The organism is Bacillus sp. SG20033, assembly GCF_044570195.1.
Classification (GTDB): domain Bacteria; phylum Bacillota; class Bacilli; order Bacillales; family Bacillaceae; genus Bacillus; species Bacillus subtilis.
Genome location: NZ_CP172606.1, coordinates 681,438 through 912,123, shown reverse-complemented (window position 1 = coordinate 912,123; position 230,686 = coordinate 681,438). Strand labels below are relative to the sequence as shown.

The 230,686-nt window shown below is 45.3% G+C and carries 210 protein-coding genes, 6 pseudogenes and 2 riboswitches (2 of these 218 only partly in view); of the genes and pseudogenes, 60 read left to right on the top strand and 156 right to left on the bottom strand.

Annotation, left to right across the window (positions count from 1 at the left end; all coding sequences use genetic code 11):
• From ACFVP7_RS04625 to ACFVP7_RS04615, 3 genes are all read right to left on the bottom strand, one after another.
• Window positions 1–802: the 5' portion of a PhzF family phenazine biosynthesis isomerase gene (locus ACFVP7_RS04625; RefSeq protein WP_396583031.1), read on the bottom strand. It extends 80 nt beyond the left edge of the window; 802 of the gene's 882 nt are visible here — the first part of the coding sequence; it begins with the start codon at window positions 800–802; its stop codon lies beyond the left edge, outside the window.
• Window positions 803–916: 114 nt separating this feature from the next.
• Window positions 917–1,948 (bottom strand): iron chelate uptake ABC transporter family permease subunit, encoded by a 1,032-nt coding sequence (locus ACFVP7_RS04620; RefSeq protein WP_003243057.1) that lies wholly within the window; start codon window positions 1,946–1,948, stop codon window positions 917–919.
• The gene (locus ACFVP7_RS04615; protein ID WP_003233570.1) at window positions 1,945–2,946 is read right to left on the bottom strand and encodes an iron ABC transporter permease; all 1,002 of its coding nucleotides are present in this window, start codon (window positions 2,944–2,946) and stop codon (window positions 1,945–1,947) included. Before ACFVP7_RS04615 ends, ACFVP7_RS04620 begins: the two co-directional genes overlap by 4 nt.
• Before the next feature lie 130 nt (window positions 2,947–3,076).
• On the opposite strand from ACFVP7_RS04615, the gene ACFVP7_RS04610 reads away from it, so the two are divergent.
• Window positions 3,077–4,054 (top strand): ABC transporter substrate-binding protein, encoded by a 978-nt coding sequence (locus ACFVP7_RS04610; protein WP_396583030.1) that lies wholly within the window; start codon window positions 3,077–3,079, stop codon window positions 4,052–4,054.
• A gap of 18 nt (window positions 4,055–4,072) precedes the next feature.
• On the opposite strand, the gene mprF is transcribed toward ACFVP7_RS04610, so the two are convergent.
• Complete coding sequence (mprF, locus tag ACFVP7_RS04605) at window positions 4,073–6,643, bottom strand: bifunctional lysylphosphatidylglycerol flippase/synthetase MprF (protein WP_396583029.1); 2,571 nt, start codon at window positions 6,641–6,643, stop codon at window positions 4,073–4,075.
• 171 nt (window positions 6,644–6,814) lie between these two features.
• Here mprF and ACFVP7_RS04600 point away from each other — a divergent pair, with 171 nt between their 5' ends.
• Together ACFVP7_RS04600 and ACFVP7_RS04595 are read left to right on the top strand one after the other, a co-directional pair.
• Complete coding sequence (locus tag ACFVP7_RS04600) at window positions 6,815–7,297, top strand: MarR family transcriptional regulator (RefSeq protein WP_003233577.1); 483 nt, start codon at window positions 6,815–6,817, stop codon at window positions 7,295–7,297.
• A gap of 112 nt (window positions 7,298–7,409) precedes the next feature.
• Window positions 7,410–8,966 (top strand): MFS transporter, encoded by a 1,557-nt coding sequence (locus ACFVP7_RS04595; protein ID WP_396583028.1) that lies wholly within the window; start codon window positions 7,410–7,412, stop codon window positions 8,964–8,966.
• Here the strand turns inward: ACFVP7_RS04595 and bstA are convergent.
• From bstA to estB, 3 genes are all read right to left on the bottom strand, one after another.
• Window positions 8,963–9,499, bottom strand: coding sequence for a bacillithiol transferase BstA (gene bstA / locus ACFVP7_RS04590; protein WP_003233581.1), 537 nt, complete (start codon window positions 9,497–9,499; stop codon window positions 8,963–8,965). The two genes, ACFVP7_RS04595 and bstA, sit on opposite strands and share 4 nt — an antisense overlap.
• A gap of 111 nt (window positions 9,500–9,610) precedes the next feature.
• Entirely contained in the window at window positions 9,611–10,699 is a 1,089-nt protein-coding gene (locus ACFVP7_RS04585; protein ID WP_101169912.1) for an acyltransferase family protein, read from the bottom strand.
• Window positions 10,700–10,918: 219 nt separating this feature from the next.
• Window positions 10,919–11,551: an esterase EstB gene (gene estB / locus ACFVP7_RS04580; protein ID WP_003243184.1), complete on the bottom strand. Its 633-nt coding sequence runs from the start codon at window positions 11,549–11,551 to the stop codon at window positions 10,919–10,921.
• 271 nt (window positions 11,552–11,822) lie between these two features.
• Here estB and padR point away from each other — a divergent pair, with 271 nt between their 5' ends.
• The gene (gene padR, locus ACFVP7_RS04575; protein ID WP_024571654.1) at window positions 11,823–12,371 is read left to right on the top strand and encodes a transcriptional regulator PadR; all 549 of its coding nucleotides are present in this window, start codon (window positions 11,823–11,825) and stop codon (window positions 12,369–12,371) included.
• A 75-nt stretch (window positions 12,372–12,446) separates the two neighbouring features.
• Here padR and lnrN read toward each other — a convergent pair whose 3' ends face one another.
• The 13 genes from lnrN to glvA all read right to left on the bottom strand — a co-directional run bounded on the left by lnrN (window position 12,447) and on the right by glvA (window position 29,490).
• Window positions 12,447–13,604 (bottom strand): linearmycin resistance permease LnrN, encoded by a 1,158-nt coding sequence (gene lnrN, locus ACFVP7_RS04570; protein WP_338732855.1) that lies wholly within the window; start codon window positions 13,602–13,604, stop codon window positions 12,447–12,449.
• Window positions 13,605–13,618: 14 nt separating this feature from the next.
• Window positions 13,619–14,809 carry a linearmycin resistance permease LnrM gene (gene lnrM, locus ACFVP7_RS04565; protein WP_338732853.1) on the bottom strand — a complete coding sequence of 397 codons (1,191 nt, stop codon included), beginning with the start codon at window positions 14,807–14,809 and terminating at the stop codon, window positions 13,619–13,621.
• A 12-nt stretch (window positions 14,810–14,821) separates the two neighbouring features.
• Window positions 14,822–15,757, bottom strand: a complete 936-nt coding sequence (gene lnrL / locus ACFVP7_RS04560) for a linearmycin resistance ATP-binding protein LnrL (protein WP_042978127.1) — start codon at window positions 15,755–15,757, stop codon at window positions 14,822–14,824.
• 143 nt (window positions 15,758–15,900) lie between these two features.
• Window positions 15,901–16,563, bottom strand: a complete 663-nt coding sequence (gene lnrK, locus ACFVP7_RS04555; protein WP_015715522.1) for a two-component system response regulator LnrK — start codon at window positions 16,561–16,563, stop codon at window positions 15,901–15,903.
• Window positions 16,560–17,762: a two-component system sensor histidine kinase LnrJ gene (gene lnrJ / locus ACFVP7_RS04550; RefSeq protein ID WP_128737665.1), complete on the bottom strand. Its 1,203-nt coding sequence runs from the start codon at window positions 17,760–17,762 to the stop codon at window positions 16,560–16,562. The genes lnrK and lnrJ overlap by 4 nt, the downstream gene beginning before the upstream one ends.
• 117 nt (window positions 17,763–17,879) lie before the next feature.
• On the bottom strand, window positions 17,880–18,737 hold the full coding sequence (gene catE / locus ACFVP7_RS04545; protein WP_003233597.1) for a catechol 2,3-dioxygenase: 858 nt from the start codon (window positions 18,735–18,737) through the stop codon (window positions 17,880–17,882).
• 17 nt (window positions 18,738–18,754) lie between these two features.
• The gene (gene catD, locus ACFVP7_RS04540) at window positions 18,755–19,159 is read right to left on the bottom strand and encodes a DoxX family oxidoreductase CatD (RefSeq protein WP_396583027.1); all 405 of its coding nucleotides are present in this window, start codon (window positions 19,157–19,159) and stop codon (window positions 18,755–18,757) included.
• 153 nt (window positions 19,160–19,312) lie between these two features.
• The gene (locus ACFVP7_RS04535; RefSeq protein ID WP_396583026.1) at window positions 19,313–21,127 is read right to left on the bottom strand and encodes an ABC transporter ATP-binding protein; all 1,815 of its coding nucleotides are present in this window, start codon (window positions 21,125–21,127) and stop codon (window positions 19,313–19,315) included.
• Window positions 21,121–22,842, bottom strand: a complete 1,722-nt coding sequence (locus tag ACFVP7_RS04530) for an ABC transporter ATP-binding protein (protein ID WP_122895270.1) — start codon at window positions 22,840–22,842, stop codon at window positions 21,121–21,123. The genes ACFVP7_RS04535 and ACFVP7_RS04530 overlap by 7 nt, the downstream gene beginning before the upstream one ends.
• A gap of 414 nt (window positions 22,843–23,256) precedes the next feature.
• A complete protein-coding gene (locus ACFVP7_RS04525; RefSeq protein ID WP_134992035.1) occupies window positions 23,257–25,590 on the bottom strand; it encodes a peptidase G2 autoproteolytic cleavage domain-containing protein in 2,334 nt (777 codons plus the stop codon).
• Window positions 25,591–25,713: 123 nt separating this feature from the next.
• Entirely contained in the window at window positions 25,714–27,297 is a 1,584-nt protein-coding gene (gene malP / locus ACFVP7_RS04520; RefSeq protein WP_396583025.1) for a PTS maltose transporter subunit IIBC, read from the bottom strand.
• A gap of 14 nt (window positions 27,298–27,311) precedes the next feature.
• Window positions 27,312–28,076, bottom strand: coding sequence for a MurR/RpiR family transcriptional regulator GlvR (gene glvR, locus ACFVP7_RS04515; protein ID WP_029726859.1), 765 nt, complete (start codon window positions 28,074–28,076; stop codon window positions 27,312–27,314).
• A gap of 64 nt (window positions 28,077–28,140) precedes the next feature.
• Window positions 28,141–29,490, bottom strand: coding sequence for a maltose-6'-phosphate glucosidase (glvA, locus tag ACFVP7_RS04510; protein WP_014476180.1), 1,350 nt, complete (start codon window positions 29,488–29,490; stop codon window positions 28,141–28,143).
• A gap of 354 nt (window positions 29,491–29,844) precedes the next feature.
• Between glvA and ACFVP7_RS04505 the strand changes: the two genes are divergently transcribed.
• The 12 genes from ACFVP7_RS04505 (at window position 29,845) to ACFVP7_RS04450 (ending at window position 37,205) form a co-directional block, all read left to right on the top strand.
• The gene (locus ACFVP7_RS04505) at window positions 29,845–30,219 is read left to right on the top strand and encodes a DUF5082 family protein (RefSeq protein WP_050809178.1); all 375 of its coding nucleotides are present in this window, start codon (window positions 29,845–29,847) and stop codon (window positions 30,217–30,219) included.
• A 15-nt stretch (window positions 30,220–30,234) separates the two neighbouring features.
• Entirely contained in the window at window positions 30,235–30,513 is a 279-nt protein-coding gene (locus tag ACFVP7_RS04500) for a DUF5344 family protein (RefSeq protein WP_014476178.1), read from the top strand.
• Between the two features lie 23 nt (window positions 30,514–30,536).
• On the top strand, window positions 30,537–32,063 hold the full coding sequence (locus ACFVP7_RS04495) for a ribonuclease YeeF family protein (RefSeq protein ID WP_052476591.1): 1,527 nt from the start codon (window positions 30,537–30,539) through the stop codon (window positions 32,061–32,063).
• 11 nt (window positions 32,064–32,074) lie between these two features.
• Window positions 32,075–32,332 carry a hypothetical protein gene (locus ACFVP7_RS04490; RefSeq protein ID WP_032726631.1) on the top strand — a complete coding sequence of 86 codons (258 nt, stop codon included), beginning with the start codon at window positions 32,075–32,077 and terminating at the stop codon, window positions 32,330–32,332.
• Window positions 32,333–32,353: 21 nt separating this feature from the next.
• Complete coding sequence (locus ACFVP7_RS04485; RefSeq protein WP_014476176.1) at window positions 32,354–32,608, top strand: DUF4176 domain-containing protein; 255 nt, start codon at window positions 32,354–32,356, stop codon at window positions 32,606–32,608.
• A gap of 234 nt (window positions 32,609–32,842) precedes the next feature.
• Entirely contained in the window at window positions 32,843–33,058 is a 216-nt protein-coding gene (locus tag ACFVP7_RS04480) for a hypothetical protein (protein WP_032726633.1), read from the top strand.
• Between the two features lie 304 nt (window positions 33,059–33,362).
• Window positions 33,363–33,677 carry a WXG100 family type VII secretion target gene (locus tag ACFVP7_RS04475; protein ID WP_396583024.1) on the top strand — a complete coding sequence of 105 codons (315 nt, stop codon included), beginning with the start codon at window positions 33,363–33,365 and terminating at the stop codon, window positions 33,675–33,677.
• Window positions 33,678–33,682: 5 nt separating this feature from the next.
• Window positions 33,683–34,906 carry a hypothetical protein gene (locus ACFVP7_RS04470; protein ID WP_014476173.1) on the top strand — a complete coding sequence of 408 codons (1,224 nt, stop codon included), beginning with the start codon at window positions 33,683–33,685 and terminating at the stop codon, window positions 34,904–34,906.
• Window positions 34,907–34,917: 11 nt separating this feature from the next.
• The gene (locus tag ACFVP7_RS04465; RefSeq protein ID WP_041332824.1) at window positions 34,918–35,685 is read left to right on the top strand and encodes a hypothetical protein; all 768 of its coding nucleotides are present in this window, start codon (window positions 34,918–34,920) and stop codon (window positions 35,683–35,685) included.
• Window positions 35,686–35,716: 31 nt separating this feature from the next.
• Window positions 35,717–36,274, top strand: coding sequence for a YfjD family protein (locus ACFVP7_RS04460; protein ID WP_003244496.1), 558 nt, complete (start codon window positions 35,717–35,719; stop codon window positions 36,272–36,274).
• A gap of 9 nt (window positions 36,275–36,283) precedes the next feature.
• Window positions 36,284–36,826, top strand: coding sequence for a YfjD family protein (locus tag ACFVP7_RS04455; protein ID WP_338732822.1), 543 nt, complete (start codon window positions 36,284–36,286; stop codon window positions 36,824–36,826).
• Window positions 36,827–36,875: 49 nt separating this feature from the next.
• A complete protein-coding gene (locus ACFVP7_RS04450; protein WP_010886445.1) occupies window positions 36,876–37,205 on the top strand; it encodes a YnfA family protein in 330 nt (109 codons plus the stop codon).
• A 35-nt stretch (window positions 37,206–37,240) separates the two neighbouring features.
• Here ACFVP7_RS04450 and ACFVP7_RS04445 read toward each other — a convergent pair whose 3' ends face one another.
• From ACFVP7_RS04445 to ACFVP7_RS04390, 12 genes are all read right to left on the bottom strand, one after another.
• Complete coding sequence (locus ACFVP7_RS04445) at window positions 37,241–37,420, bottom strand: small acid-soluble spore protein H (RefSeq protein ID WP_003244276.1); 180 nt, start codon at window positions 37,418–37,420, stop codon at window positions 37,241–37,243.
• Window positions 37,421–37,473: 53 nt separating this feature from the next.
• On the bottom strand, window positions 37,474–39,291 hold the full coding sequence (gene acoR / locus ACFVP7_RS04440; protein ID WP_396583023.1) for an acetoin dehydrogenase operon transcriptional activator AcoR: 1,818 nt from the start codon (window positions 39,289–39,291) through the stop codon (window positions 37,474–37,476).
• Window positions 39,292–39,406: 115 nt separating this feature from the next.
• Window positions 39,407–40,783, bottom strand: coding sequence for an acetoin dehydrogenase complex dihydrolipoyl dehydrogenase (acoL, locus tag ACFVP7_RS04435; protein ID WP_029317474.1), 1,377 nt, complete (start codon window positions 40,781–40,783; stop codon window positions 39,407–39,409).
• 20 nt (window positions 40,784–40,803) lie between these two features.
• Complete coding sequence (acoC, locus tag ACFVP7_RS04430; RefSeq protein ID WP_396583022.1) at window positions 40,804–42,000, bottom strand: acetoin dehydrogenase complex dihydrolipoyllysine-residue acetyltransferase; 1,197 nt, start codon at window positions 41,998–42,000, stop codon at window positions 40,804–40,806.
• 13 nt (window positions 42,001–42,013) lie between these two features.
• Window positions 42,014–43,042, bottom strand: coding sequence for an acetoin:2,6-dichlorophenolindophenol oxidoreductase subunit beta (gene acoB / locus ACFVP7_RS04425; protein WP_014476166.1), 1,029 nt, complete (start codon window positions 43,040–43,042; stop codon window positions 42,014–42,016).
• 3 nt (window positions 43,043–43,045) lie between these two features.
• The gene (gene acoA / locus ACFVP7_RS04420) at window positions 43,046–44,047 is read right to left on the bottom strand and encodes an acetoin:2,6-dichlorophenolindophenol oxidoreductase subunit alpha (RefSeq protein ID WP_015383114.1); all 1,002 of its coding nucleotides are present in this window, start codon (window positions 44,045–44,047) and stop codon (window positions 43,046–43,048) included.
• A 230-nt stretch (window positions 44,048–44,277) separates the two neighbouring features.
• Window positions 44,278–44,967, bottom strand: coding sequence for a hypothetical protein (locus ACFVP7_RS04415; RefSeq protein ID WP_038829505.1), 690 nt, complete (start codon window positions 44,965–44,967; stop codon window positions 44,278–44,280).
• A gap of 29 nt (window positions 44,968–44,996) precedes the next feature.
• Window positions 44,997–45,449 carry a DUF6884 domain-containing protein gene (locus ACFVP7_RS04410; protein WP_072175495.1) on the bottom strand — a complete coding sequence of 151 codons (453 nt, stop codon included), beginning with the start codon at window positions 45,447–45,449 and terminating at the stop codon, window positions 44,997–44,999.
• A 195-nt stretch (window positions 45,450–45,644) separates the two neighbouring features.
• Complete coding sequence (locus ACFVP7_RS04405) at window positions 45,645–46,622, bottom strand: tRNA dihydrouridine synthase (protein ID WP_396583021.1); 978 nt, start codon at window positions 46,620–46,622, stop codon at window positions 45,645–45,647.
• A gap of 615 nt (window positions 46,623–47,237) precedes the next feature.
• The gene (locus tag ACFVP7_RS04400) at window positions 47,238–47,522 is read right to left on the bottom strand and encodes a YfzA family protein (RefSeq protein ID WP_072175493.1); all 285 of its coding nucleotides are present in this window, start codon (window positions 47,520–47,522) and stop codon (window positions 47,238–47,240) included.
• Window positions 47,523–48,141: 619 nt separating this feature from the next.
• Window positions 48,142–49,542, bottom strand: a complete 1,401-nt coding sequence (rlmD, locus tag ACFVP7_RS04395; protein ID WP_396583020.1) for a 23S rRNA (uracil(1939)-C(5))-methyltransferase RlmD — start codon at window positions 49,540–49,542, stop codon at window positions 48,142–48,144.
• 113 nt (window positions 49,543–49,655) lie between these two features.
• Window positions 49,656–50,519 (bottom strand): DNA-3-methyladenine glycosylase, encoded by an 864-nt coding sequence (locus ACFVP7_RS04390; RefSeq protein WP_003233646.1) that lies wholly within the window; start codon window positions 50,517–50,519, stop codon window positions 49,656–49,658.
• Between the two features lie 117 nt (window positions 50,520–50,636).
• Here ACFVP7_RS04390 and corA point away from each other — a divergent pair, with 117 nt between their 5' ends.
• The gene (gene corA, locus ACFVP7_RS04385) at window positions 50,637–51,596 is read left to right on the top strand and encodes a magnesium/cobalt transporter CorA (RefSeq protein ID WP_070548711.1); all 960 of its coding nucleotides are present in this window, start codon (window positions 50,637–50,639) and stop codon (window positions 51,594–51,596) included.
• A 98-nt stretch (window positions 51,597–51,694) separates the two neighbouring features.
• Window positions 51,695–52,555 (top strand): NAD(P)-dependent oxidoreductase, encoded by an 861-nt coding sequence (locus ACFVP7_RS04380; RefSeq protein ID WP_396583019.1) that lies wholly within the window; start codon window positions 51,695–51,697, stop codon window positions 52,553–52,555.
• Window positions 52,556–52,591: 36 nt separating this feature from the next.
• On the opposite strand, the gene pdaA is transcribed toward ACFVP7_RS04380, so the two are convergent.
• Entirely contained in the window at window positions 52,592–53,383 is a 792-nt protein-coding gene (gene pdaA / locus ACFVP7_RS04375) for a delta-lactam-biosynthetic de-N-acetylase (protein ID WP_396583018.1), read from the bottom strand.
• Window positions 53,384–53,483: 100 nt separating this feature from the next.
• Window positions 53,484–53,669, bottom strand: coding sequence for an SE1561 family protein (locus tag ACFVP7_RS04370; protein ID WP_003223132.1), 186 nt, complete (start codon window positions 53,667–53,669; stop codon window positions 53,484–53,486).
• 144 nt (window positions 53,670–53,813) lie between these two features.
• Here ACFVP7_RS04370 and yfkAB point away from each other — a divergent pair, with 144 nt between their 5' ends.
• Together yfkAB and mscC are read left to right on the top strand one after the other, a co-directional pair.
• Window positions 53,814–54,935, top strand: coding sequence for a radical SAM/CxCxxxxC motif protein YfkAB (gene yfkAB, locus ACFVP7_RS04365; protein WP_003233655.1), 1,122 nt, complete (start codon window positions 53,814–53,816; stop codon window positions 54,933–54,935).
• Window positions 54,936–55,778, top strand: coding sequence for a mechanosensitive ion channel protein MscC (gene mscC / locus ACFVP7_RS04360; RefSeq protein ID WP_080467358.1), 843 nt, complete (start codon window positions 54,936–54,938; stop codon window positions 55,776–55,778).
• Window positions 55,779–55,816: 38 nt separating this feature from the next.
• On the opposite strand, the gene ACFVP7_RS04355 is transcribed toward mscC, so the two are convergent.
• Complete coding sequence (locus ACFVP7_RS04355; RefSeq protein WP_003233657.1) at window positions 55,817–56,611, bottom strand: YfkD famly protein; 795 nt, start codon at window positions 56,609–56,611, stop codon at window positions 55,817–55,819.
• Between the two features lie 70 nt (window positions 56,612–56,681).
• The gene (gene cax / locus ACFVP7_RS04350) at window positions 56,682–57,737 is read right to left on the bottom strand and encodes a calcium/proton exchanger (RefSeq protein WP_003242902.1); all 1,056 of its coding nucleotides are present in this window, start codon (window positions 57,735–57,737) and stop codon (window positions 56,682–56,684) included.
• 167 nt (window positions 57,738–57,904) lie between these two features.
• Here cax and ACFVP7_RS04345 point away from each other — a divergent pair, with 167 nt between their 5' ends.
• The gene (locus ACFVP7_RS04345) at window positions 57,905–59,080 is read left to right on the top strand and encodes an MFS transporter (protein WP_396583017.1); all 1,176 of its coding nucleotides are present in this window, start codon (window positions 57,905–57,907) and stop codon (window positions 59,078–59,080) included.
• 198 nt (window positions 59,081–59,278) lie between these two features.
• Here ACFVP7_RS04345 and ACFVP7_RS04340 read toward each other — a convergent pair whose 3' ends face one another.
• The 3 genes from ACFVP7_RS04340 to yfkJ are packed head-to-tail and all read right to left on the bottom strand — an operon-like array spanning window position 59,279 to window position 60,938.
• Complete coding sequence (locus tag ACFVP7_RS04340) at window positions 59,279–60,106, bottom strand: YihY family inner membrane protein (protein ID WP_014479170.1); 828 nt, start codon at window positions 60,104–60,106, stop codon at window positions 59,279–59,281.
• Between the two features lie 23 nt (window positions 60,107–60,129).
• Entirely contained in the window at window positions 60,130–60,450 is a 321-nt protein-coding gene (locus tag ACFVP7_RS04335; RefSeq protein ID WP_003233665.1) for a hypothetical protein, read from the bottom strand.
• Window positions 60,451–60,467: 17 nt separating this feature from the next.
• Window positions 60,468–60,938 carry a protein-tyrosine-phosphatase gene (gene yfkJ / locus ACFVP7_RS04330; RefSeq protein ID WP_014479169.1) on the bottom strand — a complete coding sequence of 157 codons (471 nt, stop codon included), beginning with the start codon at window positions 60,936–60,938 and terminating at the stop codon, window positions 60,468–60,470.
• A 202-nt stretch (window positions 60,939–61,140) separates the two neighbouring features.
• Here yfkJ and ACFVP7_RS04325 point away from each other — a divergent pair, with 202 nt between their 5' ends.
• Both ACFVP7_RS04325 and ACFVP7_RS04320 read left to right on the top strand, forming a co-directional pair.
• The gene (locus tag ACFVP7_RS04325) at window positions 61,141–61,356 is read left to right on the top strand and encodes a DUF1128 domain-containing protein (RefSeq protein ID WP_010330293.1); all 216 of its coding nucleotides are present in this window, start codon (window positions 61,141–61,143) and stop codon (window positions 61,354–61,356) included.
• 92 nt (window positions 61,357–61,448) lie between these two features.
• Entirely contained in the window at window positions 61,449–62,651 is a 1,203-nt protein-coding gene (locus ACFVP7_RS04320; RefSeq protein WP_396583016.1) for an MFS transporter, read from the top strand.
• Window positions 62,652–62,688: 37 nt separating this feature from the next.
• On the opposite strand, the gene yfkM is transcribed toward ACFVP7_RS04320, so the two are convergent.
• Window positions 62,689–63,207, bottom strand: coding sequence for a general stress protein 18 (yfkM, locus tag ACFVP7_RS04315; protein ID WP_396583015.1), 519 nt, complete (start codon window positions 63,205–63,207; stop codon window positions 62,689–62,691).
• A gap of 241 nt (window positions 63,208–63,448) precedes the next feature.
• Between yfkM and ACFVP7_RS04310 the strand changes: the two genes are divergently transcribed.
• The gene (locus ACFVP7_RS04310) at window positions 63,449–67,837 is read left to right on the top strand and encodes a multifunctional 2',3'-cyclic-nucleotide 2'-phosphodiesterase/3'-nucleotidase/5'-nucleotidase (protein ID WP_338732788.1); all 4,389 of its coding nucleotides are present in this window, start codon (window positions 63,449–63,451) and stop codon (window positions 67,835–67,837) included.
• A 37-nt stretch (window positions 67,838–67,874) separates the two neighbouring features.
• On the opposite strand, the gene ACFVP7_RS04305 is transcribed toward ACFVP7_RS04310, so the two are convergent.
• From ACFVP7_RS04305 to treP, 4 genes are all read right to left on the bottom strand, one after another.
• Window positions 67,875–68,540: an NAD(P)H-dependent oxidoreductase gene (locus ACFVP7_RS04305; protein ID WP_338732786.1), complete on the bottom strand. Its 666-nt coding sequence runs from the start codon at window positions 68,538–68,540 to the stop codon at window positions 67,875–67,877.
• Window positions 68,541–68,679: 139 nt separating this feature from the next.
• Window positions 68,680–69,396, bottom strand: a complete 717-nt coding sequence (gene treR, locus ACFVP7_RS04300; RefSeq protein WP_003233679.1) for a trehalose operon repressor — start codon at window positions 69,394–69,396, stop codon at window positions 68,680–68,682.
• A 20-nt stretch (window positions 69,397–69,416) separates the two neighbouring features.
• A complete protein-coding gene (gene treC, locus ACFVP7_RS04295) occupies window positions 69,417–71,102 on the bottom strand; it encodes an alpha,alpha-phosphotrehalase (RefSeq protein ID WP_338732783.1) in 1,686 nt (561 codons plus the stop codon).
• Window positions 71,103–71,172: 70 nt separating this feature from the next.
• On the bottom strand, window positions 71,173–72,585 hold the full coding sequence (treP, locus tag ACFVP7_RS04290) for a PTS system trehalose-specific EIIBC component (RefSeq protein ID WP_124073292.1): 1,413 nt from the start codon (window positions 72,583–72,585) through the stop codon (window positions 71,173–71,175).
• 188 nt (window positions 72,586–72,773) lie between these two features.
• Here treP and ACFVP7_RS04285 point away from each other — a divergent pair, with 188 nt between their 5' ends.
• From ACFVP7_RS04285 to ACFVP7_RS04270, 4 genes are read left to right on the top strand one after another with little or no spacing between them, the layout of a single operon-like run.
• A complete protein-coding gene (locus tag ACFVP7_RS04285) occupies window positions 72,774–74,315 on the top strand; it encodes a spore germination protein (RefSeq protein ID WP_163117689.1) in 1,542 nt (513 codons plus the stop codon).
• Window positions 74,296–75,450, top strand: a complete 1,155-nt coding sequence (locus ACFVP7_RS04280) for a Ger(x)C family spore germination protein (RefSeq protein WP_338732778.1) — start codon at window positions 74,296–74,298, stop codon at window positions 75,448–75,450. Before ACFVP7_RS04285 ends, ACFVP7_RS04280 begins: the two co-directional genes overlap by 20 nt.
• A gap of 15 nt (window positions 75,451–75,465) precedes the next feature.
• Window positions 75,466–75,666 (top strand): hypothetical protein, encoded by a 201-nt coding sequence (locus tag ACFVP7_RS04275; RefSeq protein WP_003233686.1) that lies wholly within the window; start codon window positions 75,466–75,468, stop codon window positions 75,664–75,666.
• A gap of 23 nt (window positions 75,667–75,689) precedes the next feature.
• The gene (locus tag ACFVP7_RS04270; protein WP_080529063.1) at window positions 75,690–76,766 is read left to right on the top strand and encodes an endospore germination permease; all 1,077 of its coding nucleotides are present in this window, start codon (window positions 75,690–75,692) and stop codon (window positions 76,764–76,766) included.
• Here ACFVP7_RS04270 and ACFVP7_RS04265 read toward each other — a convergent pair.
• The 3 genes from ACFVP7_RS04265 to ACFVP7_RS04255 all read right to left on the bottom strand — a co-directional run bounded on the left by ACFVP7_RS04265 (window position 76,763) and on the right by ACFVP7_RS04255 (window position 78,851).
• Complete coding sequence (locus ACFVP7_RS04265) at window positions 76,763–78,178, bottom strand: sodium:alanine symporter family protein (RefSeq protein WP_015252561.1); 1,416 nt, start codon at window positions 78,176–78,178, stop codon at window positions 76,763–76,765. The two genes, ACFVP7_RS04270 and ACFVP7_RS04265, sit on opposite strands and share 4 nt — an antisense overlap.
• Before the next feature lie 124 nt (window positions 78,179–78,302).
• On the bottom strand, window positions 78,303–78,695 hold the full coding sequence (locus tag ACFVP7_RS04260; RefSeq protein ID WP_003233692.1) for a DUF1992 domain-containing protein: 393 nt from the start codon (window positions 78,693–78,695) through the stop codon (window positions 78,303–78,305).
• Between the two features lie 18 nt (window positions 78,696–78,713).
• On the bottom strand, window positions 78,714–78,851 hold the full coding sequence (locus tag ACFVP7_RS04255; protein ID WP_010886442.1) for a hypothetical protein: 138 nt from the start codon (window positions 78,849–78,851) through the stop codon (window positions 78,714–78,716).
• Between the two features lie 100 nt (window positions 78,852–78,951).
• Between ACFVP7_RS04255 and ltaS the strand changes: the two genes are divergently transcribed.
• Window positions 78,952–80,901: a lipoteichoic acid synthase gene (ltaS, locus tag ACFVP7_RS04250; protein WP_003233694.1), complete on the top strand. Its 1,950-nt coding sequence runs from the start codon at window positions 78,952–78,954 to the stop codon at window positions 80,899–80,901.
• A gap of 33 nt (window positions 80,902–80,934) precedes the next feature.
• Here the strand turns inward: ltaS and nagE are convergent, their stop codons facing one another.
• Window positions 80,935–82,293 carry an N-acetylglucosamine-specific PTS transporter subunit IIBC gene (gene nagE / locus ACFVP7_RS04245; RefSeq protein WP_003243372.1) on the bottom strand — a complete coding sequence of 453 codons (1,359 nt, stop codon included), beginning with the start codon at window positions 82,291–82,293 and terminating at the stop codon, window positions 80,935–80,937.
• A gap of 171 nt (window positions 82,294–82,464) precedes the next feature.
• Here nagE and map point away from each other — a divergent pair, with 171 nt between their 5' ends.
• The 4 genes from map to ACFVP7_RS04225 all read left to right on the top strand — a co-directional run bounded on the left by map (window position 82,465) and on the right by ACFVP7_RS04225 (window position 84,166).
• On the top strand, window positions 82,465–83,214 hold the full coding sequence (map, locus tag ACFVP7_RS04240; RefSeq protein WP_003233698.1) for a type I methionyl aminopeptidase: 750 nt from the start codon (window positions 82,465–82,467) through the stop codon (window positions 83,212–83,214).
• 81 nt (window positions 83,215–83,295) lie between these two features.
• Window positions 83,296–83,610: a DUF3243 domain-containing protein gene (locus ACFVP7_RS04235; protein WP_003233700.1), complete on the top strand. Its 315-nt coding sequence runs from the start codon at window positions 83,296–83,298 to the stop codon at window positions 83,608–83,610.
• Window positions 83,611–83,716: 106 nt separating this feature from the next.
• Window positions 83,717–83,872 (top strand): hypothetical protein, encoded by a 156-nt coding sequence (locus ACFVP7_RS04230; RefSeq protein ID WP_003244572.1) that lies wholly within the window; start codon window positions 83,717–83,719, stop codon window positions 83,870–83,872.
• Between the two features lie 156 nt (window positions 83,873–84,028).
• The gene (locus tag ACFVP7_RS04225) at window positions 84,029–84,166 is read left to right on the top strand and encodes a YflJ family protein (protein ID WP_003233704.1); all 138 of its coding nucleotides are present in this window, start codon (window positions 84,029–84,031) and stop codon (window positions 84,164–84,166) included.
• A 40-nt stretch (window positions 84,167–84,206) separates the two neighbouring features.
• Here ACFVP7_RS04225 and ACFVP7_RS04220 read toward each other — a convergent pair whose 3' ends face one another.
• Window positions 84,207–84,872: an MOSC domain-containing protein gene (locus ACFVP7_RS04220; protein WP_396583014.1), complete on the bottom strand. Its 666-nt coding sequence runs from the start codon at window positions 84,870–84,872 to the stop codon at window positions 84,207–84,209.
• A 66-nt stretch (window positions 84,873–84,938) separates the two neighbouring features.
• Between ACFVP7_RS04220 and ACFVP7_RS04215 the strand changes: the two genes are divergently transcribed.
• Window positions 84,939–85,214: an acylphosphatase gene (locus tag ACFVP7_RS04215; RefSeq protein ID WP_003233709.1), complete on the top strand. Its 276-nt coding sequence runs from the start codon at window positions 84,939–84,941 to the stop codon at window positions 85,212–85,214.
• Here the strand turns inward: ACFVP7_RS04215 and nosA are convergent.
• The 10 genes from nosA to ACFVP7_RS04165 all read right to left on the bottom strand — a co-directional run bounded on the left by nosA (window position 85,205) and on the right by ACFVP7_RS04165 (window position 95,482).
• Window positions 85,205–86,296: a nitric oxide synthase gene (nosA, locus tag ACFVP7_RS04210; RefSeq protein ID WP_041338238.1), complete on the bottom strand. Its 1,092-nt coding sequence runs from the start codon at window positions 86,294–86,296 to the stop codon at window positions 85,205–85,207. The two genes, ACFVP7_RS04215 and nosA, sit on opposite strands and share 10 nt — an antisense overlap.
• Before the next feature lie 118 nt (window positions 86,297–86,414).
• Window positions 86,415–87,209, bottom strand: coding sequence for an MBL fold metallo-hydrolase (locus ACFVP7_RS04205; protein ID WP_101169904.1), 795 nt, complete (start codon window positions 87,207–87,209; stop codon window positions 86,415–86,417).
• Window positions 87,210–87,263: 54 nt separating this feature from the next.
• Window positions 87,264–88,565 (bottom strand): citrate transporter CitM, encoded by a 1,302-nt coding sequence (gene citM, locus ACFVP7_RS04200; RefSeq protein WP_042978073.1) that lies wholly within the window; start codon window positions 88,563–88,565, stop codon window positions 87,264–87,266.
• A gap of 42 nt (window positions 88,566–88,607) precedes the next feature.
• Window positions 88,608–88,733 carry a hypothetical protein gene (locus ACFVP7_RS04195; RefSeq protein WP_003233716.1) on the bottom strand — a complete coding sequence of 42 codons (126 nt, stop codon included), beginning with the start codon at window positions 88,731–88,733 and terminating at the stop codon, window positions 88,608–88,610.
• Window positions 88,734–88,759: 26 nt separating this feature from the next.
• The gene (locus ACFVP7_RS04190) at window positions 88,760–89,719 is read right to left on the bottom strand and encodes a tripartite tricarboxylate transporter substrate binding protein (RefSeq protein ID WP_101501757.1); all 960 of its coding nucleotides are present in this window, start codon (window positions 89,717–89,719) and stop codon (window positions 88,760–88,762) included.
• Between the two features lie 2 nt (window positions 89,720–89,721).
• The gene (gene citT, locus ACFVP7_RS04185) at window positions 89,722–90,402 is read right to left on the bottom strand and encodes a two-component response regulator CitT (RefSeq protein ID WP_396583013.1); all 681 of its coding nucleotides are present in this window, start codon (window positions 90,400–90,402) and stop codon (window positions 89,722–89,724) included.
• Window positions 90,374–92,002 (bottom strand): two-component sensor histidine kinase CitS, encoded by a 1,629-nt coding sequence (yflR, locus tag ACFVP7_RS04180; protein WP_260665442.1) that lies wholly within the window; start codon window positions 92,000–92,002, stop codon window positions 90,374–90,376. The genes citT and yflR overlap by 29 nt, the downstream gene beginning before the upstream one ends.
• 116 nt (window positions 92,003–92,118) lie before the next feature.
• Window positions 92,119–93,555: an anion permease gene (locus tag ACFVP7_RS04175; RefSeq protein WP_003233725.1), complete on the bottom strand. Its 1,437-nt coding sequence runs from the start codon at window positions 93,553–93,555 to the stop codon at window positions 92,119–92,121.
• Between the two features lie 126 nt (window positions 93,556–93,681).
• Window positions 93,682–94,944, bottom strand: coding sequence for a pectate lyase (locus ACFVP7_RS04170; protein ID WP_003244025.1), 1,263 nt, complete (start codon window positions 94,942–94,944; stop codon window positions 93,682–93,684).
• A 190-nt stretch (window positions 94,945–95,134) separates the two neighbouring features.
• Complete coding sequence (locus ACFVP7_RS04165) at window positions 95,135–95,482, bottom strand: general stress protein (protein WP_003233729.1); 348 nt, start codon at window positions 95,480–95,482, stop codon at window positions 95,135–95,137.
• 242 nt (window positions 95,483–95,724) lie between these two features.
• Here ACFVP7_RS04165 and ACFVP7_RS04160 point away from each other — a divergent pair, with 242 nt between their 5' ends.
• The 6 genes and pseudogenes from ACFVP7_RS04160 (at window position 95,725) to ACFVP7_RS04135 (ending at window position 101,160) form a co-directional block, all read left to right on the top strand.
• Window positions 95,725–96,093, top strand: a complete 369-nt coding sequence (locus ACFVP7_RS04160; RefSeq protein ID WP_003233730.1) for a YfmB family protein — start codon at window positions 95,725–95,727, stop codon at window positions 96,091–96,093.
• 109 nt (window positions 96,094–96,202) lie between these two features.
• Complete coding sequence (gene yfmC / locus ACFVP7_RS04155) at window positions 96,203–97,150, top strand: Fe(3+)-citrate ABC transporter substrate-binding protein YfmC (RefSeq protein ID WP_049140630.1); 948 nt, start codon at window positions 96,203–96,205, stop codon at window positions 97,148–97,150.
• 72 nt (window positions 97,151–97,222) lie between these two features.
• Window positions 97,223–98,224 carry a Fe(3+) dicitrate ABC transporter permease FecD gene (fecD, locus tag ACFVP7_RS04150; protein WP_338732749.1) on the top strand — a complete coding sequence of 334 codons (1,002 nt, stop codon included), beginning with the start codon at window positions 97,223–97,225 and terminating at the stop codon, window positions 98,222–98,224.
• Window positions 98,221–99,223, top strand: a pseudogene (gene yfmE, locus ACFVP7_RS04145) (Fe(3+)-citrate ABC transporter permease YfmE). The gene fecD and the pseudogene yfmE overlap by 4 nt, the downstream one beginning before the upstream one ends.
• Window positions 99,224–99,235: 12 nt before the next feature.
• Window positions 99,236–100,036 (top strand): Fe(3+)-citrate ABC transporter ATP-binding protein YfmF, encoded by an 801-nt coding sequence (yfmF, locus tag ACFVP7_RS04140; protein WP_338732746.1) that lies wholly within the window; start codon window positions 99,236–99,238, stop codon window positions 100,034–100,036.
• Between the two features lie 104 nt (window positions 100,037–100,140).
• The gene (locus ACFVP7_RS04135) at window positions 100,141–101,160 is read left to right on the top strand and encodes an NADP-dependent oxidoreductase (protein WP_338732744.1); all 1,020 of its coding nucleotides are present in this window, start codon (window positions 100,141–100,143) and stop codon (window positions 101,158–101,160) included.
• A 52-nt stretch (window positions 101,161–101,212) separates the two neighbouring features.
• Here the strand turns inward: ACFVP7_RS04135 and ACFVP7_RS04130 are convergent, their stop codons facing one another.
• A complete protein-coding gene (locus tag ACFVP7_RS04130; protein ID WP_338732742.1) occupies window positions 101,213–101,659 on the bottom strand; it encodes an N-acetyltransferase family protein in 447 nt (148 codons plus the stop codon).
• Between the two features lie 65 nt (window positions 101,660–101,724).
• Entirely contained in the window at window positions 101,725–102,855 is a 1,131-nt protein-coding gene (locus ACFVP7_RS04125) for a DEAD/DEAH box helicase (RefSeq protein WP_338732740.1), read from the bottom strand.
• Window positions 102,856–103,027: 172 nt separating this feature from the next.
• Here ACFVP7_RS04125 and ACFVP7_RS04120 point away from each other — a divergent pair, with 172 nt between their 5' ends.
• A complete protein-coding gene (locus ACFVP7_RS04120; protein ID WP_014476110.1) occupies window positions 103,028–104,584 on the top strand; it encodes an ABC-F family ATP-binding cassette domain-containing protein in 1,557 nt (518 codons plus the stop codon).
• 118 nt (window positions 104,585–104,702) lie between these two features.
• Here the strand turns inward: ACFVP7_RS04120 and ACFVP7_RS04115 are convergent, their stop codons facing one another.
• Window positions 104,703–104,858, bottom strand: a complete 156-nt coding sequence (locus ACFVP7_RS04115; protein WP_338732738.1) for a hypothetical protein — start codon at window positions 104,856–104,858, stop codon at window positions 104,703–104,705.
• Between the two features lie 113 nt (window positions 104,859–104,971).
• Here ACFVP7_RS04115 and ACFVP7_RS04110 point away from each other — a divergent pair.
• A pseudogene (locus ACFVP7_RS04110) lies at window positions 104,972–105,119 on the top strand (GNAT family N-acetyltransferase); the annotation flags it as partial.
• Window positions 105,120–105,153: 34 nt separating this feature from the next.
• On the opposite strand, the gene ACFVP7_RS04105 reads toward ACFVP7_RS04110, so the two are convergent.
• From ACFVP7_RS04105 to yfmT, 6 genes are all read right to left on the bottom strand, one after another.
• Window positions 105,154–106,344 carry an MFS transporter gene (locus tag ACFVP7_RS04105; protein ID WP_085187077.1) on the bottom strand — a complete coding sequence of 397 codons (1,191 nt, stop codon included), beginning with the start codon at window positions 106,342–106,344 and terminating at the stop codon, window positions 105,154–105,156.
• A 65-nt stretch (window positions 106,345–106,409) separates the two neighbouring features.
• Window positions 106,410–106,832: a MerR family transcriptional regulator gene (locus ACFVP7_RS04100; RefSeq protein WP_043857940.1), complete on the bottom strand. Its 423-nt coding sequence runs from the start codon at window positions 106,830–106,832 to the stop codon at window positions 106,410–106,412.
• Between the two features lie 124 nt (window positions 106,833–106,956).
• A complete protein-coding gene (locus ACFVP7_RS04095) occupies window positions 106,957–107,403 on the bottom strand; it encodes a YfmQ family protein (RefSeq protein WP_003243426.1) in 447 nt (148 codons plus the stop codon).
• A 121-nt stretch (window positions 107,404–107,524) separates the two neighbouring features.
• Complete coding sequence (locus tag ACFVP7_RS04090; RefSeq protein WP_017695580.1) at window positions 107,525–109,414, bottom strand: ABC-F family ATP-binding cassette domain-containing protein; 1,890 nt, start codon at window positions 109,412–109,414, stop codon at window positions 107,525–107,527.
• A gap of 133 nt (window positions 109,415–109,547) precedes the next feature.
• On the bottom strand, window positions 109,548–109,952 hold the full coding sequence (locus tag ACFVP7_RS04085) for a methyl-accepting chemotaxis protein (RefSeq protein ID WP_369888597.1): 405 nt from the start codon (window positions 109,950–109,952) through the stop codon (window positions 109,548–109,550).
• Window positions 109,953–110,421: 469 nt separating this feature from the next.
• Window positions 110,422–111,879, bottom strand: a complete 1,458-nt coding sequence (gene yfmT, locus ACFVP7_RS04080) for a benzaldehyde dehydrogenase (RefSeq protein ID WP_003244104.1) — start codon at window positions 111,877–111,879, stop codon at window positions 110,422–110,424.
• A gap of 249 nt (window positions 111,880–112,128) precedes the next feature.
• On the opposite strand from yfmT, the gene ACFVP7_RS04075 reads away from it, so the two are divergent.
• From ACFVP7_RS04075 to ACFVP7_RS04065, 3 genes are all read left to right on the top strand, one after another.
• Window positions 112,129–113,514 (top strand): amino acid permease, encoded by a 1,386-nt coding sequence (locus ACFVP7_RS04075; RefSeq protein WP_396583012.1) that lies wholly within the window; start codon window positions 112,129–112,131, stop codon window positions 113,512–113,514.
• Window positions 113,515–113,606: 92 nt separating this feature from the next.
• Window positions 113,607–114,314 carry a YjjG family noncanonical pyrimidine nucleotidase gene (locus ACFVP7_RS04070; protein ID WP_069703941.1) on the top strand — a complete coding sequence of 236 codons (708 nt, stop codon included), beginning with the start codon at window positions 113,607–113,609 and terminating at the stop codon, window positions 114,312–114,314.
• Between the two features lie 94 nt (window positions 114,315–114,408).
• A complete protein-coding gene (locus ACFVP7_RS04065; RefSeq protein ID WP_338732723.1) occupies window positions 114,409–115,638 on the top strand; it encodes an MFS transporter in 1,230 nt (409 codons plus the stop codon).
• Between the two features lie 31 nt (window positions 115,639–115,669).
• Here ACFVP7_RS04065 and ACFVP7_RS04060 read toward each other — a convergent pair whose 3' ends face one another.
• The 7 genes from ACFVP7_RS04060 to cypD all read right to left on the bottom strand — a co-directional run bounded on the left by ACFVP7_RS04060 (window position 115,670) and on the right by cypD (window position 126,273).
• Window positions 115,670–116,605 carry a hypothetical protein gene (locus tag ACFVP7_RS04060; protein WP_396583011.1) on the bottom strand — a complete coding sequence of 312 codons (936 nt, stop codon included), beginning with the start codon at window positions 116,603–116,605 and terminating at the stop codon, window positions 115,670–115,672.
• The gene (locus tag ACFVP7_RS04055; protein ID WP_396583010.1) at window positions 116,606–117,784 is read right to left on the bottom strand and encodes a glycosyltransferase family 2 protein; all 1,179 of its coding nucleotides are present in this window, start codon (window positions 117,782–117,784) and stop codon (window positions 116,606–116,608) included.
• 28 nt (window positions 117,785–117,812) lie between these two features.
• Window positions 117,813–118,724 carry a putative nucleotide-diphospho-sugar transferase gene (locus tag ACFVP7_RS04050; RefSeq protein WP_396583009.1) on the bottom strand — a complete coding sequence of 304 codons (912 nt, stop codon included), beginning with the start codon at window positions 118,722–118,724 and terminating at the stop codon, window positions 117,813–117,815.
• Window positions 118,725–118,747: 23 nt separating this feature from the next.
• A complete protein-coding gene (locus tag ACFVP7_RS04045) occupies window positions 118,748–119,716 on the bottom strand; it encodes a GDP-mannose 4,6-dehydratase (RefSeq protein ID WP_003233783.1) in 969 nt (322 codons plus the stop codon).
• Window positions 119,717–119,722: 6 nt separating this feature from the next.
• A complete protein-coding gene (locus tag ACFVP7_RS04040) occupies window positions 119,723–120,487 on the bottom strand; it encodes a glucose-1-phosphate cytidylyltransferase (protein ID WP_396583008.1) in 765 nt (254 codons plus the stop codon).
• A gap of 235 nt (window positions 120,488–120,722) precedes the next feature.
• On the bottom strand, window positions 120,723–122,642 hold the full coding sequence (ltaS1, locus tag ACFVP7_RS04035; protein ID WP_396583254.1) for a lipoteichoic acid synthase LtaS1: 1,920 nt from the start codon (window positions 122,640–122,642) through the stop codon (window positions 120,723–120,725).
• 445 nt (window positions 122,643–123,087) lie between these two features.
• A complete protein-coding gene (gene cypD, locus ACFVP7_RS04030; RefSeq protein ID WP_396583007.1) occupies window positions 123,088–126,273 on the bottom strand; it encodes a bifunctional P-450/NADPH--P450 reductase in 3,186 nt (1,061 codons plus the stop codon).
• Window positions 126,274–126,422: 149 nt separating this feature from the next.
• Here cypD and ACFVP7_RS04025 point away from each other — a divergent pair, with 149 nt between their 5' ends.
• On the top strand, window positions 126,423–127,493 hold the full coding sequence (locus ACFVP7_RS04025) for a DUF3900 domain-containing protein (protein ID WP_326354370.1): 1,071 nt from the start codon (window positions 126,423–126,425) through the stop codon (window positions 127,491–127,493).
• Between the two features lie 162 nt (window positions 127,494–127,655).
• Here ACFVP7_RS04025 and ACFVP7_RS04020 read toward each other — a convergent pair whose 3' ends face one another.
• The gene (locus tag ACFVP7_RS04020) at window positions 127,656–128,006 is read right to left on the bottom strand and encodes a hypothetical protein (protein ID WP_038829579.1); all 351 of its coding nucleotides are present in this window, start codon (window positions 128,004–128,006) and stop codon (window positions 127,656–127,658) included.
• A gap of 91 nt (window positions 128,007–128,097) precedes the next feature.
• Complete coding sequence (locus ACFVP7_RS04015) at window positions 128,098–129,207, bottom strand: FAD-dependent oxidoreductase (RefSeq protein ID WP_283934142.1); 1,110 nt, start codon at window positions 129,205–129,207, stop codon at window positions 128,098–128,100.
• A gap of 162 nt (window positions 129,208–129,369) precedes the next feature.
• Here ACFVP7_RS04015 and yetL point away from each other — a divergent pair, with 162 nt between their 5' ends.
• On the top strand, window positions 129,370–129,873 hold the full coding sequence (yetL, locus tag ACFVP7_RS04010; protein WP_038829581.1) for a transcriptional regulator YetL: 504 nt from the start codon (window positions 129,370–129,372) through the stop codon (window positions 129,871–129,873).
• A gap of 23 nt (window positions 129,874–129,896) precedes the next feature.
• Here yetL and ACFVP7_RS04005 read toward each other — a convergent pair whose 3' ends face one another.
• From ACFVP7_RS04005 to ACFVP7_RS03990, 4 genes are all read right to left on the bottom strand, one after another.
• Entirely contained in the window at window positions 129,897–130,889 is a 993-nt protein-coding gene (locus ACFVP7_RS04005; RefSeq protein WP_338732707.1) for a DMT family transporter, read from the bottom strand.
• Entirely contained in the window at window positions 130,889–131,533 is a 645-nt protein-coding gene (locus ACFVP7_RS04000) for a Bax inhibitor-1/YccA family protein (RefSeq protein ID WP_015252597.1), read from the bottom strand. Before ACFVP7_RS04000 ends, ACFVP7_RS04005 begins: the two co-directional genes overlap by 1 nt.
• Before the next feature lie 109 nt (window positions 131,534–131,642).
• The gene (locus tag ACFVP7_RS03995) at window positions 131,643–131,810 is read right to left on the bottom strand and encodes a YezD family protein (protein ID WP_077671638.1); all 168 of its coding nucleotides are present in this window, start codon (window positions 131,808–131,810) and stop codon (window positions 131,643–131,645) included.
• 154 nt (window positions 131,811–131,964) lie between these two features.
• Window positions 131,965–132,837: an STAS domain-containing protein gene (locus tag ACFVP7_RS03990; protein ID WP_029317447.1), complete on the bottom strand. Its 873-nt coding sequence runs from the start codon at window positions 132,835–132,837 to the stop codon at window positions 131,965–131,967.
• 197 nt (window positions 132,838–133,034) lie between these two features.
• Between ACFVP7_RS03990 and ACFVP7_RS03985 the strand changes: the two genes are divergently transcribed.
• The 3 genes from ACFVP7_RS03985 (at window position 133,035) to hmoA (ending at window position 134,461) form a co-directional block, all read left to right on the top strand.
• Window positions 133,035–133,577 (top strand): hypothetical protein, encoded by a 543-nt coding sequence (locus ACFVP7_RS03985; RefSeq protein WP_031315514.1) that lies wholly within the window; start codon window positions 133,035–133,037, stop codon window positions 133,575–133,577.
• Window positions 133,578–133,668: 91 nt separating this feature from the next.
• A complete protein-coding gene (locus ACFVP7_RS03980) occupies window positions 133,669–134,031 on the top strand; it encodes a VOC family protein (RefSeq protein WP_003233803.1) in 363 nt (120 codons plus the stop codon).
• A 103-nt stretch (window positions 134,032–134,134) separates the two neighbouring features.
• A complete protein-coding gene (gene hmoA / locus ACFVP7_RS03975) occupies window positions 134,135–134,461 on the top strand; it encodes a heme-degrading oxygenase HmoA (protein WP_396583006.1) in 327 nt (108 codons plus the stop codon).
• Window positions 134,462–134,497: 36 nt separating this feature from the next.
• Here the strand turns inward: hmoA and ACFVP7_RS03970 are convergent, their stop codons facing one another.
• The 35 genes and pseudogenes from ACFVP7_RS03970 to ACFVP7_RS03800 form a co-directional block, all read right to left on the bottom strand.
• On the bottom strand, window positions 134,498–135,193 hold the full coding sequence (locus ACFVP7_RS03970; protein ID WP_032726686.1) for a DUF421 domain-containing protein: 696 nt from the start codon (window positions 135,191–135,193) through the stop codon (window positions 134,498–134,500).
• A gap of 74 nt (window positions 135,194–135,267) precedes the next feature.
• Window positions 135,268–136,608 carry an alpha-galacturonidase LplD gene (lplD, locus tag ACFVP7_RS03965; RefSeq protein ID WP_153530060.1) on the bottom strand — a complete coding sequence of 447 codons (1,341 nt, stop codon included), beginning with the start codon at window positions 136,606–136,608 and terminating at the stop codon, window positions 135,268–135,270.
• An 8-nt stretch (window positions 136,609–136,616) separates the two neighbouring features.
• Window positions 136,617–137,504 (bottom strand): carbohydrate ABC transporter permease, encoded by an 888-nt coding sequence (locus tag ACFVP7_RS03960; protein ID WP_003242715.1) that lies wholly within the window; start codon window positions 137,502–137,504, stop codon window positions 136,617–136,619.
• Window positions 137,505–137,517: 13 nt separating this feature from the next.
• The gene (locus ACFVP7_RS03955; protein ID WP_003233808.1) at window positions 137,518–138,474 is read right to left on the bottom strand and encodes a sugar ABC transporter permease; all 957 of its coding nucleotides are present in this window, start codon (window positions 138,472–138,474) and stop codon (window positions 137,518–137,520) included.
• A gap of 54 nt (window positions 138,475–138,528) precedes the next feature.
• Complete coding sequence (locus ACFVP7_RS03950; protein WP_015252604.1) at window positions 138,529–140,037, bottom strand: extracellular solute-binding protein; 1,509 nt, start codon at window positions 140,035–140,037, stop codon at window positions 138,529–138,531.
• Window positions 140,038–140,158: 121 nt separating this feature from the next.
• Entirely contained in the window at window positions 140,159–142,732 is a 2,574-nt protein-coding gene (locus ACFVP7_RS03945) for a hypothetical protein (protein WP_396583005.1), read from the bottom strand.
• A gap of 43 nt (window positions 142,733–142,775) precedes the next feature.
• Complete coding sequence (yesZ, locus tag ACFVP7_RS03940; protein ID WP_396583253.1) at window positions 142,776–144,767, bottom strand: beta-galactosidase YesZ; 1,992 nt, start codon at window positions 144,765–144,767, stop codon at window positions 142,776–142,778.
• Window positions 144,768–144,774: 7 nt separating this feature from the next.
• Entirely contained in the window at window positions 144,775–145,428 is a 654-nt protein-coding gene (locus ACFVP7_RS03935) for a rhamnogalacturonan acetylesterase (RefSeq protein WP_396583004.1), read from the bottom strand.
• Window positions 145,429–145,585: 157 nt separating this feature from the next.
• Window positions 145,586–147,424, bottom strand: coding sequence for a rhamnogalacturonan exolyase (gene rhgX, locus ACFVP7_RS03930; RefSeq protein WP_396583003.1), 1,839 nt, complete (start codon window positions 147,422–147,424; stop codon window positions 145,586–145,588).
• 45 nt (window positions 147,425–147,469) lie between these two features.
• Window positions 147,470–149,332 (bottom strand): rhamnogalacturonan lyase, encoded by a 1,863-nt coding sequence (gene rhgW / locus ACFVP7_RS03925; RefSeq protein ID WP_396583002.1) that lies wholly within the window; start codon window positions 149,330–149,332, stop codon window positions 147,470–147,472.
• A 120-nt stretch (window positions 149,333–149,452) separates the two neighbouring features.
• On the bottom strand, window positions 149,453–150,079 hold the full coding sequence (locus ACFVP7_RS03920) for a YesL family protein (RefSeq protein WP_396583001.1): 627 nt from the start codon (window positions 150,077–150,079) through the stop codon (window positions 149,453–149,455).
• Window positions 150,076–150,738, bottom strand: a complete 663-nt coding sequence (locus ACFVP7_RS03915; protein ID WP_019712813.1) for a YesU family protein — start codon at window positions 150,736–150,738, stop codon at window positions 150,076–150,078. Before ACFVP7_RS03915 ends, ACFVP7_RS03920 begins: the two co-directional genes overlap by 4 nt.
• On the bottom strand, window positions 150,731–151,429 hold the full coding sequence (gene rhgT / locus ACFVP7_RS03910) for a rhamnogalacturonan acetylesterase (RefSeq protein WP_080121151.1): 699 nt from the start codon (window positions 151,427–151,429) through the stop codon (window positions 150,731–150,733). Before rhgT ends, ACFVP7_RS03915 begins: the two co-directional genes overlap by 8 nt.
• A gap of 13 nt (window positions 151,430–151,442) precedes the next feature.
• Window positions 151,443–153,728, bottom strand: coding sequence for a transcriptional regulator YesS (gene yesS / locus ACFVP7_RS03905; protein WP_396583000.1), 2,286 nt, complete (start codon window positions 153,726–153,728; stop codon window positions 151,443–151,445).
• Between the two features lie 22 nt (window positions 153,729–153,750).
• Window positions 153,751–154,785, bottom strand: coding sequence for a rhamnogalacturonyl hydrolase YesR (gene yesR, locus ACFVP7_RS03900; RefSeq protein ID WP_049140820.1), 1,035 nt, complete (start codon window positions 154,783–154,785; stop codon window positions 153,751–153,753).
• A 15-nt stretch (window positions 154,786–154,800) separates the two neighbouring features.
• Complete coding sequence (locus ACFVP7_RS03895; RefSeq protein WP_049140819.1) at window positions 154,801–155,691, bottom strand: carbohydrate ABC transporter permease; 891 nt, start codon at window positions 155,689–155,691, stop codon at window positions 154,801–154,803.
• A 3-nt stretch (window positions 155,692–155,694) separates the two neighbouring features.
• A complete protein-coding gene (locus ACFVP7_RS03890) occupies window positions 155,695–156,624 on the bottom strand; it encodes a sugar ABC transporter permease (RefSeq protein ID WP_338732668.1) in 930 nt (309 codons plus the stop codon).
• Window positions 156,621–157,904 carry an ABC transporter substrate-binding protein gene (locus ACFVP7_RS03885; protein ID WP_123374332.1) on the bottom strand — a complete coding sequence of 428 codons (1,284 nt, stop codon included), beginning with the start codon at window positions 157,902–157,904 and terminating at the stop codon, window positions 156,621–156,623. Before ACFVP7_RS03885 ends, ACFVP7_RS03890 begins: the two co-directional genes overlap by 4 nt.
• A 102-nt stretch (window positions 157,905–158,006) precedes the next feature.
• Window positions 158,007–159,113 (bottom strand): two-component system response regulator YesN, encoded by a 1,107-nt coding sequence (yesN, locus tag ACFVP7_RS03880; RefSeq protein ID WP_396582999.1) that lies wholly within the window; start codon window positions 159,111–159,113, stop codon window positions 158,007–158,009.
• Window positions 159,113–160,846 (bottom strand): two-component system sensor histidine kinase YesM, encoded by a 1,734-nt coding sequence (yesM, locus tag ACFVP7_RS03875; protein WP_396582998.1) that lies wholly within the window; start codon window positions 160,844–160,846, stop codon window positions 159,113–159,115. The genes yesN and yesM overlap by 1 nt, the downstream gene beginning before the upstream one ends.
• Entirely contained in the window at window positions 160,843–161,472 is a 630-nt protein-coding gene (locus tag ACFVP7_RS03870; RefSeq protein WP_338732659.1) for a YesL family protein, read from the bottom strand. Before ACFVP7_RS03870 ends, yesM begins: the two co-directional genes overlap by 4 nt.
• 114 nt (window positions 161,473–161,586) lie before the next feature.
• Window positions 161,587–161,890 (bottom strand): annotated as a pseudogene (locus ACFVP7_RS03865) (YesK-like family protein).
• A 22-nt stretch (window positions 161,891–161,912) separates the two neighbouring features.
• The gene (locus tag ACFVP7_RS03860; RefSeq protein ID WP_251218291.1) at window positions 161,913–162,455 is read right to left on the bottom strand and encodes a GNAT family N-acetyltransferase; all 543 of its coding nucleotides are present in this window, start codon (window positions 162,453–162,455) and stop codon (window positions 161,913–161,915) included.
• A 124-nt stretch (window positions 162,456–162,579) separates the two neighbouring features.
• Window positions 162,580–163,149, bottom strand: a complete 570-nt coding sequence (gene cotJC / locus ACFVP7_RS03855) for a spore coat protein CotJC (RefSeq protein ID WP_003233850.1) — start codon at window positions 163,147–163,149, stop codon at window positions 162,580–162,582.
• Between the two features lie 14 nt (window positions 163,150–163,163).
• The gene (gene cotJB / locus ACFVP7_RS03850) at window positions 163,164–163,427 is read right to left on the bottom strand and encodes a spore coat protein CotJB (protein WP_003219491.1); all 264 of its coding nucleotides are present in this window, start codon (window positions 163,425–163,427) and stop codon (window positions 163,164–163,166) included.
• Complete coding sequence (gene cotJA / locus ACFVP7_RS03845) at window positions 163,411–163,659, bottom strand: spore coat-associated protein CotJA (RefSeq protein ID WP_003219489.1); 249 nt, start codon at window positions 163,657–163,659, stop codon at window positions 163,411–163,413. The genes cotJB and cotJA overlap by 17 nt, the downstream gene beginning before the upstream one ends.
• 126 nt (window positions 163,660–163,785) lie before the next feature.
• A pseudogene (locus tag ACFVP7_RS03840) lies at window positions 163,786–164,654 on the bottom strand (NmrA family NAD(P)-binding protein).
• Window positions 164,651–165,094: a nuclear transport factor 2 family protein gene (locus ACFVP7_RS03835; RefSeq protein ID WP_338732653.1), complete on the bottom strand. Its 444-nt coding sequence runs from the start codon at window positions 165,092–165,094 to the stop codon at window positions 164,651–164,653. Before ACFVP7_RS03835 ends, ACFVP7_RS03840 begins: the two are co-directional and overlap by 4 nt.
• Before the next feature lie 78 nt (window positions 165,095–165,172).
• Window positions 165,173–165,757: a TetR/AcrR family transcriptional regulator gene (locus ACFVP7_RS03830; protein WP_338732651.1), complete on the bottom strand. Its 585-nt coding sequence runs from the start codon at window positions 165,755–165,757 to the stop codon at window positions 165,173–165,175.
• Between the two features lie 113 nt (window positions 165,758–165,870).
• Window positions 165,871–166,263 (bottom strand): spore coat protein, encoded by a 393-nt coding sequence (locus ACFVP7_RS03825; protein WP_338732649.1) that lies wholly within the window; start codon window positions 166,261–166,263, stop codon window positions 165,871–165,873.
• A gap of 133 nt (window positions 166,264–166,396) precedes the next feature.
• Complete coding sequence (locus ACFVP7_RS03820) at window positions 166,397–167,116, bottom strand: YebC/PmpR family DNA-binding transcriptional regulator (RefSeq protein ID WP_003242611.1); 720 nt, start codon at window positions 167,114–167,116, stop codon at window positions 166,397–166,399.
• Window positions 167,117–167,275: 159 nt separating this feature from the next.
• On the bottom strand, window positions 167,276–167,452 hold the full coding sequence (locus ACFVP7_RS03815) for a phosphatase RapH inhibitor (RefSeq protein WP_338732646.1): 177 nt from the start codon (window positions 167,450–167,452) through the stop codon (window positions 167,276–167,278).
• Window positions 167,442–168,572, bottom strand: coding sequence for a response regulator aspartate phosphatase RapH (gene rapH, locus ACFVP7_RS03810; protein WP_338732644.1), 1,131 nt, complete (start codon window positions 168,570–168,572; stop codon window positions 167,442–167,444). The genes ACFVP7_RS03815 and rapH overlap by 11 nt, the downstream gene beginning before the upstream one ends.
• A 164-nt stretch (window positions 168,573–168,736) precedes the next feature.
• A complete protein-coding gene (locus ACFVP7_RS03805; protein WP_212130513.1) occupies window positions 168,737–169,594 on the bottom strand; it encodes a hypothetical protein in 858 nt (285 codons plus the stop codon).
• A 127-nt stretch (window positions 169,595–169,721) separates the two neighbouring features.
• Window positions 169,722–170,724 (bottom strand): annotated as a pseudogene (locus tag ACFVP7_RS03800) (hypothetical protein).
• A gap of 179 nt (window positions 170,725–170,903) precedes the next feature.
• Here ACFVP7_RS03800 and yeeF point away from each other — a divergent pair.
• Both yeeF and ACFVP7_RS03790 read left to right on the top strand, forming a co-directional pair.
• The gene (gene yeeF, locus ACFVP7_RS03795) at window positions 170,904–172,913 is read left to right on the top strand and encodes an LXG family T7SS effector deoxyribonuclease toxin YeeF (RefSeq protein ID WP_396582997.1); all 2,010 of its coding nucleotides are present in this window, start codon (window positions 170,904–170,906) and stop codon (window positions 172,911–172,913) included.
• A 4-nt stretch (window positions 172,914–172,917) separates the two neighbouring features.
• Entirely contained in the window at window positions 172,918–173,388 is a 471-nt protein-coding gene (locus ACFVP7_RS03790) for an antitoxin YezG family protein (protein ID WP_396582996.1), read from the top strand.
• Window positions 173,389–174,817: 1,429 nt separating this feature from the next.
• Here ACFVP7_RS03790 and ACFVP7_RS03785 read toward each other — a convergent pair.
• The 7 genes from ACFVP7_RS03785 to ACFVP7_RS03755 all read right to left on the bottom strand — a co-directional run bounded on the left by ACFVP7_RS03785 (window position 174,818) and on the right by ACFVP7_RS03755 (window position 184,802).
• A complete protein-coding gene (locus ACFVP7_RS03785; RefSeq protein ID WP_396582995.1) occupies window positions 174,818–175,837 on the bottom strand; it encodes a hypothetical protein in 1,020 nt (339 codons plus the stop codon).
• A 163-nt stretch (window positions 175,838–176,000) separates the two neighbouring features.
• Window positions 176,001–179,153, bottom strand: a complete 3,153-nt coding sequence (locus ACFVP7_RS03780; RefSeq protein WP_396582994.1) for a type I restriction endonuclease subunit R — start codon at window positions 179,151–179,153, stop codon at window positions 176,001–176,003.
• Between the two features lie 3 nt (window positions 179,154–179,156).
• Window positions 179,157–180,317 (bottom strand): restriction endonuclease subunit S, encoded by a 1,161-nt coding sequence (locus tag ACFVP7_RS03775; RefSeq protein ID WP_396582993.1) that lies wholly within the window; start codon window positions 180,315–180,317, stop codon window positions 179,157–179,159.
• Entirely contained in the window at window positions 180,301–181,872 is a 1,572-nt protein-coding gene (locus ACFVP7_RS03770; protein WP_396582992.1) for an N-6 DNA methylase, read from the bottom strand. The genes ACFVP7_RS03775 and ACFVP7_RS03770 overlap by 17 nt, the downstream gene beginning before the upstream one ends.
• 190 nt (window positions 181,873–182,062) lie before the next feature.
• Window positions 182,063–183,994, bottom strand: coding sequence for an N-6 DNA methylase (locus tag ACFVP7_RS03765; RefSeq protein WP_396582991.1), 1,932 nt, complete (start codon window positions 183,992–183,994; stop codon window positions 182,063–182,065).
• Window positions 183,995–184,064: 70 nt separating this feature from the next.
• Window positions 184,065–184,364: a DUF2325 domain-containing protein gene (locus ACFVP7_RS03760; RefSeq protein ID WP_396582990.1), complete on the bottom strand. Its 300-nt coding sequence runs from the start codon at window positions 184,362–184,364 to the stop codon at window positions 184,065–184,067.
• A gap of 255 nt (window positions 184,365–184,619) precedes the next feature.
• Window positions 184,620–184,802 carry a hypothetical protein gene (locus ACFVP7_RS03755; protein ID WP_396582989.1) on the bottom strand — a complete coding sequence of 61 codons (183 nt, stop codon included), beginning with the start codon at window positions 184,800–184,802 and terminating at the stop codon, window positions 184,620–184,622.
• Between the two features lie 189 nt (window positions 184,803–184,991).
• On the opposite strand from ACFVP7_RS03755, the gene ACFVP7_RS03750 reads away from it, so the two are divergent.
• Together ACFVP7_RS03750 and ACFVP7_RS03745 are read left to right on the top strand one after the other, a co-directional pair.
• Window positions 184,992–185,321, top strand: coding sequence for a recombinase family protein (locus ACFVP7_RS03750; RefSeq protein ID WP_396582988.1), 330 nt, complete (start codon window positions 184,992–184,994; stop codon window positions 185,319–185,321).
• 174 nt (window positions 185,322–185,495) lie between these two features.
• Complete coding sequence (locus ACFVP7_RS03745; RefSeq protein ID WP_396582987.1) at window positions 185,496–185,897, top strand: hypothetical protein; 402 nt, start codon at window positions 185,496–185,498, stop codon at window positions 185,895–185,897.
• A gap of 174 nt (window positions 185,898–186,071) precedes the next feature.
• Here ACFVP7_RS03745 and rlmD (ACFVP7_RS03740) read toward each other — a convergent pair whose 3' ends face one another.
• The 3 genes from rlmD (ACFVP7_RS03740) to srfP all read right to left on the bottom strand — a co-directional run bounded on the left by rlmD (ACFVP7_RS03740) (window position 186,072) and on the right by srfP (window position 191,744).
• Entirely contained in the window at window positions 186,072–187,466 is a 1,395-nt protein-coding gene (gene rlmD / locus ACFVP7_RS03740; protein WP_396582986.1) for a 23S rRNA (uracil(1939)-C(5))-methyltransferase RlmD, read from the bottom strand.
• A gap of 55 nt (window positions 187,467–187,521) precedes the next feature.
• A complete protein-coding gene (locus ACFVP7_RS03735; RefSeq protein WP_003233894.1) occupies window positions 187,522–188,433 on the bottom strand; it encodes a diacylglycerol kinase in 912 nt (303 codons plus the stop codon).
• A 152-nt stretch (window positions 188,434–188,585) separates the two neighbouring features.
• The gene (gene srfP / locus ACFVP7_RS03730; protein WP_396583252.1) at window positions 188,586–191,744 is read right to left on the bottom strand and encodes a surfactin resistance protein SrfP; all 3,159 of its coding nucleotides are present in this window, start codon (window positions 191,742–191,744) and stop codon (window positions 188,586–188,588) included.
• Window positions 191,745–191,875: 131 nt separating this feature from the next.
• Here srfP and ACFVP7_RS03725 point away from each other — a divergent pair.
• Window positions 191,876–192,746, top strand: a pseudogene (locus ACFVP7_RS03725) (TetR/AcrR family transcriptional regulator).
• A gap of 14 nt (window positions 192,747–192,760) precedes the next feature.
• Here the strand turns inward: ACFVP7_RS03725 and gatB are convergent.
• From gatB to gatC, 3 genes are read right to left on the bottom strand one after another with little or no spacing between them, the layout of a single operon-like run.
• On the bottom strand, window positions 192,761–194,191 hold the full coding sequence (gene gatB, locus ACFVP7_RS03720) for an Asp-tRNA(Asn)/Glu-tRNA(Gln) amidotransferase subunit GatB (RefSeq protein WP_003219444.1): 1,431 nt from the start codon (window positions 194,189–194,191) through the stop codon (window positions 192,761–192,763).
• Between the two features lie 13 nt (window positions 194,192–194,204).
• Window positions 194,205–195,662, bottom strand: coding sequence for an Asp-tRNA(Asn)/Glu-tRNA(Gln) amidotransferase subunit GatA (gene gatA / locus ACFVP7_RS03715; protein ID WP_396582985.1), 1,458 nt, complete (start codon window positions 195,660–195,662; stop codon window positions 194,205–194,207).
• 15 nt (window positions 195,663–195,677) lie between these two features.
• Entirely contained in the window at window positions 195,678–195,968 is a 291-nt protein-coding gene (gatC, locus tag ACFVP7_RS03710) for an Asp-tRNA(Asn)/Glu-tRNA(Gln) amidotransferase subunit GatC (protein WP_003219442.1), read from the bottom strand.
• Window positions 195,969–196,381: 413 nt separating this feature from the next.
• Between gatC and opuE the strand changes: the two genes are divergently transcribed.
• Together opuE and ACFVP7_RS03700 are read left to right on the top strand one after the other, a co-directional pair.
• The gene (opuE, locus tag ACFVP7_RS03705) at window positions 196,382–197,860 is read left to right on the top strand and encodes a proline transporter OpuE (RefSeq protein WP_396582984.1); all 1,479 of its coding nucleotides are present in this window, start codon (window positions 196,382–196,384) and stop codon (window positions 197,858–197,860) included.
• Between the two features lie 105 nt (window positions 197,861–197,965).
• Window positions 197,966–198,664 carry an MgtC/SapB family protein gene (locus ACFVP7_RS03700; RefSeq protein WP_010886431.1) on the top strand — a complete coding sequence of 233 codons (699 nt, stop codon included), beginning with the start codon at window positions 197,966–197,968 and terminating at the stop codon, window positions 198,662–198,664.
• Between the two features lie 37 nt (window positions 198,665–198,701).
• On the opposite strand, the gene ACFVP7_RS03695 is transcribed toward ACFVP7_RS03700, so the two are convergent.
• The 5 genes from ACFVP7_RS03695 to ACFVP7_RS03675 form a co-directional block, all read right to left on the bottom strand.
• A complete protein-coding gene (locus ACFVP7_RS03695) occupies window positions 198,702–199,712 on the bottom strand; it encodes a phosphotransferase enzyme family protein (protein WP_396582983.1) in 1,011 nt (336 codons plus the stop codon).
• Window positions 199,713–199,873: 161 nt separating this feature from the next.
• Window positions 199,874–201,064 carry a CamS family sex pheromone protein gene (locus ACFVP7_RS03690; protein WP_396582982.1) on the bottom strand — a complete coding sequence of 397 codons (1,191 nt, stop codon included), beginning with the start codon at window positions 201,062–201,064 and terminating at the stop codon, window positions 199,874–199,876.
• Window positions 201,065–201,079: 15 nt separating this feature from the next.
• On the bottom strand, window positions 201,080–203,086 hold the full coding sequence (gene ligA / locus ACFVP7_RS03685; protein ID WP_130573192.1) for an NAD-dependent DNA ligase LigA: 2,007 nt from the start codon (window positions 203,084–203,086) through the stop codon (window positions 201,080–201,082).
• Between the two features lie 23 nt (window positions 203,087–203,109).
• Window positions 203,110–205,329, bottom strand: a complete 2,220-nt coding sequence (gene pcrA, locus ACFVP7_RS03680) for a DNA helicase PcrA (protein ID WP_015383008.1) — start codon at window positions 205,327–205,329, stop codon at window positions 203,110–203,112.
• A gap of 61 nt (window positions 205,330–205,390) precedes the next feature.
• Window positions 205,391–206,077, bottom strand: a complete 687-nt coding sequence (locus ACFVP7_RS03675; RefSeq protein WP_003233922.1) for a heptaprenylglyceryl phosphate synthase — start codon at window positions 206,075–206,077, stop codon at window positions 205,391–205,393.
• Window positions 206,078–206,340: 263 nt separating this feature from the next.
• On the opposite strand from ACFVP7_RS03675, the gene ACFVP7_RS03670 reads away from it, so the two are divergent.
• Window positions 206,341–207,918, top strand: a complete 1,578-nt coding sequence (locus tag ACFVP7_RS03670; RefSeq protein ID WP_396582981.1) for an FMN-binding glutamate synthase family protein — start codon at window positions 206,341–206,343, stop codon at window positions 207,916–207,918.
• A gap of 35 nt (window positions 207,919–207,953) precedes the next feature.
• Here the strand turns inward: ACFVP7_RS03670 and ACFVP7_RS03665 are convergent, their stop codons facing one another.
• From ACFVP7_RS03665 to ACFVP7_RS03655, 3 genes are read right to left on the bottom strand one after another with little or no spacing between them, the layout of a single operon-like run.
• Window positions 207,954–208,268: a YerC/YecD family TrpR-related protein gene (locus ACFVP7_RS03665; RefSeq protein ID WP_014479070.1), complete on the bottom strand. Its 315-nt coding sequence runs from the start codon at window positions 208,266–208,268 to the stop codon at window positions 207,954–207,956.
• 2 nt (window positions 208,269–208,270) lie between these two features.
• Window positions 208,271–209,266 (bottom strand): DUF3048 domain-containing protein, encoded by a 996-nt coding sequence (locus ACFVP7_RS03660; RefSeq protein WP_015715446.1) that lies wholly within the window; start codon window positions 209,264–209,266, stop codon window positions 208,271–208,273.
• Between the two features lie 26 nt (window positions 209,267–209,292).
• A complete protein-coding gene (locus ACFVP7_RS03655; protein WP_396582980.1) occupies window positions 209,293–211,035 on the bottom strand; it encodes an adenine deaminase C-terminal domain-containing protein in 1,743 nt (580 codons plus the stop codon).
• 128 nt (window positions 211,036–211,163) lie between these two features.
• Here ACFVP7_RS03655 and ACFVP7_RS03650 point away from each other — a divergent pair, with 128 nt between their 5' ends.
• Window positions 211,164–211,391, top strand: a complete 228-nt coding sequence (locus tag ACFVP7_RS03650; protein ID WP_163117664.1) for a DUF2892 domain-containing protein — start codon at window positions 211,164–211,166, stop codon at window positions 211,389–211,391.
• 14 nt (window positions 211,392–211,405) lie between these two features.
• Here the strand turns inward: ACFVP7_RS03650 and ACFVP7_RS03645 are convergent, their stop codons facing one another.
• A complete protein-coding gene (locus ACFVP7_RS03645; protein ID WP_338732601.1) occupies window positions 211,406–212,680 on the bottom strand; it encodes an amino acid permease in 1,275 nt (424 codons plus the stop codon).
• Window positions 212,681–212,823: 143 nt separating this feature from the next.
• Here ACFVP7_RS03645 and ACFVP7_RS03640 point away from each other — a divergent pair, with 143 nt between their 5' ends.
• Window positions 212,824–213,243, top strand: a complete 420-nt coding sequence (locus tag ACFVP7_RS03640) for an Lrp/AsnC family transcriptional regulator (RefSeq protein WP_015252648.1) — start codon at window positions 212,824–212,826, stop codon at window positions 213,241–213,243.
• A gap of 39 nt (window positions 213,244–213,282) precedes the next feature.
• On the opposite strand, the gene purD is transcribed toward ACFVP7_RS03640, so the two are convergent.
• The 18 genes from purD to ACFVP7_RS03550 all read right to left on the bottom strand — a co-directional run.
• On the bottom strand, window positions 213,283–214,551 hold the full coding sequence (gene purD, locus ACFVP7_RS03635) for a phosphoribosylamine--glycine ligase (RefSeq protein ID WP_338732599.1): 1,269 nt from the start codon (window positions 214,549–214,551) through the stop codon (window positions 213,283–213,285).
• A 15-nt stretch (window positions 214,552–214,566) separates the two neighbouring features.
• On the bottom strand, window positions 214,567–216,105 hold the full coding sequence (gene purH, locus ACFVP7_RS03630) for a bifunctional phosphoribosylaminoimidazolecarboxamide formyltransferase/IMP cyclohydrolase (protein ID WP_338732598.1): 1,539 nt from the start codon (window positions 216,103–216,105) through the stop codon (window positions 214,567–214,569).
• Entirely contained in the window at window positions 216,102–216,689 is a 588-nt protein-coding gene (gene purN, locus ACFVP7_RS03625) for a phosphoribosylglycinamide formyltransferase (protein WP_003233943.1), read from the bottom strand. The genes purH and purN overlap by 4 nt, the downstream gene beginning before the upstream one ends.
• Window positions 216,686–217,726, bottom strand: a complete 1,041-nt coding sequence (purM, locus tag ACFVP7_RS03620; protein WP_338732595.1) for a phosphoribosylformylglycinamidine cyclo-ligase — start codon at window positions 217,724–217,726, stop codon at window positions 216,686–216,688. Before purM ends, purN begins: the two co-directional genes overlap by 4 nt.
• Window positions 217,727–217,827: 101 nt before the next feature.
• Complete coding sequence (gene purF / locus ACFVP7_RS03615; protein WP_326225801.1) at window positions 217,828–219,258, bottom strand: amidophosphoribosyltransferase; 1,431 nt, start codon at window positions 219,256–219,258, stop codon at window positions 217,828–217,830.
• Window positions 219,234–221,462 (bottom strand): phosphoribosylformylglycinamidine synthase subunit PurL, encoded by a 2,229-nt coding sequence (gene purL / locus ACFVP7_RS03610; protein ID WP_338732592.1) that lies wholly within the window; start codon window positions 221,460–221,462, stop codon window positions 219,234–219,236. Before purL ends, purF begins: the two co-directional genes overlap by 25 nt.
• Window positions 221,446–222,129, bottom strand: a complete 684-nt coding sequence (purQ, locus tag ACFVP7_RS03605; RefSeq protein WP_015715440.1) for a phosphoribosylformylglycinamidine synthase subunit PurQ — start codon at window positions 222,127–222,129, stop codon at window positions 221,446–221,448. Before purQ ends, purL begins: the two co-directional genes overlap by 17 nt.
• Complete coding sequence (gene purS, locus ACFVP7_RS03600) at window positions 222,126–222,380, bottom strand: phosphoribosylformylglycinamidine synthase subunit PurS (protein ID WP_003219409.1); 255 nt, start codon at window positions 222,378–222,380, stop codon at window positions 222,126–222,128. The genes purQ and purS overlap by 4 nt, the downstream gene beginning before the upstream one ends.
• Complete coding sequence (gene purC, locus ACFVP7_RS03595) at window positions 222,373–223,098, bottom strand: phosphoribosylaminoimidazolesuccinocarboxamide synthase (protein WP_338732590.1); 726 nt, start codon at window positions 223,096–223,098, stop codon at window positions 222,373–222,375. The genes purS and purC overlap by 8 nt, the downstream gene beginning before the upstream one ends.
• A 73-nt stretch (window positions 223,099–223,171) precedes the next feature.
• Complete coding sequence (gene purB / locus ACFVP7_RS03590; RefSeq protein WP_003233955.1) at window positions 223,172–224,467, bottom strand: adenylosuccinate lyase; 1,296 nt, start codon at window positions 224,465–224,467, stop codon at window positions 223,172–223,174.
• Complete coding sequence (gene purK, locus ACFVP7_RS03585) at window positions 224,464–225,606, bottom strand: 5-(carboxyamino)imidazole ribonucleotide synthase (RefSeq protein ID WP_338732588.1); 1,143 nt, start codon at window positions 225,604–225,606, stop codon at window positions 224,464–224,466. The genes purB and purK overlap by 4 nt, the downstream gene beginning before the upstream one ends.
• Window positions 225,599–226,087 (bottom strand): 5-(carboxyamino)imidazole ribonucleotide mutase, encoded by a 489-nt coding sequence (gene purE / locus ACFVP7_RS03580; protein ID WP_014476026.1) that lies wholly within the window; start codon window positions 226,085–226,087, stop codon window positions 225,599–225,601. Before purE ends, purK begins: the two co-directional genes overlap by 8 nt.
• A gap of 141 nt (window positions 226,088–226,228) precedes the next feature.
• Window positions 226,229–226,330: riboswitch (purine riboswitch) on the bottom strand.
• 79 nt (window positions 226,331–226,409) lie between these two features.
• Complete coding sequence (locus ACFVP7_RS03575) at window positions 226,410–226,607, bottom strand: NETI motif-containing protein (protein WP_003219403.1); 198 nt, start codon at window positions 226,605–226,607, stop codon at window positions 226,410–226,412.
• Complete coding sequence (locus tag ACFVP7_RS03570; protein WP_009966729.1) at window positions 226,607–227,161, bottom strand: DUF2179 domain-containing protein; 555 nt, start codon at window positions 227,159–227,161, stop codon at window positions 226,607–226,609. Before ACFVP7_RS03570 ends, ACFVP7_RS03575 begins: the two co-directional genes overlap by 1 nt.
• Before the next feature lie 213 nt (window positions 227,162–227,374).
• Window positions 227,375–227,542, bottom strand: a complete 168-nt coding sequence (locus ACFVP7_RS03565; protein ID WP_014479058.1) for a Fur-regulated basic protein FbpA — start codon at window positions 227,540–227,542, stop codon at window positions 227,375–227,377.
• Window positions 227,543–227,700: 158 nt separating this feature from the next.
• On the bottom strand, window positions 227,701–228,504 hold the full coding sequence (locus tag ACFVP7_RS03560; RefSeq protein WP_014479057.1) for a hypothetical protein: 804 nt from the start codon (window positions 228,502–228,504) through the stop codon (window positions 227,701–227,703).
• A gap of 210 nt (window positions 228,505–228,714) precedes the next feature.
• Window positions 228,715–230,037 (bottom strand): hypoxanthine/guanine permease PbuG, encoded by a 1,323-nt coding sequence (pbuG, locus tag ACFVP7_RS03555; protein ID WP_003233968.1) that lies wholly within the window; start codon window positions 230,035–230,037, stop codon window positions 228,715–228,717.
• Window positions 230,038–230,172: 135 nt separating this feature from the next.
• A riboswitch (purine riboswitch) is annotated at window positions 230,173–230,274 on the bottom strand.
• Window positions 230,275–230,421: 147 nt separating this feature from the next.
• Window positions 230,422–230,686 carry the end of a DUF4179 domain-containing protein gene (locus tag ACFVP7_RS03550; RefSeq protein WP_338732582.1) on the bottom strand. Its footprint extends 1,202 nt past the window's final position, so only the last 265 of its 1,467 coding nucleotides appear in the window; its start codon lies beyond the right edge, outside the window; the stop codon is at window positions 230,422–230,424.

Here is a 230,686-nt window from a genome sequence, read left to right as displayed (position 1 = left end):
TTTCGATCTCCACTTTTCCGTCTTTTCCAATTTCCTGCCCTTGTTCAATGATAAATTTATGCTGCTCGGCATTGCCATATTGTTTCATATAAGCCCCCATCACGCCGGATGCTGTGCCGGTCACGGGGTCTTCAATCGTTCCCGAATACGGGGATGAAAAGTGGCGCCCGTGCAGGTCGCTGTCGGGATGGACGGTTTCAAAGGTAAACGGATGGACTGAAGCTTTTGGCAGATCAATTAACACTTCCGGAAATTGTTTGTTATCTGGCACCATTTTTTTGGAAGCCTCCAATGATTTAAGCGGAACGATGGCTGTCCATATGCCAGTGCTGCCAAACACAATCGGAAGGTCTTCATGAAAATCCTCTTCGGTGATACCCAGTGCGTCCGCAAGTTTTTTCCGATCGCCTGTAAATGGTTTGAATTGCGGAGAGGCCTGTTCAAGCGTGATATGAATACGGCCATCTTTTTCAGAAATCTTCACAGGCAGGATACCCGCTTTCGTTTGGATGCTGTACGTTTTACCGCTCTCCAGCATTCCTTTCTCACATAATGCGTAAAGAGAAGCAACTGTCGCATGACCGCACAAATTCATTTCGTGTCCAGGTGTAAAGTAACGGAGTTCAAGATCGGCCGACTCGCTTTTTCGGATAAAGGAAGTTTCTGAATACCCGGCACGCTCAGCTATGATCTGCATCTCGTCTTCCGTATAATCGTCTCCCTGCAAAACGACGCCTGCAGGGTTTCCTTTGCCGGGACTGCTTGTAAATGCTTCATATTTTAATACCTCTGCTTCTTTCATTCATCTGCCGCCCTTTCTTTATCAATGTCTCTGTCAGTATAGCAAAAATAATTACGAATCTTCAGTCATTATCAAAAAAACCCATTTTCTTTTTTAAGAAAATGGGTTTAACGATCAAGAATTTCTTGTTTTATAGAGCAAATAAATAAAATAAGGTGCGCCGATAGCCGCTGTAAAGACGCCGGCCGGCACTTCCACCGGGGCAAATAAGGTTCTGCCGACGATATCAGCTGTTAAAACGAGCAGAGCTCCAATAAGTGCCGACGCTGGGAGCAGGGCGCCATAAGATGAGCCGACAAGCCGTCTTGCAATATGGGGCGCCATCAGCCCGACAAAACCGATTGTGCCGGCAACTGAAACTGCACAACCAGTAAGAGCCGTACTCAAAAGGAGCAAGAAAAAACGATTTCGCTGCACAGCGCTTCCTGCACCCGCCGCAATATCTTCACCCAGCACCTGTATATTCATATTTTTTAGCGCGACAAAACAAATGAATAAGAGAATGACAGATAAGATAATAGCTATTTTTACATGCTGCCAGTTTGACCCATAAACTGACCCAGTGATATATACATTGGCTTGTGATGCCCGGTAAATCGGACCTTTGATCATCAGCAGGGTAGTCATCGCCTGCGCCGACATTGAAAATCCGATTCCGATAAGCACCAGCCGAAATGTGGAGGCGCCATTTTTGTATGCCAGTAAATAGACGATGAGCCCGACAGCCGATGCGCCGATAAATGCTGCTGCTGGAAGCCATGACAGACTGATCGTAAGTGAACTGCTGCGGTCTGAGAAGAACATCATTAAAAGCACGACCGCTACCGCCGCTCCTCCTGTTATTCCGATAATATCCGGAGATGCGAGAGGGTTTCTGACGAGCCCCTGCAATATCGCGCCTGCCGCTGCCAAGCAGACACCGGCGCATAAAGCCGTCAAAATTCTTGGCATGCGGAACGACATGATCATCAGTTCATCCAGCTTGGAACCTGCACCAAAGAATGTTTTTGCTACATCCCAGGGAGGAATAAACCTTTGTCCGAGACCAGCGCTTATGATGAGTACAGCAGCTGTTAACCCCAGTAAAACCAAAAAGACGATCCATGCTTTCTTTTCAGCCGCAGTAACGCCAAAACGAAGTTTCATAGCTTCGCCCCCCTTCTTGCGATGTACACAAACACAGGCATTCCGATGATGGCGGTCATGACCCCGACAGGAACTTCCTGAGGCATAATGATATATCGCGCACCGATATCCGCGCAAACAAGCAAAATGGCACCCAAAACAGCGGAAAATGGCAGAACCCAGCGATAATCATTACCAACGACAAAGCGGGCAAAATGCGGAATAATGATGCCGATAAAAGAAATCGGCCCGGCAATGGCGACAGCGGACCCTGCAAGCATGACAACACAAAGCGCCATCACAAATTTTAACAGGCCTGTTTTTTGGCCGAGTCCTTTTGCCACATCTTCTCCCATAACGAGGAGATTAATTTTTTGGCCGAGAAAGAAGCAGATCACAAGCGCTGCCGCTGCATATGGAAACATCGTCATCAACAGATCCAGACTCCGGCCCTGCACAGAGCCAGTCAGCCAAAAAAGCACCTGGGCAAGCTCGAGTTCGTTGACAGACAGCAAGCCCTGTGTCAGAGAAGAAAACATGGCTGCCATGGCAGCTCCCGCCAGCGTCAGTTTGATTGGCGTCAGCCCTTCCCTCCCAAGCGAGCCTGCTGCATAGACGATCGCGGCGGTAAATGCTGCCCCCAGAAACGAGCTCCATACTAATGCCTGAGGTGACTGAATATGCAGAAAAAACGATCCGGCAACAATAAAAAAACCTGCACCGGCGTTAATCCCGAAAATCCCCGGTGACGCAAGCGGATTTTTTGTGAGCGCCTGCATGAGAGCGCCCGCGGCTGCAAGCGAGGCGCCGACAACTGTCGCAACCAAAGCGCGCGGAAGCCTGACATCCTTGATGATGACATGCTCATTTGTTCCGTTGAAGGAAGTAAACGCCTGATAGACCTGTCTCCATGACGTACCTGTATAGCCGTACACGACGCTTGCGCAGACAGCCGCCAGTAAAATGAAAATCAGACATACTAACACAATCCATTTTGAAGATGCCTTTTTGCAGATCATGATCTAATTCTCCTAGTTATTTACTATGTAATGTTTGTTTTTGAGAATAATCCTCAATTAGGGATTGACACTCTTAACACTGCTTATTATGATCTAAATGATAATGAATTTCAATATTGGGAGGAAAAAGATGAAAAAGCATATCAGCATGCTATTCGTATTTTTAATGGCCTTTATGGTACTTTCTGCCTGTAATAGTTCAGAAAGTTCAAGCAACAGCGAGGGGTCAAGCAGCAAAATAAGAACGGTCAAACATGCAATGGGGACATCAGACAACATTCCCGCCAATCCAAAACGGATTGTTGTTTTAACTAATGAAGGAATAGAGGCGCTCTTAGCGCTTGGCATTAAGCCGGTCGGAGCCGTAAAGTCATGGAAGGGCGACCCGTGGTATGACTATCTGAAAGATGACATGAAAGGTGTTAAAAACGTCGGTCTTGAAACGGAACCGAATGTGGAAGCCATCGCAGAATTAAAGCCTGATTTGATTATTGGAAACAAAGTGCGCCAGGAAAAAATTTATGATCAGTTAAATGCGATTGCGCCGACTGTTTTTGCTGAATCTTTGGCCGGGAACTGGAAGGATAACCTGACTCTATACGCCAACGCGGTGAATAAGGCGGATAAAGGCAAGGAAGTCATTGCCGATTTTGATAAACGCGTGGCCAATTTGAAAGAAAAGCTGGGCGACCAGACTAACAAAACCGTTTCTGTCGTACGCTTTTTATCCGGTGAGTCAAGAATCTATTATACTGATTCATTTCCTGGGATTATTTTAGACCAGCTTGGCTTCAAACGCCCTGAAAAACAAGTGGAGCTGTTTAAGAAACAAAAGGACCAATTTACGTTCTCAACCGACAGTAAAGAATCTATTCCTGATATGGATGCTGATGTGCTGTTTTATTTCACTTATAAAGCCGATAATGCAAAGGAAAATGAAAAATGGGCCAATCAGTGGACAAGCAGTTCACTATGGAAAAACCTAAAGGCCGTGAAATCAGGTAATGCGCATGAAGTCGATGACGTCGTATGGACAACCGCAGGCGGAATTAAAGCCGCAAACTACCTGCTTGATGATATTGAAACCTACTTCTTAAAAACGAAATAAAAAAAAGACTCCGTCTTATTAGACGGAGTCTTTTTTGCTTTTGCCAATCAGACGTGTAACGAGGAACATGGTGACAGAAAGAGATCTGTTTTTCCGATACGCTAAGTATTTCCCTCGCCACTCCGGTTTGTATTTTTCTTTAAAGGCTCTTAGGCCGCTGAAGCTGTACATGTATCTGACATTATTAAAAATGACAGCGGCAAACCTTTCGGACCAGAAGGATGTAAAGGCAGTGCCCACATTGGCCAAGGGTGCCATCCCCATATTAAATGACGTGCAGCCCTCTTCCTTTGCCCATAAAAACATACGGATAAACAATGCGTCCATAATGCCATTTGGAGCGTCGCCGCGATAGCGCATCAGATCAACCGATATCTCTCCTTCCTGGTACATCGGCATGACATTTGCGAATGCAACGATCTCTCCCTCTGCATTTTTCATATAGGCGATTGGCGCTTTCTGTAAATAGGAAGGATCAAAAAATCCGAGCGAGAATCCCTTCTCTTTTTTCGAGCCGAGCCATTCGTCTGAGATTTGCTTCAGCTCCTCCAAAAACGCATCAGAAAATGGGGGATGATCCACATGGAAAGTATACTCCTCCCGCTCAAAGCGGTTATTGATTGCCCGAAGGCCGGCTTTTTTCTTCCCAGTCAAGGTAAATGTATTTAAATCTACATATGCTTCCTCGCCCAATTTAAAGAAGTTGTAGCCAAAATCGTGATACAGCGCCATATCCTCTCTTTCAATTTGATAGAACAAAACACTGAATCCCTTCTGATGCGCTTCGTTCAGAAATTCTTCCAGCACGAGCGGGAATGATTCTCTTTGGCCAGACGGATCGCCGAGCACGACCAGCCTTCTGGCGATTTTCCCAAACAGAAGCAGTGCATTCCCATCACTGGAAAAATAAAACCGTTTATCTCTAAGAAAACCAAGATGGCTCAGCGCGTTGCCGCCTTTTTCATTGAGAAACGCAGTAAGACGCTCAGGGTCAGCTTTCTCTCCGATCGGTTTCGTTCTCTTATGATAGACCACTGTAAATATAAAGAAGAACAGCGGCACAATGATGATCGCCATGATGGTTGCATGTGTAATATGCGAGGTGCTGTGGACGAAATATTCATGACGCAGCACCTTCTTCATCCGGTCCCAAATAAAGCCCGCGATCAGATTGTAGTTAAAGAGCGCCACAGTAAACAGCGCCACAGCGAATATCAATTGTCCCAGTGTATAGGATGCCTGTTCGCGGACAAATTGTTTTTTCAATAGCACAAGCAATACGATAATCATCGGCAGTACGAATATCGCGCTGATGTTAAGCCCTTTTAAAAAGCTGAACACAAAGCCGCCGACAAGCGCTGTAATGGCCATCGTATAGGAACGCTTTGTCCGTTTATAAAGCTCGATCGGCAAAATCAGCAGAATGAGCGCTGAGCTTAAGGACAGGCCGTTGAACAGCAAAAGCGCCGGGCGAGGAATGTGCGGTATAACCGTCAGCCTGTCAATCGGCAAGGAAACTGAGGCCAGGACAATCAGACCTGCTACGAACACAATAAGGGAAAGCGAGCCTTGCAAAATTCTCACTAATACCGCACGCTGAACAACAAGCAGAACGTTTGTCGTCTCAATTGCCGGTGCGATGCGCGGGTTCGTTTCGAGCCGCTTCATTGTATTTTCCGTCAGGTCGCCTGCGGCAAAGAATAGGCCTAAGATAAATGGGATAAATGAATAGGCGAGTCTGTACAACACAATAGAAGTGACGATGGCCTCCTGATGATAGCCAAGCTGCTCCATCCCCAGCAAAAATAAAAGGTCAAACGAGCCGAAGCCGCCCGGCACGAGGCTGATCATTCCTCCGATCGCCGCAATGACGAACACCCCGAACACATACCTGATATCTGCATGAATGCCCATAGCGAACAAAGCAAAATAGATGACGGTCCCGGCCATGAGCCATTCAACAACTGAAGCTCCAATATATGCGAAAATCGGATTTTTCACTTTATCCGCATTTTCTTCGTCCCCAGCTTTGCGGTCTTTTATTTTGGACACCGCCAAAGACAGCGGCAATATCAGCGCAAAACCGATAACGACCGCCCACAGCCAAGGCTTTTCATGAATCACTTCATCCACTGGCAGCACTCTCGCAGCGACGAAAATGCTGAAAACAGATAATCCGAGCAGCATAGATGATGTGAGCCAGGCGATTCCTTTCACGAGTGCCTTATGGTCTTTCGTATGCTCCTTGTAGAACATCATTCTTAACCCGACGCCGGCTAAACCGCCGAAGCCCAGCACATTATTAAATGAATTGGCGATCCAGGAAACCCTGAATACTTTTCCGTTTGTGATCGATAGGCGCAGTGAGTATTTCAGGACGTAATCATACAGCGACATAGCCGCAACAGCCAGCAAGCCGATCAACACAAGCATGAATAAGTCCGTTCGTTCCAGTCCGTTGATGACCATGAGCGTACGTTTGAATGACAGATTTGTCAGTTCTTTTTTCGATTGATAAATAACAAATAGCAAAACAGCAATAGGAAAAACGATTTTTAATATTGATAAAGCATTCTTTTTAATCAGCAATGGTCTCTCCAATCATATTCTAGTTCGATCCTCTCCCCCAATAATCTCCAACTCATTATACACTACCGTTATTTTTCGGACAAAGTCCCGCATGCGGTTTCTGCTCACTTTCTTTCAGGAGTCAAAATCGAGTAATATGGTAAGAGGAGTGAATGATGAGGAAGTGATGAAATGGAATATAATTTACACGATACAACAGTATTAAACGAAAACATTCTTTCATCGGAGGAACGGGAAATATGGGTGCTCTATATGAAAGTCTTAACTTCCGCCGGGCTCGGTGATGTGTCCGAGTGGATGAAGCTGGATATGAGCATGCCGCAAATGAAGGTGCTGATGCTATTAAACAACCATGGAACATTGAAAGTGAGCGACATTGCTGAAAAAATGGGGGCTTCCCTGTCCAATACAACTGGGCTGCTTGACCGGCTTGAAAAATCAGGATTTGTCAAACGCTCACATTCTGAAGAGGACCGCCGCTCTGTAGTTGTTCAGTTGACAGAGAATGCGAAAAAGATTTTCCGGGGTTTGTATGAAAAAGGCCACCTGAAATTGAAGCGTTCATTAGAGCTGCTGTCCCCTGAAGAAAAGCAGGCTGTTTCCGAAGGGCTGTCTATCCTATCAAGAGCATTAGAGAAAGCGAAAAAAGAATAAATCTGTAAGTCTGTCATCCGCAAACTGCGGGAACAGGCTTTTTTTATTTGACATTTAATTCATTTAAAATGAATAATATACTTTAAGTGAATAAAAAAGGGGGTTGATGAATATGTCTGAAGCATTAACAGAGCAGAAAGGCCAAAAGTGGGCGATCAGCCTGTTTACGATTGGTGTATTTATGGCTGCGCTAGATAACGGAATTATTTCAGCTGCCTTAACAACGATAAACGAGTCGTTTTCCGTTTCTCCTTCCTGGGGATCATGGGGCATTACCCTTTATACGCTCGGTCTTAGTGTCAGTGTGCCAATCGTCGGAAAGCTTTCCGACCGCTACGGCAGAAAAAAACTCTTTCTCATTGAGGTTTGCCTGTTCGGACTTGGTTCTTTGCTTGTTGCTTTGAGCCAAAGCTTCCCGCTCTTTCTGATATCGCGGCTGATTCAGGCGCTTGGAGGCGGCGGGATTTTCATCATCGGCAGCTCTCACATTCTCGCGACCCTTCCAAAGGAAAAACAGGGGAAGGCGCTTGGGCTGCTTGGCGCAATGAACGGGATGGCCGCTGTGCTCGGGCCAAATATCGGAAGCTTTCTGCTTGATTGGACCGGGTCTTGGCATTGGCTATTTTTGATTAATTTGCCGATTGCCGTGCTATTGGTTGTTTTCGGCGCATATTTTATCGCGGAAACAAAAGCACCTGAAGCTAAGCGCCTCGACGCGGCCGGAATCTTCCTTCTATCCCTGTCGATTTTAGCCGTGATGTACGGCATGACGAACCTTGATGGGGCAAATCTCTTACACAGCTTGGGGAATCCGGAGGTTTATGGATGTATTATTTTTGGCATACTTTGTTTTGCAGCGCTTATCTCGTATGAAAAGAGAGTTGAAATGCGAGGAGGCGATCCCATTTTGGCGTATTCTCTGCTGCGAAACCATATGTTTCAGCGCACGCTTATCGTCGGTTTGTTATCCGGGGGGCTCTTGGCGGCAGTCATTTTTATCCCGTCATATGTCGAGCAGTATTTGGGTGTCCCTGCCGCAAAAGCAGGCTATTGGATGACACCGCTTGCGTTGGCTTCCGGAATCGGCGCTTGGCTTGGCGGAGCGCTTACCGACAAAAAAGGTCCTGTAAAAACCGTTATTCTTTCGGGAATCATCTCATGTGCGGGGTTTGCTTTATTTCCGCTCTGGGTGACGGAAAAATGGGAGTTTGTGATCGCAAGTGTGGCAGCTGGGATCGGTTTTGGCTTTCTGTTAGGCGCTCCGCTGAACGTCCTTGTATCAGAAGCGGCAAAAACAAATAAGGGCACAGCTCTTGGCACGCTTTCATTAGTAAGGCAAATTGGACTGACCTTGGCGCCTACTCTTTATGCAGGTTTTATTACAGCCGGGTTTGACCAAATAGGTGATGAGATCAACAGCCGCTTATCGGACAGCGGATATTCAGAAAAGGCGATGCAGATGATTCCGGAGATCGACAGTTCTGATGTTTCTTCTTTACAAGAACAAATCGAACGCATTCCCGTTCCTGAAGTCAAAACCGCGATAAGCGACGCCATTCATGCGAGTGTCTCCAGCGGCTATGATCATTTATATGCAGCGGCTGCTGTGATCTCACTTCTGGTGATTGCTGCTATCAGTATTCCGGTGTTCCGCCGGCAAAAGCGTTAAGACCACCCCATCCGTCTGGAAAGCTCCGTAATATGAGCGATATGGTGATGTGAGTGCCAGACATACAGGCCGAGCGCGTTCTCTAGGGTAATGATCTCCTTTGTATCAGGGTGATAAAATCCGCGCTTAAATTGCTGATCCGTCAGAGTGCGGAGCAGAGCCGTCCATCTTCCGTGAAGCTCCTGCAAAAGCGCGAGTGAGCCGCTCGGATCTGCCGTTTTCGAGTCTTTTAGCTCCGACCATGCTTTTTCATCATACGGACGGATAGCCGGTGTCTCTTCCGTCAAGCTCAATTTAAAACGAATATAGCTGTTCATATGACTGTCAGCCAGATGATGAATAACTTGCCGAACGGTCCATCCACCGTCCCGGTACGGTGTGTCAAGCTGGCTGTCCGTCATGCCCTCTACAGCTTGCTTCAATTTTGCCGGCACTTCTTCAAGTACTTGAATCCATTTATCTTTTTGCTCCTTCGATATGGATTCCCTCGGCTTGTATTCTCCTATTGGGTAGCTTAGATTGACTGATGTCATGAATGTTCTCCCTTCTATTCAATCTTCTCCTTTATTTTACAAGAAAAAGATTGTGTATACTGTATGATTTAATACACAACAAGCGGCAGGAGCCCCCCTGCCGCTTGTTTTTCACCCTGCGTGATCACGCACTTCGACTGTTACCTTCTTCTGTTTTGGCTGATAAATTTTCCCCACAAATAAATACCCGTATTTGAACTTATTCAGCGCCCATGAGGTCATAATCGGGCCGGCTGTGCACACGGCAAACAGCAGGAGAACAGCCGGTACGGCAGGAATGTCGGGTATATTCAAAAGCAACACGTAGCCTATAATCATAAAATAGGCATGAAGCAGATAAATCGAAAAGGAATAGTTGCTGATAAACATCATGATTTTCGGCACATGCTTCATTTTGGAAAACAAGTGAAAACACAGGAAAATCATGCTTGTTGAATACAGCATGATATCAGGCCGCTTCGAGCTGATCATGCCGATTTCACCCACATAAGAAACAGTGACAACCAGCGCCCCAGAAGCAATTGCGGCGCCGTACACCACCAAGCGGTATTGGTTCAGCAGCGCTAAAAAACGCTTGTATTCTTTTCCGCAATAGTAGGCTAGACAAAAGTAGAAAAGCCAGCCTGCGAACGGAACCCAGAAGAACGGAAATGCCCCTCCCTCTTCAGAAGCAGGAGCCGGGCTGGCTGCTGAGAAATAGCCTAAATAAGCGGCTGTCACCACAAATGAGATAGACAGCACCCATTTCGGCGATGCTTTTTTCAAATACTCATGAAACATCATATGCAGCATGTAAAATTGAAAGATGACGAGAATGAAGTATCCGATAAAGTTTCCTAAGAATACGTTCTCCAGATATTTTTGCACAAACGCGAGAAAGGTTACCTCTCCCCCCATCGCACTGGTCATCAGCAACGCATCGATGGCCGCGATAAATAAAAAAGGAACAAAAATCACTTTTCCCCGCTTCTTTAAAAAACCGTCAGGCACCCCATCAGGATAAGAACGGGCCAGTAAAAATTCAGAGATGAAAATAAAAGCGGGCGTGCTGAACATCAGGAGTGTGCGGAAAGAATCAACAGTGTGAGAAATATCTGCAAGAGCTTCTGCCTGAAGCATCAGGACCATTGAAATGATATGGAGCAAGACGACACTTAAGCACGAAATGCAGCGGATCATAAAAATTTCTTTAATTTGCATAACAGCGCTCCTTTTATTTCAAATTGATAGAAATCGATGGTTGTACCTTAACATGTCCGCTCTATTTGAAAAAGTGCCTGATGTCATAAATTGACGTATGCATGATAGACTAAGGTCATAAACCCTTCTGGCTTTTTGGTGTATCTTTCTCAGGCGAGATTGCTAGAAAAATGCAAAAAACCTGCCGTAACGGAGACTGCAGGTTTTTTTATGAAGATATTAATTTGTATTGAGGCCTCCGCCATTCAGCCCTTCTTTGATATAGCCGTTCACTTGGCTATTAGAGAGCAAGCCAATATGACCGATGCCATAAAGCTGGATGTTTCGCGCTCCTTGTAACCGAGACAAGCTATTGATTACAATTTGATCATTGAGACTGTAAATAGATGTATAGAGGATCTTTTGATTAGGATCTGTACCCGGCAGCGCCGTTGATGACACTAAACCATTAGCCCCTCCAAGCGTTACGACATTTTGAATCTTATTGCCCCCGCCTAAATATTTAATATAGTACAGCGTATTGGCGCCTCCCATACTATGAGCCACAATATCTACTTTTTTTGCCCCCGTTTCTTTTAAAACACGGTCAACATATGAAGCAAGCTGCGGGCCGTTATTTAGGTTGTTTCCTGTTTTATCATAAAAATCAATTGCGTACAGTTTGTTGCTTTGCCAGCCTTGAGAAATTAAGTAGTTTTTAATAGCGAAAAAGTTGTATGAAGCACCACTTATTCCATGAACAAGAACGACAGGATTATGTACTGATTCAGCTTTTGCGCCAGACGGCGGAGCGGCTAAAACAGATAGAATCAGCGATAAACAAATAATGAATGCCATAAGTACTTTTTTCACGTTTATTCCCCCTTAAAATGTTTATACCACCAATTTCCTATTATACATAAAAAATCAGTATGGTTAATATTTTTTCTGAAAATTAAATTTAAATCTCTTTTATATGACGGAGATAAATCGGATACCTTCTGACAAACCTTTTATCTTCATTTCCAAAGAGCCCGGTTGTGTTCCCTTCCTCCCTTTTCTATAATAAGGGGAATAGGCAGTTAGAATCACAGTTGAGCACCGGCTCATCTGTTTTGCGAAACAGCCAGACACGGAGGATAGCATGAGAGTATTAAAATACGCCATATTAGGGCTTTTGCGAAAAGGCGAATTGAGTGGATACGATATTACGAGTTATTTTAAAGAGGAGCTCGGCCAGTTTTGGAGCGCCAAGCACAGCCAGATTTACCCTGAGCTCAAAAAGCTGACGGATGAAGGATTTATCACGTTCCGGACAACGATTCAGGGCACAAAGCTGGAGAAAAAGATGTACACCCTGACAGACAGCGGAAAGCAGGAGCTGCATGACTGGCTGATCCGCCACCAGCCGATACCCGAGACGGTGAAGGATGAATTTATGCTGAAGGCTTATTTCATTTCTTGTCTATCGCGCCAGGAGGCTTCTGATTTGTTCAAAGACCAGCTGCAAAAACGCCAGACCAAGCTTTCTGACTTACAGGGAAGCTATGAAAAGCTTATGGCTTCAGCAGAGCCGATGTCATTTTCTTCACCGGACTTCGGCCACTATCTTGTGCTGACGAAAGCGCTGGAACGGGAGAAAAATTACGTTTCTTGGCTGGAATCGATATTAGCTATGATCGATAAGGATTAACCGGGAGCGGCCTTTACGTAATGCATGGGTTTGCCCACATAAAAAATCACCTGTCCCTCGGACAGATGATTTTTTTTAGGCTCGGAGCGCCTTAAGCCCCGCTGCGAAAGTGATTGCTGCAAAAGCAAGCAAGATGCCGCAGATTCCGAGAATATCTGTGACGCGGGCACCGTTAGCGATAATCTCCGTCAGCCCGCTCATCGCCCACTTTTGCGGAAGAAATTCAGCGATGGATTGCATCAATTTCGGTTCAATGTCGATCGGCCAATACATCCCGCTCACCATACATGTTGCGATGACGAACAAGTTGCCGAACGCAAGCTGCTGTTCTGGCGTTCTGACATTGGCCGCAATCATCAATCCAATGCCGACAACGGTCAATAGAAAAAGCGACACTAATACAATAACCGCAGCCGGATTCCCCCAGTTGATGCCAAACAGCCAATGGGTTGAAAGAAGCAATATGCCAAATTGAATCCAGCCAATGACAAAGAAGGAAAGCACATACCCAGCACCGATTTCAGCTCGGCTGACAGAGGCTGTAAGCAATCTGGACCAGACGCCGTTTTTTCTTGCTTCTAAAATGGTTCCAGCCGCTCCCATCATGGTCAGCATGACAAACAGGATGGAAAACCCTGCTGCTCTGGAGGCGGTGTCACTTGCTTCCGCACCCTCTTTTTTATCACTGAGCATCTGTCGTTTTACAGCCGGAACCGTATCTTCATGTTTTTTGGCGAAAACGGTTTTATACGCCGCCTTCCAGTTTTCTCCCGCAGTCTGAGATGCCGTTTTCGCCGCGGTCACCTGAATATTGAGCGTTGCCAATGTGCTTTCTGCATATTGTTTGACCATCGGCGCTTCCGACAGCTCGGGGCCGTGACGGAAAATCAGCTCAGGATTTTTGCCTTGTTCCAGCTGTGTCTGGAACAAGCGGGAAATGACGATGATCCCGGCAATTTTCTTTTGTTTCAGCTTTTCTGACGCTTTGTTTTCAGGCACGTTTTCGAATGTATACATATCATCGTGTGCCTTCAGCTGCCGAATATAATGCTGTGAGAGAATCGTATCGTCCTGATCAACGATTGCAAGCCGCACCTTATCATCATTGCCGCCGAGCATACTCCCAAATACAAAGGTAAGCAAAAGCGGGGCAGCAAACATGATCAAATAGTTCTGCGGCTTCTTAAAAATGAGAGAAAGCTCAATGCCGCAAATGGCTATGATTTTTTTCACCTTTTGTACCCTCCTTATCTTGTATGAAGCCGTCTGATACCAATTACAAGTGAACAAAGGCCGATCGCCGCAAAAAGAAGCACAGGCTTTTGAAGGTCAGCCCCCCCTCCCCCTTCCATTAAAGAAAGAAAGCCGTCAAGCGCCCAGCGATTTGGCACCGCTTTGGATACAGACTGCAAGACGTCCGGAAATTGGTACAGCGGCAGCATGGACCCGCCGAGAACCGCAAGCAATTGAATACCGAAGCCGCCTATCGCATCTGCAGATTTCATATCGCTGATGCACGACGCAAGCAGCATTGAAATGCCAGATACAGCGGCAGCGTAAGAAAGCCCGAGTACACTCACAAACAGCAGATTATCTCCCCAGTCCACACCAAATACATTGATTGTGACGATCAGAAATATGAAAAATTGTATGATGGCAAACAGATACGTCCCAAGCCATTTTCCGAAGAGAATGACGGATTTTTGCGCAGGCGTCATCAGCATTCTGGCAAGCGTCTCCGTATCCTTTTCCTGTAAAAACGATTTCGCCCCGACTGTGATATGAAACAGCATAAACATGCAAAGCATTGCCGCCGAATAGTATTGAAAACTGGTAACGGCCTTGCTGCCAACAGATTTTTCCGCAATAGTAAGCTTGTCACCTGTTTCTTTTTCTAGCGTCTTTGCCAGCTTTTCTGCAAACTGTGCAGGGTCAAGTTTTCCTTGCTGTACAGCTTCCGTTTTGCTGATGTAGTCCATTGAGGCTGACGCGGCTTCCTTTACCGCTTTATATTGGTCTATAAAAGAGCTTGCAGCTGTTTCGATGATGGAACTTTTCAATGTTTGATCAGGTGCGGCATAAACAACAGCTGAGGTTTTGCCAGCTTCCCAATGGTTCGGGATGACGATGCCTACATCGATTTTCTTTTCATCAATCAGCTTCTTCATCTTGTCTTCGCTGCCGGCTTTTGTGGCCTTTATCGACTTCATTTTTTTGAGAACATCTTTTGTAAACATGTTCGCTGCATCTGACTGGTCTGATTGAATGTAGCCGACTTTGATGTCATCAATCCGGCTGCCTCCGTCAACAACTGATCCGAGCGCCGCCCCTAAAATACAGGTTAGGATCAGCGGCATTAGGATAAGCATCATAAACCCTTTTCTGTCCGTGATTCTGATTTTGACATCTTTCCATGCGATCCATATGCTTTTTTTCATTGCCGTCCCTCCTCAATCCCGCAACGTGCGGCCGGTCAGATTCAGAAACAGGCGCTCTAGATTCGGTTCCTGCACCTGAAGGGACAGCAGGTTTATATGATGAGCAGCGGCTTCAGCAAGAAGACTTGTGACGACTTTCTCATGATGGGCCGGAGAAATGTCAATTTTGAGCTCTGACTCCTGGACTGTTACATCATTCACATGAGCCAGGGAACGGATCGCCAAAAGAAAGGCTTCATCGATCCCGCTGACCGTGAGCTGAATGATGGTATCGCCCCCAAGGCGGCTGCACAAATCAGTTTTTGTGCCAATCGCAATCATTTCCCCCTGATCAATTATCCCGATCCGGTCGCATAAAAACTCAACTTCTTCCATGTAATGACTCGTATAGATCACCGTCATGCCCGTTTCGTTGAGCTGTTTGACCGTTTCTAAAATGTGATTTCTCGATTGAGGGTCAATACCGACAGTCGGTTCATCCATAATCAGCAGCTCGGGCTTATGCATTAAAGCCGCACCGATGTTGATTCTTCGTTTCATCCCCCCGGAAAATGTTTCAATCTTATCTTTAGCCCGCTCAGTCAGACCGACATATTCAAGGACCTCTGCCGCTCTTTTTTTGGCCTCACCGTGCGTAAGTCCGTACATTTTCCCCCAAAACATAAGATTCTCATGAGCCGTCAGCGTCGGATATAATGCAATTTCCTGCGGAACAATGCCGATTTTTTGTTTCGCTTTGGCCGTTTCTTTTCCGATAACATAGCCGCCCACCGTGATGTTCCCGCTGTCATGCGGCACAAGGCCGGAAATCATCGAGATGGTTGTGGATTTCCCCGCACCGTTAGGCCCGAGCAGACCGAACGACTCCCCCTTTTGAAGGGAAAAAGAAATACCTTTCACGATTGTTTTTTTTCCATATGCCTTTTTGATGTTTTCTGCTTGCAGCACGTCGTCTCACTCCTTTTTTTGATCCATTGCCATTGTAGAAGAAAGAAAGGCGTGCGGCATGTAGCGGCAGATAGAACATAGGGCATGAAAAAAAGGCCTGTAAAAGGCCTTTTCAGAGAAGTGTATATGCAAAACGTCATATGTCAAAAGACAGATACACCATATCTGACCGAGTAAATGGCGGCTTGGGTTCTGTCCCTGACAGCCAGCTTGCTGATAATATTTGAAACGTGGTTTTTGACTGTGCCTTCTGTAATGTAAAGCTTTTCGGCAATTTCTTTGTTATTCAGCCCGTACCCCAGCTCAGCCAGAACTTCAATTTCGCGCTCGGTCAGGTCGAGCAGCTCGTTAGGTTTTTCTATCTCATTTATTCCTTTCAGCTGTTTTTCACGCTTCCATTCATTCAGCATTTGGGCAGTCAATTCCGGCGGAAGCACCATTCCGCCAGAATGAACTGTCATCACTGCTTTTACAATCGTATCTGCAGACATATCCTTCAGCAGATACCCGCTTGCTCCTTCTTCAAGCGCTTCAGCAATCAGCGCTGAATCCTTAAAGGTTGTCAACATCAAAACCTTTACGCCGGGCAGCGAGCTTGTGATTAATTTTGTTCCCTCCACCCCGTTGGAAACCGGCATGCGGATGTCCATTAACACGATATCCGGCTCCAGCTCTTTCGCCTTTTCGAAGGCTTCCTGTCCGTTTCGCGCCGTTGCGATCACATCGAGCTCTTCTCTGAGCTGGAGCAGGGATGCCAGCCCTTCTCTGACGATATCCTGATCGTCGGTAATGATGATCTTAATCATGATAAATTCTCCTTTTGCTGTGCGGGCCCGAAGCTCCATTTTTTATTAGCCAGTGAAAATTCGGCGATTACAGTAAACCCTTGATCCCGTTCGCTCTCAAAGCGGATCGTTCCGCCATGTTCCGCTGCCCGCTTTTTCATATTCAAGAGACCAAAACCAAGTGCTGCCTCGGGATTGCCTTTGCCGTCATCCTTAATGACAAGGCTGATGCTGTCCGTTGTGCAGGCAAGCTGTATCGAACAGGCTGTGGCGCCGCCGTGCCGTTTGGCATTGGTCAGTGCTTCCTGCACCGTTCTGATCAGGGTCGGATGGAGAGACAGCGGGATGATTGCAGGATCACCGCTGACCGCAAATTCTGTTGTGACTCCTGCATTTTTGCAAAAGTCCTCTGTCAGCTGTTTCAGCGATTCGATTAGCGAAGGATCGTTTTCAGTTTGCAGAGTGCGTACTGATAAGCGGACATCATCAAGCGCTTCACGGGCAAGTGTTTCACAGACACCTACTGTCTCATCCGCTTTTTGGCTGTCTCTTTTTTGCCATTCACGCAAAAGCTGCAGCTGGACGAGAAGGGCCGTCATTTTATGCCCCACTGTATCATGGATTTCCCGCGCCATTCTGTTCCGCTCGTAAATGGCAGTCAGCTCTTCAACCTGCTTCGCATATAAATGGAGCTCCTGATGTGCAGCAGACAGCGCCAGATGGGACTCCGTCAGTTCCTGAAACTGCTGTTTTGCCGTATCCTGCGCATCCAACAGCTTGCGGATTAATTTGCCCACGACACCGCAGAAGACAACGAATGTCATGCTAGTCAAATGATCAATGACAAATTCATTGCCGAACATCGCATATGTACGGATGAGGACGGTCAAAAATAAAATAGAGGAAAGACATAAGACAGACCATGCTGTTCTTTTAGGAAACCCCCGCAGAAAAAAAGCGACCGCAACCGGACAAAGCATAATAATGAACAAACCTGTGCCGGGAAAGATAAATCCGAACGAAAAGCCGATTGCAATATCAATCAGGCAGAACCAGATGGCATTTGTCTCTTTTGTCAGCAAAACATGATTGGCTGCATACATGGCAGCACCTGCTGCTATAAATACATATCCAAACCAGTTATCCTCTTTCACAATGGACAGATACATTAAACAGCTCACCATCAAGGTGAACATTCTCGTAAAAAAAAGAGCCTTCACGCTCATCACTCCCGATACCCAATTCCCTTCTTATCATACCTGCCTCAGGACATTTTTGACAGGAGTTTCTGGAAAACAAAAAATCCCCCTGCCGTTATTTCGGCAAGGGGATTGCAGTTAAATCACAAATGTAATATAGGCGCCGGAAACAGGGTCTTTCACACGAAAGCTGTTTTCCGTCTCTTCAATCGAATACCCGGCATGTTTGACTCGGTTTGCCACCAAATCCAGCTCCTCTTGGTGGGGCAGGACAACAGTATAATAATCTAGTCCGCTGGCATTTGTCGGTTTAGGCGGCGCATTTCTTCCCGCCCAAATGTTTAAGCCGATATGATGGTGGTACCCCCCGGCTGAAACGAAGAGGGCGGACATGCCCGCATAGTTTCCGACAATGTCAAAGCCCAGTACATCTGTATAAAACGCCTTTGCTTCTTTCAAATCACTGACATGCAGATGAATGTGTCCGATGATTGTATCGTTCGGAAGCGATGTTTTCCGCTCATCTCCTGCCTCTTCCAGAAGGCCCTCAATGTCAACAGCGGTTGTCGTCATGACATAGTTTCCTTCCCGATCACGCTGCCACGTGCTGCGGGGGCGGTCAGCGTACATTTCAATGCCGTTTCCGTCAGGATCAGACAGGTAGAGCGCTTCGCTGACAGCATGGTCTCCATGTCCGATAGCAATGCCGTGTTCAATCAAGCGGGCGAGCGCGATCCCAAGTTCCTTCCTGTCCGGAAGAAGAATCGCAAAGTGATAAAGGCCTGTCACAGACCGTTCAGGCAAGACGACAGCGCTCGGATTTTCTTCAAGAATAAGCAGTACGCGTTTCCCGTCAGCCGTTAATTCAGCTTGGCGATCCGTCTTTTTTAAGACTTGAAAACCGATGACGTTACAGTAGAACTGAAGCGAACGCTCCAGACTGCGAATTGTGAGTTTGGCATAGCCAATGTGCGTATCCTCATGAATGCTGGTCATGCTGCATGCCTCTTTTCTTATGCTGAAACGTTTCCGTTCTTTTTTCCTTTAAACACAAATGGGTCCAGCGCCAGGAATCGACTTCCAGTAAGCGCCAGGTGAATGGATGTCAAAAGCAGAAGGTAATCAAATTCTGCATTGCCCATGAATGGCGCTTTCAGCTTAACAGTGATGATGGCGCCGATCAGTGTAAGAGCGAACAGTACACCGACAATACGTGTAGCCAATCCGAAGAAGACAAGCACTCCGCCAATGAGTTCAATCGCTGCGATGACATACGCCATAAAGCTTGGAAGGCCTAAGCTGCCGAAAAATTGGATGGTGCCCTCCATTCCCTGAAACTTTGATAAACCGTGAACAAAAAAGATAATACCTGTAATAACTCTTAAAAGTAATGTACCAATTTCAAATGATTTATTCATTTTATCCTCCTTGATAAATGTTATCACTTACTTAATGTAAGCTAGTATATATACATAACTTGTTTACGTCAAGTAATTTTGTTACATTTTACGAAAATGAAATAAAAGTACTATAAAACTGTAACAAAAAAGACCTCTGTGCAGGACAAAGGTCTATTTCTCAAATTGGCTTTCATATAAGTCACTGTAAAATCCTTTTTGCCGAATCAGCTCGTCATGGCTGCCTTTTTCAATCATTTCACCGTCTTTTAGCACCACAATCTGGTCCGCTCTTCGAATAGTGTTCAGCCTGTGGGCAATGATGACGCTTGTTCTTCCTTCCATTAAACGGGCGAGCGCTTCTTGAATGTTGACTTCTGTAACGGTATCAATGTTGCTTGTCGCTTCATCCAAAATGAGAAGAACCGGATCGGCAAGCACCGCCCTCGCTATAGAAATCAACTGCTTCTGTCCTTGACTGATGCCCGAACCGTTTTGCGTCAGCACGGTGTCATACCCTTTTGGCAGCCTTTTAATAAAACTATGGGCATTCGCTGTTTTTGCAGCGGCTTCGACTTCCTGATCAGAAGCATCAAGCCTGCCGTAGCGAATGTTTTCTCTGATCGTTCCCTGAAATAAGAAAGAATCCTGAAGAACAAACCCCATGTTTTTTCTCAGGCTTGCTCTAGTAAGGGTTTTAATATCTGTACCGTCGATTAAAATTTTTCCTTCGTCAGGCTCGTAAAAACGGGCGAGAAGGTTAGTGACGGTTGTCTTCCCCGCCCCCGTCGGTCCGACAAACGCGATAGACTGCCCCGCAGGCACGGTGAACTGTAAATGCTTCAGTGTCTGCTGCCCTTTATCGTAACCGAAGGACACATCCCGGAATTCAATGCTGCCTGTTTGGATGGGCTGATGCACGGCGTTCTTTTCATCCTCGCGCTCTTCTTTTTCATCAAGCACGTCAAACACCCGTTCAGCGCCGGCGATTGCGGACAGCATCGTATTAAACTGGTTGGCCAGATCGTTTAAAGGACGTGTAAATTGTCTTGAATACTCGGCAAAGACGACGATGGAGCCGATCGAGATCCAGCCTTTCAGCGCAAACAAACCGCCGATTGCCGCTATCATTGTAAAGCTTAAGTTATTCAAAGAGTTCATGACCTTCGGGATAAACCCGGAAATCGTCTGCGCCCAAAAGCCCGACGTCTTGAGTGCAGCGTTTTTTTCGAGAAATTCAGCAGTAATCTGCTTCTCACGTGAGTATGCTTTGATGACCTTTGCGCCTGAAACAGATTCCTCAATATACCCATTCAGATCACCAAGATTTTTCTGCTGTTCTTTAAACAGCTTTCCCGTTCGGTTGGTGATCCATTTCAAGCTTGCTGCCATCACCGGAATAATGGTCAGTGTAATCAATGTAAGGAGCGGGCTCATGTACAGCATCACCGCAATCGTCCCGACAAAGGTGATCACGCTTGACAAAATTTGAATGACTGACGTGTTTAAAGTAGAACTGACATTTTCGATGTCATTCGTCACCCGGCTCATCAGCTCGCCGTGCCGCTGTTTATCAAAAAATGGAATCGGCAGCTCATGCAGATGGGTGAACAATTCGCTTCTCATTCTGAAAACCGTGCCCTGCGAGATCGTAATCATCCAATAGTTTTGAAACCAAAGCGACAGGGACTGAATGATATAGATAGCGAGCAGAGGAAGCAAAACAGGAATCAAGCCGCTGACTGTTTTCCCGACGATAAAATGGTCGATGGCCTTTCCGATCACAAAGGGGCCAAGGAGCCCGAATATGGCGCTGATGACAACCATCAGCATGACAAGTATGAGCAGTCCTTTTCGTTCAGCCAAGTAAGACCAGATTCGTCTCAGTGTACCCTTTGTATCCTTTGCTTTGGCCCGCTTTTTCGCGCCTTCTTTTTTGTCAATTGGCAGTTTGGGATATTGGAAAGGCTTGCGGATGTCTTTTAGCATGACTCGCTCCCCTCCCTTCCGAATTGTGACTCGTAAATGCGCTTGTATAACTGAGATTCAGAAAGCAGCTCACTGTGAGTGCCTTTTTCAATCAGTTCGCCGTCCTCAAGCAGCAAAATCTGATCAGCTTTCATCGCCGTGGTTATTTTTTGTGTAATGATCAAAGTTGTGCAATGGTATGTGCTGATTGCTTCAAGCAGCTTCGCCTCCGTTTGCAGATCAAGCGCGCTTGTGCTGTCATCTAATAGAAGGATAGCCGGTTTTCGAATCAGTGCCCGCGCAATGGAAATTCGCTGCTTTTGGCCGCCGGACAGGTTGACGCCTCTTTGCCCCAAAACTGTGTCATATCCATTTGGGAGCTTCAAAATCGTTTCATGAATTTGCGCATGTTTGGCCGCATCCATTATTTCATCTAATGAAGCATTTTCTTTGCCCCAAGCGATGTTTTCTTTGATTGTGCCGGAAAACAAGAGGACTTCCTGCGGTACATATCCAATTTGCCTGCGCAGCCCTTCAGCCGGAATATCTTGAACCGGCTTTTCATCTATGTAAATGCGGCCTGAATCCGGCTGATAAAGCCGCGGAATGAGCTGAAAAAGCGTGGACTTGCCCGAGCCCGTCGCACCGAGAATCGCGATCGTTTCTCTTGGCTTTGCGGAAAATGAGACATTCCTGAGCGCTTCTCTGTCCATTTCAGGATAGCGAAAGGATACATGCTGAAACTCAATCTGTCCTGACAAACGATCAGATATGATGCCTTCCTCCCGCTCGTCGCCTTCTGTTTCAAGCACCTCACCGATTCTATCCCCTGAAGCCTTCGCCCTGGTGAAAATCATAATCAAAAACGGAAACATCGAAAGCGCGCCTGTAATTCGTGTTGCGTAGTTAATTATCGCAACAACATCGCCAACCTGAGTGCTTCCGCTCGTAATACTGTAGGACCCCGCCCACAAAATCAAAAGGATGCAGAGATTCATCAAAAGCATCAGTACAGGCATCGTGAATTCCACAAGCTGAAAGGCCGAAACCGTTTTTTCCATCAGCCTTGTGTTGGCTTTGATAAATCGTTTGACTTCGTGGCTGCCGCGAAGCAGCGCTTTGATCAGCTTGATTGCGATTAAATTTTCCTGCATGATGGTGTTCACTTGATCCAGCCTTTTCTGCACTGAGCGGAACAGTGCCCCGCCTTTCCTTAATACCCATAGCAAAAACAAGATCAGGATCGGAATGGTCACAAGCAGAAAAAAGCCGAGTTTCACATTAACGGCAAGCGACAGCACAATGCCGCCTGCAATCATTAAGGGAGCCCGCAGCATAAACCGCAAACTCATAAAAATCATATTTTGAACCTGTGTGACGTCGTTTGTCAGCCTTGTAATATAAGAAGAGGACGAAAACTGTCCAAATGTGGAATAGGAGAAGGACTGGATTTTTTGAAAAAGCCCTTTTCTCGTATCATAGGAAAAGCTTTGGCTGACATGGGCGGCATAAAAGGAATTCAGCATCCCCGCCGCAAAGGATAACACGGTCAGCCCGATCATGACCGCGCCCCATATCCATACATGCCGCAGATCTTGCTTCAATATCCCATCGTCGATGATTTTTGCAATCAATAAAGGCTGCATCAGTTCAACTGCAAGCTCCGTCAACATAAGAATCAGTGCAATTCCCGCCAGCAATGAATACGGTTTTAAAAACGACAAAGCCTTTTGCATGTAAAAGCCTCCAAACCCCTTTTAGCAATATGTACTTTTTATTTTAATTGTTTATAGGGCTTGATGAAAGAATTTTACTGTCATGAAGTGTTATGAAAGCATAGAAAAGCACTGAATTTATCGATAACCAAAATCACTTTATCTTTTATTCGAGAGCTATTCACTGCTGACCTGCGTTCATTAAAAAACATCAAAGATTTTACTCTACTAAAGTTGAGGTGCTGGATAGACTTAGATAAATTAGGAAGATTGCTGGAACCGTAGGAATAATGAAAAATGTAAATTTTAAAACGAAGACCTTTTTGCGAGGAATATAATCTGATAAAAATGCGGTGAAAAATTTCTAAAATCTAATTAAAACTCTAAATAGAGTGCATTGTTAAGCACTCTATTTAGAATCTGTACATTTTAATGTTACCGAATAAAAACTAAAACCACTCCATATCCCTTACTTTTGTCGAACTCTTTGATGACTCTCATGACCTGCCACCTTTGTTTAGGAGATACCGTTTTTGTAGCAATTCCGTTATTATGCGCTTGAATAAAGTCTCCGGCTTCTACTGTGCTGTCGCATCTTACATAAACCTGTCCTACAAGGCCCACAACATTCCATTCATCCCTCTCTTCCCTAGAGGCATAGTTCTTATCTGGCTTATAATCAGGGTTTTCCATAGGCGCCATGACGATTTGGCCATTGGCACCTTTCTGTTTTTCATAAATATACCCGCCAAAATCATTCTTCAGGTATCTTCCAGACCAATGGAAACTTGACTCACCAAGTATCACACCAGCTGTTTCAGAAATAACTCCAAGCATAAAGTCACCTTTTTTTGCAGGTCTAATTTTATCACCCTCCAAAGTAACTAGGGTTCCTGCCGGAATTTTTTCACCGCTTAGACTCTCAAAATATTCAGCGTAATCCGAGAACGTTTGGGAACTTTTTATGCTTCCTGAAGCCTTAATCGTTCCATCTTTTGCATGAAATTCTATCTTTCTGTTTGATGAGGATGGTGTGCTCCCACTTGCCCATCCTAGAGCAACTGAGTCTGAGTTCGGATTGATCGTATTATATGAGGCTATCACAGAAGATTGAGCAGCCCCAGTTGCTCTGCTTCGAACAGATCCAGCTACAAAATTATTATTTCCAGTAGCGTGGGAATCACGAGAGCCAATAATCCCGCTTCCTTTATGTTTAAACAAAAAGTACGGCGTCACAACGCCGCCAATCTTAAAATCTGTTTCGTAGCCTGAAAAGTCACAATTAGAAACATTAAGATCAGGGTCAACAGAAAAAATCCCAACTGTACCACTGTTATTTTTAGGCGATCTTTGCCCCCATACATTACTAACTACAGACTCGTACATACCGCTCCCAAAAACAACACCCTTTTCGGCTGAATCGATCAATGTCACACCATCAATCATTACCTTGCCGATAGAATTGTCGCCACCTACAATATAAAGATCATTATCAGCAGTTTTAAATCCTCGAATCGTTATATTCTTTAAATTGATTAGACGCCCTTTATAATACACGCTTACGACTGAATTTCCCTTATAGTTAATGGAGGAATCATCGCATATAGCATGAAAATTAACCACATTGACGCCATCGTAACCTGAAATTTGCAATGCATTCGGCCCTGCCCCTTTGTACAGATCACTCGGCTTAGGGTTATATGCGATACAGTTAGCCAGCTGAACGTCATGAGCTGATGCTGATTGAGGATCACTTGCTGTGTGGTGTCCTATATGCCGAATGCAAAAACTAATTGCATTTTCATAGGCACGGCAGTTCACAAGTTGAACTCTTTTTGCAGCCGGAGCATAATCATGAGCTTTAATTTCAAATCCTCGAACTCCTCCAATTGCGATGCAGCTATCAACCATTACATCCTGAGAGCCATCATCGATTTCAAAACAGTTTGTATTTGAAGACCCATCATTTAACCCCATCGGATGGTAAGAAAGACAATGACTGAAAGTCGTATGCTTTCCAAAGTGACATGTGAAATTATCATCGCCAGAGCCTGTTGCTTCGCAATATGAGAAGGTTACAAAGTTGCAGCCACCAGGCTGATAAAAGGTAGGATCATCATTTTCTCCGTGTCTGTTATAATTAGGGCTTGTAGCATCAAACCCGTGAAGGCCGGCATTTTTTGCAAAAACATGCTCTACAAAAGAGTAATCCACATTTGCAAAAAGCAAGCAGCTTGAAGTGGGCCCCTTAGGGATCTTCCATCCAGCAGGACGCGTATCTTTATTCCAGTCCAGTGTCAAATGTCCAATGTAGATATTTTCATTACCATTTGTATGATCACTATTGGTGAGTACAGAGTGACCAACTGGCGTATCGTCTAATAACTTGATGATGGTCCTTTTTTTACCCGCTCCAACCAACATTGTATTCGAAGGAACGAGCAAGCCAGATACCCTAAATACGCCTGCAGGGACTTTTATGAGATAGCCACCTTCGGCCATCGCATCATGAAATGCTTGCGTATCATCTGTGACTCCGTCTCCTTTAGCTCCATAATCCATTACGTTTCGTTCATCAAGGTACTCAAATCTGTTCTCATACATTTTGAGTCTTTCATTTAAGTTTTCAAAAGTTGTTATTCCATTACTTAATGCAATCCCAATTTTACTATCAATCGTTTCGAAATTCTCGGCAAGCTTGGAATCAATTTCAATACCTTCAGTGCTTTCAGGTTTGTAAAGACCTAAAAACGTTGTATAATTTTCCATTTTCACTCCCCCTATTGGTTTCAGTTTTTAAGAAACAGAACATCCCTTGCACTTATAAGTGGCAAACGTATGACAAACAAAAAAGCGCTGTCTTTAAACAGCGCACTGATCAAATAATTTCACCTATTCATTTAGTAATTTTTCCACACGCTCCCGCATCTGCGGTACGCTTAATCCGATAATCACCTGAAACGCCTTCCCGTTCCTGACGACGCCGTGTGCGCCAAGCGCGCGGAATACGCTGTCGGGTTCAACCTTTGTTTCATCCTTGACACTGACTCTGAGACGGGTGGCGCAGTTTGTGACTTCAGTGATGTTGTCTTTTCCGCCCAGCGCTTCAATATACAGAAAAGCGGTGTCATCAGCCGTTTCAGCAGTGGAGGCCGTTTCATCCTTGTTTTTTCGTTCTCTGTATTCCTTTTTCGAATATAGCTTTGTTTCCTGCTGTTCATCCTTTTCCCGTCCTGGTGTAGCGATATTGAATTTGAGGATTAAAAATCTGAAGACGAAAAAATAAATTGCCGTAAACGAGAGCCCGATCAAAATTTGATACACATATGTCATACCGTGGCTGCCAAAGAGCGGAATCCAGTTCAAGGTCACCGCCTCAATCAGTCCGCCTCCCATATTTCCGACGACGCCGGCCATATACATAACTGTCGACATTGTGGCGGCAAGCACGGCGTGAACCGCAAATAAGAAAGGTGAAATGAATAAGAACGTAAACTCAATTGGCTCTGTAATACCGGCGACAATCGCTGTCAGTGTGACAGGAATCAGCAGCCCTGCGACGAGTTTTTTCTTTTCCTTTTTGGCTGTCACATAAAAAGCCAGGGCGATACCCGGAATACCGAAGATTTTCGAGTTGCCGTGAAGCGCGAATCCGCCTTGCGGAAAGAGCTCCTTAAGCGGTTTGGCGCTTTGCGAATATTCGCCGAGATGCTGTGCCCAATACGTGACGATCCCGCCTTCCGCTACAGCCGGGCCATAAATAAACGGCGTGTAAATAAAATGATGAAGGCCGGTCGGAATTAAAATCCGTTCCAAAAACGTGTATATCCAAACGCCCACCGCCCCAGAAGCAACCAGGAAGCTTTGAAGCGAGCCGATTCCCGATTGAACCATCGGCCAAATATAAGACACAGCCAAGGCAATTGGGATCATAATAAAGAAGGAAATCATCACGATATATGTTGAGCCTTGAAAGATGCCGAGAAAATCGGGCAGTTTTTTATCAAAATAGCGATTATGCAAAAAGACGACAATCGAAGAAATAAAGATGGCTCCGATAATGTTGGTATCGAGCGTTTTTATGCCCGCAATCATCGTTAACCCGCTCGTTCCGCCGACCTCTTGATTCATGTCGACGCCAAATGCTCCTCCCCATACCGTCAATATCGCGCTGACAAAATAGTTGAATGTCAGGTAAATAGTAAGCGCTTCCAAACAAGCGCGTGCCTGAGCTTTCTTCGCCAAAGCAACCGGGATGCCAATGGCGAATAAGAGCGGCATTTGGTTAAAGACAGTCCAGCCGCCCTGCTCAATGATATACCAGCACTGATACCAAAAACCGTCAGGATCGGCGAGCGGTCCCATGAGAGTTTTATTTTTAAAGAGCGTGCTGATACCGACGATAATGCCGGCGAACGCGAATAATAAAACAGGCACAAACATCGCGCTTCCAAAGCGCTGAATTTTTTGCATCATACCAGAACCCCCTGCTACTCATTGTCATTTTTTTCTGCCTCTTTGTAATCAACATATGCGCGGAACAATGCTTCGCCAACGAGAAAAAACGGTGCAAAAGCGACAATTTCCGTTTTATCGCTTAATGTCACAGGTTTGCTTGTCGCATAAAGATTATGCGGAGTCAGCTGGGCGAGGACATTGTTTTTTAAATTCGTAATGGAAATAAAGGGAATACCCTTTGCAGAAAGCATTCTTGCCTGAGGAATCAGCTCCGGTGTTTCTCCGGAAAGAGAAATGATGATAAACAGATCGTTTACTTTAAAATCATCGCGCATCAAATTAAATTCATTTGTGTCTTCAATTAAAATAAGATAGCGATGGCGCGGAATAAACATTCTTTGCAGGTCGCGGGCGCATATCTTTTGCGCATTTCCAGAACCGTACACGAAAATGCGGTCAGCTTCATCAATCAGCTGGCACATGTCCGTCATGTCCTTTGTCCTTAAGAACTTCAAATTTGCTTCAATATCATCAAGCAGCTTTTCAAAACTCATACTCTCGCCTTCTTCCGGCTGATCTTCCCACTTTAAAAAGACGCGAAATTCACTGTAGCCACTGAAACCGAGCTTTTGGGCAAGCCGTAAAATTGAGGAACGCGATACACTGCAAGCTTTGGCCAGCGCGTCGATTCCAAGGTGATAGCATGTGTGCTTATGATTCAATATATATTTTAAAATATGAAAATCGTTGTCATTCAATTTGCTGTAGTGCTGATTGATCAGTTCTTCGAGCTGCATATCAGATCCCCCCATTTTCTTTCTATTATATACAATTACAGATTCGAAAATGGGGGAATTTCAGTTATGATATACGGGTCGGGCTTTGATCAAGCTCAGGCCAGAAGTCTTTGTTGGCTTCCATTAAATCCTCAAGAATGAGTCTTGCCACACGCGCGTTCGGCACTGTTTTTGACAAAATTAGCGCCTGCCACAGCTTTTGGAACGATTTCTCCGCCCACGCTTCAACAGTCAGCTTCTCAACGGATACCTGCTGCTCCATAAGCCCTTTTTGGAATTGCGGAATGGTGCCGACGGTAATCGGTTCAGGCCCATTTGAGCCGACGATGCATGGCACCTCGACCATCGCAGTCGGGTCAAAGTTCGCAATTGCGCCGTTATTTTCAACGATCAACAGCATTCTTTCACCTGTGTTGTAGGCAATCGCCCGGGCAAGATCAACGATATATGATGCGTGGTCATCGATTTTGATTTCGCTGTTTTCTGTGGACTGCTCACGTGTAATCATGTCACATTGGCTGAAAATAAAAGCTTCGCGCCCTTCCATCACTTCATTTGCCCGCGTATGATTCGGATTTGATTTTTTCACCATATCATCCGGGAACAAATAATATTGCAAATACGTATTCGGCAGTGTATCAGGATCTGCGGCCTGCACGTCACGCGCTTTGGCGAATGTGTCATTCCAGCTCGCCTCCACCGCTTCAGCCTCTGTTTTCGGAATATAGCCGTATTGAGATACATGCTCCTTCAGCTTCGGCATTAAATCGTTGCCCTCTTGATCCTGAATTGATGTCCACCAGCCGAAATGATTTAATCCGTAATAGCGGACCTTCATTTCTTTTCTTGAGGATAAGCCAAGAATTTGCGCCATCCGGTCTTCGATCCCAACCGGCATATCACAGATATTGAGAATTTTAGAATTCGGTCTAAGGCGTCTCGTAGCTTCAGCCACAATTGCCGCCGGATTGGAATAATTGAGCATCCACGCATCAGGCGAGTATTTTTCCATGTAATCTAATATTTCAAGCACACCGCCGATCGAACGCATACCGTATGCGATCCCGCCCGGCCCGCACGTCTCCTGGCCGACAACTCCGTACTTTAACGGAATTTGCTCATCAAGCGCACGCATCGCGTATTTCCCTACTCTGATGTGGGCCATAACAAAATCGACATCTGTAAAAGCTTCTTCCGGGTCAGTCGTCGCTGCAAATTCAATATCCGGCGCTTTTTCTCTGATAAAAACGTCACAGGCGCCTGCAATTCGATCCTGTCTCTCCTTATCATTATCATACAGCTTCAGCTTTCTGATCGGAAACTCCTCCAAATGGTCCAAGAGCATGAGTACAATCCCTGGAGTGAAAGTGCTCCCTCCGCCCGCTATTACGATTGAGAATGATTTTTTCTTCATATGACGACCTCCTTGATAACGTTTACAATTCCATTTATACCATGAGATAGCCCGTCCCGTAACACGTTTGGCGCACTTAGGTCATTTGATCAACTTTAGTGTTTTTTCCCATAGAGCGGGAAATTTCTCATTTGCAGGGAATCCTTACAATAGGTAAAAACAACTGATCTAATAGGCCTATTCATGCTTAACACCTCCATTAATTTAAAACCAACATAACAAAGAAATCATTATATAATCTATATTTCCTATTTATCCATTACATACCATCATGTAACATTAGGAAAGTCTCCCTTTTGTTTTTAATAACGGTTCAAAAGAATTACATATTATGTGACAATGAGGTGTTTACAGTTGTTTGGTGAAATGTTGGGATTATCCTTTGTAAAAACACAACTAAGTTTAAAAAAGGAGAATTTAGAAGATCTCAAAGCTTGCAAAACTAACTTGACAAATATCCAGCAAGAATTTTTGGAGTCAAAAAATAAAATAACTGAGCCATCTCTGTCCTCGGATACATGGCAGGGAAGTTTAGCAAATAAATTCGAACTTATTCGAGACGAGATAAACTCAGAATATCAAGATTTAAAAGGTAAACAATTAGATGAGGTTATAACTAAAATTGAAGACAAAATTAATACATTAATTGATGATATAGATGGGTTGAAAAATCAGATCACTTCTATTGAAAAAGAAATAGAAAAACAAAAAAATAAAAATTCACACTGATAAGGAAGAGTTTGTATGGGCAATGAAATAAAATTTGATTTACCTGAAGTTGAAAAAGCAATTACAAAATTAAAAAATGCAACTGAAGTTATTAAAGTATCTATTCCTACTAATTTAACAGACCACAATAACCTTGATGTCACAAAGAAACTGAATGCGCTGAATAACAAATTAAATAAACTGGCTGAGAAATATGCTTCTTCCTTAAACAAACAAATCTCACAAACAGAACAATTAGTTAGGTCTATGCAAGAAACAGATGAAGTGCTTTCCAAATCAATAACTAATAAATAATGTAAAGAAGGAAGGAACGTTGTTTGAAAACTCTTGATGTACATTCATTTCTCATCTCTATAGACAAGACCATAAAACAATTAGATAAACAAGCTGAGAAATTAACAGATGTAATTAAAAGTACACAAGGAATTGCATCATTAGATGATTCCCTTAAAGGAGAGGGCGGAACTGCGATTCGAACATTTTTTAGTGAATGCCACACTCCCTTTCTTCTTTTTTATTCTTGTGTAATCAGTGATTATAAAGAAGTATTAAATAAAATAAAGAGTGCATTATATTCATTTGAACCAACAAACACAGGTTTTATTTCGCAAAGTTTTTTAGAGAATGATTTGAATAATGGGTTAACAGCTACTAAGAGATCAATAACATCTCTAACAGATAAAGCAAATGAGGAGATTGAAAAAGTTAAACACATTGTAAGTCTCAAAGATTTGAATGACGAAAATTTTGTCGAAAAAATAAAAAAGGCTGAAAGTAATATAGACGAAACATTGGAACATCTATATACCTTTGATCGTGAAAACACTAGTTCTCTAGATTCAATCGATCAAGATATCACCACAATGGAAGATTATTTAAAACAACTTGATGCAAAATACGGTGGTCCTCGAATTGAAATTAATAATTATATAAGTGGCTCAGTACTAAAACCCGAATTTAGCAACGATTCACTGAAAAGTAATAATAGTTATACCGCTTTTAACAATGCACAACTAGATAAAGACTCCCCGATGTGTAAAATGTTAGATAAAATTAATGCTAAAGATGAGCAAGAAATTATCGAATTTTTCGGTATTTCAAATTCAGATGATCCTTCGATAGGAACTAAGAACATCGGTTCAAAGAGCGAAGCAGATCATGGTATTAATAAAAATAAAAGTGATGATGAAGGCATTACTCAAAAAATATATAACACTTTTGATGCCATTAACAATTTAAAGTATGCTAAGAATAAAGAAATTAACGGAGCTATTTATAAAGGTTTCGGTAATGGATATGCCAATATAGATATAAGCAATCAAAAAGTAAATTTTAAAGCTGGCGCAAGTCTCATAGATACAAATAGTGCATATAAGGAAGAAAAGTTAGAATCTAAAGAATTATTCTTTAGAATGGCTGAAGGTAATATAGAAGTGTCATTACCATATTTACAAAGTTTTACGGACTCTTTTTTATCTGGTGAGATGATTGGCGGTGCAGCAGAAGCTAATATAATTAATGCAAACTTTGACCATAAAAAATCTCCAGCCTTATTTAAGGTTAAAATTGGTCATGGTGAAACAAAAGCTGGCATTGAAAATTACTCGGTTGGTATAGGAGCATCAGCAAGTATTGCTGATGCAGAGCTTACCATACATCCATTTAATTGGTTCGGCTATGAACCACTTGAAGAGTGGTTTGGAATTGAATATGATCCCTATTTTGGGGTAACTGCATCTATTGGCAGCGTCGGGGTAGAAGTGAAGACAGGTCTTGAAAATGAACTTTATGCTGCAGAAGGTATTGGTTTAGGGATAAAATTTGGAGCAGAAAAAGATGACTAGGAGGTATATAAATGAGTGAAAAAAATGGGTTTTTACCAAAAAAAATTAATGAAGCACTATTAATAGGTTCTATTTTTCCAGTTCCTTTCGGTATCTTTAGTTTATTCATGCTATATTGGTTAATTGATAGTGAAACCCCTCAGGAAGTAATATATTTAATTACTTTTATTATTTCAGTATTCACTTTTCTTATACCTTTATGCTTACATATTTTCAGAAAAAAATTCTGGTTAAAAAAACATCCACACCTGCTTAAGAAAAAAAATTAATATAGAAAGAGTGAGAAATTAATGTCTAATACATTGCTGCCTATCGGTAGTGTGGTGAAAATTTTAAATGTACGAAAAACTGTAATGATTTATGGGAGAAATCAGCTTCAAACTTCTTCACAAAAAAAGTACGATTATGTTTCAGTTCCTTATCCAGAAGGTAATATCAATGAAAATTATAATTTGTTCTTCAATCACGATATGATAGAAGAAGTTCTTTTTGAGGGATATCAAACACAAGAAGAAAAAGCTTTTCAAGAAACATTTAAAGGCTAATAAAATGGACTATTTAATAGTAAGATTTTGGAAAAAGTATAAAAAACCATTCATTTTACTATATTATCTGTTTTTCATGATTTGTATGACATTAATTACTTTTATGCTTCCTGGCATCCAAATCGGTATAAGGATCGTTTTACTTTTTTTATTGTATTTGATCACTACTGTAACAATCTATACAGGTTATAAAGTTACCAATAAGATGCTTTTAAAAGAACAAGGAGATAGACAATGAAAAACACTTGGAATACATATAAGAAAAAAATCTTTTTAATTCTCTATTTGCTTCCTATGATTGGCATGACACTCGGGATCTCAGCAGTCCCCGACATGACATTAAAACAAAAATTGATTTTACTGGTAATTATGTATGTGATGAGTGGCTTGTTTATATTCTTTGTTTATTTAGCAATAAATAAGATTATAAAATCTATTTTTAATGATTAGTAAGCAATACGCAATTTGTTTAGAGCCTATTTTAGGCTCTTTTTTATATACGGTTACCTCGAAAACATTCGTCTTCCAAACGTAGAAACTCCTAATATTAAGTTGACTCCCTCTTGCAGATTCTTTTTTTTACCTTTTTTGTAATCTTAAAGTCTCACCAACTGTGAATTTTAAGTGAATATACGCCCTTCCAATTCTTATGAAAAGGTTCTTTTGTACGATTCGGATACATGCCGAATTATTTATAATCATTTATATAAAACATCCAATTGTGCGTGAATTTAGAAAAGGCAGGGGACAAAAGTTGGACTCATATAAAGTCATTGAGCTGGCAAACAAGTACAGTGCGGCCGCAGAAGAGGTCAGAAGCTCCAAAAAGCTGCTTGAATCCCGGTTATCTGCATTGGGAGATGCTTGGCAGGGCAAATCAAGAGATTCGTTTGACCAGGATTTCGAGGAAACGAAAGCCGCCTACGATCAATTCGAACAGGAGTTGCTTGAAACAAGCCAAGAGCTGAAGGCTGCCGCCGTCAAAATAGAAGAACGAAAAGCTGAAATTGCCAGAATGGAAGAACTGGAGCGTAAAGCAAGAGAGGAAAGACATAAACTCGGGAGGTGAACGGTGTGTCAGGAAACATTGCAGTTGATCCGGATAAGCTCGAACAGCTTGCAAATGATGTAGTCACTGAATTAACTGATATGGAAAACAAATATAAGGACCTGCATGTGGAGCTGGGGCAGATGATTTTGCAATGCGATCCCCGCTACAGCAGCTGTTTTTCCGGAGTGGGCGATGCGTGGAGCTCAGGAAAGGCGCTCGTCACCAAGCTAAGTGACAATGAGATTTTCATCAGAAAAACGGGCGATAAATTTGTGGAACAAGATGATATTTTGCGAAAGCTCTACAATGCCTACGACAAATACGGTACGTTGACAAGCTTAACCGCCCTTATGCTGACGCAGGGAAAATATTACGGATTAGGGCTTACGAAATTTGTGAAACAGCCAAGCGGCTTGCATACAGCCCAGCACTCAAAACTGCTCTTGGATATTTCCAGGGCCGTTGACAGCTCACGTTATCAAAAAGCGGCAAGAGTGCTTTTGAATCCTAAATATTTGTTGAAAAAGACAAACCGTCCATTTTCAGATTTGGTACATAAAAAGTTTACAAAATACTTCCCTCAGGACACGGTGGATTTTTCAAACAGCGTCAGAAGCTACACAAAAGGATTTCTTAATGAAGCCGGCGTACGCTCCACTTTGAAGGATGTGGGAAAAACGGGCTTGAGATTCGCGAAAGGAAATGCCATTACCGCCACACTGATTACCGGTGCGACCGAAACATTCGGAGCAGGCGTGAAAATTGCTGAAAATTATGCAAAATACCAAGACAAACCCGAAGTTCTCAAGCGTGAAAACGCCAAGGCCGTCGGGAATGCTGTGAATAATACGATTTTTGTTGCCGGCGGTGCCACAGCTGGTGCTGTCATCGGCGGTGCAATTGGAAGCTTTGCAGGACCTGTGGGTACTGTCCTTCTTGGGGCAGCAGGTTCATACATTGGCGGAGTCGTCGGAGAACAAATCGCCAAATATACAGCCGGTTTTGCCGAAAAAGCAGCCTTAAAGCTGAAAGAACCGATCCATGCTGTCGTTGATACAGCCAAAAAAGGGCTGGAATCAGCCGGCAAAGTCGTCAAATCAGTGAATGACGGCATAGATGCAGCGAATAAATCGATACATAAAGGGATAGACAGCGCGAAAAAAGGAATGGAAAAAGCAAAGAAAACAGCGGATTCGCTCATACACGGCGCAACCCATTTCCTTAAAGGGAAATTTTCATTTGGATAGGAGAATAAACAATGAAGCAGTTTACAATTAGCATAGAAGAACTCTTGTTTTGCTTTTACAGCGAAGGGTTTTTTGAACAGGGGATGGCCTTGAAGCAGGCCTATTTTCCGGAAATAGAAGATGAACAGCTCGGCGCTTTGTTCGAAGCAGCTTGCCGCTCACTCTTAGCTAAGGATGCAGCGGAATATCGGAACCATCAATATCGGTTAAAGGACGAGTACTGTCCGTTTATCCATGTATTAAACGACGCTGACTATACAGTGAAGCTTTCTAAATTTAACGGGCAAGGCGCCGAACAGAATGTGTCCTGCCATGTATCAAAATTCGGCACCTACTCTCACGAACTCCTTTTTGATGAACAAGTCCATCGCATTACAAAAATGGAATCAAGTGAAGGGTTACTTGCTAAGACAGATGAGTTTTTACATATAATAGATACAGAGGATAAAAGAGAATCGATTGTGACATTGGCATCAAATGAATTTGAAAAACTCTTGGAGGGCGCTTCAGACAACCCTTCATATCTAAAAGAGTTCCTTGAAAAACATGACCACCAAGAGGACGTTACCCGATTTGCAAATGATCTGGCTTTGCGGAAAGGGAAAATGGATACACTTATGCGTCTGGCATATGGCAAAGATAACACTCCTGAAGTGGCTGACATGGCATTTGTCCTGCCGGGGGCCCACCATACTTGGCTTGTCACAGGCATCACCCAGAATGAATTTTCTATCCTCCCTGCTCATAAGGATGTTGTAAATCAAATCATTTCAAAATGATAAGAATTGAATTAACAAAAGGAGAAAAGCATTGAAAAACCAAGAAATCATTGAAGTCAAAAGCAAAATGTTCCTGAGAATATGGGCTTTTGTCGGATCTGCCGGTATGGGATTAGCATGTTTGTGGCTCTTTTATATGGGTATTACGTTTCAAACGAAATATTACCTATTAGCCATTCCTGCTGGCTTTCTGTTCACCTTGTTTTGTTTATATTTATTCATCATCTTCTTTCCGGCTTTCACCCCGCGGGGAAATACCATTTTCCGCATCAAGACAGGAAAAAATGGAGAAGTGTTCACTGACAAAGTGTCTGTTACGTTTACTGATATCAAGAAAATTGAGATGAGCCGCCATAAATTTAGTCTAAAAGGAATTTTCCAGGAAGATATATTGATCCAAACCGTTGATCAGAAGACCATTCGCATTCCCACTTGGAACATCATTCCGAATCCGTTGTTTTTCGAAGCGGTTGAACGCTATATCCTTCCCCATCTGAATGAAGAGGCGAAAAGCAATTGGATCGGACAGTTTACAGACATCCAACGCAGTGCGTATTTGAAAGAATTTGAGAATCATCCGAAGCTTTAGGGGCAGCACATGATTGAAGTAAAAAGCATGATGTTTCTAAGGGCTTGGCTGTTCCTCGCTACAGGGGGCGCCTTTATTGTGGGCGTCTGGCTGGTGTCTGAAGCTCTCACGTTTGAATCTAAATATGCCCTGCTTTATTTGGGCGGCGGATTACTGGCGATGATTTATGGATTGAGCACATTCTTTATGGCTTTTCCTGCGTTCACAAGCCGTGGAAATGTCATTTTCAGCATAAAGACCGGACCTAGTGGCGAAATCTTCTCGAGAAAGCGCAGCGTGCTGTTTTCCGAGGTGAAGCGGCTTTATATGGGACGCCATCAATACAGTTTGAAAGGGATCTTTTTTGAGGATATTATCATCGAGAAAACAGACGGCAAAATCGTTCGAATCCCGACCTGGAACATCATCGCGAATCCGCTGTTTTTCGAAGCGGTTGAACGCTATATCCTTCCCCATTTGAATGAAGAGGCTCAAAACAATTGGATCAGCCAATTTACAGAGGTTCAGCGAAAAGCGTATTTGAAGGAATTTGAGAATCATCCGAAGCTTTAAAAGCTCTCCTCCTCTATAATGAAAGATAAATGCAAATTGAGGAGTGCTCATGATGCTGATTACCATTCTTTTATTTCTCGCGGCAGGGCTTGCTGAAATTGGCGGCGGATATCTGGTTTGGCTATGGCTGAGAGAGGCAAAGCCAGCCGGCTACGGAATCGCCGGGGCGCTGATCCTCATTGTATACGGCATTCTTCCGACGTTTCAGTCCTTCCCATCCTTCGGCCGTGTATACGCCGCTTATGGCGGAGTATTCATCGTGCTTGCGGTCCTGTGGGGATGGCTTGTTGACCGGAAAACACCTGATCTGTATGACTGGATCGGCGCATTCATTTGTCTCATCGGTGTCTGTGTTATTTTATTTGCGCCGCGCGGATAACAAAATGGCCTGCTTATGAAGCGGGCCATTTTTGTTTAATCCTCTTTTAAGCTGTTCAGCTGCACTTCATGCTCCTCTTGCGGTTCGTCAAGCGGATAAATTCTTGCTGTTCCAGTTTCTTCATTTACGTGCTGAATGTAAATAGGAACGCCGTTATATGTTACTTTCTTCATGTCGGGAGATTCTACAATTTCTTTCGCCCTTTGAATATTCATCGTAACACCCTCCTTCAATACATAACGTTTCCATTTCCTGAAGGAAGTATGCTTTATGATTCAGCGGACAAGTTGAATTTTTTCAGGCGTTTGTAGAAAGTGCTTCGGGGGATCCCGCTGATTTTTGCGGCTTGAGAGACGTTTCCTTTTGCAGATTCAAGCGCTTTGATCATCATATCCTTTTGGATTTTCTCACGAAAGGTAAGCACGCCGGCAGCAGCCGGCTTTTTTTCTGCAGAGCTGGCCGGCAGCCCAGCGGCTTCCAGTAAAGCGGAAAGCGGTTCATCCCTCAGCCGGCCGTCCGGAAATCTGATAGAAAGACGTTCAAACACATTAAACAGCTCACGGATATTCCCCGGCCACTTCCATTGCTTCAGCACATGACAAAAATCAGAAGGAAGTTCGCCTGGCCAATGATTCTTCTGTTTGTAGTACTCAAAGAGGTCCGGGATATCCTCGGTGCGATCGCGTAATGGAGGGAGTTCAATTGGATAGACATGAAGACGGTAAAATAAGTCCTCTCTGATTTTTCCGTTTGCGGCAAGCTCGCGTAAATCACAATGTGTGGCGGCAATAACTCTGATATCAACCGGAATTTCTTTCGTCCCGCCGATTGGCGTTATCTTGCGTTCCTGAAGCACCCGTAAAAGTGCAACCTGCATCGAGTGGGAAATTTCTCCGATTTCATCTAAAAATAATGTGCCTTGATTCGCTTTTTGAAAGGCGCCTTTATAGCCATTTCGTTTCGCTCCCGTAAAAGCGCCCTCTGCATATCCGAACAGTTCGCTTTCAATCAAATCAGACGGAATCGCTCCGCAATTGACAGCAACAAACGGACCGTGACGTCTCTCACTGTTCTCATGAAGAGCGCGAGCCGCGACTTCCTTTCCCGTACCAGTTTCGCCCGACAAACAGACCGTTGCATCTGCCGCAGCTGCACGTTCAAGGTTCATCAGCATCGCTTGCGATCGACCGCTTTGCCCGATCACTCCATTGAATCGAAACACCTTCTTTTTCTTTTGTTCCGAAAGATAAAAACAAGTGCCGCCATCTCCTATGGTGACAGCTTTTTCGATTGAGTAGCCCCGTTCCTTCAACTCATACAGGTGCCGGCCCTGCCAATCCGGCATTGAGGTTCGAATCGGTATGCTCGCACTGATGATGTGCTGCTTGATATTGCATAGCACCATCGGCACACTGGATGCAGCCCTCTCTCCAAAACGGCTGATCAGCTCGAGCTCTTTCTCACGGCTTTTAGCTGCGAGTTCCCGTTCAGCTGCATAGGCGATCGCAGTGGCAATACCGAGCATATGAGGATGAGCGCCTGCCGCCGGACACGATATGTCAATCACACCCGCAAGGCTGCCATCCTCATGGTGAATCGGAGCGGCTGAACAGTTCCAAAGATGGGAAGCAATGGAGTAGTGCTCTGATCCTTGTATCGCAACCGGCTCGCTGATGTGGAGCGCCGTGCCAATCGCATTTGTTCCGACAGCCGTTTCCGTCCAGCATGCCCCTTCGACAAAGTTGATGCGTTTGGCTTCATAGAGCGCGCGGGGATGGCCGTCCAATGCCAGAACAACACCGTCTGAATCAATTAACAGCGCCATCATTTCCATTTCTTTTATGGCAGGCAGCAGTTTTTCGAGGTAAGGCTTTGCGGTCGTCAAGAAGAATGAATGTTTTTTTGACTGCTGATCCAGCTCCGTTTGCTGTAAAACCTTCGGGCCTTTTTCTAAATAAGGATTGACCTCAGCTTTTTTGCAGCGATGCCATGACTCGGCAATCCGTTTTCTTAATCGGGCTTCGTCAAGCACACCGTCTTTCACAAAACGTTTCCAGGTTTGCAAATCGTTTGGGACCGAATTCATTTCCTTGATCGCTCCTCCCTTACACGCCGTTTTCATCTATTGTAGGGGAAAAATAAAGCGCTTTCAACAATAAAAAAGCAGGCGCCTTATATCCATGCGCCTGCTTTTTCCTTTATTATGCATGTACCGCAAGGCCGATCGTGCTTAACAGCGCCTCATGCAATGTTTCCGATAAAGTCGGATGGGCGGCGATAAAATGCTCCGCCATATCTGCCGTCATCTCACCATTCATGATCGCTGCCGCTTGGCCGATGAGCTCGGTTACATCCGGGCCAATCATCGAGACACCCACGATTTCGCCGAATTCCGGTTCAGCCATGATTTTGACCTTTCCTTCCGCTTGCTGTTTAATGAGCGCCTTGCCGTTTGCGGAAAAAGAAAATTCGCCGATCTTCACATCCCCGTATATGCTTCTTGCCTGTCGTTCTGTCATTCCGATACACGCGATTTCCGGGGACGTATAGATGCAGCGCGGCACATGTTTCTCATTGATTTTGACATCCCTTCCGGAAGCATGAGAAGCAGCGATGATGCCCTCATGGAAAGCGGCATGCGCCAGCTGAATGCCCCCTATAGCATCTCCGCACGCGTAAATATGAGGCACGTTCGTCTGCATGTGCCCATTCACCGGAATGCCCTTTGGAGAAAAATCAACTCCGGCCTGTTCCAGCTGCAATCCGTCAAGACGGGGTTTTCTGCCGATCGCCACCAGCACATAATCGGCCTTCGTTTTAAACTCTCGCTGACCGCTTTTCCATATTGCCGTTTTAGCCGTTTGATCCACCCGCTCTAATCTGGATGAGGTATGCACTTCGACACCGTCTTCCTCAAGTTTCTCCTGAAAGAGTCGGGCAATATCTTCATCTTCAGCCGGGATCAGCTGGTCCGCTGTTTCAATGATGGTCACCTTCGATCCCAATCTGGCGAACAGCCCTGCATACTCACACCCGATGACACCGCCGCCGACAATGACTAGTGAAGACGGAATCTCGGAAAGAGAAAGCGCGTCTTTGCTGTCGATGATCCATTCGCCGTCAAACGGGGCGAAAGGCAGCTCGATTGGCTCTGATCCGGAGGCAATCAATACTTGGTCCGCCTCTCTGATTTCTTTTCCGTTTTCTCCTTCGATTAAGAGCTTTCTTTCAGAAAGAAAGGAGGCTGTTCCCTTTACAACCTGTATTTGATTTTTCTTCATTAGGTACTGAACGCCTTGGACAAGCTGACTGACAACCTGTTGTTTTCGGCTTTGCATTTTACTCCAATCGACTGATATCGCACCTGCCGGAAGTTCGATTCCAAAGCTGTCGGCATGCTTGATTTTATCAAGAACGTTTGCGCTTTCTAACAAAGACTTTGTCGGGATGCAGCCTTCATTCAGGCAGGTCCCCCCAAGCTTGCCTTTGTCAATGAGCAGCACGTTTCTGCCCTGCTGTGCCGCGGAAACCGCAGCCGCATAGCCTGCAGGTCCGCCGCCGATAATGGCTAATGTCATGTCGTTTTCACCTGCTTTTCCTATAAAATTAATGCTGCGGGTTCTTCCAAATATGTTTTAATCGCCTTCAGGTATGCAGCGGCAGGGGCGCCGTCACACGCTCTGTGATCAAATGTCAGGCTGAGCGGCAGGATCGTGCTTCTGACGATCGCCTCCCCTTGATACACCGGTGTGTCATAGCTTGCTCCGATGCCGAGAATGCCTGTTTCCGGCGGATTGAGTATCGGTGTGAAATGCTCAACTCCAAACGCGCCAAGGTTTGTAATGGAGAAGGTAGAGCCTTGCAGTTCTTCGCTTCCCGCACGTCCCTCGCGTGCTTTTTTGGCATTTTCTGAGATGGATTGAGCCAGTTCAATTAGCGATAGCTTTTCAGCATGGCGGATGACAGGCACCACTAAGCCATTTTCCAAGGCTACAGCCATACCAAGGTGTACATGGGGATGTGTGATGATGCGCTCATTTTGATAAAAGCTGTTCAGCACAGGGTGAGCTTGCAGGGCGAGAACGGCGGCTCTTGAGACAAAATGAGTGATCGTCAGTTTTGTGCCGTATCTCTCTTCCGCAGTTGATGAAAGCTGTTTTTGAAGAGTGGCAAGCTTAGTGATATCAGCCTTCATCGTGATCGTCAGCTGCGCGCTGTTTGCCAGGCTTTCCTGCATTCGGGCAGCGATAACCTTTCTCATGCCTGTCACCGGGATTTCCTGCGCTTTCTGTTCCGAACCAGGCTTTGCCTGATCTTTTTTCTGTTCAGCAAGAGCCTTTGTTACGTCATCCTTCACGATTCGTCCGCCTGGTCCAGTTCCTTTCAGTTGTTTTAGGTCTAATCCTGCTTTTTCTGCTATTTTCCTGGCGACTGGAGATATTTTCATTCGATCTTTTTTGGAGGCTGCGGGTTTGTTTTCTTGTTTGACCGGCTCGACGGCTTGCGGCACATTGTCTTCAGCAATAGGCGCACCCGCCTCTTCCTGCACCGACTCATTGGCGTCCCCGATATAGCAGATAGCTGTGCCGGGCGGAACCTCTTCTCCCTCTTTCACTTTGATATCGATCAGCGTTCCTTTTTCAGGCGCTTCGATCTCCATTTCAATTTTCTCCGATTGAATGCTGGCAATGCTTTCTCCCTTTTCAACCGGGTCGCCTACTTTTTTATTCCATATCGATACTTCCCCTTGTTTCATGGCCATTCCCAATTTTGGCATCACTACTTTTACCGCCATTTGTGTCCCCCCTTTAGTTCATTGCCGGCTCGCCAAGCAATTCAAGCGTGACGCTGACAATTTTATCTGGTGTCGGCAAATATTGATCTTCAAGCACTGGTGAAAACGGAACCGGTGTATGCGGCGCTGTAATCCGTTTAATCGGCGCATCAAGCAAATCAAAGCCCTTGTCAGCAACAAGCGCAGCAATATCCGTGGCAATGCTGCATCGCGGATTGGCTTCATCAATGATGATCAGCCGGTTTGTTTTTTCTAACGATGTGAAAATCGCATCCTCATCCAGAGGAGACAGACTGCGGGGATCAAGCACCTCAGCTTCGATGCCCCTCTCTGAAAGCTGTGCAGCCGCTTCAAGCGCAGTATTGACCTGCTTGCCGACTGCAAAGAGCGTAACATCATTGCCCTCGCGTTTGATATCCGCTTTTCCGAGGGGAATTGTATAATAATCTTCCGGCACCTCGCCCTTCATGTTGTAGGACGTTTTGTCTTCAAAGAAGAACACCGGATCATTATCTTCTATTGCTGCAAGCAGAAGACCTTTGGCATCATACGGATTGGATGGAACAACTGTCTTCAGTCCAGGGATGCTCGTGAAAAGGCCATACAGCGCTTGTGAATGCTGGGCAGCGGCTCGGAACCCTGCTCCGTATGTGGTGCGGACGGTAATCGGCACTTGCGCTTTTCCGCCGAACATATAACGGAATTTTGCCCCTTGGTTGATCACCTGATCAAAGCACGTGCCGATAAAATCGTTAAACATCAGCTCGGCAATCGGTCTCAAACCGGTTGATGCCGCAGCCATAGCCGCACCCATATAGCCCGCCTCAGAAATCGGTGTGTCCAGCACTCTTGTGCGCCCGAATTCCTGTACGAGTCCCTTTGTGACCCCTAATACACCGCCCCATGCTTCATCATCCTGCAAATGATCGACCGCCGCTCCCCCGGCGACATCCTCACCGATCAAAAGCACATTTTCGTCTCTTCTCATCGCAAGCTTCATTGCCTCATTGATCGCGTCTGACATGCTTATGACTCTCGCCATCTCTTACATTCCTCCTTTTTCATATGACACGTACACATCTGTCAGCAGCTCCGAATCTTTTGGATATGGACTGTCTTCGCTGAACGAGACAGCTTTTTCAATCGATTCGCTGACACGCTGTTCAATGTCTGACAGCTTATTAGCATCTGTTTCTTTTAAAAGGTAGTTTTTAAAACCTTGAATGGCATCTTTTTCTTCAAGGTGTTCAACTCTTTCATCCTTGGTTTTATAGGTCTGGGCATCCCCTTCGAAATGGCCGTAGTTTCTGTAGGTCATACATTCAATCAAAGACGGGCCGCCGCCGTTTCTTGCTCTTTCTATCGCTTCCTCGGCTGCCTGGTAAACTGCTAAAATATCTTTCCCGTCAACTGTAACCCCCGGCATGTTATAAGCAGCCGCCCGATCGGCGATTGAATCACAGGCTGATGCGTACTCAAATGGGGTGGCTTCGCCATAGCCGTTGTTTTCAGCGACAAACACGACAGGAAGGTTCCATACAGCCGCTAAATTCAGCCCTTCGTGGAAGGTGCCTTGGTTATTTGCCCCGTCCCCGAAAAAGCAAACGCTTACATTTTTAGTCTGTTTATATTTAGCCGTGAGCGCTGATCCGCATGCGAGCGTAAAGCCGCCCCCGACGATTCCATTTGCGCCTAACATGCCTTTATCAAGATCCGCAATGTGCATAGAACCGCCCTTGCCTTTGCACAATCCGGTCGCTTTCCCGAAAATTTCCGCCATCATGCCGTCCAGGTCACAGCCTTTGGCGATACAATGTCCATGTCCCCTGTGGGTGCTTGTAATGCTGTCGCCATCATGTAAATGAGCGCACACCCCTACAGCCACGGCTTCCTCACCGGCATATAAATGAACGAATCCGGGAAGCACTCCCTGGGCGAACAGTTCATGCACTTTGTCTTCAAAGCCCCTGATCTCCAGCATCTTTTGGTACATCCACAGCGCTTTTTCCTCAGTTAATGACAAGCCTTCTCGTTTTAACAATTCCATTTTGTGCGCCTCCTTCTATTTAGGGTTCACCATTATAAATGCAAGAAGTGTGCCAGTCTTTTGAGCCCGTAAAATCAGTCTTCTCGTCTTCACTTTGGAGACAGTTTGAGACGGGTGTCTCGTTTTGTCTCAAACTGATTCATTTGTCTCGTTTTACAGCATGCAAAAAAAGACCGGATATCACCCGGCCTTTGACAATGATCGACGTATTTATTTCCTTGGAAATCTTTTTAACTTCCTAGTTCCTCTGCATCGTTTGACTGAATAGCTGCTTTTGAAAGAAAATCAATTGAATATTTGACATATCCAATACCGCCGTCCCCGTCCTTCTGCATACAGTCTATCGTGCCGTTTGAGTATGTATATCCCTTTTCATTAAGCGTTTTTCTGACCGTTTCCGCCATCTTTGCGGCATCTGTTTTTGATAACCCGCTGGCGTCTAACTGAATCGTCATGCTCATAGGCGCTTTTTCAGCCAGCTGTTTGTTCCATTTTGTATCTAACGTGAACTGTCCGTTTTCAATACTCAAAGCAGCATCAGCTTTTATAAGTCGAGGAACCGCTTTTTTCAGATCTGCTTCGATTGCCTTCGTTGCTTCTTCATTTACATGTTTTGATACTGATTCGGTATACGCTTCTTCAATTCCATCGCACGTTACTTTAGGATGCAGAAATCCCTTCGTACACATTGGGTAGCGATGAGATTGGGAGGTTGCTTCGAATACATATTCAGAGGTTTTAGCGTTATATACCCCATTCGTGATCTTGATTTCTTTCTTAGGATAGGTTTGTTTCACATAAGAGACTAGCTTCTGTTCTGCAGCATTTTTCGAAAATGGATCACCGAACCATACATGATAGATATATAGTCCGCATCCGAATAACGCAATGGCAAGCAAGCCAAACACAAGTTTTTTCATGTTCCCACTCTTTTCCTCATATGTACGTGCTACAGTTCATGCTTTTCTTCAACAGCCCGGTTCAGCGCTTGGAGCATATAGCCTATGCCTTTGTAAGATGATAGCGGCCAGCTGATATGCTGGTGTTCTCCGATGACGGCGTTTAGAACGCTTCGATATTTTTTTCCGCCAAGCATGACTAGCTCTTCGATATCAGAAAAGCCTTTTTCGTGAAATTGGCGGCTCAGCTCGTCCGCTGTCATGATTTCCGGATGACCGGTGCCAAAAGTGACATCGTAATTTCCCGAAACGAGATCATCAGGGCGGAGGAACCCGTGCTTCGCAGACAAAATCACCCACTCATCGAAAAATGCTTTCGCATACCGTTCGCACGCCTGATGAAACGGGCTGAGATAAGCGTCCTCTGCTCTTACCGGCCCGGCATCAGGCTGGGCGTCCCAGATTTTTTTCTTGCCGCAGGGGATGATGCATAGTCGTTTCATTTTCCTCTCCCCCTTTATAAGATATCTCCACTAAATATACCATTATTTTCTTACAATAAATTAGAGAAAAGACAGGCTGAGTAAAAGCTGCGTACAAAAAAGACCCGGATTTACCGAAAATCCAGGTTTATTTTAGTCAAGAATGGTGTAAAAATCCCTTTATTTTGTTAGCCTTTTTTGAATCAAGCACTGCTGTTATTTTACCCCATCAAGATACTTTCTCTCAAAGTCGTCGAGCAATGCACGCACTTCATCTGTTGACTTTGTGTTCATGCATTGGTTTCTTAATTCACTTGCCCCTCGGAACCCGCGGAGGTAAATCTTGAAAAAGCGAGGAAGAGGCTTGTACGGACGCGCTTCTAATGCTGAATATTTGTCATGGAGATCCAGATGCAGCCTTAAGAGATCAAGCAATTCCTTGCTGCTATGCTCTTTTGGCTCCTTTTCAAAGGCAAATGGATTTGTAAAAATACCGCGCCCTATCATAATTCCATCAACACCGTATTGTTCAGCAAGTTTCAAGCCGGTTTGGCGGTCAGGGATATCTCCATTGATTGTCAACAGTGTATCTGGTGCCACCTCATCACGAAGTTTCTTAATCTCCGGGATGAGCTCCCAATGCGCATCTACTTTGCTCATTTCTGCCCTTGTACGCAGATGAATAGAAAGATTCGCAATATCCTGTTTCAAAATGTGTGTCAGCCACTCGCGCCATTCATCCACATCCGTGTATCCAAGTCTTGTCTTCACGCTTACAGGCAATCCCCCTGCTTTTGCAGCTTGTATTAATTCTGCCGCAACTGCAGGACGGCAAATAAGGCCGCTTCCCTTTCCATTCCCCGCAACATTAGGCACAGGACAGCCCATATTGATATCTAGTCCTTTAAATCCTAACTCTGCCATGCCAATACTCATTTTACGAAAGTTTTCAGGCTTATCTCCCCATATATGGGCCACAATTGGCTGTTCATCCTCTGTAAAAGTCAAACGGCCGCGCACGCTATCCTTCCCATCCGGGTGGCAATAGCTCTCTGAGTTTGTGAACTCTGTAAAAAATACATCCGGTCTGCCTGCTTCACTTACTACATGCCGGAAAACAACATCTGTCACATCTTCCATTGGTGCCAGTACAAAAAATGGCCGTGGTAATTCACGCCAGAAATTTTCTGTCATAACAAAAATCAAATCCTTTCATTAGGGGATACGGCTATACCTGTATCTCAATATTAAAAAACTGACCATGCTTCTTTTCGCATGCGAAAGCATTTCTTATCAATCTATAGTAAATTTTGAACATTTCACGTGGGATGATTATCTACCCTATTTTTTATATTGTGGTTAACTGGCGCTGACCTTCGTCTTTCTTAGTGGCCTTACTTTTGAACTTTTGGATAAAAAGGATTCCAACCTAAATAGAATATCATATGAGTTCTCCATATTACCAACGCAAAATAATTGTCCTGTTATTGAAAATAAGATATTTAACGCTACACCATATCCGTATCTCAATATCATATTTGCGGAAAAACTAATTTCAAGAGATAAACTTTGATTAAGCAAATTGAGTTGGGGGTGGTATAACTGAGTACTCAAGAGAATGAAAAAGCTTTAACTTACGGCTTGCTACTACTTGTGAATCACATGTGGTAAAGAGGATGAGAACGGTAATCCTGCTCCAGAACCAATAAAATAGACTGCTGACTAAGTGTCGCAGTCTTCACTCATAATATAATTAAAGAAAGTGTTCATTTTCTTTCATCATTAAATAAGGCATCAGAAGTTATTGCTTTAATTTCGACTATCCTTTGTTATCCCTGTAATTATTTGTATAATAGTGAAAATCCCCAAGAGAACAGTAATAATATTAAACCATGGATTTTCATAGAATGAAAGATATGTTTGAAAGAAATCTAGTTCAACTATGTTTGCTGGGAATCCATTCATTTCTCTATACTTAGGACCCCATCCCGTTAATTCTACAAAATTAAAATAAAGCTGAGATACTAAAAATGCCAAAAATGTTTGAAACCAACTTCTTTTATATAACGGTCGTTTTTTATATACTTTATCCATTTAGTTATCCATTTCCTTCTCTGCAATACTTTTTAGCCAAGTGTCAATCTAAATTATTATGAAGCATGATTGTCGCAAGGATATAACCATTGTAGGTATTACTGTAATAGTTGTTATCGTCGGCACTATTATTTAATTGTTGTAGTGCTCATACGTTATTCATTTTAAAATGGGGTTGGCCATCATTTTCACCTCTTTCGTTTATTACAATGTTTCAACTTTTTACATCGAATGACTCTTGAAATGATATACGCCATACCTTTCCTTATATTCCTATAATCAATATTTCACACGTAATAACTGCAAGTCAATATATAATTTTACAAATTATGAAAAATATATCTATGATTTTACATCATTCTACTCATGTATTTTAATCATACTGGAAGGAAATTTTTCCGGTTAAATAACGCTGTTTTTCACCCGCTTTTCAACACGTTTTTTCAGCTCTTTTCGCCAGTTAAAATAAAGATCTCCGAGAATGAGAAGGAAGATAAATTGAGAAAAGACAGTTAGGACAAGAGCTGCGCACGAAAAAGACCCGGAAATCGGAATTGTTTATTTTACCGAAATCCAGGTCTTATTAGGAAAACTATTTTATGACTGGGAAATGTTCTTTTTAGTTAGACGATTTCAATACAAGTCTCGCCACTGCTTCAACATGCGCCGTCTGCGGAAACATATCGACAGGCTGAATATAGTCCACGCGATAGTCCTTCGACAGCGTCTGCAAGTCCTTCGCAAGCGTGGATGGATTGCAGGAAACGTAGACGAAGCGTTTCGGTTTGACTTTTTTGATCGTGTCCAGGAACGTGCTGTCACAGCCCGTTCTTGGCGGGTCTACGATGACGACGTCCGGGCGGAAGCCTTCTTTCGTCCATTTCGGGAGCCAGTGCTCGGCTGTTCCTGTTACGTATGTGGCATTTGCCATGCCGTGTTTTTTGGCGTTTTTCTTAGCATCGTCAATCGATTCCTTGATGACGTCCATGCCGCGGACTTCCTTCGCTCCGTCCGCCACCCACATGCCGATAGTGCCGACGCCGCAATACGCATCAACGACTTTTTCTTTTCCGGTCAGCTGCGCCGCTTTTTTCACTTCATCATACAGCTTGACGGTCTGTTCCGGATTGAGCTGGAAGAAAGCGCGGGCGCTCAATTCAAAAGATACGTCGCCGAGCACTTCTTGAATCACTGTTTTTCCGGCGAGCGGTTTTGTTTTCTCGCCAAAAATCACTGAAGTTTTCGCACCATTTACATTCTGAATAATGGATGTGACCTCTGGCAGTCGCTTTTGAATCGCTTTGACGATTTCTTCCTTGTGCGGAAGCGTTTCTTTTGCGGTTACAAGCACGACCTGCACTTCGCCTGTTTCAAAGCCGACTCTCGTCACGATCGTGCGAACGTCGCCTTTTCGTTTTCTTTCATTATAAACAGACACATTGAAGTCCTCTAAAATGCGGCGGACGATGCCTGTTGTTTTGTTCGTTGCCGGATGCTGAACGATACAGTCTTTAATCGGAACGATGTCATGAGAATCAAGGCCGTATAAGCCGGCGATGATGCTGCCGCTTTGCGAGCGCCCGATCTGGAATTGGCTTTTATTGCGGTAATTCCACGGGTTGTCCATGCCAATCGTTTCTTTGATTTCCATGTTTTCAACTTTAAACTTCGTATGGCGTTCAAGAGACTGAATGACGATATCGCGTTTTTCCCGAAGCTGCTGGCTGTATGCAAGGTGCTGAAGTTGACAGCCGCCGCATTGTTCATAAACAGGGCAAGGCGGTGCCACCCGGTGCTCAGACGCCTTGCGGATTTTCTTAATGCGGCCCTCCGAAAACTTCGGCTGGACCTTTGTGGCCTGCACAACAACTTCTTCGCCAGGAAGCGCGCCGGGTACGAAGACGACTTTTTTCTTAAAATAGCCGACACCTTCTCCGTTAATGCCGAGACGCTTAATCGTCAGCGGAAAGGTTTGTCCGACCTTCAGTTCGACGGGCGCCTGTTTCTTTTGTTGGTTCACGTTGTTCTCTCCGTTTCTATATGAAGCTTTCTGCGGATGGCAGAAAGTGAAATGGTTTTTTCACATCTTTCTAGTATAACACGTTTGCAGGATTTCCTTCATTGTCAGACGAATTATTCTATACTCCTCCACAAATACAAAGACGCATAGCTTAAATAAGGCTCCCACTCCTTGCTCATCGCCAGCATGACATCCTTTGCCGGCTTATCGTCCAGCTGAAAGTGGCGTTTGATGGCATTCTGGAGGCCGATATCGGCAAGCGGGAATAAATTGGGACGGCCAAGTCCGAACATGAGGACGTTTTGCACAGTCCACGGGCCGATCCCCCTGATTTTGATCAGTTTCTTCATAATGTCTTCATCCGCCATATGCGGCAGCTCTGACAAGCTGAGTGTGCCTTCTGCGATCATCCTTGATGTATCAATGGTGTATTCCGCTTTTCTCATGCTGAATTGCAGATCACGCAGATCCTGATAATCGAGTTCTGCAATCGTTTCCGGCTTTGGGTAGCACCACACGCCATCCTTCTGCTCGCCAAACGCATGAACAAACCGTTCTGTTAGCGTGTAAGCGAAGGAAAGATTGAGCTGCTGGTGGATAATGCATTTCATCATGCAGTTGTACACGCTGTAGTCCAGAACAAGCGGGGTCCCGGCATGCTCTTCAAAAATGGCGGACAGGCTCGTTTTTGAAAAATGATCCAGAACGTGCTGCAAATGATTTTCCCATTGAAAAATCCGCTTGATTTCCTTCATCATTTCTCCCTGATCCGTTTCCCCGCTGACGAGAAACTCAGGCTCACCCGCATGGCCTAACGCCTGTACCTTTACAATACATACGTCCCCCGCTTGATTTCTGATTGGCACACGGACTTCCCTCGCCTCTCGATCAACAGCATTGAGGGGGTCTAAAGACAGCCTGTCCAGCACGCGGTCAAAATGATACGGAGGCGTGACAGATACTTTTTCCTTCCACATGAGATCCACCCTTTTTCCGTTTTTGTTCAGTATAACATGCCGCTTGAATTAGGCAGAGAGTACCGTATACTTTTCTCATAAAGACCGCATGATATAATGGCAGGTGGAGGGTTGTTTATGATCAACATTACCGCAATCACAACAGAGCATCAGCTGCTGAAAAATATACCGATCGAACGAGTGGAACAGCCTGATATTGCATGGTACTGGGTTGATTTTTACGGCCCGGAGGATACGGAAACGGCGTTATTGAGAGATTTTTTTCATTTTCACCCGCTTGCCATTGAAGATTGCTTCCAGCATATGCAGCGGCCGAAGCTTGACCATTATGACGGCTATCGTTTTTACGTGATTCATGCGCTGAATAAGGAAACACTTGAGACGGAGGAAGTCGATATCTTTCAAGGCGAAAAATTTGTCGTCACCTTTCATTTACACGAAACGCCAGGTATCGCTAAAGTCCGGGAGCGTTTGTATGCTTCACCGGACATATTGAAAAAAGGGCCCGGGCATATTTCTTATATGATCATGGATCAGCTTGTTGATGAATATTTTCCTCTCGTATATAAAATTGAAGACCGGCTGAATGAAATTGAAGAAAGCCGGCCCCACAAAACGTATGGAACGCTGATGAACGAGGTGTTTGAGCTCAGAACAGACCTGTTGCATTTGAGACGGACGATTATCCCGATGCGTGATTTGCTCTATCGGATTTTAAGCCTTGACCATGTGAAAGAGCAGCGGGAAACGAAAGCCTATTTCAGCGACATATATGATCATTTGTTAAAGTTGTCTGAAATTGTGGAATCCAACCGTGACATGACGTCCGACTTGCGTGACAGCTACGTGACGCTAAACTCAAACCGGATGAATGCGATTATGATGACACTGACGATCGTATCAACCATTTTCATCCCGCTCACCTTTATTGCCGGTGTATACGGTATGAACTTCGACTTTATGCCGGAGCTGCATTGGAAATACGGATATTTCGCTGTACTTGGCCTGATGGCTGCGCTTGTCATTGGAATGCTGATTTGGTTTGTACATAAAGGATGGTTCAATATTTTTAAATGAGGACAGCGAGCAGCTGTTCTTTTTTGTTGTAAGCCGATCGCTATGCATATTCTGTTCATATTGTTTATAATGGAAAAAATATTCAGGGAGTGATCAGATTGAAAATTGCTGTCATCGGACTCGGCAATATGGGACAGCCCATTGCCCGAAATGTTCTTCAAGCAGGCTACGAATTGACTGTCTATAACCGGACGAAACAAAAGACAGAAGACCTTGTCACAGAAGGCGCACAGGCAGCTGATACGCCGCGGCTGGCGGCAAAGTCCGCTGATATTGTCATCACAATGCTTGCAGATGATGATTCTGTCAGCACCGTGACATTCGGAGAAGACGGGCTGCTTGAAGGATTAGCAGAGAACGGCATTCACATCTCGATGAGCACAATCAGTGTTGAGTTCTCAGAAAAGCTCGCAGCAGCTCATGCAGAGAAAGGACAATTTTTTCTCGCCGCTCCTGTTCTTGGCAGACCGGATGCCGCAGCCAAAGCCGCGCTCCGTATCATAACAGCCGGACCGGCGGAAGCAAAGCAAGCTGCCAAGCCTCTGCTCGACAGCCTGAGCCAGCAGGTATTTGACGTCGGCGAAGAAAGCAAGACGGCAAATGCAGCCAAAATCAGCATCAATTTCTTGCTCGTGTCCATGCTGGAGGCGTTATCTGAATCCTTTTTAATGATGGAGAAATACGGCTTAGAACAAAAACAATTTTTAGAAATCGCCAGCGCGCTCTTTGGTTCTCCAGTCTATCAAAATTACGGAACCATTATGGCCGAGCAGACATTTGAGCCGGCCGGCTTCAAAATGTCTTTAGGGCTGAAGGATACCAACCTGGCACTCGCCGCCGCAAAACGGGTTTCTGCAAATCTTCCTCTTGCCGAGCTGGCCAAGAGCCATTTTGAAAGCGGGATTGAGAAAGGCTTCGGGGATCTGGACTGGGCCGCACTGATTAAATGTATAAAATAAAGAAAAACCTCTCCGTTTAAGGAGAGGTTTTTCTCTTTACAAAGACGGCAGCCTCATTTCTTTCTCAAACATCAGATCATCAATGCTTTTAAATGTGTAGCCCTGTTTTTTCAGATCTGTAATCGCGTCATCCAGCGCTTCTGCATTGTCCCTCGATACGGTGTGAAGCAGGTAAATGGCTCCCGGGTGCGCCTGCTTGATCATATGATCGTAGGCATATTTCTTTCCCTTTTGATTGTTGATTTTCCAATCAACAAAAGCGACCGACCAGAAAACGGTTTGATAGCCGAGGCGTTTCGTTTCTTTCAGTACGTACTCACTGAACACGCCGCGCGGCGGACGCAAGTACAGATTGTCCTGCTTTCCCGTAATTTTATAAACCTCTTCGTTGACTGAATCAAGTTCATCCTGAATCTGATCAGCTGTTTTTGTCGTTAAATCCGGATGGTGAAAGGAATGGTTGCCGATAATATGGCCCTCATCTGACATACGTTTGATCAGCTGAGGCTGGTCCTTTACGAAATGCCCGGTGACAAAAAACGTTCCTGTTACTCGATGTTTTTTTAAGACATCAAGCACTTTTGGCGTATAGCCATTTTCATATCCGTTATCAAACGTTAAGTAAATCGTTTTTTCCTTTGTATTCCCTAAATAAAACGCGTCATATTTTTTAATTAAACTGTTCAGCTGCTTCCCGGCATCTGGCGGCTGATGATTGACACTTCGTTTAAAGCCCCAATTAATCGGCTCATTCGGCACCGCTTCCGCCTGTGCTGCACCTCCGGCAAGCAATACGGCGGCGCAGCATATTGAACACATCCACTTCATGGCCAGCGCTCCTTCTGCATTTTTTCTTATTTTACAGATAGAGACTTTGTTTTATACTGTTGCTTTATGCCAATAAAAAAACCGCGGCGGGCGCGCGGTTTTATTCCCAATCTTTTTTAAAACGTTCGTATTTGGCTTCCAGGTCATCAAGCATGCTGATGAGCCTGTCTATATCTTCAACGTCGGTTGCTTCAGGGTCTAATGAATCGATGACGTTCATAAACATGTCAAGTCTGTTCTTTAAATAATCAATCTGCTGATCTTTATTGTTTACGGCGTTCCCCATTCTGTTCCTCCATTCATTTTTTATTATGGTAGCTCATTTTTTGCCGTTTTTCAATCGCCGCGCTACTTGCGATCTTGGCAAATCAGGTCTAAAATTAACTGTTGGCAGCGTTAGTATGCCCATTTATAAAGGAGTTAGATAGTCATGACACAAAACACGAAGCTGCGTCCGATTACGCCTGAGTTTGATCCTTGGGAAGCCTATATGGATGTTGACCAATACGGAGACATGCAGCTGACAAACGTTGAATTCACAACGACGACACTGTGCAATATGAGATGCGAGCATTGTGCTGTAGGCTATACATTGCAGCCTAAAGACCCGAATGCTCTGCCAATAGATCTTCTGTTAAAACGGCTGGAGGAAATCCCGCGCCTCAGATCCATCAGCATCACAGGCGGAGAGCCGATGCTTTCGTTGAAATCAGTAAAAGAATATGTTGTTCCTTTATTGAAATATGCCCATGAACGGGGTGTGCGGACACAAATTAATTCAAATCTCACCCTCGACATCGAGCGGTACGAATGGATCATTCCGTATCTCGATGTGCTACATATTTCTCATAACTGGGGTACAGTTGAAGATTTTGCTGAAATCGGCTTTGCCATGATGGACAGAAAACCAACCTTCGAACAGCGCGCGCGCTATTTTGAAAAAATGATCGAAAACAGCCGCACGCTCGTGGATGCCGGAGTAATGGTATCTGCGGAAACGATGCTGAACAAACGAACACTTCCGCATATTGAGCATATTCACCGCCAAATCACAGAAGATATGAAATGTCAGCGTCACGAGGTCCACCCAATGTATCCAAGCGATTTCGCAAGCGCTCTTGAATCCCTCAGCCTGAAAGAGATGAGACAGGCCATTCACCGCTTGCTGGATATTCGTGATGAAAATACGTGGATGCTGTTCGGAACGCTGCCGTTTTATGCCTGCAGTCCGGACGAAGACGACCAAAAGCTGCTTCGCCGGCTTCGCGCGGCGAAAAACGTCACAGTGCGAAATGACCCTGACGGCCGATCCCGCCTGAATGTGAACATTTTCGACGGAAACATTATCGTGACCGATTTCGGTGATACCCCGCCGCTTGGCAACATTCAGACGGACAGCCTCCCTTCCGCCTATGAAAAGTGGAGAGAGACCAAGCTTGCGAAAGAACTGAGTTGCCACTGCCCGAATGTCCGGTGCCTCGGACCGAATGTTCTTGTCAAAAACAGTTATTATCAGGATACAGACTTCACAAAACGTCAAGCCAGGAGTTAGATGCGGATGAAAGAAACACTTACGGAGATTTTTCAAAATAAAATCGTCGATATTCTCCTCGTTGCGGTTATCCTTTGGATCGGTGTCTTTATCATCAACCGGCTGGTACAGCTATTTTTTAAACGGACGGACTTTATTGAAGAAAAAAAGGAAAAAACGATTGAAAGCCTTGTCCGTTCTGTCACCCAGTATACGGCGACAATTGGTTTTATATTTTACGTTATTTCTTTATTTGTGCATGATTTCGGCAAGATATTGGCCGGGGCGGGCGTAGCAGGTATCGTGATCGGTTTTGGCGCCCAATCGCTGATCAAAGATGTGCTGGCTGGTGTGTTCTTAATATATGAACGCCAGCTGCACAAAGGCGATTATGTCACCGTCAATAACTTGTTCAACGGGACAGTGGAGGAAATCGGCCTCCGCTCGCTGCAAATCCGGGAATGGAGCGGGAAGCTGCTCACCATCAGCAACGGCGAGGTCAGACAAATAGAGAACTATAATATTGATTTTATGCGGATTACCGAATCCTTTCTTATCAGCTTTAAAGAAGATCCGGACCGCGTGTACAGCGTGTTGGAAAAGGCATGTGACATGCTGAATGAAGAGCTTCGTGATTCATTGAAGCGGGATGAATTCGGCAATCCGACAGAACCGTTTCAAATCCACGGCATCACCGCATTGAATAAAATCAATCGCGGCGTCGAATTTACGGTTAAAGGCATGGTGAAAGATGATGATTATTTCAGTGCCAGCCTTGCAGTAAGACGGGTTCTCGTTCGCCAGCTCTACCAAAACAATGTGCAAATGCTTGAGGAAGCGGTCCGAATCGAGAGAACCCAATAAACAAAAAAACTGATTCCGAGTTGGAATCAGTTTTTTATTTATCTTGGCAGTGAGGAAAGCTGAAAGCCAAACGTGACATGATCTTGAACCGGAATCCACGCGCCGATTCCCTGTGACGTGACATTTTTCACGACGAGTTTTCGTTTATTTCCTTTCAGCACTAAGTACACTTCTCCGTAAGTCACTTTTCCTTTTTCATTCACAGCCGGTGCATATGCATGTAGATAACCGATTTTTTTAGGAGCGACTTTATAAATCTGATCCCGTTTTGTGCCAGCCCCAATGACCGTCTCAAATGCAAGCGGAAGGTTCGTTTTCTTCATTGCTTTTTGCATCATCATGCTTTTGACATCTTCAGCATTTGGAACTTTAGCTGTCAGGCCGCCCTTCACTCTGTACTGCTGTTCCTGGGCATAATGCATTTCAGCCGTTTCTTTCCCGCCGCGGTTATCCGCACGGTTTGTATTGATTTTTTTATATTCCCAGTTTGCGACTGTTTCATTTGATTCATAGCCGAGCGCCCATTTCCCGAGAAATATTGTCGCCCGGTACCCTACTGCAAGCGGTGTGCCGGATATGTTGGATTCATTCAGCATTTTGATGAGATGCGGATTTTCAATCTTCACCTCAGAATGATCGAGCAATTCCTTTGCCAGCTTGCTCGGCTGAAGCATTGGCTGATCCTGTGAAGCATTCGGATACGTGTTTTCCTTTGAAATGCTTGCGACAGAATTAGGAACCTTAAACTGCTTTTTCGCGTGGATGGGCTGAACGCCGAAAAAACTAAAGAATAACAACACGATAAGTGTGGAATGAAATAGCTTTTTCATCATATCACTCTTTCTATGGCATTTTCCCTTAGTCTTTTCATCCCGCTTTGTTGTTATCCATCATTTTTTCAGGTTAAAGAAGGAAAAAGCCGATCGCCATAATGACATATGCAGCAAGCAGTGTCGCCCCTTCAAACCAGTTGGAATCCCCGTCATTCGAAATCGCGATCATCAAGAGAACCGCTGATACCATCGCGACGAGCTCCGGCAATGTAAATACAAGCGGCATGCTTGTCGGAAAAAAGATAGAACAGATGACGAGAACCGGTGCGACAAACATAGCGATCTGCAGCGTAGAGCCGACTGCAATTTCAACCGCAATGTCCATTTTATTTTTGAAGGCCATAATAATCGCTGACGCGTGCTCCGCCGCATTTCCTACAATCGCCACGATGATGACCCCGATAAACAGCTCGCTCCACCCGAACTGTTCAGCCACCGAGTGAAAGGTATGGACCAGGTTTTCGGATATGTATGCAACCACAATCGTTGCCGCAAACAAGACAATCGTCGCAACCTTCCCTGACCATTCCGGCTCTTCCTCTTCTTCAGTCTGAGCGGCATTATTCGGCTGATAAACGCCCCGATGCGTGACAAGTTTAAAGTACAGCGCCGCCACATACAACAGAATCATAATGATGCTGATGCCGATGCTTAAATTGAGCTTGCTGGCGTTTCCCATACCAACAGAGAATACCTCCGGAATCACAAAGGCGACAATGATGGCAAAAATCAGAAGCCCGGAGTTATGGCGGGCATCATGGATATTAAATTCCTGCCGCTTATATTTTAAACCGCCGACAAAAAATGATAGGCCCGCTACCAGCAACAGGTTCCCCAGCACTGAACCGGTTAAAGAGGCAAGCACGATTCCTGTCAGGCCTTCTTTTAATGCAAAAAGAGAAATAATCAGCTCCACAGCATTCCCGAAGGTTGCATTCAACAAACCGCCGATACGCGGCCCTGCAATGATGGACAGTGATTCTGTCGCCCTCCCCATATAGCTTGCAAGCGCGATAATCGTCACGCAATAAACGGCAAATAGAACCGCGGAAGGCCAATGCATCAAACTGCCAATCACAGAAAGCGGAACACCGGCCGCCACTAAAATAAAAAAGATACGATTCATGGTGAAATAGCTCCTTTTTTATGACTTGTTTTATTTTTATTCTTCACAAAAACCTTCATGATTACACGAGGGCAAATGTTTAGCGTGATATAGGCTTTTTTCAGGTTGCCTGCTTTTGGAAAACATTGTACGATCAACATAGATTCCACATAAGGAGAACTGACACGATGTCTCGATTTCATTTCTTTATCCTTGTCTTGCTCGTTTCCATTTCCGGGTTTTCACAAGGCATGCTGCTGCCTGTCATTTCAATCATTTTTGAAACAAATGGAGAATCCGCTGCTATCAACGGCCTGCACGCGACCGGGCTGTATATCGGTGTGCTTTTGGCTTCGCCGTTTATGGAAGCGCCGCTCAGAAAGCTCGGATTCAAGCCGCTGATCGTCATGGGCGGAAGCATTGTCATTTTAAGCTTATTCGGATTTATTTGGCTTCAGTCAGTTTGGGTCTGGTTCCTGCTTCGCCTGTTCATTGGAATCGGCGACCACATGCTTCACTTTTCTACGCAAACGTGGGTGACCTCCATGTCATCAAAACAAAATCGCGGAAGAAACCTGTCTATTTATGGGCTTTCCTTTGGCCTTGGCTTTGCCGCAGGCCCGTTCATGGTGCCGCTTGTCAAGCTGAGTCCGTCGCTTCCTTTTATCGTGTCCGGCTGCATCAGTCTGTTTGCGTGGCTTTTTGTTTTCTTTCTACAAAATGCATACCCGGAAACCAGTCCTCATGAAACCAAATCAGACAATAGTTTCAGGCGATTTTATCAGGCCATGCTGTTTGGGTGGGTTGCCTTTATGCCTACATTTGGCTATGGCTTTCTGGAAACGGCGCTGAACGGAAGCTTTCCGGTGTACGCGCTCCGTTTGGGGATATCAGTAGACGCAGTAGCGATCATCCTTCCCGCATTTGCGATTGGAAGCATTATCTTTCAGTTTCCGCTCGGCATCCTCAGCGATAGATACGGCAGGCGGAATGTGCTGCTGGTGATTTTACTGACTGGGGCTCTTTGCTTTTTCATCGCCGGTGTATTTCCTTGGCCTTACGTGATCGGCGGCTGCTTTTTTATTGCAGGAATGGCAGTCGGATCAACCTTTACACTTGGCATCAGCTATATGACAGATCTTCTTCCGCCCCACCTCCTGCCGGCGGGAAACCTGCTTTGCGGCATTACATTCAGTCTCGGCAGCATCCTCGGCCCGGTTGCCGGCGGCTGGTATATGCAGACATTTGAAAGCGCAAACTTGTTCTACTTCATTACTCTCACGCTTAGCGCTGTGTGGCTGGCCCTTGTGCTGGGCAAACCGAAAAGCTGGTCACCGGCTGAAACCTATTCTTCATCTTCTTAATCAAAAAGCCTCCCGACATCATGTCAGGAGGCTTTTATGCTAATGGTAGCCGTTTTGTCCGTTGGCGCTTCCGCTTGTTTTATGGCTCGATTTGCTTTTCGAATTTTGTTTGTTATGGCTTCCGCCTTTTTTCGTATGCTTGGTCATCACGATATCCCCCCGACTTCTTTTTGAACCGAAGTTCGTTTATAGGGTGCGCTAATGGTAGGGATTTTCATCAGGAAGCTTTTTACGTTTATGTAAAAGAGCGTTGATTTCTCCGCCTAGGATAATTAAAATGCCGCTCAAGTAAAACCAAATCATCAGAACGATGATTCCCCCGATGCTCCCGTAAGTGGCGCTATAGTTCGCAAACGTGCTGACGTAAAATGAAAACAATGTGCTGACAACGATCCAGCCGATGGTCGCAAAGACCGCACCCGGCATGACAAACCGGAGAGACAGCTTTTTGTTCGGCGCAATCACATACAGCGCGGAAAAAACAATCAAAAGCACAAGCGGGCTGACACCCCAGCGAATGGCGGCCCAGACGGATAAAAACAGATCCGACGCGCCGACAAAGTCAGAAGCGAGCCTTCCAATCTCCCGGCCAAATACCGGCAGAAGCAAAGCCACTAAAATCGTAAATACCATGGCAATCGTCAAAAAAATCGAGGTTAGACGAACAATGATAAAAGAGCGGTTTTCTTCCACATCATACGCGTGGTTTAGCGACCGGACGATCGCGTTCATTCCATTAGACGCAGACCATAATGCGGCAATAATCCCGAATGACAGCAAACCGCCATTTCGATTATTTAAGGTTTGATGGGTAATGGATTCAACGAGAGACATCGCACTGGCGGGAGCATATTGTTCTATGACTCCTAAAACATCATCGGTAGAAAGCGGAAGATACGCGGTGAGCGTCAGCATAAAAATCAAAAACGGAAACAGTGACAATAGGAAAAAATACGCCAGCTCCGCTGATTTACTTTGTCCTTCATGAAGGGTGTATCTGCTGAAAAGCTCTTTCAAAAAACTCATGTCGTCTCACCTCGCATGCTTGATCATTTTTTTGAAAAATGCTCTTTCGTTTCTTGCACGAGTTCCATCACTTGCGGCGTTGTTTTCTTCAGCTCTTTCACCTGCTGGTTCACAAAGTCGACTTCCTTTGAAAGCGTTTGGGCGAGCTTTTTGGCCTCATCCACTTTTGTGATGACAGTGTTTTTTAACAGCTCCGGATTGCTTTTGTACAGTGAAAGTTTATGCTTGCATGTCAGCCATCTCATGCCGCACGCCTGTCTTGTCGGCTTATGGAGCAGTGATAACGCCGCGCCTGCCGCAGCTCCGAGAAATATCCCTTTCAGCATTAAACGTTCGTTGTTCATGCAAATTCTCCTTTCACTCACAATTGTTTTTCTTTTTGAATCGACGCAAGCAGATGCTCACAGCCCGATTTGATTAATTGGCAGACTTCTTCAAAATTCCCTGTGTAGTAAGGATCGGGAACGTCGGCAAGATCTGAATCTTCAACATAGTCCAAAAGCCTTTTGATATGTGAGGTGTTTTTAAATCCCGCCATGCTTCTGAGACTTCCGATATTTTCTGCATCCATTGCAATGATGTAATCAAAATCGTCCAGATCCTGTTCGCTGACTTGACGCGCCAGCATGCCATCAAAGCTGATTCCTTCTCTGCGCAATATCTCCTGCGTTCCCTCATGCGGCGGATTGCCAATGTGCCAGCCGCCGATTCCCGCTGAGTCCGCCTTGATTTTCCCCTCTAATCCTTTTTTGGCTGCCAGGTCCCGAAAAATCGCTTCCGCCATCGGAGACCGGCAAATGTTTCCTAAACAAACAAATAACACGCTTATCATGTTGTGCAACCTCCCTATTCTTTGCCCCTATTTCTCTAAAAAGAAACCTTCATGAATATCTTAGTAGGATGTTCATTTTCTTTTCAACTGATGTCTTCACTTTTTTGGAATAAACAGCCTGCTTTTAGAATAGGGTTTTTTTCTGAAGGAATTCTGTTAGAATAAAACATACCTATATTGCGCATAGAAAGGATGGAACCATTTGTCCAGCCCAAATACAGAAACATTAACTCAAATGATTGAAGAGATTTCCCAAAAGCTGAACATGCTGAACGTCGGCGTAATCAAAGCGGAGGATTTCAGTGATGAGAAGATTGAAGACCTCACGTACCTTCACAGCATGGTGATGAAAAAAGAATCATTCAGCCCAAGTGAAATGCAGGCGATTGCTCAAGAATTAGCCTCGCTTCGTAAATAATGGAGACTGGCCGGAAACTCGGCGAGTCTTTTTTATCATTTCCTCAAACCAAAACAGTAAAGTGTTCGAATAAGATTTGAAGGAGTACAAGCATGCAAACGACATCTATCAAAACAGCATCCGGAATGTATATCAACTACTTCTTTCTGGGGATGGTCAACATCATTCTCGCATCCAATATGTCTTCATTAACAAAACAGTGGAATACCGATCCGACCGGCATCAGTTATGTCATTGCCGCTATCGGGTTTGGCAAACTGCTGACATACGGCATTTCCGGCGTTCTATCAGATAAAATCGGCAGAAAGCCGCTTGTTGTCGCTTCTGCGGGAATTATGGCCGTCTTTTTAGTCGGTATTCCTTTATCACCGAGCTATGAGCTGGCGTTTGTGTTCGCCTTATTAGCCGGAGTCGCAAATTCAGCGATGGATGCCGGAACATATCCGGCCCTAACCGAGCTCTTTCCGTCTGCTTCCGGTTCGGCGAATGTCTTGGTCAAAGCCTTTATGTCTGTCGGGGCCGCACTTTTGCCGCTTTTGATCACATTTTTAGCAGACCACAGCATGTTTTACGGATTTGCTTTTTATCTGCCGGCAGCGGTCTATCTCCTGAATATTATTTATTTATCAACGCTTTCGTTTCCTAAAAAACATAAGAAACCAACGAATAGCGGCCAACAGGAATCTTCCGTTTTCTTGTCTGAACCCGTTTTTCAGAAAGAAGGCACCGCACTGATTATCATCGGTTTTACATCCACGGCTTTATTTACGGTTTCTCAAATCTGGCTCCCGAGCTACGCGCAAAAGGCAGCCGGGTTAGCTGAATCAGCATCCGTTCAATTGCTGAGCTATTATAGTATAGGATCTCTGGCATCTGTTTTATTATTAGCCGTTTTGCTGAACAGATGGGTCAAACCTGTCTTCATAACGCTCTTATATCCTCTTATTACTTTATGTACGCTCGCAGTTATGCTGACCGTTCATATCCCAGTTGTGCTGGACATCACTGCCTTTTTCTTAGGCTTTTCAACTGCGGGTGTGTTTCAAATTACCATTACGTTAATGACTGAGCTTTTCTGGAAGCGAAAAGGAACCGTTACCGGAATTGTAGCGACCGCTTCAAGCCTTGCATCGATTTTGCTGCCGATTGCAACAGGCCTTATCGCAAAAGCGGGGGGCATCGCCCATATTTTCATATTCGACTTCGGCATTGCGGTCATCGGAACGGCTGCAGCTGCTTTCTTGTATTACAGGTACAAGAAACTGACGGCTGTTCAAGCTGATGTCACGTTATGATCAAAAAAACGGACGCCCGCGGGCGTCCGTTTTTTCTTTATTTCTCAAGCAATGCCAATGACTCGCGGTTAAATGCCGGTATATCGTCCGGTGTGCGGCTAGTGACCAATTGATCTTGGCAAACAACCACTTCCTTGTCCACAACGTCGGCACCGGCGTTCTCCATGTCAACACGAATGGACGTATAGCCCGTCGCTTTTCGGCCTTCGAGCGCTTTCGCATTGATTAAAAGCTGCGGGCCGTGGCAAATGGCGAATACCGGCTTTTTGTCAGTCATAAACGCTTTTGTAAATTGGACGAAACGATCGTCAGCGCGAAGCTGGTCTGGTGAAAATCCTCCAGGAATCAAAAGCGCATCAAAGTCTGAAGGATTTACGTCGTCAATGGACGCGTCAACCGTCACTTCCGCTTTTCCCTGCTTGCCTTTTACTGTTTTTCCTTTTTCATTTTCGATGACAGTCAGTTCATGTCCCGCTTCTTTAAAAGCTTTCGCAGGCTCAGTGTACTCGCTGTCCTCAAAATAATCTGTTAAAACAACTGCAATTTTTTTCCCCATGTTCATAACCTCCCGCTTTATATGTCTACATAAAACACTCTACCCCAGCCACACTAAAATAAACATTCCGCGATTGTGATAAACGATAAGCATAAATACCCAGTATTTGTCGTTTGATACTGCTACATAGTACTCATTTTTCTCCCTTTTACAATAATCATAAAGAAACACCTACAAATAGTTACAAAATATTCTTACAATAGGAGCTGTAACACAAATTTCGTTGAAAGGTGGAGAACTGGTGAGAATACAGAAAAGACGAACACACGTCGAAAACATTCTCCGTATTCTTTTGCCCCCAATTATGATACTTAGCCTAATCCTCCCAACACCACCCATTCATGCAGAAGAAAGCGCGGCTCCTCAGGTGCATCTGAGTATTTTGGCTACGACTGATATTCATGCCAACATGATGGATTACGATTACTACAGCGACAAAGAAACGGCGGATTTCGGTCTGGCGAGAACAGCGCAATTGATCCAAAAGCACCGCGAGCAAAACCCTAACACCCTTCTTGTGGATAACGGCGACTTGATTCAAGGGAATCCGCTGGGTGAATATGCGGTGAAATATCAAAAAGACGACATTATCTCCGGCGCGAAAACCCATCCGATTATCAGCGTCATGAATGCGCTGAAATACGACGCCGGAACGCTTGGCAATCATGAATTCAACTACGGGCTCGACTTTCTCGACGGCACAATCAAAGGAGCCGATTTCCCGATTGTAAATGCCAACGTCAAAACAACTAGCGGCGAAAACCGTTATACGCCGTATGTGATAAAAGAGAAAACGGTCACTGACGAAAACGGCAATGAGCAGAAAGTAAAAGTCGGCTACATAGGCTTTGTCCCGCCGCAAATCATGACATGGGACAAAAAGAATCTTGAGGGGCAGGTTCAGGTGCAGGATATCGTAGAATCCGCCAATGAAACGATCCCGAAAATGAAGGCGGAAGGCGCAGATGTCATTATTGCCCTCGCCCACACCGGCATTGAAAAGCAGTCACAATCATCAGGCGCAGAAAACGCCGTGTTTGACCTTGCCACTAAAACGAAAGGCATTGACGCGATTATCTCGGGCCATCAGCACGGGCTCTTTCCTTCCGCCGAGTATGCAGGTGCTGCGAAATTCGATGTGGAAAAGGGAACGATTAACGGCATTCCTGTCGTCATGCCAAGCAGCTGGGGCAAATATTTAGGCGTGATTGACCTCAAGCTTGAAAAGGCGGACGGCTCATGGAAGGTAGCAGATTCCAAAGGAAGTATTGAATCTATTGCTGGCAACGTCACATCAAGAAACGAGACCGTTACAAACACCATTCAGCAAACACACCAAAACACACTGGAGTATGTCCGAAAGCCAGTCGGCAAAACCGAAGCAGATATTAACAGCTTCTTTGCACAGGTCAAAGATGATCCTTCCATTCAGATCGTGACTGACGCGCAAAAATGGTATGCCGAAAAAGAAATGAAGGATACTGAGTACAAGGACCTTCCAATTTTGTCTGCGGGGGCGCCGTTTAAAGCAGGCGGCAGAAACGGAGCCAATTACTATACAAACATTCCAGCCGGAGATCTTGCGATTAAAAATGTCGGTGACTTGTACCTTTACGATAATACTGTTCAAATCGTCAAGCTGACAGGCAGCGAAGTGAAGGACTGGCTGGAGATGTCAGCAGGCCAATTCAACCAAATTGATCCAGCCAAAGGCGGCGATCAGGCCTTGCTGAACGAGAATTTCCGCTCCTATAATTTTGACGTGATTGACGGTGTCACATATCAGGTCGATGTGACAAAACCGGCTAAATACAATGAGAACGGAAAAGTGATCAATGCGGATTCATCCCGGATCATCAACCTTTCCTATGAAGGCAAGCCGATCAGCCCAAGCCAGGAATTTCTCGTAGTCACCAATAACTATCGTGCGTCCGGAGGCGGCGGGTTCCCTCATCTGACAAGCGATAAAATTGTCCACGGCTCTGCAGTTGAAAATAGGCAGGTGCTGATGGATTACATTATTGAACAAAAAACAGTCAATCCAAAGGCAGACAACAACTGGTCAATCGCGCCTGTTTCCGGCACGAATCTGACGTTTGAATCCTCGCTTTTGGCCAAGCCATTTGCCGATAAAGCAGACGACGTCGCTTATGTAGGCAAGTCTGCGAATGAAGGCTATGGTGTGTATAAGCTGCAATTCGATGATGATTCAAATCCAGATCCTCCTACAGACGGACTGTGGGATCTGACCGTCATGCACACCAATGATACGCACGCACATCTCGATGATGCAGCGAGACGAATGACGAAAATCAACGAAGTACGCAGCGAAACAAATCACAACATTCTCCTTGATGCGGGAGATGTGTTTTCCGGCGATCTGTATTTTACTAAATGGAACGGTTTGGCCGATCTGAAAATGATGAACATGATGGGCTATGACGCCATGACCTTCGGGAACCATGAATTTGATAAAGGCCCGACAGTGCTTTCTGATTTTCTAAGCGGAAACAGCGCAACCGTTGATCCGGCGAACCGCTATCACTTTGAAGCGCCGGCATTTCCGATTGTCAGCGCAAACGTAGATGTGTCAAATGAGCCCAAACTGAAATCATTTGTCAAAAAGCCGCAAACCTTTACCGCAGGTGAAAAGAAAGAGGCCGGCATCCATCCTTACATTCTGTTAGACGTTGACGGGGAGAAAGTCGCCGTATTCGGCCTGACAACAGAAGATACAGCCACCACATCAAGCCCGGGCAAAAGCATCGTATTCAATGATGCCTTTGAAACAGCACAAAACACCGTCAAAGCGATTCAGGAAGAAGAAAAGGTAAATAAAATTATTGCTTTAACCCATATCGGTCATAACCGTGATCTTGAGCTAGCCAAAAAAGTAAAAGGCATTGACTTGATCATCGGCGGACACACTCACACCCTCGTTGACAAAATGGAGGTCGTGAACAACGAAGAACCGACGATCGTGGCGCAGGCAAAAGAATACGGCCAATTCTTGGGGCGCGTTGATGTCGCGTTTGATGAAAATGGCGTTGTGCAAACAGACAAATCAAATCTGAGCGTGCTGCCAATTGATGAGCATACAGAAGAAAACGCAGAAGCAAAACAAGAGCTTGATCAGTTCAAAAGTGAATTAGAAGACGTAAAAAATGAAAAAGTCGGCTATACGGATGTGGCGCTTGACGGCCAGCGTGAGCATGTGCGCACGAAAGAAACGAATCTCGGAAACTTCATCGCGGACGGTATGCTGGCAAAAGCGAAAGAAGCAGCCGGCGCCAGAATAGCGATAACAAATGGCGGCGGCATCAGAGCCGGCATTGACAAAGGTGATATCACACTCGGCGAGGTGCTCAACGTGATGCCGTTCGGCAATACGCTTTACGTGGCCGATTTAACCGGAAAACAAATTAAAGAAGCCCTTGAACAAGGCCTAAGCAATGTGGAAAATGGCGGCGGCGCTTTCCCTCAGGTGGCCGGAATCGAATATACCTTTACATTAAACAACGAACCTGGACACCGTGTGTTAGAAGTGAAAATTGAATCGCCTAACGGAGACAAAGTTGCTATAAATACGGATGATACCTACCGCGTGGCAACAAATAATTTTGTCGGTGCCGGAGGAGACGGATATTCTGTCTTTACAGAAGCCTCCCATGGTGAAGACCTTGGCTACGTTGATTATGAGATTTTCACCGAACAGCTGAAAAAACTAGGAAACAAGGTCTCTCCTAAGCTTGAAGGACGGATCAAAGAAGTATTCCTGCCGACAAAGCAGGAGGACGGCAGCTGGACACTTGATGAAGACAAATTTGCGATTTACGCTAAAAATGCCAACACGCCGTTTGTCTATTACGGAACACATGAAGGATCACAAGAGAAGCCTATCAATCTCAAAGTAAAAAAAGATCAGGTCAAACTTTTGAAAGAAAGAGAGTCAGATCCTTCATTGACGGTGTTCAACTACTGGTACAGCATGAAGATGCCAATGGCGAACCTTAAAACCGCAGACACTGCAATCGGAATCAAGTCGACGGGAGAATTGGATGTGTCACTGGCAGATGTATATGACTTTACAGTGAAGCAAAAAGGAAAAGAAATAAAATCATTCAAGGAGCCCGTTCAGCTTTCGCTTCGCATGTTTGATATTGAAGAAGCCCATAACCCTGCCATTTATCATGTCGACAGGAAAAAGAAAGCTTTCATAAAGACAGATCACGGATCAGTTGACGATGATATGGTGACAGGATATACAAACCACTTCAGCGAATACACGATCTTAAATTCCGGAGAGAACAACAAACCGCCTGCATTCCCGTCAGATCAACCGACAGGCGGTGATGACGGCAATCATGGCGGCGGCTCCGACAAACCAGGCGGAAAACAGCCAACTGACGGAAACGGAGGAAATGATACGCCTCCCGGCACTCAACCGACTAACGGCTCTGGAGGAAACGGTTCGGGCGGATCAGGAACAGACGGTCCGGCTGGCGGCCTGCTTCCGGACACAGCCACATCCATGTACTCGATCCTGTTGGCCGGATTTCTGATCAGCGCACTCGGAACGGCAATGTACCTACATCAGAGGAGAAAACAGAATAGAGCGAATCAGGCATAAAAAAAGAGCTGCTCGCTAAGCGAGCAGCTTTCTTTATTTAAACCCACTTCACAACATCTTCAACAGCAGATCTTGTTTTCGGACGAGGGTCTCTCACTCGGTAGCCAAATGCCACCATCACAGAAATATCGAAGCTTCCGTTTTCCAGAAGGCCTTCTTCTTCAAGAATACGGTGAATGTGATCGTACTGGAAGCCTTCTATCGGGCAGGAATCAACACCGATTTGCGCAGCGGCAGTCATCATGTTGCCAAGCGCGATATAGGTTTGTTTTGATGCCCAGTCAAACAATGTTCTGTCACTTTCAAGCAAATGCAAATCGTTTTTCTGGAATTCTTCTGTTTTGCTTAAATAGCCTTCGTACACGTCTTGCGGCATTTGTTTTACTTCTTTTAAATGACGTTTGATGTAGTCCGCATTATATTTGATATCCTTCACTGTACGCGCAAGAATCAGGACGAAATGGCTTGCGGTCGGCAGCTGCTTTTGCGCGCCCCATGTGTATTCACGAAGCTTCTCGCGGAATTCCGGATTTTGGACGACGACAAATTTCCAAGGCTCAAGGCCGAGTGAGCTCGGAGACAGTCTTCCTGTTTCTAAAATAAATTCAAAATCGCTGTCTGACACTTTTTTATTCGGGTCAAATTCCTTAGTCGCATGCCTGAAATTGTATGCATCCAGAATTTGTTTCTTTAGATCTGCCATGTAAAACACCTCTCCTTTAGGTTACTCTCATCTCTATTGTAGCCATTATGATAAAAAGTAAAAGTACGCACATTTTTGTTGGATAGTATCAATTTTGATACCAAACAAAAAAGCGCGCTGCCGCAGGCAGGCGCCTCTCTCATTTCCCCCGCCGCGCAAAATCAACAAATCGGAATTTGTCGAGACGGTGTCTGCTTTCCGTATATTGAAACAAACTGGTATCCTCCAAAAAGACGTAGTTTCTCACCACGACCATATGGTCATAGCCGCGTAAATCGAGCAGCTCTCTGTCCTCGTCCGTACACGGCTCGGCGACAATTTCTTTTTGGGCGTAACTGATCGAAAGACCGAGCTCTCCTTCTATATATTCATATATGGAGTTTTCACAAATTTCTTTCGTCAGGTGAGGGACATGCTTTCTGAAAAAGTAATCCTTGTCCAAAATCACATGTTCCCCGTCAATCTTTCTAGACCTGATGACTTCCCAGATGTCGTCATCCAGATTGGCCCGGAGCTGTTTTTGGATCAGCTCTGACGGAGGCTCCAGCCCGAATTTGTGTACAGTTGTTTTCGTTTCTTTGCCAAGCGTTTGCGCGAGCTCCTTGAAGCTGACAAGGCCCGAAACGGGAAACTGCATTTTTTCACGATTGAGCACGACGGAGCCTTTTCCCCTGATTTTCTGGATATAACCGTTTTGCGCGAGCATATGAAGCGCCTTTCGGACCGTTTCTCTTGATGTACCGTACTGTGCGGTCAACTCATGTTCAGACGGAAGAATCTCCTCCGCTTTCCATCGGCCGCCTTCAATTTGCTGTGCGATGTCTTTATAAATTGTGATGAATTTATTCACCTTCATTATGGACCACCCAGCTTAGTTTAACACGGTTTCGTTAAACGATAAACAATGGACTCATACGGGCGAAGCGTCATGTTCTGAAGCCCTTCCCTTGCTTCATCGTTCGTCAACAGCACCTCTGCCTTCCATTCGTCAGGCGCTAAAGAGTCCGGCAGTGTAAAGGCCGCCTCTGTCCCGTAAAAATTATTGATCACGAGCAGCTTTTCATTGCTGCCGTGTCTGAGATACGCAAAAATGTTCGGGTCATCCTTTGCAATTATCTCATACGTACCCTCTGTCACAATGTCATACATTTTGCGAATCTGAATCAATTTTTGATAATGGTAAAACACCGAATTCTGATCTCTCAGCGCCGCTTCAGCATTGATTTCCCGGTAATTTCCTGCAACCGGTATCCATGGTGTGCCCGTTGTAAAACCACCATTTTCCGTAGCATCCCACTGAACGGGGGTTCTGGAATTGTCACGGGATTTCGCCTGTAAAATGGCTGTAATATCTTGATCAGCCATTCCTTTTTCCTTAAAGGCGTGATACATGTTCAGCGATTCGACATCCCGATAGGAGCTTATGTCAGTAAACTTCGGATTCGTCATCCCCAGCTCCTCGCCCTGATAAATATAAGGCGTGCCCTGCATCATATGAATGGCCGTAGCAAGCATTTTCGCCGATTTCACCCTATATGCGCCATCATTTCCATATCTTGATACAACGCGCGGCTGATCATGATTGCACCAGAACAGAGCGTTCCATCCCCCTCCTGCGTGCATCCCCGTTTGCCAGTCGGATAGGATCTCCTTCAGCTTCAAAAAGTCAAACGGCGCCAAGGCCCATTTTTTGCCGTTAGGATAGTCAACCTTGAGATGATGGAAGCTGAATGTCATATCAAGTTCTTTATTGTCAGGATTCGTATACCGGATACAGTGGTCTACGGTTGTTGAAGACATCTCACCGACCGTCATGCTGTCGTAATGCGAAAACACCTTTTCGTTCATTTCATGCAGAAATTCGTGCACCCGCGGCCCATCAGTGTAAAAAGAGCGGCCGTCGCCTTCCTCCGCATTCGGAAAGCGCTGATCTTTAGAAATCAGGTTGATGACATCAAGCCTAAAGCCGTCTATTCCCTTTTCAAACCAAAAATGCATCATGTCATAGACATGCTTTCTGACCTCTTCATTTTCCCAATTCAAATCAGCCTGCGTCACATCAAACAGATGCAAATAGTATTGGCCTGATGCTTCGTCAAGCTCCCATGCCGAGCCGCCGAATTTCGATTCCCAGTTTGTCGGAACAGAACCGTTTTCCTGCGGGTCTTTCCATATATAAAAATCACGGTACGGGCTGTCTATTGAAGAGATCGCCTCGCGAAACCATTTGTGCTCTGTTGACGTATGATTGACAACAAGATCCATGACGACTTTCAGGTCTCTTTTATGTGCTTCGGACACTAGCCGCTCAAAATCCTCCATCGTTCCGTATTCAGGATAAATCGAGTAATAATCACGAATATCGTACCCATTATCATGTTGCGGAGAATCATAAATCGGCGTCAGCCAAAGCACATCCACCTGAAGTGTTTTTAAGTAATCAAGCTTTTCAATAATGCCGTTCAGATCGCCGACACCGTTTCCTGTCGTATCGTTAAAGCTTTTCGGATAAATTTGATAAACCACAGCTTTTTTCCACCATGGCGTTTGTTCTGTTTTCATCTGTTTCCACCACCATATTTAAATTGAAAACGGGAAAAGGGAACGTTCAACACGTCCCGCTCCCCATTTGTTATTTATGTTTGAATCTCGCATACGCGTATGTTCCGGCAAACGGCACGATCAATACAATAGCCATCCCGATTGCAAACGCGCCCCAGTACTGGCTCATGATTGAGAAAATCCCCGGCACGCCGCCGACACCGACGGAGCTTGCCAGCACACCTTGAGAAGAAATATACATTCCGGCCAGGCCAGAGCTGACCATTGCAATGATAAACGGGAATCTGTATCGCAGATTCACCCCAAAGATGGCAGGCTCTGTAATGCCAAGATAAGCAGAAATCCCTGATGTGAGGGAGAGGCCTTTTTGTTTCTCATCCTTCACGATAAACATCATGGCCAGAGCTGCCGAACCTTGTGCGATATTAGAAAGCGCCAGCATCGGCCATAAAAAGGTGCCGCCGAGCTTTGAACCGATGAGCTGCAGGTCGACTGCAAGAAACGTGTGATGCATACCGGTAATCACGAGCGCTGAGTAGAAACCGCCATATAACAGACCGCCCAGTGCGGCAAAAGAACCAAACACCGAGATAAGCCCTGAAGTCAGTACATTACCGATCGCAAATGTAATCGGGCCGATAATGACAAAAGAGGCAAATCCTGTTAAGAGAAGCGTAATTGGTGCGACAACGAGCAGCTGTATGCCCTCAGGTGTGCGTTTTGTTAAAAATACCTCAATCTTCGCCAGCATATAAGAAGCAAGCAAAATTGGGAGCACCTGGCCCTGATAGCCAACTTTCTGCACCTCTAGGCCGAATAGATTCCATACCGGGATCTCTCCACTTTGTTCTGCCGCGCCATATCCCCACGCATTCAGCAAATCAGGATGCACGAGCATAACTCCGAGCACAATGCCGAGAAGCGGATTGCCGCCGAACCGCTTGACGGCAGACCATCCGATTAACGCAGGCAAAAACGTAAAGGCCGTGCCTGCAATCAGGTTAATCATATTAGCAAGATCCGCCCACTGCGGATAAACCTGCACAATCGATTTTGTGCTGAAGAAAATGCCTTCCGCCGTTAAAATGTTATTGATCCCCATTAAAAGACCCGCCGTGACAATCGCAGGCAATATTGGAATAAAAATATCTGCAAGCGTTTTCACAGCACGCTGCAAAGGATTCATATTTTTTTCTGAGGCCTTTTTCACTTCATCCTTTGTTGACTCGCCAATTCCCGTTTCCTTGACCAGTTCAGCATATACTTTGTTGACAGTTCCCTGGCCGATTACGACCTGAAACTGTCCGTTTGTCGAGAATGATCCCTTTACCGCATCAATTTGATCAAGCATCTCTTGGTCAACCTTGCTTTCATCTATTAAAGCAAAACGCAAACGTGTAACACAATGAGTTGCCGCTGCAATATTTTCAGCACCGCCGACTGCTTCGACAATCTGACGTGCCGATTTGTTCAGTTCCCCCATGCCAACCCCTCCGTATCCGTTTTTATAACTTGTATATACAACTTATAATCATATTGTATTCCTGTATATACAGGTAGTCAACACTTTTTTATAGCGCTTTCATCCTAGTCTGGAATATATGAAACAGACAAGGTTACCCTAAAAGTCACAAGCACTTATTGTGACATTAAAAAGCAGGGTGAGTCTCTATGAATAAACGCGACAAAGCGCTTCAGCTCATCAAAGAGCTTGAAGACAATCAGGACAGACCGATCTCTCCCAATTTGAAGGAAAACCTCGATAATCTGACCTTATTAACAGAAGGCTGCTCAGACATCGTATTTAGACAATTTGACTTTGGAAACGGGCTGTGCGGATTTATTGTTTATATCGAAGGAATTGTAAAATCTGAACATATTCAGGATCACGCCCTCCGCCCTTTCTTAATGCATTTGACGGATCAAATAGATGAACATGAAAAGGCGCTGCAAAATACTCTATCAATTTCAAGTGTTGCAATAGAAACGAGTATGAGCAAAGTGGCTGCATCCATCATTGAGGGGAACGCGGTTTTATTTGCCGACGGGCACTCAAAAGGCCTGATCTTAAATATAAAAGGCGGACAAAGAAGAAGCATTGAAGAGCCGATAACAGAATCGACCATCAGAGGGTCAAGAGAGGGCTTCACAGAAAGCCTCAGGGTCAATACCGCTCTTGTGCGCTTTCGCGTCAAAACGTTTCAGCTTAAAATGATCTCATTTAAAATCGGCACAAAAACCAAAACAGATGTTGTCTTGGCCTATATTGACGGGCTTGCCGATCCAAAGGTCATTGACAAAGCAAAAAAAAGAATCAAAAAGATAAAGATTGATGCTGTCTTAGAAAGCGGATATATTGAAGAATTTATCGAAGACGACACGTACTCGCCATTCCCCCAGCTGCAATACACAGAAAGGCCGGACACCGTCGCCGCCCAGCTTCTCGAAGGCCGATTTGCCATTTTCACAGATAATACGCCCTTTGTCTTAACAGGCCCGATTACGTTTTGGCAGCTTATGCAGGCCAGTGAAGATTACTATGAGCGTTATTTGATGTCTAACTTAATCCGCTGGCTTCGCTATATGTTTTTATTCGTTGCTTTATATTTGCCGGCTATTTATGTTGCCGTTATTACATACCATCAGGACTTAATGCCGACAAACTTAATGTTCAGTGTGGCCTCCGCGCGTGAACCGATTCCTTTCCCCGCCATCATAGAAGCATTGATTATGGAAATTTCTTTTGAGGCTCTCCGTGAGGCGGGAGTGCGCCTGCCTAAAACCATCGGCCAGACCGTCAGTATTCTCGGGGCCCTAGTCATTGGGACAGCCGCTGTTGAAGCGGGAATTGTGTCTGCCCCCATGGTGATCATCGTATCGTTAACAGGGATCGCGTCATTTACAATTCCGCGGTTTAACTTAGCTATCTCCATCAGGATGCTTCGTTTCCCGCTTATGTTTTTGGCAAGTATTTTTGGGATATTCGGCATTATGCTCGGCACGATTATCTTAGTGCTTCATTTATGCAAGCTGCAATCTTTCGGCATTCCTTATTTATCCGGGATTTCTCCGTTTAAACGAGATGAAGTAAAAGATATTTTTGTCAGGGCGCCTTGGTGGACGATGACCAGAAGGCCGGGCACGTATTCGCGCGGCAACGGACAGAAGGGAGCGAAAAGAGAGGACCCAAAAGATGAAGAAAACAATATATAAGTGTGTTTTGCCGCTTCTCATTTGTATCCTTCTAACGGGGTGCTGGGACCGGACAGAAATCAATGACATTGCATTTGTTGTCAGCTCAGCCATTGATAAGAAAAAAGATCAGTATCGAGTGGCCATGCAGATTCCCTTGGTCGGTCAATTAGGCGGACAAACAGGGGGCGGCGGCGGAACTGCCGGTTCAAAAACATGGTATGTTGATTCAGCTTCCGGCACTACGATCAGAGAAGCGAACAACAAGCTGCAAACCTCCTTGTCACGGACAATCAATACGTCCCACAGACGTACAGTCATTATTGGAGAGGATATGGCGAGAGACGGCGTTGCCCCAGTCTTTGATATTTTAACGCGAAATCCGCAGAACAGATTAACGGCGCTCATTTTAGTCAGCCGGGGAGAAGCGCGGGATATTTTAAACACCGATGTTCAGCTTGAACAGTTTCCGGCGGAAATGATTCGGGAGCTGGCCATTATCGCAACGAGCCGCCCCGTTTTTTTAAGCAGATTCATGTCTGATCTAGTAGAAATAGGCAGTGATCCGTATGCACCGGTCATCTCTGCATCTAAAACAAAACCTGGAGGGAAAGGCAAATCTAATTTGAAAATTGACGGGCTTGCGATCTTTAAAAAGGACAGATTGATGGATATTTTCAAAGATGAACACATGACAGCAGCCCTAATGTTGCTGAATCAAGCCCGCCAGCCAGAATTCATAGTAGACCTGCCGAATCAAATGGGACAAGCATCCATTCAGCTTCAAAAGTCCAATGCATCCTTTCATGCCGCTGAAAAAAACGGAAAGTTGTCAATGACAATCGAGGTCAGAGCCAAAGGAATTATTATGGAAAACCAATCAACCTATGAGACGAGAGAAACTGACCAGTATTACATCATTCAAAAAGCATTAAACAGAACCATAAAGAAGGACGTGATCAGCACCGTTCATCGTTTGCAAAAGCTAAAGGCGGACCCGGCCGGCTTTCAAGACAGGACCATCAGAAGCACGGCAACCACGAAGAATCTGCTGAAAAAGGAATGGGAAGAGGTATATAAGGATATGGAGGTTCACGTCGTCCCAATTGTGACGATTGAGCAGGGCGGTGTCCTATACAAAACGATCAGCCATTAATGGAGGTGCGTCAGCATGATCAGCTATATCGTACAGACATTGATTGTGTGCATTGCCATATACGCATATGAATGGAAGAATTTTCGTTCCGCTAACAATCTAACAAAATGGGCCTTCAGCCTGCTGATTGCAGGAAGTGCTTTTCTATGGATTTATATGAGAGTGAATCCCCTGCTTCCGCGGCTGGGGCACCTGTTTAAATATATTCCGTTTTGAACATGACAGAAAGGATGTGCTTTATGGACAAGACCTCTGCATACCAAGGATTATTTTTCGGAGCTCTGTATACGTTAGCGGTCGGATTAAAGCATGCTCCGATTCTCATGATCGAATCAGCAAAACAAAATGCCTGGCACAGCTACATCCTCGGCGTTGTCATCGTGATTCCGGCACTCTGGCTCATGCATAGGCTGATGAAAAAGCATCAGGATAAAAATATCTATGAGCTGCTGAGCGATTCCTCACCAATCGCAGGCCGGATTATCATTTTACTGTTTTCTTTGTATTTCCTGTTAATCAATGCTCATGATATACGTTTTTTCATCAATTTGATTAACATTTTATTTCTCCCGAGAACACCAATGGCTGTTCTTGGCGGTGTTATTATCTTTGTGGCGATCTGTATTGCCAGAGAGGGAAAAGAAACATTGACCAGAATGGCGCAGATATTCCTATTTCCATTCGGCATCCTGGTCTTGTTCCTTCCATTTACGCTGGCCACACAAATTGAGCTTCAAAACTTGACGCCTGTTTTTGAAGGTTTAATCCCATATCTTCAATCAGGCTATTACGCGTTTGGGACAATGGGGGAATTGATTATCCTTCCGCTCCTCTTCTCAAACCGGAGCGTCCCGCTAAAATACACCATTTTCGCGATACTGCTGGGCGCTTTATTGCTGGCCGTGATGTTATTTTCTTCAATTTCTGTCTTTGGTCCCAACCTGACATCTACTTTCTTTGATCCTGCTTATATGGTCATCAGGCAGATCCGCATTACGGATTTTCTGGATCGCTCAGACCTGATCATCGCGGCTTTTTGGATTCCGGTCATTATGGTGAAGATAGCAGGTTCCCTATATATCGTGGTATACGGCCTTTCGTTTTTACACTCAAAAATCGACCCGAAAGCCATGTATACACCAATCGGCATGTTCTCAGTCGTATGCAGCTTTTGGTTCTTTTTAAATACAAATCAGCTAATCGACTTTAACAGAATCAAACCAATCATTAATGTAGTGATTTCTCTTTTGCTGCCTTTACTCATTTATTTGATCATAAAAAGCAAAGCGTTGTTCGGCGCCAAAGCAAAGCACTAGGAGTTTTTAGCTTCTTTTGTTTGATAAACAGGATTCTGTTTTGTTTTCCTTATATCTTTCAGGTAGTACTGTTCAGATGTAAAGAATTCGGTGTACAGCGCTTTTACCTTTCTGCTCAATAACAACAGCGCAATCACATTTGGAACGAGAATAAAAGCCAATGCTAAGTCCAAAAAACCCCAAATGGCTTTTGCTCCGCCTGCGGCACCTATGATAATAGCCGCTAAATAAACGAATTTAATCACGTGTCCTGCCAGCCGCCCGAACAGAAATTCAGCTTGCTTTACGCCGTAAAAAATGACAACCATAATGGTTGATACGACAAAGAAGACTAGGGAAACCGAAACGAAGTACCCTCCGCCAGAACCGAAATAATGCTGAAATGCAGCCGTCGTCAGTGCTGCCGGGTCAATTGAGGCGTTCTTCCCTGTCCAGACACCAGATGCAAGAACGACAAAAGCGGTGGTCGTGCAGATGATCAAGGTGTCAATGACAATGCCGATCACAGACCAAAACCCTTGCCGCACAGGATGATCAGTCATTGCTGCCGCATGTGCAATCGGGGCTGTTCCCATTCCGGCTTCATTAGAATAAAGCCCGCGGGCAAATCCCCAGCGAACGGTTTCCGCCAACGCAGCACCTGCGAACCCTCCAACTGCTGAAGAAGAGGTAAACGCATTTGAAAAAACGAGAGAGAAAAACGCCGGCACTGATGATAGATTCATGAGAACAATCAGGAGACCGGCACCTGCGTATGCCCCTGCCATAAGAGGCACGACAAACTCTGTTACTTTTCCGATCCGCTTTACCCCTCCTATCACCACTAACCCAATCAAAAATGCAATTCCGATTCCTGCGTATATTTTATTGAAAGAAAACGTCTCGGCAAGCGAGACTGAAACCGAATTTCCCTGAACCATAATGCTCGGGATCAGCTCCACAATCAGCGCAACAGAGAAGAATACGCCGAGCCATTTCATGCGCAGCCCTTTTGTTATGTAATACATCGGTCCCCCGACGTATTCACCCTGCTCATTTTTTTCTCTGTAATGAACAGCAAGAACACTTTCAGAAAACTTAATCGCCATGGCAAATAAGGCAATAAGCCACATCCAAAAAACCGCTCCTGGTCCTCCAAACATAATAGCGGCGGGCACACCGACAATGTTCGCTGCACCGATCGTTGAACTGAGGGCTGAGGTCAATGCCTGAAGCGGTGTGACTGTGCCCTCTCCCTTCGGCTTTTTTCCTACGCTGCCGATTGTCTGTTTGAAAATGTATAAAGGATAGCGAAATTGAAAACCTTTCAGCAAAATAGTGAAATACAACCCCGTCCCCGTCAGCAGGATGATTAGCGGCGGACCCCACAGCCAATCAGATATATGCTCTATCCATACTAATAGTCGTTCCATCCCATCACCCTTTTTTCGTTTATGGGTCATTTCCCATAGATGGAAAAACATAAACCTTTTGACATAGATCTTGGAACATAAAAAGGATGGCTTTTATCAATCGCCATCCTGCAGATCAGACAAATCAGCTGGAAGAAGGTCTGTTTCGTCCAAGCCGATCATATACTTTATTCTTATAAAAAGCGGATGCTGGCTTTGAAAACATGCCTTTTTTGTCGACAAGCTTATCAAGCAGCAATTGCTTTTCAGATTTTTTTCTGATTAATTGCTCGCGTTCTTTTTCGTCATAGCACTTTTCGATTAAATGGTCGATGGTCATAAGCTCTTTTTTGAGCGCGCCCTCGTCCTCTGCCATTCCCGCGTTTTTCAAAATACGATAGCCCATGCGCAGCGATTCCGGCAAGTGTGCCGCGTCATCCTTCGGCAGCGGCTTCCCCATTCCCGGGAGGTTTTGAAAGTCCCCGTCTTTGATGGCGCGCTTAATTTTATCTTCAGACACAATATGGGAAAAATCCATCATTTCACCTCTTTTTATCTATACCTTATATTTTATCATACAATTCTCAATGTACCATTTTATTCCTTTATTTCTAGAAAGATACCTTGTTTTACATTTGGTAATATCAAAGCGAAACGTTGATTCGACGGCGTTTTTCGCCACTTTCTCCCTCATACGATTTTCACTTTTCTAATCTGCTGATTCGTGTTATATTGGATACGTTCGTTTTTTCTATCGTTTCGCTCGAACTGGATCGGAAAAAAGGAGTGTAACAATGAAAACATTTATAAAAGAAAGAGGACTGGCCTTCTTCTTAATCGCGGTCGTCCTGTTATGGATCAAAACGTATGTCGGTTATGTCCTGAACTTCAACTTAGGAATAGACAACACGATACAAAAAATATTGCTTTTTGTGAATCCTCTTAGCTCAAGCTTGTTCTTTCTTGGCTTTGGACTCTTGTTCAAGAAAAAATTACAGCAGACAGCCATTATAGTGATTCATTTTTTAATGTCTTTTTTACTGTACGCCAACATTGTGTACTACAGATTTTTCAATGATTTTATTACAATTCCGGTCATTATGCAGGCTAAAACAAACGGCGGCCAACTCGGAGACAGCGCATTTTCGCTGATGAGACCGACTGACGCCTTTTACTTTATCGATACGATCATCCTGATCATCTTGGCGATCAAAGTAAACAAGCCTGCCGAAACGTCAAGCAAAAAATCGTTCCGAATTATTTTTGCGTCTTCAATTCTTGTGTTCTTGATCAACCTGGCAGTTGCGGAATCAGACCGTCCTGAATTGCTGACAAGATCATTCGACCGGAACTATCTTGTGAAATACTTGGGAACATACAATTTCACGATTTATGACGCTGTACAGAATATCAAGTCCAACAGCCAGCGCGCGCTTGCCGATTCCAGCGACGTGACGGAAGTGGAAAACTACATGAAAGCCAATTACGATGTGCCGAATAACGTGTATTTCGGCAAAGCGGAAGGAAAAAACGTCATTTACGTTTCACTTGAATCTTTGCAGTCATTTATCATCGACTATAAAATTGACGGCAAAGAAGTGACACCGTTCTTAAATAAACTGGCACATGATAACGAAACGTTCTACTTTGATAACTTTTTCCACCAAACGGGACAAGGTAAAACATCTGATGCTGAATTTATGATGGAAAACTCTCTGTACCCGCTGGCTCAAGGTTCAGTTTTCGTAAACAAAGCGCAAAACACGCTGCAATCCGTTCCGGCGATTCTGAAGTCTAAGAATTACACATCTGCTACTTTCCACGGGAACACGCAGACTTTCTGGAACCGTAACGAAATGTACAAAGCGGAAGGCATTGATAAATTCTTTGATTCTGCCTACTATGACATGAACGAAGAAAACACGAAAAACTACGGCATGAAAGACAAACCGTTCTTCAAAGAATCAATGCCGCTGCTGGAAAGCCTGCCGCAGCCGTTCTATACGAAGTTCATTACCCTTTCCAACCACTTCCCATTCGGAATGGATGAGGGGGATACAGACTTCCCGGCTGGAGACTTTGGTGACTCTGTCGTCGATAACTATTTCCAGTCAGCCCATTACCTTGATCAGTCCATTGAACAATTCTTCAATGATCTGAAAAAAGACGGGTTATATGATAAATCGATTATTGTAATGTACGGAGACCACTACGGCATCTCTGAAAACCACAATAAAGCGATGGCGAAAGTGCTTGGCAAAGATGAAATCACTGATTACGACAACGCCCAGCTTCAACGGGTGCCGCTCTTTATCCACGCTGCCGGCGTGAAGGGCGAGAAAGTTCATAAATATGCCGGAGACGTTGATGTGGCTCCTACCATTCTGCATCTGCTCGGAGTGGATACGAAGGACTATCTGATGTCCGGTTCTGATATTTTATCGAAAGAACACCGTGAAGTGATTCCGTTCCGAAACGGAGACTTTATTTCACCGAAGTACACGAAAATATCCGGTAAGTATTACGACACGAAAACCGGAAAAGAACTCGATGAATCCGAAGTAGACAAGTCAGAAGACTCACTCGTCAAGAAGGAACTTGAAATGTCCGATAAAATCATAAACGGAGACCTGCTGCGGTTCTACGAGCCGAAAGGTTTTAAGAAGGTGAATCCTTCCGATTATGATTACACAAAACATGACGAAGATTCTTCCGAAACGTCAAAGGATAACGAAGATAAATAAGAAAAAGCGGAGAGGTTGCCCTCTCCGCTTTTTTTATTTGACAGCAGCTCTCAATTCTTCCGCCGCAAATTCCACATTCGGGCCAATAATGACTTGAACCGATTGCCCGCCCGATTTGACAACCCCTTTTGCGCCTGCTTTCTTTAGCAGCGCTTCATCCACCAAAGCGGTATCCTTCACAGTCAGTCGCAGCCTTGTGGCGCAATGATCAATGGTTTGAAGGTTTTCTTTTCCGCCGAGCCCTTTCAGCATGATGTTTTCATTTACATCCTGAACAGTATTTTCATCCAGCACTTCATCTACATCATCGTCTTCCCGTCCAGGCGTTTTTAAATTCAAAGCCTTAATCAGTACATAAAACACGATAAAGTATACTGCCGCATAGCATATACCTACCAAAAGCAGAAGCAGCGGTTTTTCTGCGATTCCATAGCTGAGCACATAATCGATAGCTCCGGCTGAAAAAGAGAAGCCTGAGCGGATGCCGAGCCAGTTGACGATAAATAAAGATAACCCGGTTAAGACCGCGTGAACAGCGTATAAAAGCGGAGATAAAAACATAAATGCAAACTCAATCGGCTCCGTAATCCCTGTGATAAACGCCGTTAAAGCAAATCCAATCATCATTCCAGCCGTCGCTTTCCGTTTAGACGGCTTCGCAGTCACAACCATAGCCAGACACGCCGCCGGAAGACCGAACATCATGATTGGGAAAAATCCGGTCATATATGTGCCCGCAGTCGGATCTTTCGCGAAAAAGCGCGCCAAATCCCCTGTCACTCCGTTATATTCTCCGAATTGGAACCAGAAAATATTGTTCAGCACATGGTGAAGGCCAAGCGGAATTAACAGCCTGTTGAATAGGCCGAATATGCCTGCCCCGATGCCACCGAGCCCGAGCATCCACTCTCCAAACGAGTTGATACACGATTGAATCGGCGGCCAGACCACTCCGAATATGCCCGCTAAAATGATCGTAATAATGGCTGTTAAAATCGGCACAAGCCGTCTGCCACTGAAAAACCCGAGATATTCAGGCAGCTTGGTATCCTTGAAGCGGTTATAGGTGTAACCGGCAATTAAACCGGCAATAATTCCCCCAAACACCGCCATGTTATTTGTTTTATCAATTGTCTTTGTTGCCGCGTCAAGCATCAGATACGATATCGCCCCTGATAAACCCGCTGCCCCATTGCTGTCTTTTGAAATGCCGATGGCAATACCGATCGCAAAAATAAGCGGCAGATGATCAAAAACCGCCGTCCCCGCCTGATAGACAAACGGGATATTAAATACATCCTCTCTGCCAAGCGCAAGGATAATTCCAACCGCAGGCAGAACCGCAATCGGGAGCATAAATGACTTCCCGAGTTTTTGTAAAAATGAAAGCATACCCATCCCCCTCATACCCTTTTTTTTCAAATATACCATATAAGATATCTAGTGATCTATACCAATTTTCCCGGGGGTATTTCTTTTTTCCCAGGTCCGTGTGTTTCCTATTTTTAAGACAGTTGTGGTAAGCTTAATCTAGATTATTTAAAAAGAAAGCGGGAATGACAGATGATTGTAACAAACGATCAAGAATTAGAAGGCCTGAAAAAAATCGGAAGAATCGTCGCGCTTGCGCGTGAAGAAATGAAGCGGAAGGCAGAGCCCGGCATGAGCACAAAAGACCTTGACCTTATCGGAAAAGCTGTGCTTGATGAGCACGGCGCCGTTTCAGCTCCTGAGAAGGAATACGATTTTCCAGGTGTGACATGTATCAGCGTAAATGATGAAGTGGCTCACGGCATACCAAGCACATCCAAAATTTTAAAAGCAGGGGACCTTGTCAACATCGACATCTCCGCTGAATTTGGCGGCTTCTATTCCGACACAGGCATCTCATTTGTGCTCGGTGAAGGAGAAGAACGCCTTCATAAGCTTTGCCAATGCGCGGAAAACGCTTTTCAAAAGGGGCTTCAGCAGGCAAAAGCGGGCAAGCGCCAAAACCAGATCGGAAGAGCCGTTTATCATGAAGCACGCTCTCAAGGCTTTACCGTCATCAAAACCCTGACCGGCCACGGAATCGGCCGAAGCCTGCATGAAGCGCCGAACCACATCATGAACTATTATGATCCGTTTGATAATGCGCTGTTCAAAAATGGCACAGTCATCGCGCTTGAACCGTTTATTTCAACGAAAGCAGAAACGATTGTTGAAGCTGGAGACGGCTGGACGTTCAAGACGCCGGATAAAAGCATGGTTGCCCAAGTTGAACACACGATCGTCATCACAAAAGATGAACCGATTATCCTGACGAAACTGTAAAACACATTCCGGGCTTCCGGCAGGTTTAACCTCCTCCAATAGCAGGTAAAACATCATTATTCTGCACGAGGAGGTCTTGCAATGAACAGAGATCAAGAAAAAATCCAAATTGAAAACGAAATGAACGCGATGCATGGCACAATAAAAGAAGACATTTTAAAAGACTTTGATGAATTTAAAGGCTACCTGAAAAAACAAGTCAACCGAGGCAAAAAGCTGGGATTGGATGACGGCAAGCTTGTAAAAAGCGCTGCGATCCTGGGAGACTACCTCGCAAAGCATGAAGAGCCGCAAAACGGTGAAGAAATGCTGCTGCAAGAGCTTTGGAGCGTTGCAGACGAAGATGAGAAAGAACATTTGGCACAGCTTCTGGTCAAATTGGTTGATAAACAATAAAACATGAGCCGGGCGATATGCGCCCGGCTTTCTTGATATTGTCACAGCCCGGCTCTTTCAGATATGCTACACTACTATTATGTCTGTGAAAGGAGCCTTTATCTGCATGTGGTTTATTATTTTCGGCATCATTTTTTTCATTGAAGGCATCATTATGACCGTTTACGGCGTTAAGAAAAAAAACGGGATGCTCACATATATCGGCATTGTTTTCGCCATTATGACATTTGGCGTTGTCATGATCAAACTAACCGGCCATTAAATCATATTCGGCTTTTGCTCCGCATATACATTCAGAAGAACATTCGTACATCTAGTGCGAAAGGCTCAGTTTTCCCCGCATCTCTTTTCAGCATCTTTTTATAGATGTTACAATGCCAATCGTTTCGAAATCAGATAGGGAAAGGAGTTTTCTGACATGCATTACGGCAGTAAAGGCTGGTATGTGGCAGAACTAAAAAAGCAGGGGATCACGCACCATGAAGGAAGAAAGCTTCAAAGCTATAAAACCTATTTTCTTGCCAACCTGCTTGAATCAAAGAAAAAACAATCTTAAATATGGCAAAGCCGCGCACGTTGATATGCGCGGCTTTTTTCTATTCAACCGGCAGCAGCCTGTCCTTTTTTTTCATAAAGGACGCTCTCCAGCTTTCCGATAGTGCAGCCTCACTTAAAATCAGTTCAATGGCGGTGAGATTTTTTGTATCATGGTAGTTGATGCGGTTGGCGAACTGGACGGATATGCCCTTCTCTCCTCTGGACAGCAATTCAAGGTTCGCGCCGGGAGACACCCTGCCCTCCTCCAGCACGCGAAAATAGAACCCTGTATAGCCGGTTTGCTGGACCTTCAGCACCATTTCTTTTACACCAAACTTTTTCGCCAGCTTTACACACGGCTGGCGCGGCTGGCTGACCTGAACAACAGCTTCATCAAGCCTGAACACATCCCCGATGCAAACATTCTCCTCAGTCAGGCCCGCGACCGTCAGATTTTCTCCAAATGCGGCATTTGACAGCGGTCTTGAGAGGAACTCTTCCCAAAACAGATAATGCTCCGCCGGGTAGACACAGACAGCCTTATCAGGTCCGCCGTGGTTGACGAGGTCCGCCTGTCCGTCTCCTTCAAAATTCTCCCGATACAGCATGACGGCTGATTCAGCCGGCCGCTTCATGATGCCGGTTTCGATTTTCTTTCCGTCATATTCAAGCGTCTGCGGTTTTCCCAGATTAAGAGAAAGAACTGAATAGCGCTCTGGTTTCATACAAACACATCCCCTTTACAGGTTGTAAAATGATTGATTATCATAAAAAGAAAAGGTGGTTTTTACATGCTTCAATACCGAATCATTGTAAACGGCCGGGTTCAAGGTGTGGGCTTTCGCTATTTTGTTCAAATGGAAGCTGATAAGCGAAAACTGGCCGGCTGGGTCAAAAACCGTGATGACGGGCGTGTCGAGATTTTGGCAGAGGGTCCGGAAAACGCCCTGCAATCGTTTGTTGAGGCTGTAAAGAACGGAAGCCCTTTCTCAAAGGTTACCGACATCTCTGTGACTGAATCCCGCAGCCTTGAAGGCCATCATCGATTTTCTATTGTTTACTCATAAGGCTTATCTTGATAAAAGTAATTCGGCTTAACGATTGAGTTATCATAGGATCGGTGGAAGATATGAGTGGCAGCGGGTGAAATTGGCGGAATCAGCCACGTCCAGTCCCCCGTCAGCTTTCTGCCCGCTTCTTCCTCCTGTTCTTCAAACCGTTTAAACTGGCTTGCCGCTGTATGATGGTCAACGATGCTGACACCCTGCTTTTTATACGAGTGCAGCACAGCTTTATTCAATTCAACTAGCGCTTGATCCTTCCATAAATCCGTATTGTAATCAGCGGCGATGCCGATCACGGACGCTACTTTTTTGAGCTTGTCGTACCGCTTCTCATCTGCGAGGTTTCTCGCTCCGATCTCCGTGCCCATATACCAGCCGTTAAATGGCGCGGCATTATAATGAATGCCCCCGACCTCAAGCTTCATATCAGAGATGATAGGCACGCCGTACCACTTCAGCTCCAAATCAGAAAACGCCTCGATGTCCGGATGTGTGATTGGAACCTCGATCACAAGTGAACGCGGCAGCTCATACCAGACAGGCTGTTTGTCGCCTTTCATGCGAAAAATGAGCGGCAGCAGGTCAAAATCCGTTCGCTCTCCGCGCCAGCCGAGCTCTTCGCAGGCTGCTGTCAGTGAACAGGAAGCCGGGTCGCCGATTCTTTCTCCGTCTGACTCATATCCAGCGTACCGGATCAGCTGATGATTCCAGATCTCGACTTGCTTTTCACCCTTCTCTTCCGGAGGGAGAATCGTAATGGTCGGTCTGATTTTCCCGTTATTGGTGGCGGTTTCAATATGGTGAAAGAGGGCGTCACGCACTTCCTCCTTCGTCCGGACGTCTCGTCTGTCAATAACATTCAGCGAATTCCAGAACAATCTGCCGATGCAGCGGTTACTGTTTCTCCAAGCCATTTTCGCTCCGTGCTCCAGCTCTTCCTTCGTATGTACATAGCTTCCGGTCAGGTCAATTTCACTTTTAATGTCCTCGAGACGGTCTTTCACTTCCTCCTCCTTTCCCAATTCCTGATAGCATGCGGCAATAAACGCTTTCGCTTCGTTCCAGAGTATTTCTTTTTCTTCCAACAAACTCTCCCCTTCACATCACTTCATGCTTTTCATTGTATCGTTTTTAAGCGGCAAGACAAATGATTTTTCTGCAACTTCCTGGAAAACAATAAAAAACACCCGCGTGGTGCGGGTGTCAAATAGACGATAACCGATTTGCCAATTCAGTTAAGTCACTTCGAAAGTTTTTGCCGGTCATCGGTATGCCGTGCCCGGTCAATAACGCTTCCGGTTCAAGACCGGCCAGCTTTAGAATGGACTCCGCGGCCGTCTCTGTGTCAGGCGTGAAATAAGCCGGCGGCCCGTGAAGCTCCTGTTTTTGTATCAAGACGTCAGCCATTTTCTCTTGTTCCACTGTAATAACAGCATCACCTGCTACAAGCACGCGGCCGTCATCGCGGAATAACGAAATATGGCCCGGCGTGTGTCCTGGTGTCGCAATCCACATCCACTCGTCAAGAAAAGGAACTGAACCGTCTTCCGGCAGTGCCTGGACATGTGAGGAAATATCGATGGAGTGCCGCGGAAACAGCGGCGACAGCTTAGCGACCAGCCCGCTCTTGCTGTCAGGACGAGCCGGAGGATAATCCTCTTTACCTGTTACATAGGGCATTTCCCGAGAATGGACATAAACAGGCACATCCCAATGCTCAAGGATCTCTTCGATTGCCCCAATATGGTCAAAGTGCCCGTGTGTGAGGATAATCGCCTTCAGCTGAAACCCTTCACCGAATCTTTGTTTGGCTTCATTGACAATCATGCCGGCTGATTGAGGCATGCCGGCATCAATTAAAACAAATGAGTGAGGTTCAGAAGGCAGCTGAATAAAATAGACATTCGCAATTTGCACAGTCAGGCCGTGCACCCCTTTTGCCGCTTCGAACCCCGCTCCGCTTCTGACTGAAGTCAGCGGCATATAAGGATCACTCATAATGACACCTCCGGAATGTTGATGCCGTTAGTGTGTGTCATTACGCCTGAATTATCATACGGAAATAGAGATCGCACCGATGAATAGAGCGATAGCCGTCATGACGATCACTGCGAGAACCGCCCATTTCAATGCGAATTTTTGATGGTCATCAATAGAAACTCCGACGAGTCCGACAAGCAAATGAGTGGATGGCACAAGCGGACTCAGCATATGAATCGGCTGGCCGATAATAGAGGCTCTGGCAATTTCCACTTTATCCACACCGTATGCGACAGCTGTTTCTGATAAAATCGGCAGCACCCCGTAGAAATACGCATCATTCGGCATCAAAAATGTGAAAATGCCGCTTGTTAAGGCAACAATCGCCGGGATCAATCCGCCCATTTGTTCCGGTATCATGGACACGAGCGAGATCGCCATTTCATCAACCATTTTCGTGCCTGTCAAAATCCCCGTGAACACCCCCGCAGCAAAAATCATTGAACCGATAGCCAGCACGTTGCTGGAATGCGCCGCGATGCGCTGTCTCTGATGCTCGAGATTGGGATAATTCACAATCAGCGCAATACAAAACGCAATGACAAACAGTACGGTTAAACTGACTTTACCCGATACTAAACATCCTATTAAAGAAAGCGTTAACAATAAATTGAACCACCAAAGCTTCGGCCGCTTCCACTCATCTTCAACCGCAGCAGCCGGTTCATTGGCATTGGCTGGCTGTTTCAGTTCAATCACACCAAGGCGCTTTCGTTCCGCTTTTCCAAGCACATACGCAACCGCCACCATACAAAGCATCCCGCTTGCAATGACAGGAATCATCGGCCCTGTTAGCTCAGCTGGATCAACCCCCAGCGCACTCGCCGCCCTCGGCGTCGCACCGCCCCATGGAATCGTGTTCATGATTCCCATGCCGACTCCCGCGATTCCTGCCAAGATAATTGGCCGGATGCCTAGCAGCAAATAGAGCGGAAGCATGGCGCTTGTCGTAATCATGTACGTTGTCGAGCCATCTCCGTCCAAGGCGACGAGCATTGTAAGAACCGCTGTCCCGACAACAATTTTTAAAGGGTCTCCTTTGACCATGCTTAAAATTTTGCCAACCATTGGATCAAACAGGCCTGTATCAATCATAATTCCAAAATATAAGATCGCAAACATAATCATGACCGCAGTCGGCGCGACTTGCTGAATCCCCGAAATCATCATGTCCCCAACTTCAGTAAATCCAAATCCGGCGATAAGCGCAAACACAATCGGCGTCAAAACTAATGCTGTTAAAACAGAAAGCCGTTTTGTCATGATCAATGCCATAAACACAAGCATCATGAGAAAGCCTAAGATTGCTAACACATCCATTCCCCCTTAAATGAATCCGCTTACATTTTTTCTCCCTTACTCCCCTTTTTGTCTTGCCTTTTTGCCATCGTATGGGAAAACCAACCGCAAGTAAATAATTTGGTTTTTTTGTATTTTTAATTTTTTAAAACCGTTTTGTTCTTTTTGATCAATTTTCGGCATGAAAAAAATCCCGGGATGCCGGGATCTTAATTTCCTGTCATGATGCTTTGATAAAAAGCAGATTGCTCTTCTAAAAACCGTTTCGTTTCCCTGCTGTTCAAATAAAAGCTTTCCCAGTCCTGTTCGTTTATTTTCCGCTTCCATTCAGGTGAAGAGGTGACCTTCTTTAGCGCTTGATCCCAGTAAGAAATCTCTTCCTCGGACATATTTTTCGGGCCTAAAATCCCTCTCCAATGAGAAAAAACAAACGGGATTCCCTGCTCCTTCCACGTCGGTACATTTGGAAAACCGGGAAGTCTTTTATCAGACGTTACAGCGGCTAACGTGATATCGCCGTTTCGTTCATATGGTTTCGCTTCAGAAAGTGTCATGGAAGCCGCTTCTATCTCATGTCTGATCAGCGCCTGAATGAGCTGTTCGCTGCTGTCATACTGTGAGAATTGAATGTCAAACGGGTCAATGCCGTACATATCTGCCGCTCTGACGAACGAGAGCTGATCATCATTGCCAAACCCCGGGGCAAAGCCGATTCTCACCTTGCCGGGATGCATGTTGATCTCATTCAGCACATCCTTGCCATTTGTTAACGCTGATCCTTTTGGCAATGCAACCGTCTGCCATTCCTTGGAGAGAATGGCGAGCGGCGTAAAATCGGCCATTTTTAATTTGCTTTGCCCGAGAAGATCATTGCTCAATATTAGGCTGGACGTCATGCTGATGGTTTGTTTGCTGCTTTTGTTGACATATTTCCAGCCTTTCTCTCCCCCGCCGCCGGATTTATAGACGATATGAACATCATCCTTCACGATCTGCTTCTGCCTCAAAACTGATTGGATCGCCTGCGCTGTGACATCCCAACCGCCAGAAGGTTCGGCAGGGACGACAATTTCTATCGGCCCGTCAGGCAGGCGCGGCGCAGCCGCCTGCCTGATATCACCCTGCATAAAGATCAATAGAATAATCAATAGGATTATAGATTTTTTCATATCTAATCCGCCGCCAAATAATATTTTCTCTCCGGCCTGCCGATAATCCCGTATTCAAGCTCGGCTCTTGCTTCTTCCTTTGACACAAGGTACTCGGCATAACGGCGGGCAGTTGTTCGTGACGCCCCCATTTTTTCCCCAAGTTCCTCCGCTGTCAATCCTTCTGACGCAGTCTGAAGCGCTTCCTTAATTTTTCGCAGTGTAATCGAATTAATGCCAGTCGGCAAATCCTCTGCCGGCAAAGCTGTCTTCACACCGTTCCCAAATATATGGTCGATCATGGATTGGCTGACCTCCGGCTGAGACATGAGCAGCTTCCTTTTTTCTTTATATTGAAGCAGCACCTGCCTGAACTTGTCAGCCGTTACGGGTTTGATCAAATAGTGGGCAATCCCTGCCCTGAGCGCTTCCTGTAAATGCCGGGTTTCTGTTGCCGCTGTGATGATCATAATGTCCACTTCAGGAAATCGGCTTCGTAAATCAGGAATCAATGCGGTCCCAAGCTCGTCCGGCATATAAATATCCAGCAGAAGCAAATCAGCCTTGTGTTCCTTCAAAAGCGCCAATGTCTCTTTGGCGTTAGCCGCCTTGCCGATAATCTTGAATCCATCAAGCTGTTTAATCAATCTCTCATGGATTTGCGCAACTCGAAAATCATCCTCCGCAATCGCGATGTGAATCAAATGGATTCCCCCTTTGTTTCTCCTTCGGTATAAACACAGTGAATACCGCCCCGCCAGTTTTTTGATTCGCCAGTTCGATCCAGCCGCCCAGTTCACGCACTGAGTCTTTCACATTGGCCAGACCGTAGCCTCTCCTCATCCCCTTTGAAGAATAGCCTCTCTCAAACACAGCTTCTATTTTCTCTGGCGGCACACCGGGCCCTGTGTCTGATACTTCAATGACAATGTCATGGCCCATATCCGTGATAAAAAACAAAACTTCCTTCACGCTTTGCTCCGCTACAGCTTCGAAAGCGTTATCAATTAAATTGCCAATAATCGTAATAAGATGGGACAAGCCGATATGTGCAGGAAGAGGCGCGAGTGAGCTGTTCTCATCAATAACCAGCTTGACCTTCTTTTCCGATGCCTTGCTTATTTTCCCTAACAAAATGGCCTGCACCTGCTGCGAATGGATGTTATGGAATAAAAGATCATGCTGTTCATTTTGTATCGCATATTCCTCTTTAATCAGATCAATGGCTTCATCATACTCCCCAAGCTCAAGCAGCCCTAAAATCGCATAAAGCTTATTTGAAAATTCATGAGTCTGCGCCCTGAGATCCTCTGAATATTTGCGAACCTCTGTCAATGTGTCGATCAGCTTCTTCAGCTCTGTTTTCTCCCTGAAGCTGACGACAATCCCATACGCCTGCCCGCCTTGATTCATCACTTTCGTATTGATAATAAACACTTGATCGTTGACGCTTACCTCCTGGTTCGGCAGCATTTCTCCTTGTTCAAGCACAGACATCAGCCCTGCTCCCGGCATGACGTCATCTATAGGAAGATGGGTCACAGGCTCGGGCAGCTTCAGCATCTCGGCCGCCGATACGTTCATCATGGTGACGACGCCTTCACGATTGGTGGCAATAATCCCTTCTCGAATCGCGAAAAGCATTGCGTTCCTCTCACGATATAGAGCCGCGATCTCATGCGGTTCAAGCCCAAGCGTATCCTTTCTGATGCTTTTCGCCAGCACGGCGGCGCCAATAAATCCGAGCAGCAATACAAGCACAGCAATCACACTCAAATTTCTCAAATGCTTTTTGATGCTTTGCTCTGTCTCCGTTTGCAGAAAATCAACAGACACGCTGCCGATCACTTGGCTGTATCCCTTCTGTTCTTTTATAATCGGCGCGCTCCCTCTGATCACTCTTCGTCCATCCGCTTTTGTTTCAGAAACATGCGAACCGCCAAACAAAATTTTTCTGCTGCGCTCCAGTTTCTTTAATCCGCTTTTTCCAGAAGCGCTGCGAATGTCTCCTTTTTCGTCCAAAACATAAATGGCAAACGCGCCAGTCTGTTCTTTCATTTGTTCAATGACCTCTTGCGTCTCAGCCGCATGTCCGCCTTTTCTCTCAATGAGCTCTTTAACCGGCGGCATATAGGAGATGGTTCTCGCCGTTTGAACCGCCAGCTGCTCTGCCTGTCTCCGTTCTCCCTGTGTATGCTGAACGGCTAACGTAATGGTCAGCACACCAATGACAAAGACCAGCAGAGCCGCAATAAGCCCCATTATTTTTGTTTGCAGGGAAAAATGGAACCGCTTTTTCACCACAGCACCAGCCGTCCTTTCTACCTAGATCATACCATTTTTCACAGGCAATTTTCTCATTTTTCAAAATCCGTTTTCTTGCAATAAAAAAAAGGCAGACCGCGTCTGCCTTTTTCTTTCTACCATATTCCTAGTACTTTCCACCATAATCCGCCGATCACAAGCCATACGATGATATGAACAATCGACAGGATAAATCCGATGGACCACCATTTGCCTTGCGGGATGTAGCCTGCTCCGAAGAAGACCGGAGCCGCTCCAGAACCGTAGTGAGTCGTTGACCCGAACAGGTTGCTGATGAACGCGAGGCTCAGCGCTGCTAAAAGCGGCGGTGCGCCCGCTGCCACGACGACAGCCAAAAATGCTGAATACATCGCACTGATGTGGGCTGTCGCACTTGCAAAGAAATAGTGAGAGTAATAATACACAACAATTAAAATGATGAATGCCACAATCCAAGAGAACCCTGATACGGATGATTTCATGGCATTACTGAACCAAGACACCATGCCTAATTCATTCAAGAAGTTGGCGAGCATGACAAGCGCCGCAAACCAAGTGAGCGTATCCCAAGCGCCCTGTTCTTTTTTGATATCATCCCAAGTCAGAACTTGTGATAATAAGAGAACGGCCAAACCGATCAATGCGGTTGTGGTTGCGTCGATGTTGAAGCTGCCGCCAAAAATCCACAGCACAAGCACCAAAAGAAACACGATAACCATGGAAAGCTCTGATTTTTTGAACGGTCCCATTTCTTTCAGTTTTTCTGTTGCGATTTTCGCCGCATCCGGTGTTTCTTTGATTTCCGGCGGATACAGCTTGTAAATCACAAGCGGCGTGATGATTAAGCTTACAAGTCCCGGTACAATCGCGGCAATTGCCCAGCTTGTCCATGTTAAGTCCACCCCTGCGACATCATGGGCCAGCTTGGCAATCAGCGGATTCGCCGCCATCGCTGTCAGGAACATAGCAGATGTGATCAGATTCCCCTGAAAACCGGTTTTTAATAAGAATGCACCGATTTTTCTCTCTGTTCCATTTGCCGGGCTTGATCCGAATGTTTCGGATAATGATCTGATAATAGGAAATATAATGCCTCCTGCACGCGCCGTATTACTTGGAATAGCAGGTGAAAGTATTAAATCACTGAATAGCAGTGAATAAGAAAGTCCAAGGGTTTTTTTCCCGAATTTCTGAACGAATACATACGAAATTCTCGCACCGAGCCCGGTTTTGATAAATCCCCGGGAAATAAAGAATGCGATAACGATAAGCCAAATGGTCTTATTCCCGAATCCGCTTAATGTATCCTCAATTGATAGTGTTCCAGTTAGTGCAGTAACCGCCAATGCAAAAATTGCAATTGCACCCATTGGCAAGGGCTTGGAGATAAAGCCGATAATCGTCGCGACAAAAATCGCAAACAAATGCCAGGCTTTAGGTTCAAGTCCGGACGGAGCGGGAATAAACCAGATGATTAGTCCCACAGCGACAGTAATAAGCAATGGAACAAGCTTTACTGCTGACTGTTTTCCTGCGTCTTTTTCTGAAGCCATAAATAGGTCTCCTCCTATATACTTGTTTTCCGATCCCCTTTTCCATTCTACTCCTTAACTAAGTTAATAAACATTTTAATTAATTAAAAAACACAAAGGTTAGCACCCTTTGTGTTTTTCACTTTCTTAATTTAATTTACCCGCACCTGCTTGATTTATAACATTTGATTTCACATTAGCAGAAGCATCAATCGACCCATGCAGAGACGGCGTCCAGCCGACAGAAGAGCTCAGCCCGTTTGCAGCCGATGCGTTGATCTGTGTGCCGTTCAGCAACGTGCCGGAGTCATATAAAGCCGTTCCCCCGCTGAATACGCTGATCGTTTTAGCAGCTGACAGTCCCGGTACGTCAATGACATTGTTTTGGGCATAGATTTTAGATGACTTTCCGATTCCCCATGCATAGCTGAAAGGATAACTTGAAGAGCTTGTGCTTCCTTCATAATAGTTGTTGTATACGTGCACTTGCCCGAAGCGGACTCTCGGCGCGCGCTGGACAATATTTTTATAGCGGTTATGATGCAGCGTAATTTTTAATTTGCCGTCATCGGAGGTTTTGCTGTCACTTGATCCGAAAATGGAGCTTTTATCATGATCGTGATAATAGTTGTAGGACATCGTGATATAGTTAGCACCGTTGGAAGCATCCGTTTGGCCGTCATGGTGCTGATATTTTCTTCCATAATATTTCGGTGATGTGCTGTCCGGACGCGAACCGTCATTAAATGTACAGTGATCAATCCAGATGTGTGTGCCGCCGTTTATCGTGATGTTGTCGTATTGTGAGTTCCAGTTCCCTGAGCTTCCGTCAGTCGGATCCCATTGCGGAAAATAGTCATAGGCATCCTGGAATTCAATGTTGCGAATAATGACGTTATCACTCTTGATTTGGAAGTTTCCGCCCACGACTTTAGCGTTAGTCCCTGAACCGACGATCGTCGTGTTTGCCGGAATATCCACCATGACCCGTGCTTTTTGGTTTTTCTGAGAGCGCGCTCTCGCTTCTTCTTGTGTTCCCGACGGCTCTTTTTTGCCCCATGTGCTAGGATCATAGGCTTTCAAATATTTGTCCAAATCATACTCCGGATCTTTATAGTCATTTAGACCAAGCGGCTTCAGATTGTCATCCACGTTCATGTCAATCGTTCCCTTGATATAAATGATTTTTGGCGTTGTGTTCGTTTCCTTCCCTAATGCCGAGACAAGCTGGTTTCTGTTGCTGACGGTATACACATTTGAGGACGATGCTTTTGATCCGCCTGTCGTGCCGGTCGAGTACGCGCCCCAGCCATCATTGGATCCCAACGTCTGATGGCCTAAATCAGCTGCGTTCGCGCCAGCTGGAGTCAATCCTAAAAACAAAGCCGTAGCTAACATTACTTTTTTCATCCACTATGTACCCCCATTTTCTATTTTGTGAGATTTTATTCCAATTTATCACAAAAATATAATAGCAAATGGAGGGACATTCAGAACCGAAAATGTTCCGCTATCCTATTGCGGCATTCTGCAAAATTCCACCGCAAAGACCGCAAAAAAACCAAAAGGCCGACATTGGCCTTTTGGTTTTTTCTTTGCTTTATGCCCAAGCTTTCACTTTTTCGTTATCTGTCACAAAGAGAAGCACTTTTCCTTCATCTAAGCGTTTTTCAAATTGAGCGGCTTCATCTTCAGAAAAACCGATTTCGTGAATTTTATTGCGGAGCTCGTCTCCTTTTTTATTGAAGATATTTCCCACCGCGTGCTTGAAACCTGTTTCTTTGGCTCCGATCGTATTGGCATTCGTGTTGTCTGCCAGGCGTTCCGTTCTGTCATCGTCGTGAGCTAAGACGTATACATCCTCTTTCGCAACACCCATTTTCTGTAATTCCTCTACATCCTTCATGAGCTGTTCGTCATTTGTATACTCTTTTACAACTGGTTTCATGTCGATATTCCTCCTTCATGTTTTCTATATTTCTTTCATACCCGATCGTCTGTACCTGAAACAGATTCCAGAACATTAAAGAGAAAAACAGGAGGAATGGTAGTAGCTATTTGTTTTCCGTCCATGGTAAAGTGATAGGAACGGGACCATTTTCAGAAAAGTCAAAATTAAAGAGAAGCCGCTGCACGGAGCACACGACCATGAAATGCTGCCTTTATCCGTACGAGCAGGAGGTATGTCTAATGCAATATTTTTCACCAGAACAGCAATACAATGCTTGGATTGTGAGTGATTTAGTCAAACAGATTTTCCATAAGCGTGCCGGATGTTCACCAGGAATTCACGAGCTTGCGGTTTTTGCCGAGGAACATTTTCATATCGATATCGACTTTGTTTTCTCGATTATCATGAATATCGGCGACATTGAATTTGCACTAACAGATGAAATAGAAAAGAAATTGTCCGGTTATCTCAGCACTCTCCTTCCTTATGTCACTGCTGATATGTTCGAAACCTCTAAAGCCAACGCCCATGCGTTTTTGTCTCGAAGACACGGTAACGCTGCATACCACTTATTTGTGTCTGATGATGCTTTCATGAGAAAGCAGTAAAAAACGCAGCTTTCTTTACTAAAAAAATATTGACATGATAAGCCATGCTATTATAGTGTTACATGTGATAATGATTCTCATTACTAAATCTGAAAAAAGGAAGAATGACATGCGCACCTATTCTAACAAGTTGATTGCCATCATGAGTGTTTTATTGCTCGCCTGCCTCATTGTATCCGGCTGTTCATCAAGCCAGAATAACAACGGAAGCGGCGAAAGCAAGTCTAAGGATTCCAGAGTGATCCATGACGAAGAAGGAAAAACGACAGTAAGCGGCACACCTAAGCGGGTGGTTGTGCTTGAGCTTTCATTCTTGGATGCCGTTCACAATCTCGGCATTACGCCGGTGGGCATCGCCGATGACAACAAAAAAGATATGATTAAAAAGCTTGTCGGCAGCTCCATTGATTACACATCTGTAGGCACACGCAGCGAACCCAATCTTGAGGTCATCAGTTCCTTGAAGCCTGATTTAATCATCGCTGACGCTGAGCGCCATAAAAACATTTATAAACAGCTGAAACAAATCGCCCCGACGATTGAATTAAAAAGCCGTGAAGCGACATATGACGAAACGATCGACAGCTTTACGACCATTGCTAAAGCATTAAATAAAGAAGATGAAGGAAAAGAAAAGCTTGCCGAGCACAAAAAAGTCATCAACGATCTAAAAGCCGAACTTCCGAAAGATGAAAACCGCAACATCGTTCTCGGCGTTGCAAGAGCGGATTCCTTCCAGCTTCATACATCATCATCCTATGACGGAGAAATCTTTAAAATGCTAGGCTTTACACACGCTGTGAAGTCAGATAACGCCTATCAAGAGGTCAGCCTCGAGCAGTTGAGCAAAATCGATCCTGATATTTTGTTCATATCAGCCAATGAGGGCAAAACCATTGTAGATGAGTGGAAAACGAACCCGCTCTGGAAAAATCTCAAAGCGGTGAAAAATGGACAAGTCTATGATGCGGACCGTGACACTTGGACAAGATTCAGAGGCATCAAGTCTAGTGAAACAAGCGCCAAAGATGTGCTTAAAAAAGTGTATAATAAATAGGACAAATGAGAAGCGAGGGGAAATCCTTGCTTCTTCGTTTTTGCAACCAGACGCAGTAAGGAAGTGAGACTGTTGTATCATTCAGCCAAACGGCGCTCATCATCAAGACTGATGATGTTCATCATTGCACTGATTATTTTTATATTTGGGCTTGGGCTGAATCTTTCAGTAGGAGCCTCAGACATCGGCATCATAGATTCATTGAAATATCTTTTTGTATGGGACGGTTCAAAGGAACAGCTCATCATCTCCACTCTTCGCCTTCCCCGCACATTAATCGGCGTTTTTGTCGGCGCCAGCCTAGCTGTAGCAGGGGCGCTGATGCAGGCTATGACCAGAAATCCTCTGGCTTCACCCCAAATTTTCGGTGTGAATGCGGGTGCATCGCTTTTTGTCGTTGCTTCTCTCGTCATTCTGCCGTCATCGCCCTACTCTTCTGTTATATTCGCTTTTGCGGGTGCGGCGGCAGGCGGTGCGATTGTGTATATGATTGCCTCATCCGGCGGCATGACACCTGTCAAACTGGCGCTGTCAGGAATGGCCGTGCACTTGTTCCTCTCCTCTATGACACAGGCCATCATTATTTTAAATGAGTCAGGTGAGGATGTTCTGTACTGGATGACAGGCGCAATCGACGGCAGCAACTGGCAGGACGTCATAACCATCGCTCCGTTTTCTGTCATTGGCATCGGGCTTGCCCTCGTATTTTCCGGTTCTGTTTCTGTTCTCGGTCTCGGAGACGAAACAGCAAAAGGGCTTGGACAAAATATGAACGGCATCCGGATTCTGATCAGTTTGATTATTTTAATCCTTTCCGGCGCTTCCGTAGCCGTCGCCGGGCCGATTGGCTTTGTCGGGCTGCTCGTCCCGCATATTGTCCGCAAGCTGATCGGAGAACATTATCAATACGTGCTTCCGTTTTCGGCACTGTTCGGTGCCATTTTGCTGGTGTACGCAGATGTTCTGGCCAGATGGATTGCATTTCCTTATGAATCACCGGTCGGCATTGTCACCGCGATTATCGGAACGCCGTTTTTCTTATATTTGGCAAGGAAAGGGCGAAACCTGAAATGAAGAAAACAACCAGAAAACAAAAACGCCCCTTGCTGGCGATACTCATATTGGCCGTGATTTTAATCGTTCTGTCCGTCATCAGCATTGGAATCGGTGCATTATACATTTCACCTGATGCGGTAGTGACGAATCTGCTGGGACTGGATCATTCCTTTGAATTTATCATCCAGCAATATCGTCTGCCCCGCATTATATTAGCGATTTTGGCCGGTGCTGGGCTTGCCGCTGCCGGAGCGATTTTACAGGGTGTGATCCGAAATCCGCTCGCTTCCCCCGACGTTGTCGGCATTTCAAAAGGCTCCGGACTTGCGGCGATGGCTGTGATTCTCATCTTTCCTGAGTCGCCGGTATACGTGCTTCCGTTCTCCGCATTTGCCGGAGCCGCCATTATTGCTGTACTATTATTAATGATAGCCCGAAAAAAGAGCATTCAGCCCTCTTCACTGGCTTTATCAGGCATTGCCTTTAGGCGCGGTCTGCCACGCCGGAATGCAATATATGATGGTCAAGTTTCCAGGCGACGTGAATGCTGCACTCATTTGGCTGACAGGAAGCCTCTGGGGAAGAAACTGGGAAGAAGTCAAGCTGCTTGCGCCATGGCTTTTGATTCTTTTTCCGATCGTCTGCATACTCATACCGAAGCTGGATCTTATGTCACTCGGGGATGAGCTTGCACAGGGTCTCGGAGAAAACGCAAACCGGCTGAGATTCATCCTGATTTTCACCGCGGTGGCGCTGGCGGGAAGCTGTGTAGCCGTCGTCGGCTCAATCGGTTTTATCGGCTTGCTTGCTCCGCATATCGCCAGACGGCTTACCGGAGAAAAAGCTAAATATTTACTGCCTGCATCGGCATTGATTGGTGCTATTATATTATTAATTGCAGATACGTTAGGGCGCGGCATCATGCCTCCGGTTGAAATACCTGCCGGAATACTGACAGCCGTGATCGGCGCGCCTTATTTCTTATATTTATTGAAATTCGAAGCGAGGAAACAGTAGGGAGAGGATACCATGGGAAAACTGGCTGCAGACCAGCTCACTCTTTCATATGACAGTACAGTGATTATTGACGGAGTCGACTTAAAGATAGAAGAAGGAAAAATCACTGCGCTCATCGGCGCTAATGGCTGCGGTAAATCAACAATCCTCAAATCGCTCGCCAGGCTGATGGCCCCGAAAAGCGGTACAGTGCTACTAGAAGGAAAAGACATCCACCGCCAGCCATCAAAAGAAGTCGCAAAAAAACTGGCCATTCTTCCACAATCTCCTCAGGCTCCTGACGGATTGACGGTAGAGGAATTATGCTATTTTGGCAGACATCCTCACAAAAAGCTGTTATCCAAGCATACCCAAGAGGATCATGACATGGTAGAGTGGGCACTGGAAGCAACGGGCATGATTGAACTGAAGGATCGGACGCTGGATGCCCTCTCAGGCGGCCAAAGACAAAGAGCCTGGATTTCCATGGCACTTGCGCAAGGCACTGATTTGCTTTTGCTTGATGAGCCGACCACGTATTTAGACATCTCACACCAGATTGAAGTGCTTGAACTGCTGAAAAAGCTGAACCGCGACCATGGCCGCACCGTTGTCATGGTGCTCCATGATTTAAACCAAGCCGCTCAATATGCTGACTATCTGATCAGTGTGCTGGACGGAAAAATATACAACGCCGGAACACCGGAAGATGTGTTCACCCAGCCATTTTTCCGTGAAGTCTTCGGCTTGGAATGCTGCATCATGAGAAGCCCGATCGACCAGAAGCCAATGTGCCTGCCGACGGGACTGTGCCCGAAATTACGGGTGAAATGAAAAGGAGAGGAGCCCCCTCTCCTTTTTTGTATGCCAGCTTACCTTTTGTATTTCCTCTCCTGTCCATGTTACAGTGGTGTCAACCAAGTGATAGGAGGATGAAAATGACAGCATCTCAGCAGCAAATTCAATTAGCAAGACGTCCACAAGGTATTCCTGTTCATGAAGACTTTCGCTTTGAAACCATTCCGGTTCCTGAACCCCAGCAAGGGGAAGTGCTTGTCAAAACGCTTTATGTTTCGGTTGACCCTTATATGCGCGGCCGTATGCAGGATACGAAGTCATATGTTAAGCCGTTCGCCTTGGATGAAGCGCTTTCTGGCGGGGTTATCGCTGAAGTTGTGTCAGACGGGAATCATCTGAAAAAAGGCGATATCGTCATCGGAAATCTCAGCTGGCAGGAATTTTCCGCTGTGAGCGAGTCTGCCTTGCGAAAAATTGATACAAGCCTTGCTCCCGCTTCGGCCTATCTCGGCATTTTGGGAATGACCGGCTTAACAGCATACTTCGGATTGCTGGACATCGGACGCCCGAAGGAAGGCGAAACCGTGGTTGTCTCCGGAGCTGCGGGAGCCGTTGGTTCAACAGTCGGGCAAATTGCCAAAATCAAAGGCGCTCGAGTTGTCGGTATCGCGGGTTCTGATGAAAAAATCGACTATTTAAAACAGCAGCTTCATTTTGACGAAGCCATCAATTACAAAACAGCGGATGATATCCAAAAAGCGCTTCAAAACGCTTGTCCTGACGGTGTCGATGTGTATTTTGACAATGTCGGCGGACCGATTTCAGACGCGGTGATGAATCTGCTCAATGAATTTGCCCGCATTCCGGTGTGCGGCGCCATTTCTTCCTATAACGCAGAAAGCGAAGCAGATGACATGGGCCCTCGTGTCCAATCAAAACTCATTAAAACGAAGTCGCTGATGCAAGGCTTTATCGTAAGCGACTACTCCGATCGTTTTTCTGAGGGAGCAAAACAGCTGGCCGAATGGTTGAAGGCTGGTAAACTCCATTACGAGGAAACCATCACAGAAGGCTTCGAAAACATTCCTGACGCGTTTCTCGGTTTATTTAAGGGAGAAAATAAAGGGAAACAGCTGATCAAGGTCAGTGATCCGAGCTGAATGAAGATGAAAACGGGAGGGCTTTTTGCCCTCCTTTTGTGTTTCGATGAGATCAGCTGCGAAGAATCAGCGTAAGAAAACCATCTTCATCAGGTTCCGTATCTTCCAAAGTGAATCCTGCTGCTTGAAAGCAAGCTAAACTGATTCGATTGTCTTCTTCAATGCATGCCACCCATTCCCGTACGCTAGTAAAATCAGGTTCGGTCAGCAGTTTTTGCAATATCCGTTTTCCGTACCCTTGAAGCCGGTACAAAGGATTGACGATCAATCCAATATACGTCCGCTCCTCCCCGAACTCAATAACGGCCATCCCTGCCGGCAGCTGTCCATCATACGCCATGATGACAGTATCGTGTTTATCTTTATTTACTCGTGCATACCACTCATCTAATGGCAGCATCCCATCCATTCTCCGTCTGGTATCCTCATTCTCAAACCAGCGTTCAAGGATTTTCAGCTCTGACTCCTTCACTGCTTGAAACCTGTCTATTGAAACCATCTTCCCACCCCCGCGAATCTTTTCTATTATTTTACAACAAAAAAGAGAGCTTTCCGCCCTCCTTTTTATTTCGTCTTCAGTTTTCCGCCTGCATACACAGCTTCACTCAGTTCAACACCAAGCTTCTTCGCCATTTTTTTCAGCTTAGATTCCTCCAATTTTGTCACAAGGCTCAGCACGTTGCCTTCTTTTCCGGCCCGGCCTGTTCGTCCTGATCTGTGGACATAGCCATCTTCATCTGGAATATCAGCATGAATCACGTATGGCAGGTTTTCAATGTCTAAACCGCGTGCGGCAATGTCAGTCGCCAATAAAAGCGGAAACTCTCCGTCTTCGAATGCGGCAATGATTTTTGCCCGCTCCATTTTTTTCGCTTCACTGTGCAAAACGCCGAGTTCAACGTGGTGATATGCCAGTTTTTCCGCATATACACTCAGGTTGCCAATGTCTCTCACAAATACGAGTGCCTGCATGCCTTCAAGCCTTGACAGCTTTTGCAGCAGCTTCACTTTGTCGCGCTGGTCGCAAATCAGGTATTGATGTTTCACTTTCCCTGCCTCCGCCTTGCTTCGCTGCACCTTCAACACCTCAGGCTCTTGCGCCAATTCGCGGAGCACATCCTCTGTTCCCTTTTTAAGCGTGGCAGAGAAACATAGAAGCTGGCGGTCTCTTAATGTCGTTTTAATAATTTGTTTGATCGTCTCGCGATGCTCCGGCAGGATAAGCTGATCCGTTTCATCAAGTACAATCGTTTTCACTTCATGCATTTTGAGTTTCTTTGCTTTAATCAGTTCAAATACTCTGCCTGGTGTGCCGACGATGATATTCGGATGTTTTTTCAGCTTTTCGACCTGCTTCTTCACATTCGCCCCGCCGATTAAGGAAGCCGCGCGCAGCTCTGAGCCCGCTTTCCAATCCTGAATCACCTGAAAAATCTGCATGACCAGCTCACGGGAAGGCGCTAAAATCACCGCCTGCGGATGCTTTTGCTCTGGTTTGATCCGCTCCAAGACCGGCAGCGCATACGCCAGCGTCTTGCCTGTGCCTGTCGGCGATTCCGCGATGACATCCTTTCCGTCCATGATCAGCTGGGCTGCCTGCTCCTGAACAGGGGTTGGCGTTTGAAAGCCGGAAGCATTCCAATTCTCTTGTATAAATGATTGTGCATTATGTAAAAATGGCCAAGTTTGCGTCATTTTGTTCTCCTCAATTCCTGAAATCTATTCCATAGTATCTCAAAACCTCGCCCGGAACGCAATTTTTCTTTTTCTTTCCTATACCTTTCAACATTCCGAATCCTCCTTTATAATCAAAAGGGTGAATATTACACGCCGATTGTGCGTGTTTGATAACGATAGAGGTGTAAACATGAGTATTTTATCTGTAAAGGATTTAAGCCACGGCTTCGGGGACCGGGCCATTTTTAATAACGTTTCCTTCCGCCTGTTAAAAGGCGAGCACGTCGGCTTGATCGGCGCAAACGGTGAAGGAAAATCAACCTTCATGAATATTATTACCGGAAAGCTTGAACCTGATGAGGGAAAAGTCGAATGGTCAAAAAATGTCCGTGTCGGATACCTTGATCAGCATACCGTGCTGGAAAAAGGAAAATCCATTCGCGACGTCCTGAAAGACGCATTCCATTATTTATTTGCGATGGAAGAGGAAATGAACGAGATTTACAACAAAATGGGCGAGGCTGATCCCGACGAGCTCGAAAAGCTGCTTGAAGAAGTCGGCGTCATTCAAGACGCGCTGACAAACAATGATTTTTATGTCATTGATTCCAAGGTGGAGGAAATCGCCCGCGGTCTCGGTTTGAGCGATATCGGATTAGAGCGCGATGTCACCGATTTGAGCGGCGGACAGCGCACAAAGGTCCTTCTCGCTAAGCTGCTCCTTGAAAAGCCGGAAATTCTGCTTCTCGATGAGCCGACCAACTATCTTGATGAACAGCATATTGAATGGCTGAAACGCTACCTGCAGGAATACGAGAACGCGTTCATCCTGATTTCCCACGATATTCCGTTCTTAAACAGCGTCATCAACCTGATTTATCACGTTGAAAATCAAGAGTTGACACGCTATGTCGGCGACTACCATCAGTTTATGGAAGTCTACGAGGTGAAAAAACAGCAGCTTGAAGCGGCCTACAAAAAGCAGCAGCAGGAAGTCGCGGAGCTGAAGGATTTCGTTGCCCGCAACAAAGCGCGTGTCAGCACGAGAAACATGGCGATGTCCCGCCAAAAAAAACTCGATAAGATGGATATGATCGAGCTTGCGGCAGAAAAGCCAAAGCCGGAATTCCATTTCAAGCCGGCGAGAACGTCAGGCAAGCTGATTTTCGAAACGAAGGATCTCGTGATCGGTTACGATTCCCCGCTGTCCCGTCCACTCAACCTCCGCATGGAACGCGGCCAAAAAATCGCCCTTTACGGCGCAAACGGGATCGGAAAAACGACATTGCTGAAAAGTTTGCTTGGCGAAATCCAGCCGCTTGAGGGCTCTGTTGAACGCGGTGAGCACATCTATACCGGCTATTTCGAGCAAGAGGTCAAGGAAACAAACAACAATACGTGCATCGAAGAAGTATGGAGCGAATTCCCTTCTTATACGCAGTATGAAATCCGTGCCGCTCTGGCAAAATGCGGACTGACGACAAAGCATATCGAAAGCCGCGTCTCCGTATTAAGCGGAGGCGAAAAAGCGAAAGTCAGATTGTGCAAGCTAATCAACTCAGAAACAAACCTGCTAGTGCTCGATGAGCCGACAAACCACTTGGATGTCGATGCCAAGGAAGAGCTCAAGCGCGCCCTGAAAGAATATAAAGGCTCCATTCTGCTCATTTCCCACGAGCCAGACTTTTATATGGATATTGCGACAGAAACGTGGAACTGCGAGTCTTGGACGACGAAAGTGCTTTAATTTATAAAAAACCCGCCTGCTAAAGGGCGGGTTTTTTACTGCCATTTTTTCTGAACGATTCTCAAAAGCTCTCTGTCTTTTAAAATGAGCTGCTATGGCGAGGTGAATTCATCAAGTGTCAGCTCTCTTTTGGCAGACAGCTCAAAATCCTCCTCATCTGCCCAAGCGGTAAACCACTCGGCCGAGAAAAGCTGTTTTTCATGACGCTGTGTATGTATTGATAGAGCGTTTCTAAACATTTATGATCATATTCGTCAGGTTTTGCCTTATCCATGGCAAACGTCCCCTCTACAGCATGAACCATCACTTGAAATGGCAATCGTAAATGAACGGACACATTCTCAGCTTCTGCAAGATAAATCCCAGCCGCATCAATGTCTGACCGAAGCGGATGCCAACGGAATTAAAAAAATCTCACTGAATGTCCTGGAAACAAACGAAAGGATTTGAAGCAGAAGGAATCTTAAAAAAGGAGAAATTGCTTTCTGACGGAAATTACTATAATACGGTAGTAATGGGGAAATTCCACGATTAAAAAAGACACTGCATCTTCGCAGTGTCTTTCGTTATTAATGTCCCGCCTTAATTCCAGCAAGATGTTTACGTCCCATGAGAAGGACAAGCATGCCGACAAAAACGACGATTCCGCCTACTGTATATGGTGTGCTTGCAGTAAAGTGTTCTGACAGCATTCCTGCAATCCACGGGGCGAGCGCGCCGCCGATGAAGCGGACTGAGCTGTAGGCTGAAGACGCGATTGAACGTTCAACCGGCGCAGAACCCATCACAGCGGTTGTCATGATCGTATTCACCATACCGAGGACAGCACCAGCGACAACGATACATGTAATAATCAAAGTCTGATGGTCTGTCCAGATCCCCATAATAACGAGAATGGCCGCAAAGGCGATAAAGAGAATGACGAGCGAACGCACTGTGCCCAGCGCTTTGTGCACGAGCGGCGCCGTAAAGACTGACGTAATCGCCAGCAGAAGGCCCCAGCCGAAGAAGACATATCCAAGACCGTGTTCATCTAAATCCAGAACGAACGGAGAATAAGCAAGCAAAATAAAAAATCCAAAGTTGTATAAGAATGCCGATACCGCCATTGTTAAAAGGCCTTTATATTTGAGCGCCTTCATCGCATCAAACACACCGACGCGTTTTGCCGGTTTCGGCAGCTTCGGAAGCATGAAAGAAATCGCGATTAACGCAATAAACATCAGGACAGATACTCCGAAAAACGGTGCGCGCCATGAAATGCTTCCGAGCTCTCCGCCTGCAAGCGGCCCGACAGAAATCCCTAGACCAAGCGCGGCCTCATACAAAATAATCGCTTGGGCGCTGCCGCCGACTGACACGCCGACGATGACCGCAAGCGCTGTTGAAATAAACAAAGCATTCCCTAATCCCCAGCCGCCGCGATAGCCGACTAACTGAGCGATTGAGCTTGAGCTGCCGCCAAGCCCCGCAAATACAATAATAAAAATAAGTCCGAGAATTAACGTCCATTTCGCGCCGATGCGGCTGGAAATGGCTCCTGAGAAAAACATCATAAATCCGGTTACAAGCAAATAACTTGTAAACAAGAGTGATACTTCACTAGGTGAAGCATGTAATTGTGCGGCAATGGCCGGAAGAATTGGATCGACCAGCCCGATTCCCATAAAAGAAATCACACAGGCAAACGCGACAGCCCATACCGCTTTTGGCTGGCTGAGCAAGCCTGTTTTCTGATTCACTTGTGTTGTCTTATCCATTTGACCTGACCTCCATCTTTATTCCATTAAAAGAAACGCTACAAAAATAGCGTTTAACAAACTTTTCATTCGATTGATTGAATGGCGCGTTCCGCTTTATTTTTCATGCCTTGCAGGCGTTCTTTAAAGCTTTGGAATGTGCGGATTTTCTCATCAATCAAACTCAACTGGTGATTCAGGGTTTCCTGAATTTCCTCCAGTTTTTCTTTCCGTTCCTTAGGATCCAGTGACAACAAATACCCCTCTTTGTTTAACTCTAGCTGGCGGCTGGTTTCCATGAAATGCTGAAGCTCCTGAAGGGAAAAACCGAGCACCTCTTTTGTGCTGATGACTTTCTCAAGCTCCTCCATATCATCCTCTGAATAAAGCCTTACACCGCCGTCTGTCCGTTTCGGCGCCGGAATCAAGCCGATTTCTTCATAAAACCGGATGGTCCGCTTTGTCAGTCCGCTTCTTTTGGCCACTTGATCAATCTTCATCCATTCCAAGGTAAATCCCCCTTCGCCGTTTCTGTTACCATTATACACCTTTTGAACCTTAACGTAAACGTTAAGTTTTAAAAAACAATAAAAAAGACGAGTAGCATAAAGCACCCGTCTTTCACTTTCCTGTTTAAGCTAAACTTCCCGCCACTGACAGAGACTCTTTTTGAAGGCTTTCAGAAAGCACTCGATACGCGATCACTTTCTTCTTGTACTGTTTCACGACGTCGATATGGTCGTCGTAGCGGTACACGAACAGCTTCACGTCTTTTTTTCCTTTTTTTGTATCTATCACCAGCGGCGTGCCGCCATTTTCCGGATGTAAATAACGCTCTTCATCACCTGGATAGATATAATATTTTTCCAGGAAGATAGCTTCGTTAAATTGATCAATCACTTTCTGTTTCTCTGCACCCTCGAGGCGTTTTCCATCTAGAGAGAGACTCGCATTTTCGTCACTCAGCTTGGCGTGCACTTCAAATTTGCCGAGCAGCCATTCTATGACGCCTGTAGGAAGACAGGTTAATACGATTTTCACCAGACTCATGAGAATTAACATCACGATCGCCCATGTCATACTTCATCATCTCCGTTAGTTTTCCATGTGCCGCTGACACACAATTTTATCCTAACATAAGCAGGCCGGTTCGTTTTTGTCCATTATGTGAAAAAAGCGCGGCCTGCTGCGGCCGCGCTTTTTAGCTTTCCAGTTCTTCGATCATGAGGGACAATTCTGTCCAGCGATCCATCGCAGCCTCAAGCTCTTCAGCAGTTTTCGCCTGCTCGGCCATCAGCTCTTGGATTTTGCCAAAATCACTGCCTGCTGCGGCGATGTCAGCTTCGAGCTGCTCATGCTTTTCTTCCAGCTGGGCAATTTTATCTTCGATGCCATCCCATTCCAGCTGGTCTTTGTAAGAAAGCTTTTTCCGTTTTTTCTTCGGCTCGGCTTCAGCCGTTTTTTCCTCAGCTGTCGGTTTTGGGGCCGCTTTTTTCGCTTTTGACTCCTCCATATAGTCGCTATAGGAGCCTTGAAAGCGGGAAATGACGCCATTTCCTTCAAATACAATCAAACGGTCGACGACGCGGTCAAGGAAATAGCGGTCATGGGATACGGTGATGACGACGCCAGGGAACTGGTCAATATAATCCTCAAGAACGCTTAATGTTTCAGTATCCAAATCGTTCGTCGGCTCATCGAGAAACAGGACATTCGGCTCCTGCATGAGAACCTGAAGCAAGTATAAACGGCGTTTTTCCCCGCCGGACAGCTTGCGGATATACGTCTGCTGCATCGAACGCGGGAAGAGGAAACGCTCGAGCATTTGTTCAGCTGTAATCATATCGCCATCTGCCGTTTTTACGACCTCCGCCGTTTCTTTTATATAGTCAATGACCTTTAACTCACCGTTCATTTCACTATGATCCTGAGTATAGTAGCCGATTCTGACCGTCTGTCCGATCGTAATATCGCCTCCGTCCGGCGTATGACGGCCGGCAAGGGCATTTAACAGCGTTGTTTTCCCGATGCCGTTTGGCCCGATGATCCCGATCCGTTCACCTGGTATGACAAGTTCATTAAAACGGTCGACGAGCATGCGGCCGTCATAAGCGATCATGACGTTCTCCGCTTCAATAACCTGTTTTCCGAGACGGTGCGAGCCAATGGCAAAATCGAGTGAACCTGATGACTGAGGGCCTTTCTGTTCTTTAAGCGTCTCTACCCGGTCAATTCTCGCCTTTTGTTTTGTGGAGCGGGCTTTCGCTCCCCGTCTGAGCCAAGCCAGCTCGCGGCGCAGCAGGTTTTGCCGCTTCGTTTCCTTTTGCTCAGCCTGCGCTTCCCGTTCCGCGCGTTTTTCTAAAAACACTTCATAGTTGCCTTTGTACGTGTAGAGACTGCCTCTTTCAAGCTCATAAATGCGGTTGGTGACACGGTTTAAGAAATATCTATCGTGCGTCACCAGCATGACGGCGCCGGGATATTGGCTTAAATACCCTTCAAGCCACTCAATCGTTTCATTATCCAAATGGTTTGTCGGCTCGTCCAAAATGAGCAGATCAGCGGGCTGAATTAAGTTTTTGGCAATGGCTACCCGTTTTTTCTGGCCGCCTGAGAGCTCATTGACCGGTTTTGTTACGTCGTTGACGCCCAGCTTAGACAATACGGTTTTTGCCAAGGTGTTTGCATCCCATGCATTGTTTGCGTCCATTTTCGCTTGTGCTGCCAGCAGGTGTTTCTGGCGCTGTTCATTTTCGGGATCTTTCCCCAGTTCATACAGCGCTTTTTCATATTCACGCAAGGTTTTCATCACAGCCGATTCACCGGAATAGATATGCTCCAGCACTGTTTGCCCCGCAGGCAGCTCCGGGTCTTGATGAAGAAATTCGACCTGCACGCTTCCAGATTTCGTGATTTCTCCTTCTTCGATAGATTCCAAGCCGGCAATCACTTTCAGCAGCGTTGATTTTCCTGTTCCGTTCGGTCCGATCAATCCGATTCTCTCATTCTCTTCAATATGAAAGGAGATATGGTCAAATAATGTTTTATCTCCGTATGTTTTATAAAGATTTTCCGCTTTTAATATGCTCATGGTTCCTATCAATCCTCACGTAAGTTCATGTGTACATTTTAAATCAGCCGCTGGAATAAAACTAGTAAAACGTCAGACGAATTTCATGGAAATGCAGGATAGAAAAAGACCGGGGACATTTGTCCCCGGTCTTTTACTCTTCCTCAAGCGCTTTTTCGGCCATTTTTGCAAGATGCTGTGCGCTTCCTGAAATCTCCTGCATTGTGGCGGAAATTTGTTCAACAGCAGCGGCTTGTCCGTCTGTATGCTGGTTAATCGACTCAATGGATTCCTCCAGCCCTTTCAGCAGGCTGTGGATTTTTTTCGTAATCTGGTCAATTTGGCCGACATTTTCTTTTGAATGCGTTGCTAGCTTTCTGATCTCATCTGCGACGACAGAGAAGCCTTTTCCGGACTCCCCTGCTCTTGCCGCTTCGATTGCGGCGTTCAAGCCGAGCAGATTGCTTTGGTCAGAGATGCCTTTAACAGTTACTGAAATATCGGCGATTTCACCGGCGCTTTCGCTTACTTTTTTCGCCTGAGAGGAAATGCCCGACATTTGAGTTGAAAACCCGTTAATTGATTCAGAAATGTCGGAAATAGCCGCGGCTGTTTGTTCAACGACAGCTGATAAGCTTTCCGCGACATCATGCAGCTTTGACGACTCCTCAAGGCTCGTTCCGAGGCCGACGCCTCCAATGACTCTTCCATTCTCGTCGTGCAGCGGGATGGCACGCGCGATCAATGGGAAGCCGAACAATTCTTTCGGAACCATGCTCGTCTTCTTCTGATTGCTTCGGATGGCATCTGTGATGATATCCCCTTCCTGCAGCGGATCGCCGGCTTTTACGTTCAGCGAAAAGGTTTTGGCCGGTATATTCACGAGCAGTTTTTCCGTATCATAAATGCCGATTGTAATATCATCCTGAACCAGGCTGTTTAAATAAGGGGCTACTTTGATAAATGCGTCCAGAATATCTGCGGTTTCTTTTTCCGTATTTATGGTCAATTCCATTCACTCCTTTTCATTAATAAGGGAAGCTGCGTTTTTCGTGCTGGACCGAGATCCATTTCAGCGTTGTAAATTCTTCGAGGCTCCACTCACCGTTTAAACGGCCGAGGCCTGATTGCTTTTCACCGCCGAAGGCTACATTCGGTTCATCATTGATGGTCGTGTCATTGACGTGAATCATGCCTGTTTCAATGCGTTTCGCAAAAGCCACGCCGCGCTCAAGATTTGACGTATGTACGGCACCGCTCAAGCCAAACGGGGTTTCGTTTGCGATATCCACCGCTTCGTCTTCTGAATCAAACTTCATAAAGGAGACGACTGGTCCGAACAGCTCTTCCTTGGCAATGCTCATGAACGGTTTGACGTCTTTTAAGATCGTAGGTTCCACGATCGTCCCGTTAAATCCGCCAAGCTTCACTGGTACAGCGCCTTCTTCAATTGCTTGCTCAACAGTCTTCATCAGCCCGTCCGTCTGTCTGCTGTTGATTAATGGCCCGATAATCGTATCAGGATCCATTGGGTCGCCGACTTTCAGCGATTCCACTTTTGCCTGGTACAGCTCAAGGAACTTGTCATAAATAGAAGAATGAACAAGCACGCGGTTGGCTGACATGCAAATCTGTCCTTGATGTGTAAATCGGCTGAACACCGCCGCATTGACCGCATATTCTATATCTGCATCCTCAAGTACGATGAAGGCGCTGTTTCCGCCAAGCTCAAGAAGCGGCTTTTTAAAATGCTTCATCGCAAGCTGTCCGATGTAGCTGCCGACTTTCGTAGAACCGGTAAATGAGATGATCCGCGGCACTGGATGCTCAACGAAGCTGTCGCCGATTTCAGCAATGTCTGTGACAACAACATTCAGCAGCCCCGCTGGAATTCCCGCGTTCTCAAAAATTTTCGCAATCAGCGTTCCGCCGCAAATCGGCGTTTCCTCATGCGGCTTTAGCACAACGCCATTGCCGGCTCCGAGTGCAGGCGCCACTGATTTCATAGATAAAAAGAATGGGAAGTTAAACGGACTGATGACACCCACAACGCCTGCCGGCACGCGATATAATCTGTTTTCCTTGCCATCTATTGTTGACGGAAGAATTTTGCCTTCCATGCGGATTGGGAACGTTGCCGCTTCTTTTATGATGTTTTTGACAAGACCGATTTCAAAAGCCGCTTTGAGCCTTGTTCCGCCAAGCTCTTCCATAATCAAATAAATGATGGCTTCTTCGTTCTCTTCGATATACGTGACGGCTTTTTCTAAAATGGTCCTTTTCTCAAACGGGTTGACCGCATCCCATTTTTTCTTTGCCAGCGCCGCTGCCCGATACGCTTCATCTACATCGTCAGCAGTCGCTTTACGGAATGTTGTGAATGTTTTTTGAGTATAAGGATTTTTGTTTTCCAATACATTTGGGCTGCTGCCCTCCTGCCATTTCCCGCCGATAAACTGTTTATTCAACTCTTCATATTGAAACATGGTCAGCATCTCCTTTATAACCGCAAATCAAAATATGGGCGAATCTATTTTTTCTATCGGTTCATCTTGCATAAAATTGAATATACGATTAGTAAAAATTACTATCCTATGATACGACAACGCTGTTTCGCTTCTATCATTTAAAGCAGAAAAATATTTTATTGACTGCGTCAAATTTCGACAATATAATACAACAAGAACTGTATATAATGATTAGAATATTTTGAATATTTACAGGAGGAACTTTTGATGAGTTCATTATTTAGAAAAAAACCGCTTGAAACATTGAGTGCGCAGAGCAAGTCAAAAAGCCTTGCCCGTACGTTAAGCGCATTTGATTTAACCTTGCTCGGTATCGGTTGTGTCATCGGTACAGGGATTTTTGTCATTACAGGAACAGTGGCAGCGACCGGTGCAGGTCCCGCCCTCATCATATCGTTTATTTTAGCGGGGCTCGCCTGTGCGCTGGCTGCTTTCTGTTATGCTGAGTTTTCGTCTTCCATTCCGATTTCGGGAAGCGTGTACTCCTACTCATACGTGACACTTGGAGAGCTGCTCGCCTTTTTGATCGGATGGGATCTCATGCTTGAATATGTCATTGCACTGTCGGCGGTTGCCACCGGCTGGTCTTCATACTTTCAATCACTGCTTGCCGGCTTCAATCTTCATATTCCGGCTGCACTGACAGGAGCGCCGGGAAGCACGGCGGGCGCCGTATTTAACCTTCCGGCTGCGGTGATCATTCTCCTCATCACTGCGATTGTCAGCAGAGGCGTCAAGGAAAGCACACGCTTTAACAACGTCATCGTACTGATGAAAATCGCGATCATATTATTGTTCATTATTGTCGGCATCGGCTATGTGAAACCGGATAACTGGTCTCCTTTTATGCCTTTCGGGATGAAAGGCGTCATACTTAGCGCCGCCACTGTATTCTTCGCGTACCTTGGGTTTGACGCGGTTTCTAACGCGTCAGAGGAAGTGAAAAATCCGCAAAAAAACATGCCCGTCGGCATTATTTCAGCTCTAGCCGTCTGCACGGTTCTGTACATCGCGGTATCGCTTGTGCTGACAGGCATGATGCCTTATGCCAAATTGAATGTCGGAGATCCTGTATCCTTTGCTCTGAAATTCGTCGGACAGGACGCTGTTGCCGGAATTATTTCTGTCGGTGCGATTATCGGGATTACGACGGTGATGCTCGCTTTGCTGTACGCTCAGGTTCGTTTGACATTTGCCATGAGCAGAGACGGCCTTCTGCCTGGATTGTTCGCAAAGGTTCATCCGTCATTTAAAACCCCGTTCCGCAACACATGGCTGACAGGGATCGTTGCATCGGGAATCGCCGGCTTTATTAACCTCGGAACGCTGGCCCATCTGGTGAACATGGGAACACTTGCCGCGTTTACGGTCATATCTATTGCTGTCATTGTGCTAAGAAAGAAACATCCTGAAATCAAGGCGTCCTTCAGAGTGCCGTTCGTTCCGGTTGTGCCGATTATCAGCGCAGGCATCTGCCTTTGGTTCATGTACAGCCTTCCCGGCGTCACATGGCTTTCATTTGTCATCTGGATCGCTGTCGGAACACTGGTTTACTTCCTATATTCGAGAAAACACAGCTTATTAAACAAATAATCTCTTTTTAGCCGGCGGTGCCTCACCCGCCGGCTTTTTCCTTTTTTTATGTGCTATACTTTGAATACATATGAGGAAAGGGAGACACACAGATGAAACGATACCGCACTTTATTATTTGATGTAGATGATACCATCCTTGATTTTCAAGCGGCAGAAGCTTTAGCCCTGCGTTTGCTGTTTGAAGATCAGAACATTCCTTTAACAAATGACATGAAGGCGCAGTATAAAACCATCAATCAAGGTCTCTGGAGAGCCTTTGAAGAAGGTAAGATGACAAGGGATGAAGTCGTAAACACGCGTTTCTCCGCTTTGCTCAAGGAGTACGGTTACGAGGCGGACGGCGCTTTGCTTGAGCAAAAATACCGCCGCTTTCTTGAAGAAGGACATCAGCTTATTGACGGTGCATTTGATCTCATCTCAAATCTGCAGCAACAGTTTGATTTGTACATCGTGACAAACGGCGTGTCTCACACACAATATAAGCGTCTCCGTGATTCAGGATTATTTCCATTCTTCAAGGACATTTTCGTTTCTGAAGACACGGGCTTCCAAAAGCCGATGAAGGAATATTTCGATTACGTGTTTGAACGGATTCCTCAATTTTCAGCAGAGCACACATTAATCATTGGGGATTCACTGACTGCTGATATCAAAGGCGGACAGCTCGCCGGTCTTGATACTTGCTGGATGAACCCTGACATGAAGCCGAATGTGCCAGAGATCATACCAACCTATGAGATTCGTAAGCTTGAAGAGCTATATCACATTTTGAATATCGAAAATACCGTCAGCTGCTAATATTTATAAGAGTCTTTTTTCCTCTTGATAAATTCTTCACCTTATGAATAATATGGTGGTATGCTTTGGTTATATATGTTAGGAGGAGACTCAATTGGCTATCGCCGCCCCGGTAAAAGAAAAAACAGTTCAAAAACCAGGCACCACGGTGTATCCGATTTTGATTATTATCGGAATTTGCCATATGCTCAACGATTCGCTTCAGGCTGTGATTCCGGCCATGTTCCCTATTTTGGAACGCTCCATGAGCCTGACGTTTACACAGCTCGGCATCATCGCTTTCACATTAAACATGGTGTCATCCGTCATGCAGCCTGTTGTCGGCTGGTATACCGATAAACGGCCGCGGCCGTATGCGCTGCCAGTCGGTTTGACCGCCAGCATGCTTGGCATTTTGGGCCTTGCATTTGCCCCGTCATTCATAACGATCTTATGCTGTGTGTTTTTCATTGGATTAGGCTCGGCCATTTTCCATCCGGAGGGCTCCCGTGTGGCGTATATGGCCGCCGGCACAAAACGCGGGCTCGCACAGTCGATTTATCAGGTGGGCGGAAACTCAGGCCAGGCGATGGCGCCGCTGATCACCGCGCTGATCCTTGTACCGCTCGGGCAATTCGGCGCTGTTTGGTTCACGCTTGTCGCCGCGCTTGCTGTTATGTTTCTCATGTATATTGCGAAATGGTACGCCTCACGTCTCGGCAGCCTTGCCCAGAAATCAGGCAAACAAAAGAAAACGGCTGAAAACACGGCCATCACCAAATCTGTTGTATCTGCTCTTATTATTATTATATTTCTCATTTTTGCTCGTTCTTGGTATACGAGTGCGATCGGTAACTTTTACACGTTTTACGCGATGGATACATATCACGTAAGCATTAAGCAGGCACAAAGCTATATTTTTGTCTTCTTGCTGTTCGGCGCAATCGGCACGTTTCTCGGCGGCCCGCTTGCAGACCGTTTTGGAAAACGCTTCGTTATCCTCGGTTCGCTGTTATGCTCGGCACCGCTGGCGATCTTGCTGCCATTTGCCGGCCCGGTTCCCGCCTATGGCGTGCTCGCATTGATTGGCTTGGTTCTGATGTCGAGCTTTTCTGTAACGGTCGTCTACGCACAGGAGCTAATTCCTGGAAAAATCGGCACAATGTCCGGTTTAACCGTCGGGCTTGCCTTCGGGATGGGCGCAATCGGCGCAGTGGCGCTTGGTGCTCTGATTGACGCCGCGGGACTGACCCCGACGATGATCGCCATTGCCTTTCTCCCTGTTCTCGGCATCCTTGCCTTCCTATTGCCAAGTGACCAGAAGCTGAGAGAATGGCATAGCTGAAAAAACCCCCTGCCAGGCGGCAGGGGGTTTTTTAATCCAGCTGGATAAAATGAGTATCAGGCACTGCGTGCTTCGGGATAAAGCCATCTGCAAAGTCCGGAAACGCCGACTGTATTTCATCAATCCATCTTTTCAGATTTAATATATACGGCATATAAATCATCTCAATTGTCGCTTCATCTTCAATCCGGTAGTACCAGCAAAGATTAAACTCTTTTTCTGTCACCAGTGTAAACCCAGAGAAATGATAGAAAACCAGCGGCGTTTCATCTATATACACGCGGCCGTCCTTTTGCCCGACCTTATAGTTTTCGATATTCCAAAGCGCTGTATTGGCTCCTATTGATTTGACAACATGAACACCTTTAAACTGCGCCGGCCATTTCTCCACATATCTTTGATCACCATATGTCTTTCGTTCCGTATCCATTTCGACCGTGCAAAATTCAATACAGTCCTGTCTCCACTGCCACACCGCTTCATATGCTTCCTTTGTATTACCGGCACCGACAAAGCCTGTATTAAAGCGTCCGGTTCGGTCGTAGTAGGACATGAAGCGCGGCGAATTACGATGATCAGTCAAATACAGAGACGCCGTTGGGTTTTCTGCAAAAATACGCGCCGGATCAGAAAAGAAAAATAGATCCGTATCCATATGGGCAAAGTATTCAGCGTCATCCCACTTGCTCATCACATGAAACAAAAAGGCGGGCTTTAACGTCCAGCAATATTCATGAAACGTTCTGTTGCTTTTCGCTTTCAGCAGCTCCGGGTCTTCCATTTCATGCAGCTGCACAAAGGTTACATGCTCCCATGGCACGTGCTGAAGCAATTCATACGCTTTCTGGTCGACACACAGCACATATAAATGAAAATCATCGCAATGCTCATGGAGAGAATGAATCATAGGCATGAGCTTAAAGATATGTGTCCTTGACACTATCGTTGAAAAATGAAATGTACTCACTTATACCACATCCAATGATCTAAGATCCACGTGCAGCAAATCGTTGACAAGCGCATACAGTGCGTTGGCAAAATCGTTCACGCCTAGCTTTTTCTTCGCCTTAGGCAGAAGCTTGCGGACAGATTGTAAATCAAAACTTTTCGCCGTCACCCTTGGGGATTTCTTTCGCCAATCTGGATCAATGTTGCGCTCTTTAACAACATGCAGAAGCTCAAGAAACAGATTCAGCAGCATATCATATTTCTGTGATTCCAGCAGCTTTTGAATATCAGCCATGATTCTGTTCGTCATGTCAGGCGGGAACGGCCCATTAAATGCGAGATGAACGTCTAAAGAGCGGATGTTATTGTATTTATCGCACATATAGGCAATGTTTGCCCGAATATCGTCTACAGACTTACAATTGCTTGGATGTTCCTGATGAACACTGACAATATCGCGGCGAAGCCGGAAGGTCAATCCGGCCTGATGAAGCCGGATCCCGAGGTCATAATCCTCAAACCCGTACCGCACAATGCCTTCGTCAAATAAACCGAGGTCAACCACATGCTTGCGTTTCACAGAGGAATTATTCGTGATAAAAAAGCGCCATGGCATATGATAGCCTTTCAAGTCATCGCCGTACTCATCTAAAATCTTCTTGAGCACGTCTATAAAGTCGGTATCGAGGTCAAAGCTATTATCAAGAAAGCTTCCGTTTTTGATGTCCGCTTCCTCCAGCAGCTTTTGTTTGTCTTTCTTCGGCATTTCATCTGTGAGCTTTGCGAGCTGTTCCTTATGTTCTTCTTCAAACCGTTCATAATAAAAACTGTAGATCCGTTTCCAAAACAACCCGCACACGACGAGATTCTCTTCGTTCTCATGGGCTTTAATATGTTTTGCCACAAGGTCCTTTGCCGCAAGCATATCGCTGTCATGGAAAATCAGGATGTCTCCTCTGGCATTGCGAAGCGCCTGATTTCGTCCGTACGCAATGCCCCTGTTTTCTTTAATCCGTGTAAAGATCAGCGGAAAATCAGCTTGAAATGACTCAAGCATCGAGAGCGTCCCGTCCTCAGAGCCATTGTCCGCTACAATGACTTCGAATTCTTCATCGCACTCCTGCTGGTTTAATGACAGAAGGCTGTTGTAAAGACGCTCCTTCGAATTATATGCAGGAATAATAACGCTTGCTTTCACTTCATTTTCACTTCCTGTATTTACTCATTTATTTGTTGTCATCTTTTGAAGCAAAACCGTTAAATTCAGGGTCTACCGTTTTGATGTGCTGAATGATATGCGGCAGTGTCTCTTGATACAGTTCATGCACAAACGGCAGATCTGTGCGGGTTGTTTCATGAATCTGTTTGATTTCATTGATGCTGACGATGCGGTATCCGCTGAAATGATAAAAGATCAGCGGACTGCCATCCTCCAGCACGATCCGGCCATCTTTCCAGGAAAACGTATGCTGCCCATAATTCCAATGGCCGATGTTCACGCCGGGTGTCGTAATGTCACACACATTCGGAAACAGCTCAGACATATAATCCAAATAGCCCTGATCACCGAATTTCCCTTCACCCGGTGCATTTTTGCATTCCTCAAGACAGCGTTCCTTCCACCACTCCAAGCAATCCGTGCCTGCATCATCATGCTTGAAGCTGATAAATCCGGAATTATATCTGCCTAAAAGACGCTGCAGCATGTCAATCTGCTCTTTCTCAAAAGAAGGGATTACAATATCCCCCCGTGAAAGCAGCACCGAGCAGTCCGGCTGGTTTTCAAAAATCGGCGATGGATCTGCATAGAAAAAGAGATCCCCGTCAATATACGTCACACGCTCCAGCCCGGGATTGCTATTCAGCACAGCTTGCAGAAAGATCGGCTTCATCGTCCAGCAATACTCACTTTGATCTCTAGTTTCCTTCAGCTTCAATAGCAATTCATTTTCAAGAGCGGCCACCGGCACAAGGTTCAGCTGCTTCATCTTCAGCTTCTGTAACACGCGGTGCGTATCTTCATCCATGCAAAGTATAAAAATGGGACTGTCTTGATCAACTAGCTCTAACGACTTAAACAAAGCGACTGCCTGATATAATCTTCCTTTTGATAAAACGGTGCAATACGCGCTGGTCACAGTCTTGTTCACCTCGTTTCACATTACTTTTTGAAGAATTCCGTATACCACTCAATCGTTTTTTCAAGTCCCTCATCAATGGTGTAGGCCGGTGTCCAATTCAGCAGCTTTCTTGCTTTTTCCGCGGATAAATATTGATGTTTGATTTCATTGCTTCCCTGATTCAGCACCTTAGGTTTCAGATTACTGTTCATTTTCTTTAATATTTTCTCTACCAGTTCAAGTACGGTCAGCTGGATCTCATTGCTGAAGTTAAAGGCCTCTCCGGCAAGATTGTTTTCTTCCATTTTTTCCGCAAGAAGCAGATAAGCCTGAACGGCGTCTTCAATATAGAAATAGTCCCGTACAAATGTGCCGTCGCTTCGGATTTCCGGCGCTTCCCCGTTCAGCACAAGCTGAATCGTCTGAGGAATGATGCGATTGAAGTTCAAATCTCCGCCGCCGTATAAGTTTCCGCAGCGCGTAATGCAGACCGGAAGCCCGTACGTGTGAAAATAGGTGTGGCTGATCAGATCTGCGCAGCTTTTTGAGACGTCGTACGGGTGCTTGCCTTGCAGCGGCATGTTTTCATCGTATGGAAGGTTTTCTTGATCGCCGTAAGCTTTATCACTTGAAGCGACAATGACCCGCTTAATTAACGGATGCTTGCGGCAGGCTTCGAGAATATTCCAGGTGCCGAGGATATTCGCTTCAAAGGTAGAAATCGGGTTGCGGTTTGCTACGCCGACAATCGCTTGTGCAGCGAGATGAAAGACAGTGTCGATCTCATACTCGCCAAGCGCGCGTTCAATCACAGCCAAGTCCTCAAGAGAGCCCCGCACGATGTTCATTTTCTTGATATGTTCTCCCTGATAAAGATTGGATTGAGGCACATGATCCCTGACAAGCCCCGTAACATTTGCGCCCTGATCGATCAGCTCTTTCACCAAATAGCTTCCTAAAAGACCTGTGCATCCCGTGACAAATACGTTTTTATTTTTCCAGAAACTCAAATCGATTCACCATACCTTCCATACTTGTTGTCCTTGATTCCACATTTTGTTGACTTCTAAGAGATTTTTATACGTATCAATGGCCGTCCAAAATCCGTAATGGCGGTACACAGCAAGCTCCCCGTCTTTGGCAAGGTTCTTCAGCGGTTCATCTTCGAACATCGCGTTCCCGTCCTTCGGCAAATAATCGAAAACCTTTGGACTGAGAACGAAGAATCCGCCGTTGATGATTCCGTCACTTGATGTCTTCTCAGAAAATGTTTTCGCCATGCCGTCCTCAACCCTCAAGGTGCCAAACTGCGAGACTTTGTCAATCCCGGTGACAGTCGCGGCAGCACCTTTTGTCTGATGATAGCTGATGAGATGGAAAAGATTGATATTGGCCAGCCCGTCCCCATAGGTGAGCAGAAATGTTTCATCACCGATATAGTCTTTCGCCTGCAAGATTCTTCCGGCTGTCAGCGTATCTTCCCCAGTCTCCAAAAACGTAATTTTCCACGTTTCAGGCTGCCCCAGCATCTGTACCTCTCCCGTAGAGCTGTCGAGTGTCAGGCTGTTGTGCTTCCATTCATAGTCGAGAAAGTATTCCTTGATTTTTTCTCCTTTATAGCCCAACAGCAGAATAAACTCGTTTACTCCGTAGTACTGATAAATTTTCATAATATGCCATAGAATCGGTTTGCCGCCTATCATGGCGAGCGGTTTAGGAATGTCATTCGTGACTTCACTCATTCTCGTTCCTTTTCCGCCGCAGAGAATGACCGCTTTCATCTCTACCCCTCATCTCTATGAATATTGAGTTCGAAACCTGGTACATCTTCACAATCTATCAAGGCATTTCCCCGATAATTTGTCCGATTTCAATACCGGTTTCAAAATCTACTGTAATGATATGAGAGAAAGCCAGCCTTGGTGACAAATGGAATCTATTTTTTCAAGTTGGTTGTATAACCAAAAAAAGAGCCTTGAGCGAAGGCAATGCGCCCGCTCAAGGCTCTTTTTCATCTTAATTGATTTCTTTTTCCTTGCCGTAATGATAGTCTGACGGATCAACGGCTTTGAAATCATTTAGTTTATGGAACCTCAGCAAGTCTTTGTACAGGACACTGTCTGAAAGGCTCAGCTGCTGGTTCACTCTTGTTTTCAGATTCTTCGTTTCTTCATTCGCTTTCAGTTTTTCACCAGTCTTCGTATCATAAATGACATTGTCGACTGATGTGTACTTCGGCGTTACGAAGTCTCCGTTTCTGAATGCCACTGTATCGTCGTGGTCTTTAGAGAATAAATCAGTACCAAAGTTGATGTATTTCTGAGAATCAATTCCTTCTAAGTGCAGAAGTGTCGGCATGACGTCAATTTCGCCGCCATACGTATGGTTCACTCCGCCTTTTTTGCCAGGAACGCGGATCATCAGCGGCACACGCTGGTTCTGTGCGTTTTGATAATCTGTGATCTCTTTGCCGAGAATCTCTTTCATCGCTCGGTTATGGTTTTCAGAAATACCGTTATGGTCACCATAAATCATAATGACTGAGTTGTCATACAGGCCGGCTTCCTTCAGCTCCTTGAAGAATTGCTCAAGCGCTTCGTCAAGGTAACGCGCTGTCTGGAAGTAGCTGTCAACTGTGTTATCGCCTGTTGTCGCTTTTTTAAGAGACGCGTCTTTTTCATCAAGGTTAAACGGATAATGGTTTGTCAATGTAATCAAATGCGCATAAAACGGCTGTTTAAGAGATTCAAGCTTTGGAATCGATTCTGTAAAGAACGGCTTATCCTTAAGCCCCATATTAATCACATTTTCATCTGACATATCATACGTGCTTGCGTCGAAGAACTTGTCATATCCGATATGTTTGTAAATCTGGTCACGGTTCCAGAACGATTTGTAATCACCATGCAGGACGGCGCTTGTATAGCCTTCCTTCTGGTCTAAAATCGCAGGAAGCGACTGGTAAGTGTTTTCGCCTTTCGTCACAAACGCGGAGCCTTCAGGAAGACCGAAGATCGAGTTATCCATTGTCAGCTCGGCATCAGATGTTTTTCCCTGGCCTGTCTGATGGAAGAAGTTATCAAAATACGTCACATCTTCCCCGCCGTGCGCAAGTTTATTTAAGAAAGGCGTCACCTCTTCACCGTTTAGCTTGTAGTCAATCAGGAATGACTGGAAGCTTTCGAGGTGAATTTTAATGATATTTTTGCCTTTGGCAGAGCCGAAGTACTCGGCGTTCGGTTTCGCATAATGAGACGTCGTGTAATTCTCGACGCTTGTTAAATCATCGCTGCTTGCATAGGCCCGTTGCGTTTCTGTTTGAGCCGTCTGTACACCGTCATAAATGGTGTAGTTGTATAAACCTAAATATTTCACAATATAATTGCGGTCAAACGTTCTTGTCAGCAGCTGCGGACGGTCTTTTTCCGCATAGTGCAGGTTGATGAAAAACAGTGCAATCCCGGAAAGGATCACTAAAGATGCAAAGCGTTTTTTCATTTTGTATTCTTTTAATTCAGGTCTCCAGATCAATACCGCAATCAAAATGATAATATCTAAGAAATAGAAAATATCATGACCGGCCATGATACTGAAAATCCCGTCTCCCATGTTTCCAACGTTTCCAGACTGCTTAATGTTCGGGAACGTCAAGAAATCGTCAAAGAAACGATAGAATAAAATATTTGCATATAACACAAATGTCATCAAGAAATCGATAATCAGCATAATAATGGCTGATTTACGCCCTTTCGCCAGCAAAGCCAGTCCTAAAAAGAAGACGGCGCTTGAGAATGGGTTAAATATCAGGAGGATCTCCTGGGTTGTGCCTTTTACCCCAAGATTAAACTCAGTCTTGTAGGATAAATACGTTTTTGCCCAAAACAGTATAACAGCCAGCACAAAAAAGCTAAGTTTGTAAGAAAAAAGTTTCTTCATGGCAACCTCTACTTTCTTAAACACTTTAAGTTCTTCATTCATATTTACCTGCTCTTTATATCCTGCCTTCCAATTCCTTCTTTCCAAACAAAATCAAGGCATCACACAACAAGAAATACACCGCGGCAAGCCGGAATATTTATGTTTCGCACCATATCATTTTTATTACAACCATTTGGAAACCAATCACTGGACGAAAGAAACCTTCATTTCGTTTCACATTTTTTTCTCAGAAATAAAAAAAGGATTTCTTTTGTCATGTGTGCCTTTGAAAAAAGAAATAGATACCGAGTATAAGAATAACATAAACTAGCAAAAACGAAAAATAGGTTTTGCAGACAGCCCGCCCTTCCGCGGACTGAAGTTATTGTATGCATCAATGTTTAGCGCGATCACTATTTTTTCTAAAGGGCAAAAAAGACTGGATGTCTCCAGTCTTCTTTATCTATATCCCTGCCCAGACATCCTTAGCGTACATACCGGTATCCTGCAGATGTCTCAGCCAGTTTTGCGCTTCTTGCTCCCCTGTGCCATGAACAGACTGATACGCCTTTTGCAGTGCCGCCTCCACATCCGGGGCCATTTTGCTGCCGTCACCACATACATAAAGCCTGCCTCCGTGGTCAAGGATCGATATTAACGTTTCTGCATGGTCAGCCATGACATGCTGGACATACGTTTTCGGCATGCCTTCTTTGCGGGAAAAGGCTGTGTGGACAGTGACAATTCCGTCTTTTTTAAAATGCTCAAGCTCATCGCGGTATATAAAATCACGATCGTTTCTGCATCCAAAATAGAGATGAGCTTCACCGAGTGTTTTCCCCTCCCGCTTTAAAACTTCGCGGGCTTGAAGGAAACCGCGGAATGGCGCGACTCCTGTGCCTGGTCCGACCATAATGATTGGCGTTTCAGGGTCTTCTGGAAGCTGAAACCGGGATTCCGGTGTGCGGACAAACATCACGAGATCATCTCCGGCTTGGCGCTCAGCTAAATCATTTGAAGCCACGCCCCTGTATTCGCCACGGCCGCTCCACGCAGGGCCGCGCACGACACCGACTGTGATCGATGCTTGCCGCGGATTCACTCTTGGAGAGCTTGAAATTGAATAATATCTCGGTTTTAACGGCCGTAAAAGCTCTAAAAATCGTTCAAACGGCATGTCGCACGCTTCATACTTTTCAAGCAGATCCAGCATGGAAATTCGTTTTTTCAATATTTGCTCCTGATAAACACCCTCTGCTGACAGTTCTTCTAATTCGCGCCTATGCGGCGGACACACTGTAAATGCCGCCAGTTCACGTATTTGCGCTCTTGTGGCTGCTTCCTGCACCTCGACGCTGTAGCTGAGAAGATCATGCAGGCTGACAGGACGGCCCAATGGCAGATGCCCCGCACTGTGGCCGCTTGCCGACAATGTCACTTGGTCGGTTCCCTTCAGACCGAATCTGTGGAGAATCCGGCTGACATTGGTTTGGCTGTTTTTTGGCAATACGCCAAGATGGTCGCCCTCTTGATATACAACATCCGGCGGCAATGTAATTTCGATATGGCGAGTGCTTCGATCGCTGTCTGCGGACTGGAGTTCACGATTTTCGGCAATGGATGCGTGAGAGGCTTCGTACGATCTAGCGAGCGGAGACTCGCCCAGCCCTCTGACAAACTGAAGGCTCAGCGTGCTTCGTTCCTTATCAGCGTTTTCATTAAGCTCAAGTCCGAACGCTTTGATGGCGTCCGCCCACATGCTTTTTTTCCACTCGTCAAGCTGCCCTTCAAAATCACCGCTGACATCTCCTTCCCCGCGCCCAGAAAACCGAGTCGCGCCTTTTTCTGCAAGCTGCTCATCAATGAATCTCGGCACGTATTGATACGTGCTCGCCCAGTTGTGGTCGCCGCAGCCAAATACCGCGTAATGGACGCCCTCAAGCTCACCCGATTTGATTTCTTGAAGCCACTGCACGAACTGTCCGGCATTGCTTGGCGGTTTTCCATTATAAGACGAGGTCACAATGACAACCGCTCCCTCTTTCGGCAGCTTTCCAATCCGGTCGTTCAGAGGTGCTGTCTCTGTCCTTACGCCGTGAAGACTGGCAGTATCAGCAAGCTCCCGGGCGACGCCTTCTGCAGTGCCAGTATCTGAGCCGTACAGCACGAGAAGCGGGCGGTTGTTAAGACCGATGACCGATGCGCCCTTTGCTTCCGTTTTCTCCTTTTGCTCATCAGGCGCGGCTTTTTCAGCTGCCTGAGCGTCCGCATGAATGGCTTCCTGATGACGGCTTTGAACCCTGATGTGAAAATCGCCCGGCTTAAGTGTTAAGGTTTGTTTGATATCAAGCTCATAATTCTCATGATCAATCAGCGTGAAATATTTTAGAATCATGCCCAGCACAAGTGTGGCTTCATGAAGGGCAAACTGCATGCCGATACAGGCCCGTTGTCCATTTCCGAATGGTTTGTACGCATGATGAGGCACTTGGTCCTGATGCTCGAACCGTTCCGGCCGGAATTCCTCGGCGTCCTTTCCCCAAGCGTCTCGATCACGATGAAGCTGCGGAATCAGCACAGAAATTCTGTCTTTCGTCGTGATCGGAAATTTCCCGCCAATGACTGTGTCTTCTTTTGGATAAAGGCTGAAAGCCGGAGCTGTCGGCCATAAGCGCAGTGATTCATTTAAAATCATCCGTATGTATGTAAGCTCCAGCACTTGTTTATAGCTCGGCGCTTCATCTGTCAGCACCCGATCGACCTCTTCATACGCCTTTTTCAGTTTGTCAGGGTGCTTCAATAAAAAGTAGGTCGCAAAGGAAAGCAGGCCGCTCGTTGTTTCATGGCCGGCAATCAAAAACGTGATGATCTGAAAACGGATATTTTCGTCGTCGAGCTTTTCACCCGTTTCCGGATCTTCCACATTCAGCATGCGGGCGAGCAAATCTTTTTCATCCTGGTCTCCATTCGATCTGCGCTCTGCAATAATGCTGTCGACTAACGAAAACATCGTTTGAATATCATGGCGGAATTGCCGCTTTGTTCTGACCATAAGCTTATCTTGAACATCAAGCCGTTGCATTTGATGCATCGCTTCATCAAGCGCCCGCACCATACTGTTGATAAACGGGTGGGGCGTTTCTCTGTAGTAACTGTTAAAGCGGTAGTTAAACCCGCATAGCCCAATGGTGTCGAGCGTCAGCCGGGTCATATCTCCCGGGACATCGACTGCTTCATTCGGGTTGAGCCTTGCCCATTTTTGAATGAGCTGAACAGCGATATCGACCATTTTCTCATGATAGTCCTTCATGGCCCGCTGGCTGAACGTCGGCATCAGAATGTTGTGCGCTTTTCTCCAGTTAGGCTCATGCGTCCAGCTTGTAAACAATCCGTCACCGGAAAATGCGCGAACCTTTTCCAAGGCGCCTTCAATGCTTTTATCAAACCGTTCTTCATCACAAACCTCTTTCACCAATTCGTGGCCGGACACTACAATGGTCGTGCCCGCGGGTGTATGGATTTGAAAAATCGGGCCCTGTTCTTCCGCCAGTTTGATCAGCGAAAGCGTCGGCTTGTCTTTATCGATTAAAGGCAAATTGCCGAGCGGCCCAAACGTCTTCGGCTGAGGAATCGGGCTTGTTTCCTTCATCGAACCATTCCTTTCCGTATGAGATGCCTTCTATTTGACTACATTTCCCTTTCATGGTCATGATTATTCCGTTCTCCCAATTGACGCATGATTGCTGTTTTTTCTATACTTGAGAAGCTGTACAATACGCGAATAAGGTGAGTTTATATATGGATTTTGAAATTCGTTTTTTATCCTTTTATGTCATACAGGTGGAAGGCAAAGATGAGCAGGCGAACAAGCAGTTCAAGCACTTCCAGACCCTTGATACGGGCGAATTTGAAGAAAGCGAGCTGAAGGACTTTCTCGACGGGGAACTGAAAAAAATCGTCAAACGGAAAGCAGACCGCCATCCGCAGTCCGAGCAGGTGCCGACGAAAATCGGCCATTTTATCGTCGAGCCCGGCCACGAGCTTGATTCCAACCCAAACTACAACATGTTCAACCGCGCGCGTCTGGCGGAAACAAAAGAAGACTTCAATGAGCTGAGCGAGCAGTTCGTCCGCACGTACCTTGACACAAGCGCGGTTCGCGGCGGCGTGTTTCTCGTCGCTTCGGCTGTACCGAGAAAATACTTTGACGAGTCATTTGTCTTCATTATGAAATGTGATTTTGAGCCGAAGGTCGCCCGCATCTCTGACGCATCTTCTCTCATTAAAAAAGTCGAAATGGCGATCACGACAAAAAACATGAAAAGCATCCAATACCCGTACATGCCAGAGGAAGGAATGGTCGAGGAAGGTGAACTGAAAATCCACCAGGCCTCGCACGCCCGCTATTTTGAGGACTTTCTGAAATTCGTCGAGTACGGCGAATCGATGCCGGAAATCATGAAAAACCAGGTCATGAACATGGTGCAGGAGCACGTCTACGAGACATTTGAAGACAACAGCGAAGAGCTCAAGCAGTTCGAGCACGACATTGAAATTTGGGAAGCAAGCGAAAAACGGGAAATCCAAGAGCGCCTCGACACCCATCAAGTCATCGAAGCCTCCGCCCAAATCATCGAGCACACGCCAGAGGCCCAACTGAAAATGAAAGTCGGAGAAACAGAGATTAAGGGATTGCTAGCGGATTTTGGCGATTCTATTCATCTCGCAAAAGTAAACGGGCGCTATGTCGCGCTGATTGAAGCCGAGACGATTTCGTTTGAGAAAGGCAGTTCACCGGTGGAGTTTTATAAGCCTGAGGGGCTGCATGAGGTGATTGAGCGGATACACCAGAGGAACATAGAGCAGTAGTGATATAAATTTTTCAAATTATTTAAAGAAAGCATAGTCTATTAGATTTATGTATTTTTAAAAAAGGCAGGTAATAATATTTGTTTATTACTTTTAAAGTTAGAAATACTGAATATTTTAGAGTAACGCTGCCAGCAGTATAAATGCAGGCAGCGTTTTAATTTATCGTTTGACTATAAAAGCTGGGGTTTTAATGTTAAATTTTGCGCCAGAGGCTCTATTAGTAGCTATAAGTCTTACTCGGGCACTATTTTTCCCCTTTTTTAGTGACTTCTGATTTTTCAACTTAAACACCTTTGCTGGAGTTGAGTGGCTAAAGGAACCCTTTTTCACTTCATTTACAACCCAATCATGACCATTCCACACTTCTACTCTCATTGAGTAATCAAATGTTGCAATAGAACCTCCACCATATTTTGCTACACAATCAATCGAGGTGGCCTTCTCTGAATAAGAATCAGCATCTGTACAAATTTTCAACACATAATCTGAATAATAAGTATTACATGGCATACAAATTTCCCCTTCCTAAGAATTCATTTCACAGCACTTAAAATGTTTAAAAATACTGTGTTCATCTATAAGTGGCAAACGTATGACATTTCTAATACCCTTCCCTCAACACCGCATAGCACTCCCTAATCAGTTCTTCCGCTCCCGGCTCTCCTTTAAGCCCACGGCGGACGATTTCTGAGGATAGGTTCTGGACTTTGAGCGCTCGTGGGGCTCTTCTTTTGTAGTACGCCTGTAATGCTGTTTCGTGGTCGGCGTGTTTTTGGAGTTCTTCGGCGAGGACGATGGCATCCTCGATCGCCATTGCCGCTCCTTGCGCCAGGGTCGGCGCGCCGGCGTGGGCAGCGTCTCCTCCGATGACAACGCGGCCTTTATGCCATGGCTCCTGCACGGCGACCTGCTCCAGTTTGTTAAAGATGACAGGATGCTGTTTTGACATGTGCTTTGTGACAAAATCCAGCCCCCGAAAACCAGAAAGAATCTCTTTTACTCTATCAAACCGGGTATCTTCCTCATCCCAGTAATCGCTCGTGCAAGGCTGGAGGACGAAGACATAGCCAGCGTGTTCTGCCAATGGCACTACCCCGATTTGTGTGTCTCCGCTTCTGTACATCAATGTCGCGTCCTCAAATGTGTGATCAGGAAGTTCGATATAAAAGCGCCACGCTCCCATGCCGAGATGCTCTTTTTCCGTCTCCTTTTGCAGCATTATATCGCGAACAACGGAGTGAATGCCGTCAAAGCCCGCCAGAATGGCAGCCTGCATTTTTTCTCCATCTTCACATACGGCAGTGACCGATTCAGCTGTTTCTTGATAAGCGACAACCTTTTTCCCCCACTTGATGTCTACACCCACTGCCTCGGCATGCTTCATGAGAATGTCATTTAACGTTTTGCGCAGGATATTATTGCGTCCCGGAAGTGAATCGTCTAAAAAGGATTCACTGACTTGAAACAGCAAATTCCCCTGTTCATCAAACGTTTTAAACCATTCTGTTTGAAAGCCGTGCTTACAGCACTCTTCGAATACGCCCAGTTCTTTCAACACCGCCAGTGCGTTTTGCGGCTGAAGAATCCCCGCACCTGTTTTTCGGTTTTCTGAAGCCGCTTCACATAAGGTGACGGAAAACCCTGCCTTACGGAGAGAAATGGCCGCTGACAAGCCGCCGATGCCGCCTCCTGCAATTAACATATGTTTCATATCAATAACCACCTTTTCAGCTCTATATGTATTAGTTAGGCGCCTAACTATATTACCTTACTATGTCCCAAGAAAAGCTGTCAATCATCTCCAAGCCAAGTTGCGTTATGGTTTTCCCTCCTTTATAATCGTGTCACAACGAATGTACGGGAGCTACTTGCGATGGAATTAAAACATTTACCGAAATATAAGCATATAACAGAGCACGCCGAAACGTATGCCAATATTGACGCCGGCTCTCTTGAATTGTTTTTATCTCTTTTTGATATTTCAAAAAAAATGAATCATGTGATGGAGCATTACTTTGCTGGCCGAGGGCTGTCAGAAGGAAAATTCAAAATACTGATGCTGCTCTTTGATGCCAAGGATCATAGGTTAAGTCCGACAGAGCTTGCCAAACAGTCAAACGTCACGAAAGCGACGATTACAGGCCTGCTGGACGGGCTGGCGAGGGACGGTTTTGTCAGCCGCAGGCATCACACAGAGGATAAACGAAAAATCAGCATTGAACTGACAACGGAAGGCAAAGCACGCCTTGAGGAATTTCTGCCCGGCCATTTCAGCAAAATCTCAGCGGTCATGGAAAACTACAGCGACGAGGAAAAAGGCATGTTCGTAAAGATGCTTGGTGATCTTTTTGAAAGGCTGAGCGTGTTTAAAGACTAAAAAACCCGTCCGATCTGGACAGGCTACAGCGTCTTTTCTTCTGAAGCCGGATACGCATCCGGCTGTTTTTTCTTTATGACCGTAACAAATATGCCGCCGATGACACATGCAATGCCGATGAAATGCACAAACTCAAACGGCTCCTTCAATATCACGCCTGACAAAATGACAGCGGAGACCGGAAGAACGGATGTGAAAATGCCCGATACACCCGCCGGCACCTTCGTCACCCCGCTATACCATAAGTAAAACGCCAAAACAGTGACAAAAAGCGCGTAATACAGCACATACGACCAATCCAAAACAGTCGGCACGCTGTAATCAAATGAAGAGGCCTCAAACAAAGCAAACGGGAGAAAAAACAGGAAGCCGAAGAGCGATACGAAGGTCGAAATCGCCAGTGCCGAAATATGCGGGGATAGCAGCTTGGCCATCAATGTAAACAACGCTTCGCCAATGACTGCAGCAATGATCAGCATGTTCCCGAATAAGGCGTGCGGCGTCCCGTCTTGGCTCCCCGCTCCAAACAAATTAATCGCCATTACGCCGCAAACCGCCAGCAAAATGCCAACCAGCGTCTTTTTCTCTATTTTTTCTCTCAGCAGGAAAAAGGATAAAATACCGATCACCATCGGGGTTGTGCTGGTCAAAATGCCGCTTTCCGTTCCCGTCGTATATTGAACCCCATACAGCAGGCAAATACTGAACAAAAACACACCTGTGAATGATTGCACCAGCAAGACGAGCACATCTTTTTTCGTTAAAGCCGGTAACCCTTTTTCAATGCAAAACAGCAGCGTGAGCAATACGACAGAAGCGATCAAAAAACGCAATCCTGAGGAAAGAAAGACCGGAATCCGTTCGACCATCAGCTTGCCGACAACGACAGAGCTGCCGACGATCGCCATAGCTGCTGCCAAAGATACATATGCGCCCATTTGTTTTTTCACCAATACTCCACCTGCCTTTTTGATGTATGGCAAAAAACGCCTATCCAATGACAGGCGCTTTTTCATTAATCATCACTGCTCAAAATGCCGAAGAAGCGGAGCAGGTTGATGAATAAGTTGATAAAGTCAAGGTACAGCGATAAAGCCATAACGGGAATCAAGTCTTCCGTAATGTGGCGGTGTTTGATTTGGTTCAAATCATACAAAATGTAAAGGGAAAAGACGATGGTTCCGATCACGGAATACGCCATCATCGCCGCTGAGTTTAACGGGCTGAAAATGTTGAAAATCCCTACCACTGCGAGGGCGAGCACCGCAACCAGCAGAAATGACCATAGGAAGGATAAATCCTTCTTCATTTTTGCGCCGATTGTGCCCAAGACGGCAAAAATGACAAATGTAGAGCCAAAGGCTTCGAGCACGACATAGGCGCCGGCGATGGAAGCGTAATGGCTGACGATCGGAAATAAGGTAATGCCGGAAACGAACGCGAATGTATATACAAACGCATACCCGACCGCTTTTCTTCTGCGCATCCAGAAGGCCAGAATAATCATCGCCACTTCAAGAATAGAAAGCGGCAGCATCAAAGCGGCAGGAACAAATTGGCCGATAAAAAGGCCGACAGTCGCGATCAGCAATGTGAAGACAAAGACTGTCAAAATGCGTTGCATGATCGATTGCTTACTCTCGTGAACCGTAGCTTGCATGTCAAAAATCCTCCTAAAAAATGATCTTAAAGGTCTATTATATAAAAATTGGATGAAATATGTATATGTTTTAAGGAGAATTTAATGAAAACAAACGCCCTTTACATTATCATTTTGATTCTTTCCTTTTCAGCGAAAAACGGTGCTTTTCTATTTTCTCAATTTGGGTAATCTGAGAATCATGAACCGTAATCTGAACCGTGCCGAAATCGAGTGTTTCCAGCGAGCTGATGATTTTTTTAATCACTTCCGGATCAATCGTTGATTTAGAAACCAAAAGACCTTCCCCCCTGTTGAATAGGTTTTAATTCACAGTATTCTTATAAGAATTATAATATTATGTTTTTTTCGATAAATCAATGGTGATTTCTGTTCAAATCAAAAAAGCATATGATCACCCGGTGACGGACAATCATATGCCTGGAAACTTCCTATTTGTTTTCTTCCAATTCCTCAACAATACAGCGGACACCCATGTTTTCTAATGCCTGCTTCAGCGTACCGTACGTTTCATATTCACTAAAATCAAGCCCCAATTGAATCGATGTTTGGGCCACATCCGGGCGAATCCCTGAAAATACGGCTTTGACGCCTAATAAGAAAAGCGTTTTAGACAGGTTGTACAATTGCTGAGCCACCATGGTATCCACAATCGGAACACCCGAAAGATCAACGACGAGGCTTGTGATTTTTCTCTCGACACAGCGGACCGGCACTGTTTCTAAAATGACCTGTGCCCGTTTTGTATCAATGGAGCCGATAAGCGGCAATATCCCGATTCCATCGGCAATGGAAATAACCGGGCAGCCAAGCTCTGAGATCAGTTCCTGCTGAGATGTGAGCCTCATCAGCATGAATTTTTGGTACTGCTCGGAGAATTCAATAATCAGCTTATCGAACGATTGATTCACAATGCGGTTCCATCGGTCTGCATCCTCATTTGTCACAATCTCCTGATTCTCTTTTATAAATGTGACGACTGCGTCCCAGAATGAGATTCTTGAATTGGATATGGCTTCTACGACCTCATGAACTTGAACATCCTGCTCTACCCTGTTTTTCGCAACGTTTTGCGCCCATTTTGTCATGTTTTCTTGAAAATCGGTTTGATCCTCCAGAAATGCGCTTGCGATTGTTATATTGGTAAATGTATGCTGCTCGGTTAAAAGTGTTTTCGTTTCTTCACTTAAATGGCTGGCGGAATATAGCTCGCCTTTTAGCTGGCAACGCAAACTGAACCATTTCTCAGTAATATCCGCAGTGTTGTCTATGATATATTGATATAATAATTGATCGATATTCACGGTCTGTCTCCTTTTTCGTAATAGAAGCACTTTCATTATAAAATGATAAATCGGAATTGTGAATAAGACTAGAGAAAAATCAAATGATTCTGCTCTCTGAGAGCATTCCTGCTTCATATCCTTAGGCGAATGCACCAATAAGAGTCCGCCCGCATAAACTGCAATGTACAGTTTACAATGAGAAAGGGCGTTATCACATGTATTATGTTGATCCTTATATGTTTGCGGGGCATTTTTATGAGCCTTGGCCTGCTTTTGAATATGAATACCGATATCCATGGCCTGGCATTGGCAGCGGCGCTGTTCCGGGCTTCGGCGGCGGCTCCGGCCCTGGCATTGGCGGTGGCGCTGTTCCAGGCTTTGGCGGCGGCTCCGGCCCTGGTATTGGCGGTGGCGCTGTTCCAGGCTTTGGCGGCGGCTCCGGCCCTGGTATTGGCAGCGGTGCCAGCCCAGGCTTCGGCGGTGCGCCGCAGGGACCTCCTCCTTCCCAAATACCAGCGAAACCCCCAAAACCGCAGGGTTCTCAAGGAGCCGTTTTGTTAGTTGAACCAATCACCATTCGTCCTTGCCTTTTCCGATTTACCTATGTTTGGTTAACCAATGGCCGCTCATTTTGGTTTTACCCGATCATCCTTGGCAGAAGATCCGTCGGCGGCTTTTATTGGGATTCCTCACGTCGCCGCTGGGTTTATTTCGCCTTAGATACAAATCACATCGATGTTGTAAGCTGCTCATTTTAAAAATCAGCCGGTTTCCCGGCTGATTTTTTTATGTTACTTCGGCCGTAAACAGGTTATAGTATTATTATCTTTTCAACTTGGAGGTTTCCCTATGATCAAACAAATTGGCACTGTTGCTGTATATGTCGAGGACCAGCAGAAAGCGAAGCAATTTTGGACAGAGAAGGTAGGCTTTGATATTGCAGCGGACCACCCAATGGGACCTGAAGCAAGCTGGCTGGAGGTTGCGCCAAAAGGGGCCGAGACTCGTTTAGTCATTTACCCGAAAGCCATGATGAAAGGCTCAGAGCAAATGAAGGCTTCTATTGTGTTTGAATGCGAAGACATCTTTGGTACATACGAGAAAATGAAGACAAACGGTGTAGAATTTCTCGGTGAGCCCAATCAAATGGAGTGGGGCACCTTCGTTCAATTTAAGGACGAAGACGGAAATGTGTTTTTATTAAAAGAATAAACTGTTGCGCACGGCGGTTCGATTCCGTCCTGCGCTTTCTTTGACATTGAGAATGAATTTCATTTACAATTATTCATATGTGAGAATGATTGGAGTGAGACAAATGTTTGTACAGTTGAGAAAAATGACGGTTAAAGAAGGCTTTGCAGATAAAGTTATAGAACGTTTCAGCGCTGAAGGAATCATTGAAAAACAAGAAGGTTTAATTGATGTGACAGTGCTTGAGAAAAATGTGCGCCGCGGTGATGAAGAAGTTGTTGTCATGATTCGCTGGGAATCAGAGGATCACTGGAAGCAATGGGAAAAAAGCGATGCGCATATCGCCGGCCATAAAGCAAACAAAGGCAAACCAAAGCCTGACTATCTGATCAGCACTGAAGTGAGCATATACCATGTACGTGCTGTCAAACAAGGGACATACAATCAATAAAAAGCTTGCGCCTTGCTGCAAGCTTTTTTCTAAGAGTCATGTTGATCTGCTTTGTTCGTATGTTACGGTATACAGCGGCTTATTTTTATGCCATTCTGCAAATAACACGTCCTCCGTCTTATCAATGTTCTTCTTTTTCAATTCTTGCTTCAGCCACTGTTCATCCACACCTGCTTCCTTCAGATTATCCCGGACAATCTCTCCATCTATGATTAAAGTGATCGGCAGGGAAACAGACTTCGAAGGAATCTGCAAATCCTTATTGGTCGGTTTGTCAAAGTCGGATTTTGGAAGCACACTGACCATCCCGTTTGTTTCCAAAATCGCATATTCTACTTCTTGGATCGAAAAACTCCCCGCTTGCCTCAATAGGCTTTGCAGCTGGTTAATGTCTATCTTATTTTTCTTCATTACTTTATATTGAAGCTCTCCTTTGCGGATGACGATATTCGGCTCACCCTCCAAGAACTTTCGCGATGATTTCATTTTTTGCGTGATAAATTCAATAACATAAATCAGCACGCCCCACAGCAGCGAAGCAAAAATGATTTCTTTTATTTTGATATCATGATCGTAGACGGCATTTCCGACCAATTCTCCTAAAATTAAAGCAGAAATAAAGTCAAACGGCGTAATTTGAGAAAATTGGGTTTTCCCGAGAAGCTTTAAGATAATAAATAAAATGCCTAAACCGCAGACCAATTCTACCGCAACACTTAAATAATCTCCCATATTGATAGCACCTACTTCTTGATTATACTATCAGTATGGTCAATGGTTTCTTTTCTAAACCGGAAAAGCTCCGCTCAACGTTGCATGGTGCATTGGAGCATGTCATTGAAAAGCTGCTCTGCATCACTGCGGTCAATCCTGACAAGCGGGTCATTGAGGAAAGCTTGAAACGCGAGGCCAGTATCCTTTGTTAGACCTGCTTCCGACACTGCCTCTTGATTGGATATATGCCTAGCCGCCAGCATTTCCACACCTTTCGGAAGCGCTCCGGAAAAAATCGGCTGGACACGGTTCCTTGTGATGAATGCGTTTGTTTCGACAATGGCTTGTATAGGAAGGTTTGAGACCTGGCCTTGATTCGGCATATTTACATTTGTGACGAGTTCACCCAATCCGAGAAGAGCCGCTATGATGTTCACGCCTTCTTCTCCCGAAGCTTTCTCAGCAACGCCCCGTTGTTGCACGATCAACCATTCTGTTTCTTGTCGTTTCTCAGCTCTGTCTTTTTTTCTGAATGATATAGGTGTGAGATGAAATTTCCATACTTCAGGCTGTTTGAGGTATGGGCCGGGAAGAAACTCTGCCAGATGCCTGTCTCCTGCAGCAGGGATGGCGCCATACGTTTCAAATAAATTAAACGCAACACGGTGTGCCGAACAAAAGACGCTGTCCCTCCAGCTTTCCCCCTCCAGCTCATATCCTGATTCCCCATAGTGCGCGCTGAATTCACGGAATATAGGCAGCAGGTCAATATGGCGGTAAGAGGCTTTTGTGATCCATGTAAAATGGTTAATGCCGAGCACATTAACGCGGATATCCTCACGCCGCGGCACCTCTATCCCCAGCCTTTCCGTGACCATTTCCGCCAATAGCTTTTGCGTCCCGAATACCTCGTGGCAGCAGCCAATCGCTTTGATTCCGGGAAACACTTTATACAGCACTCTTGTACAGACAGACATCGGGTTTGTATAATTAATGACCCATGATTCAGGTGCGTAGTCTCTTATTGCCCGGGCAATTTCCGCAAATATCGGCACAGCACGCAAGCCCCTGATGATCCCTCCAGGCCCGACAGTATCACCTACAGACTGATAAATACCGCAGCGCTCAGGCAAGTGGACATCGACTTCCATATCATCCAGTGATCCCGGCAAAATGGAAATAATGACGATATCAGCGGCTGATAACGCCTTTTTCAAAGTAGAAACAGCCTCATATCTCCATCTGCCGTTCCCGCTGTGATTGCCGATCACTTCATTTTTCTGAGCGGCTTCAAAATCAAGATCATAGAGCGCCACCGTGCCTGACATCCGTTCATCAATCGACAAATCACTCATCAGGCTTCTGGCCCAGCCTTGGGACCCCCCGCCGATATAGGCAATCTTAATCTGATCTAATGTACTGATATGAAACACTCCCTTTCTCAGCCTTTCACCGAACCGATCAGCATTCCTTTTGCAAAGTGTTTTTGTAAAAATGGATAGACCGCCAAAATCGGCAGCGTCGCAATGACAATGACAGCGAGTTTAATTCCCTGCTCCGGCGGAACTGCATTTTGCATCGTATCACCATTGGTCGCCGTTAAATCCGATAAAATTGTGACTTGGCGAAGCACCATTTGCAGCGGCCATTTTGCACTGTCATTGATATATAAGAGAGCGTGGAAGAAATCATTCCAAATCCCGACCGCATAAAACAGCGCAAAGGTCGCAATAACTGGCTTTGACAGTGGCAGGGCGATCCGCCAGAAGACGCCGATTTCGGAACAGCCGTCAATTTTTGCTGATTCCTCCAGCTCGCGCGGCAGCTGCTGAAAGAAGTTTTTGATAATAATAAGGTTGAACGGATTAATCGCCATCGGCAGAATCAATGCCCAATACGTATCCAAAAGGCCAAGTGATTTTACGACAAGGTACGTCGGAATCATGCCGCCTGAAAACAGCATGGAGAAAATCACCAGATTCAACAGCAGATTCCGTCCCTTCACATGCCGCTTCGCCAGCGGATATGCCATCGTGAAGGTGAAAAACAGCTGTACAGCCGTCCCGACCACCGTGATGAAGATGGACACACCCATGCTTCGAAGGAACGTTGGTGTCGAAAACACATACTTGTAAGCATCAAGTGTAAAGGTTTTCGGGAAAATAAAGAAGCTCCGCTGGGCGAGTTCCGCTTCTGTCGCAAAGGAACCGGCGATAATATATAAAAACGGCAAAATGGTAATCGCGCCGACACCGCCGAGAAACAGAATGTTGCAGACGTCAAACACCCGTCCGGCTTTGGTGTTGTGCATCGTGTGAATTTCAGCCATACCTCTCCCTCCTCTAAAACAATCCTTCCTGATCAAACTTTTTCGCAATGTAATTGGCGCCAAAAATCAAGATAATCCCGACAACTGATTTAAACAAACCGACCGCCGTGCTGTAGCTATACGCCCCTTGGGTAATCCCCATCATATACACATACGTGTCGAAGATGTCAGCGACACTGCGGTTGAGTGAGTTCGTCATCAAATACACCTGTTCAAAGCCAAGATTCAAAAAGCTGCCGATTCTTAAAATCAACAAAACGATAATGGTGCTTCTGATCGCCGGCAGCGTAATATGCCACATTCTCCTGAACCGCCCCGCTCCGTCCATGATGGCCGCTTCATACTGCTCTTGATCAACCGTAGCAAGCGCTGCCAAAAATAGAATCGTTCCCCAGCCTGTTTCCTTCCAAATGCTTTGCATCACAATCATCGGCCGGAACCAGTCTGCATCCGACAAGAAAGAAATCTGCTCACCTGTCAGGCTCATGATCATTTTGTTGATCACACCTGTATCGACAGTAAAGAAAACGAAGGTGATGCTGACCACAATTGTCCATGATACAAAATGGGGTACGTAAATGAAGGTTTGGATACATCTTTTATACACGGCCTTTCTTACCTCATTCAAAAGCAGGGCTAAAATGAGAGGCGCGGGAAAGGCAAACAAAAGATCCAGGCTCGCCAGCATGAGGGTGTTGCGCAGCAGCCGGAAAAAATCCGGATTCATAAAAAAGTCTTTGAAATAATCAAAGCCGACCCATTCGCTTTTCCAGAAGCCAAGATATGGCGAGTAGTCTTTAAAAGCGATCAGCACGCCCCACATCGGCAAGTATTTAAAAATCAAAAAATAAAGCAGACCGGGAATAAGAAGAAGATAAAGCCATTTGTCCCGTTTGAGCGCAGCCATCCAGCTGATGCCTTTTCCAGCGGTGAGAACAGGTGAATCTCCCTTCTTCGGCACTGTTTCCATATCTGTTCTCCTTTCGTGTTACCGGGGCGCCCGCCGAAAGGCAGGCGCATCGGTTTATTTTGACGATTGGTACAATTTGTTCAAGTCCTTCATCAGGTCATTGCCGCCGCTTTTTTTCCAAAGCTCCACCGCATCAGCGAACCCTTTTTCATCAATTTCTCCAATGATAAATTGTGTTCTCGCGTCGAGGATGATGTTGTCAAGCTGGGCTCCTTTTTGGGTATAGACATCAGATACAAGCGACTCAGCCGGGTTAAAGACGGCTATTTTTTCTCCTTCGGTTATGATGTCCTTGCGATGCTGGAAGAGCTTGGTTTTCTGGTCTTCGATGTAATACTCACTTTTCGGAATCGACATGCTGAACTGTGCCAAGCCTTCATGCTCATACAGGAGAGATTTGTTGTTTTTTTCAAGTGAGGTGAATACGCCGTCCTTGAGCTCGTAATTGCGGCCCTTCACTCCGTTGTTCGTGAGAATCTGCGCTTCCTTATCATTCATCTTATCGAGGAAGGACAGCACCTCTTTCAGCTCTTTTTCGGTTTTGACGCTTGATTTTGGTATCGTGATCATGCCTGAATAACCAGATGTCGGGAAGGTGCGCTTGCCATTCGGTCCCTCAAGCGAGCCGACGATATCAATGATATCCTTGTTCGACTCATCCGCCTCCTCCATCGCGCTTTGGATTTGAGACGCTCTTGAGCCTGTATCAACGATGACACCCGCTTTTCCTTTTACAACCGGATCATTCCACTTCGCAGAATCCATGACAGCAAAGTCCTTATTGATCAATCCCTCATCATAGAGCTTTTTAAAAAACGTGAGCGCATCCATGTATTCCTTCGTTGTAAAATCCGGAATCAGCTTTCCGTTTTCAACACCGTAGCGGTTCGGAGCGCCGAACCAGATTTGCAGAACATCCCATGGGCTTCCGTTGCCGAGTCCCATCCATTTCGGCACGACCATGCCGTACGTATCATCCTTGCCGTTTCCGTCAGGATCTTTTTCCTTAAAGGCTTTCAGCACTTCATAGAAATCATCAAGCGTTTCCGGCATATCCAGACCGACATTTTTCAGCCAGTCGGTTCTGATGATCATACACGCCCTGATCAGATCCCTCGTTCTATAGATTCCGTACACCTCGCCGTTCACCGAGCTGTTCTTCAAAATCTTTTCATCTGCCTGGCTTAAATTCTTGTAGTCTTTTAAATAAGGAGACAGCTCCCAAAACGCCCCTGCTTTGACAGACTTGATAAAGCCGGCTGACTTATCTTTAATGACAATCGCGTGAGGCATCTCTCCTGAAGCCATGACGATGTTGAATTTGTCGTTGTAGGATGAATCAGGCACCCATGTGACCTTAATCTCTTTGCCTGTGTATTTTTCGAGCGCTTTTAATGAAGGGCTCTTATCACTCGGGCTTTCCGGCGATAAAAGCGGCGCCATAATTTTGATCGTATCTTTCGAACCGCTTGCTGAATTGGATGTTTCCGAATGGCTGCATCCGGCGATCATCATGGCAGCAAGCGGCAAGGCCATCCATTTTTTTCGCATTCTTATTTTCATGTTGCGTAAGTCCCCCTTTTTTCAATTTGCATTTCCCCTTTGCCCCTCTCAATATAAAGCGCTTACATAAATTCTTGCAATCTTCATTTTTTGCACCATTTCTCCTATGAAATTCCGGCTGTTATCCTTTTTTGCCCGATGTTTCTTTTTTTGCCGGAAGGGAATCTCCGATCAGTTCCAGCGCCGCTATGACATTTAAACACCATTGAGAGACAGTGTTCGTTGTCACCCATGGAAGCTCCTCTAGCTGCGTCCATGTCTCGATGCGCTCCGGTTTGATCGGAAGCGGCGTATGGCTGAGCTTATCATCGAGCAAAAGATTCCACGCTTTGGCGGCGAGATGAGGATCTTGTTTTTTTCTCGCGGCGTAGGCTGTCATACCGGCGGCGAACATCGGCCAGTGAAAATGCCTGTCATGAAGAGCGCCTCCGCTTTTTTTCCGTTTTTCCTCATCACTGAGTGTGTAAAATTCGCCGAATTCACTCAGCATATCCTCCCATTCCCGGTCATCAAGAAGCTCAGCCAGCTCCATCCACACTTGCGGCGCGCCGAAGGCAATGATCATATGATATCCGCCCGCAATGCCGTCTCCCATGTGATGAAGCATCGAGGTCGCCGGGTCATATTCAAATGTCGGGCCGGATAATAAGCGGAGCGGCAGCCGCTTCAGACAGTTGATTCCCGTTTCGATTTTTTTGAGATATTCCGGATTTTCGGTCCGCTCCCATTCCGCCAGCCAGTTTGAGCAAAACGCCGCCCAGTCCGGTCCCGTTCTGGCGTGAGTCGGGTGCTTGCCTTTCTCGTAAAAAGCGCGCATCGGATCGGTTGTGACGAGGGCATAATCGGCATCCTTCACTTCTGTCAAAAGATCTCCCATCCGCTCATCACCCGTCAGATAATAATAGAATTTATAAAGCCCGGCCATGCTGATTCTCGCTTCCTTGCAGCCGCATCCCCAGTGCACAACGTTATGCCGTGAGCCAAGCCCGGCGTATTCACCTAGGTGAAAGCTGTCCGTTTCGCTCGTATGGCGGGTCATGGCTTCTGCCATTCGGAAGATATCCTCTCTGCCTGAGCGGAAAAACGCCTGCCACAGCCATAGGGTCGGAACGAGCTCATTGTTTTGCCATGCGTATCCGCCGAGATCGTACCGCCACATATGCCGGATCGGGTCATACGTATGCATGACATCGCCATAATGCCAAAAACCGTACCATCTGCGCTGCTCTACTTCCTTTTTATAAAACAGAAAGGCCGCATCGAGCTGTTCTTCCAGCTCTTTTTTGAGCGGATGGGATGTGTCAATGATGCTCCAAACCCCGAGTGCTTTTGATTCGTAATAGACGTCCGGCTCGCATACAATGAGCGGCGGCGCCTGCCATTTGTCAGCGAGCGCATTGAGAACTTCGTCAGACGGCATGTGCGAAAAGCATGCCAGGCTGATTTCATTTGTGTTCGCAATGCCTGTCGGATCAGAGCGCATTTCATCAAAGCCTTCATACGCGCTGGCCACGTGGGTGTTTCCTGTATAATGCCGCAAATCCATCGCTTCGCCGTCCGGGGGCCAAAGCCAGACGGTCATTTTGGGGCGGCTGCCGGCAAGACCTGTGATTTCCAATGCTGAAGGGTATTTCTCAAAGAAATACCGCAGGCCGAGAGCCACACCGCCATTTTCTCCGCCCGCATAGCAGAGCCCCTTCGCCCGGCTGCCATGCAGCATTCCGACCCACGCATAATCTTTTCCGGTCCGTTTTGACAGGCTGTAATGATCGCTAGAATCCTGAACAAGCTTCACATCGTCCCAAACCGCATTCTGTGTGCCATGTGCAAACCATTCCTTATGCTCTTCATCTGGAGACAGCATTTCGCCATTGATTTGTTTTTCATAAAGCGGATATCGTTCATTGAATTTACGTGTGCCAAACAGCTGGGCGGGTTCTTTGTACATCCCTTTCTCTCCCGCAAACCGGAAATGGCGGTTGTACGGCTCTCCCTCCAAAAAAAGGTCGAATTCGATGCCGAGCCCCTTAACGAATTCTTGTTTACCGCTCCTGTCAATCAGCTGCGTGTGCACAAGGCCGATCTCAGACAGCCCGGCATAAAACGTCAATCGGATGACAAACGGCAGCCATTCTTCATTCGTTTTATGAAGCACATGCACTCCCTCGATTTTGACCACTGCTTTGACAGGACCGTTCTGCTCAATCGCCGCCCGTTTGATAAAGCTGACAGACCTTTCATGCAAAAGAACCGTTTCCACCGCCGACTCTTTTCTCGTTTCTCTTATGGCAACGAGCCTCCCGCCTGCGGCGATCGGCTTTCCATTGATCTGCAATGATTGAATGAAATCAGATCCTGTTTTATGAATGGTACAAACGAGTGCTCCTGTATCCACTTGGATATCATGCTCTGTCTCATGAATGCTGAGCGATTCAGTTGGCTGCAGCACTTCTCTTTTGCGAACTGTAAAGCTTTGGTTTTCCTGACCGCCAAACACCGCCGCGTGCTTCGTCCACTTGATGCTCCCATCCGGCCAATAGGCCGACGGTTCGCTTTGCACATATCGCGTTTCCGCGTTTTCATTCATAAGCGCCAGACGGTCTCCTTTTTTACATTCTCCTTTTTTCCATGGCACGCCCCACGTCACGCCGCTTGTCAACTTTGGCTGTCCTGATAACCATTTGATCTTTTTCATCTGTCTCTCCCTCCATAGAAAAAAGCTGATTCGATGCAAAGAATCAGCTGTGATTGTCAAATTGAATCACACGGTATTCATGCGGTCCGACCGCCAGCCTCCCCGCCTTTTCCAAGCGGTGCGTCAACAGATCTGTTCCCGCTTCCGGCAGTGTCACACTTCCTCCTTTTCCATCCATATTCACGATGATCCATACAAGGCCGTTATCGCCTTTGCGCGGGGCAACGATTGTGCCAGGCGTAACATCCGATCGGCTGGAAATAACAGCTTCCTCTGCGTAATGGCTGACGAGCGCTTCCAGCATCGCATCCCCTTCTTTCCCGGATGGAAGCGAGCCCAGCATGACAATTTTCCCCTCGCCGTAATTCCGTTCCGTCAGAAAAGCATGGCCCGCCCCCGGTCCTGCTTCAACCGTACCAAGGGTGTTTCCGCTCTCTGTGTCAAACACCGCGCTCCATAGTCCGAGCGGTGCCGTGATGCCAAACGCTTTTCCTGTATTCACGTTCTCATTCATCGGAAAGGTAAACAGTGTTTTGATCCCTGACGTTTTCTCAAGTTCGCCAAGTCCGCAATCGGTATGAATGGTATGCTCACATGTGCGCCCTCCTGTCAGCGGCCCGGTGATCCAGATGCCGCCCGCTTCAGCGAATGCCGAAGCTTTTTTGATAAATTCAGAAGACAGATACGGCACAAATGGCGTAAACAGCAAGCGGTAGCCGTCCAGTGGAGCGCCTTCCGGAATAAGGTCACGGTGAATCCCCGTGTTGAGAATACGTTCATAAAAATGCGTCACAAGCGAACGATGCCGGAGTCCCCGGTGAGGCTCAGTTTTAATAAATGCTTTTGCTCTGTCAGAGTAAGTCATCGCCGCCTCGGCTTGAACGGGTTCAGTCGATAGAATAACAGGCTCGATTTCCTTTCTTGCCCGCTCAACCGCCAGCACATTTTGATAGCCGATGGCGGGTTCGCCCCAGGCACTGAGAACCGAACCGTGGGAAATCTCGCTGCCTGAACGCTGCTGTCGCCATAGCCAGTAGCAAAACCCCTGGCCCCCTAAGGCGTAGGACGATACGGCTTCGGCCTGCAAATACCCGTCTGCGTGCGGGTAAGCGGAGCTTTCAAGCGAGGCGGCATACGACGGACTCGTTTCCAAAATCCAAAACGGGCGCCCCTGTTTCAGATTTCTCCATAAATCACAGTTCAATAAAAAGGCAGAGGCGTTTTCCTGCGAAGCGTACGTGTCATAGGAGGCAAAATCGAGATTCTGAAACATTCGCTCATTGTCCACGCTGAACATGACTGATCCGTTATGCGTGATCGGCGCATCTGAATAGCAGCGGATGATTTTGGCCTGTTCATCCGCAAACGAAGCGATCATCTCCATCGAAAACAGCTGATACATAGTGCTTAGGGAAGCGTGATGCAGAAACGGGGCCGGTCCCGGCTGCGGGACTTGCTCAAACGTCTGATAGGTTTCGCTCCACACATCGGTACCCCAAGCTTCATTCAACCGTTCAATCACCCCGTAGCGATTTTTGAGCCAGTCATGCCATAAGCGCATGCATGTCTCACACATGCATTCTGCAACATGGCATTTAAACTCATTGTCTAGCTGCCAGCCGATCAGCCCCGGGAGCCGGCCAAGCTTCTTGGCGATGGCTGTGGTGATGACGGCGGCTTTTTTTCGAAAATACGGGTTGTTCGTACAGGCATGCTGACGGGAGCCATGCCCCATGATCTCTCTTTTTTCATTGACATGCATGCGTTCGGGCCGGCCGTGTGAGAACCAAATCGGCGGGGTAGGCGTCGGCGTGCACATAATCGTTTCGATCCCGCTATCATACAGCCGGGCGATGATTTCTTTGAAAAAACCGACGTCAATTTTTCCTTCTTCAGGTTCCATGACAGACCAGGCAAATTCGCCGATCCGCACAACATTTACGCCAACTTCACGCATGATGTCAATGTCCTGCTGAATCGTCTCTTCATCCCATAATTCCGGATAATAGCAAGCGCCATGATACAGTTTTCTCATCATATTTTCACCTTTCTTTGATGATCGATTCTGTCAATGGCAGGCCGAGCTCCTTTATGCCTTTTGCCACAAGTTTCGCCATTTCATTTGCGCCTTTTTTTGTAAAATGCGTGTAATCGTTAATCCCTTCTGAAATCATAAAATAGGTGTATACTTTTTCCTCGCCCTTCTCAGTAAAGAAAGCAAGGCTTTTCTCCATCAGATCAATGAGCTGGACATTCTCCTCTTCAGCCGTCTGCTTCATGGCAATGCAGTAATCAGGAAAATCGTTCAAAAACACGCCGTTTTCGTAATGAAAGCGGGCTACGGGGGTAATGAGAAGCGGGTGGGCGCTTTTTTCCCGCGCGCCTGCGATATACTGCTTTAAATATTCTTTGTAGGTGGTATAGGGCTCGGTGTAGCGCTCCGGCTTATTTTTCGACGCGTCATTATGGCCCATCTGCACGAACAGCCAATCATCCGGCTCGATCACATCAAGGATTGCCTGAAGCCTGCCCTCTTCCACAAATGTTTTCGAGCTTCTTCCCCCGATCGCTCTGTTGATCACTTGAATATGCTCCGGCAGATGCGAGCCGAGAAACTGCCCCCAGCCCCCTTGATTTGTGCTGTCTCCATACGTTTGAACAGTCGAATCGCCGGCAAGATAAATATGATTTGCCATTTTTCATTCCCCCTCGTTTTTTATACAGCTTCCATCACGGATGGCTCTTCCCTTGAAAAAGACCGGTGTGTACAGCGCTTGAGCATTGGTTCGTCCTGCCCGTTCGTTAATCATCTTGTCGTAGCGTTCAGCCTTTGCGTCTTATCCCTTAGCCCTACTACAGCGGCGCCTCCGCTTTACTTCCCGCTATGTACAGGGCGGGCTTCGGCGGTTTTTTCATTCCCGTTCCGAGGTAAAAGCTCGTGTGCGGCGGCTGGTTGTAGGCGGTATTCTGCCAGGCGATGCCGAGCCTGTAAACCGGATCATGCATCAGCGTGTAAAAGCGGTGGCGGGTGAGATGTGTCGTTGTATAGATACGGAGCGCGCTGCTGTCTTCCGTTCTCCATATCACTTCTTCCCGCCAATCTCCGAACAGGTTGGCCTGAAGAACCGGGTTTCCTTTCGTGCCGTTGTTGGACAGCACGCCGGCCGGCTGAAATATCGTCTTCAGACAGCCGTTTTCAGCATCCCATTTTTCAATCTTTGGCCTGCCGATCGTTCCGTCCCAGTCATGATCAAGCAGTTCTCTGACCAAATCACCGTCCCACCAGATGGCGAAATTGGCTGAAGCGGGCGCTTTGTCGCTGATTTTTTCGCCTTTGCTCGTGAAAAGCCCGTACGACATGCCATCATTGCCCGGCGGATCAATTCCCCAGACGAGCGACCCTTTGTAGCTTGGGTCAATATGAGCCGCCATGCCCCGGCCAACGTCAGTTCCAGCATGGACGCCCCATAATATCTCACCGGTTCCGGCATCTCGCAGTGACAGTCCGTACGGCTTCGTGGCGTCCTCATGCACCTGGAACACTTCAAGCCCTTTTCGTGACGGGTCCAGATCCCCTACATGCATCGCGTCTCCATGCCCGAGCCCTGTTGTGTACAGGCCGGTTCCGTCATGATCGACCGCCATTGCGCCGTATATGATTTCATCCTTTCCGTCTCCATCGACATCCGCCACGCTCAAGCTGTGGTTCCCCTGTCCTGCGTACGCTTCATGTCCCGGCTGGTTGGAGTCAAATACCCAGCGTTTTTTGAGCCTTCCGTTTCTGAAATCGTATGCCACGAGCACGGCTCTCGTATAGTAGCCGCGCGCCATTACAAGGCTCGGCCGCTCCCCATCCAAATAAGCGATCCCGGCGAGAAAACGGTCCATCCGGTTTCCATAGCCGTCTCCCCAATCCTCCAGCTTGCCGCGGGGCGGTTCATATTCCACGGTCGTGAGTTCCTCACCGGTTTCTCCTTTAAACACGGTCAAATATTCCGGACCGGACAAAATTCTGCCCTGTTCGTTTCTAAAATCGGCATGCTCATCACCGATGATATGTCCTTTCCCGTCTGTTGTGCCGTCAGCTGTTTTCATGGCGATTTCTGCTTTTCCGTCACCATCCAGGTCATACACCATAAATTGCGTGTAATGAGCGCCTGCCCTGATGTTTCTGCCAAGGTTGATGCGCCACAAAAAGGTGCCGTCCAGTTTATAGGCATCTATGAGCACCTCCCCTGTATACCCGTCATGAGCGTTGTCTTTTGAATTGGACGGGTCCCACTTCAGGATGATTTCATATTCTCCATCCCCGTCCACATCCCCGACGCTGGCATCATTGGCGCTGTAGGTGTACGGCTTTCCATCCGGCGTCACACCGCCTTCTGGTTTGGCAAGCGGAACCTCCAGTACATTTTCCCGCCAGACTGGAGCTTCTTTGGACAGTTTTTCTTCCCTTCCCTTATTGACGGCCGCCACCTGATAAACAGCGTCAGCCGTTCCGTTTTGATCGAGAAAATTAGTGCTTTCAGCGATTGGATCGCGGGTGATCCGCTTTCCATCCCGATAAAGGTGAAAAGCCGTCGTCTCATGGTCCGTGCCGAGAAAACGCCAGCTGACAAACACGCCCTGTTCTGTCTTTACCGCAATCAAACCTCTGGTCAAGTATTCCATTTGCCTCTTTTTTGGTTTCATTTGATGGGAACGGGCTGCTCGCAGCCCGTTCCTTCCCCCTTTCAGTTAAGGCGTATACATATTTGGTTTTGGCTGTTCCGCCATGCCGTCTCCTAAAAAGAAGCTTGTGTGCGGCGGCTGGTTATAGGCGACATTTTGCCAGGCGATGCCAAGCCGATACACCGGATCGTGCATCAGCGTATACAGCCTGTGCTCAGTCGGAATGGCCGTCGTGTAAATGCGCAGAGCACTGCTGTCCTCCGTTCTCCACACGACTTCCTCGCGCCAGTCACCGAGCAGATCAGCCTGAAGCGCCGGTGTTGCTTTTGTGCCGTTGTTAGCCGCTGCGCCTGATGCAGTCAGCACATTTTTCGATACGCCGTTTTGATAATCCCACTTATCAATTCGGTTGCTGTCCAGCTGTTCCCGGAGCAGATCCCCGTCCCACCAGATGCCGAAGTTGGTCGAGGACGGAACCCCGCTTCCGATTTTGACCCCTTTCGCTGAGTAGAGAGAACCGTTTGCCCACACTTCCTGTCCCGGATAACGCGGGTCAATATCAGCAGCCATTCCCCGGCCTACATCCTTGCCGGCATAAACGCCCCAAAGGATTTTTCCGGTTGCAGCATCCCGGAAAGATAAGCCGTATTTTGCATTTTTGTCCTCATGAACTTGAAACACCTCAAGCCCCGGCCGGCCCGGATCAAGATCTCCTGTATGGAGGGCATCCCCATGGCCTAAGCCGGTCGAGTACATGCCTTTCCCGTCATGATCAACAGCCATTGAGCCGAAAATAATCTCATCTTTTCCATCCCCGTCAACGTCCGCGATGCTCAGGTTGTGATTCCCCTGTCCGGCAAACGCTTCGTTTCCTGACTTTGAAGAGTCCAGCGTCCAAAGCTTTGACAGCTTTCCGTCCCTAAAGTTATAGGCGACTAGCATGGTTTTAGCGTAATACCCTCTGGTCATGATCAGGCTCGGCCGCTGTCCATCAAGGTAGGCAATGCCAGCGAGAAAACGGTCAACACGGTTGCCGTAGCTGTCTCCCCAATCCGACACATTGCCGCGCGCCGGTTCAAAATTTGCAGTGACAAGCTCTTTCCCGGTTGAACCTTGAAACACAGTGAGATATTCAGGGCCTGAAAGCACACGCCCCTGTTCATTTCTGTAATCTGCATTGGCATTTCCAATTACTTTGCCCGTGCCGTCTTTTGTCCCGTCTGCCGTTTTCATCGCCACTTCCGCTTTTCCATCACCATCAAGGTCATACACCATAAACTGGGTGTAGTGCGCCCCCGCTCTGATGTTTTTGCCGAGATTGATCCGCCATAACTTTGTGCCGTCCAGTTTATACGCGTCAATCAGCACGTCACCCGTATAGCCATCCTGTGAATTGTCTTTTGAGTTAGAAGGGTCCCATTTCAGGATTAGCTCGTATTGCCCGTCACCATCCACATCGCCAACACTTGCGTCATTAGCGCTGTACGTGTAAGCTTCACCCTTTGGCGTCGTGCCGCCAGCCGGTTTATCCAGCGGGACGGAATGATACGGCTGCGCCCATACGGAGGCTTTTTCAGAAGCCGGCTGTTCGGTACCGTTTACAACAGCCCGAACCGTATACGTTGAGCCCGCCGATCCATTTTTATCCACATAGTTCGTGGTTTTGACAGGCGCAGCATTCAGTTTTTGCCCGTCTCTGTACACATTGAACAAAACAGATGCATTTTCGGTTCCAAGAAACCGCCAGCTGACAAAAATGCCCCCGTCCGTCTTGACCGCTACAAGCCCCCGGTTCAGCGCTTCCATCTGCCGCGCTGCCCCTTCAGCTTTCACAGGACATAAAGAGGTTCCCATCACCAACAAGACCAGCAACGTAACAGCGGTAAACATGCGTTTCCTTCGTGTAATCATCAGACAGCTCCTTCTCATTTATCTGTAAGCGCTTACTTAAATTGGATTTTATGCGCTGTGTGAGCTGTCTTCAATTTCACTTTTTTGCATCTGCCTATTTCGGACACTGCACTTTTTTGCGTATTTGTCATTTTTTTGTTACCCGGCTTGATGATGCTGGGCCTCCGTCTTTTGAAATCCCCGAAGAGCAAAAAACATCAACACATGCCCAAATAAACACGGGCCGTAAAATGGGATCAGGCCAGGAAGCGTATACAGCAAATAAAGGACAAATCCGCACCCGATCAGCATACAGCCGGTCGTCAGCGGTCTCATGGCGCCAAACAGCAGTGCCTGCGGTATATATTTGCGAAGCGGGAGCTGGTAATGCACATAAAGGGGAAACACATACATCAGCGCGATGATATACAAAAGCCCTGCAAGCAGCGTGCAGCTTGTTACGGCAAAGGATAGCCAATCCGTACTGGCAGAAAAATAATGATAGTTCGCGGACAATATGAGCAAAAGAGCCGAAAACGCCAATCCGATCGCATTAACCTTGAGAAACTCTTTTTTATAGGTATCGAGAAATAACGGAAATATCGGGACATCCTTTTGCCCCATCAGCCATTTCCTTATAACGGCACACATCGCGGCTGTGCTCGGCGCCCATCCGAAAAGAACGCCGCCCAAAAGTGTAAACAACAGCCACAGCCCGTTGAGCCATGCTATTTTCACCACCGCTTCGCAGCCTGCATAAAGCGCATCCGTTACAGTCGTCTTCATCTTCTCACCGCTTGATGTACGGCAAAATCCCTGTAAGCTGCTTTCATGGGGGCCATCTGCCGGAACCCGATTTTTCCTTTTGTTAACACAGGCCCATATGTGCTGCCGTCGTCCATCCACTCAAGAATGGGCAGACCATTGATTGAAAAGTGCACATAGCCTTTGTCTTTGATCAGCTTCATACGATACGGAGAATCAGCGTCGTCTGGAGAAGGCAGCGGATCGGCCCCCATTGCGGCGAGGTGGAAACCGCGGCTTTTTCTTAAATTGCAGGTGCGGAACGCTCTTTCCTCCGGGTACTTTCTGCGGAAATATGACAGGTGGAGGGCATTGATGTCCCCCGAATGATACTCGGGGTATTTTCCCGTTCTTTTCTGGAGACTTGGATCAAACAAATCCTCGCCTCCCATTCCCGCAGCAGAAAAAAACAGCATACACAGTCCAGGCTGCTCGATCGGAGAGAAGTCCCATGTCACAATGATGCCGTCTGGAAAGGTTTCCGGACACCAAAAGACAAAGTGCGCTTCGTCCTGGACATGTGACAGGTGCAAGCTGTGATCGTCAAATGAGATCTGTCCCCCTCCCTCCATCCGCCAGTCCTTCACATCGCTTTTAGACCGGAGCGGATTGCGATACAGGCAAGCGCCTTCCTTATACATGTTCTTTCCCCTCCCGGCTCACAAGGTGGTCCTTAAGCGGAAGTCCGAGCTCTTCAATGCCTTCTGCCACAAGCTTCGCAACCTCCATTGCACCTTTTTCCGAAAAATGCGTATTGTCCTCAATGCCGTCCGGGTAATTCGGATGTTCATTCGGCTGAAACCAAACGAACAATCGCTTCGACTCCTCCGGCCCGTATTCTTCATACAGCACCTTTGTTTTCGCAAGCAGATCAATCACAGGTACATCGAGCTCCTTCGCCAGTGCTTTCATCGCATCGGGATACTCACCGAGGGAATGCTCGATCCGTCCGTTTTCATCAAAGCGGCGGCGCTGCACCGATGTGACGAACACAGGATGCGCGCCCTTTTCGCGTGCCGTATCTGCAAACAAGGTAAGAAACTGCTGAAATGTGGAGTACGGCTTCGTCCCCCGCGGTTTTTGGTCATTGTGGCCGAATTGAATCAACAAATAATCGCCTTGTGTGATGCGCTCGGCAATTGCTTGAAGCCTTCCTTCCTCCACAAAAGAATTGGTGCTCGCTCCTCCTTTGGCATGATTGTGCACCACTACCTCTTCAGAAAACAATTGCCCGAATACCTGCCCCCACCCCGCCATCGGCGCTTCATGAGGCGGGCAGTCACTCACAGTGGAATCTCCCGCTAAAAATACTTGAATTGGTTTCTTCATCACATGTTCTCTCCTTTCACGGCGTTTCCTGATACATTTGCCTGAAGACACCCGGCGGCATGCCGACCTGTTTTTTAAAAATCCGGTTAAAGTAATTGTGGCGGTAGCCGACTTCTTCTGACACGTCATGAATTTTTTTATTCGTATTGACCAGCAGTTCTTTCGCCTTTTCGATTCTGATCTGGGTCACATAATCGATAAAATTAATGCCGGTCACTTGCTTAAATGCCTTGCTTAACGTATATGAATTCATGCCAAGCGCATCGGCACAGCTTTCCAATGAAATGTCCGCCATATACTGTTCGTGAATCATCGCAATCACACGTTCTGCCAGCTGCTTTTGCTGTCTGTTTTTTCTGCCCTCAAGCTTGGAAAGGAAAGGCGTCACCACTGCATCCATTAGCCAAGCCGCCGCTTCATTAGGTTCGCGCAATTCTGAAACATCAAGAAACGGATTCCGGTGCTGAAACAGTTCGCTGGGATTGAGCCCGGAATGCAAAATATCCTCCTGAATGCGGGAAAACAGCTGAATCAGGGCGGAATGCACATGCCTGTCTATGGCCGCCTTTTCCGCCAGTTCCTCCATGCATACACGAATCAGTTCCTTGGCTTCCTGTTTTCTTTCCAGCCGGATAGCCTGAACAATTTGTTTTTCCAGCTCAAAGGGGTAATAAGGAGCGAACTGCTCATCCTGAGGGAAGTCGGCCTGCAAATCAATGACCTGATTCCGGTTGGCAAACTGCCTGCAGGATTTGCCGCTTTTCACATTCTGAAATAAAGAAGGAATTTCCGTGACACGCTCCGTCTCGCTGCTCAATGTCGAGGTCAGGCATAGTCCGGTTACATTCCCAAATTGGCGTGCCAGCTCCGTTATATACGCCTTCAGATCAGAGCTGTTTGTTTTCATCACAAGAACGGTGATAGAAAGCCGGCCAATATCAAGTATGGAGAGCTGAAAAACGCGTTTAGCCGCCAATTCCTCAGCGATATTAGTCAGTGTAAACACAGCGAGCTGTTCATCATCGCAACAGAAGATGCTTTTTTCACAGCGGAGTCCTGTCAATTGAAGATCCAGCACATGAAACACGTTTTCGCCGATGTTCCAGCCGGCCTCCTCCATCCGAGATCTGAGACTGTCCTCGTTGTCATAGTAAAAATCCCCCTGCAAGAGGTGCTGCAAAAAACTCTTTTTCATATGGGGCGTCTGCCGCAGGAGCTGCTCTTGGAGCTTCCGGCTTTCAAGGGATAGATCCTGCCATCTCTTTTCAATCCACTTGAATTCATCCTGCCCGGACGCCTGCCATACTTTCTTCTCTCCTCCGGTAAACAAGCCAAGCAAATGCTGAATGGGACGATAGATTTTTTTTGATGCATACCATGTCATGCATACCGCCAAACCGATGCAAATGACCAGCATCACGATGATCACTTTTGATAAAAACACCATCGGCGCTGTAATAGCTGAAAGAGGCGCCGCTGACACAAAGGTCCATTGCTGATGCATCCGGTTCATTTCTCCAAAGGAGACAGAATACACCTTGCCTTCCCATTCCAACTGAAAATGGCCGTTCTCAGCAGGCTGTTTTTTTATCTCTTGAAGTAAAGTCTTTTCAAAATCTTTTTCCCCTTCATGAAACAGCACCTCTTGATTTTGATCTAAAAGCAGCGCACTGCCATCAGGATAGGGGGACAAGCTTTGCAGGATTGATTCCATTTCTTTCGGATCAACCGCCAGCATGATCGCGCCGAACGGTTTCTCCGCCGCGCCCGGAATGAGCTGGATCAGCATCGCTTGGTTTCCCGACCGTTTCCAATAAATGCTGTGGTCTGAGGCAAGCTGCGAGCGATACTTGCGAAGCGCCTCCTGTTCTGTCAAAGCGCTGTATTCAGGGCTCAGCACAAGTGGCCGGGGGCTGTTCAGAAAGATGGAAGCCTGCTCGATCAGCGGCTGCTGGTCCCGCAAAAGAAACAGCTTTTTCGTTAATTGATAGGAGAACGTAAAGTCTTTCTCCAAATCCCTCTCGGCCAATCCGTTCATCAGTGAAGAATCGTAGGCCATCTGGGTGAGTGCCAGTTCAAGCACTCCCAGCTTCTCATCCATTCGGCTGACCTCACGCGCCACCTGTGTTTCATGCGATCTCTGCAGCTCTTTCTCCACCTTGTCGATCGAAAGAAAGTAGATTGCGCCGCCAGTCAGCAATCCGGGAATACAGGCAATCAGCAAAATGAAGACAAAGTTTCTTTTGAAATACGTTCCCTTCCAGCGAGAAACCCGTTCCTTCTGTTGAGGCTGTTTTTTCATCCCTTTCCCCCCGCCGCTGTCTTTACTGATACACGCGTTTTTTCGTTTTCAAAACATCAGCAAGAAACGTCAGCGCAAGTCCCTGCCCCCATCCTTGTATTCGTTTGTAAGGCACCTGTTTGTATCCTTCGGCATTTTTCATGACGGCTGTCCCGGCCGATACCTTGCTGACCCGTCCGTCCTCTTCCACCGCATCCAAAATGGCGGCAAGCGATTTCTGCACATATTTTGTATACAGCTTTCCGCTCGATATCAGAGCAGAAGCAATACCCGCTGATGCCGAAACCTCCAGATAAGAATCCGGATCATCCAAAATCGTATGCCACAGCCCTGATTCATCCTGAAGCCGGACAAGCGCGCTCAGCTGGTCTCTGAGCGATCCGTCGATGATCATAAAGGAAGGATGTGTCACCTCAATAAGCGGGAGCGCCTTTGCCATCGTGAGTGCCGCCCAGCCGTTCGCCCTGCCCCAATAAATCCCCGACAGATGATTTTGCGCTTTGTTGTCCCAGGCGTGGTAGTACAAATTCGTGACAGGGTCCTGAAGCACATCCTCATGTCCGTGAAACTGGCGCAGGCCGTCTTCAAAATAATCCTCACGCTCCATGACCCGCCCGATTCTCAGCATAAACAGCCCAGCCATCATCAGCGTATCCGCCCATGCCTGTTCAGGGAATACGTATTCTGCCGCATTCACCGTATGCTGAAGGATACCCTCGCCAAAGCGCGGCGCCTTATGCAGCACATATTCCGCCATCTCGGCCGCTGTTTCCAAATACACGTCATCACCCGTCACCTTGTGGAGGAACAAAAGCGTATGCCCGATGGAAACTCCGTTGATTGAAAGCGGCGGCAGCCCATCCTCCAGCTGTTCATCCACCCACGTTTTTAACAGATTGATATATTCCTCGTTTTCTGTCGCTTTATAGGCCTCCGCCACGCCGTAAAACGCGACGCCGCCCGGCCAATCCCATGCAAAATCCATCTGAAATGTCCGTTTCACGATCCGGTCAATAACCGACGTCACCTTTTCTTCATCAAAGATAAGCTGTGCCATCTGCAACACTCCTTTTTATTTTAATCCGGTCGTACTGATGCCCTGAACGATATATTTCTGAAACAAAAAGAAAACAAGAATCACAGGCAATAACGAGACGGCTGACATGGCAAACATCGCGCCCCAGTTCGAAGCCGACTCTGTATCGAGAAAAAGCTTCAGTGCAAGTGAAACAGGGTAAAGCCCCGGCTTATTCAAATACAAGAGCGGCTGAATCAGCTCCTCCCACTTCCAATAGAAGGAGAAAATCGCAGACGTCGCAAGCGCGGGGGCAATCAGCGGGAGAATGATCCGCCAAAAGCAGGCAAAACGTCCGCATCCGTCGATTCGCGCGGCTTCATCCAGCTCCTCGGGAATCGTCCGGATAAACTGGATCATCAGAAAGATAAAAAACGCATGCCCGAAAAATTGCGGAACGACAATTGGTTTAAAGGAATTCAGCCAGTCTAATTTCGCAAACATAATATACTGCGGAATCATCAACACTTCATGAGGCAGCATTAACGTCCCCATCATGCACGCAAACCAAAATTTTTTTCCCTTAAACGGTATACGCGCAAATCCGTACGCAATGACAGCCGATGACATGACGGCACCGATTGTTGACAGCCCGACAATAATCGCCGAGTTTTTAATAAACGTCAGAAACGGCTGTCCCGCAATGCCCTTCCACCCTTCAGCATAGTTACTGAGAATAAAAGGGTCTGGAATGAGAGAATGTGAGGTTGTAAAAATACTGGCGCTTTCTTTAAACGAGCTGACAAACAGCCAAATAACCGGGTACAGCAGCAACACCGCCAGCGTTGCCGTAAAAACATGGAACAGTATGCGTTTGGGACTGACGCGCCCGGCTTTTTTTCTCTCAAAAACCGGGGCTTCTCTGACAGGCTGGTTGACCGGCTCCATCCGTCATTCCTCCTTTGACTCGTAATGAACCCAATATGACGATGTTTTAAACAATATGAGCGTAATCAGCCCGACAATGACAAGCATGACCCACGCCATCGCCGATGCGTAGCCCATTTGAAAATAGTTAAACGCACGCTGGAACAAATAGAGCGAATAGAGAAGTGTCCCGTCAAGCGGCCCGCCCTCGCCCTTCGAAATGATATAGGCAGGTGTAAATGTCATAAAAGCAGAAATCGTCTGCATCACTAGGTTAAAGAAAATAATCGGTGTAAGGATCGGAAGCGTGATCTTGAAGAAACGCTGCACCCGATTTGCCCCATCCACACTTGCCGCTTCCAAATACGAAGACGGAATGTTTTTCAGCCCGGCCAAAAAAATCAGCATTGACGACCCGAACTGCCAGACGGACAGCAGAATCAATGTCCACAGCGCACTTGTTGGATTCTGGTACCAAAGAATTTTTTGATCAATCCCGACAAAAAACAGCAGCGCATTGATGACCCCGTCATTGCCAAAAATATTGCGCCACATGATTGCCACGGCGACGCTCCCGCCGATGATCGAAGGCAGATAAAAGAGCGTTCTGTAAATGGACGTTCCTTTTGCTGCATTGTTTAAAATGACAGCGATAAAAAGCGCGAAGCCGAGGCGGAGCGGAACCCCGGCAAGCACATACGTAAACGTCACCTTTAGAGACTGCCAATACTTTTCGTCACCCGTAAACATTTCCTTAAAGTTGTCGAGCCCGATCCATTTCGGCGCCGTAAACAAGTCATAGCTCGTGAAGGACAGAAACAGGGACGCCCCCATCGGGATCACCGTAAAGCATAGGAACCCGATGATAAACGGAGAAATAAAAGCATATCCCGCCAGATTGTCTTTTCTTATACTCCAGCTTTTTTTCATTGCGTCAGCCCCATTTCCCGTCAATTATTCCTCTCTAATATCTCATTGGCCTTTTTCCGGAACGTTTTGGCGGCTTTTTCCGGCGATACCTTCTGATACAGAATCTGATCTGACGTATCCTTCAGCAGCTTGATGACCTCCGCGCTTCCCACAGGCTCTGGCGGATCGGCTTTGCTGATGTTTTTTGACGCGGTTTCTACATACTCCACGATGTTGGCTTCTTCCTCATTCAGCTTCGGTTTAATCGCATCCGCCACCTTGTCGGAGACTGGAACGCCTCGCTCGCCTTTAATCAGCTGGTTCGCTTCCTCATTATTCACGAAGAAATTAATAAATTTCGCTGCCTCTTTTTTATGCTCAGAGCTTTTCGGAATGGAAAACAGCATACTCGGCTTCAATGTCAGCGCCTTTTCCTTCATTTGCTCCGGCGGCAGATAGAGAGACAGCGGCGAGTCTGTCAGCCGGGCAAAGCCCAAATATTGATTGGAGTAGTTCCATGTAATCGCTGATTTGCCTTTGACGATAAAATCGTCTTCCATCCCTTTAATCTGTGCGCTTTCATCAGGTGTTGGGGACGTTTTCGCTTTCACCAGCCTCAGCTGCCGTTCAAAGTAATCGACAAACAGCTGATCATCTTGATACGCGAGGCCAGTGCCGTCTTCTTTGTAAAAGCGCTCACCCTTTGTGCGCAAATAATACGGGAAGAAAATATCAGGCGGATGCATTCCGTTGGAACCGTAGACACCGGCTTTTTCCTGAAGATCATACGCCAGCTTCTCGTAATCCTCCCACGTCCAGTTTTCCTGATTGATAGACACACCGGCTTTTTTCAGCAAATCATCATTCGCAATCACAGACAGCACGTTGACACCTAGCGTAAATCCATAAAGCTTATTGTCGATTTTTCCGCCCGACAGCATATTCTCGTCGATTGAACTGACATCAATCGTTCCATCCTTTGTATACGGCGTTAAATCTTCCAGCTGGTTCTTCTTTCCGTATTGGGCTAAGTAAGCGGTATCCATTTGGATGACATCAGGAAGCTGGCCGGCGGCAGACATGGGCGCGAGCTTTTTCCAGTAGTCATCCCAGTTCGCAAATTCCGCTTCAATATGGACGTGAGGATTCTTTTTCTCGTAAAGTTCAATTACCTTTGTTGTATAATCATGTCTTGGCTGCCCGCCCCACCATGCGATTCTGAGTGTAACGTCTTCTTTTTTTCCCGAGGCCTCTTCACCCGCTGAACAACCGCTGAAAAAAAAGACGCAGACAAGCGATAACAGCACGTAACAAATCTTCTTCAAACCAATCCCCCCTTTAATGTAAGTGCTTACATTTATTTTAAAGCGTTCAGATGAGGCGAAACACTCAAAAAACAGTGGGGAAAGTCAAAAAAACAGAGATGGCTATCCTGCGGAAGCGCCTCCCTGTTTTCTTCTGAATTCTGACGGTGTCAGACCGGTATATTTTTTAAAAACAAGACTGAAATACTTCGGATTATCGCCAAACCCGATTTCTTCAGCAATTTCTGAAACGCTCGCATCCCGCCTCATTTTCATCTGTTTCATCGCATGTTCAAGACGCACTCGTGTAACATATTGGGAAAATTTCTCGCCTGTTTCCTGCTTAAATAATTTCCCGAGATAATCAGGATTCATAAACAGCATATCCTTCGCTGCCCACTTCAAGGATAGATTCGGGTTTCCGAGTTCGTCGGCAATGAGCCTGATCATTTTTGAAATCACTGCGCTCCCATGCAGGTCACCAGACGCTTCAGCTGTGTCACGAAACAGCTGCCCCGCGTGCCGGAGTTCTCCCGCCTGACTGATGGCCATCTTGCGGTCCGCAAAAACCTCCGCCGCCTTTTCAGCGGCGTTCTCCTCTACGGCGAGCACTGTCCATTCTCCGCTGCTGCAAACCGCTGTCAGTGCCGATCCGAGTGCCTCTCTGGTTGTGGCATCAATAGATTGTTCCCCTTTTAAGATCAAGAGGCGGACTTTTTTTCCGGCAAGTGAAGGCGGCGGAGACAGCTGGGCCACACCGGCGATCAAGCCTTCCAAGTATTGATCGGCTGCAAAGGAACGGATATGGTCCAGCTCGTGTTTCAAATGGGCTGTTTTCTTTTTGTGAACATCTTGCCGCTTCAGCTCAGCAATGATTTCCTCCAGCGAGCTGATAATCTGCTGTTCATTGCAGGGTTTCAGCAAATAATGCTTCACCCCATATTTCATGGCTTCCTTTGCGTACTCAAACTCTCCAAAACCGGACAGGACGATAAACTGCACCGACGGGCTGACGGCTGACACCTTTTTGATCAGCTCAAGCCCGTCCATGCCGGGCATTTTGACGTCTGTGATGACGATATGCGGCTGCTTATGTACAATCTTTTCATATGCTTCATGTCCGTTCTGCGCTTTACCGATCAATGAGGCGCCAAGCGACTCCCACTCAATGATTCCTGCCATTCCATCAAGGATAATCCTCTCATCATCAGCCAGCAGTATTTTATACATCACACCACCTCATTTCGGCACGGTATTGTGATCACAATCCTCGTCCCCTTTTCATGCTCACTCTGAATCCGCAAGCCGTATGGCTCTCCGAATGTCAGGCTGATGCGCTCGCGAATATTCCAAAGTCCGATTCCTCTTCCGCCCGTTGATTCAAGAATCCGTCCATCCATGCCAGGGCCGTTATCTTCGACCGTAATACAGACACATTCCTTCGCCTTTTTGGCCTGAATCCGGATGGCGCACGGCCTTGTAAAGGGTTCAAGCGCGTATTGAATCGCATTTTCCGCAAGCGGCTGGAGCGTCAGTTTCGGAATAAGGCAATGCTTCACCTCATCGTCAATATCCAACGTGAAGTTCAGGCGCTCCTCAAATCGAAACCGCTGAATGGTCATATAGTGAAGAACGATGTCCGCCTCCTCCTGAATGGTCACGATATCCTTTTTCATATGTATGCTGTTTCGAAGAAGAAAACCGAGTGATTCCACCATTTTTGAGATTTGCTTTTGCTGATTCGCCTTGGCCAGCCAATTGATGGACTCGAGCGTGTTATATAAAAAATGCGGATTGATCTGGGCTTGCAGTGCTTTCAATTCGGTTTCTTTAATAATGAGCTGTTTTTCCACATTTTCTTCCATCAGCTCATTAATCCGTTTCATCATGACAGTAAAATGGCGGTTCAGCATGCCGGCCTCATCCTGTGTATGTTCCGGCAGAGAAAGCGACACACCTGCTTCAATGCCGCTGTGCTGTACCGATTTCATCGCGGCCACAAGCTGTTCAATCGGCTCCGTGATGCTGTTGGCGATTTTCCTTCCGAAAAGCAAAACCACACAGAAAAAGAGGAGAAAGCATGTGCCGATCACTGTTTTCATAAAGGAAATTTTTTCGAACATCTGGTCAAAGGGGATGACATTATAGTAGCTCCAATTTTGGTAGGATGATTGAAGATAAGAAATAAAGTAACGTTTGCCATTCTTTTTTATCAAGTCATAACCGGGGTGCTTCAGCGTCTCTTTTGCTGCCTCAGGAACATGCGCTGATGCATGTGCCGTATACACCAAATTCCCGCCTTGGTCAGCAATCATAATGTCTCCGACTGAATCGCCCCAATCCTTCGGCACATCACGAATCATCTGTTTTACATTGACTTGGATCAGCACCATGCCCAAGCCGTTCAGACTCAGCTGGTGATAGGACCTGATCTGCCGTGCTGAAATCAGGACAGGATCTGACCCGCCGAGCGTCATCCAAAGATTTCTTCCATTTTTCGCTTTCGCTCGCTTAAATACCTCTTCCTGCTCCTGCTTCAAAAGATCTGAAGAACTGCTTCCGGCTGAATACTCTGAGCCGCGGGCATCAATCAAATGAATGGAATCGATGTACTTTTCATCGCTGGCATATCCCGCAAGCTGATCCCAAAGCTCCTGCTTCATTTGATATTGATCATACGTATCATCCCGATTTTGCATGCTCAGGATGCGCTGAATCTGTTCGTCTGTAATGATTTCATATGACACATCCTCTATCTTCTTCAGCTCGTCTTCGATCCTTTCAGAAGACATCCGAAGCACCTCCGAGGACTTGCGGTAAATCTGCTCATCATACACATGAAAGGCATACTGGACTCCGCTGTATACAAACAGAAAGGATACGGCCATAATCAACGATAGAAACACAAACAGCTTATCCTTAATCTTCATCCGCCTGTACCAGCCAGCAACTCTTTTCTTCATGCCGCCTTTTCTTTCTCCTGCCGCTGATCCATTGACCGAAACGCTTTAAAGGACAGCTTCGTTAAGATCAGGCTGAGTAAACTCCCGCTGAAAAACAATAGAAACGTGACATGAAACAGAACGAGACAAAGCACACCAACAGCGCCCGCCGCCATCAAAAGCGTCACCGCCGGACGGCTGAAGGCAATGAAAAAGCTGATGCTCAGCACCTCTCTGATTTTTACGTCAAAATGAGAAAATACCGGGAACACATACAGCACAACAAACGCGAAAATCAAACTAATGCTCAGGAATACATTGACGAGCACAGGCTGGTCCATCTGAGCCGCTATCCGCATATCCGCAAACAGAAACAGGGCAGCCGACACAACGATAAGCCCGAGGATCTGTGATGCCCGCCATTCCTTTTTAAACGTCCGAAAAAAGACAGAAAACACCGGGGCATCCGTATTCCCCTTCGCCCATTCTCTCGCCACTGTAAACATCGCGGCAGTAGCGGGCATCAGCCCAAACACAACCAGGCCTGCAAGAGAAAACAAAATCCAAAGCACATTCAAATAGGCCAGTCTCATCACCCACGTACAAAAACGATTCAGCCCATTTGTCACACTGTGTATCATCAACATCACCTTCCCGATTTGGAAAACGCTTTCATTTTAAAGTAATATGTATTTCTCCTTTCGAAAGAAAATTCCTGCCGTTCTGTGAAAATTTCGACATGATGAGAGACGGCAGCAGCCTTATCTTTTCCTGTAACGCCGGATGGCCTTATCGATCAAATATCCGGCAATGGCTCCGAAAATGACATTGAATCCAAGCATTCCGAGCGCAGCCCCTTCCCAGCCGCGTACATACACGAGGCTGTACCAGATCGCAAACACACCAAGGACGATCAGCCCGGCCAACATCCATTCCGGTCGACTTTTGTCAGGAAATCTCATCCGCATCAAAACGGATACGCCAGCAAACAGACAAGCCGTCACAATCCCTGACACAAATAAAATTAGCCACAACATCGCCTGCCCTCCCTTTTAGAAAAGACAAAAAAGCCCCCTGCAAAGGACGCTTATTCTGCCGTAATCTCTTTCTCAAACAAATGATATCCGGACGCATCAGCGCCCATGAATTCATATCCCATACGCCGATAAAAGGAATGCAGGGCGTCGTTATCAGCGACACAGTCAAGCCGGATCCGTGTTTTTTCCGGAAAGTGTATGCCGGTCTCCGCCCATTGAAGGACGCGGGCTCCAAGCCCCTGTCCCGCAAACCGGCGGCTTACTGCGAGGCGATGCAAATAAATGGACTCCTCATGCCCATCGTCTCCCCAAAGCGTCCGGTCCCACTCGCTCGGTTCAGGCAGCAGCATCACGACAGCCGCAAGCTCTTCATCTTTTTTAAACACAAACACATGTCCCTTTTCAATTGACCCCGTGATATCATGTATATCTTGCCCTTTCAGAAGTCCGCTCCATTGGTTAGAACCCCGATCCCGGAGCCATTCAGCTGTTCGGACGAGCAACCCGGTAATCGATTCTGCATCCTCATAGACGGCCGGACACGCGTAAAATCCATCTGCAATCGTTTCGTTCTCAATCTTAAAAGCTGACATAAAGGCCTCCCAATCAAAAAGTAAGCTTGCACACACACCTTGATTATAATGCAGACCAAACTGCAAAAACAGACCATTTTCTCTGTATGTAAAAGGGTGTATGAAAGAGAGGCCAATCTGCCTATTAGAAAATCTTCTTTTTATCCCGTTCTTCTTTTAAAATTTCAACCGCTTCCCTGAAGCGCATAGAGTGTACGATTTCACGCTCACGCAAAAAACGCAGGGAATCGTTTAAATCAGGATCATCCGAAATATCAATCAGCCATTGATACGTCGCCCGCGCCTTTTCTTCTGCGGCAATATCTTCGTATAAATCGGCAATCGGATCGCCCTTCGCTTGGATATAGCTCGCGGTAAACGGCACGCCAGCCGCATTATGATAAAAAAGCGCGCTGTCGTGATTGACGTAATGATCGCCAAGCCCAGCTTCACGCAGCTGCTCCGGTGTGGCGTCTTTCGTTAACTTATAGACCATGGTCGCAATCATTTCCAAATGGGCAAACTCCTCCGTGCCGATATCTGTTAAAAGGCCGATGACCTTATCAGGAATCGTATAACGCTGGTTCAAATACCGGAGAGCCGCGGCCAGCTCGCCGTCCGCTCCTCCATACTGCTCAATCAAATACTTCGCCAGCGTTGGGTTGCACGTACTGACCTTGACAGGGTATTGCAGCTTCTTTTCATACACCCACATTCAGGCATTCCTCCTTATACTTGCCACGGCCATGGCCCTTTTCCCCAATCCCAATCCTTGCCCGCGGGGCTGTTGCCGAACTGCAGAAGCGGTCCGTAAGAGGATTCGAACTGTCTTTTTAAGTGCCTTGAATAGCCGGAATATTGATTGAATTGCTTCAGCGCATCTTCATCATGAGGATGTGTATTTAAATAAAGACTCAGCTCAACAAGCACAAAATCAGCAGCCTGTATTTGCTCTAGCTGACGATAATATTCGGCGTCAACCTTTTTTGCCATGTGCGTCTCCCCCTCGATAAGGGTTTTCATAAAAATCATAGAGATCCTTCCAAAGGGTGCCTTTCCTCAAAGCCTCCATCGGCGAAAACTGCTCCATGTGCTCAGGCTGAAAGGTCATATAAAGGTTAGGGGGCGTTCTGTAATATTTCTTCCCTATAGGCGGACAGGGATCAAAACGGCTGTGAAAGGGCGTATATGATTTGACAGGCGTAAACGGCTGCATATCCTTCATTCCGGCTCCTCCTTTCTCAAAAACAATGACCTTAATAGGTATGAGGCAGGAGGCATGATTATGACTAAAACACGACTTAGCTTTTTCAATAAGAAGACCTTCGGAAGCGCCGAAGGTCTTTCTAGACTATTCAGTCCAAAATGAGATCAGTGTTTCCAATACACAGCATGAGCAGCCGCAAACTCTGACAGCGAACGAGGTTCTTTTCCCGTCACACGCTTCACTGTATCCGTTACCCGATGTTCCGCACCATGGCTGATTGCCTCATCAAGCCCCGCCATAAATTCCGCATAATCAGCCGGCAAACCAGCTGCCTCCATCCGATTCTGCAGCTCGGAACGAGAAATGCTGACATGCTCCACCCGGCGTCCCGCCGCAGCTCCAATGATCTCCGCCGCTTCGGCATAGCTCAGCGCCTCGGGACCTGTCAGAATATGATGTGTTTGATGAGGAACATCATCAATCAAAGCACTGACGGCTGTTTCTGCGATGTCATCAGCGTCAATAAACCCAAGTTTTCCTTCACCTGAAGCCGTGATGATGCGCCCCTCCGTTTGAATCGACATTCGATGCTGGACATTGATGAAATTTTGCATAAAGTATGAAGGCCGCAGCACCGTCCATTCTGGAAACTCACGCACTGCCTGATGAAGCGCTCCAAACACGGGGCCATTCTCAGGGACAACAGACGCACTTAGCATCACTACACGCTTTGCACCGAGACGCTTTGCCTCTTTTAAAAAGGGGAGCACATAGGGAGCCGGATCAAATACACCGACCGGAGCAACAAGATAGATCTGTTTTACCTGTTCCAGAGCAGGCGTAAAACTGGAGGCGTCCTTCCAATCAAAATACACATACTCCGCACTTGCAAGCGCGCCCTTTTTTCGGCTTGCAATACGCACTCTGTATCCCAGCTTTATTAAACGGCTGGCGATTCGGCTGCCGACTGTGCCAGTCCCGCCCGTGATTAAAATCGGATTCTGTTTCATCATTTCCCACTCTCCTCTGTTTGCAAAAATGATCCTCCAAAGGCCTCTTTTACAACAAGCGGATTCCAATAATCCCTATAACGCACAATGCGGCCGTCTCTCGTTTCGATGACACTGATATAGCTTTGGCGATAAGGCAGTCCAGTCTCAATCACATGGCCGTCACATTGAAACTCCGCAATCACCGTATTCGTATCTGCTGAACGGTACACTGTCGGAGCGGTAAATGAAGAAAGATGAATCTGCTTAGGATAATCTTTAATATAATCGTAAATGGCCGCTTTTCCTTCTATTTTTTTTGGTGATCCCTCCGGCGCATAAGGAAACTCAAATACAGCATCCTCATCCCAAAGCTCCACCCAGCTCTTCATGTCCTTCTCAAGCATATAAGCCATAAACTTTCTCAATGTTTCACATGCTTTTTCAAACTCATTCATCAACATTCATCATCACCTCATTTTTATTTCTAGACTATTCAGTCCAAAAAGTACATACATGGGCAAAGAATCCTTTACCACATGTTAATCAAGCACTGATAAACTCACGTCAACATGGTCCTGAAGCCGATCCATATCAGCCGTCACTTTTGCAATAAATGTCAGTGACAGCCTGCTTTGATTCAGGTACCGGGCAAGCGCAGATATATCAGTATCTTCGCCATTCAATTCTCCTTGATCCTTCGCCCTTAAAAGCGCCTGATAAAAAGCGTCCTCAAGCTGCTTGGATTGTCTTTCAAAATACCGGGCAAGCTCAGGGTCATGCGGAATCTGTTCAATCGCGCTGTTAATGATATAGCACGCCTTCGCCCGATCAGGATCCCTCAGGGCATTGACACCTTCTTGAAAAATATCACGAATGGCTTCCTTTACAGATCCTGGCGCTTCAAGCCTTTCCATAACTGCAGCGTTTTTCCCTTCAAGATACGATTTCACCGCGGACAAAAACAAATCACGCTTCGTGCCATACGTATCATACAAGCTCTGGCGCGCAATGCCTAAATGAGAGAGCAGATCCTGAAGAGACGTTCCTTCGTAGCCATACTCTCCAAAAACCTCTATCGCCCTGTGAAGAACAAGTGCCGTATCAAATTCTTTATTCCTCCCCAAAAAACGATCACCTCCTGAAACAAAGGTTACCATTTTCCAGACTGAACAGTCAAGAAAAAAGATAAAAAACACTCTTGATCTGCAAGAGTGTCCTCTTTATACCATCCTCTTCTTTATTTATAACCGTCTTTTCCCCAGTGGCCCATATGGTGGTGATGGTGGCCATAATGACCATCATGATGGTGGTGATAATTATCCTTTCCAACATGGTGATGATGGTGATGAAGATTATCTTTTCCATCATGATGATGGTGATAATAGTGGTGATGGCCATCATTTTCATGGTGCATGTTCGAATAACTTACAGTTCCCGGAGAGCCTCCATAGCCGCCGCTTGGGTAACCGCCGGATCCTCCGTACGTTCCATATCCCGGATAGCCGCCGACACCTCCATGTATGCCGTGATCTGGGTAGCCTCCATACATGCCATAACCCGGGTGGCCAATACCAAAGCCCTGATAATGACCAAAACCAGGTCCGCCATACATATGTCTTGTATCAGTCATATTCACTCTCTCCTTCACATAGGTTACAGTCCAGAGTATGAGAATATCTTATAGATCGTATAGGCGGCCGCCTACATACAGCTAAAACAATTTCCAGGACAAAAAAAGCAGGCCATAACAGCCTGCTCACTCCTTACTCACCTAAATCAACGTTATGATATACCTGCTGAACATCTTCCAAATCTTCTAATGCATCAATCAATTTTTCAAACTGTTCCTTTGCATCATCCGGAAGCGTTACTTCACTTTGCGCAAGCATTGTCAGCTCCGCTACTGTAAATTCCTCGACACCCGCGTTTTTAAACGCCTCTTGCACCGCATGGAATTGATCAGGCTCAGCATATACGATCGCGCTGTCATCCTCTTCTAAAATGTCACGTACATCAACATCCGCTTCCATCAAGATTTCAAGCGCTTCATCAGCAGTTTTGCCTTCCACACCGATTACAGCCGTCGCGTCAAACATGTAAGCAACAGATCCGCTCACACCCATGTTTCCGCCGTTTTTCCCGAACGCCGCACGCACTTCCGGCGCCGTACGGTTTACATTATTCGTCAGCGCATCAACGATAATCATTGATCCGTTCGGCCCGAAGCCCTCATAACGAAGCTCATCGTAATTCTCTTCCGCTCCGCCCTTCGCCTTCTCGATCGCACGTTCAATGATGTTTTTCGGCACGCTGTAAGTCTTCGCACGCTCAAGCACAACCTTCAGCGCCTGGTTGGATTCCGGATCAGGCTCGCCCTGTTTCGCCGCCACATAAATCTCACGGCCAAACTTCGCATAAATCCGACTCGTATTTGCGTCCTTAGACGCCTTCTTCTCTTTAATATTGTTCCACTTACGGCCCATGATGTTCCACTCTCTTTCATATATATCAATCTAAATACTGTTATTCACTTTATCCATTATACCTCAAATGGTTTGGTTGTTTCGAGTGTCTTGCGTTAGAAATAGAAGGAATGCCGCGATGTGGAAAATGGAACGTCTTCCATAAAGCAAGAAAAAGCCCTAGCTAAGGGCTTTTTTCTGATCACTCATGAATTTGTAAGGGGAATGATCGATATACGTCGTATTTCGATCTGTTGATTCCTTAAATCCGCTGGAGTTTGTCAGGAATGGAAACGACATGCTTCCGAAAACTAGAGTAATAGCCAGACACATCATCACTTTTTTCTTAATAGGCATATAAACACTCTCCTTTTAGAATATCTTCTTGGGCTTTCAGCACTTTCCGATAAAACGCAGCGGCTTGTTCAAAGTGACAGCTGCTTTCAAAAACAGTGGCAGCACTCCGGGCACATGCTTCAATGTAAGCGTGCAGGTTCTTTTTTTCGAAATAGCTTAAAAGATCATGAATTTTTCGTTCATCAACAGTCTCCTTGTACACGGCCTGCAAGAACAGAAACAATTCTTTATAAAATTTGTGAGAACGTGCTGTGATATGGTCTAATCCTTCCTCTATGAACTGAAACGCCTTCTGTGTTTGGCCTGTCTTACATAATGTCCAGCTTAATCCAAACAAGACTTTCGGAAGCAAATCAGGGACTTTCTCTCTGCTTACTTTCACCGCTTTTTGGAAATGTTCTACAGCCATCTGATCATCTCCTGATCTGTCATAGCTGTTCGCGATGTTCAATAGAGAAATGGCGATAAACCTGTCATTTTGAATGTCCATTGCCAATTCCAGCGCCGCCTCTAAATGCGGGAGCGCTTTATCATAATGTTTGAAATCATCATAGTTGCCGGCGATCACAGACAAGCTTTGTATCGTTCTAATGCTGTATAGGGGATTGTTTTGATAAATGTCTAAGGCTTGAAGAATATGATGCATCGACACATGGGTTTGCTTCATGTGATAATACGCTTCGGCCACTTTAAAATGGAATTCCGCTTTCTCAATTTCATCTGACACAAACGGCAGTTCTTTCTCCGCCTCGCGATAATACCCGATCGCTTCCACATATTCTTTTTGATCAAATTCATACATGCCGCGGAAAAACAAAGAGTAGTATTTCAAAAGGCCTGTGAGTTTTTTCTGAGGGGTCTCAATCGTTTCAAGAAGCTCTGTCACTGTAGGGCGATTCCCGTATGTTTGTCCCGGCTCCAAATAATCCAGCATCAGCTGGTGCCGGAAACACATCAGAGAATAATAGATCAGCAAATCCTGATCCTCTTCCATCCTCTGAATGTCCTGCTCAACCTCCGCTTTCAGAACCTCAGCATCCGGAACACTGAACTGGCGAATCATTTTATACCATTCATTAATCTTAACACCAACACGCGAAGACGGTATGGCTTGACTCAACAGCTTCCCTCCTTCTCTATGAGATATGTCATATTCTATCAATCCCAAATTTTGAAAACAATATAGAAGGAAGAAATTGTTTTTTCATCCTGTCAATTTGTTTTTTTCATAAAAAAGAACCCTTTATGCAAGGGTCCCATGTCAATCTTATTTCATATACGTATTCACCAGCTCGTAACAGCGCTGATTCTTCGTTTTACTTGTTCTAAAAAAGCAAATACGTCCTTAGCAGGCATCAGGTTTTCCAGCAATTGAATGACATTCTTTTTCCCCACAATTAACTCCTGATCTTTTAACATTACAGGCGTTTCCTTAAACACATGCCAAGGATAAAATAACCTGAGAAAAGGATCTGAAAAATAAATCCCTTTGTCTGTTAATGTGATGCCATCTGTTTGCTTCACGGGAAAAGTACTCCAGAAGGAGATCATCTCCTGATCTTTAGGAATATGCAGCCGTTTTCTCAATCGTACCTCTCTCTTTTCAGATATCTCGTTACCGACCAGTAGCCCATTGGTCAAACCGAACATCTTGTCATGGCTGTTCTGAAACAAAATACTGATTTCCCTCAATTCACTGGCAGAAACAGATACATGATCTATCCGGGGTTCCGTAAGCAAATCCAAGCCATTTTCACTAAGAAATTGCTGAATTATCCTCAACAGCTCTGCCAACAGATCCGCGGGATATGAACTGAAGCCGACATCAAAAACCTCTACTCCATCAAACCAAATCTCATAATCATCCGTCGATTTAATCGATTGGATATCAGTGAATGCTTCCCAAGTCACACATCCCTCTTGTTCTCCAAATCTCTTCCAGTACAATCCCTTACTCGTAAACATAACAAAGCTTTTCGCTTTACTTCCCATGGAACAATTCAGTAAGGCCGTCACCGTTTCTTTCTTCGATAACGGGAATAACTCACACGCATATGTCAAAAGCTCCTCAGGGACAAATCCGGTAAAGAACTTATCTTTTTGATACATTGAACACAAATCACTCAAATATGAACCACCCATTGCTTCATCGTCCTCCTTTTGGTTCATATACGCGTACTTTGAATGAAAGTTTCATAGAATTTCGACACTGTTATCAGCAAAGATCAACTCTTGAACAAAAAAGAAAAAGACGCTAAGAGCTTTCACTTTAATCAACCAGAACAAAATCCTGAACCTTCACCTGTTCCTCAGGCAAATCAAACTGATAAAGCATCTCCTTAGAATGGATATCAAACACACCCACGTATCCGCCGATGCCCTTTTTATGCTCTTCCTGGGCAACTATATACAATAGATTCCCCTTAAACTTCGCTTCCATATAAGAGAAATTCAAACTATATGTATGAAAAGAAAATTCCTTCCCATACTCCAGCAAGTTCGCCTCACCCTCTTTGTCTTCGTACGTAACGTAAAAACTTCCGCTTTCTTTGTCATAGTATACGGTATCAGCGTATTCAAGATCATCAGGATACGGAATATATGTCGTTTTCCATGTCCCTTTTTCAATCACAGTCAATTCATGCTCCGAGCTCGCAACAATAAATTCCTTCGAGTCTGCGAATTGATCAGCGTATGAGGCTAAGCTCAGGGTCTCAATCATTTCCTCTGTTTTTCTGTCAATCACGTAAATAGACATGCTTTGAATAAATATAGTTCTCATCACTGGCCCCAATCGTGACAAGCGAAGGCAAGGTAAGGGTATATTCCTTTTTCGTTTTTCTGTCGTTTATGTGGATCTCATTTCCCGTCGTATCAACATTATAGGCCTTAACAGAGACATCCTTCCCATCATGCCAAAACGCAAATGGATCTGAAAGCGGATGCTCTTTGATCGCATCCTTCTCCACCGTGTAGTAAAAAGGCTCGTGTTCCGCCAATAATACAAGGTCTGTTGATGCATAAGATTTCGTTTGAATATAAGGCACATCCGCCACCTTAAACGTACGCCTGTTAAACCGTTCGCCTGTTGAGGTTGAAAGCAGCACGCTTTCTTTTATGAAAGGATTGGAGTAGATAAAAAAGATCCGGTCTTCTTCGGGGTGGATGGCGGAAGATTGGACAGGGATACTGTCTTTATTGCGTAACTGAACAAACAGTATGATGCATACCATTAACCCTAATAAACTGAATGTAATGCGTTTTTTCTTCATCAAAATGCTCCTTTAACTGTCTACCAATAATCATTTCGACTATGTTTACACAATCCCTTCATGAATAAAGACACATGCCAAATGACTCATTTTTCCACCAAAACACGTTCTCACCCCCACCCTCATCCCGCCCCGTGGTAAAATTTTGATATTGAGTGAACAAAAGAAGGGAAATGGTCATGAAAGTATTTGAAGCGAAAACACTGCTTTCGGAAGCGACAGACCATGCAAAAGAGTATAAAGAACTAAGAACGCAAATGGTAAATTTGAGAAAAGCGTTAAAAAGCGTAGCTGATCTCAGTGACAGCGAATTTTCAGGAAAAGGCGCCAGCAACATCAAAGCCTTCTATCACGACCACGTCGGCGTCACCGACCAGTGGATCGACTACATCAATATGAAAATCGCATTTTTCAACAGCATCGCCGGAGCCGCCGAGGACAAAGGCCTCTCAGACGCATACATCGAAGAATCCTTCCTGGAGCACGAACTGGCAAATGCAAATAAAAAATCAAAATCTATCATGTCTGAACAGAAAAAAGCGATGAAAGACATCTTAAACGATATCGACGACATCCTCCCGCTCGACCTGTTTTCAACCGAAACCTTCAAAGACGAGCTGGCCGATGCCAACGACAAACGCAAAAAAACACTGGAAAAATTGGACGCCTTGGACGAAGACCTGAAAACAGAATACGCCCTGTCTGAACCAAACGAACAATTCATCAAATCCGACTTCCAAAAGCTCCAAGAAGCAACGGGTAAAGGCAAAAACGCCACACCCATCCACTACAACGCCAAGGCGTACCGTGAGAGTGACATACATAAGAAAAAAGGCGACATTGAAAAGCGGACTGAGGCTTACTTGAAGATTAAGAAAGAGGAAGCGAAGGAACGCAAGATTGAAAAATTAAAAGAAAGACTGAAAAACTACGATTATGCAGATGCCGATGAATTCTACGAAATGGCAAAAACGATCGGCTATGAAAATCTGACAGCAGAACAACAGAGATATTTCACCCAAATTGAAAACACGCGTGAGTTTGAAGCAGGCTTCAAAGGGGTTGCCGTCGGCCTTTATGATTCCGGGAAAGACGCGGTCGTAGGCCTGTGGGATATGGTCACAGATCCGGGAGGAACCGTTGAAGCGATTACCGGAGCGATGGCTCACCCGATCAAAACGTATGAAGCCATTTCAGCGGCAATCGAAGAATCGTATCAAAAAGACATGGTGAATGGTGACACCTACTCAAGAGCAAGATGGGTGTCATATGCGGTTGGCACGGTTGTCACATCAGTTGTCGGCACAAAAGGTGTTGGCGCCGTCTCTAAAACAGGCACAGCCGCCAAAGTGACGACCAAAGTCAAAACAGCAGCAAGCAAATCAGCAACAGCACAAAAAGCCATAACAGTTTCAAAACAAACCATTGATCATATCAAACAAAAGGTAAACAAAGGCATAGAAGTATCAAAAAAACACGTCAAAACCAAATTAAATCAAATCGAAGATCTCACACTAGCGGATATTCTCCCCTATCATCCCCGTCATGACTTAGTGCCGGCAGGCGTTCCTTACAACGCAGTCAACGGGGTCACACTTAAAGAGGGACTGCAAAAATTCGCCAAGGTCATCCTTCCGAAACCATACGGAACGTCATCAAGCGGAAGACGAACTCCAGCGCCACATGTACCGCCGGTAACCGTCAAATACGGCGAGCATTATGCAAAATGGAGCAGAAAGAAAGTGCTGAAGCCAAATGTCGTTTATAAAACAAAAGAAGGCTACACGTACACGACTGACAACTATGGTAGAATTACAAGTGTCAAAGCAGACTTGCAGCTGGGAGAAGCAAAACGAAACCAATATGCACAGTCGAATGCTGGAAAGCCCCAAGACCGAAAGCCTGACGATGACGGAGGCCATTTAATCGCCACCCAATTCAAAGGCTCAGGCCAGTTCGACAATATCGTGCCGATGAATTCTCAGATTAATAGGAGCGGCGGGAAATGGTATGAGATGGAGCAGGAGTGGGCAAAGGCTCTTAAAGAAGAACCTCCCAAATTAGTAACAATTGAAATTAAGCCTATTTATAGTGGAGACTCTTTAAGACCTAATTTATTTAAGGTCAAATATAAGATCGGAAATAAAAGATTTAAAAATGTTAGAATAAAAAATCAAGCAGGAGGCTGATATTGTGGAAACTGAAAAGATGGGAGTACTATATCAAAAAATCGCTGAGCAAATAAATGAAATTATCTCCTCTGAGTGGGAAAAGGTTGCTCTTTATGCCGAAGTTTTAGATGATTCTTCAGAAGTTTACTTCTTCTTTACTACTCCACAAAATCAGGAATATATATATTCACACGATATTCCTGAGCACTTTAATGTTGATGAAGATATTTATGACGCACTTCTATATGAATTGCATGATTATTTCGAAGAGTTACGAAATGAATTTAAAACAAACAATGAAGACTTATGGACAAACCTCACTTTGCATCTAGAACGAAGCGGGAAGTTTTCAATAGATTATGATTACACCGATGTTATTGCCTCAGACTTAAACGGTACTCAACGACAAGTAGTGTGGGAATATAAAAATTTAGGAATATTGCCTGAAGATGAGGATGATAAACAGTTTGTAATAAACTACTTCGGTTTATAATTCAAAAATAGCTCAGCTTTTTACTGCTGGGCTATTTTATATTCTCAGGTTGGCTTTTATGGAAACCGAAAAAACAAACCTATTATCTTTAATACAAAGGATAGTGAAGAAAATCATTCATTTCCATAAATCCCTAATTCATTACAAGTTTGTGATCAAATTTATGCTTCCATGTTTATTGCACTTCAAAATTAATTTGACGAACTGATGAAAACACCTTCATATCATTACTTAAACATCTTAACAAATAACGAGGTGGAAATTTTGGACTTATTTGAAGAATGCATCGAAGCCCTTAGAGATCCTAAAGTAATTTTATCAGATGAGCTAACCGAACAATACTTTAAGACACCAAACAACAAATTCCCGATAACCAGTTGGGCTAGAATTGAATAGGACAAAGTACCTCAAAAAGAAATATAGAAACCTATGATGATCTATATAATATGAAAGTCTCAAGGGATTGTAGATACAACCATTAATCTTCTATCGAATCCATCGGATGTTCCTGTTGTGAGGACTACATAGAAAATGCAATAGAAGTGCTAGATGACGTACTTGCTGTAGGTTCAGATACTTATATGTACAGCGACCACGGTTTTGTTATTGAATTTTTCCATGATGGTGAGGTCACAATCGGGAGAAGTGAATAGTAGTAAGCTACTTTTTTGAAATTTAGATTTGTCTATCGAAATCTTAATATTACTATTAATCTTCATTTTTTCTTTAAGAGATTCAATTGTCACATTAGTCGCTACTATTCCGCCAAAAAATATTTATCAAAATATTCCACAAAATTCTTTTCTATTTCTTCAAAAACTTCTTTGATGATGGGCTTCGTAACAAAAATCACTCTAAATTATAATCAAGCATTCAGCTCTCCTCCTTATAGTTTGAATACCAACTATATTTTACTTCAAAACACATAAATAAAAGTGTCCTATTTCAATTTTCCTAGTTAGAAATCCTAAATGAAACCTAGCATTTGAAATTTAAATTAAGAAACTTAAATCTGACAGTATGAACCTTCTTAAAGAAAAAAGAGATTGAAAGCTAAGTCTTACATTGAAATGAACGAGATTACTAGAGAAAGAAGACTGGGTGAAGGTGAGTAAAAAAACTTCTCTGTGGAGAACGGACCTATTAATTAATTCAGAAATGCAAACTGAAAACAAAAGATCAAAGTAATTTTCACCTTTTAGAAAAAGCGAGGCTACGGCCTTCGCTCTAATTCATGGGTTGAGGTATGTACTTTTCTTTTTTGGTAAATGTTAATAATTTCTTGGTATTGTAAATGTATTGCCCCTTGACTTTCCACAGCTACATTTTTTTCATTTTTAGGTCGAGGCTAAATATATCGTTACACTCAAGGCATAATAAAAGTTTCATTTATATCACCAATTGTTTCAGCTTGTCTACGCAAAATATTTTAATTTGATTCATACCAATGATACTCGTCTAAATATTTATTCTTAATTGGAAAACCGGAGCTAATTAAATCTGACAATTTCTTGGATTGTTCAGAGTCACCTAATGTGTATTTGCACATATGTATTAATTTTTCTTTTTCAATTGGTAATTCATTTACCTTTAATTCCTCAAATAAATTAAACAATTCACCAATTACTCCAAGTATTATAGCTGTTTCACTAGTATAAATTAGATTTGATTGTTTTTTGATATATTCTCTTTGGAAGTAACTCTTAAAATTATCCAATTCCAAATTAAAGTCCAATTGTCTATAACCTTCAAAAGAATAATTCTCAAGGTTTCTTTCTTCGGTAAGATGCTGCGGGTAACTATAGGTCATTTCAGTGATACCGAATTCTTCTGTATTTAAAGCAGAATACTTATTCCAGACGTATCCATGTGAACCACCGCTTCCTAAATTAATAGTGATTATCAGTTTTCCTTCATTTAAAAATGGATTAATATCGATTTCAATGCCGTACTTTGCATGACTTGCCACAAAACTTCCGTTCTTATTTATATTATTTTGATAACCTTTATTATTTACTAGCTTATAAATATCCTCAACGAAGTTATCACTACTCCCAGAAACTATATATCTTGACTTTCCCGATAAGGTAATAATACTGTTTGCTATATAAAATTTTGCATAATATGCAGTAATTTCGATCCAATGTTGTAGTCCACCATCATATAGTTTTAATGCACATAAATAGTTATAAAAAGCCTTATAAAAGTTAAATAAAGATTCATGTAACAATAACGCCTTAAAATATTCTAAATCTTCCTGTTCTAATTCAATTTCAACCTGATTATTATTCAAAGAACTTTTAAATAGGTCAATATTTTCAGGATATACTTTTTTAATAAAAAGGGGAACATTCCACTTGCTAGGTCTAGGAGGTATTCCTCTTATAGATAAACTTTTTGTTTTATAACCCGTTTCTTTATAAAATTCAATCAAACTTTTTCTATCCATACTTTCCCCTTAAACACCTTATAAATTACTTAAATGTACCTTATACTTTGGTTTATCTCTGTCCATACTTAACTAAGTTGTTAGTGCAACTTGTATGTCAGACAGGGAAGAGATGCATAAGCATCTCTTCTTTTAATACTTAAAAAAATAGGTTCGTCTTAAATTAAGCCCTAAACTTCTTAAAGTTCTCTGACTGTTCGAATATCTCTTTAAAGATCTCGTCTTTAGGGACAGGAGGGTAATCGTTTTCAGCAAGCGTTAATATAAGATCAACTTTTAGCTCTGCCTTAATATCATCTCTACTCGACCAGTCTGTATATTTAGCTTTATCCGCGATAATTGCCTTTATTTCTTGTGATAGTTTAATAAGTTTGTCGTGCGGGTATTCAAATTCATGTTTCTCGGAAATTGCTTTGAGAATATCGTAAAAAGCCTTTTCCTCATAATCAATCCCTAACTCCTTGAAAGAGTCCCGCTCTTTCATTAGTTCTGCGAACAAATCAGCAAATTGTTCTGCAACATCATCCAAAACATCACTTTGCAAAGCTTGGAAGTCTTTTCTTTCATTATATTGTTTAACCAATTTTTTAAATCTTTCTGAAAAGTCGACACCCTGAATTTTATTGGTTTTTTTAAATTCCTCAATTGCTTTTGACAGTAGTTTTTGTAGAAGCTTAATTTTAGTGTTTGGTAGTTTGATTTTATTAATCTTAGCTAAGTATTCATCACTAAATAAATCCGCACTATTTTTCGGGTCATTTTTATCTAACTTGAATACTTCTTCTACCCCTTCACTTATTAACGCTTCCTCCATCATCTGCCTTACTTTTTCATTCATTTGAGCAGTGTCCGGAGCATCACCTTTTGTTAGTTTATGGATGATGGACCTTATAGCTAGGTAATAGTGAATATAATCTCTTTCCATTTGGCTTATATTTTCACTCGACACACATAAATTGTAGGCAGAGCGAAGTTTCTTCGTTATAGCCATAAAGCGTTTTTCTAATTGCTCCGTTTGTTGTACAAATTCTGCCGCTAGATTTAGGCACTGTAGCTGTTGCAATGGGGTTCCTTGAAAATATGCAGTATTATCAAATTTATAAAAGATTTTTCCTAATAAATCTAGCTGGTCCTTTACAATGACAACTGCCTTATCGATACCATCAAAATTTTCGCCCTCTACAACACCATATTTTTTCATCGCTACATTTAAATTGCTCTTTATTCCAAAATAATCGACAACTAATCCAGTTTCTTTACCTTCATAAACTCTGTTTACTCTTGAAATAGTCTGAATTAATGTGTGTTGCTGAATAGGCTTATCAATGTATATTGTATCTAGTGATGGTACATCAAATCCCGTTAACCACATATCGACAACGATGGCTATTTTGAAGTTTGATTTTTCATTTTTAAATTGTCTATCTAACTCTTTACGATATTCTTTCGTACCTAACAGGTCATACAGTTCTTTACTGTCATCTTTATTACGAGTCATGACCATTTTAATTTTTTCCAATGGTTTAATTTCTTTTTTTTCTTTATCAGAAAGCTCTACACCTTCGTCACAGATTCTAACTTCTGCCCACTCTGGTCGTAGTGCAATAATTTCCTTATACAAGTCATAAGCAATATGTCGGTTGGCAGCGACAAACATTGCCTTACCTTTTACTGTTGCGCCTTCTTCAATTCTCTTTTCATAATGCTCTACAAAATCTTCAGCCACTAATTTTAACCGTTTAGGATCACCAAGAATAACTTCCATTTGGGTTACTGCTCTTTTACTTTCATCGATCTGATATTCATTAGCTCCAGCAGTCTCGCACACTTTATAGTATTCTTCGATTTCATTTAATTTTGTTTCATTTAGATTTACTTTAGCAGCTCTTCCTTCATAAACAATCCGTACAGTTATCTCATCGTATACAGCTTCGATCATTGTGTAAGCATCTTCTACTTCCCCAAATACATCTATGGTTGCATCCACCGGTGTTCCAGTAAAACCAACATAAGTTGCATTAGGCAGAGAATTGTGTAAATGCTTGGCAAAACCATATTTTTTCTCGACACCATCTTTAGTAATTTTTATTTTTTGGTCAAGATTTGTTTGTGAACGATGGGCTTCGTCCGAAATACAAATAACATTGTTTCTATCAGTTAGCAAATCAACATCTTCATTAAACTTCTGAATAGTAGTTAAGAATACGCCACCACTTTTTCTATTTTGTAGGTAAGCTTTTAAATCTTCCCGACTTTCCACACTTATGACTTGATCATCACCAATAAAATACTTTGCATTTGTAAATTGTCCCGCAAGTTGATCATCTAAATCAGTTCTATCCGATATCAAGACAACAGTAGGGCTTTGTAGGTCTTTATCTCTCATTAAAAGTCTTGTAAGATATAGCATGGTATAACTCTTACCAGAACCTGTCGCTCCAAAATACGTACCACCCTTACCAGAACCTTGCGGCCTCATGTTTCTCTTAATACTTTTCAATAATTTTGTTGCCGCATAATATTGTGGATAACGAGGAACAATTTTTTCCTTTTTGCTGCTTGTATCAGGGAAATAGATGAAGTGACGTACCACTTCTAGGAATCGTTTTTGGTTAAATAAACCCTTCACCATTGAATAAAGTGAATCAATGCCATCTTTTTCAAACGATTCATTGCCTTCTATTTTTCGCCATGCATAAAAGAAATCGTAGGGAGCAAATAAAGAACCAGCCTTATTATTTACTCCATCACTAATAACACAAAATGCATTATACTTAAAAAGTTCAGGGATATCCCTCTGATAACGAACAGTAAGCTGAGTATAAGCATCCTTTATTGTCGTATTTTCTTTAACAGCACTCTTGAACTCTATTACTACTAAAGGTAAACCGTTAACGTAAACAATTGCATCAGGAATACGTTTTTCATACCCTTGTATTTCTAATTGGTTCACTATTCTAAATAAATTATTGTCAATATTATTTAGGTCAAAGTCTATTAATTGAATAAATAAATCTTTTTTACTGTGGTCTTCTCGTTTTAGAATAAAACCATCAGAAATCATTTTGATAATGGCTTTATTGCTATCGTACAAAGTTGATGCAGGTAACACTTCCAATTGCCGGATTATACTGTCTATCTCATTAAGTGTAATTTCGTCATTCGAATAACGCTTGAGTAAAAATGCTTTTAAATCATCACGTAGTAGTACATCATGTATTTCCTTATGAAATTGGTTCCCATTCCTATGTTGATAATCTTCAGTTTCAAAAAGCTCGATTACAGCTTGCTCTAGCGTTTCTTCGGTGAATTTCATAGGCTATTCCTCCACATTTAAGGGATTGACTGAAAGTTTCGAAAGTAATATACTTCTTAATTTATCCAAAGCTTTCTTTTCCTGTGTTATTAGCTTCTGGTAAGAAAATAGGCCTTTTACTATTGATTCAAACTTATTGATTGTATTTATGTCTGGAATTATAACAGGATGTAAATGAATATGATTTCTATTAAGTGTTGGAACAGCAGAACCACTGTTATAATCCATCATATTTATTGAACTAAGAACATAATAAGAAAATATTGGGGTGGCATGTTTAAAAGACTTTACCCACAATGTAGTGTTAAGGGGCCAAAAATCTTCATCAACATAAAAAACTTCTCCTAGTGAACCACTCCGTCCTGTAACAATTCCGGGCCCTTTCACTTTATAATCATTATGCCTTCCAGCTATCCCTGTTGAAGCGAAAATTGGATATCCTCCATTTTTTCTGTCCTGTGTTGGTAAATCAAAACCTCTTTGAAGTTCTAATATATCGAATAAACTTCCAATATTCCACGACTTAGGAATTTCTCCTAAATCACTATTTTTCATTTCACCACCACAAGATTTATAAGGATTTCCTTCTTCATCTGGAAATTCATAATTAATAAACCATTCATTGTAAATAGATTTTGCTGTTTCTGACAGTTTCTGATGTATGCTCTTGTTCAATTTTATTCTATCAAGTAGTATTTTATATTCTCTTACTATTTCCTTTTGCCTTTTAATAGGGGGGACAGGGAGTTTCATATCACAAAAATCTTCCCATTCTATGCTTCCTCTAACGCCACCAATAGCATAAAAGCATGCTTCTCTATCAAACTCACCCCTACTAAACCACATCATTAAATACTCTGGTGATACTACTTCTGTATCTACGACTTCAAAAACAGGGTAGGCTGCCGATATGATTGCTTCATCAAAATCCTTTAACAAAGCAACTGGCATTTTCTTGTCTCGCCTTACCTGCATAGTGCTACAAGCAAACTGGTTTTTTCTTATAATTTTATAGTTTTTTAAATCTGTTCCAACAATATTCGCAACAGATGGGATGAATTCTTTTGTAATACTTAGTCCTAAAAGGGTTGTTACATCAAGATTAACATTCCTTTCGTCAATTAACCTGATGCAATCCCCAATCCTCTTATAATTCGATTTCATAACCTAACTCCTTAAAAACATTTAATAAATCCTTTTTAGAGTCTTCTTCAGCTTTAAGTAGGTCAGTAATTTCACTTTGTAACAATCTCATTTTTTCATTGAAATCAATATCTTCATCACGATTTGCAAACTCGATGTAATTACTAGGTACTAGCAAGAAATCTTTTTTTGCAATTTCTTCAAATGTTGCACTATAACAAAATTCTGGGATGTTTTGATATTTAGTCTCGTAATCAGTTTGTTGCCAGTTATGGTATGTGTTCGTAACCTTTGCAATATCTTCTTCCGAAAACTGAATATATTTTTTTTCAAATGGAACACCCATTTCTCGTAAATCCATAAATAATACTTCTTTTTCTCTGTTACGATACCTTTTTAAATTTCCATTTTGTTCAACAGTACGAGCCTTTTTGTTTTTATTAAGTATCCAAAGGGTAACACTTATATTAGTTGTATAAAACATATTTTGCGGTAATACAATGATAGACTCGACTAAATCATTTTCAATCAGTTTTTTACGTATTTTATATTCATCGCCGCCACCACTCAATGCACCATTCGCCAATAAAAAACCGGCTACACCATTCTCAGATAGTTTAGATACAATATTTAGAATCCAAGCATAGTTAGCATTTCCTATAGGTGGTACTTCGTATCCTGCCCAACGTGGATCATCAGTTAACTCATTCTCAGCTCTCCATTGTTTCTGGTTAAATGGAGGATTGGCCATTATGAAATCTGCCTTCAAATCTTTATGCTGATCATTAAAGAAAGTATTAGCAGCAGTCTCTCCAAGATTAGCCGAGATTCCTCTTATAGCTAGGTTCATCTTTGCCAGTTTGTAGGTTGTAGTTGTATACTCCTGTCCGTAAATCGATATATCTTTCTTATTTCCCTGATGTGATTCAATAAACTTTACTGATTGAACAAACATACCTCCTGAACCACAAGCAGGGTCATAAATTTTACCTTTATATGGTTCAAGCATTTCTGCAATAAGATTTACGATACTTTTTGCCGTGTAGAATTCTCCTTTTCCTTTCCCTTCTGCCAATGCAAACTTACTTAGGAAATACTCATAAATCCGACCTACAATATCTTGTTGCTTATCTTTAAGCGTATTGATGTTATTAATCGTATCTATTAAGGATGCTAATTTATTTACATCAAAATTTAAACGAGAGTAATAATTATCAGGTAAAGCACCTTTAAGCGATGGGTTATTTTTCTCAACTGTAAAAAGTGCTTTATCAATTTTCAATGCAATATCTTCTTGTTTTGCGTTCTCTACTAAGTAACTCCATCGTGAAATTTCAGGCAGATAGAATACATTTTTCATGGTGTAAAACTCAACCATATCAACATATTTTTCTTTACCCTCATCAATTAACTCCGCTTTTCGTTCTTCAAATTTATCACTAGCAAATTTCAAAAAGATTAATCCTAAAACAACGTGTTTATATTCTGAAGCCTCAACGGATCCGCGTAATTTATTGGCGGAATCCCATAATGTTTCCTCCATACTCTTTTCTTTTGTATCTTTCTTTTTAGCCATTAAAATAACCCCCAATTCTATTTATCATATCTCATTAATTATAAGGATGAAATGATTATTTAAATTTTATGGGATTTCATCCCCTTTATATCTCCATATCTATTATATCGTTTTAAAATCATCATAAAGGACCTATAATCTTGAAGTAGTCAGCTCACAAATCTAACACATGAGCTGACACTAATAAAAATTAATCTAGACCCTCAATTACATTTCCGATTCCCATTTTGTTATAAGCACTCAACTTGCCTTGCTTTAATATTTCTTTTGCTTGTTGGATTAAATCGTTATATTTCTGTTCAGCATTTCTAACACTCTGAACAATCTCCATTTGCTCTTGAAAATTAACATCAGGAAACTCGATATCCTCAATATCACTTGTAGTCAAAGCTTTTACTGTACCACCTTTTTGCATTCCCTCTATGAGAGCAACCCCAACTGGGCTTTCGAGGAAAACTTTAATATATTCAGGTATATAAGATTGATCTAAGACTCGAATTCGTATAAACATATTAGACAAAACAAGTGGTTCATCAAGTTCGGGGACTATTGCCACTTTAAAGGCTGTTCCTCGACTTGCGATAATAATGTCATCACTTTGAACCATATAGCGCTCCGCATTTTTAACAGAAATTTCTTCGATGTTATCTAAGTTAATGATGCCGTTCTCAACATCTTTTAACTGAATAACCTTGTATCCTGTTTTCCCTTCCGTTAACTTGCTTTTAGGTGGCAAGTTTACCCCACGGGATAATTGTGCTATTTCTTTTAATGCTCTTTTATTTTCAACCTTGCTGTTATATAAGGCTTTATTAATTACTACATTTCCAAATTCGGATTCAATGGTATGGCTTGTAAAGTACTGATTAGGGTTTAGATTGTATTCGTTCTGTTGAATTTCTTGAATGTCAGAAATTTTGACATCTTCATTGTTTCCTGTGAATGTCTCATACCGCGAAACAATCGTCTCAATATGATTCTGTCTTAAGAAATTTTGAGATCTGCCTTTACTTGAATATTGATCCTCCGCATTAATAAATAAAACTTTTTGTTTTCTCTCTGGCAACTTGTTCTTATTTAATACCAGCAAAACGGTTTGAACAGCAGTCGCAGGTAAAATCTTATTCGGCAATAATACAACAGTTTCAATAATATCTGCGTTTACAATATACTCTCTAAAGGCCTTTTCTGCATATGAACTTCGTGTCAGTACTCCTGCTGGAATAACTAATGCTGCTTTCCCATGCTCGCTTAAAGATGCGACTGCATGTTGCAGGAATGCTAAATCACCGTGGATTTTACTTATTTTCCCCATTCTTCCGCTAAAACGTCCATATGGATCATAATCCATATACTCCAAATTATTTAATTTCACGCCAAATGGAGGATTCATTAAAATGTAATCAAATTTCTTCAAGTTACTTCCGTTATCAGTAAACGCAGGTGAAAATAATGTATCACCTTTAGCAATAGTAAACTTCGCTAAATCCACTCCATTTACAATCGCATTCATATAAGCAAGTGTCACACTTGATTCCATAATTTCCTGACCGTACATAAAAAGGTTATCACCAAATTTATTAGCCTCAATTAACGAACTACCTATTCCTGCTGCACCATCGTAAACTTCTCCGTTGGTAGGTTTGAGAATTTGAACCATTAATTTATTTAAACCTTGTGGTGTAATAAACGATTGATATTTATCTCTCAAGAAAAAACTTTCCACTAATGATTTAAAATATAGTCCTGTCAGATTAAAATCTTGGAACTGATTTAAGTTTAAAGAGTAATTATCAACTATCATTAAACAGTGATATAGGATGTGGTCACTAATTTGGGCTAATGGAAAAGTTTTTAATATGTAGAGATCCGCTTTGTTTTCATCTGCAACCTCATCAAAGAAAGTATTAATTTGTTGGCCTATTCCATAATTAGATAAACTAATGCTTTCCCAAGTTGTATCAGCCGGAATCTTTAGTGAGTGTTTTTTATTTGTTAAAAGAAATTTGGCTGTAAAGATTCTACTTGCAACCTCATGATATTGATAAGATTGCAATTCACCTCTTAACCGATCACTTATTTCCATGCTCACTTTACTTGCCATTATCTCGATATTCTCCAAAGTAACAACTCCTAAAAATGAATTTATTTTATCAGAAAAAGGTATTTGAAGTTCCTTTATTTTGGTTTTATTAAAAAGCAACATTATCGTGAACAGCTTGTAATACACCAGATATTCCTTTACTTCGTTGATAAACCACTTTAATACCTAAATCAGTGGCAACTTCTTTAACTGCATACATGGTTCCGTGAGATACAGCAGATGGTATTAATATAACACAATCTACATCCTTTAATAAATTCCTAAAGTAATTTTTAACACCTGTTCGTTTCATTCTTCCATCATGGTATTTAACTTCACAGTGAAATGCTTTAAATTTCTTGTTATATCCCTTTTGATTATCACCGCCAATAATAGCAATTTTTTTCATAATATTCACTCCATATTTATATTTCTAAGTCTTTTAGCATAAATAAGCAGTTATCTGGTGGTGCTTGCTCTTCAATAAATACGCGCAAATTAACTCGTTTGGTGTTAATCTTGCAATTTTACTAATATTTTGTATTCGTCTATTCCCGTTTCTGTTTTGATTCCTATGCAGAATTGACTCAAGTTTTCTGGTGTAACCCTATAATTACTTAATCCCATAACAGATAAAAGAGCATTAAACTTTTCAACTTTCTTTTCATGAAAGGGCATAAAGTTCTCTATGATAAACTTCTACAGATTCAGCAATAAAACCAATCCCAAGAAGTACTTCTTCAAGGTATTTTAAATTCCTTTTTTGTTCTTGCATAACTAGATCACGTTGGTTTATTGTCCCATTATTAGCTCTAATATTTTTCTCTACTATTGTTCTATAGTTCATAAAAGTATTTTGAATTCCTTTTTACAAAGTGAAATAATCTTTGTAAGATAGTTATATCATAATCAGAGATTCTTGTAAAGAGAATTTATAATTCTTTTTCAATCATCCGGTAACACTAACATATTCGATCTATATGCGTGGATGTGTGAACAAGAATCACAAAATACAAGTAATCGTGTAAAGGAAACATTGAAAACACGTGCAAAAAAAGGCTTGTTTAAAGGTTCTAATCCTCAATACGGCTATGAAGTTGAAGAAGGTAAGCTCTATATTCGCAAAGATGAGACACTTGAAATTGTGCCACAAATTTACAAGGAGTATCTAGAAGGAAGTGGTCGTAAAAGTATCGCACGACGGCTTTACAATGAAGTAGTCAAAACACCAACTGATGTTGCAGGAAAGAAAAATGCGAGTGACAAATGGAATGACTCAACCCATCAATCTCAACTTAACGAATTCTCATTATGTTGGGGATTTGGTTCAGGAGCGCACAACTACTGTGAGTGGTGTTACAAGTAAAAAGCAAAAGAAACAAGACAGAGATGATATGGTTAATTGAAATACCCATGAACCTGTCATTTCACGGGATATGTTTGAAGCAGTGCAAAATTTAATGAAGAAAGAAATTCATTACTGCTCCGAAGCTTCACTTATTTACAAATATCCTCTTTTGCGACGATTACGGAAAAGGGCATGTGGTATAGAAATATTAGACCAAATAGTTACAGTTGCAGCAATTATGCTCGTCACGGTAAAAAGGCTTGCAGCGCCAACACGATTAAAGAGGATTTTCTCAAAGAAACGATTTTATATGATATCAAAAAACTTGTTAAAGAAATTGATAAAGAACAATATTTGAAAGTACTTGAGGCGAAGTCAAAGAAATCAAAGAAGGATATTCAACAAAAGCTTGATAAGCTCAACAAGCAAATGGTGTATAAAAAGTACGAAAATAGAAATTCATCAATATGCTTGCTGATGAAAAAATCAAGGCATGATGAGTATTTAGAAATGGTTGAAGATACAATAATGAATTTACTCAGCTTGCGGAAAAGAAAAATGAAATGCTCTCAATGCTTGAAAGTGAGCAAATGATTGATAATATCGACAAGCTGAAACAAGAGCTTCTTCAATTTCTAAACATTAATGAATTAACACCGGAAATTTTGCATCGCTCAATCCAATCGAATTGATGTAAAAGAAGACGGCACACCAGTTATTAATTTCCGATTTGCCGCCCCAACATTTGAATAGAAGCAGGTATTACCCTTATCGGGAGCCTGCTTCATTTTTTATAATCATCTGCGATACTACCTCCACATGATTCGTATGCGGAAACATATCCACAGGCTGCACTTCGAGCGTCTGATACCCGCCATCCTCAAGCACTCGCAAATCTCTTGCAAGTGTTCCAGGATTACAGGACACATACACCACCCGCTTCGGTTTCATCTCCACAATCGTCCGCAGGAGGGCTTCGTCGCAGCCTTTTCTTGGCGGGTCGACGACGAGCGTATCTGCCGTGATGCCTTCTTCATACCACTTTGGAATCACGGTTTCCGCTTCCCCGACCGCGAACTCAGCGTTTGTGATGCCGTTGAGCTCAGCGTTGCGTTTGGCATCCTCAATTGCCTCCGGTACAATTTCTACGCCGTACACTTTTTTCGCCTGCTTCGCCAGGAAGAGAGAAATCGTTCCGATGCCGCAGTAGGCGTCAATGACGGTTTCTTCGCCTTTCAACTCCGCGTACTCAAGCGCTTTGTCGTAGAGCACCTTTGTCTGCTCCGGGTTAACCTGATAAAACGATCTGGCGGAGATGGCAAATTTGACGTCTCCGATGAGGTCGTAGATGTATTCTTCGCCCCAGATGACGTTTGTTTCGTTCCCAAAGATGACGTTTGTTTTGTTTGGGTTGATGTTTTGCACGATGGATTTGACGTTCGGGAACGCTGCTGTGATGTCTTCGATAATCTTCGCTTTGTGCGGGAAGTCATTTGTTTTTGTGATGAAGACAATCATCATTTCACCCGTAACGACGCCGTATCTGACCATGATGTGGCGGAGCCAGCCTTTGTGGCGTTCTTCGTTGTAGGCTTTGACACCGTAGTTTGCGCAAATGTCTTTGACAGCTTGGACGGCTTCGTCGTTTTTGGATTGCTGGATCAGGCAGGCGCTCATGTCGATGATGTCATGGCTTCTTTGCTGATAGAATCCCGCGACGAGTCCGCCTTCCCGTTCTCCTACCGGCACCTGTGCTTTGTTTCTGTAGTTCCACGGGTCTTCCATGCCGAGTGTCGGGTGCACGGTGACTTTTGAAAGGTCCAGCTTGCCGATGCGTTCTAAGACGTCTTTGACTTGTTTCTGTTTAAACAGGAGCTGGCCTTCGTAGGTCATGTGCTGAAGCTGGCAGCCTCCGCATTGTTTGTAAATCGGACACGGGGCGTCCGTTCTGTGCGGGCTTTCTTCCTTCAGCTCAATCAAGCGTCCGAAAGCAAAACCTTTTTTTACGCGGGTCACTTTGATTTGGGCTTTTTCTTCCGGAAGAGCGTTCGGCACGAATATCGGGAATCCCTGAACCTTTGCGACGCCCGCTCCTTCGTGCGTCAAATCCTCAAATGTCACGTCATAGTATTCGTTTTTTTCTACTGGGGGTTTCATTTTCATGTATGTTCACCTCTTGTTTTAAGCGAAAGAAAAACTTGGCTTACAAAGCCAAGTTTTAGTCATCCAGCTGTTCCGCTTTCTCCTTCGGCATGACGACGTGAATGTGCCGATACAGATTCACGAATTCGCCCGGCAGCATGCCGCCGTACTCGCCGTCCAGGTTCAGCTGCATCTTTTCTGATACATTGACTTTCACGCGGTTCGCTTTTGTATAAATAATGTGCTGGTCGTTGATGTGTTCACCGCGAAGCGCCATCGTGGCGACCCTGATAAATTCAGCAAGGTTTGCTTTCTTTAGTATCATCAAATCAAACATGCCGTCATTCAGGCTGGAATCCGGCGCGAGCTTTTCGAACCCGCCGACGGAGTTTGTCAGCGTGACCAAAAACAGCATGATTTCACCTTGAAACAGCTTGCCGTCATATTCAATCTCGACTTCTGTCGGACGAAGTGAAGGCAGCATTTCCATTCCTTTTAAATAATAAGCAAGCTGGCCGAGCATTGTTTTCAGTTTGCTTGGCACGTCGTACGTCAGCTCCGTCAGACGGCCTCCGCCGGCGATATTGATAAAATACTGGCCGTTGACCTGTCCGATATCAATCGGGCGGGCAACGCCGTTAATGACCGTATCTGCCGCTTTTAAAATATCCTCGCGTGGGATTCCGAGCGCTCTGGCGAAGTCGTTCGTTGTGCCGACAGGAATCACACCGAGTGTCGGACGGTTGTCTAAAGGCGCAAGCCCGTTGACGACCTCGTTGATCGTTCCGTCTCCGCCTGCCGCAATGATCAGGTCAAACTCACGCAATGCCGCTTCCTTGGCAGCGTGTGTAGCGTCTCCTGCGCATGTCGTCGCATGGGTGGAGGTTTCATAGCCGGCTTGTTCAAATTTTTGCAGGACCTGGGCAAGATGCTTTTTAAAGATCTCCCGTCCTGAAGTCGGATTGTATATTATGCGTGCACGTTTCATTATCTCATCATCCTACTTAAGAGTATCCGATCCATTTTTACACTAACAACCTTTAATTATACTATGAGTTAAAAAAATCGCAACAAAATGTACATAATCTTACAGGTGAAAACGAACAAAAAGCCTCAGCAGAGCTGAGGCTTTTTGTTTTTTTACTCTTCTTCCGTTCCCGGTTTTTTCTTGCGGAACTTCGCCAATACTTCGTATACGATTGGCACGATCAAGAGTGTCAGAAGCGTTGAACTGATTAAACCGCCAATAACCGTGACGCCAAGTCCTTTTGAAATGACCTGGCTTCCGCCTTCGAAGCCGAGGGCTAATGGAATCAAGGCGCCGATTGTCGCAATGGCTGTCATCAGGATCGGACGGAGTCGTGTAGAGCCGGCTTCCAGGAGCGCTTCCCTCGTAGACAGGCCTTCCGCTTCCTTATGAATCACGCGGTCAATTAAGACAATGGCATTCGTGACAACGATACCGATCAGCATGAGCATACCGATCATTGCGTTCAGACTGATCGTTTCACCTGATACGTAAAGTCCGACCAGGGCACCGATGACTGTGAACGGCAATGAGAACAGAATCGCAAATGGCGCTAGTGCTCCGCCGAAGGTAATCACGAGCACAAGGTAAACGATCGCTATTGCTGCCAGCATCGCTAAACCGAGCTTCGTGAAGGAATCAGCGATATCCGCTGATACGCCGCCTGTGTCAATCGATACGTTATCAGGATGGTCAAGCTTATCGATTTTCTTCTGGATAGCAGCTGATACGGCTGTGACGTTGTCAGATGTAACCTCACCTGTGACATCCGCATAGACTTTTCCGTCACGTTTTGACACGGTATCTGATGTCGATCCTTCCTTCACTTTTGCCACATCGCCGATTTTGACTTCCTGGCCAGTCGCGGAAGTGATCTTTTTATTCTCTAAATCTTTCACACTCTTATACTCGTCTTTTTCTGTCTTAATGTTCACATCAAGCTCTTTGCCGTCTTTTTTCACGGTGGTGAGCGGTTCTTGCGATGTTTGTGACATTAAGGCCTGAGAAATTTGAGACGCGGTTAAACCGAGTTTGCTTAGTTTTTCTTGGTCAGCGACAAATGTGTACTCATCATATGTGCTGGAAAGGCCTGAATTTACGTTTTTCAGATCCTTTTCATCTTTCATGATTTTTTCAATGTCTTTGACCGTGTCTTTAATATCGTTTTCAGAATCGCCATACACATAGTATGTTAATTCGTTGTTATTGCCTGAAGAGCTGAAGTCCTGTGACTTCCATTCTCCGCGGTCAGATTGCTTTTGGATCTCCTTCAGAACGTTATCTTTTTCTTTATCAAAGTCAGGTGTGTCGCTTTCATATTTGATATAGAATAACGCACCGTTAGAATCTCCTCCGGCAAGCGGGCTGCCAGAGCCTAATGAATACTGAACCGTATCGACATGCTTGCGGTCAAGCAGGATTTTTTCTGCTTTTTCAGCTTCATTTTCGGCTTCTTTTTTCGTTTCACCCGGTTGTGGGCTGTATGTGAGCTGCATTGTTTTTTCTTCCTCGGACGGCAGATAGCTGGCACCGATTAACGGTACGAGGAACAAGCTTCCAAGGAGCATCAGAACAGCGATGATAGACGTGATCCATTTGTGGCTCAGCGCCCAGTTCAATACTTTTTTATAGATGTTTGCAAGTCTGCCAGGTTTGTGTTCTTTCGCTTTAATCGGCGCGCCCGTTAATGATTTTTTGAACAGGCTGTGTGCGAGCATCGGCACAAGCGTGATTGAAATCACCAGGGATGCGGCAAGCGCAAAAACAATCGTTAAGGCAAATGGAATAAACAATTCACCGATTTGTCCGCCAACAAGTGCGAGCGGCAGGAATACCGCGATTGTCACGATCGTCGATGACATGATCGGTTTAAACATTTCCTTCGTCGCTTCACGAACCAATGCTTTTCCGCGGAGCGGCTCATCTTTGAGTCTCATGCGGCGGTAAATGTTCTCGATGACAACGATGGAGTCATCGACTACACGTCCGATGGCAACGGTCATTGCGCCGAGCGTCATAATATTCAATGTGATATCAAGCTGCTGCAGCACAAGGAGTGCGATCAGCAATGATAATGGAATTGAAACAACAGAAATTAATGTTGATTTGATATCTCTTAAGAATAAGAGAATAATCACAATCGCAAAAATAGCACCGAAGATGGCTTTGCTTAACATCGTGTCAACTGACTGTGTGATCGGCTCCGCCATGTCGAGAGTTGCGCTGTAATTGAAGCCTTTATGGTCTTCTTTGAACTTCTTCAGCTCAGCTTTGACATTGTCGGCAACCTCTACCGTATTCGCATCGTTTGCTTTGACGATATTGATGCCGATGCTGTCTTTGCCATTTGTGCGTGAAACAGATTCAGCTTTTTTCACATCTTTAATTGTGGCAATGTCAGAAAGCTTGACTGTCGGCACTGCTGTGCTTGCGCTTTGCTGCGCCTGTGCTGCCGCTTGTGCGCTTTGGGCTGCTTGAGCACTCTGCGCACCCGCTTGAGATGCTGCGCTGCTGCCTGCACTTGAAGCAGATGCCGTCGGGATTCTCATATTCTTCAAATCTTTAATTGTTTCAATATCGCCGCTGACGACGACAGATTTTTCTTCATTTCCGAATGTGTACAATCCAAGCGGAGTTGTCACATCTGAACCTTGAATCACTTTCTTCACAGTATCTTCATCAAGGCCGTATTCCTTCAGTTTGTCTTCTTTGAAAGAGAATTCAACCTCTTCCACCTGCTGGCCCGATACTTGGACGGACGCAACGCCTTCTATGCCTTCAAGCTTAGAAACGAGGCTGTCCTCCACTTGTTTCGTCAGCTCTTGCAGGTTATCTTTATCACTGGACACACTTAACGTCAGAATCGGGAATGAGTTCAAGCTGTAGCGTGAAATCTCCGGATCCTTCGCGTCATCAGGCAGGTTGACGTTTTCTAACGCTTCAGCTGCTTCTGTTTTCGCTTTGTCCATATCTTTCTCATAATCATATTCAATCATGACCGACGATGCGTTTTCATAGGACGTCGAAGTCACAACACTGACACCGTCCAAGTTCTGCACGGCTTGTTCAACCGGTTTGGTCACTTCATCAGCCACTTGGCTTGGTGTCGCACCCGGATATGTCGTGCTGATCGTCAAGTAAGGCATGTTCACGTCAGGAATAGACTCTTGCTTCATATTCATACCCGCATACAAGCCGGCTGCCGTTACAATAATCGTCATCAGCCATACGGCGAATTTGTTTTTCAGAACGAAATTAATAACGTGATTCATCATATCCTCCATTACATTTTTTATTGACTGACTGGTCATTCTATATAATACTAAACGTTATAACGCAACAACGTCAACTCATATACCAGAAAATTTTACTAAATTTTTCAAGGATTAAGGGGAAGCACGTCATGAATGAAAAAAAAGAGAGAATTATAAAAGCCAGCATTCGTTTATTTGCGAAAAAAGGATTCGCAGCTACGACGATCCAAGAAATCGCCAGTGAATGCGGCATTTCGAAGGGCGCTTTTTATTTGCACTTCAAATCGAAAGAAGCGCTGCTGTTATCTGCCTGTGAATATTATATCGGTATGTCTATGAACAAAATGAAAAATATAGAAGAAGATCTCGCCGGAAAGCCGCCTAAGGAAGTGTTAAAAAAGCAAATTGGCGCTCAATTTGAGGATTTTCGCGATCATAAAGATTTTATCGTTCTTTTGCTTACCGAAAATATCATTCCGGAAAATCAAGAAATCAAGCAATACTTTTACAAAGTAACCATGGAGACGGATAAGCTGTACCGGAACGCCTTGCTGGTATCCTATGGCGAAGGAATCGAGCGGTATGTCGCAGATCTGTCCATCATGGCAAGAGGCATTGTGCATTCCTATATGAACGTGATGGTATTTAACGGTGAGCTTAATATCGATGCAGAAGAAATCTCAGCCTTTATTATTGAGAGACTGGATGATCTTGTACAGGGGCTGAGCCGTTCTGCACTCAATCCGATTGTATCAAAAGACATTTTCAACCCGATGCCTGCGGGAAAAGACCAGCTGCTTGAGGACATTCAGAAAGTGAAAGAAAACAGCACGTTGCCCGAAGATATCACCGTGTCACTTGATGTTATCGAGGAAGAATTGACTCAGGATAAACCGCGCAAGCCGATTATTAAAGGCATGCTGTCCAATTTGACCGGAACCAACGACAAAGAAGTTGAAAGGCTTCGGGCCCTCATCTCTGTCTTTATCTCAATTTGACCATAAAAAAAGCAGCCTCTAAGGGCTGCTTTTTTATTAGCGTTTTTTAATTTCTTCAAGCAGAATTTTGTTGACCATCGGCGGGTTGGCTTGTCCTTTGGACGCTTTCATAATCTGTCCGACCAGGAAGCCGATCGCACGGTCTTTACCGTTTTTAAAGTCTTCGATTGATTGAGGATTGTTGTCAAGCGCCTCAGTGACAAGCTTCAGAAGCACGCCTTCGTCAGAAATCTGAACAAGGCCTTTCTCTTTCACAATCTTCTCAGCGTCGCCGCCTTTTTCAATCAATTCTTTAAACACTTTCTTCGCGATCTTAGAAGAAATGGTTCCTTTTTCAATCAATTTGATCATGCCGGCAAGGCCTTCAGGTGTCAGGGCAACGTCGGCAAGCTCTTTTTGCTCAGCGTTTAGGTAAGCTGACACTTCCCCCATCAGCCAGTTAGACGCTTGTTTAGCTTCAGCGCCTTTTTGAACGGTTTCTTCGAAGAAATCAGCCATTTCTTTTGTCAGCGTCAGAACCATCGCGTCATATGCAGGCAAGCCAAGCTCTTCGATATAACGCTTGCGGCGCTCATCCGGAAGCTCAGGAATGCTTGCTTTTACGCGTTCCTTCCATTCATCATCAATGTAGAGCTCGACTAGATCCGGCTCTGGGAAGTAACGGTAGTCGTCAGATCCCTCTTTGACACGCATAAGAATGGTTTTCTTCGTTGCTTCATCATAACGGCGAGTTTCTTGCTGGATGACGCCGCCGGAAAGAAGAACCTGCTCCTGGCGTTTTTCTTCATGCTCAAGGCCTTTTTGAACAAACGCAAAGGAGTTCAAGTTTTTCAATTCTGTTTTTGTGCCGAATTCCTCTTGGCCGATCGGACGAAGAGAGATATTGGCGTCACAGCGAAGTGAGCCTTCTTCCATTTTACAGTCAGAAACGCCTGTATACTGGATGATGGATTTCAGCTTTTCAAGATACGCGTACGCTTCTTCCGGCGTGCGGATGTCCGGCTCTGATACGATCTCAACAAGCGGCGTTCCTTGGCGGTTGAAGTCAACAAGGGAATAGCCGTCGCCCGTATGCGTCAGTTTTCCGGCATCCTCTTCAAGATGAAGGCGCGTGATGCCGATGCGTTTTGTTTTGCCGCCGACTTCAATTTCGATCCAGCCGTTTTCGCCGATCGGCTTATCAAATTGAGAAATCTGATACGCTTTCGGGTTGTCAGGATAGAAATAGTTTTTGCGGTCAAACTTCGTATCCGTTGCGATCTCACAGTTGAGCGCCATAGCGGCTTTCATTGCGAATTCAACGGCTTCTTTGTTCAGAACAGGCAGGACGCCCGGATATCCGAGGTCAATGACGCTAGTCTGCGTGTTCGCCTCCGCGCCGAATGGCGTTGGAGAGCTTGAGAAAATTTTTGATTTTGTTTTTAACTCAACGTGGACTTCAAGTCCGATTACCGTTTCAAAGTTCAATTCTTTTCACCCCTTACAGTTCAGGTTTTGCTTTATGATGGTCTGTCGCTTGTTCAAATGCATGAGCAACGCGGTATACAGTGCTTTCATCAAAGTGTTTTCCGATGATTTGCAGGCCGAGCGGAAGACCGTCTGCTAATCCGCATGGCACGCTGATTCCCGGTACGCCGGCAAGGTTGACCGGAATCGTTAAGATATCGTTTGCGTACATTGTGAGCGGATCCTTCGTGTTTTCACCGATTTTAAACGCAGGTGTCGGTGTAGTCGGTCCAACAATAACATCATATTTTTCAAATACGTCCTCGAAATCCTTCTTAATCAACGTACGCACTTTTTGCGCTTTTTTGTAGTACGCATCGTAGTAGCCTGAGCTTAAAGCAAACGTTCCGAGCATGATGCGGCGTTTGACTTCATTTCCGAAACCTTCTGCGCGCGTTTGCTTGTAAAGGTCGATCAGATTATCCGCGTTGTCTGTACGGTAGCCGTAGCGGATGCCGTCAAAGCGTGCAAGGTTCGCTGACGCTTCAGAAGATGACAGCAGGTAATATGTCGCAAGCGCGTATTTACTGTGCGGAAGAGACACTTCTTCCCATGTAGCACCGAGACCTTCAAGAACTTTCAGCGCTGCCAAGACAGATTCTCTCGCTTCTTTGCCGACACCTTCACCAAGGTATTCTTTCGGAACGGCGATTTTCAGTCCTTTGATGTCGCCGGTTAATGAAGAAAGAAAATCAGGCACGTCCACATTTGCACTCGTGGAGTCCATTTTGTCTACGCCGGAAATCGCTTGAAGTAAAAACGCGTTATCCTCAACCGTACGTGTAATCGGCCCGATTTGATCTAATGAAGACGCAAATGCGACCAGGCCGTAACGAGATACACGTCCGTATGTAGGTTTTAATCCGACAACACCGCAGAAAGACGCCGGCTGACGGATGGAGCCGCCTGTGTCAGATCCAAGAGAAAACGGAACTTCTCCCGCAGCAACCGCAGCCGCAGATCCGCCGCTTGAACCGCCGGGAACTGTATCCAGGTTCCAAGGATTTTTCGTCAGCTTGTAAGCTGAGTTTTCGGTAGATGATCCCATGGCGAATTCGTCCATGTTCAGTTTACCGATTGTGACCGCTTCAGCGTCTTGAAGGCGCTGAACCACAGTAGCGTCATAGATCGGATCAAAGTTTTCGAGAATTTTGCTGGAGCATGTTGTGCGCAGCCCTTTTGTTACGATATTATCTTTTACGCCGATCGGCATACCGAAAAGAAGACCGTGCTCAGAGCGGCCGTCAACCGCCTCATCAAGCTCCTTCGCGTATACGCGCGCTCTTTCTTCATCTAATGCCAAAAAGGCTTGTACCTTATCATCAACCGCTTGGATGCGTTTATAAGATTCGTCAACCAGATCAGAAATCTTAATCTCTTTTTTATGTATGAGCTGTTTTAATTCTGTGATTTTATGATCAAATAATGACATTCTTGTGTCCCTCCTTTAGTCCAGAATTGATGGCACACGAATATAGCCGTCTTTATGGTCAGGCGCATTTTTCATGACATCCTCAACCGGAAGACCTTTACCCGCTTCATCTTCTCTCATGACATTTTTCATTTTCAGCACGTGAGTTGTAGGCTCCACATTGTCTGTGTTAACCTCATTAAGCTCCTCGGCAAATGAAATGATACTGTCGAGCTGTTCAGTGAACATTTTTGCTTCTTCTTCAGTAATCGCAAGTCTTGCAAGGTGCGCAACGTGCTTTACTTCTTCTATTGAAATTCGTGACATATGATCCACCTCCACATATTTCTCCGTTAAGTCATATAATACTGATCATATCAAAAACAAGCCCTTTAAAGCAACAAAACGCCTTAAGCCAGGCTTGTGTTTTCGAAACAATACCCTATATATTTTATACTAAAATGAGGCGAAGGAGAAACGAAATATTTTTCTGAATATTTTTACTTTAATTATTTTTTGAAAGCGTTTTATTCTTTATTCCCTTCTAGGTTTGCAACGGTATTTCTCGCTCATGATCAAGGTTTCATCGCTTGAATGGCTGGGAATACTTTGTTAGGTTAAGTTACCAAGTGCACCCGCAAAAGAATTTCTTTTGTTTTGCACTTACGCCAGGCTGCTTAACTGGCACCATCAATTTGAGAGGTGATGCAACATTATTAGAAATGAAGAGAGGGTAAAACGTGAGTATTGAAATTATTATATCTTTAGGAATTTACTTTATTGCCATGCTGTTAATCGGCTGGTATGCATTCAAGAAAACCACTGACATCAATGATTACATGCTTGGAGGAAGAGGCCTCGGACCATTCGTTACTGCTTTGTCTGCCGGCGCGGCCGATATGAGCGGATGGATGCTGATGGGTGTTCCCGGCGCGATGTTTGCGACAGGGCTGTCCACCTTATGGCTTGCTTTAGGTCTTACAATCGGGGCGTACTCAAATTACTTGCTGCTGGCTCCAAGGCTGCGTGCTTATACGGAAGCGGCGGATGATGCGATTACGATTCCTGATTTCTTTGATAAACGATTCCAGCATTCTTCATCACTGCTGAAAATCGTATCTGCATTGATCATCATGATCTTTTTCACATTGTATACCTCTTCCGGTATGGTATCTGGCGGACGGCTGTTTGAATCTGCTTTTGGTGCGGATTACAAATTAGGCTTGTTTCTGACCACCGCAGTTGTCGTATTATACACACTGTTTGGCGGTTTCCTTGCTGTCAGTCTGACTGACTTCGTGCAGGGTGCGATCATGTTTGCAGCACTAGTGCTTGTGCCGATCGTTGCTTTTACCTATGTGGGCGGCGTTGCTCCGACTTTCCATGAAATCGACGCTGTTAATCCACATTTATTGGATATTTTTAAAGGCGCGAGCGTCATTAGCATTATTTCCTATTTAGCCTGGGGGTTGGGCTACTACGGCCAGCCTCATATTATCGTCCGATTTATGGCCATTAAAGACATTAAAGATTTAAAACCTGCACGCCGAATCGGTATGAGCTGGATGATCATTACAGTTCTAGGTTCCGTGCTGACGGGTTTAATCGGTGTTGCATACGCCCATAAATTCGGAGTTGCTGTAAAAGATCCGGAGATGATTTTCATTATCTTCTCTAAAATCTTGTTCCACCCATTAATTACAGGGTTCTTATTGTCAGCTATTTTGGCTGCCATCATGAGTTCGATTTCCTCACAGCTCTTGGTCACAGCAAGTGCTGTAACAGAGGATTTATACCGGTCATTTTTCAGACGAAAAGCTTCTGATAAAGAATTGGTCATGATCGGGCGATTGTCCGTCTTAGTCATTGCCGTTATCGCGGTACTCTTGTCATTGAACCCGAACAGCACCATTCTTGATTTGGTCGGATACGCTTGGGCCGGCTTCGGTTCAGCTTTCGGGCCTGCGATTCTGCTCAGTCTGTATTGGAAGCGAATGAACGAATGGGGCGCGCTTGCTGCCATGATTGTCGGGGCTGCGACCGTGTTGATCTGGATTACAACCGGCCTGGCAAAATCAACCGGTGTGTACGAAATCATCCCTGGGTTTATTCTCAGTATGATTGCCGGCATCATTGTCAGCATGATTACAAAACGTCCTGCAAAAGCCTCTTACCGATTATTCGGTGTCATGGAAAAGCTGTTAAAACGCAAAAAGTAAGCAATAAGCCATCAAGCGCAGCTTGGTGGCTTTTGTGCTCTTGTTTTGCTATAAATACTGTGAGAAAATCATATTTATTTAAAAACACCATAGAGAAGGGGGAAGTTGCTGTTGAGCTGGTACATTGATCCTGATATTTTATTGAAATTGGGCATTGCCACATTGATTGGCATGGTCATCGGGCTTGAACGCGAATTAAAAAATAAGCCGCTCGGATTAAAAACCTGTATTGTCATCGCAGTCAGCTCATGCATGCTGACGATCGTCAGTATTAATGCGGCATATCATTTCCCTAAATACTACCGCATCATGATGGATCCGCTTCGTCTGCCGGCACAAATCATCTCCGGCGTCGGGTTTATCGGAGCCGGTGTCATCCTGCGAAAAAGCAATGATGTCATTTCCGGCCTGACGACATCGGCCATGATCTGGGGGGCAGCGGGGCTCGGGCTTGCTACGGGAGCCGGTTTTTATAAAGAAGCGTTTGCCAGTCTTCTGTTCATCCTGATCAGCGTGGAATTTCTCCCATGGGTGGTCAGAAAAATCGGCCCCGACCGCCTGCAGGAAAAAGACATCCGCATCAGAATGTCACTTTCTGATAAAGACAAAATGACAGAGATTTTAAAAGAAATGAAAAGAAGAGATATCAAAGCACACTCCGTTCGGATCGACGACCTAGGCGAAAAGGATTTTCCAATTATGGAAGTGAAGGTCCGCGTCCATAAAAACAGATACACGACCGATGTCTACTATGACATTAAAGCCATTGAAGGCGTAGTCGGCGTGAAGTGTGATACATTATAAAAGCCAATGGGACTGGAATCCCATTGGCTTTTTCTATCTACACCAGTGCTGAAAAATCAAATGCTGTAATCGGCGTGCCATTCTCTATATCTCTTTTGAAACCGGCCAGCATTTCTTTTTCTTCTTCTCCTATTGTGTTAAGGTCAAACATCTGATGCAGCAATCCGTAAATCAGCATATGGCGAAGGCGGAGGAAATCAGGTATTATCATCAGCCATGCAGGGTCCAGCTCATTTTCCTCCCAGTACCCTTTCATAAAATGCGTCATAAATTCTTCTGTAAACGCAGTTTTATCATCATATGGCACAACAGGATACCACAGGACATTGTAGAGAAGAATGCTAATATCGTTAACAAACCAGTTGTAGCCGATATCATCAAAATCAAATGCCGTGATTTTGCCATGATCCCAGTTAAAATTGCCATGGTGCAGATCCGCATGCACCAAGCCGTAGCTGTCCTGGCTTTTCGGGAGCCTCCGCAGTTCATTCATCAAAGAATCGGCTTGCTGAAACACCTTTATCTGATCTTCAGGCACATATTTTCTCAGCTTTAATTGCTCCTCTTCATCCCATTCCTGTCTTTTGAAAGCGGGATTGCTCAATTTGTAGCTTTTTGTCAGGCTGTGCATGCTGCCTGTGTATCTGCCAAGCTCATAAAATAGCGTTTCATTCCAGTCCGATTCATCCACTTTTTGCCCCGGCGCTTTCTCATACACTCTCAATAAAAATGACCCGCCGTTTCCGTCCGGCACTGCTTCTACGTCTTTTCCGTTCAGCGACGGGAGCGGTTTGGCTACTGAAATTCCTCCTATTGCAAGGTGACGGAGCCATTCCATCTCTCCCATTATATAATCAGAAGATCTCCGAATCGTATGGGTAATCTTTAAAATATAAGGTTGATTGTCTTTCTTACATTCATATACATAGTTTTCCGCATCAGCCAGAAAACGCACCTGATCTTTTGAGAAACCGTATTTCGCTGCAGCTTCTGCCAAAACCTGCTCTTCATGAAATATTTTTTTGATATCTTTATGCACGTCTAACATCCTTTCATTGCTATAGATTTGATAATGATTGTTTTCACACGATTTCCAGCATCAACATACCTCCCCTTGATTTGTGTTTCGGCAGAAGCGGAAACATTTTCCCTTTTCCTGTTAATTGTAACATAAAAACCCTTGTGCCAATATGGCACAAGGGTCTTCTGTCAGTCATAAATGTGAACAGTCGGCTCTTTATCTCCGGCATTGCGGATAATGACCGCTTCCTGTCCGTCTGAGGACGTGATATTGACTTCGACATCAACTGAGCTCTTAGAGTAGTAGTCCATCACTTCACCCGTTAAGAACTGGGTAAACGCGACAACTTCACTTTTTCCATAGAATTGCATTGGTATGTCAATCTTCATTTTCTTCATTTCATCATTTTCATACAGCGCTGTACCGACAACGCCTGTATAGTTTGGGAAATATTCTTCAATTGAGTTTTTGAACCGCTTAAAGACCTCGGTGTCATCCGGGTACTTTTCTGCTGTGGTTGTATCCGCCGGATAGAATACATATTTTTCATTGATGTCATCCCAATTTGAGATATCAGTAGAGCCTGCTTTGACCTCTGTTTTGGCGATGAAGTTCCCCGGCACAATCGATGTTTTTGACGCCTGCTTGTAGAGCGCGACGGTAATCGGCACATTCTTCAAGTTATCTTTTTTGCGGAGGCGGTTAATAACCTCCTGTGCAATTTTTTCTCCCTGCTGGCGAAGCGTGCTGTCTTTAATCTCCACTTCTTTTTGCGGGTCGCCAGTTTTTTCACGATAGTAATACACTGAGTTTAACGCCAGTCCGATCATGACGCCGCCAAGCTGGATAGAATTCTTGTCTTTTCTGACTAAATAATCGTGCTCAAGCATGGATGCTAAATAAATCGGGCTGCTTTCGTTCTTTTCTTCTGTTGAACCAGAGCTCGGGAGCGCCGGGTTCAAGCCTTCATTTTTGAAGTTTTTATCTTCTTTTTCGACTTTTTTCAAATCAGAGCCCGTTTTTTTCCGTGCCAGCCAGCTTAATACTGTATCCTCATCTAAATATTGTCCTTCTTGGAACAGATAATCGTCAGTCGAGAAAGAATCTTGGGCAAGACGCATCAGCCCTGTTTCAAACTCGTCAATGTCCAGCCTAGTATTCAGCTGTTCCGTTGTTAAGCCGCGCGCTTTGCCTGCCTTAAACGGCAGCACCATTTTGTAATAGGAGTCAGAGATATTATATTTCGGGACAATCGCTTTTTCTGACGATTTCGCCGTCTTTTGCGTAATCTCTTCCTCCTTCTCCCCCCCGAAACCTGACGAGCAGGCAGACAGCATTAATACTGCTGCCGTTGCCGCCAATGCCAACGTCTTTTTCAATAGAAAACACTCCTCTTATTTCTTTAGCTCTCCCATTAACTGTTCTTCATTCCACACTTCAATGTTCAGCTCTTGTGCTTTTGTCAGCTTGCTTCCCGCCGCTTCTCCGGCGATGACTAAGTCTGTGTTTTTGCTGACGCTTCCAGTCAGCTTTCCGCCCAGCGCTTCGATTTGCGCTTTGGCTTCGTTTCTTGACAGCTCTTCCAGCTTTCCTGTCAGAACAATTGTTTTACCGGCAAAGTAAGAATCGCTGTCCTCTGCTTTTACTTTTTTCGGGCCTTTGTAGAGCGTGTTTACGCCCAGCTCCTGAAGTTCATTCAAGAGTTCAAGCATTTCTTCTTTATGAAAATAGGTGATCACAGCATCAGCCATTTTTTCACCGATTTCATCTACCGCGAGAAGTTCCTCTTTAGAGGCTTTTTTCAGGTTTTCCAAGCTTTCAAAATGCATGGCAAGCGTCTTTGCGGCCTTTGATCCGATAAAACGGATGCCAAGCCCAAACAGCAGGCGCTCTAACGAATTTTCTTTTGATTTTTGGATGGAGCTGATCAGGTTTTCAGTGGACTTTTCACCCATGCGCTCGAGCTGGATGACTCGTTCCTTCGTCAGCTTATATAAATCTGCCACATTGCGGACAAGGTTTTCCTCAAACAGCTGTGTGATCACTCGTTCGCCGAGCCCGTCAATGTTCATGGCATTGCGGGAAACGAAATGGATCAGCCCTTCCCGGATTTGCGCCGGACATTCAGGGTTAATGCAGCGAAGCGCCACTTCTCCTTCGATCCGGACCAGCTCACTTCCGCATTCAGGACATTCTGTCGGCATGCTGAATTCCTTTTCTTCTCCTGTGCGCTGTTCAACGAGGACATTCACAACTTCCGGGATGATATCGCCCGCTTTTTTGACGACAACCTTATCCAAAATCCGAATGTCCTTCTCTTTAATTAAATCTTCGTTATGAAGGGATGCTCTTGAGACCGTTGTGCCGGCAACTTTTACCGGCTCAAGAATCGCGGTCGGCGTAATCACACCCGTTCTGCCGACATTTAATTCGATATCAAGAAGCTTCGTCACGACCTCTTCAGCAGGAAACTTATACGCGATGGCCCAGCGCGGGCTTTTCGCCGTAAAACCGAGTTCCTCCTGTTGATCGAGAGAATCGACTTTAATGACAATGCCGTCTATTTCATACGGCAGGTCAGCGCGCTTCGCCTGAAACTCATCGACCAGCACTATGACTTCTTCTATGCTGCCGCATTTTTTTCGTTCCTGATTCGTTTTAAATCCGAGTTCGTCGAGAAAATCAAGCCCTTGGCTTTGCGTCTCTACACCCATCTCGTCAAGCTCCGCTATACTGTAGACGAAGATATCGAGGTTTCGTTTCGCTGCAATTTTCGGATCGAGCTGCCTGAGAGATCCCGCCGCGGCATTTCGCGGATTAGCGAACGGTTCTTCCTCATTTTTAATCCGTTCCTCATTGAGTGCTTCAAACGAACGTTTCGGCATATATGCCTCTCCGCGCACTTCGATTGACAGCTCACGGTTCATTTTAAGGGGGATATTGCGAATCGTCTTCAGATTCTCCGTAATATCCTCTCCCGTCGTTCCGTCACCTCTTGTGGCTCCTCTGACAAAATAGCCGTCTTCATAACGGAGAGAAACAGCAAGACCGTCTATTTTCAGCTCCACATTATACGCCACATCGTCGCCGACGGCTTGGCGCACACGGCGGTCGAAATCACGAAGATCATCAGCATTAAAGGCGTTGCCCAGACTGAGCATCGGTGTGCCGTGGGTGACTTTCTGAAACGCTTCAAGCACGGCTCCGCCGACGCGCTGCGTAGGAGAGTCAGGCGTTCTGAGGTCTGGGTGCTCCTCCTCGATCGCGATCAGCTCCTGCATCAATCTGTCGTATTCGGCATCTGGGACGCTCGGTTCATCTAAGGTGTAATATTCATAGCTATACTTGTTGATGGTGCGGCGCAGTTCTTCTGCCCGCTGCTTCGCTGTTTCTTTGTCCATCTGCTTCTTCCTTTCCTCTTCAATTACTGCTTTTCAATAGGAGCAAATGCTGCTAACAGGCGTTTCACGCCGACAGGGCTCGGGAAGGCAATATCAAGCTCTGTCCCTTCTCCTTCGCCTTTCACGCTGACGACAGTTCCTGTTCCCCATTTTTTATGGCCCGCCTTATCTCCGACTGCCCAGTTCAAGGTGTCGCCGCCTGTTTTGCTGGCGTAGGATACCGGGCGTGAAACAGGGCCGCGTCTCGGCTGCATTTTTCTCGCAGACGTCGCTCTCGTTTCTTTTTTCTCATTTAGGTTTTCCAATAAATCATCCGGTATTTCAGCAATGAAGCGAGATTCCGGGTTCATATTTGTCCGGCCAAACAAGGTGCGCATTTTAGCATTGGTCAGATAAAGCTCCTGTTCCGCCCTTGTAATCCCAACGTACGCAAGGCGGCGTTCTTCTTCCATTTCCGCTTCCTCCATGAGTGAACGGCTGTGCGGGAAGACGCCTTCTTCAAGCCCCATCAAGAAAACAACCGGGAACTCCAGTCCTTTCGCGGCGTGCAGCGTCATCAGGGTGATCGCATCCTTGCCGCCTGACTCTTCCTCCTTCTGATCGAGCTGATCAATATCTGCGATTAACGCCAAGTCTGTCAGGAACGCAACGAGTGTCTTGTCTTCACTTTTCTGTTCAAAGTTTTTCGTAACAGACAGGAACTCGTCGATATTTTCTAAACGGCTTTGGGCTTCGATCGATTTCTCAGCCTTCAGCATTTCTCTGTATTCCGTCTTATCAAGAATTTCTTCTGTCAGCTCTGTAATGGATAAGTAATCCTGCATATTGGTCAGGTTTTCAATCATCTGTCTAAAGCTGTCAAGCGCGTTTGCCGCTTTGGCACTGACGCCGATAAAATCAACCTGCTGAATCGCTTGGAAAAAGGACAAGCCGTTTATGGCCGCATACGAAGCGATTTTTTCAAGTGATGTCGCGCCGACTCCGCGCTTCGGCACATTGACAATGCGCGTGAAACTGATATCGTCATCCGGATTGGATACGAGGCGCAGGTACGCAAGAATGTCTTTAATTTCTTTTCTGTCATAGAACTTTGTGCCGCCGACAATGTTATAGTTCAAGCCCGCTTTGAGAAGCGTTTCCTCAATCACACGGGACTGCGCGTTTGTCCGGTATAATATGGCGATATCAGACAGCTTCCGCTTGCCTGAGCTGTGAAGCTGATGAATTTTACCGGCCACAAACTGTCCTTCACCGAATTCATTATCACCGCGATAATAGGAAATTTTGATGCCTTCATCGTTTTCCGTCCACAAATTTTTCGGTTTGCGGTTAGAGTTGTTTTTAATGACCTCGTTTGCCGCGCGCAAAATCCGTTTCGTTGAACGATAGTTTTGTTCTAGCAAAATCACGCTTGCATTCGGATAATCTTTTTCAAATGAAAGGATGTTGGTGATATCCGCGCCGCGCCATCTGTAGATTGACTGATCAGAATCCCCCACAACGCAAAGGTTCTGGAAACGCTCGGCAAGCTGCTTAACGAGCATGTATTGCGCCCTGTTCGTATCCTGATACTCATCAACATGGATGTACTGGAATTTGCGCTGATAAAATTCAAGCACTTCAGGCACTCGGTCAAACAGTTTAATCGTCGTCATAATCAAATCGTCAAAATCGAGCGACTGGTTTTTCAATAGCTTCTTCTGATAATCAGCATATACATCGCTGACCACCTGATCGTAGTAGCCGCCAGCAACTTTAGAGAATTCCTCCGGTTCGGTCAATTCGTTTTTCGCACTGCTGATCGTACCGAGGATGCTTCTCGGGTCAAACTTCTTCGGATCAAGATTGCGCTCCTTCAAAATCCCCTTGATCACTGAAAGCTGGTCAGCCGTATCAAGGATGGAGAAATTTCGGTTGATCCCAATCCGGTCGATATCTCTGCGCAAGATCCGCACGCACATGCTGTGGAATGTGGAAATCCAGATATCGTCCGCGCCGGGTCCAAGGATGCTTTCCACACGTTCTTTCATTTCGCGTGCCGCTTTATTTGTAAATGTAATCGCCAGAATGTTCCACGGCGCCACATGCTTTTCTGCCATTAAATAAGCAATTCTATGGGTCAGGACACGCGTCTTTCCGCTTCCCGCTCCCGCCATCAGCAAAAGAGGCCCGTCCGTTGTTTTGACAGCTTCCTGCTGAACGGGGTTTAAACCGCTTAGTAATTGATTGCTAATATAATTCAAAATTTGTTCACCCGCCTATACAAAACATATGTTCTATCATAAACCAAATCCGTACAATTTACTACTCGCCTTTCACAGCCGCTACTGTTTTCAAAGCCCTGTCAAAATCTTCATACACCGCATTGCCTACAACGATCACGTCCGCATGCTCTGCGTACTGCTTGGCCGTTTCCGCATCCTTGATGCCGCCGCCGTAAAACAAGGTTGACGTTTCCAATACAGCCTTCGTTTTCTTGACAGCTTCTATGTCTCCAAGCACGCCGCTGTATTCTAAATAAAAAATCGGCAGTTGCAGCAGCTCCGACACACGCGCATAGGCGACAATATCATCCATATTCAGATCGGCGTCCGCTTCTGTCAGTGCCGCGGCTTTGCAATCTGGATTTGCGATGCAGTAGCCCTCCGCCACGATTTCTTCCATAGACATCAGTTCTCCGTATTCCTTCATGGCTTTCTGGTGCATTCCGACAATCCAATCCGCGTTTTTGCTGTTTAATACACTCGGAATAAAATATAAGTCAAAGCCGGGAACGATCGCTTCAATCGCTGATACCTCAAGGACACACGGTACCAAAAACCGTCTTACCTTAGACATCATCCGCAGGACATTATCCTCTGTCACACCATCACTGCCTCCGATAATGACCGCATCCGTTCCTGATTCGCAAAGAATCTCCAGCTGTTCGTCAGGCAAATCTTTATTTGGATCGAGTTTAAAGACATGCTTCCACTCCGTTACATCGTACACGTCATACGTTCCTCCATTCGTTTGTTACCATTTAAACATTATAACAAATTCACATAGCGCGGAAAAACGGAAAAAGCCGTTAATCTCGTTATTCACTGAAAAAGGTGTTTTGATTCTTTTTTCATAAAAAAAGAGAGCAGGAGGCAGACCTGCATGGTGAGTCCTGTATCGGCAGAAGCACACATTTTTCACCAGATTCCTTCTGCTATTGTTTGGAAAGTGTTCAACTGTGGAAATGGTTACATAAAAAGGGAGGCTGAGAGATGGAAACCATCATAATAGCACTCATCGCATTTATCATAGGGATCATTGCTATCCCGATCGTCTTGTTTGCATGGATCTACATAAAGGATGAAAAACAGCAGGAGCACTCAATCCTTCGCAACTATCCCGTCATCGGAAGATTTCGGTATATCCTTGAAAAAATCGGACCGGAGCTGAGGCAGTATTTATACAGCAATGACAATGAGGAGCAGCCTTTTTCACGAAAGGAATATGAACAAACCGTCATCTCCGGCAAATACAAAAGCAGAATGATGGGCTTTGGATCTGTAAGAGATTTTGATAAACCTGGCTATTATATCCGTAACGCTATGTTTCCAAAACAAAGGGAAGAAATGCACGTCAATCAAACGCCAAAAATTGAAACCCAAATCTATAAAATGGATGCTGACAATCTGTTCAAACGCAAGGAGCATGCCGCACGCATCAAGGCAGATCCATATTTCCTCCATCCTGATGATGTACAGGTAATCGGTGAGCATACATGCGTGAAGCCTTTTTATGTGAAAGGATTAGTCGGCCAGTCGGCCATGAGCTACGGTTCTCTTGGAGAACGGGCTGTTACGGCGCTCTCAAAAGGGCTCCATCAGGCAGGCGGCACCTGGATGAATACAGGTGAAGGAGGATTGTCTGAATATCACTTAAAGGGCGGCGCCGATATCATTTGCCAAATCGGACCGGGCCTATTCGGCGTGCGCAAAAGAAACGGGGAATTTTCATGGGAGGAATTTAAAAGAAAAAGCAGGATTGACCAGATTAAAGCGTTTGAGCTAAAGCTGGCACAAGGAGCGAAAACCCGCGGCGGCCATGTGGACGGCGCCAAAGTATCAGAGGAAGTGGCAGATATTCGGAATGTCGAACCTGGAAAGTCGATTGACAGCCCGAACCGCTTTTATGAATTCTCAAACCCTCCTGAAATGCTCGACTTTATTGAAAAACTTAGAGATGTCGGACAAAAGCCAGTCGGCATCAAACTGGTCGCAGGGCATCCTGAAGAATTGCATGAGCTTTTCTCTTATATGCAGAAAAGCGGAAAGCATCCGGATTTTATCACGATCGACGGAAGTGAAGGCGGTACCGGAGCTTCCTTTTACGAGCTCGCGGATACAGTCGGCCTTCCGATTATGACAGCGCTGCCTATTGTTGACACGCTTCTTAAACAATACGGCTTGCGCAGCCAGCTGAAAATCTTTGCTTCCGGAAAGCTCCTGACTCCTGATAAAATCGCGGTCGCCTTAGCCCTCGGCGCTGACTTTGTCAACATCGCACGCGGCATGATGTTTTCCGTTGGCTGCATCCGCGCTCTCGTCTGCCACACCAACACCTGTCCGGCAGGTGTGGCGACGACAGATCCGAAATTGCAAAAAGCATTGAGCGTTGAGGAAAAACAGCACCGTGTCTGCAACTACGTCATTTCCCTGCGCGAGGGGCTGTTTAACCTCGCAGCCGCAGCAGGGATTAATTCGCCGATTCACTTTTCCAAGGAGCATGTTGTCTATCGGAAAGAGGATGGCAGCACAGTTAACATTGACAATCTGATTGAGAAAATTGTTTCATAAAAAAACCGCCCCTTGCCAGACGGCAGGGCGGTTTTTTATTTGGAAGAAGACTCTGTTTCATTCTCCTTCACACGGTCAAGCGCCATTTCATAAGCGTCATTTCCATAATTTAAGCAGCGTTTCACACGGGAAATCGTAGCCGTGGAAGCGCCTGTTTCTGTTTCAATCTTATGATACGTGTTTCCTTCGCGAAGCATGCGCGCCACTTCAAGGCGCTGAGCCAGCGATTGAATTTCGTTAATTGTGCATAGATCATCGAAGAATCGGTAACATTCCTCCAGGTCTTTCAGCGATAAGATCGAGTTAAATAACTGGTCCAGCTCTTTGCCGCGTAATTTATCGATTTGCATCGTTACACACCTTCTCCTTTACTAATGGAAGCCGCATCAAGATCAGGTACGATATTGATCCAAGTCTTTCCTGGCACAAACGGAAGCCACTTGCCGTCTTTTACCGGCACAATTCTGCCATTCACTTGTTTCCAGTCTGTTTCAATGACGTTTCCGTGCTGAAACAACAGACCTTTTCCCCCTGATTCCAAGTCGATGTCCCGCCTTCCATCTTGATCAATAATATGATGGCTGGCTTCAACAATGAAAATATTTTGCATTGCAACCGGCTTTCCGGTTTCCCGGTCTGTCGTTATGACACCATCAGAGCTTCTTGTATAAGATTCAGCTTTTTTATCATAGTTGTATTCGACAAGATTTGTAACGTTATTTGTTCCATAATCTACCCGAACATTGTAAGATTCATTTGCAGGTTTTGCATCTGATGTTTGAAACAGCAGCGGATTTGTTTCCTGCTTCAGCTTATAACCCTTTTGTTCTGCCGCCTTTTTTATGTAATCATAAGACGTATAGGAATTGTGGGGCGGTTTGCTGAAATCAGCTCTCCAAAATAAGCTTCCGTCAAAATCTAATCCGTTCATATAATCGGCAGCTCCGGATTCCAGCTGCTCTTTGGCGCCGGGACTCCAGCCGTGATGGACAAATATGCTGTCAAAGCCATTGCTGAGAGTGACGAAATATTCCCGCGCGCTCCGCACAGGTCCGACAGTTTCAGGCATCTGGCTTTGGAAAATGGCCAGAAATCTTGTGATTTGCCCTTCGGCTAGCGCTTCTATGACAATGTCGGCTTTAGACAGACCCGACTGCGGCCTCGCCTTCGGGTGATTGTTCACCACAACAGCAACAGGCCGGCGTTCAGTCACCTTCTGTTCAGTCTTTAGCCCCGTTAAAGGAGCTTTCAGCTTCTTTGCAGTATCCGGGACAGCATCCTTCTGCTGGCAGGATACCAGCAGAAAAAACACGAAACACAGCGCGCAAACTGTCATCCATTTTTTCATATGTCGGCTCCCTGCTCTTTTATATTTTAACGCATTATCGATGGAAAGAGTACAGTTTTTTTCATGACGTCGAAGATTCCTCTTGGCGTAATGCGTATATACGGAAGGTGCGTACTTTGCAAAAAGAGCAGCGTATAGATAGGATCGCAAAACTCATAGCCTCTTTCAGTCAAAAGATCTTTCAGCTTTTGTTCCTTCTCAAGCACGTCTTCATACGCTTCCGAAGAGGCGCAGCCGCACAGCGCAAGCGGGATTTCATGCAGAATGTTTCCGTTCTCCGCTAAAACAATTCCTCCTCCGATTTCTTTCATGCGGGCAAAAGCGAGCAGCATATCCGCTTTATTTTTTCCAATCGCGACAATGTCGCCCGTCGTCGTAAAGGAGCTTACAAATCCCTGCACGCTTGAGGCAAACCCTTTTATCATCGTATTGACGCGCCATTTCCCGTGTCTGTCGAGCATCGTCAAATAACTTTCATCATGGTCAAACGAGAGCTGTTCCATCGAATTGTCGATCTCAATCATATACGGCTCCATAATAACCGCATTCCGCATTTTCACGCCCATCGGCATAGAAAACTGCAAGTCATCCATCGTCATATCATATGAAAGCTCAAGCGGGACAAGACCGCCTTTGTGCCAGTCCGTCTTTGTAAACGCCTTCAAATCACAGCCGTCTTCACGCAGAATGGTCCCTTTTGACAGAACAGTCACGGGATTCGGATTTAACGGATCTTCCAATATGTTCAGCGATGCCAGTCTGCCCGGTCCGACAACTCCTAAATAATCATCCATTTGGTAATACTTTGCGATATTAAATGATGCCATATTGTAGGCGTCGATTGCAGGTACGCCTTCTTCTAACGCGATGCGAATCAGCTCGTTTGTCATGCCGCCTTTATAGAAATTCGGGGTTGGGCCATCTGTCGTGAAAAAGAAGTGGTCATAATAGCGGAAGCCCTTCTCATGCAGCTCCTGCAAGATTTTTCTTACATCAGGGCGAATGGAAGAGTTCCGAAGGGAAACATAATAGCCCAGTTCCAGCCTTCTCATCACTTCATCACCTGTCATCGCTTCATGATCACAATCCGCACCGAACAGCTTCATTTTTGTAAGCGTTTTATCAGATGCGCCGGGAAAATGCCCTTCAATGCGTTTTCTCTGTTTCTTTGTAGCTTGCATGCAGTGGAGCATTAAATCATCACCATCTACCAGGCGAGGCCATCCGGTCATTTCTCCGCCTTGAATCACATCCGGATGTTCAATCCACTGTTTTCTGACGTCAAATGGAAGGACGTGGTCCTCGTTCAGAACCTCGGTCTGGAGGTCATAGCGTGACCACCAAAAATACTGGACAGGCTGCTTTTTGAGTTCATTCAAAATCGTAAGCGCTTTCTTTTTTCCGCTTTGCAAAAGCAAAAATAAGTTATCATTCACGAATGTCGTTGTTCCATATTGAGACACATATTCCGCCAGTGTTTGGGGATTATATATTTGAAAAGGATGTGCGTGCGGTTCAATATAACCTGGCACAATGTATTTTCCTTCACAATCAATCGTATGAATTTCTTCGGCTCTATTCGGAAGTTCATGACCCACATAAACAATGCGGTCCTGATAAATCCAAATGTTTTTTTTCAGCCATTGTTTTACATATGGATTTAAGACGAGAGCATTCCGTAAAAGGAGCGTTGGAAGCAGCTTTGAGTCTACAACATCAACCTGTGCCCTGATGTCTTTGTTTTTCCAGTTAAAGGTGCGTTCGGACATTCACATACTCTCCTTTACATGTATTAGACTCATGGTATCACATCCTTCCTCATCACGCACGATAAAAACGTTACAAATTTTTGAAGGTTCTATTAAAAAACTTTTTTAAGTAAAAGGAGCGGATTTCCTTGAAGCCAAACATCAGTCTCATCAATGCCGTGTTCAGAATCGCCTGCGGATTGACGATTATGTCAGCCGCAAGCGCAAAGTTTACGAAAAAACCTTGGTGCAAAATGCATCTCTTTTACATCTTTATGGGGGCCATGAAAGCGGGTTCGGGAATCTTGCGCTTCTGTCCTGTGACCTACATGTTTCAACACAGTGATTCTGGAAATAACGAGCATCAAAACGGATAAATGGAAAAGCTTGATCACAAAACGTGATCAAGCTTTTTTTTATGCCCTCCCTTTGTTTTCATATAGAGATATCCTGCAGCTGCCAGCACTGCCGGATAAAGAAGCGCCCAGCCGCTGAATGAGTAAATCACTGCGCACGCCACAAATGCCCCGAGCGCCATCCACCAGCCCGAATCTCTCCAGCTTAGGAGTTTCAGTGCTGCCGCCAATGTACATATGTAAGATACGATGAAAGCCGCGCTCGGCCCTTTCAACAGAGTCGTCAAATCGATTTGAAACACGCCATGCGCTGCAAGCACTAAGCCAAACACTGCAGCCATCGCTGTCAAAACGCGAATAGGCGTACGTTTTGTCACACTGAGTTTTCCAAAAAATACGGGGATGTGCCCCTCTCTCGCCAATGCGTACACCATTCTGGAAAAACCAGCAATATTGGCGTGAATGGTGGCGAATGTAATAAACAGCGCTAAGCATACCGTGACGTATACACCGCTTTCCCCTGCTCCTTTTGAGATGAGCATGGCAAGCGATGCAATTTCTCCATTCTCTCCGTATGAATGAGTTCCCACCGTCACAAATGACAGCAAGATATACAGCCCTGCCACACAAGCCGCTGCCAAAAACAAGCTGATTGGGACATCTTTTTCAGGGCGATGAAACTCCTCAGCCAATGGGGTAATCATTTCCCAGCCTACAAAAGAGAAAAAAATCATAACAGAAACAGATCCCGCGGCAGACCAGCCATGCGGAAGAAACGGCTTGAATTCTGCTATCGTGACGTGTGGCAATGACACAGCAATAGAAGTGACAAGCAGAAATACGATGACACAAATAACGATTGTACTGATGTTTGCTGATAGTTGAATGCCTCTCATATGAAGCAAAATAGATATAGCCAGCATGCAACCAGCAATCAATGTAATCTGCCAATCGGCCGCCTCTGTGATGTAACTGACGTAATGCGCGCCAGTCAAAGCGATGATGGGAACGCCGATCGGAACGGACCCTAACATGATCCAGCCCAAAGTAGCCCCGGCTTTTTTCTGAAAGGCCAGCTGCACATAAGCAGTGATTCCTCCCGCGCTGGGCGCTATTTTCACAAGCCGTGCCAGCGTGCCGACGAGGAGAAAAGATAAAAAAGACATGAATACCCAGACAAATAAAGAAGCCGGACCGGCCGTATCCGCGGTAACAGACGGCAAAATTAATATCCCGCATCCTAAAACCGCCCCAATCGTTAACGCCGTCCCTTGTATCCAAGTAATAGAGCGCTGTAATTCTGGCAACATGATGCCTCCTCTCAGATTGATGGCTTTATTATAGAAAAAATAAGACGGCATCCATATGCTACAATGAAAGTAAATCAACAGCATTACCTTACGATCAAAGGAATTTTCATTCATTCGCCTAAATATGTAAAGGAGCCAGACAAATGGACGATACAGATCTTCAGATTCTCTCGCATTTGCAGCGAAACGGCAGATTAACGATGGTTGAGCTGGGAAAGCTTGTCGGACTCAGCTCGCCAAGCGCGGCGGAGCGTGTCAGGAAGCTGGAAGACAAAGGAGTGATTACCGGCTACAGCGCGAATATCTGTTACGAAAAACTAAACAAGCATGTCACCGCTTTTATTCTCATGGAGCCGAAAAGCTGCAAGCACTACGCCGCCTTTGCAACATCGCATCCTGATGTAGCAGAAAACCACCGCATCACGGGGATGTACAGCTATGTGACAAAGGTCGTGACTGAATCGGTACATACGCTTGAGGATTTTATTGACGCCTCGATGGCCCATGGAAAACCAACCACGCTCGTTGTGCTTTCTTCTTCTAGCTGCCATCCCGCTTTTTGATAACAAAAAACCCGCAGCTAATCTGCGGGTTTTCCTCACTTATTTTTGGGCAGCCTTTAAAGCGCGTGCCCCAATATCTTTTCTGAAAAAGAGTCCCGGTTTGAATATTTCATCAACCGCTTTGTACACTCGGTCTCTAGCCGCTTCAAACGATTCCTCAAAAGCTGTCACATTGGCGACGCGCCCCCCGTTTGTAACAAACTCTCCGCCTTCTGCTTTCGTTCCGGCATGGAAGACCACGACCTGCTCAGTTTCTGCTGCAAGGCTGCCGATCGGCGTGCCTTTTGCGTAGCTTTCCGGATACCCTTCTGATGCAAGCACAACACTCACTGCCGCGGTATCCTTCCATCTTAAGTCAACTTCCTTATCATCTAAAAGATCAAGAAGCACCTGTACCAGATCAGATTCCATGCGCGGAAGCACAACCTGTGTTTCCGGATCGCCGAAACGGGCATTAAATTCAATGACCTTCGAGCCGTTTTCAGTAAGCATCAATCCAGCGTACAAAACGCCAGTGAAGGAACGGCCTTCTTGTACCATTGCTTTTGCGGCCGGCTTCACGATGGTTTCTACAGCATGGCGGACCGTTTCATCCGAAATTTGCGGAACTGGAGAGTAAGCGCCCATTCCGCCTGTATTCGGGCCTTTGTCTCCGTCAAACGCACGCTTGTGATCCTGGGCAATCACCATCGGATACACCTTTTCCCCTTTGACAAAGGCCATCAGAGAAAATTCTTCACCAGAAAGATATTCTTCAATGACAACGGACGCGCTCGCATCACCGAACTTTTCATCTTCAAGAAAGTCATGCAAACATGCAATTGCTTCTTCCTCTGTCATAGCCACAGTAACGCCTTTTCCAGCTGCAAGTCCATCTGCTTTTATCACAATCGGAGCACCTTTTTCCTGCACATATGCCTTCGCCTCATCAAAGGATGTAAACGTGTCGTATTCTGCGGTCGGAATGTCGTATTTCTTCATTAAATCCTTAGCGAACTGTTTGCTTCCTTCGATGATCGCCGCGGCTTTTGACGGGCCGAACACGCGCAGACCCGCTTTTTCGAATTCATCCACCAGACCTTCAATTAAAGGAACCTCAGGGCCGACAATGGTTAGGCCGACCTGGTTTTCTTTTGCAAACGAGACAAGCCCTGCGTGGTCGCTTTCCTCAATGTTTACAAGCTGTGCGGAAGCTTTCATACCGTCATTTCCGGGAGCTGCAAATACATTCTCGACGAGGCTGCTTTGCGCTGCCTTCCACGCCAGTGTATGTTCTCTTCCGCCTTTACCGATAATTAATACATTCACGTCGTTTTCATCCCCTTAATGTTTGAAGTGTCTGATGCCGGTGAATACCATGGCAATGCCGTATTCATCCGCTTTTTTGATGGAATCCTCATCACGGATCGATCCGCCTGGCTGAATGATGGCTGTAACGCCCGCTTTTGCCGCTTCTTCGACAGTATCTGGCATTGGGAAATATGCATCCGAACCGAGCGCGCTGCCCTTCGCTTTTTCCCCTGCTTGCTCGATTGCGATTTTTGCCGATCCGACGCGGTTCATTTGGCCTGCTCCCACGCCGACTGTCATGTTGTCCTTCGCGAGAACAATCGCATTTGATTTCACATGCTTCACGACTTTCCAAGCAAGCTTCAAGTCTTCCCACTCTTGCTCGTTCGGCTCTCTTTTTGTCGGAATGCTAATCTCAGCATCATCGAAGCCGTGCATATCTAAATCTTGAATCAGCAGCCCGCCTTGAACAGATGTCAGCTGTTTTTCCTTTTGAACAGCGACGGATACGTCAAGCGTCAGCAGACGGAGATTTTTCTTCGCAGTCAGGACGTCGAGCGCTTCTTGGCTGAATGAAGGCGCAATGATGATTTCTAAGAAAATGTTGTGAAGCGCTTCGGCAGTTGCCTTGTCCACTTCACGGTTCAACGCGATAATGCCGCCGAAGATAGATGTTTTATCCGCTTCAAACGCTCTGTCAAACGCTTCAGCGATCGTTTTTCCTGTTCCCACGCCGCACGGGTTCATATGCTTCACGGCAACCGCAGCAGGTTCAGTGAATTCACGAACGATTTGAACTGCCGCATCCGCGTCTTTAATGTTGTTGTAAGAAAGCTCTTTTCCGTGAAGCTGTTCTGCTTGCGCAATGGATCCTTTGACAGGAAGAGCTGTTTGATAGAAAGTTGCTTCCTGATGCGGGTTTTCTCCATAGCGAAGCGATTGTTTTTTCTCAAATGTCACAGTGAATTGCTCTGGTTCTTTTTCACCGACAACATTTGTCAGATAGTCAGCGATCAGTGCATCATATGCCGCAGTATGACGGAATACCTTTGCCGCAAGCTCGCGTTTTTTCTGAAGAGATACGCTGCCCTCTTCTTTGATTTGATGCAGCACTGGGCTGTAATCGGCCGGATCAACGATAACCGTTACATCCTGATGGTTCTTTGATGCCGCACGCAGCATGCCCGGTCCGCCGATGTCGATATTTTCGATCGCTTCTTCATACGTGACGTCTTCTTTAGAAATCGTTTCTTTAAATGGATAGAGGTTGACGACAACGAGGTCAATCGGCTGTATCCCGTGTTCATTGATCTGCGCCATATGCTCTTCATTGCCGCGAACCGCCAGAAGGCCGCCGTGAATATTCGGGTGAAGGGTTTTTAACCGGCCGTCCATAATTTCAGGAAAGCCTGTCACTTCAGAAATTCCGATCACATCCACACCGTTTTCTTGAAGAAGCTTTTTCGTTCCGCCTGTGGAGATGACTTCTACGCCTAGCTCTGTCAGTTCTTTTACGAAAGGAACGAGATTTGTTTTATCTGAAACACTGATTAATGCACGTTTAATGGTCATGCCTTTTCACCTCTGTTATTTAATCCTAATAGCTGTTTAATCACACTCGGATACCATTTATGCTCAAGCTTGTGAATCCGCTGTTCGATTGTTTCCAATGTATCATGTTCATCAATTTCGATTGCCTTTTGAGCGATGATCGGACCTGTATCCATTCCTTCATCGACATAATGCACGGTGATTCCGGCCACCTTCACACCCGCCCGGTATGCCTGTCCGACTGCGTCGATTCCAGGAAACGCCGGAAGAAGCGACGGGTGAATGTTAATGATTTTTCCTCCATATGCTTGAAGGAGCGTATCACCGATCAGCCTCATATAGCCGGCAAGAACAACCAATTCAACCTCGTGAAGACGAAGCTGTTCAATGATGGCTTGTTCAAATGCAGCCTTGTTTTCATAAGACTTGGGCTCAAATGCAAAGGATGGAATGTGGAATGCTTCCGCCCGTTCGATGACTTTCGCCTGCGGTTTGTCGCAAACGAGGAGCGCTGCTGACGCATCCCAGTTCTCCTCCTTCAAACGCGTGACGATGGCTTCGAAGTTTGAACCGTTTCCTGATGCAAATACCGCAAACTTTTTCATGAAAGTGCCGCACCGCCGAATGTGACGCCTTCACCTTTTTTCACACGCCCGATTAAATAGGCTTTTTCTCCATGGCTTTCAAGCGTTCCGATCACATCTGTCAAATGCTCTTCTTTGACAGCCAAAACAAAACCGATACCCATATTAAAGACGTTGAACATGTCTTCTTCCTTTAGCTTGCCGTACTCTTGCAAGAAAGAAAAAATTGGCGGGATCGGCCATGAGCCATGATCAATTTCCGCACTTAAGCCTTCCGGAAGCATACGCGGAATATTTTCAATAAATCCTCCGCCTGTCACGTGCGCCATGCCGTCGATTTTTCCGCTTTTGACCGCGGCAAGCACAGGCTTCACGTAAATCCTTGTCGGTTCAAGCAACTCCTCGCCAAGCGGGCGTTCAAATGGCTCATATGTTGTATCAAGGTCAAGCTCCGCATCATCCAGAAGCACTTTTCTGACAAGAGAAAATCCGTTGCTGTGAAGACCGCTGGAGCTGAGGCCGATCAACAGATGGCCCTCTTCGATGTTTTCTCCAGTCACGATTTCGTCCTTTTCTGCCACTCCGACTGAGAAACCGGCAATATCGTATTCTTCAGCTGTATAGAGTCCCGGCATTTCAGCCGTTTCACCGCCGACTAAGGCTGAACCTGACTGCTCACAGCCTTCCGCCACACCTTGTACAATCTGTTCAATTTTCACTGGGTCCGCTTTGCCGACCGCTAAATAATCGAGGAAAAACAGCGGCTCTGCACCTTGTGCCAGCACGTCATTGACACACATTGCAACAGCGTCCACGCCAATCGTGTCATGTTTATCCATGGAAAAAGCGAGCTTTAATTTTGTGCCGACACCGTCCGTTCCCGAAATGAGAACTGGTTTTTGATAAGAAAGCTCAGACAGGTCAAACATGCCGCCAAAACCGCCAAGGCTGCCCATAACGCCAAGCCGTTTCGTGCGCTCCACGTGTTTTTTCATTCGTTTTACAGCTTCATATCCGGCTTCGATGTCAACTCCTGCGTTTTTATATGCTTCAGACATCCTATTCACTCCTTTAAGGCGCTTTTCAAAATATTTCCCCGAACGAGGGCAGAAAGAGAAAGGCAGCCGAACTGCGCTGCCTTTATGTCATTTTTCAAGTTTTATTTGGTTAATACTGCTTCTTTTACGTGAGGAAGCACTGTATCCTGGTAAATTTCAGTCGGATATTTTCCTGTAAAGCAAGCGAGACACTGTCCGCAATTCGAGTCATCGTATTTTCTGCCGATGCCTTTCAGCAGCCCTTCCACACTCAAAAATGAGAGGGTATCGGCTCCGATTTCCTGACGGATTTCTTCAACAGAATGCGAAGACGCGATTAATTCTTCATGTGTGGAAGTATCAATGCCGTAAAAGCACGGATGAGCGATCGGCGGTGAACTGATTTTCACATGCACCTCTGTCGCACCCGCTTCTCTAAGCATCGTGACAATCCGGCGGCTAGTTGTTCCGCGTACGATAGAGTCATCCACCATCACGACGCGTTTGCCTTCTACAACCCCGCGCACCGCTGACAGCTTCATTCTGACGCCTTGCTCACGCAGAGCCTGGGACGGCTGAATAAACGTTCTTCCGACATAGCGGTTTTTGATTAAGCCGAGCTCATACGGAATGCCTGTTGCCTCTGCATAGCCGATCGCCGCAGAAATACTGGAATCCGGAACCCCAGTTACGACGTCAGCTTCAACTGCGGATTCCTGAGCCAGCATTTTTCCAAGGTTTTTACGGGCACTGTGCACATTAATACCGTCAATATTGCTGTCTGGTCTGGAGAAATAAATGTACTCCATGCTGCAAATGGAACGATTGATATTCATGGAAAAACGCTCTGATTTCATGCCTTCATCATTAATGATCAGCATTTCCCCCGGCTCTACCTCGCGTAGGTACGTTGCGCCGACGACGTCAAATGCGCATGTTTCTGATGCGACCACATAAGCGTCGCCCATCATGCCGATGGATAGCGGTCTCAGCCCGTTCGGATCAAGTGCGACAATCATTTCTGTTTCGGTCATGATCAGGAACGCGTAGGCCCCTTTCAGCATAGAAAGCGCGTTTTTAATTTGGTCCTTCAGCGTGAAATGTCCGCTTCTTTTGATCAGGTGAGCCAAAACCTCTGTATCCGAAGAGGTTTGAAAAATGCTCCCTTGATTTTCGAGCTGCTGCTTCAGCTGAGTGGCGTTGACAAGATTTCCGTTATGGGCAAGCGCCAAGCTGCCGTTGTTTTGGGAACGGAAGAGGAGCGGCTGAACATTTTCGTATCCGCCGCCTCCAGCCGTTGCGTACCGAACGTGCCCGATAGCGCCTTTTCCCTTTACTTTGCTGAGTTCGCCATTTTGAAATACTTCAGTGATCAGCCCTTGGCCCTTGTGAGCTGTCAGCTTTTCACCGTCAGTCGCTACGATGCCCGCACCCTCCTGTCCTCGGTGCTGAAGGCTGTGGAGACCGTAATACGTGATTTGCGGAGCTTCTTCATGTCCCCAAATCCCAAATACGCCGCATTCTTCATTTAAGCCTTTGATTTCAGCAAGCATGGGATAGCTCCTTTCCATACGCGTTCAAGCTCTTTCGTTTGCGCATGAATCATTTGTTGTCCGTCTTGGTTTTGAATCGCCAGAATTCCGTCAGCTGTTACCTCACCAATATGAACCGCATCTTTGACAGTTGCTTCAAACGCAGCTTGATGTTCTTTTTTCACTGAAACGACGAAGCGGGATTGAGATTCAGAGAATAATAATGCCGCTTCCCCTTCTACAGTCACATTAGCGCCAAGGTTTTCCGTCGTCATGACACTTTCCGCGATCGCTACGCCTAAGCCGCCTTCAGACACATCATGCGCAGATTGAACGAAGCCTTTTTTAATCGCGTCAAGCAGTGCTTTTTGACGAGACAGCTCTACATCAAGATCGATTTGCGGCGCTTTGCCGTAAATACGGCCTTCTGTCATTTTTTGCAGCTCGCTTCCGGAAAACTCTGGTTTTGTTTCACCGATCACATATACGAGATCTCCCGCTTGTTTGAAATGCTGTGTTGTAATGTGTGCTGTATCTTCAATTAAGCCAACCATGCCGATAACTGGTGTCGGATAGATCGCCGTGCCGTTTGATTCGTTATAAAGCGATACGTTACCGCCGATAACCGGTGTGCTGAGAACATTGCACGCTTCGCTTATGCCGTCTGCCGCTTTTTCGATCTGCCAGAAGATTTCCGGCTTCTCCGGGTTTCCGAAGTTAAGGTTATCTGTGACCGCAAGCGGTTCTGCGCCTGAGCAAATGATGTTGCGCGCTGCTTCAGCGACAGCAATTTTCCCGCCGACTTCAGGATCAAGATAGAGATAACGCGCGTTACAGTCTGTCGTCATCGCCAGCGCCTTTTTCGTTCCGCGGATTCTGAGAACACCGGCATCAGACCCAGGAGCGACAACTGTATTCGTGCGCACCATGTAGTCATACTGATCATAAACCCACTCTTTACTTGCGATCGTCGGCTGCTGAAGAAGGGCCTTCAGCGTTTCATTCGCATCTTCAATTTGCGGAGCCGGAACGTCCGTTTCCAAAAACTCGCGATAGTAAGCAGGCTCTTGAGAAGGCTTATGGTAAACCGGTGCTTCTTCTGCCAAGGCATCAACAGGCAGCTCGCACACAACCTCTCCTTTGTGTGTCAGGCGAAGCATTTTATCATCTGTCACATGTCCGACAGAAACCGCTTCAAGATCATACTTGTCAAAAATATCGATGATTTCCTGCTCACGTCCGCGCTCAATAACCAAAAGCATCCGTTCTTGTGATTCAGAAAGCATCATTTCATACGCGGTCATGCCTGTTTCGCGCTGAGGAATCAGGTCAAGGTTCATTTCAATGCCAGAACCGGCTTTACTTGCCATTTCTGCACTTGAGCTTGTTAAACCGGCAGCTCCCATATCCTGAATGCCGACTAAGGCGTCACATTGGATGACTTCCAGACATGCTTCAAGCAAAAGCTTCTCCATAAACGGATCGCCGACTTGGACAGCAGAACGCTTTTCTTCAGACGAGTCTGACATTTCTTCAGAAGCAAACGTAGCGCCGTGGATGCCGTCACGCCCTGTTTTCGCTCCTACGTACATTACTGTGTTGCCGACACCCTTTGCCTGGCCTTTTTTGATGTCTTCATGATTGATTAAACCGACGCACATGGCGTTGACGAGCGGATTTCCTTCATAGCTGCTGTCAAACTGCACTTCTCCGCCGACTGTCGGGATGCCAATACAGTTGCCGTATCCGGCGATACCCGCTACTACTTCTTCAAACAAGTACTTCACGCGGGGTGAAGTCAGTTCACCAAATCGAAGAGAGTTCAATACAGCGATTGGACGGGCACCCATTGAGAATACATCACGGATAATTCCGCCTACCCCAGTCGCAGCGCCTTGGTAAGGCTCTAGAGCTGATGGGTGGTTATGTGATTCAATTTTGAACACAACCGCTTGATTATCACCGATATCAACGATTCCGGCGCCTTCCCCCGGCCCCTGCAGCACACGCTCACCGCTTGTCGGGAATTTACGCAGAATTGGCTTTGAGTTTTTATAGCTGCAATGCTCAGACCACATGACAGAAAAAATTCCGATTTCTGTGTAGTTCGGCAATCTTCCAAGAATGGATTCTATCAATGCAAACTCATCATCACTGACACCCATTTGCTGATACAGTTTCTCTTCTTTTATTTGTTCTTTACTTGGTTCAAGCAGTAGTGACATGAGTTTCCCTCCAATTTTTCACGATAGACTGAAACAATTTAAGACCGTCGGCGCTTCCAAGCAGTTCATCGACCGCGCGCTCAGGGTGAGGCATCATGCCTAATACATTGCCTTTCTCATTCACGACACCGGCAATGTCGCTGACACTTCCATTAATATTAGAGCCGTATGTGAAAGCAATTTGATTGTTTTCCTTTAATGAAGCAAGCGTCTCGTCATCACAGTAGAAATTCCCTTCACCATGGGCAACCGGGATTGTAATCGATTCTCCCTTTTCGTAGGAAGCTGTGAATAAGGTTTCGTCGTTCTGAACAATCAATTCAACCGGACGGCAAATGAACTTCAGATCTTTGTTGCGTCTCATTGCGCCTGGCAGCAGCCCAAGCTCCTGTAAAATCTGGAATCCGTTACAGACGCCAAGAACAGGTTTTCCTTCAGCCGCTGCTTGTTTGACAGCTGGCATAATATTCGCAAATCGGGCGATGGCGCCGCATCTTAAGTAATCGCCGTAAGAAAATCCTCCCGGAATTAACACGCCGTCGAAGCCGTCAAGACTTGTTTCCTCATGCCAGACGTATTCCACTTCATGGCCGAGCTCATCCTTTACAGCATGATACATATCGATATCACAGTTGGAGCCGGGTAACACAATCACCGCAAATTTCACTGTGCGACTACCTCCTCAACCTCGTATCTGTAATCTTCAATCACTGTGTTCGCAAGAAGTTTTTCGCACATTTCTTTCACTAGCACGTCAAGATCACGGTCAGATTTTTCAATGGTAAGCTCCATGTATTTCCCGATGCGCACATCTTGAACTTCGTTATAAGTCATACTGTGCAAGGCATGCTGGACAGCGCTCCCTTGTGGATCTAGTACACTTTCTTTTAAGCTGACATAAACTTTTACTTTATACATGATGAATGCCTCCCAGTCTTTTGAAAATCTCTTCGTATGCGTCGGTTAAGCTTCCCAGATTGCGTCTGAATAAATCTTTATCCAGCTTTTCGTTCGTTTCTTTATCCCACAAGCGGCATGTGTCAGGAGAAATTTCATCCGCCAAAAGCACTTGCCCTTCTGCATCTAAACCGAATTCAAGTTTGAAATCTATTAATCTGACATGACAATCGTCGAAGATGCTTTGAAGCTCTTCATTTACTGTTTTTGTAATGGACTTAATGGTTTCTACCTGCTCAGGAGTCGCCGCCTTCAAAAGCCAAATATGATCTTCTGTGATGAGCGGATCACCCAGCGCGTCATCCTTGTAGTAAAACTCGATAATCGGCTGCTCAAGCTCCGTGCCTTCTGGAATGCCGAGACGTTTGGACATGCTTCCTGCCACCACATTTCTGACCACGACTTCAAGCGGCACAATCGCTACCTTTTTAATGAGCTGTTCTGTTTCAGAAATGCGCTCGATAAAATGATTGTTAATGCCCTTTGCATGAAGGTGTTTGAAAATTAAGCTTGAAATCTCGTTATTTAAGCGCCCTTTCCCGCTGATTTCTGCTTTCTTCTCGCCGTTAAAGGCAGTGGCGGAGTCTTTATACACGACATACAGCGTGTTTTCGTCATCGGTTTTGTAGATCTTTTTTGCTTTTCCTTCGTATAAAAGTTCATTCTTCACAATATTCACGGAAGGCCTCCTAACCCGAATGTTGGGAATTTTCAAACTGCGGCGGCTTAGAAGAAGCCGCTAAAAGCTTCTTCTATGCTAAACCTAAACGTTCAAAGATCAGATCAACATTTTTCAGATGGTAATTGTAATCAAAGCAGTCAGCAATTTTTTCCGGAGAAAGACGTGACGTGATTTTCTCTTCCGCTTCCACAAGCTCGCGGAACGGCACTTGTTTTTCCCACGCTTCCATTGCTTTCGGCTGAACTGTATCATAGGCTTCTTCACGTGTAAGGCCTGTGTCAATCAAAGCAAGCAGCACACGCTGAGAATAGATAAGACCGAGAGTGCGGTCCATGTTGCGCTTCATGTTTTCCGGGAAGACCGTTAAGTTCTTCACGATGTTGGAGAAGCGGTTCAGCATGTAGTTCAGCGCAATTGTCGCATCCGGAAGAATAATTCGTTCTGCTGAAGAATGAGAAATATCGCGCTCATGCCATAATGGAACATTTTCGTAAGCTGTCATCATGTAGCCGCGGATCACGCGCGCCATGCCTGTCATGTTTTCAGAGCCAATCGGATTTCGTTTATGCGGCATTGCAGATGAACCCTTTTGCCCTTTCGCGAAAAATTCCTCTACTTCACGTGTTTCACTCTTTTGCAGTCCGCGGATTTCCACAGCGAATTTCTCGATGCTTGTCGCGATCAAAGCAAGTGTTGCCATATAGTCAGCATGGCGGTCACGCTGAAGGGTTTGAGTGGAAATCGGTGCTGCTTTCAATCCGAGCTTCTCACAGACATATTGTTCAACAAATGGATCAATGTTCGCATATGTGCCGACAGCGCCAGAAATCTTTCCAACCTCGATGCCTGCTTTCGCTTGTTTGAAGCGCTCAAGATTACGTTTCATTTCTTCATGCCAAAGCGCAAGTTTTAAGCCGAATGTTGTAGGCTCAGCGTGTACGCCGTGTGTGCGCCCCATCATGACTGTGTATTTATGTTCTTTCGCTTTTTCTTTTATAATGTCAACAAATCTCTCAAGATCCTTGAGCAGAATATCGTTTGCCTGTTTTAATAAGTAGGAAAGAGCCGTATCAACAACATCAGTTGACGTTAAGCCGTAGTGTACCCATTTTCTTTCTTCGCCCAGTGATTCGGAAACGGCGCGTGTAAAAGCGACAACGTCATGGCGCGTGTCTTTTTCAATTTCTAAAATGCGGTTGATGTCAAATGACGCGTTCTCGCGCATAACCTTTACGTCTTCTTTCGGAATGACGCCAAGCTCGGCCCACGCTTCACAGGCAAGAATTTCAACCTCTAACCATGCTTGAAATCTGTTTTCATCCGTCCAAATCGCGGACATTTCAGGTCTTGAATAACGTTCGATCATTCTGCTTGTCCTCCGTCTCTATTCATCCATTTATTTGTGATCTCCTGAATCCATTCGTCTTCAGGCTGCTTCATAAATGTAATATGCCCCATTTTGCGGCCTTTTTTGATTTCATGTTTTCCGTATATATATAGCTTTGCCTCTTTTAAAAGCTCCGGGTCTTCCTCAACAAGCTTTACTTCATCGCCGAGAAGATTCACCATCATGCCCGGCTTCAGCAAATCTGTCTTCCCAAGCGGAAGCCCGCATACCGCTCTGATATGCTGCTCAAACTGGCTCGTCTCGCAAAGGTCCAGCGTATAATGCCCAGAATTGTGCGGTCTTGGCGCCAGTTCATTGACCAAAAGCTCTCCGTCCTCTGTCAGGAACATCTCAACAGCAAGCGGTCCGACAAGGTTAAGCTCATCTGCAAGCTTAACTGCGAGATCAGCAGCCTTCTGCTGAATCCCTTTCTCTACCCGTGCGGGCACGATGCTTTGGAAAAGAATATTGTTGTGGTGAATGTTTTCAGCTGTCGGAAATGTTGAAATTTCACCGTTTACCGATCTGACGACGATCACCGACAGTTCCATTTTAAAAGAAACCCAGCTTTCAAGAATGCAAGTTCCGTGTTCTAACAGACTGGCTGCCTGCTCCATTTGCGCCTCTTCTTTTAACACAAATTGGCCTTTGCCGTCGTACCCGCCTCGGCATGTCTTCAGAACTGCGGGTAACCCGAGCTCCTGTACCGCCTGTTTCAATTCATTCTTTGTTTTGACGATGCTGTACGGTGCGACTTCACAGCCCGCGGATTGAATTGCTTTTTTCTCTGTTTCACGGTTTTGGGTAATGAGCAGCAGCTCACTTCCTTGCGGGAGATACGCATGATCTTTCAGCCAATGCAGCGCATCATAGTCGATGTTTTCAAACTCATATGTGATGATATCGCTGATTTCAGCCAATTTTCGAATCGCTTCACGGTCATTATAATGAGCGGTAATTTCGACATCCGCAACCTGCCCGCACGGCGAATCTTTCACCGGATCAACGACTGCGACTTTATACCCCATTTGTTTGGCGGACACAGCCATCATTTTCCCAAGCTGGCCGCCGCCGATAATGCCGATTACAGCTCCCGGATAGATGATTTGTTTAGACAAGCTGATCACTGCTTTCTAACACTGTCTGTTTTGTATTTTCTCTTCTCTCATCCAGCTTACGGGCAAGGTCTTCGTCAAATGCTGACAAAATTTGCGCCGCTAACAGGCCTGCGTTCACAGCACCCGCTTTGCCGATGGATGTTGTCGCAACAGGCACGCCTCCAGGCATTTGGACGATGGAAAGAAGTGAATCCATTCCGTTCAGCGCCTTGGACTGAACCGGAACTCCAATGACTGGCAGTGTTGTTTTCGCAGCTGTCATCCCTGGCAGATGCGCCGCTCCTCCGGCACCGGCAATAATCACCTTGATGCCTCTTTCTCTAGCAGTTTCAGCATATTCAAACATGAATTCAGGCGTCCGGTGAGCGGAAACAACCTTTTTTTCGTACGGAACATTGAGTTCGTCAAGTATGTCGCATGCGTGTTTCATTGTCTCCCAATCGGAAGTGCTTCCCATGATGATTCCTACTAGCGGCTGCATTCTGTTCCCCACCTTCTAATGCTTTTGTTTTCAGAAAATAAAAAATACCCGCTCTGCATTGCACTTATGAGGAAGCAATACAAACCGGGCATGGTACATGTATCGTCAGTCGTTCGCTTCTGCGATATATCCATGTCAGTTTTATCGATCACTTTCCTGCATAGTCCGGCAATTTACGGTTGCCGGGTAGAAACTTATGGGCCATATTCCCAAGATTATATGAGGTCGTGTTTTGATTTCATGTTTATCTTAACAACGGACATGGATAATGTCAACGATATTATCGAACGATAAAAAAATTCATTCTACTAATGTTCGTGTTTTAGATCAATTTCCCTTCAAATACGATTTTTTTCCCGCACGGAACGATCTGAATTGACCCATTTTCCTTTTTTTCCATAAAAATAGGCTCTTCCATTCGCCTTACAGGCAGATATCCTTCTTCTTTCATTTGCTGAAGCACCGCATCAATCGTTTGCTGCTCTGTCACTTCAAACTTTTTCTTCTTCGGCTTTGCCATTATTCTTTAATTCTCCTCTTCTTCACCGCTTTGACCCAGAAGCCGCCGTGGATTGTTTTTGGTTCGTACGCAATAATAAAGGCTTTTGAATCAAGTGTTTTAATCGTATCATATAGCTGGAGTTCATATCTTCTCGGCGTCAGAATCTGAAGGGCTGTGCGGTCGCCTTCAAGCCCGCCTGCCACCCAGTTTGTCACGCCGTAGCCTTTTTCACGGAGCTGCTTCGGAAGATCAAGATCGAGCTCCTTCGTAATCACATTAACCATAATATAGCCAAGCGCCAATTTTTCTTCTATTTTCATGCCGACAATTACGCCAAGACCGTAACCGAGCGCGTACGCGATCACATTTTGAATCTGGTCTAAGTTATCGAGCACCAGACTCAGTCCTGTCACATAAACCAGTATTTCAATCGTACTGATGCCAGCCGCTAAATAACGCTGTCCTTTCAGCGTTAAAATCATTCTTATCGTAAAAAATGACACATAGACAATATTAATAATGAGAATTATGAGAACCATGGCTATCCCATTTGATAAGATGGTTTGCATCATTTTATTCATCCCCCTACTCTTCAGCTTGCACAAAGCATTCATATTCTACTAGAGAAATGAGCCGTTTACAATCAGCTTCACCCGTAAGCTTAAGCAAAATATTTCGACATGTTTTTATGCGTTGAACAGTAGTAGTTTACCCTCTTTCTCGCCTTTTCAAAATCAAAACAAAAAAGCCCGCTTTTCAGCAGACTCACCTCTTTATATCTATTGTCAGATCTCTTTTTTCATTTTCTGAAGGGACTTGTATTCTTTCTCAAGCTCACTCAGCGTGTAGTCAGCAAGCTGTTCCCCTCTTCCTTGATAAAATTCCGAGAGCAGTAATTTGGTTTTTAAAAATTGCTTCTTTTGATTAATTGCTCGGCGAAGTACTTCAGCCATGTCCATCATCCTCCTTAAACATAAAGGTTTTTGCGCTGGACGTTTTCAGCATTTTCCCCATCATACACGGGTTAATCCTACAAATCAACTATGTTTTTTAGATATATTTGTAAAAAGTGTGACATAAAAAAACCGGCTAGGATTAGCCGGTTTTTTCATTAAAGCGGAATCAGCGACGCCGTAAAATATTCAGAAATAAACGGCCAAGTCACTGCCGTAAACAGCAGCGCTATCGCAACCACTGCAAATACACAATAGATATAATCAATTGGTGCATCTTGTGCCGCCTGGTACACACGCTGTACATACAGCGCGATGATAAAAAAGATGGAAAACAAGATCAGCACCGTAAACAGTACTGTCAGCATTGGGATATTTACGATCGCAAAGATCAGCCAAAGGATTGAAACAGCAATTACCGGTACAAGCAATGAACCCAATACGGCAGCCGCTTCTCTGAACGTCACCTTCTGCTTCATCATATAGCGGGAGACAGCCCATATAGCAAAGACCATTACCGCGAAAAAGATCAGCAAATACACAAGAACAACTAAAAACCCGTCATAGAAAGCATGATGGCGTTCTCCGAAACCGAGCGGCCGATTCCAGCTTGCCTTTAACTGAAACCAATTCCCAATTGAAAAAATGATACTGAATATAAGCATTGAAATCAGACCGTACTTATAATGAGAAAAACCATCCGTTACGACAGTTTTCGCCGGTGATTTTAAAATCGAGAACGCAAAACCGCAATATCTGTTGATGGCTGCCCAAACAGACGCAAGCTTGTCTTTAACAGTTGATTCACCGCGTTCCTGGCGCGGTTTCTGTTTTTGTTTTTGCTTCTGCTTGCTTTGCCGGCTCGCCTTTCTGGACATTCTCGATAGCGGTTCTTCATCTGCATCTATTCTTTCACTCTGGTTAATTTCTTCTTCAAACGTTTCTTTTCTTTCTTCCGTCATGTCAGCAACTCCTATCAAAAAAATACGGCGGAATACCATTCAGCAAGAAAATAAAACACTTATATAAGGTACCGAAGCCTTCCTGAACAGTCAAGTCATTTCCATTTAAGTAAAGCATGGCGGCACATCTACATGACGGTATATCGTATGAAATGGTTTTATCTTTTGCAACAAAAAAACCAGCTGCCGGTGCAGCTGGTTTTTCATTCCTTATTTTAAGAAGATAAAGTACAGGATAAATACGATAAACAGCCCGTACATGATTGGATGAACCTCTTTGGCTTTTCCTTTGCACACCATTGTAATCGGATAGAAAATAAACCCGATGGCAATACCAGTCGCGATGCTGTACGTTAACGGCATCATGATCATGGTAAGGAAAGCAGGAACGGCCACCTCGAACTTATCCCAAGCGATTTTGCCAAGCGGCGCCACCATCAATGCACCAACAATAATAAGCGCCGGCGCTGTTACATTTGATGTAACGACTGATAGGAGCGGAGAGAAAAACGTAGCCAGTAAAAAGAGAATCCCTGTTACAATTGCGGCAAACCCTGAACGGGCACCAGCAGCGACACCTGAGCTTGATTCCACGTAAGAAGTTGTTGTAGACGTACCAAGCACGGCACCGATCACAATTGAAGATGAATCAGCTAAAAGCGCACGGCCCGCACGCGGCAATTTGTTTTCCTTCATTAAACCAGCTTGTGTCGCCACAGCAACAAGTGTACCAGCTGTATCAAAAAATCCGACAAACAAGAATGTTAAAATAACGATCAGCATTTGTACGGAGAAAATATCCGGAAGGTGAATCCACGCTTGTCCGAAAGTCGGCGCAAGGCTCGGCACACTCCCAATGATTTGAGTCGGAACCGGAACCAAACCGAAAATCATGCCGGCAACCGCTGTTAATAGCATCCCGATAAACACGCCTGCGTTGACGCGAAGCACCATTAAAATAACCGTGACAATCACACCGAAAATCGTTAACAGCACAGGACCGCTGTGAATGTTTCCGATCGTGACGAGCGTAGAAGGATTTGCAGTAATGATTCCTGAGCCTTGTAAACCAACGAATGTAATAAACAGGCCGATCCCCGCACCGACTGCTAATTTCAGCTCAGGCGGAATGGCGTTGATGATTTTTTCACGAAAACCTGTTAAAGAAAGAGCAACGAAAATAAGACCTGAAATAAAAACACCAGACAAAGCTGCCTGCCATGAAATACCCATACCAAGGACAACAGAAAACGCAAAAAACGCGTTCAGCCCCATACCCGGCGCGATGGCAATCGGATATCTCGCTATTAATCCCATTAAGATACAGCCTGCTGCAGACGCCAGCGCTGTCGCCGTAAAGACCGCACCCTGGTCAATTCTCAGCGCTTCCGGAAAATCTTTCACGCTCTCCAAAGCAAGCGTAATCGGATTGACGAACAAAATATATGCCATAGATAAAAAAGTCGTTAATCCGCCAATGATTTCATTGCGATAGCTGGTGCCCAGCTCATCAAACTGAAAAAACGTTTTCAAGCTATTTGACTCCCTTCACTCTTTGCTATTTATTCTGTCCTGAAAACGCCAAATAAAAAACGCCCCAATACATTTTGGGACGCTTGACTACAGACGGATTTCAGTTTGAATAAATAAACGTGTTTTATTTATATCAAACGAAAGAAATGTTTACGTAGTCAAGCCATTTACGGTAGCTTGGTAGAGACTTGCGAGCCATATTCCCGCGATTATACGAATTCATCTTATTTGATTTCTGTGTCTATTGTACCAAGTTCATTTTGAATTGACAATATAAACAACGAACATTACTTATTAAAAAAATTGGTTTATTCGTCTATTGACTAAATTGGCAACAATGATAAAAACCGTATGTATGGCAACATACGGCTTTTCAACTTATGATTATTTTTTTTCGGTAGGCTGACTCACTTGATGCACTGGTACAGTAAACGAGATTGACTTTAGTTGAATCAGGTGATTTAAAACGCCCTTATCAATATACAGGCCATACTCATTAAACTCAAAATGCTTTAAAGACAGCTTATCATTATAATCATCATCCAGTTCATAAGTAGATACCATTTCGGCTGTTTTCATATTTTTCACTTTAGCTATATTTGCTTTCAAATAATAACCTTCTTCATAATCACCCACTGGATCAAGCCAA

Coding starts and splice junctions, on each gene's coding strand:
- ACFVP7_RS04620 (WP_003243057.1), bottom strand. CDS start 1,948: ATGAAACTTCGTTTTGGCGTTACTGCGGCTGAAAAGAAAGCATGGATC.
- ACFVP7_RS04615 (WP_003233570.1), bottom strand. CDS start 2,946: ATGATCTGCAAAAAGGCATCTTCAAAATGGATTGTGTTAGTATGTCTG.
- ACFVP7_RS04610 (WP_396583030.1), top strand. CDS start 3,077: ATGAAAAAGCATATCAGCATGCTATTCGTATTTTTAATGGCCTTTATG.
- ACFVP7_RS04600 (WP_003233577.1), top strand. CDS start 6,815: ATGGAATATAATTTACACGATACAACAGTATTAAACGAAAACATTCTT.
- ACFVP7_RS04595 (WP_396583028.1), top strand. CDS start 7,410: ATGTCTGAAGCATTAACAGAGCAGAAAGGCCAAAAGTGGGCGATCAGC.
- bstA (WP_003233581.1), bottom strand. CDS start 9,499: ATGACATCAGTCAATCTAAGCTACCCAATAGGAGAATACAAGCCGAGG.
- ACFVP7_RS04585 (WP_101169912.1), bottom strand. CDS start 10,699: ATGCAAATTAAAGAAATTTTTATGATCCGCTGCATTTCGTGCTTAAGT.
- padR (WP_024571654.1), top strand. CDS start 11,823: ATGAGAGTATTAAAATACGCCATATTAGGGCTTTTGCGAAAAGGCGAA.
- lnrM (WP_338732853.1), bottom strand. CDS start 14,809: ATGAAAAAAAGCATATGGATCGCATGGAAAGATGTCAAAATCAGAATC.
- lnrK (WP_015715522.1), bottom strand. CDS start 16,563: ATGATTAAGATCATCATTACCGACGATCAGGATATCGTCAGAGAAGGG.
- catE (WP_003233597.1), bottom strand. CDS start 18,737: ATGACCAGCATTCATGAGGATACGCACATTGGCTATGCCAAACTCACA.
- catD (WP_396583027.1), bottom strand. CDS start 19,159: ATGAATAAATCATTTGAAATTGGTACATTACTTTTAAGAGTTATTACA.
- ACFVP7_RS04535 (WP_396583026.1), bottom strand. CDS start 21,127: ATGCTAAAAGACATCCGCAAGCCTTTCCAATATCCCAAACTGCCAATT.
- ACFVP7_RS04530 (WP_122895270.1), bottom strand. CDS start 22,842: ATGCAAAAGGCTTTGTCGTTTTTAAAACCGTATTCATTGCTGGCGGGA.
- ACFVP7_RS04525 (WP_134992035.1), bottom strand. CDS start 25,590: ATGGAAAATTATACAACGTTTTTAGGTCTTTACAAACCTGAAAGCACT.
- malP (WP_396583025.1), bottom strand. CDS start 27,297: ATGATGCAAAAAATTCAGCGCTTTGGAAGCGCGATGTTTGTGCCTGTT.
- glvR (WP_029726859.1), bottom strand. CDS start 28,076: ATGCAGCTCGAAGAACTGATCAATCAGCACTACAGCAAATTGAATGAC.
- glvA (WP_014476180.1), bottom strand. CDS start 29,490: ATGAAGAAAAAATCATTCTCAATCGTAATAGCGGGCGGAGGGAGCACT.
- ACFVP7_RS04500 (WP_014476178.1), top strand. CDS start 30,235: ATGGGCAATGAAATAAAATTTGATTTACCTGAAGTTGAAAAAGCAATT.
- ACFVP7_RS04490 (WP_032726631.1), top strand. CDS start 32,075: ATGAGTGAAAAAAATGGGTTTTTACCAAAAAAAATTAATGAAGCACTA.
- ACFVP7_RS04485 (WP_014476176.1), top strand. CDS start 32,354: ATGTCTAATACATTGCTGCCTATCGGTAGTGTGGTGAAAATTTTAAAT.
- ACFVP7_RS04480 (WP_032726633.1), top strand. CDS start 32,843: ATGAAAAACACTTGGAATACATATAAGAAAAAAATCTTTTTAATTCTC.
- ACFVP7_RS04465 (WP_041332824.1), top strand. CDS start 34,918: ATGAAGCAGTTTACAATTAGCATAGAAGAACTCTTGTTTTGCTTTTAC.
- ACFVP7_RS04455 (WP_338732822.1), top strand. CDS start 36,284: ATGATTGAAGTAAAAAGCATGATGTTTCTAAGGGCTTGGCTGTTCCTC.
- ACFVP7_RS04450 (WP_010886445.1), top strand. CDS start 36,876: ATGATGCTGATTACCATTCTTTTATTTCTCGCGGCAGGGCTTGCTGAA.
- ACFVP7_RS04445 (WP_003244276.1), bottom strand. CDS start 37,420: ATGAATATTCAAAGGGCGAAAGAAATTGTAGAATCTCCCGACATGAAG.
- acoR (WP_396583023.1), bottom strand. CDS start 39,291: ATGAATTCGGTCCCAAACGATTTGCAAACCTGGAAACGTTTTGTGAAA.
- acoL (WP_029317474.1), bottom strand. CDS start 40,783: ATGACATTAGCCATTATCGGCGGCGGACCTGCAGGCTATGCGGCTGCG.
- acoC (WP_396583022.1), bottom strand. CDS start 42,000: ATGGCGGTAAAAGTAGTGATGCCAAAATTGGGAATGGCCATGAAACAA.
- acoB (WP_014476166.1), bottom strand. CDS start 43,042: ATGGCGAGAGTCATAAGCATGTCAGACGCGATCAATGAGGCAATGAAG.
- acoA (WP_015383114.1), bottom strand. CDS start 44,047: ATGGAATTGTTAAAACGAGAAGGCTTGTCATTAACTGAGGAAAAAGCG.
- ACFVP7_RS04415 (WP_038829505.1), bottom strand. CDS start 44,967: ATGAAAAAACTTGTGTTTGGCTTGCTTGCCATTGCGTTATTCGGATGC.
- ACFVP7_RS04410 (WP_072175495.1), bottom strand. CDS start 45,449: ATGAAACGACTATGCATCATCCCCTGCGGCAAGAAAAAAATCTGGGAC.
- ACFVP7_RS04405 (WP_396583021.1), bottom strand. CDS start 46,622: ATGACAGAAAATTTCTGGCGTGAATTACCACGGCCATTTTTTGTACTG.
- ACFVP7_RS04400 (WP_072175493.1), bottom strand. CDS start 47,522: ATGGATAAAGTATATAAAAAACGACCGTTATATAAAAGAAGTTGGTTT.
- ACFVP7_RS04390 (WP_003233646.1), bottom strand. CDS start 50,519: ATGTGGAAGGAAAAAGTATCTGTCACGCCTCCGTATCATTTTGACCGC.
- corA (WP_070548711.1), top strand. CDS start 50,637: ATGATCAACATTACCGCAATCACAACAGAGCATCAGCTGCTGAAAAAT.
- pdaA (WP_396583018.1), bottom strand. CDS start 53,383: ATGAAGTGGATGTGTTCAATATGCTGCGCCGCCGTATTGCTTGCCGGA.
- ACFVP7_RS04370 (WP_003223132.1), bottom strand. CDS start 53,669: ATGGGGAACGCCGTAAACAATAAAGATCAGCAGATTGATTATTTAAAG.
- yfkAB (WP_003233655.1), top strand. CDS start 53,814: ATGACACAAAACACGAAGCTGCGTCCGATTACGCCTGAGTTTGATCCT.
- mscC (WP_080467358.1), top strand. CDS start 54,936: ATGCGGATGAAAGAAACACTTACGGAGATTTTTCAAAATAAAATCGTC.
- ACFVP7_RS04355 (WP_003233657.1), bottom strand. CDS start 56,611: ATGATGAAAAAGCTATTTCATTCCACACTTATCGTGTTGTTATTCTTT.
- cax (WP_003242902.1), bottom strand. CDS start 57,737: ATGAATCGTATCTTTTTTATTTTAGTGGCGGCCGGTGTTCCGCTTTCT.
- ACFVP7_RS04345 (WP_396583017.1), top strand. CDS start 57,905: ATGTCTCGATTTCATTTCTTTATCCTTGTCTTGCTCGTTTCCATTTCC.
- ACFVP7_RS04340 (WP_014479170.1), bottom strand. CDS start 60,106: ATGAGTTTTTTGAAAGAGCTTTTCAGCAGATACACCCTTCATGAAGGA.
- ACFVP7_RS04335 (WP_003233665.1), bottom strand. CDS start 60,450: ATGAACAACGAACGTTTAATGCTGAAAGGGATATTTCTCGGAGCTGCG.
- yfkJ (WP_014479169.1), bottom strand. CDS start 60,938: ATGATAAGCGTGTTATTTGTTTGTTTAGGAAACATTTGCCGGTCTCCG.
- ACFVP7_RS04320 (WP_396583016.1), top strand. CDS start 61,449: ATGCAAACGACATCTATCAAAACAGCATCCGGAATGTATATCAACTAC.
- yfkM (WP_396583015.1), bottom strand. CDS start 63,207: ATGGGGAAAAAAATTGCAGTTGTTTTAACAGATTATTTTGAGGACAGC.
- ACFVP7_RS04305 (WP_338732786.1), bottom strand. CDS start 68,540: ATGGCAGATCTAAAGAAACAAATTCTGGATGCATACAATTTCAGGCAT.
- treR (WP_003233679.1), bottom strand. CDS start 69,396: ATGAAGGTGAATAAATTCATCACAATTTATAAAGACATCGCACAGCAA.
- treC (WP_338732783.1), bottom strand. CDS start 71,102: ATGAAAACAGAACAAACGCCATGGTGGAAAAAAGCTGTGGTTTATCAA.
- treP (WP_124073292.1), bottom strand. CDS start 72,585: ATGGGGGAACTGAACAAATCGGCACGTCAGATTGTCGAAGCAGTCGGC.
- ACFVP7_RS04285 (WP_163117689.1), top strand. CDS start 72,774: ATGAATAAACGCGACAAAGCGCTTCAGCTCATCAAAGAGCTTGAAGAC.
- ACFVP7_RS04280 (WP_338732778.1), top strand. CDS start 74,296: ATGAAGAAAACAATATATAAGTGTGTTTTGCCGCTTCTCATTTGTATC.
- ACFVP7_RS04275 (WP_003233686.1), top strand. CDS start 75,466: ATGATCAGCTATATCGTACAGACATTGATTGTGTGCATTGCCATATAC.
- ACFVP7_RS04270 (WP_080529063.1), top strand. CDS start 75,690: ATGGACAAGACCTCTGCATACCAAGGATTATTTTTCGGAGCTCTGTAT.
- ACFVP7_RS04265 (WP_015252561.1), bottom strand. CDS start 78,178: ATGGAACGACTATTAGTATGGATAGAGCATATATCTGATTGGCTGTGG.
- ACFVP7_RS04260 (WP_003233692.1), bottom strand. CDS start 78,695: ATGGATTTTTCCCATATTGTGTCTGAAGATAAAATTAAGCGCGCCATC.
- ACFVP7_RS04255 (WP_010886442.1), bottom strand. CDS start 78,851: ATGAGGGAGAAAGTGGCGAAAAACGCCGTCGAATCAACGTTTCGCTTT.
- ltaS (WP_003233694.1), top strand. CDS start 78,952: ATGAAAACATTTATAAAAGAAAGAGGACTGGCCTTCTTCTTAATCGCG.
- nagE (WP_003243372.1), bottom strand. CDS start 82,293: ATGCTTTCATTTTTACAAAAACTCGGGAAGTCATTTATGCTCCCGATT.
- map (WP_003233698.1), top strand. CDS start 82,465: ATGATTGTAACAAACGATCAAGAATTAGAAGGCCTGAAAAAAATCGGA.
- ACFVP7_RS04235 (WP_003233700.1), top strand. CDS start 83,296: ATGAACAGAGATCAAGAAAAAATCCAAATTGAAAACGAAATGAACGCG.
- ACFVP7_RS04230 (WP_003244572.1), top strand. CDS start 83,717: ATGTGGTTTATTATTTTCGGCATCATTTTTTTCATTGAAGGCATCATT.
- ACFVP7_RS04225 (WP_003233704.1), top strand. CDS start 84,029: ATGCATTACGGCAGTAAAGGCTGGTATGTGGCAGAACTAAAAAAGCAG.
- ACFVP7_RS04220 (WP_396583014.1), bottom strand. CDS start 84,872: ATGAAACCAGAGCGCTATTCAGTTCTTTCTCTTAATCTGGGAAAACCG.
- ACFVP7_RS04215 (WP_003233709.1), top strand. CDS start 84,939: ATGCTTCAATACCGAATCATTGTAAACGGCCGGGTTCAAGGTGTGGGC.
- ACFVP7_RS04205 (WP_101169904.1), bottom strand. CDS start 87,209: ATGAGTGATCCTTATATGCCGCTGACTTCAGTCAGAAGCGGAGCGGGG.
- ACFVP7_RS04195 (WP_003233716.1), bottom strand. CDS start 88,733: ATGCCGAAAATTGATCAAAAAGAACAAAACGGTTTTAAAAAATTAAAA.
- ACFVP7_RS04190 (WP_101501757.1), bottom strand. CDS start 89,719: ATGAAAAAATCTATAATCCTATTGATTATTCTATTGATCTTTATGCAG.
- ACFVP7_RS04175 (WP_003233725.1), bottom strand. CDS start 93,555: ATGGCTTCAGAAAAAGACGCAGGAAAACAGTCAGCAGTAAAGCTTGTT.
- ACFVP7_RS04170 (WP_003244025.1), bottom strand. CDS start 94,944: ATGAAAAAAGTAATGTTAGCTACGGCTTTGTTTTTAGGATTGACTCCA.
- ACFVP7_RS04165 (WP_003233729.1), bottom strand. CDS start 95,482: ATGAAACCAGTTGTAAAAGAGTATACAAATGACGAACAGCTCATGAAG.
- ACFVP7_RS04160 (WP_003233730.1), top strand. CDS start 95,725: ATGCAATATTTTTCACCAGAACAGCAATACAATGCTTGGATTGTGAGT.
- yfmC (WP_049140630.1), top strand. CDS start 96,203: ATGCGCACCTATTCTAACAAGTTGATTGCCATCATGAGTGTTTTATTG.
- yfmF (WP_338732746.1), top strand. CDS start 99,236: ATGGGAAAACTGGCTGCAGACCAGCTCACTCTTTCATATGACAGTACA.
- ACFVP7_RS04135 (WP_338732744.1), top strand. CDS start 100,141: ATGACAGCATCTCAGCAGCAAATTCAATTAGCAAGACGTCCACAAGGT.
- ACFVP7_RS04130 (WP_338732742.1), bottom strand. CDS start 101,659: ATGGTTTCAATAGACAGGTTTCAAGCAGTGAAGGAGTCAGAGCTGAAA.
- ACFVP7_RS04125 (WP_338732740.1), bottom strand. CDS start 102,855: ATGACGCAAACTTGGCCATTTTTACATAATGCACAATCATTTATACAA.
- ACFVP7_RS04120 (WP_014476110.1), top strand. CDS start 103,028: ATGAGTATTTTATCTGTAAAGGATTTAAGCCACGGCTTCGGGGACCGG.
- ACFVP7_RS04115 (WP_338732738.1), bottom strand. CDS start 104,858: ATGGATAAGGCAAAACCTGACGAATATGATCATAAATGTTTAGAAACG.
- ACFVP7_RS04105 (WP_085187077.1), bottom strand. CDS start 106,344: ATGGATAAGACAACACAAGTGAATCAGAAAACAGGCTTGCTCAGCCAG.
- ACFVP7_RS04095 (WP_003243426.1), bottom strand. CDS start 107,403: ATGACATGGGCGATCGTGATGTTAATTCTCATGAGTCTGGTGAAAATC.
- ACFVP7_RS04090 (WP_017695580.1), bottom strand. CDS start 109,414: ATGAGCATATTAAAAGCGGAAAATCTTTATAAAACATACGGAGATAAA.
- ACFVP7_RS04085 (WP_369888597.1), bottom strand. CDS start 109,952: ATGTCGGGCATTTCCTCTCAGGCGAAAAAAGTAAGCGAAAGCGCCGGT.
- yfmT (WP_003244104.1), bottom strand. CDS start 111,879: ATGTTTCAATATGAAGAGTTGAATAAACAGTTTATCGGCGGGAAATGG.
- ACFVP7_RS04075 (WP_396583012.1), top strand. CDS start 112,129: ATGAGTTCATTATTTAGAAAAAAACCGCTTGAAACATTGAGTGCGCAG.
- ACFVP7_RS04070 (WP_069703941.1), top strand. CDS start 113,607: ATGAAACGATACCGCACTTTATTATTTGATGTAGATGATACCATCCTT.
- ACFVP7_RS04040 (WP_396583008.1), bottom strand. CDS start 120,487: ATGAAAGCGGTCATTCTCTGCGGCGGAAAAGGAACGAGAATGAGTGAA.
- ltaS1 (WP_396583254.1), bottom strand. CDS start 122,642: ATGAAGAAACTTTTTTCTTACAAACTTAGCTTTTTTGTGCTGGCTGTT.
- cypD (WP_396583007.1), bottom strand. CDS start 126,273: ATGAAGGAAACAAGCCCGATTCCTCAGCCGAAGACGTTTGGGCCGCTC.
- ACFVP7_RS04025 (WP_326354370.1), top strand. CDS start 126,423: ATGGATTTTGAAATTCGTTTTTTATCCTTTTATGTCATACAGGTGGAA.
- ACFVP7_RS04020 (WP_038829579.1), bottom strand. CDS start 128,006: ATGCCATGTAATACTTATTATTCAGATTATGTGTTGAAAATTTGTACA.
- ACFVP7_RS04015 (WP_283934142.1), bottom strand. CDS start 129,207: ATGAAACATATGTTAATTGCAGGAGGCGGCATCGGCGGCTTGTCAGCG.
- yetL (WP_038829581.1), top strand. CDS start 129,370: ATGGAATTAAAACATTTACCGAAATATAAGCATATAACAGAGCACGCC.
- ACFVP7_RS04005 (WP_338732707.1), bottom strand. CDS start 130,889: ATGAAAAAGCGCCTGTCATTGGATAGGCGTTTTTTGCCATACATCAAA.
- ACFVP7_RS04000 (WP_015252597.1), bottom strand. CDS start 131,533: ATGCAAGCTACGGTTCACGAGAGTAAGCAATCGATCATGCAACGCATT.
- ACFVP7_RS03985 (WP_031315514.1), top strand. CDS start 133,035: ATGTATTATGTTGATCCTTATATGTTTGCGGGGCATTTTTATGAGCCT.
- ACFVP7_RS03980 (WP_003233803.1), top strand. CDS start 133,669: ATGATCAAACAAATTGGCACTGTTGCTGTATATGTCGAGGACCAGCAG.
- hmoA (WP_396583006.1), top strand. CDS start 134,135: ATGTTTGTACAGTTGAGAAAAATGACGGTTAAAGAAGGCTTTGCAGAT.
- ACFVP7_RS03970 (WP_032726686.1), bottom strand. CDS start 135,193: ATGGGAGATTATTTAAGTGTTGCGGTAGAATTGGTCTGCGGTTTAGGC.
- ACFVP7_RS03960 (WP_003242715.1), bottom strand. CDS start 137,504: ATGGCTGAAATTCACACGATGCACAACACCAAAGCCGGACGGGTGTTT.
- ACFVP7_RS03955 (WP_003233808.1), bottom strand. CDS start 138,474: ATGGAAACAGTGCCGAAGAAGGGAGATTCACCTGTTCTCACCGCTGGA.
- ACFVP7_RS03950 (WP_015252604.1), bottom strand. CDS start 140,037: ATGAAAATAAGAATGCGAAAAAAATGGATGGCCTTGCCGCTTGCTGCC.
- ACFVP7_RS03945 (WP_396583005.1), bottom strand. CDS start 142,732: ATGAAAAAGATCAAATGGTTATCAGGACAGCCAAAGTTGACAAGCGGC.
- yesZ (WP_396583253.1), bottom strand. CDS start 144,767: ATGAGAAAACTGTATCATGGCGCTTGCTATTATCCGGAATTATGGGAT.
- ACFVP7_RS03935 (WP_396583004.1), bottom strand. CDS start 145,428: ATGGCAAATCATATTTATCTTGCCGGCGATTCGACTGTTCAAACGTAT.
- rhgX (WP_396583003.1), bottom strand. CDS start 147,424: ATGAAACCAAAAAAGAGGCAAATGGAATACTTGACCAGAGGTTTGATT.
- rhgW (WP_396583002.1), bottom strand. CDS start 149,332: ATGAGAAGGAGCTGTCTGATGATTACACGAAGGAAACGCATGTTTACC.
- ACFVP7_RS03920 (WP_396583001.1), bottom strand. CDS start 150,079: ATGAAGACGACTGTAACGGATGCGCTTTATGCAGGCTGCGAAGCGGTG.
- ACFVP7_RS03915 (WP_019712813.1), bottom strand. CDS start 150,738: ATGTATAAGGAAGGCGCTTGCCTGTATCGCAATCCGCTCCGGTCTAAA.
- yesS (WP_396583000.1), bottom strand. CDS start 153,728: ATGAAAAAACAGCCTCAACAGAAGGAACGGGTTTCTCGCTGGAAGGGA.
- yesR (WP_049140820.1), bottom strand. CDS start 154,785: ATGGCACAGCTTATCTTTGATGAAGAAAAGGTGACGTCGGTTATTGAC.
- ACFVP7_RS03895 (WP_049140819.1), bottom strand. CDS start 155,691: ATGGAGCCGGTCAACCAGCCTGTCAGAGAAGCCCCGGTTTTTGAGAGA.
- yesN (WP_396582999.1), bottom strand. CDS start 159,113: ATGTATAAAATACTGCTGGCTGATGATGAGAGGATTATCCTTGATGGA.
- yesM (WP_396582998.1), bottom strand. CDS start 160,846: ATGAAGAAAAGAGTTGCTGGCTGGTACAGGCGGATGAAGATTAAGGAT.
- ACFVP7_RS03870 (WP_338732659.1), bottom strand. CDS start 161,472: ATGTTGATGATACACAGTGTGACAAATGGGCTGAATCGTTTTTGTACG.
- ACFVP7_RS03860 (WP_251218291.1), bottom strand. CDS start 162,455: ATGTCAGCTTTTAAGATTGAGAACGAAACGATTGCAGATGGATTTTAC.
- cotJC (WP_003233850.1), bottom strand. CDS start 163,149: ATGTGGGTGTATGAAAAGAAGCTGCAATACCCTGTCAAGGTCAGTACG.
- cotJB (WP_003219491.1), bottom strand. CDS start 163,427: ATGGCAAAAAAGGTTGACGCCGAATATTATCGTCAGCTAGAGCAAATA.
- cotJA (WP_003219489.1), bottom strand. CDS start 163,659: ATGAAGGATATGCAGCCGTTTACGCCTGTCAAATCATATACGCCCTTT.
- ACFVP7_RS03835 (WP_338732653.1), bottom strand. CDS start 165,094: ATGTTGATGAATGAGTTTGAAAAAGCATGTGAAACATTGAGAAAGTTT.
- ACFVP7_RS03825 (WP_338732649.1), bottom strand. CDS start 166,263: ATGACTGATACAAGACATATGTATGGCGGACCTGGTTTTGGTCATTAT.
- ACFVP7_RS03820 (WP_003242611.1), bottom strand. CDS start 167,116: ATGGGCCGTAAGTGGAACAATATTAAAGAGAAGAAGGCGTCTAAGGAC.
- ACFVP7_RS03815 (WP_338732646.1), bottom strand. CDS start 167,452: ATGCCTATTAAGAAAAAAGTGATGATGTGTCTGGCTATTACTCTAGTT.
- ACFVP7_RS03805 (WP_212130513.1), bottom strand. CDS start 169,594: ATGGGTGGTTCATATTTGAGTGATTTGTGTTCAATGTATCAAAAAGAT.
- yeeF (WP_396582997.1), top strand. CDS start 170,904: ATGAAAGTATTTGAAGCGAAAACACTGCTTTCGGAAGCGACAGACCAT.
- ACFVP7_RS03785 (WP_396582995.1), bottom strand. CDS start 175,837: ATGGATAGAAAAAGTTTGATTGAATTTTATAAAGAAACGGGTTATAAA.
- ACFVP7_RS03780 (WP_396582994.1), bottom strand. CDS start 179,153: ATGAAATTCACCGAAGAAACGCTAGAGCAAGCTGTAATCGAGCTTTTT.
- ACFVP7_RS03775 (WP_396582993.1), bottom strand. CDS start 180,317: ATGAAATCGAATTATAAGAGGATTGGGGATTGCATCAGGTTAATTGAC.
- ACFVP7_RS03770 (WP_396582992.1), bottom strand. CDS start 181,872: ATGGCTAAAAAGAAAGATACAAAAGAAAAGAGTATGGAGGAAACATTA.
- ACFVP7_RS03760 (WP_396582990.1), bottom strand. CDS start 184,364: ATGAAAAAAATTGCTATTATTGGCGGTGATAATCAAAAGGGATATAAC.
- ACFVP7_RS03755 (WP_396582989.1), bottom strand. CDS start 184,802: ATGAACTATAGAACAATAGTAGAGAAAAATATTAGAGCTAATAATGGG.
- ACFVP7_RS03745 (WP_396582987.1), top strand. CDS start 185,496: ATGTGGTATAGAAATATTAGACCAAATAGTTACAGTTGCAGCAATTAT.
- rlmD (WP_396582986.1), bottom strand. CDS start 187,466: ATGAAAATGAAACCCCCAGTAGAAAAAAACGAATACTATGACGTGACA.
- ACFVP7_RS03735 (WP_003233894.1), bottom strand. CDS start 188,433: ATGAAACGTGCACGCATAATATACAATCCGACTTCAGGACGGGAGATC.
- srfP (WP_396583252.1), bottom strand. CDS start 191,744: ATGAATCACGTTATTAATTTCGTTCTGAAAAACAAATTCGCCGTATGG.
- gatA (WP_396582985.1), bottom strand. CDS start 195,662: ATGTCATTATTTGATCATAAAATCACAGAATTAAAACAGCTCATACAT.
- gatC (WP_003219442.1), bottom strand. CDS start 195,968: ATGTCACGAATTTCAATAGAAGAAGTAAAGCACGTTGCGCACCTTGCA.
- ACFVP7_RS03695 (WP_396582983.1), bottom strand. CDS start 199,712: ATGTTAGACGTGCATAAAGATATCAAAAAAATATTTCATGAAGAGCAG.
- ligA (WP_130573192.1), bottom strand. CDS start 203,086: ATGGACAAAGAAACAGCGAAGCAGCGGGCAGAAGAACTGCGCCGCACC.
- ACFVP7_RS03670 (WP_396582981.1), top strand. CDS start 206,341: ATGGAAACCATCATAATAGCACTCATCGCATTTATCATAGGGATCATT.
- ACFVP7_RS03665 (WP_014479070.1), bottom strand. CDS start 208,268: ATGCAAATCGATAAATTACGCGGCAAAGAGCTGGACCAGTTATTTAAC.
- ACFVP7_RS03660 (WP_015715446.1), bottom strand. CDS start 209,266: ATGAAAAAATGGATGACAGTTTGCGCGCTGTGTTTCGTGTTTTTTCTG.
- ACFVP7_RS03655 (WP_396582980.1), bottom strand. CDS start 211,035: ATGTCCGAACGCACCTTTAACTGGAAAAACAAAGACATCAGGGCACAG.
- ACFVP7_RS03645 (WP_338732601.1), bottom strand. CDS start 212,680: ATGTTGCCAGAATTACAGCGCTCTATTACTTGGATACAAGGGACGGCG.
- ACFVP7_RS03640 (WP_015252648.1), top strand. CDS start 212,824: ATGGACGATACAGATCTTCAGATTCTCTCGCATTTGCAGCGAAACGGC.
- purH (WP_338732598.1), bottom strand. CDS start 216,105: ATGACCATTAAACGTGCATTAATCAGTGTTTCAGATAAAACAAATCTC.
- purN (WP_003233943.1), bottom strand. CDS start 216,689: ATGAAAAAGTTTGCGGTATTTGCATCAGGAAACGGTTCAAACTTCGAA.
- purM (WP_338732595.1), bottom strand. CDS start 217,726: ATGTCTGAAGCATATAAAAACGCAGGAGTTGACATCGAAGCCGGATAT.
- purF (WP_326225801.1), bottom strand. CDS start 219,258: ATGCTTGCTGAAATCAAAGGCTTAAATGAAGAATGCGGCGTATTTGGG.
- purL (WP_338732592.1), bottom strand. CDS start 221,462: ATGTCACTACTGCTTGAACCAAGTAAAGAACAAATAAAAGAAGAGAAA.
- purS (WP_003219409.1), bottom strand. CDS start 222,380: ATGTATAAAGTAAAAGTTTATGTCAGCTTAAAAGAAAGTGTACTAGAT.
- purB (WP_003233955.1), bottom strand. CDS start 224,467: ATGATCGAACGTTATTCAAGACCTGAAATGTCCGCGATTTGGACGGAT.
- purE (WP_014476026.1), bottom strand. CDS start 226,087: ATGCAGCCGCTAGTAGGAATCATCATGGGAAGCACTTCCGATTGGGAG.
- ACFVP7_RS03575 (WP_003219403.1), bottom strand. CDS start 226,607: ATGGCAAAGCCGAAGAAGAAAAAGTTTGAAGTGACAGAGCAGCAAACG.
- ACFVP7_RS03570 (WP_009966729.1), bottom strand. CDS start 227,161: ATGATGCAAACCATCTTATCAAATGGGATAGCCATGGTTCTCATAATT.
- ACFVP7_RS03565 (WP_014479058.1), bottom strand. CDS start 227,542: ATGGCTGAAGTACTTCGCCGAGCAATTAATCAAAAGAAGCAATTTTTA.
- ACFVP7_RS03560 (WP_014479057.1), bottom strand. CDS start 228,504: ATGACGGAAGAAAGAAAAGAAACGTTTGAAGAAGAAATTAACCAGAGT.